Raw genomic sequence first — 230,686 nt, 5'->3', positions numbered from 1 at the left:
CTACACTAGCTGAAAATTATTGATTTATTGTAATCAATGTCTTAACATAATTTTAGAAGAATTTATAAACTATAACATAAAAAACCCTTTGCTGTTTTATCTTCTTTTTAATAAAAGATTAAAAAATTTAAATCTTAAATTCTAAAGATATCTATAGCATGAATAGAAAGAATGATCTATATACTTCATTGTTTTGTATTAAAATCATAAAGATTTATGCTCTTTTATATAAAGAATACTTGCTAGATTACTTAATAACTTAAGAAGGGTAAAAATTTACTATCTTATTGTCTTTTCTTAAAAAGAAGTTAATGATTATTAAATTTAACCTAAGCACAATTCTTCTTAAAGTGCAGATAAATTATCATTAGTCACGCAACAAGCCTAGGGCAAAACTAGCTACTGATGCCATAGTTAGATAACTTGCCTGCCATATTCCAAAAGATACCATCCCTGGCAGCAGACCAACAACTAAGAGAGAAGTAGCCCATGGCCGCACTCTAATCGGAAGTTGTCCTATGCGCCAAACAGCTGCTACAAGAAAAGCAATTCCTAAAAGGACTCCAACCCCTCCAGTCTCTATCCAAAGCTGTAAAGCAAAGTTATGCGGATGCTGCTCTGTTTTGCTCATACGCTTTGCTTTTGCAAGACGTACTGGATCAATTGGTTGTCGATAAAAAGCATCAATTCCCCAGCCAGTCCATGGCCGTTGCAAAGCTAAAGCCCCACCATGATCCCAGAGTTCCAAACGGTGGCGAATTGCCATGTCGTTAATATGAACATTGTCTAAAACTACCCACTCATAAACAGCATTCGCTGCCCAAGGGGCAGTAAGCATCTGCACTGCAACTAATACAACCATGACGGTGCGAACTAACCTATCTGCCATAATACTTGCAAACAAGGTAATCAAACCTAATAATAAGCACAGATGAGCAGTCAATGATATGCCTAGCATTGATATTAAAGCAATTATAGCGAGTAGTCCAATGGCCATTAGGCGCCGAAATTGCATCCATAGTACACCAGCAGCAACAATAGCTAATAGTACTAAATCTACAATACCACGATTATAGCGAGATAACGAAATCATCTCGCTTGAAGATTTGCCTTCGAAAAGGCGATGGATAGGCCCATCAAAAACAAGCTCCACTGCAGCTACTATAGCGCCAATTATTACTCCATTCACAAGCGCTCGACGCACTAAACTGCGGTCGATGCCTGTTGTATCCATCATTTCGCCAGCAGAAAGTGGCAGTAGTAGTACGAAAGAGGCAGCTATTTGACACCAATGTTGAGTGCCCATCGAAGTAAATTGAACGCCTACCAGATTGACAGCTTGCAGCACCAACATGGAAATTGCAGGAAGCACTAGTGGCAAACCAGGCCAAGGCAGCCTTTTATTCAATAAAACTAAAAACCATAGCAAAAATGCCATAGCAAATCCAAGGCTGCTCATGCCATGTTTAGTAAGCATACCAACTGTAGGAAAAGAAATCAGAATAATCGCAGCAGTCCAGCTAGCCGCCTGCCCATAGCCGCCCACCACTGTAGAAGACAAATAAGCCCGCATGTTGACTTAATGCTCCCTATTAAAATGATTTAATGTTCCTTGTAAAGCTGGCGCTATGTTCAGCGTTTTCTTCAATGCCTAACAATTTTAAGGTATTCAAGCTTGAAATTGAAATAGTAACTGTAATAACACAAGTTAACTAAACTATAGAAATTTGTTCTCATTTGAGACATCAAGATAAAAAGAAGTTAATAAACTTAAGACAGAAACAATCGGAACAATATTCTAGTTTTTAGTATATAAACAAACATACTAAAATCAAATTTCTACTTTAGACTTGTAGTTTTGCATCCAAATAACTTTACAGCATATACAGTACGACTACGCAATCTACTGTTCAGTATAAATGGTATAACTCTTACTAGTAAGAGTTAAGTAATAAACACCTGTGTTTATTACTTAAAATAAGCAAAAATCGTATGACTGATCAGAAAATCAACATACATTTCAGTAAATTACATAAAATAAAAATTGATCAATAACTTAGCATAAAAAAATTGATCACTAACAAGCTTGTCATTAGAAAGCTCACTTTAATTTTGTCTGCATATTTCGCGTATAGCTTAAACTTCTTTAAGATTAAAGAAGTTTAAGCTATACGCTTTCTGGAAGAAAATTAAGGATGATATATACATCTTGTATATATATTTGGTCATTATTGTACCATATCAAAAGCTAAACAAATATATAATTTCTGACTACACCCACTAGCTTTGTGCTAAAAATATCTTATGTAGCAGCGTTATTAATAAATATTTTTATCTTTTGATAATTCAGCTGTAAAAATTAAAAAGCTAATGCAAAATAAATAAAGAAATGATTGCAATTGATATCAATTCATGTTTGAATTTGGTGCAAAATATATTTTATATAGCACTATATTAAAAATAGTAAGCTATTGTTTTGTTATACCAAAAAAAATTATTTATTAATTATTATTAACCTAGGTATTAATAAGTTAGCTTATTAAATTTTAACTTTTAAAAAGCAAATAGATAGCCGCTATACGAGAAACGCTCAATCAAGCAAACTTAAATAAGTTAGTTAATAGCCAATATCTCAAATTAGTAGTTATTAATGGTATTAATAACTAAAATATATAAAAATTATGCATGCTCTACTATCCTAATTCATTAGGAATTAGATTTAATATTTCTGAGATAATTATTTAAATTGTTTTAAAATTAATTTTATAAACTACTAGTGGTATTAACCTTAATTTACTCAGCTGATGATAAATCTTCGGTTGACTAAACTATATCAATTTATAAGTTATCTAGTAATGGATAACGCTTAGCTCATGAAAGCAATAAAAATAGACGTAATCCATAATAAATAATTAAAGATTATAGCAGAAAAATAATCTATTCTATAAAATAGAGATAATTCGTGCATAATGCTTAATAGCAAAATTATCAATAGATAATTTAATTAAGATCAATGGATTAATACTATTGATAAATATTTTAACAGTTAAATAAAATTTAGATTTTATGCTGAATAACTAATAAGATGAGTTATACTTACATTAAAGAACTAAAAATATCAATTAATAAACTAATTACTTGCAATCTTTTAGAAAAGAAAGAGACATATTGCTTTACAAAAACAGTTTAAGTAAATTATAAAATTTTTTACACTAGTCTAATTATTCAAAACCCACAATAGTTGTTATATAAAAAACAACTAATTATATGCAACTATTATCTATAACGTAGACATAGCGCTTAATTACTACCTCACAACAGATGACTATATAAACTAGCGTATTAATTTAGTACAATTTTCCAAATCTGGCTTGCTAGATGGTGCAATTTACCTTCAGTGTGAGCAAAGAAAACAACAACATTTACAGGAAATTTGCGTTTATGAAAAATATTATATTGCTTTTATAATCAAAAATTTAGAATAGCTAATTTGCTTTAAAATAAGCAACTTATAAAACAAGCAGTAGTATTTAAATACCAATTAACAGATAGCTTGATTATTAATCAAATCCTTGATTATTAATATCAAATCAAATTACCGGAGCTATTTTTATAAATCAATAACAAAAAAAACAACAATAGCCATAAATGCAAATACCAACAGTTAACTAAAACCATACCATATAATTTTTAATTAATCAATTACCCAGGAAAGCTAGTCTAATGTCATCCACTGTTTTAAAGTGGATGACATTAGACTAGTACTAAAAATTATACAATATAATTAACAAATAAAAGTCAGCATTAAGCTAATAATACTTAATCGGTACTATTAAATCTCATACTAGAGAGCAACAGACTAACCACCCAAGAAAGTAAATTTGCACCAAGAATTAAATTAATAGCTACAAATAATTTTTTCTCCATTTAATGTAAGCTGACCGGTAAAAGATCACTGTGGCGTATTGCTAATTCAGCTAATTCACGAGTTGGAAATAGACGAACCGCAGTACCATCAGCGGAATGAACAACAAAGTGCTCTGCCCCTTCCTCATGCACCGACTTTATGAAAGCAATTTGATTTAAACCTAAATTACTAAGAGCCTGCTGAGTAATTTCAACACGGCTTTGCTGACTAATCTGATTGGACCTGTCTGACATGCTTAATCTCCCGCCTCGCCGGCTTCAGCCTTAAGATCAATAGCTTCAGTCTTGCTTCGAGCTCCGTTGATTGGAATAGTTTTCAAGGTAGTTTCGGGCAACAAACGCTGCAAATCAATATGCAACAAGCCGTTATCTAATTCAGCAGATTCTACCTGGATGCCTTCGGCTAACACAAAAGTGCGCAAAAACTGTCTAGCTGCAATCCCACGATGTAAATATATCTTTCCATCATCATCAACCTGACGACCACGCACTACCAACTGATTATTTTCTAAGTGTACCTCGAGGTCATCCATATCGAAACCTGCAACCGCAAGAGTAATTCGCAACCCAAAATCTGAAGTTTGTTCGATGTTATATGGTGGATATCCGTCTGATTGAGCTTTCTGAACCCGGTCCAACGCCCGTTCAAAATGATCAAACCCAAGCAAAAGCGGAGAATTAAACATTGATATACGCGCCATTGACGATCTCCTCAAGCGAGCGAGACATTAAATTCTAACAACAGGCCTCTTCAGCACCCCAAAACCCATGATCAAGCGATCCAAGGGCACAATACAACTCAGGTCTTTAACAATTGAAACATGGTTGCTAGAGTAGATTATATCAAGAGGTTGATTATGATCAGTTGATCAAACTAATCAACAACTATGCTTTCACATTTAATATGCATAAACGACTTTCGGTTCGCTATCCTAAAAGCTATATTCGAGTAAAAGCAATGTTGAAATAATCTCAGAGCTACAGTTTTACTAGTCTATATAGTAAAACTGTAGCTTCGCCCAATAATTTAATTTTAAACCACTTTTCAGATAAAACATGCAACTTATTCGTCATAAATTAAAATATTCTTAAAAATTTATCACCATTGCATCCAATAATTTTTTTTTACGTCATTCCTAGTTTAATCAAGGTACAGTTATTTCAGAAAATATAAAATATCAATTAGTATCATACATTAACATATATTGCAGTCGTAAATAACTGGTATCAATTTTTTTTAATACTTTCATCAGTGCGATGCTTCTATGTTTGGGTGTAAAACGGAATGGCAATAACTAATATTTATATTTTACTGTACCAAATTTCTTAAGAATCATAATTGAATTTTAAGTAATATTCCTCCCATCTTAAGTGGATGAATAGTTGCATTTCAGTCCTCGAAATGATTAAAGATCCTTTAATTAATATAACTGTAGATTAATTAATAATTAACTGCATTTCTTGGTAAATAATGTGTGTTTTAAATTTAAAGCAGCCACAACATAGATTGCTTATTGTTTTACAAGTTTAAAGTGCAAACTTTTATCAATATTTTCTCTTTAAGAGCAGATCAAGCATATTCAACTTAAACACGGCAATAAAAGAACTATTGATCAAGCGAACCATTTTAATCCTTTTATACTATTACCATAGTAACCGTTTACTAATAAAAATTAATATCTACCAAAACTATCGCTGATACATCGACTCACCTTTAATCTTACTTTAAGAATTAAGAAAGACCGATTTACTGCTATTTAGTTAATAATAAATGCTTAAGTTTTATATGGCAATAAACAAAAAAACAAGTATAATATGTAGTTTTTACATAAAAAAAACATAGGATTGTCGCTGTTATACCTGCTATTTAATTGCTGGCGTTTTTTAGTTACAACGAAAATTAGATGAGAGCAACATAGCAAACGCAGACCTTACAGTATCAATAATAGATTTTTATCTAATATTTCAACCAGTTCATTAACGCAACATGATAACATTTGATATAATCAGACTGATAATTTAGTTGAATTGTTGTAGTAAAGCATCACTAGTAATTGTCTAAATAATGTATCCAAGATTGTTCTCCAACAAAGCTTAAATAAAAACCTATTAGATTGAAGCATACAGCAAGCAATGGTGGCTATATCATATCAAAATAAAATTAAACATAAATTTACTAAAAACTATTAATTTACGTTAGCTTAATCTTTGTACTCAATGAGTACATTGCAATAATTTAAAATAACTAATATTCAAGATCTTATTCAAGTAATTGTTTAATAAACAAATTATTTATTTTTTTTTAAAAAAAATATCTTATAATGTTAAGTCATAAAAGGATGTCTTAAATTATATAATCAAGCATCCTGTTCAGTCAAATGATCATTGATCATATAGGCTAATTTGATATTACTCAATAAACATTTCGCACTTTAATTGCAGGATTATATAATAAAGATTATAATAACAATTAATGTAAATATGACCAACAACTATTAAAGTTGTATATTTTGCGACTTTTTTATTCAAAAATAAATTTTATTGCTGCATAAAATTTATTATATATCTTACTTAGTTAAAATAATAACCTAACTGTTCTATGCTATCTTTTTGCCGAAAAGCTATCTAATATTAAAACTAAGCAGTTAATTCTCTTGCATTACAGATCGAGTGAGGTGATTATTTCAGTGCGAAATCTTTCTTAAGATTTTAAGTTTAATTCTTTTGAAGTTAAGTACGATTTTTTTACATTCTTTTTTTAAGAATTAACAGAATTTATCCTCTCTAGTTGGGATTAAAAAATGTTTAGGTCAATATGCCTAACTATTGTTCAGCTTGCTGCACCCAGTATACGTTTGATACTAATGGTAGCAATTGTTGCAAGTTCATTATTTATTATAGCAATAACTTTTGGCATAAACTATGCGCTGACGTTTCTGGCGCACACAGGTATTAATTGGTTTGACAAGATACTTATATGGTTTGGCTCAATGGGAGCTTTCTTGTGCGCCTTAATATTATTTCCCAGTTTTGCCCAAATGATCAGTGGCTTATTTACCGATAGGATATCAAATGCTGTTATTTCAACTTATTATCCAAACCTAACAGCAGAAAGACATATACCAATAAACGAAATGATTGGATACGGGATAAGATTTTCGTTTTTGTCGATGTTTTTAAACATTGTAGCATTACCTTTTTACTTTCTACTGCCAGGCTTTAATCTAATTATATTCTACATACTAAACAGCTATTTATTAGGGCGTGAATATGCTGAAATGATTGGTTTAAGAACCCTTGATAAAATATCGATGAGGCTATTTTGGGAGGCAAATCGTACCCAAATTTTTCTTGGGGGAGCAATAATCACGACAATAGCATTTATTCCTGCTCTAAATCTAACAACCCCAGTTGCGGCAACCACTTTTGCTATTCACGAACATGAAAGATTACGGCGCTTGGCATTTTCGCGATAAAATCAGTTAAAGCATTAATTATTATCGTTAGTTTAATTGTAATAAAGCAATTATTTAATTTTCACGGTAAACTAAAAACTACTATGTTTAGTATCAAAGATAAACCAATGAAGATCTAAAATTTTATTGAGTCATACTAAGCCCAAAATTGATTAAAAATATTTCGCCAAAATACAATAAAGGTTTAGATGGATTTTTAAGTTATGAAAGAGTAATTTAACTGATTCTTTTCTTTCCTTTATTAATTCTAATCTGAAAGATTTAGCCATGTCTGCGGTGCCTAATCAAACAGATACTACCAGTCAGCATTTAGTGAATAAAATTTCTAGCCCTGCTCTAAAGAGTATTACTGGTTTTTCGCAACGCCGTCCAGCAGCTCCAATAAGCTATGAAAAGAGTAAACATCTATTGGTTGGTAAAGAAATTTATCTATCAGGCGAGATATCCTCTTGTGACTCATTGGTTGTAGAGGGTAATGTTCAAAGCAACTTAAAAGACAGCCATTATCTTGAAATAACCGAGACAGGCATGTACCGTGGAAAGGCTATAATAAAAGAAGCAACCATAGCTGGCCATTTTGAAGGAGAATTATCAGTTCATGGCACCTTGTCAGTTAAAGCTACAGGCGTGATAGAGGGAAATATTCGCTTTAATAAACTAGAAATTGAGCTTGGTGGAGTAATTAAAGGAGATATAAGTCCGTTCACAGAAGAATAAATAATAAAATTAACTTAATTTCATTTACTACGCAGTATAATCGCACTATGTCAGTGCATTAATTTTTTTTTGCGTAAAGTGCATAATAAATATTTTTTACCTGCTATTACTACGGAAGATTGTATACATAAGTATATTTCATTATACTTTGAACATTGGTATATTTTAAGCACAATGCTTAGTTAAATTTAACAAGTTATTATGAGCAAGCGATATAAATAACGAAAAAAATATGTTCCCTAGGTTTCTGTATTTTTTCACTTAAGGTATTTTATTTTGCTAAAGATTACTTATGCAGGAAGGGTTTTTTCTCTAAAATTACAGAATAAAGATACTTTGCAGCTAGGGCAATTGGGTACGCGCTTTTTACATACGTAACGACCGTGTAGAACAAGCCAGCGATGAGCTTTAAGTTGAAAAGTGATCGGCACATTTCTTAGAAGGGCTCGTTCTACAGTCAAAGGTGTTTTGCCGATGGCAAGTCCAGTGCGGTTGGCAACTCGAAATATATGTGTGTCTACAGCTATTGTGGGTTTTCTGAAAGCAATGTTCAGTACCACATTAGCAGTTTTGCGACCAACACCCGGTAACGTTTCTAACCACCGGCGGTCACCTATTAACTTACCGTTATTGTTTTTAACAAGTTGGCGGCAAATAGTTATTATGTTCTTAGCTTTAGTGTTAAACAATCCGATGTGTTTAATATGTTTTTTTAACTCAATCTCTCCTAAGGCTAACATCTTCTCTGGCGTGTCAGCGATTAAAAATAATCGCCTAGTAGCCTTGTTTACACTCACATCAGTTGCTTGAGCAGAAAGAATCACAGCAACTAGCAAAGTAAATGTGTTGATCCATTTAAGTTCAACTTTTGGTTCAGGGTTTTCAGTCTCCAAAGTAGCGAAAAAATTATTTATTTGGGCTTTTGTCATGGTTCTAGGCATTTTCGTTACTCTAACAACCAGGAATTTATATCGCAATTTTACTAGCATAACGACTAGCTAATCATTAGCGGATGGAATAAGATTTAGTTATTTAATATTCTAATATACAATTAGTATTTGTTGCGCTATTGATAAGTACATACTATTGGATTTAGTAATGTAAATTGATCCTTAAAATCACTCACAGTCATACAAAATTATTTCTGATAATACTAATATCATCTTTTAATATATTTTTATATACTTAAACAGTAAGATAACTATTCCAGTTTAGAAAGTATAGTATTCTTTAATATAAAAAGCTTAATTTTATTTAATTCCAATTCTTTTATAGCGCCTATTAATATTTAATAGTGACAAACTATCAATTTCACTTAATTAAATACATTTAAAAGTAAATAATTTATGAATTTTGAAATAAAAAATAAATTTGCTTATAATTGACTTTATATTTAAATAAAGTAATTTATATAATTAATTCTTAATTAACCAATATATTAATCATAAAAATTGTTAGATTAGTTTGTAAACATACTAATTTGTATGCGAGTATCCTTTTAAATGACTAAAATTTATTGATTTATTTTACCAAAAATTAATTTAGCATTATATTTAATTTATTTTTCTTTATGATAAAAATCTATAGATATTTACTATAAGCATATAAGCTAGCTGAGAAAACATAACTACCTAATTAGGATTATTATCAACTATCATAAGGGTAGCTAGCAGCAGTTTCTTGAGTAATTAATATTATCGCCTGGAAAATCTTAATTACTCAATTTCATGTTATAGTTCCTCAACAGTGAGTAAAAAATTTTTAGTTATAACAAAAATTCTAACAATAATCTTATTGTTTCTTAACACTAATAAGAATAAAGGATTATCATCTTCCTCACGACGGTACCGGTTTAATCAAAAAATAGCTGAAGCAACTAAAGCAAAAAAAATCTTGAGACATATTCAACCATGCTTACTAGCAAAACAAAAAAAAGTCTAACCAATGTGAAGCAACAAGCGAAAATTTATTCAAATATTAACAAACGATAAAAATTTACTTTCCATTATTCTACATACAGGCAATATTTAATAGAAAAAATAGTCCTAAAATTTGTCAACTAAATTAAATAACCAAAAATTTTTTCGGTTTTATTGAGCAATAGTATGGTTAAAAGTTGTAATAAACTAAAATAACTGTTGACAGTATTTAAAACAAACCGCTGTATAATAGCATAAATGTTTATTTTGTCTTCATTGTAATCGACAAAATAATCTTCTAGATCTAAAACACAATAATCATACGTGATTTAGGTTAATTTCTCTGTCAGCATCATCTTAAGATCTGTTTCGGGCCGCGCTCCAATGTGGCTGATGATTTCAGATGCGCAAATCATCCCCATTCGACCGCAAGTTATAACGTCCTTACCAGAAGTATAGCCATGCAAAAACCCTGCAGCATAAAGATCACCAGCCCCAGTTGAATCTACAATATTAGCGACCGGTTCAGCATCCAATACATATATCTCATCTCGATTAACTATAATGGCACCCTTTTCACCACGAGTAATTACTGCTGTTTCTACTTCAATACGAATAATATCAAGTATATCATCAAGTCTATCAGTCTCAAATAAGGATAATGCTTCTATCTCATTGGCGAAAAGAATATCTACGTGATTCTTTACTAAATTTTTAAAATCCGCCCGATAACGTTCAACACAAAAAGAATCCGACAATGACATAGCTATCTTACCATTAGTGCGATGGGCAATCTCAATTGCTTTAAAAAATGCTTTCTGCGCTTCAATCTGATCCCACAGATATCCCTCAAGATATATCATCTGTGCTACAGCAAGCATATCCTCAGATATGTCATCGGGAATCAAGTTAACGCATGCACCCAAAAACGTACTCATGGAGCGCTGCTTATCAGGAGTAACCAGTACTATACTACAAGCAGTTTGTGGGCCATTTAAAGCGGCTGACGTATCAAAATGCACACCTGCAGCTATGATGTCTTGACGAAATACTCTGCCGAACTTATCGTCACGTACCTTACCTATGTAACCCGTGCTGCTACCTAAAGCCGCTAACCCAGCGGCTGTATTACTAGCAGACCCACCAGACATCTGCACACTAGGTCCTATAGCAGCGTAAAGCAATTCCAATCGTTCGGCATCAATCAGTGTCATCGCTCCTTTCTTTATGTTTTCCTTCAATAGAAAATCATCGTCACAATGCGAAATGATATCGACAATAGCATTACCTATTGCTACTACACTCATACTTTTGATCATTCAATTCTCCATAATTTTTATTTAAAAAAAAACATTAAATATTAGCAGATTATAAATCTGACTTTAAATAACAGTCTGTTTGTGTTAAAGCCTGAATTAGCTAGAGATCCTAAATTTTAGGATAGCATAGCATATTACAACGATTTTTATAAGGATACTTTAGAAATATATACTTCAATAAATCTATGAACCTTAACATAGTTAAAATGGTATATTGATGAATTTTAGAGTTCAAAACCATAACTTGAATGTTGATTAGCCAGTTAATTGGATTCTTAAATTCATGAAAACACAAGTTTTTTTAAAAAAATGATTCATTCAAGATTAAATATACATTATTTAAATACTTAATTCTTTTAATTACAAGACATAGATTGAACTAATTTTATTTATCAAAACTTGGTAAGTTTATTAAAAAATAATGTATAAGCAATACAAATAACCGGTATAGATTTTTGTTCCGCTTGCTCATCTTATTTAATAAAATTAATTACATAGATCTTCCTAAAGATAGACATTTATAACATAAATATTCATACCTAAAAAAGCTTTAGCTAATCGTTAGCAATTCCTTTTCAATCGTTATATATTAACAAACAATGTTTAATGATCCTTCGTAGACTTATTATGCAATACAAATCAATGCTTATTTTAAGTTAATCTTTTTTTTGTTTAATCAAATAAATAACTAATAAAATAGATATCTGTAAAATTATCATTAGCTATAATAGTGCAAACGAGCAAGTTTTTTGTTTAAAAAGCTAAATTTTATTATCAATGGTATAACTTCAAGTGAAATAACATAAAATCAATTGAAAAATAAGTTGATATTCTTAGATACAATACTCTTTTTGGGATATCTTGATCTAAATATTCTTTAATAAATATCCATAAGCTCAACAGCAATATTCAACATGAGGTCGGATTGACTGTTAAAAAGATATTTACTCAATAACTCTTAGTTCACAAGCAAAATATAAAATGTCGTATAAAAAAACAAAAACAACTTAATAAACCACTTAGCTTAAGTGTATTGAGCACGATTTTAATAAGATACAAGATCAATTAAAAACTATCGACATGAGACATTACTTACTGAGCTAATTTTATCAGCAAATTTGTAAGGATTTATAAGACAATAAGCACAAATTATTACTATGTAATTTTCGAATTATTCTAATAAAATTAGCTGGCTAAAATTTGAACGGCTTAAAACAACAACAGTTAGAAATATACGAAGCAAAAAGAGATATACTCAGTTGTTACAACAATAGTTCGGTTATAAACGAATGTAGGATATAACTAATAGTAAATTTTTACTCGCAGTAATCGAAAAAAATTAACCAAAAAAAATCAGTGCATAGTTTTTCTAAGTGAAGAAAAGTATAAAAGATGCACGATAGTAAAATAATTTATGTTTTCTTATAGAGAAGAAAATTATTCGTTCTAAAATAGAATCACTATTAATCGATCCCCAGCACATCCCGCATTGTATAGAGGCCAGGTGGACGATTAGCTACCCAACGAGCAGCGCAAATAGCACCTGCAGCAAAGATTGCTCGATCGCTAGCTTTATGACTAATTTCGATACGTTCACCCGCGCTAGCAAACATAACAGTATGTTCACCAATGACACTACCCCCCCTTAATGCTGCAAAACCAATATCGCCTTGTTTGCGTTGATAAGTAGAAGTATTTCTCGACAATACTTTCACATTTTCAAATTCTTGCCCCCGACTCTTGGCAGCGGCGCGTCCAATACTCAAGGCAGTACCAGAAGGAGCATCGACTTTACGATTGTGATGCAATTCAATAATTTCAATATCCCATGTTATATCCAAGGTTGCGGAGAGCTGCTCAACAAGAGCTGTAATCAAGTTAATCCCCAAACTCATGTTTGGCGCGTAAACTATGGCAGTAGTTTTAGCGTAATTTGCAAGAAGCTCCTCATGTTTATTAGATAAACCAGTAGTTCCAATTACTAAAGAAGTACCATTGGCTGCAGCATAGCTTGCATGCATTATTGTTGCCTCAGGTAAAGTAAAGTCAACAGATACATTAACTTCTAAAACTGCTTTAAGATCATCAGTAACCTCAACCCCGAGAGAACCAATGCCAACTAAATCACCTATATCAGCACCAATATAAGCACTACCTGGACGAGCCATCGCTTTTTTTAAAATCATACCCTCAGTGTTAAATACAGCTTTGACAATCATTTTCCCCATGCGTCCAGTACTACCAAATACACTTACTGACAATGGCATCACAAGTTTTTTCCTTACGGCTGTCGCACAACAAGTAAAAATAACTAGTTAAAATATTTAAGCAGCAATAATTGCAATCAATTAAAATTTATGAAACATTTTTTACAATCGTTAATGTTGCGGTCACTAATATGTATCGAAATAAAAATAATTTTTTTTCTTAAAAAGAAATTAATCACTAAGGCTTAATGAATAATTATATTTTTGCCTTTCTCTAAAATTACCCATTAAAAAAACTTATTTATCTTTAGGGCATTAACTTGTTATCTTGATTATTTATTGGTAAATTTATAACAATAAAATTCTTATCTGACAAGAATATCTTCCATTAATAAGCAGTTTTTTTTCAAACAAAATCTTATGTGGCAAATATTAAGATACTAATTAATTGTTACTTGCTATGATTTTTATCATTTAACTATTTGAAGAATATAAACTATACTATAAATATTTTTTATTTGCAATCTTAATTAAGATATCGATTATCAAATATATATATTTATATTGATAATATGTAGTCTAATTAACTATAAAGTGCATAATTGTTTAATTATGCACTTATAGTGTGTAAGCTAAGATCTTTTATTTTAAATTCAGCATATAATTATTTGTAAGTTTAGCAAACTAAATAAAGAAAAAATTTTACTTCAATAAGTTTTTAGTCTAATTTGAATTATTTCCTAATATCTAAAATTATAGAATTGTACTATTCTAGAATTTTAGAGTCAAAATAGATTCAATAATCTATATCTAAACTATAGTCTCATAAGTATGGCAATTATGCATAGATAAAGCGTAAAATAACTGAGGTATTAATTAAAGAAATTATAATTCAATTGTGCCTAAACTAAAGGTTATTTTATGAGGCATTGTGCTTCTGGGGCAATCAATTGAAAATAAAATAACAAGTGCTTGTTGAGGGGGTTTTTTTTGATTAAAAATACCTTTTCTTTAGTAATTCTCTTTAGTTAATAATTTTCATATAATATTATATTATTGCTCTACAATTTTTATCCAGTAAACGTTCTTGTTCAAGAAAAAGTTGAAATTCTCAGATCCAAAATGAGCAAGAATTTGTTGTCGTCTAATTCTAAGGTTTGTTGTTTCTTCTAAGTCGAGAAAAGAAATCTTTAAATTAATCTAATTAAAAAATGAATTAACTTTATTAAAACTCAAAACTGATTATCTAGCATTGTTATTCAATAGTGATTAATAGCAAATTAATATATGAAATTTAGGGATTTTAGTATTAAAGTCTAAAATGACCGTCAACATTTAAAAAGTTCTTTTATAATAACTTAACAGAAACATTAAACCTTGAAAAATTACTATCATTCTATAGTACTGATCTTGTTTGATTAATGAGACTTTTTTGATAAAGATGATTTGCTATTTTTTTCGACATTTTCTATTCTGCATAGAAGATTTATGTTCTCTATTAATTTTCATACAGTACCGTAATTAGCTGAATAACAAGGCATCTGCTTAATGTTATAGCAAAACCACCAAAACATAAAGACTACTAATCTATCTTTCTATAATGATATTATAGGATTAAGAGCAAATCTATAATACTTTTATAAAAAATAAATGAGAAAATATTTTATAGCTCACAGCAAAATTTTTCATCTAACTTTTAAGGAAAGGTAATATTTTTATAGTTAATAATTTTATTTTAATTTATTTCCTTAATTGATACAATCCTATTAAGTATCTTAACTCTAAGCTTATATTTTATGCTTCCAAACGAAAGGATTTTTCTTGATGCCTTAAATAATAAACACAATAAAATATTTTAAACCTAAAAAGTCTTAGGCATAACTGCTGCAGGATTTATTTATTGTTTTTTACAACTCTAAGAGCAATAAAGTTAAAAATTAAACATTAAGTTTAATTAATTCTAAAAGATTTACCTTTGCATTTAATGATGATTAAATCAGCAATTTTAAATCAACTTAAATGTGATGAAAAATGTAGTATTTAAAATAATAATCTTACAATGCTGATAATTGACTAGTCATGCCTTAAACTGCATTTAAATTATTTTAATGTTATAATATTATTTCATCATGAATGCTTCCTACGACTTGATATTGATCATATTTTTAATGACAATTAGTTACTACTACGTCATTAGATCAAAATTATTTTATCAATTCCATTAATGAAATAAGTGAAGAAAGTAATACAATCAAACTATTTCAGAACAATAGCTACAATTTATGCGGCTAAATGCGTTTATTAATAAACAAACAAATCGTAATATATTATTAAGCATCCTATCAATTACGTTATATTGCGATTTACTGGTACTATTTTGTCGGATATAATCACATCAATTAGAATTATTAACAGTTAGGTATTACTAAGAAAATTTGTATATCTTTAGAATAATTTATACATAATCAATTTAGTATTGATATTCTTTGGGCGACAATTTAATAAAAAAAATTAATAACTAAATCAAAATTATTTTGCTGCTCTATGACATTATAGAAATTTAAAATAAAGCTTTCTGCTAAGATGACCGCATTTTAATAAATCATTAGTTATCTTCGCTATATGTTTAACTTATACTTTTAGTAAGCTGCTTGTTTGCCGTCAGTATATCTCGATAGATATATCAAAAACCAACCTTAGGCTAAAATTATACCATTACGAATAGATAGTCATTAAGTAAAGTTTAGCCAAATTAGCAATTAGGTAATAAACAAAAATTTAAAATGACCAACTATAATACATCCAATTTATTAACAATAACATTATTAATACTGTTATTTACTAACTTGAGTAACTACTATTAATATTATTATATGCATTGACGCTTAAAGGATGGTTTAGTCTATAAAGACAAAATTATTGAATATAAAAAGCCTGACTAATTAGCTTTAGTATTATAAATGTATGAATAATGAAAAAGCTAGATAGCTAATAAATATTTATGGTAATCCACTATTACTACTTAATGATCATCGCTTGTGAATAAAAAAACCTATTATAGCAAATAATTAGGATAGACAAAAGGAAATCATTAGCTTTATAACTAACAAATTATTGTAGTTACCCGTGATTTATGCTAGCTTCCGATAAAAATATAAATAAAATAAAGAATAATTCAATTTATCTAACAATATCAAACTATACTAAATATAGTAATGAATATTAATCTTAGACAATAACTAATTTAGTAATTATAGTTGACTTACTCGCATCAAATATTTGATGGATAGAATATAAAAATAACTATTTTGTAAATTAATTCCTACAAAAACTATTAAATAATTACAGTAACAATTATAGGATAATTTCTAATATAATTTTACTTTGTACAACAATAAAATTTAATAATTTGTCGTTGATTTTCGCTAAAAACTGAGGAAATTAGTGATATCTGCTTAACTATCTAGCATTACGAAAGTTTTTATGCTTGTATAGCAAGTTACAACAAACAGCATCATCAGAAAATTTAAAACTAAGCTAAAGATTTTAGCTTAGTTAAAACCATCTTAAATTAACTTAGACGATATTATGCCAAGATTATTACATAAAGTAGAGGATAAGTAACAATGGCTATTAGATATTTTGCCGATAACCTTTTCTCTAAAAGTACTATATTTGTTACCGGTGGAGGTGGAACAATTAATTTAGCCATCGCTAAAGAAATTGGAAGTTTAGGAGCTAATGTTGTGTTGGCTGGCCGCACATTGGATAGAATTGATAAATGTCGCGATGAACTACAAGCCGCTGGAATAAAAGCAACATCTATGTACGTGGACGTGCAGAATATTACTACAATTGAAACTGCACTTACTAAAACTGAATCTTTGTATGGCCCGGTAAATATTTTGGTTTGCGGTGCAGCGGCAAACTTTCCAGCACCAGCCGAACAAATGACAGCAGAAGGCTTCGCTAAAGTCATCTCTATTGACCTGATTGGTTCGTTTAACGCATCCCGTGCAGCCTTTAACCAATTGCGGCAAACTAAAGGCAATATTGTATATGTTTCTGCTACCAACGCGATCATGCCCTTCGCTTTCCAAGCCCACGTAGGCGCAGCAAAAGCTGGAATTGATAGTTTAATGCGTGGCTTAGCGCTAGAATGGGGCAAATACGGTATTCGCTGCAACAGTGTATTACCAGGGCCGATTGAGAAAACTGAAGGGCTAAGACGACTTTTAACTGAGGACGATATTAAAGTATTGTCTGACTACGTTCCCATCGGCCGCTTTGGTACGGTGGAAGATATTGCAGGCGTGGTGGCGTTCTTGGCTTCACCACTAGCTGGATTACTGACTGGAGTAACTCTAATAGCTGATGGAGGACAATCTTTCTCCGGTAGCGCGATGCTAGCTGATATGATGTCGAACTACTGATGAATTCATGAAAAGATTAAAAAGCGTCAACATAGTAGCAATAGCCAAAAAAGTGTTAACTTAATTTGCATCCGATACTTCACTCACTAGTGAATACAGCAGTCGTGTTAAACATTAAAATTAAATAAAATTTTTTATATTGCTTTGAGTCGCTAAACAGCTATTGGCAAATGCTTTATAACATTTTGTTGAATAAATTGCAAAAACATAGATCAATAATCATTCCGAAAGAGCGTTTAGTTGATCTTTATATTCGATTTTTTACGCCCCAAAATGCTTTATTTTCTCTCTATGCTATAAAAATTACATAATTTAGTTTAGATTAGACGATATGTTAGTTAATACTGCCTTAGTGATTGCAACAAACAGTATGTATTTAGCTACAGATTATAGACTAAAAATTTTACTTTTGATAATAAAAGCAAGAATATGTTTGTATAGCACACATTGTCAATCTATTTAATGCTAAAGATTACAACTATATGAATTTTTCTACTGCTATTTATTTTTAGGTTAAGTGTTGAAGGATTTGTGAAAACAGATAAACAGCAAATCAATTATCAATTTATTCGCTGTTTATCTATAAGATTCTAGCCATTATTATAAAAAATTATTCTTACAGCTAATTATAATTGAGTTATATTAAAAATATAAAATATCTAAGCATTCATTTAATCAATAATTAATGAAAATATACTTGATATTAAATAATTTTTATCAAGATAGGTTGCTAAATTATGGTTGAGATAAATGTACTATAAAGACGAAGTAAAATAATTTATTCTACAAATTATTTTACGATTATTAGGCTAACAATCGTATTAGCTACATTGACAATTAAGAAAATTGTTTATCTTTTAGTTTAAAATCTATTTTGAAATGTTTTTAATCTAAAAACCTTGACTTTTAATTAAAAAAGGCATAGTATCTTTCTTTAAAGATTTTTTATTATTTTTTTTATTATTACGGATCTTGCCATATATTATATTTAAGATAAAGGTATGTACATTTCTAAAATTACTAGTAGATTAGCGCAGAATTATTCTTCTTTCAAAGAAAATTAAATAATCTTAATTGCAAACGTATTGCACGAAAGATTATGTCTTAATACTAATTAATTTCGGATATAAACTTTAAGGTTTAATAAAATTTTTACAGAATTAGCGGTAAGGTGAAAATTATTCGATGTTTTTACTCCTGCTAAAAATCATTATTAAGCTCAAGGAAGATTACTAGCTGCGCAAAAATTTACCTAAAAATATATATTCCAACTAACTACTTGAAATAACACAGTTATACTTTTGAAAATAAGCGCAGTTATCTGTAATAATGGATAATTGTAAAATACTAATTTATTATCTTTGATATATAAAATACAACACTCTTTTACCAAAATATACTTAATTATCAAAATGCTAAAATTAGATCCTACATTGCCAATAGCCTTACAGTATGAAATTGCTTTAAGGAATGTTATTTAGCTAATTACGAGGTGATACTGTTATTGTTTGAGAGTATTTAATTGTTAGATATAAAACTATCTATTCGATAATTACAGTCAATTGCGATAAAAATATCGACCTAATTGAATCAAACATTAGGAGTAAGCTGACAAGCAATCTTAGCTAAATATTCGATAAAATTATTAATACAAAAATGATTAAACTTAATAAAGAAAATTCCTTCTAATCTGGAATAGTAATAGAGTTAATTATTTTAGTAGTACTTTTGATAAAAATGATTATTATTATTTAGATAATAATTTGATTAAAAGATTAATCGCTCACAGTTTAAGATTTAATTAACTAATTTAACTTTTAAGTATTACAATTGCAAAATAGTCTGGCTATTCAATGCAATAATTATTTCCTTAATTGCATTAATTTTTAAAAATTTTTTCATTGCTCACTTTAAATACAGATAAATATATCTTTTCTAAATTTGGCATAACTGACCACAATTATAATAATTATTAAATATAATCTAAATACTCAAGGCTATAAGTGATAAGTCTAAAGTTTTCACAATAATGCATAATATTAATGCATTTTATAAAATACAAAGACATTTAAGAGCTATTGGAGTTGAGTAATGAATTCTGTGGGTATTTTAGGCTATGGGGCAGTCACCCCATTTGGTTTTAACGTAAATGACTTAACAGCAGGTTTACGTTATGGGCAAACGAAGATCCAAGAATTGAAAGATAGCGAATGGCCGAATGGTTCTCCATTGCGCACTGCAGCTTTAATTCCTACAATCTCTGATTCAGAATTATTGGATAAAATTTCTTTGCTTTTACCCAACATAACAAAGAGAATGAGACATGATATACTCAAAGCTCGTCGCTCCCTCCGCATCGGATTGCTTGCAGCAGCCGAAGCATTAGCTCAATACGGTAGCGTTGGAAAAATTAATGATAATCTAGCGTTAGTGGTAGCCGGAAGTAATTTATTTTCAGGAGCTTTATCCGAGGCTGAAGCAAGGAGATTGAGCCGTGCTTATCCATCTGCTCGTCATGGAGTGGAGATGTTTGATACTCATGCAGTGGCTCTGATTAGTGAAGTTTTTAGCTGTCGTGGATATGGTATTACTGCAGGGGCAGCTTCAGCTAGCGGCATAGCAGCACTTATCATAGGAATTGATCTGCTTAAATCAGGAAGAGCGGAATACTGCTTGATAGTTGGTATGCCGGCTGATCTAGGAGCTGCAGATTGGCTCGGTATTAACATGATAGGAGCTATGGCAGATAGTAGGATTTTACCTGATGATAGTCTTTGTCGGCCCTTCGACAAGGCTGCTTCTGGGTTTGTTCCCGGAGAAATGGCTGGAGCAGTCTTACTTGGCCAGCCTGAAAGCACAAACTTACGAATAACCGGTTCAGCACTGCGATTAAGCGGGTCATCCCAGCCCAATCCCAGCCTAGAAAGCGAAATTCGAGTGATGCGTGAAGCACTAATCTCTGCCGAGCTAGTACCGAAAGAATTAGATCTAGTTTCCGCCCATGCTACATCAACCCCTTTGGGTGATGCTACTGAAGCGGATGCTATTACTAAATTGATTGGCGAGAATACCTGCGTGAATGCACCAAAGGGACTAATTGGCCATGGTCTTAATGTTGCTGGCTTAGTAGAGACAATAGTGGTAGTTTCTCAGATTACTAATGGATTCTTACACCCCAACTTGAATCTAGAATCACCAGTCAAACCATTACGCTACATTGGAGCTGTAGCTATCGAACAATCAGTAAACAAAGTGCTGAAAAGTAGTTTTGGCTTTGGCGGTTTTAACGCATCCATAGTAGTGGAGAAGTGCGCATAAGTGTGATTTATTTATTTGTTAAAGAATTTTTCTGTTATACATAAATTAGGGTATACTAAAGATATTAATAAATATTTATTAATATCTTTAGTATTAATCATTTAACTATAATGCAATAATTATGATAAATTAAAAACTTTTACAAACTATTATACAGGATAGGAAAAATATTTTTTAATTTAAAACCATCAGCAGCCGAGAAAAGCTATTTCTCACTAGTATTGTGTTTTGCAAGTAGATTGTTTTATTATCATCCGAAGAATGCAAAAAAAAATAAAATATACTACACTTAATATAAGATATTTCTCGTATCTATTCGATTTTTTTATAAATCAATTTTTAAGAAAAAATGTTTTTCTCAAGCGCTATAAATTTCTAAAAAGGGAGATAGAGCAATATACGCCAATATAAAATTAACCGCTAACGATGATGCTGGAGTGTATGACTCTAATATTAAGATTTATTGTTAATGGTTAATCTTATAAAGTATTGATGAATTAACTAATGTTAGTTTTGGGGCAATAAAGAAATATAAAAATGAGTGGGTAAATATTAAGTATTAAAATAAATTAAGTAATATGCGTACTCTCAGTGAGAAATCATCTACTAAAAAATACCTTTACCTACAAGATAAATCTGATCCACGCTAATTATTACACATTTTATCTATATTTTATTATTGAATAATATATTCAAATTTAATCTATTGTTATTCATACATCAAAGAACAATTCTTCTTAATCTCATAAGATATTACCATATATATCCACAAGAAATGTAAGTCGTAATACTCTCAAGCTTGTGGCAAGATATTAGCGAGAATAAAATTCATTGATAATTTTTTCTAAGGCTTTGGTGAAAAACACTCAGCGCTTTGTATTTTATTGACTTTAACCAAAAAAAACCATTTTATGGTGAAGAATGTTAATTATGCGCTGCTTTATGCTCAATGAATTTAAAAACAAAGGCGCTTTGGCATTTTATTACTAAGTAATAATGTATTTGTACAGAAAAAATTTGCCATCAACCTAGTGTTGAAGTAGGATGATCGTGATTACCTTTTCTAAAACTTAGAAATAACAAACATTGTATAGCGAATCGTGCGTGTTATAAGTAGGTAAAAGTGAGTAGTGCAGCAAACATTACATAATCATTAATTTATAGTAAAGAGGATATCCCTGTGTAACTAGTAATTTACACAGGGATATCCTTAAACATCATAATTTAGGGAAAGAGGGATCAGGTATCGCCGAATGTTTTTTATGCCGGATGTATCAAATCGGGTGTTATTGTATAGTGCTTACAAAAATACTGAAAATTTCATGATTAAGCTATTTTAATCTAGGAGGCACTGAGCTAGCTAAATCAGCTACGATCTTGCTTGTGTTTAAATGGTAGTTAATGGTTTAATAAGTTTACTAAATCATTTAATTTATAGATATTTTAATGTAACTAATTTGATATTATTACAGTAATTACCGCTTAATAACACACTGGTAACGTTGTGCTATCGTAAAATGTATATGACGATATCCATAGATAATAATTCAAAGTAGGGCATTAACAAGATCAATTTAGTACTTCTGATATAAAATATCATTTTTTTAATGAGCGGATTGAAGTATCTTTTGGTACCGGAGAAATATACATGAGCGATTTAATCGGAATTAAGGCACTTGGTTTTTATGGGGGGCGCGCCTTTTTAGATGTAGGTGAACTTGCGATTGCCCGCGGTCTCACCCCTAAGCGATTTGAAAACCTACTAATGCGTCGCAAAAGCCTTGCAATGCCTTTTGAAGATCCGGTAAGTTTTGCTGTAAACGCTGCTAAAAGAGTTATTGATACGCTCGTACCAAATGATAAAGATCGTATTCGTTTGCTTATTATCGCAAGCGAATCCGGCATTGATTTTGGTAAATCGATGGGATCATATGTACACAAACATCTTGATTTAATTCCGCAATGCAGACAATTCGAAATTAAGCAAGCATGCTATGGTGGTACAGCGGCGTTGCGGATGGCTCAAGCTTGGATAGCATCAGAGGGACAAGCAATCCCGGGTGGAGGGATGGCGCTCGTAATCACTACTGATATCGCTCGTCCAGTTCGCTATTCTTATGCTGAGCCAAGTCAAGGATCAGCGGCAATCGCTCTTTTAGTCGGTAATGATCCACAACTGTTGGCGCTTGATTCTGGGGCAAGTGGTATACACACTTTCGAAGTCGCTGATGCTTGCCGACCAACACCAGAGACAGAAACCGGCGATGCTGACTTATCTTTGATCAGCTATCTAACTTGCATTGAACAAACCTTTGCTAGATATCGTGAAATAGTAGGTAAAATATCATTTACTAAGCATTTTGCTGGACTTGCATTCCATGCTCCATTTGGAGGCATGGTAAGAGGAGCACATCGTACATTAATGCGCAAGTTAGGCGTAAAAGATCAAGCAGAAATTGACGCTGATTTTGCTGCCAGGCTGATGCCTTCGCTGATTTATTGCCAAGAAGTCGGTAATGTTTATTCAAGTACTGTATTCCTCGCACTAGCAGGCATCTTAGACTTACTAGCGAATCGACCTGGTGTTAGGATAGGTCTCTTCTCTTATGGATCAGGCTGCTGTTCAGAATTTTATAGTGGAGTTGTACCTAATGGTGCGGTAGAAACACTAAAAATGACTAGTGTATCTGATGCTCTTGCAGGTCGCCAGCATATTGGCGTATCGCGTTATGATAATATTATCGATAGTTCTCCCAGCTTAGCTGGGATACGTGATGCTACGGTTGGCAGAACGGTTGCAAAAAATTCTGTCACCGACATTTACGATAAAGAGTTTGCTGAAAAGTCTTTGCTTGTGCTTGAGCGAGTGGAAGGATATAGGAGGATTTACTCTTGGAGTTAAGTGACGTATCTAGCAAATCTCCCATTAGACAAGAAGTGCGAGGCGCAATGCTATTGGCTACTATGGATAAGCCAGAGACAGGAAATACTTTGAATGCAGCTATGATTCAATGCATGCATAAAATAGTAGACCGTTTTGAAGTGGATTCTGCACTTAAAGTGCTTGCGCTATGTGGCCGAGCATCGATTTTTTGCGAGGGCATGGATTTTAATGAAGCTACTACTACTGAAGTTAAAGATATGTCTTCTCTGCGTAGTAGAATATTGCCTTTTTGGCAGCTCTTAGCACGATTTACCTCAGTACCAAAAATGGTAGTCTCTGTTATAGATGGTAAGGTTAGTGCAGGTGGTATAGGTCTTGCAGCTGCTAGCGACTTAGTGATTTCTACTAATCGCTCAAATTTTCTTCTGTCAGAATTGATGTTTGGCCTATTGCCAGCAATCATTGCACCATTTCTTGTGCGTAGGATTGGTTGGCAACCAGCATGGCGCATGACCTTGACAGCTAAAAGACTAGATGCAAAGGAGATGCAAGCTCTTAATCTAATCGATGATCTTGCCGATGATTTAGACGACGCTCTTCGCCGACTAATTATTCGGGCTAACCGTATGGATACCGGTGCGATTGGGGCAGCAAAAGCTTATTTCAACGCATTAGAACCAATTGATACGATAGCAGAGCGTCGAGCAGTAGATGCAATTTGCGCCCGTATATCTGACCCTCAAGTAATGGAAGGTATACGCCGTTTTGTTGACGGTAATGGATTACCGTGGCGTAAGTCTTCATAATTAGGTCTGAAAACATATGTCTCCTTGACTTACGAACCATATTTACATTCAACATCCAGTTTTCACAATGAAATTATTTTAGATCGTCTACCAGATGAGATAATTAGTTTTTATCTTTGCTGTCAATAGAATTGCTCTGAATATAAACTTAATACAAAAATATCAACAATAAAATGTACAGGCAGCAAGCGATATCAAAACATAGTTTGTAATAATAAATAATTAAGCAGTGTAGCTGATGTTTAAAAAATAAGTTAATCAATTTCATAAATAAAATAAAACTTACAAAGCCATGCAGACTTACCTTTGCTTAATATTTTATAAACATTAAGCAATTTAATTCATGTGAATAACTTAAGCTAAATTTCTCTAAAAAAAGAAATTACATTTTATGTTTGTAATAAATTGAACTAATTATGAAATTTCATTTTCAATGAAAAATACTAATTATTATAGTGATTAAGAAGCACCCACCCCTTCCCAAACTAGTGAAGTTTATTACTCTAATCAAATGTTCGACCGCATGTAATATCGCTAGAAAAAAAAATATTAGTATAAAACTTACCTGTTTGAGATACTGTTATGCTAAACAACAATTAAATAATAGGATAATTTATAGTTTGATAATGCCATTACAGGTAGATATCCTTTAATAAAGTTACACACCCTAGCACGAATAACAGTAAACTATAATTATAATAGTTATTTTAGCTTGATATAAATTAATATTATACACATCCTTGCCAAAGGCGAGGAATAAACAAGCTTAAATCTTATGGTATTACAAACCTACTAACCTTGATTGGTCATTATAATTTGCTAATCTCCTACTATAGAATTTACACAAACTGTTAATGTATAGGCACAATTCTTTTCTCGCTTATGTCTATACATTAACATCTTTTCGTTTTATTTGCTCTGTATAATAATCTATATATCATCAATAGGATAGCTAGATTATTTCAATACTAAAAATAACTTCATAACAAAATTAAATAAAAGCATCATTGTCAAAACAAAAGCTTGTCCACTCAAGATATTCATAATTAGCCCCCAAACTATCAAAAATTTCATATCTTTATTTAGTAGTTTTATTAACTAGCTTATTTAAGCAATATGCTGAATTAATTACACCTAGTTAGTAAGTGTGCTCAACAAGTAATTCAAAGTATAGTACGAATGATAGTTAAAATAAGTTAAAAGTAAAAATAAATAATGAAATCCAAATAATTTCCATTATATCATGCAAATAAAATATTCCGTATTACTATCAATTAGTTAATTGATCGAAAATAATAAAAATACAAAACTGTGCTTTTATGCTAAAGTAAATCAGCTTAATTTAAACATTTAAGTGCTACAAGTAAACGATTACGACGTTTTTGAGCTTCAAGCAGACGATCTTTATTATTTTGGATCAATGTTGCTGGTGCTTTAGTGAGAAAACCTTGGTTTTCAAGCTTTTTATTAATCTTTGCTATATCGCATTCTAATTTTGTAATCTCTTTATTCAGACGCAAACGCTCATAGGAGTTATTACTAGATTTTTCGGTTACCGATAGTATAATATTTGCCTCGTCTATTATACGACAAGCAATAACACCATTATTTACTGTACTACTTGTTTTGATTGAAGATATTCGAGATAAATAGCTTATTAAATTATTATACTTCTTCACTAGGGCAATAGTTCTATTATTGGCGCCAACAAGTAACAGATCAGGCTTTACAGAATGTAACATATGCATCTCTGATCTCATGGATCGAACTTCGGAAATAAACCGTGCTAACCAATCAATTTCTATTGATGCACTAGGGTCGATTAAATCCTTGCTGAGGCATGGCCAAGGACGCGAAATAAGAAGCTGATCGCTCTCCTCTCCAAAACTCGCCCAAAGCTCCTCCGAAATATAAGGCATGATAGGATGCAATAAATGCAGAGCCCGGTTCAACGTCCAAGCCATAGTTTGTCTAGTTTCAGTAACAACTATTTGCTCAGCACTATCGTATACAGTTTGTAAAATTGGTTTAGTAAATTCTATATACCAGTTACAAAAAGTGCCCCAAAAAAACTGATAAATCATTGATGCAGCCTCATTAAACTTACAAGCATGAAGTGCGGCACCTACCAATTCAGCAGTTTTAGCAACTTCACCAACTATCCATCGATTTACAGTTTCGATACACTTCGAAGGATCAAAATAGCTACTTGCTTTGCAAGCATGTAGCTCGCAAAACCTAGCAGCATTCCATATTTTTGTAGCGAAACTACGATAAGCCTTTACACGTCCTTCATCAAGCTTAATATCATATCCTTGAACAGTCATAGACGCTAGTGTAAAACGCAATGCATCAGTTCCATACTCATTAATCAAATCTATCGGATCAATGACATTGTTTTTAGACTTAGACATTTTCTTACCCCTAGGATCTCGTACCAAAGCATGTACATAAACAGTGTGGAACGGAACTTCATTCATGAAGTGCAGTCCCATCATCATCATCCTAGCTACCCAAAAAAAAATGATATCAAAGCCAGTAACCAGTATGTCGCTGGGATAATAACGTTTTAGCTCTAATGTTTTATCTGGCCATCCGAGAGTGGAAAATGGCCAAAGTGCAGAAGAAAACCAAGTATCGAGCACATCTTTTTCACGAATTAATTCAACAGCTTGCCCATAATGCTGTTTGGCAGCAATAGTAGCTATTTCTTCACTTTCAGCAACAAAAATCTCACCGTCAGGTCCATACCAAGCTGGAATTTGATGTCCCCACCACAACTGACGAGATATGCACCATGGTTCGATATTCTTCATCCATTCAAAATAAGTATTCTCCCAGTTCTTTGGAACAAAAACAGTATTTCCTTTCTTCACAGCTTCTATCGCAGGCTTTGCAAGACTTAGAGCGTCACAGTACCATTGATCAGTCAGTAAGGGCTCTAACGGTACGCAACCTCGATCTCCATAAGGTACAGCATGACAATACGGCTCAATTTTTTCTAGCAAACCAGCTGATTCCATATCAGCCACTACGACCTTACGAGCAACAAATCTATCCAATCCACGATACTTATCTGGGACATTATCGCCAATGTGCCCTCTAGTATCCATGATATTAATTATTTCAAGATTATGGCGTTTGCTAACTTTTAAATCATTGAAATCATGTGCTGGGGTAATCTTTACAGCGCCAGAACCATTTGATGGATCAACATAATTGTCAGCAACTATGGGAATGCGTCGACCAACCAAAGGTAGGATAGCGTATTGTCCAATCATATCTTTATAACGTTTGTCATCGGGATTTACTGCAATAGCAGTATCGCCCAACATTGTTTCTGGCCGTGTGGTGGCAACGACAATGAACCTCCTCGCATTATTCTCCAAAGGATAACGAAAATACCATAGACTACCGTCGACTTCTTTTTGTTCCACTTCTAAATCAGAGATAGCAGTCCCCATTTGGGGATCCCAATTCACCAAACGTTTATCGCGATAAATCAAACCTTTGTTATAAAGATGCACAAAGGCCTTAATCACTGCTCTAGATAAAACCTTGTCCATGGTAAAACGTTTTCGTTCCCAATCAGGGGTTATTCCTAGACAACGCAATTGCTTAATAATTCTCTCACCAGAGAGAGCTTTCCACTCCCATACTTTATCAAGAAAAGCTTTACGACCAATATCTCGATGATTGACGCCCTGCATACTTAGATTGCGTTCCACCACAATTTGAGTAGCAATACCAGCATGATCTGTACCTGGCAGCCAAAGTACATCACGGCCCATCATACGATAATAGCGAACTAGGATATCTTGCACCGTCATAGTTAAAGCATGTCCCATATGTAGTTTGCCAGTAATGTTAGGTGGTGGCATCATAATGGTACAAGGTAGAGCCTTTGAGTCAGGGTTACATGGAAAAGTATTAGATTTTTCCCAAAGGGGATATAATCTAGACTCCACGTCTGCAGGAGAATAAGTTTTTTCAAGCATCTACTAAAATCCTTGATACAAGAGTATCAAAAACTGTTTAAACAAGTAGCTAACTATCTTTAGGGCTTAAAATCCAGCCGAGAAATTACATGAGAAAATTCTACTAAAATGCCAAAAACTAGTTAAAAACAGTACCTTTATCAATCGTGCATAATATCATATGAGGAAGAGCTTGATTTCATTACAAATTAAAAGCTTTTGCGCAAATTACATCCAGCGGATGCTGCAAAAGCGATTCAGACAAATCTAAAAATATTATTTTTTTCTGATCAAACATAATATAATCTACAATATTACTTAAACTATCGATTCTTAATAGCTAGCTTTAAAAGCACCAAGATTGTAAAAAAGTACATATAATCTTACTAAGACTAGGGCAGTGGCATTAAATGATCATAGTTCAAATTTGAGTTGGCTACTGGACGCATATTTATCGTCTAGTTCTTCTAAGTAGGGATTCATTAATAATATTGTCAAAAAATATTTTTCACAGTAAGGATTCCTCTCTAAGATTATTTTCTGCAATTTTTACTGGCGTATCTTATAACTCTATATTAATTATTCATCTAACTTTAGATTCATAACCTTTATATTCTATTGACGCAAGTCGTTATTGAAAAATATTCGATCCAATAAAACTACCCTACTTTCATACAACTAAAAGCAAGTTACTAATAATCGCAGCTAAAACATTATCAAGAATTATTTATGTACTATGTGTTTGATGTTTATAAGTTATTTGTGTATTTAAGTAAAAGTTTAGGACATACCTAAAACTAGATTAAATCTATTTGAAATATAATTTCACGCATAAATATAAAAAATCTTAATAAGTTTTTATATTGTTTAGTATAAATTATATAATCAATCTGTTAATGTCGAAGTAATGATATTAAAAAGTAATGCAAATAATAAATCTATTTATATTAGATTTTTGTTACATTAATATAATTAAATAATTATTTATACGCAAATATAATTAGTAAAATTTATCGTAGATAATTAGTAATTTTAGGTAATTACTGCATAATTCTCGCTTTGTTTGTGAGAAAATGCTAAATTAAAATAGTATAAAGAGATCAAGAAGATATAACAGTTGTAGATTCTGTTTTTCACTCAATATTAAAGTTAACTTACTGTTTTAACAGCGCAACTTTTATGGTATTAATTAGCTTAATGATTCTTCATGTTATCTATAAAAGCGATAATAAGCAAGTAAAAGTTAAAACAATATAATCATTTGACTTAATTTTCTTTAAAAATGTACTCTTTTACAAATTTAATCAGATTTAATAGTAAGTGTCAAGATTGTATCAATAAAAGAATAACCAAGCTATAACTTAATTTTACATTAGTTTATAAACGTTAATAAATAATCTATTGCTTATCTAAGTTAAATAGGTTAAATTGAACTAAATCGCCCAAGTAATTCTATCGGCTACTGCTATACATGGCATAATTTATAAAATAAATTCATTGCCGAAATTTTTATTGTACTTTAGTTAAAAGCTAACTGCTTATCCTCATATTAAAAATCTTCTTATATAAGCATGTCATTGTTAATCTTCTTGCTCAACACAATAATAATTAAAATATTTTACCAGATTATTTACTCCTCGATCGCCAATTTACTGCAATTTCCATATATCTAAATTAAAGTTAGTGTTAGCTAATAAAATTAACTTTTTAGCATTTTTACAACGAGTATAATCCTTCGGAAAAGGATGGGGCGAGTGATGGGTTTTGAACCCATGACCTCCAGAGCCACAATCTGGCGCTCTAACCACCTGAGCTACACCCGCCATTTTATTATATTAAAGTTTCAACAATATACCTTTATTATTTAATAAATAGCGTATCCTTAACTATAAATACTAGAACGGAGATTTTTAGATCAATTATCGAATTTGATCAAGGTAAGAATTAACGTTAATTAACTACAGTGCTAAGCGTTGATGATATTTTATCAAAAAGTCAATCATTAAGTATAAAATTAAATGTTGATAATTTGATGGGCAATCATATGTTTACCATATAAAATTAAAGTGATACAAACCAGTAAAATGTGCTCTAACTATTGTAATCCGAAACATAAAATTAATTTTACTGACTTATAATGTCTATGAATAAATTTGTAAATTATTTACAATGACTTATTAAATTTGCAATATGTTAATTACCTGATGTCTTCAGTTGCTTAATAAGGTATTAATCCATCAAATATACCAAGCAAACCTGTATAGTAGCTGGTCTTAGTTGTGTGAACAACGCTTACCTAACTCTAATGATCTTCGCAAATTATTCAGGGTGATCCGCAAAACAAATTTGGCCATTAATCTCAACACAAGCATATAATCACTTTAATTAAGAACATTGAGCTTACCAGCACACCAACTGCTGATAGGTGTTATTTAACTAACTAATAAATAAATTTTCAATGATTAACTTATACAATACTAAATATAATACAGTAAAATTTACTAGCTATAAATTTCAGTTATATCTAGATTGAGACAATATGAATAAAAAATTATCTTTACTAGCACATAAAGATACAGAAACCTTCACTGTAAAATATATCTTGATAATTTTAAACTAGAAATTCTAATTTTTATTGCTTAATGAGTTGACATATGGCCTAAATATAATTAAAGATTAATTGTAAAGTTTGGGGATTTTTCAATGAAAAGAACCTACCAACCAAGCGTTCTTGTGCGCAAACGTCGTCACGGTTTTCGTTCTCGAATGTCCACGGTAGGTGGACGCAACGTGATACGCGCTCGTAGGGCAAAAGGTAGAAAGCGCTTATCTGCTTAAATCTTTGTAACTTGCCGGGTGCGACTGACTTGCATTAGCGCTACGAACTTAAAAAAGTTATCAATCAATTAATAAACTATTTGTAAATAATTAATTATGCTCACTCGAACCAGCAATAAGCTGGTAAAATTTTAAAAAATATTCCATACAACTATGTAAAATGGTTATTTTTATTTTTTTAGTATATTCCAATTACCTGAATAAATTGTATTTCAGGTAATTCAGTCTGGAAGAATAACTTTCACTTAGATTGACGGGCATATTGGGAATGTTTACTTATATAATACGCAGCGTTGTACTTTGTTTGATATATTTATATCGATACATTATGTCTCCGTTATTTATTAATTGTTGTCGATATCAGCCAACTTGTTCAATATATACAATTGAGGTAATTAGAGAATATGGTTTATTTCTCGGTTCTTACTTGGCCATTAAAAGATTATTAAACTGCCATCCGTGGGGAAATTTTGGCTTTGACCCCGCCCCAATTTTTATTACACATATCTATAGATTCAAAGAGAAGTCTATTAAGTGGACTTCAATCTTTTTTTTAATTTGCCATCAGTCGCAATTGCCAAAGCATTATACAATCAAGATGAGTAGCGTAATTATTGCTACTACCATTTCTTTGGCAATAATGCTTTTGTTTCATTTTCTTACCGAAGAAGTCCATTGAATTAAAATTCAATCGACACTGATCTTTAGACGATCAGTGCAGCATTTAATCTAAATGCTAATTTAGATTAAATGCCCTTTGAAAAAGCATAACAAAAACAAAAACTAATATAAATGAGAATTTTTTTGCGTTATCAAAAATATCGATAGTTTTTTAAATATATATAAAATAACGATTATATCATGATTTATATATTGAAAATGCTAATTGTAAATTTACGGTATGCAGATTATCGTAGTTTAAAACTAGACAATATTTGATTTTCTAAACAAATTAATGTAATCTTATAGAAATTTTAGTAAATCTGTGCTGTGTGATCTATCCGGCGCTATAGTGATGTTTGTTGTAATATAATTATCTCAAAAAACATAAAAAATCTTATTAATCAAACCAATGCCTGGACTTGCTGATTCACTAATAAATATAGTGTTACCTATAAAAGATAATTTCAATAATATAATCGTAGTTATAATTTCTAAGCCAAAGTTTAGCTATTACTTAACATTAAAGTAATTAAACTAAAAATAACATGTCTTATTTAAGTATTATCAAATTTAACCAATAATATCAGCTTAAATTAAGCTGATATATCTAGAAAAGGCCATAATTTAATAATTAACAATCGTGTTAATTATATTTTTTTTGATTAAGCTAAGATTAATTATCTTTAGTTACCATATAATATTTTAATGTTAGTCTGCTGCATGTTAAATTTTTTATTACAAAAATCCTATCGATTAATCTCACCCAATGATTAACCTGCAACTTCTAATTTCTACTACATGGTTGCTTATAAAACAAAGTGATATATTTTTGGTTGATGTTTTAACTTGTGGAGAATAATTCCCTGGTCTATGTCTGCAGATAAAATAAACTGGCAAAAGCAGAAAAAAAAACGCTCAGCATTTTATAGGAATTCTGCTTTTTACTTTGTTACTTTGTGCCTTGGTATAGTTTTTGCTGTTGTTGTTAATATTTTTTGGCGAAGCTATTCAGTAAGCCAGAAGTCAAATAATTCTGCTGCTTATGCCAAAGCGACAGATCTTCTTCAGCAAAATAAACCTCGTGAAGCTGCAAAAGCCTTTGCTTCTCTGGCTGATTCGTGCAACGGTGGCTGTACTGTTATTGCACGATTTAGTGAAGCTGCGGCCCTGCTTAAAGCAAATGAAATTTCTCGCGCCGCAAACACATACATGTTAATCGCTAACAATTCTTCTGTTCCAGCTCCTTATGGGGACCTTGCTCGCTTATATAGTGTGCAAATAAGAATTAATACGGCTGACGTGATGGCACTACACAGAGACATTGCTCCACTATTAAGCAATCATAATGCCTGGAAAACGCTCGCGCTAGAAGCAGAAGCTGCGATTTTTACTAGGGAGGGCAACATCAACTCAGCCCGTAAAACTCTAGAAATTATTATCAAAGATCCATCCACCCCAAGCAAGCTACGCCAACGTACTAACGAACTACTTAACGCCTTGGTAACGTGAAAAAACTGCTGTGATCAACTCTAATATCCATTTTATCTTTTGTTTTTATCTCATATCTACGATTTCTCTTGTTGGATGCAGTAATGATAATTTTTTTGGAGAAAATTACAATACCCCTCTTTTAGGTGAGAGAATGCCCGTGTTGCAGCTAGCAGAAAATCTGCACAAAGACTCTAGTCTCATTAATACTCAGATGATTCTTCCGCGTTCTTATGTAAATGCTAATTGGTCTCAGACAGGTGGCAATGCATCAAAGATGCTTGGGCATATAAAAGCTAGTAATAAAATAATTAAAATGTGGTCAAAATCAATTGGTAGGGGCGGCAATGCAAGGGTCTCGTTACTTAGTCAGCCGCTAGTAATTGAAGATATTATTCTTGTTCTTGACAGCGAGGCTAATTTGCGAGCGATCCGTGCAAATAACGGTAATACTATCTGGAAACGCTCTCTGCGTCCAGAAGGCGAAGAGAGCGCTGTTTATGCCGGGGGAATAGTGGCAGACAGGAAAAATGTTTATGCTGCCACTGGCTTTGGGGAGATAATCTCTTTTGCCATTAACAACGGTACAGAAAATTGGCGTGCACGAATGCCAGGATCAGCGCGTGGTGCCCCTACTATCGCTAATGGACGTCTATTTGCAGTAACTCTTGAAAACAATGCAATCGCCCTGTCAGCCGCTAACGGCTCTAGAATTTGGGAACATCAGGGGATTACTGAAGTTGCTCGCTTGCTGGGAGGTAGCGCAGCACCAGCTGTTTGCGGATCTACTGTGCTAATACCATATTCATCTGGTCAGCTTTTCGCCTTGAGAGTAGAGACGGGTAATGTTGTTTGGTTTGAAAACCTGTCAAGCGTACGTGCCTTCAACGCTATTTCTCGCTTAGCAGACATTTATGCTAGTCCAGTGATTGATAACAATGTCGCATTCGTAATCAGTCATGCTGGACGTATGTTAGCCATCGATATGCGATCAGGACAACGAATTTGGGAGCGTGCTATTGGTAGCACTGCTATGCCCTGGGTTGTAGGCGATTATATTTTTGTCGTCAGCTTATCTGGTGAGGTGTTAGCTATGAACAAAATAGATGGGCGTATACGCTGGGTACAAACGCTTCCTCGTTTCAAAAATATAGAAGATCAAAAAGATCCAATTAGATATGTTGGACCAGTTATGGCAGGCGATAATTTGCTAGTTGGCTCATCGGACGGTTTTCTTTATTTAATTTCTCAATATACTGGCCAACAAGTTAAGAAAATCACGATAGGCGATCCAATCTATGTTTCTCCAATAGTGGCCGGAGGAAAAATTTACATCCTTGACAACAACGGGCAAATTCATGTTTTTCGTTAAGGAATGTGCAATGGTAATTACAGTTGCTATCGTTGGCCGACCAAACGTAGGTAAATCGACGTTGTTTAATAGACTAACTGGGAGTAAACAAGCACTTGTCGATGATACTCCAGGACTAACCAGAGATCGTCGCGAAGGAGATGCCAGAATTGCTGATTTAAAATTCCGCATTATTGACACGGCTGGCTTAGATGAAGTACAGAATCACAGTCTAAATGGTCGTATCTGGCAACAAACCAAGATCGCAATCCAGCAAGCTAATATGATATTGATGGTTATTGATGTTCGCGCTGGAGTAATGCCTTTGGATGTTCACTTTGCTAATTGGCTACGTAAAACGAACATACCTATTGTACTACTTGCTAATAAATGTGAAACTTACGGTAATATACCTGTGCTGGGCGAAGCCCACAAGCTGGGATTGGGCGATCCTATAGCTATATCAGCTGAGCACAATAATGGATTTTACAAGCTATACAATACTATTTATTCCCGCATTAAAAATGCTCCAGATTTAGCAGCTGAATATCTTATTCCCTCTAATCATCTCAAAGAAATTGAAGACAATCGAGTATTAAAAATTGCTATTGTCGGCCGTCCAAATGTTGGTAAGTCAACTCTAGTGAATCGCCTAATAGAAGAAGATCGATTGCTAACTGGTCCAGAAGCTGGCATTACCCGCGATAGTATCAAAGTGCCATGGAAATACAGCGATCGTGAAATTCATTTATTTGATACAGCTGGATTACGTCGCAGAGCCAAGGTAGTGGAAAAACTTGAACGTATGTCTACAGCCGATAGTATACGTGCTATACGTTTTGCGGAAGTAGTTATTCTAGTAATCGATGGTAAACAAATGTTGCAGAATCAAGATCTTGCCATCGCTAATACAGTGTTTGAACAAGGACGTAGTATGATTATAGCAGTGAATAAATGGGATGTGGTTCCAGACAAAAAGAAGGCTAATCAACATATAAGCGAACAGCTTCGCACTTCACTTGCGCAAGCACGAGGAATTCCGTGGATTGCTGTTTCTGCTCTACATGGTAAGAATCTTAATAAGTTGTTAAAGGCTGTTTTCGATATATATAAAATTTGGAATACTCGCATTGCTACTAGCCGACTAAATGTGTGGTTAAAAAACATGACAGAACAACATCCTCTTCCATTATCTAGGGGAAGAAGGTTACGTCTCCGTTACATAACACAAGTAAATTCTCGTCCGCCAACATTCGCAGCTTTCATTAACCAGGCTAACGAACTACCTAAAAGCTATGTCAGTTATTTAATCGCTGGATTGCGTGATGAATTTGGACTCACTGGTGTACCGATCAGACTGAATCTGCGTACAAGGAGCAACCCTTATACAAAATAATTGATAAATAACTTAGAAAATCTAAGATATGTTGATGAACCGCAAGAAAAAAATTAATATTAGTAAGATGTTAATAATTATCTCAATTACGTAATAATAGTGCAATAAAGTTATTTAGGATAATATATTTAAAATATTGATGATTTTTGTTTCATGGCATTAATAGTGTTTAACAAAAAAAGGTTAAAGTGTTAACTGCCAGGTACAACCTGTAGTCTAGTTTAAAAAAATTTACATTACCTTTGTTAATACATCACGTATTTGTATTGTAACTAAGATGAGAATTTTAATAAATTACTCAATAAAACCTAACAGCAATATTTTTTAAAATTCATATATTATCGAATAGGTCTTCTTATTCTTAAAGTTAAGCTATATGTTATTACAATGTACGCTTTACAGTTATTGAAGGTGCTAATCATAACGACATTGCGGCTAAAAATTTTAATTTCTTCCCAAAAATCGCTTTATGGCAAGACCTATAAACTGCTGATTAAATCTTGGTTGATTTTTGAGAAAATCTATCTGCAAATTAAATTTAATAATATCTTAGGTCTTAAATATAATAAGGAAATTCGGATCAAGCTAAGTGTTTAATAAACATTTAGCTTATTTCTTCCTAAGAATATCATTGCTTAGTCTAATCGAATACTGATACTAACTTTAGTCTACTGATACTAACTTTAGTCAAAATTTTTTTTTGATAACACCATAAGCTAGTTGTGTGTGCATGTAAAATAAGACAAAAACAATTTATTATTAAATATTCGCACATGAAGTTAAATAAACGCACATAAATTTGTATACAATAATACTATGCCAAAGAATGTATTCTGAATTAAATCGCTAAAATATTAAACTTATTTTATACTAAAATAAGTTTAATATTTTAGTACAGCGATTTTGATTGAATTTTAAAATAAAAATATATTTCTTAGGGGAAATAATGGTTATTATTTAGCACCAATATTTACTTTGATTGATATCCAGAGTATTTTATCATGCCTGGTCATATGGATTAAAACAGTTTACTATTTTATAGTGCGGTAATTAGTAATAATAAAAAAAATCACAATCTTTTAAATTGAATTCAGCAATTATTATTAAAATAATTTAAATTATGAGGAATGGGGAAGATGAAAGCGAATATTCATCCAAAATATCATCAGATCAAAATTATTATGACAGACGGTACTGAGTATATGACTCGCTCAACCTACGGCAATCCTGGTGATATTATGAAATTAGAAATCGATTCTAAGTCACATCCAGCGTGGACAGGTCAACATCGTATCATCGATAGCGCTGGACAAGTTGCACGCTTTAACAAGCGTTTTGCTGGTCTGGGCGTATGATTTTTAAGCAACATTCTTTTAAAACTTTCTGAATGGTCACTGTTAACTTGTATTATATTAAATAGTCTAGTTTTTGTGCTATTTGGCTGGAGTTAACTTACATAGTCAGAAGTATAGTACTAAATGCTAAAGATCTAGTAGGATGATAACAATTATGCAAATAACTAAATTTAGTAAATCAAACATAATTTCCTTATTAAAAGCTGGGTAATATAATTATTTCAATAACTATAACTTCTTAACTCACTGACTTTTACTTTAATTTTTGTTTAAGTTGCTTCTAGTGATATTTTTTAGATGGTGTTCTTTAAGGAAATCTGATTCTAGCTGCATACTACTCGTATGCAGCTAGAATTTGCAAAAGAATTAAAAATAAACTTGTAACCCATAACTTAGTTATTTGGCTAAAAATATTTGATATTTTTATCATCATTGTCTAATGATGATAAATCATAGCACTACTAAAATAGAATAGTATAACTATATCTTTAGATGATTTATTTAGCAATTACAATAAAAATATCTTAATTTGTAGATCGATCATTTGCTTAATTAACAATTTTAGGTATTTAGTATATTTTATTCTTTTATGTTGTATTCTTTTTAAGATTTTAACGAAAGTAATTTCATTGTATAAATGAAATACTCGTAACTTCTATTTTTAGCTTTTAATGCGGGTATTAGCACAGTAAAATAAATTAATTCTATATTATTAGACAATCGAGCTAGGGGTTGTTCATTGAATTAACTGACTAACGTATTAATAATTAAATTATTTATTGGGTGATAATGTGTTTGGTAGATTGAGCGAGCGTATTGGATTAGTCTGTGACCGACTGAAGCAAAGAAGTAAATTAAGTAAAAGTGACGTATTATCAGTAATTAGTGAAGTACGCGTAGCTCTACTTGATGCTGATGTCTCCTTGCCAGTGGTAAATTTACTACTTGAGCGAGTGCAATCACGTGCAATCGGCCACGAAGTGATTAGTTCCGTCTCTTCCGGACAAATGATGATTAAGATTGTTTATGATGAATTAGTCGATGTTCTTGGCTCTGATAAACAATCAATTAACCTGGATGCCACTATCCCCGTATCCATTATGATGGTTGGATTACAGGGGAGCGGTAAAACCACTACTGCTGCTAAACTAGCTAAGCGTTTCTTAGATCGCGAGCGCAAGAAAGTTATTATGGCATCCCTTGATGTTACCCGACCAGCTGCCCGTGAACAGTTACGTACGTTGGGCGAACAAATTGGTGTTGATACTTTACCTATTATTCAGGAAGAAAGTTCATTAATTACTGCAAAGCGTGCAATGACTACAGCTCAATTGCAAGGTTATGACGTAGTGATTTTAGATACTGCTGGTCGAACTTCCATTAATGATTTGCTAATGAAAGAAGCTAAGTTAGTGAAAGATTTGGTTTGTCCTCACGAAGTTTTACTGGTTGCTGATGCGCTAACAGGTCAGGATGCCGTCAACACTGCTGCTAATTTTAATGAGGGCATTGGTGTTACAGGAATAATTTTAACTAGAGTAGATGGCGATAGTCGCGGTGGTGCGTTTTTATCGATGAGAAATGTCACTGGTAAACCAATTAAGGGAATGGGTGTAGGCGAAAAGATAGATGATCTAGAAGATTTTCATCCAGAGCGTATCGCAAACCGAATACTTGGTATGGGTGATATTGTATCTTTAGTCGAAAAAGCTTCCCAAACAATCGAAGCTAAAGAAGCAGAAAATATAGCTGATCGCATGTTAAAGGGTGCATTTACACTAGAAGATATGGCTTATCAATTTAAACAACTTCGCAATCTTGGAGGATTGGGAAGTGTGATTGGTTTTTTACCTGGAATGAGTAATTTGCAAAAACAGCTTACTAGTGCTAAAATCGATGATAAGCAACTCAAACGTCAGGAAGCTATTATTTCTTCGATGACCAAGGCTGAAAGAATTAATCCTCAGATAATAAACGTTTCACGTAAACGTCGTATTGCCCGTGGCTCTGGTAATGATATGCAGGATATCAATCGATTGCTAAAAAGTTACACAGAAATGGCAAAAATAATGAAAAAATTCGGTAAATTAGGCAGCAAAAGCGTAATAAATGCCCTTCTCGACGAGAATAATGCCATACTAAAGCACGACGCAATGGCTCAAATACCTTCAGGTATTAATAGTGATATTGCAAGATTGCGCAATAATCGTAAATAAATTACGTAAAAAATCGCATTAAACTTAATTAATAAGATAACAATATAATTTAGGAAAGGGAAATTATGGCACTTCGTATCCGCTTATCAAGGGGTGGCGCTAAGAAGCGCCCTTTCTACCGGATCGTCGTAGCTGAGGCTACCTCCCCAAGAGATGGTCGATTTGTCGATAAGTTAGGCAGCTATAACCCAATGCTGCCTCTTAATCATCCAAATCACTTAGTCATTAACCAGGATCGGTTAAAGTACTGGCTATCAGTAGGCGCCAAGACTGCCGATCGAGTCCATAGGATGTTGGCTAGAGTCGGTATCATGGAACCGTTTGTTTGGAACAAGCAGACGAAAATTTCTTTGCTATATAAGAAAAGCGCTGAGTAATTGGAATAAAAATTCGTGCTAATCGTAAGAATTGCACCATTTACTAATGATTTGTTATTTGTTTTTTGTACGAAAAAGAAACTATAAATTGTTTATGTTGCGCACAGTATGCAAAAAAAAATAGGAGCTAATAATATACGTATTTGCCTTGGGGTTATCACGGAAGCGCACGGAGTTCATGGCTTAGTAAAGGTGAAGCCATTCACTGAAATACCAGAAGATATAGCTGCTTATGGACCAGTAGAAAATGATACTGGAAATAGACAGTTTGTTATGCGTGTTATTGCAGCAAGGAAAGGGAAAGTAATCGTTAAAGTAAAAGGTATAATTAGCCGCGATGCCGCTCAGGATTTAAAGGGTTTATTGCTTTATGTGAAGCGAAACGCTTTACCTAAGTCGAACCAAGTAATAGTTTATCATGCTGACTTAATTGGGCTTAGTATCGTCGATATTAATGGTAAGCTGCTTGGTAAAGTATCAGCTTTATACAATTTTGGCGCTGGTGATATTATAGAGTTTTGTGAAAGTAACGGCCCACTCCAAATGTTACCATTTACAAAACAATTTTTTCCAACAATTAACTTGATTGATCATTATATGGTACTAGAGCAGCAAAAGACGATTTAGGAATTGTTTTGTGAGTAGGCATATTCAGTCGCAAACTAAACGAAAACATTGCAGCATGCCATCCTCTTTTTCTGATAAAAATAAAACAGGATGGCATGCTACAATATTGACCTTATTTCCAAAAATGTTTCCAGGACCACTTGGGTTTTCTCTTGCGGGAAAGGCTTTAAATTCCGGGATATGGAATTTGAAGACGGTTGATATAAGGAATTTTGCGCAAAATAAATCTCGTTCTATTGATGATTATCCATTCGGTGGTGGTACAGGAATGGTTATGCGTCCAGATATTGTTGATACTGCATTGGAAGCAGTAGCTGATAGGCCAGGCCCGCGCCTTTACCCCAGCCCTCGTGGTGCGATTTTTGATCAGTCATGGGCTAAAATCTTAGCTAAAGAGCCTGGTGCTGTAATCTTTTGCGGAAGATATGAAGGTCTGGACGAACGTGTCATTAAAGCACGTAACCTCAAAGAGGTTAGTATTGGAGATTTTGTGCTTTCTGGCGGCGAGCCTGCAGCAATTATAATTATGGACGCTTTAATCCGCTTGTTGCCTGGTGTCTTGGGCACTACGACTGGATTGAGTGAAGAAAGTTTTGAAAATGGATTGCTAGAATATCCTCTCTACACTCAGCCACGTAACTGGAATGGGATTATTGTTCCTGAAACTTTAACTAGTGGACACCATGCTAAAGTAAAAGCGTGGAAACGTCTAAAAGCGGAATCAATTACCCGAGAGCGGCGACCAGATTTATGGGAACAGTATATGAAAAATAATGATAAATCATCATCTAGTAGATGACCAAATGATATCGAGAAAGAGAAACTATATGAACATTATAGACTGTATTAATCAAGAGCAAGTCGATATGCTTAAAATACAGAAAGATATTCCTCGGTTTGCCCCTGGCGATGCTGTACGCGTAGATGTGAAAGTGATAGAAGGGACGCGTGAACGTATTCAAGCTTTTGAAGGTGTTTGCATCAGCCGCAATAATGGCAGTATAAATGCTTCTTTTACAGTTCGAAAAATTTCCTACGGTGAGGGAGTAGAGCGTATATTTCCGCTATACTCTCCACGAATTGCTTCCATCGTAGTCATACGACGTGGTAAAGTGCGTCGAGCAAAGCTCTATTATTTGCGTGGCCGTACCGGGAAAGCAGCCCGTATCGCAGAGAAAACTACTGGCTATTCTGGTAAACTTGCTGCGGCAGAGCGTGCCATCGCTGCTAAGACAAAAGTAATAAACAAAATTGCGGCCCAAGCTGCTACTAAAGAAGCTAAAGAAATAAAAAATAAACTTAATAAATAACTAATGTTTATCTACTTTGTGATTAAAATCTTAGAAGATTAAGAGAAAGACCTTATTTTTAGCGAATTACAGATTTTATAACGGTATTTTTATACTATGATAATACCATTATTTTTTTTAATATGAGAAAAGACTAGTAGTATTGATTATCCATTTTTAATTAAATTAATCAGGAAAATCTAGCCGACATAAATATGGAAACATCAAAAGACTTGCTAGCTTTAAAATATAGTTTAATATTTCAGGTTGTTTATTTTTAATATAAGCTTTAACAGCTAAACAGCATAAAGTCTAAAGACTTTCTGTTCCATTAAAATTAATCAAATCACAATTGCTACTGCTGTAGCGTTATGTTGCAGTTAAAATTATATCATTGTTGTAAAAAACTACTTTATTAAAATCAACTTTTTACTAATAAAACGTTTTAATTATGCTTGGTTATTATTTAATATTTTTATTATATATATTTATCGTAAAAAACAGGTTACATAAAAAAAAGAAAGCTTTAAAATTAATCAATCGTACCTCTGGTTTTTTAAAGTAAATTGGATACTTTTGGAAAAGATCCATTAATTAAACATTATCTTCGAAATGTGTCTCTTTATATTCATCAATATAATTATGGGTAAAAGCAAAAATACTATTCACCAACTGATAATGGCCCAAATATAAATAATAATACGAAAGTAAAAGTCATTTAATATAGCTTAACAAAATCCATTATGGCTATAATTTAGCAATATGCTATCAACATCTATTCTCCAATTATAATCGTTAATTCACTATGCTCTTGCATATAATTAATCAAAATACCTAACTAAGATATACTGCATTTGATAAATTTTTTTACGTACAGCATCTTTACTCAATTAGGTACAAATCACTACTTTATTAATTACCCTACGATAAAGTAGCAAAATTTATCAAAGTATTATCATTTACCAAAAATTATTTCATAACCAAGTAAATTTTACTCAGTGAATTTTATACACTGGTGGGCGCGGCTGGAATTGAACCAGCGACCCCTGCCATGTGAAGACAACGCTCTACCACTGAGCTACGCACCCAGTATCTACATATGCAATGTAAAATAATGACTAAAAAAATAATTTCTTAACTAACTCACTTTTGCTCTGATCATTCTAGCAGCTGTATCTATAGCATTAATAAAAAAATAATTCATTATTGATTAATGTATTAATATAAAATACATCTTAAGTATATAACTATATGCTATTTATTTTTAATAAAAGTTTAATACATACTACTAAATGTTACTCTATTTGCTTGTTTCAATAATGTTAGATTTAAAAGCATATAATCTCATATAAAAATTATATAACTTTTAACCCTTTATAAAACAATTTTATTTAAAGTATTATTATATATGCAACATATATAATCTGTATTACACAAAGTACTCTGCACCAGTAACAAATCAACATCATCCAGCTAGAATATTGTAGCTATTGTAAATTAACTGATATAGTTCATTAATACTAATTATAGGTGAAATATCTTTCGTGTTACAGTGTATGAATTCTACATAATAGGCTAATTTCATATAATTAGCTAGTATTAATAAGCTCATATTGTTCTTATAATAATATGCAAAAATATCTGGAGAATCAGAACAATGATACTCAGCAAAGAAAATGCTAACGTTAATACACTTATGATTAGCGAAATATCTAATAATATTAATTATATACGCAAAGCTATTAATCGATCGGCTGCTGAGTCAGAATTAGATCCAGCAGCGGTAACACTAATTGCAGTAAGCAAGGGCCAGCCAATAGAAAAAATTGAAGCAGCACTGATCGCTGGACAACGAGTTTTTGCTGAAAATAGAATACAGGAAGCAGAAAGTAAATGGCTAAACTACCGCACTTGTTACGATAACATCGAGCTACATCTTATATGTCCACTACAAACCAATAAAGTAAGTAAAGCTGTAAAGATTTTTGACGTCATACAAACGATTGATCGCCCGAAATTAGCATGGAAAATAGCAAAAGAAACGGAAAAACAGAACCGACGACTAACCTGTTATATTCAAGTCAATACCGGTGAAGAAAATCATAAAGCCGGAGTTACTCCTAGCTCTGCTGACGCTTTTATAGCTAGATGTCGTGATGGATTTGGTCTAAATATTGCTGGGCTAATGTGCATTCCTCCAGTAAACGATAATTCAATTTTGCATTTCGCAATGCTGCGTGAGATTGCTAAACGCAATAACATTGCAAATTTATCTATGGGGATGAGCAATGATTTTGAAAAAGCAGTAAAGATGGGCGCTACCCATGTTCGTATTGGTACTGCAATTTTCAACAAGAGCAAATAAGACTTACATTCTTGCATCGCATTGAAAAATTCTTCTGCTTTTCTAACACATAATCTAAAATCTAATTTTACTTTAGTTTATTGATTAATATTAGATATTATAAATATATAATAAACATTAATAAAACTTTGCGAACAAGACAATATAGGCAATAAATATTATACTGATTAAATCTAAGAATTATTTTTTTTTGAAGCAAGAAAAAGAATTAGTTAATTAAAGTTAGATATAGAATATAGTACATTTAACAACAAACGTTATAATTGTTTCCTTATTCCTAAGGATTAAAATAATATAGGATAAGACTTAATTAGTCTTAAATTAGCTTACGTCAATTTAAGACTAATTAAGTATATAATTACTAAATCAAATAAGTAATTGTAAATTAAAAGTGTATAGCTTTTAAACAAAGCACCTTAAATAGCTTATGCTTAAAATTACCTTAAAAATAACCAATAACATTTTATATTTTACCTAATAAAATATATTTTTAGTCTATTTTTTGCTAGCAAAAAGCATCAACATCTTTCCCTAAGCGATCAAGTTATAAAAAAATAATCTGCTTGCCAATATCAATTCATCCTTGTAATATCTAGCATGAGCTTGGGTGCAGTATAGAGAATATTATACAACTAACTTATTATAGTACTATGATAAGCATTTTATTTAAGAATAAATGCATTAGCATAGACAGCTAATTAACAATTTGCATAAAATAATTTAGTACTTACTATTTAATTCCGATTAAAAAGAGATAGCTAGCATTCGTCTAGCAAAACGGTATAATACTTTCTATGTTACATTGGGTAATATTCTATGAAAGTATGCAATAATCTTTTATTAAAGATTGAATTATTACTTACAAATAAAATTTTAAACTTATCCTCTTGCTAATACATAAATTTAAATACCTAGACTATTAAAGATACATATTTACTACTATATCGCTTACTAGGTTGGTCTGAGAATGATGTTTTAACGTTAATACAACAGCAGCACAATATCAGCTCTTTATTTCTAAGTCACTTATAGAGCTTTAATAATCAATTAACAAAAATAAATAGCATTATAGATTGCGAAGAATAATATGCTTTATTATTCAGCTCATCAAATTAATTAAGGCTTAACGAATCAAGAACAGAAAAATTATGTCATACATAACTCTAAACTGTTAATAGCATCCAGTAATTAGTTACCATTTGACATTAGTTTAATTGCTAAAGTATTTGCCATAAATACTCTCGATATGATAAAAAATATAAAAGATACAAATAAATAACATTTCAGTACACTAAAACTCTTGCTATATTCTAATTTTAGCAGTAAATATTATACAATAAAATAACCAATTTGATTGACATTATAACATTTCACATTCAAACAATGCCCATTTGCATATAAGCATCGATTTTATTTAATAGTAATTGCTATATTATCGCCAAATAATAATACCAAATTAACAATCGGCAATGTAATAGTCTCTTATCATCACTAATAAGTCGCTTATCTTGAAAAATATCATTAAGCTCTGCTACTAAAAAACCATTTTTTAAAGAAGGTCTAATGACTATATCATGTATTTTTCTTTCAAAGAAAGAAAATCTGGTACTATTTTTAGTATAACATAAATCTTACCTATCATAGTAGGTTAAGCTAAACAAGGATATTATGCAGATGAAAACAATCTAATCAAATAATCAAAGTATTCTAAAAAAAACAGCAAAATTCCATCTATCTACATATAGGATTTTTGTATAAGAATACCTTCCCAGATAAGAATATATCACACTTATACTATTAGGAATCGTCACGCAGCCAGGGAATAGTACCAACTTCAATTCCTTCATCAAATAACGCCTCGCGTTCCTGAGGTGTAGTATCGCCATAAATCCCTCTGGATTCACTATCTCCATAATAAATTTTACGTGCTTCATCGGCAAAGCGCTCGCCAACATTATCACAATTCTGTTCGATTTTACGACGCAAACCTATCAGCTGTTGTTTTAAGATAGCTGCTTGAGAAAGCACCTGCCTTTGTTGTTGCAAACTCTGATTTTCTTTTTTTATCATAGTTCGATTTTCTTCAGTGGTGTGCATTGCCGGTGCCATTGGCGCACGCATAATATTCGAAGATCCGCAGTCGGGACAAGACAAAAATCCACATTCAGCATGTTGTTCAAAGACAGCACTGTTCTGAAACCAAGCCTCAAACTCATGATCTGCGTTACAGCGCAGGCGATAATGAATCATCTTATCCGCCAATTACAAATATAAAAAGAATAAAAATCGATTAATATAACCTTAAGCATCTAATAATTACAGTTACAACATACAGCAACAAAGAAATGATCGAAAATCGATTATAATATCAACATTTTAGTACACTTGATTAATTAAAATTGCTCAAATAACAAAACTATATGTTAGTAGTAGTATAAAATTTTACCTAAAAGTATTTTACTCAACTACAGGCTAAAAGATAAAGGTTAATTATACAGAAACACTAGCTTAAGTACAAGCTTAAACAACACAAATTTCATCCATTGTCTATTTTAATAGACAATTTCTTTATTTATTATTACTATAAATTTATAGTCATTAATTAGGCTGCAGTATAGTGGATGGATGAAGACTAATTTTCATAAGCTTACTACAAAACTTACAATTACAATATATGTGAACAAGCTAATATGCCATAGTAAAATATGAATTTTATTGTATTTAATATACTTAATGACATCTGTTATAATAGCTGTGTAATGATAAATAATGGCTTTTTGTCGAAACAAATAAGTAAACTAGTAATTGATTTCCTATGAAGGCACTTTAGTTGCTGTTTATGCCTGATGATTAGCGAAATAGCTAAAAGTTACTTCTGACTGTAAGTATACTTTACTAAAATATTGCTTTATTAATGATTTTTTTTAAATCAATACTAAGGACAAGAAAGTAAAGATTTTTTAGGTAAGAGAGGTGTTAAGAAGATCCTCGAGCTTACCCAGGCGATCCAATTCCGCAAGCTCGTCAGAACCGCCGATGCAATTTCCATCAATAAATATTTGGGGAACACTGCTATTGCCGTTAGCCCTTTCGCTCATTTTAAAACGAGCATCTCTCGAGTCGCCAACATCATATTCCACATAATGCACCCCTCTGTTAGCTAATAACGACTTAGCGCGAATGCAGTATAAACATAAAGGAGCAGTATAAATCTCGACTCTAGCTTTGTTCAGCATTTCTCAAATATCTTTTTAGGTAGGAAAATTAAAACGCTTATATAAGATAAAGTTTAATCTTTTAAATAGTCACTTGTATTTATTTGAATCATGTAAAGGCTATTAAAAGCAGACTATTCGATAGTTTCTACTCTATAAAGTGGAATCAATCATGTAAAACTACAATTTGTGCTAAAAATTATATAGTTAATAATAAATATTATATTGTATAATAGCCATATAACAAATCTTTAAAAATATTTAAAATTATATACCTTAAATTACTATTTAAAATAGTATAAATTTATTTATGGATATACGAGTGTATAAACACTAAACTGATTATTTTATTGTGAGCATTGGTAAATAAATAGTTTTTAATGATATTAAATAATATGGCAAAATCTCACAATTACCATATTACAACTACAAATTAACAGAAACTTATAGTCGTGTTATGTTTATTCTAGATATTCTAGAAAATAGAATATCTACCGTTATTGCAGTATATAATCAAATGCTATATCTTAATCTGAATAGATTATGCTAAATAGACAAAATGTTAAGCAAAACATACTAAGCAATAATTAAGTTATTAAATAGCGCAATAGAAGGCAAAATTCATGATAAATGTTAATTTTAACCAAAAAAGTTTTGTTACTAATATTTACTCCTAGTGTTTTACTCAGTCATATGATTAATATAACTAATGAACGATGTTATACATATATTTGATCGTTCTTTGTTACGCCAACGCCGAGAACGTGCACGTAAAGATTATGGAAAGTTTGCTTTTTTAGAAAAAGAGATTGCTGCTAGGCTAGCTATAAGGTTGAGCGATCTTCGTCCGCGTTTTCCATTGTCATTAGAGATAGGTGCACGCTCTGGTGCATTAGGTAGTAGAATTAGGACTAGTGGTAAAATTGATACCTTGATTCAAAGTGACTTAGCTGTCTCTTGGGCAACAGAAAGAGCAATTGATGGACCGGCCTTAGCTCTTGACGAGGAGTTTTTACCATTTGCTAATAGTTCTCTTGATGCGGTTTTTAGTGCTCTTTCATTGCATTGGGTTAACGACCTACCTGGTACATTATCGCAGATTTGTCAGGTACTAAAGCCAGATGGGCTAATGCTAGTGGCATTCTTCGGTGGGAATACATTAGCAGAACTGCGCGAATCTTTTGCTCAAGTTGAAGTGGTAAATACCGGATGTTTTACCCAACGAATATCACCTTTTGCCGATCTAAGTGATGTCAGTGTTTTGACACAGCGTGCTGGTTTTAAATTAATCGTAGTAGATTTAGATACGATTACCGTAACATACAATAACGCATTAGATCTTATGTATGATTTACGTGGTATGGGCGAAACTAACTTAATAACAAAACGCCAACGTACTCCACTAAGCCGCACTTTGCTTAGTGAAATGATCAAATATTACTCTGCGCACTTTGCCAGAGAGGATGGAAGAATTCCAGCTAGTTTCCAAATCTTATACCTTACGGCCTGGGCTCCAGCAAAAAACCATTTCTTGTAGAAGATACAATAAGTAAATGAGTTACCGCTCTTGATAGCGCTGGTAATAAGTGATTTCTATCAATTTTTCTTGTTGGCAATGTTCTTTAAATTCGGTGTATAGTAATACATGTATCAAGATACAGAGTAAAATTATTTGTTTAGTAGTAAAATTTAAAAAAAAATAATGTTTATCTTCTTCCTTATTCATAATAGATATAATAGAAAAAAGTTAACATTAGATATAAGGCCAACAGAATAAAACACACTATGAATGTAATTCATAGTGTGTTTTATTCTAAAACTGCTAAAATGCAGATTTATAGCAGTTAAATTTTTTTCAAAAATTGAAATAGCATGCTAAATAAATTTTATTACAAGCCTCGCTGACTGGTTCAAAAGATAACTCTTCTTAAGTTACCAAAATAATTTTCTCCTTGAGAAGAGAGGTTTTGTTAAATACTAAGATTGCTAACATTTCACAGACAAAAAGAAAGACACCGTAAAATTAAAAACAATCAAGTCATTATCTAAATGTAGAATTTATTTCATAAGCAAAAAAAACTAGGAATTATTTAAATAAGTTCTTAACATTCTTTAATTAAATTAATTAAGTTTTATTGTTAAAGGCCGCAGCATTGAACAATAAAATTGTTTATTAATGCATTTAGTAAAATAAAGATTAGAGATAGCTTTAAGATTATTAAAAAAAAAATTTAGCACTTTTTTAGTAAACTCACCCTTGATTACTTTTATAAGCTAATTTAGCATCTATAGATGCTAGCCTAAGTCTTAGGCAGGGGAGGATCCACGTTTCCGCTTGAGACAAAAATTAAGGGTTGCTAGGCCAAACAAAAGACTAAGATGTTTATTGATTCATATTGATATGATAGCATCATAGAGGACAAACACTATAATGAAAAAGGTAATTGCTGTAATAAAATTACTTTTTTATTTGTGAAAAATAACATACGTTTTATAATAAAGTATTAATCTTGCTGTATAACATAAAATTACACAATTTCAAGATGTTATTTCGTACTTAAAACTGCATTTAGAAAATTAGGAAGAGTGTTAATTAAAAAATACCCGTTGTATCACAAAATATAAAAAATAAAATAGTGTACTTTATCATATATTACCCCGTAAAAAACAAACATTTGCTCTTTGCTTCACTATCCAAAAAAAATCTTATACAAACGGTTAACTATGATCAAAGAGTATACAGATGGAGTTTGCTCCACAATTACAGAAGTCTCTGCACCACGTAGAATTGCTTTTGACCTGCTGCGTGCAGTAATTATAAAAAAAATGCGATTAAGTGATGCCTTAATTGACCATAGTGGCAATGCTAAACTGTCAGATCGCGACCGTAATTTTGCTCGTAGCTTAGTCGCAAATAGCTTACGTCGACTTGGTCACATTGATCAGGTGATCAATATTTGCCTCACTCGTCCTTTACCTATGAAAGCCTCAATTGTACGAGATGTGCTGCGAATTGCAGCAACTGAGCTATTACTACTAAATATTCCTCCTTACGCTACAATTCATAGTGCAGTTAATTTAGTACGATCACAAGGAGAAGATAAATTTGCTAAACTAACTAATGCTGTCCTGCGAAGAATTGATCGCGATGGTCGTAGTGTTATAAACACTCTTCCTGCTTTTCATGCTTTACCTAAATGGCTTACTAAAAACTTGCGCCAAACATATGGCGACGACATAGCCATAGCCATAGCCATAGCCATGCAGCAGCAACCAATGTTGCTGGATATCACAGTAAATACTGATCATGCGTATTGGGCTAGAACTTTAAAGGCTAAAATTTTACCTACAGGTACTCTGCGTCGTCAAATGAATGGTCGGATTGATCGCCTTATTGGATTTGCTGAAGGCGCATGGTGGGTACAAAACGCTGCTGCTGCAATACCAGTCCAGTTACTCGGTAACGTAAGTGGCAAAACTGTGGTTGATCTTTGTGCTGCTCCGGGAGGTAAAACTGCACAACTCGCCGCTCGTTTAGCAAATGTGATAGCAGTCGATCAAGCACCTCAGCGAGTAAAACAAATAAAGAATAACCTAGATCGCCTGCAACTTACAGCTAAATGCATAATAGCAGATGCCACTAAATGGCAGCCGCAATTTCCGATTGATTCTTTGTTACTTGATGCCCCTTGTTCGGCTACTGGCCTAATACGGCGGCATCCAGATATTCCTTGGCTAAAAAACGAGAGAGATGTAACCAAAATGGCAGCTATTCAAGATCAACTACTCAACGCAGCTTTTTCTATGGTTCGACCAGGCGGCATGATTATTTTCTCTACATGTTCCTTGCTACGAGAGGAAGGTAGTAAACGCATCGAAGCATTGTTTTCACGCAATCCATACGTCACGCGGAAACCTATAACAGCAAATGAAATCGGTGGATTGTCGGAACTACTTAACGAAGATGGTGATCTGCTTACTCGACCCGATCATTTGGCTAATTATGGTGGTATTGATGGTTTCTACGCTTGCCGATTGATTAAAAATAAAAATTTTAATCGTATTCTATAATAACTGAAATTAGCCACAGATAGTCGATTTTATTTCATTAGGACAATCAAGTGGTAATATTTTTATAAGTTAGCAATAGCTAAATATTTACTATTATTTTGTTTATAATTGACCAACAATTATAAACTCGCAAGTTGACGCATTGAATGTCAAAAGTAATTAGTGCCCAATCAAAGGATTGATTTATCCCAAATCTAAGATAATTAATCCAGTAAAGCATTGTTTACTTGGCGATTATAGATAAATTATTCTCATAATTGAATTTATTGTTTAATAATCTGGCAGGAATTTCGTGGATGATGCTTTAATTGCAGCTAATAAGCATGCTTAAAGAATCTTTTCCAAAGTGAAATATTAGCTAAAAATATTATAAGTAAAATTGAAAAAAAACAATCGATCGACGCTAAAAATAAAAGAGCAATTAATATCTAAAAAATTAAAAATTAATTTACCAAAGCAAATCAATATTAGACTAATTGACTTTAAGTTAGTATGAGATTACTAGTCTAGTTTACCGACATAAACATTTGTCATCAGATAATATTTTGTGTCCTAGGCTAAATTAATTAAGAGTTAAAATTAATTAACTAAGCGTATCGTTAATCATAAAATACCCTGTTTAACAAAGCTAGATGCTAAGCTAAATTAGCTTTCTAAGATAACATTGATCTTAACAGCTGCTATCATTAAACTATTAATATAGTGTGGATTTTAATCAAACAAGTAATACTTGAACTTACTTTTCAGACTCTATGTTATTTATCGTTTATTTTTTAATTTATTAATTAATATAGTAATAAGATTATTATGAAATATCTAGCTAAAGTCTTGATTTATAATCAATTACGAAAATCATCAAATCTAATTAATTTGAACCTAAAAGAATTAGATAATAGAGTATTTGCTCTCTATAAAAGCACTTTGCGGTCTTTTTTTTATTGCCACAAAAACAAACAATCATTAAACTTTAACATGTTTATTAAAAATGATTCTTAGGATGACACTCATTGATGTCCATTGACAAATTAACTGCTAAAACATTAGCTAATCTAGCTCGAATTAAGATATCCGAAGATGAGCTAGATGATGTTGTTGAAAACCTAAATACTATTATCCTAATGTTTAATAAGCTTGATGAGGTCGATACTTTGCGTGTGGAACCATTAACAAACATCACTGGTAATTTTTTATCGCAAAGCGATGACTTAATTATAGACGGCGGCTATCAGAACCAAATAACCTCTAACGCACCTAAAGTTGATCGTGGTTTTTTTGTAGTACCTAGAGTTATCGACTAATGAATGATTTTTTAGATCTAAGTCTTGCGGAAGCCCGTGCCAGACTAGCTGCTAGGGATATATCTAGCACTGAGCTGACTAAGGCTTATCTAAGTCGCATAGAGGCTACAGCTAACTTGAACGCTTACATAACTATTACTCATGATCAAGCCATGCTTGGAGCTGCACAAGCAGATGCACGTTTGGCTAAAGGAAAGGGTGGTATCCTAGAAGGTATTTGTATCGCAGTCAAAGACTTGTTTTGTACTAATGGCGTACAGACTACAGCAGCTTCACGCATGTTAGATGGATTTATCCCAACATACGAATCAACAGTAACGAGCAATCTATGGAATGCAGGCGCAGTTTTGCTTGGTAAAACTAATTTAGATGAGTTTGCAATGGGATCGTCCAATACGACATCCTATTATGGTGCGGTGGAGAGCCCATGGCGCTCAACCGATGCTTCTGATAAAAAGCGCGTGCCTGGTGGATCATCGGGTGGCTCAGCCGCGGCGGTTGCTGCTCGCTCAGCGATAGCAGCAACTGGTACAGATACAGGGGGATCGATCCGTCAACCAGCTAGTTTCTCCGGAATTGTTGGTATAAAGCCTACTTATGGCCGGTGTTCACGTTGGGGTATAATCGCTTTCGCTTCATCACTAGATCAGGCAGGGCCAATGGCAAGAACAGTTGAGGATGCTGCCATTTTGCTTCAGGCCATGGCTAGTTATGATCCTAAGGACTCTACATCAGCAAAAACAACTATGCCAAATTTATTGGTAGATATAAACAAGAGTGTGAAAGGCATGAGTATAGGTGTGCCAATAGAATACCGAATTGATAGTTTGCCAGAAGAAACATCCAAAATTTGGGACCATGGTATCGACTACCTAAAATCCGAAGGAGCAGATATTGTCCATATATCACTACCGCATACCAAGTATGCATTACCTACCTATTATATTATCGCCCCGGCCGAAGCATCATCTAACTTAGCTCGCTATGATGGGGTTCGCTACGGACTACGGATAAACGAGCAAAATATAACAGATATGTATACTCATACAAGAACGGAAGGATTCGGTGAAGAAGTAAAGCGTCGGATATTACTGGGTACATACGTGCTTTCTTCTGGCTATTACGATGCCTATTATCTAAAAGCTCAGAAGATGCGTAATTTATTACGTCACGATTTTAATCAGGCTTTTGACAAGGTTGACGCTATTCTAACTCCTACAACGTTATCGGATGCCTTTGAAATTGGCGACAACAAAGATGATCCACTTAAGATGTACTTGCAAGATGTGTTTACCGTGCCCGCCAGTCTTGTTGGTCTACCAAGCATTTCCGTACCAGTAACTCTATCTAAACGTGGATTGCCTATAGGTTTGCAAGTACTAGGTCGTATGTTCGATGAGAACTCAGTAGTTCGTGTAGGACGAACGCTAGAACGAACAGCAGAGTTTAAAGCAATGACCACCTTGGTAAACGGTATCCTAAAAGATGAATGAAAGTTATTACATACAAGGTAAAAAAGGAGTTTGGGAGCTAGCAATAGGCTTGGAATTGCACGCAAGAGTGATCTCTAACGCTAAATTATTCTCTGGATCCCAGGCTGCTTTTGGAGGAGATGTTAACACTCAGGTAAGTTTGGTTGATGCTGCTATGCCTGGCATGCTACCAGTTATTAATCGCAAATGTGTAGAACAAGCGGTGCGAACCAGTTTAGCTTTAAAAGCAAAGATAAATCTGCATAGCGTATTCGAGCGCAAACACTATTTTTATGCTGATTTACCTCAAGGTTATCAAATCACTCAATATAAAGAACCAATTGCTAGTGATGGCGAGTTGCTGCTAGATCTACCAAACGGAAAGATTAAGTCAGTCAAGATTGAACGATTGCAATTGGAACAAGATGCTGGGAAATTATTACATGAACAACATTCACATGCTACATATGTAGATCTTAATAGAGCTGGTATAGCGTTAATGGAAATTGTTTCTAAACCTGATCTTTCTTCTCCGGAGGAAGCGCGGCTTTACGTAAACAAGCTGCGTCTAATCATGCAGTATATCAGCACCTGTGACGGAAACATGCAAGAAGGGTCTTTACGTGTGGATGTAAATGTATCGGTACGCAAACCTGATGAACCACTAGGTACATATTGTGAAATTAAAAATATAAATTCACTGCGTTTTATATACCAAGCGATAGAGCAAGAAGCTAATAGACAAATTAATATTCTGGAAAATGGTGGACAAATCGATAAAGAAACATGTTTATTTGACCCGATAGAAAATAAGATTAAGTCAATGCGATCCAAAGAAAACGCGGAGGACTACCGCTACTTTAAAGATCCAGACTTACTACCGCTTGTGCTGGATCAGTCGCGAGTGGATCAACTCAAAAATGAACTACCTGAATTGCCTGATGCCAAAAGGGCTAGATTTATATCAGCATTTAATTTATCTTTCTATGATCTAAACATATTGCTAGAAGATCGTGCAAACGCAGATTGGTACGAGCAGCTTGCTGAACAAAGTAATAACCCAAAAATTGCAGCCAACTGGATGATCTCCGAGCTTTTTGGAGCTTTAAATAAAGCTGGAAAAAATTTATCAGATAGTTTGATTTCGCCAAAAGCACTAAGTGAATTAGTGAATATGATAGAAAATGGACATATATCTGGTTGCATCGCTAAAACAGTCTTCGCTACGATGTTTGAAACCGGCAAATCTGCAATTAGCATAGTAAAGGAAAAAAATCTATCACAAACCTCGGATGTTTCTATAATCGAGGATATCATTGACAATGTGCTAATTACACATGCTAATAATGTTAAAAAATACAAAGACGGCAAGGACAAGCTTTTCAGCTTTTTTGTCGGTGAAACTATTAAAAAAAGCCATGGAAAGGCTAACCCTATTATAGTTACTCAATTGCTTCGTGATAAACTTGATAGCTAGCACTTTTATTGAAACAATTCATATACTTTTTTCAACACCTGCAATTATGCTACATTATTAAATTATATAATCTAAACGCAACTTGCGTGTTTAACACCTAACGTACTTAAATTATTTATAAATTTTATTCCTTGATACGAGACTGCCATGCTTCTGGATCATTAAGAAAAGTAAAAACTTCAACAAGCTTTTTAGCAGTATAGCCATACTGTTTGGCAATTACCAAAATATCCAACAAATTGCATAAGCTATGCAATTCTACGCTTTCTTTTTGAAGAATAGTACTGCAATTTGCAAATACTCCATATTCAAAAATCACGAAACAATGGGCTACCTGCATTCCTGCATCGCGTATGGCCTCTATAAAAGAAATTTTGCTAAGACAATCAGTCGCCAAGTCCTCTACCAACAATACGCGAGCGCCTTTACGAACTTGTCCTTCAATTCTAAAATTGCAGCCAAATCCTTTAGCCTCCTTGCGAATGTAGAGCATTGGCAAATTGAATGCATCAGCAATCCAAGCGGCAAAAGGAATTCCAGCGGTTTCACCACCAGCCACCATATCAAAGGCAGTTTCAGTGCTCATAGCGATGAGCTGTTCCACAGCCATAGCTATTAATAGGCGCCTCTCGGTGGGAAATGAAATGATTTTACGACAATCCACATAAATAGGCGAAAGACGACCTGAAGTAAAAATAAAAGGTTTATTTTCGCTAATATAAACTGCTTGTATATCCAATAAAATATCAGCAGGAGTTTTAGCTGGTGTAAGCGAATAATCGAATGATTTGATAATTCTTGTCATGGTCAAGTTCCTACATAGAAGCGTAAATATTCTTCTTATTTTCTAACACAGTTAGCTGTTCAGCACATCCAACAGATACTATACAGTTATTATTTAAGCCGATAGCCTATAGTAAGCACTAATGCCAAGCTTCTAATCATAATTCAAAAAATTTTTCCAAACTATTAGGTTAGTGACTACAAAACAGCTGTTTTAATAATGTTTTAGAATTTAGCTAATAAGTTTGATACGGCAATTTTAGGTACTTTACTTTTTGCTAAACTTAAAGTAAATTAATATACATGGTAATAGAATGCATAGTTCTACTACAAACAATATAAAACAATTATTTTTGTCAATCGCTAGTAATGCACATCAGTAATTTTTCAAATAATAAATAAATAACATTAAATAAATATAAGCCTTACTCATTAAATATTTTTTTATATTTTATCTTTAATTATACTCATTATTTATTTTAAATAAATCGGTATATGTTACCAAAGATAAAACGATATAGGCTATCTAAAAGGTAGTAATATTTATACTGCGATAGGTTATTAAATGGTTTATCTAGCGAATAAATTTATTAGGTGTTGAATATACTGGCTAAATTTTATTTAATGTTTGAATTTATGATATATTAATATTTATTTTATTGTTTTGTGGTGAAGTTAGTGATATGTAACTTTCAATAGATGAATTGATCAGTAATTATATTTTGAACAGGCGATGTTTGATGAAATTTTGAAATTATTCTCGCTGCTGGCCACTTGATAATATAATTATCTGTGTACTAAACGGAATAACTTATTTATTTAGATAAACACAATTGTTTCTCTGGTTATAATAGAAATTATTATCCTTCTTTTTTAATAGGAATAGTGGTTTTCTTATTATAATTTAAATTATGTTTTTTGCTATTTGCTGAAAGAAACTTTATAATTTTCTTCGTGCTATTTATCTAAAATAGTATTTAAAAAAGTATCGTCTTAACATTACAAACAAAGATAAAGTTTGTTATTCTTGGAATAATCGCTGTAATAACGGTAGAGCATTTTGCTTTTTCACTTTTGATTTGAGGTAATTAATGGATAAATTCTATTGTACGGTGCAATGAAAATATGATGGACTTATTGATTGGAAATGATATAGCCGATAATTTAATTTTTAGTAAAAATTTTGTCTAGACAATGGGATAAAATGATTTAAAAATTACCATATAACCTAAATATTGCATTGTATTTTTTTTGTAGATCTATTGTTTTGCTTTCTATTAGAATAAATACCTTTAATTGTAAGAAATTTTTGTGTATTTTTCTCGCAACATTAATTTGATTATTTTATCAAAGATAAAAATTTTGTGCGCTAAAGTTTGATTAGTATGTTTAAGGTAATTTATTTAAAAAATAATTATATAATAGATTCTTATTAACATATCATCGAACTTACCTTTTCTTACGCAGAATGATTTTTGGTGTAAGATGCGACGTTGAATGCTTATTAGCGATATTGAGGATTGAATGACTAAAGATTTCCGCATTATGGCGGGTAAACGCGGTCAGATCATGGGTGTAGCTAATGATCGTTCGATCGCGTGGGGCATTGCAAAAGCAGTTGCCGAGCAAGGCGCTGAGCTTGCCTTTACTTATATGGGTGATGCTCTTGAAAAAAGAGTCCGCCCTCTGGCAGACCAAGTTGGTAGCACTTTGGTGGAAGCTTGCGACATTAATGATGATGCTAGTGTTGATCGGGTGTTTGGTCGAATAGAAGAGATTTGGGGCAACCTCGATTTTCTTGTTCACGCTATCGCTTATTCTGACAAGGATGAGCTAAAGGGTAAGTATCTAGACACCACACGCGACAACTTTCGGCGCACTATGGATATTTCTTGTTACTCTTTTACCTCCGTAGCTAAACGTGCAGCACCATTAATGAAAGATGGCGGTAGTTTGCTGACATTAACTTATTATGGTTCTGAAAGGGTAGTGCCGCACTACAACGTTATGGGTGTAGCTAAAGCAGCACTAGAGGCTAGCATTCGCTATCTTGCCGTTGACATGGGAGATCAGGGAGTGCGGGTAAACGGTTTGTCTGCAGGGCCAATGAAAACACTTGCTGCTTCAGGCATTGGAAATTTTCGCTATATACTAAAGTGGAATCAGTACAATTCTCCACTTCGTCGCAATGTTACACTAACAGATGTAGGGGGAGCAGGTGTGTACTTGCTATCGGACCTGTCTACTGGTGTTACTGGTGAAGTTCATCACGTAGATTGTGGCTATAATATCGTTGGAATGAAAGCTATTGATGCGCCGGACATTGCCGTTATCTGAGAAGACTAAGAAAATCTTGCTTAAAGAGCAATAAATTTATTCCAGTTCTAAATCATTTGTTAATATACAGCTCATAAAAGCTAAACTCAAAACTGTACCACAAGTCATACTGATTTTTACTCAGTAAAAATACTTAGAGTAAAAAAAAGAAAGAAACTTATTGTCAATATCATATTCAAACAATTAACTAAATATTACTTAACTGTGATATTTGTAATAAGTAAAAATTTTTTGCCTATCCTCTTGATAAGAAAGATAATAGGCATTTGTAAAATGCTACCTTCTTCAGAATATCATCTTATAATGGAGATTAGTTTACGCTAATAAATGTTATAAGGCAACCTAATTAATAATGCTAAATTATTAGTTATATTACTTTAAACTTAAAAATCTAATTATCAATACAAAATCAACTGTATCTTACAGAAGAAATGTACGGAAGAAAAACCAGATGGTTTTTGTTTTGCATAATTGTAATCGAAACTTATTTAATTGATGCATTGACTGAAATACTTCAAAATACTTGTAATGCGATTAGCGTTAATGATTGTAGTATTGAGAGTGTATAATTGATGCATTATTACTACTTTTCCAGCATATTAGGTAAAAACTAAAATATATTTAGCCGTGAGTTAGATCAGAATTGATAGTTCTATTGTCTTTTTTGCGTTAAAATCTAAGAAAATATTTATTTAAGTAGAATTTAATTCTAGGATACCAACAGATACCTCTTCTATAAATGAAATTTGTGCTAGTTGGATAAAATCCTGCATAAAAAATTTTATTAAAAAAATAAAACATACAATTGATATAATTGATTTTTAACTATTTTTTACATAAGCTTTTTGCAAAAATTAATTAAAAATTGAAAATAATTAGCAGGACGTATTGTAGTATATATTAGGCTAATATAACTAACTACTAGTTAGCGCCGTATAACAAATCATATATTAAAATATATTTAGATATATTACTAATTTTTAATAGCATTATATCTGTAAGATATATAAAAAATATTAATATATTTTAATTATTACTATTAAATTTCATTATTAAATACAAAAATTTTCTAGTATGTTAGATCTTAGTTAGTACTATTTTGCAATATTCTTTAATGTATCATTGCATATATTGATATAGGACAGATCATTTTACTCAAAAAAAATTAACATATTTATAAATATGTTATACAGAAAAATTATATGCATTAAAAATTTAGCCGAGTTAAAATAAAATCTATTCTGTATTATAATAAGTAGTCAGTAAAAATTTTGTTGTTTACTTATTTAACGTTGTGCTTATTTTGTTGTTTTGCGTAAAAAATTTTTACCTTTAATTTCTATACTCCGATTGAGTTCGATAAAAAATTACCATATTTATTAAAACTTTAACATTTAGTATTTTTATATTTTGACTAGCGACCAATTAACAAAGTTTTTTATAAGATATTTTAATTATTCATACTAAATAGTTTGTTGACAAAATGCATAAAATTTTATTTATTCTTTCTCCGTTATTGAAAGATAAAACAATAATTTGCTCAATGCGCAACTCATTCAATGATAGATTGGCTTTGTAATGTTAAACGGTAAAAATATATTCTAAGCAAAACAATTACTTATCTATATATCAAGCATTTTTTATTCGATAGATAATAACTGAACATTTTTTTACTAAAATACTTAGTGAAAATAGAATTATTGAGTATTAGGTTTTTTAGATAAAAATCTGTAATGCAATAATTACAATCAAGTTAATATATAGAATATACTAAAATTTTATTAAGTCGTATTAAACTTGAAGTTAGTTGATAGCAAGTGTTTAATTAACTATCTTAAAAATGCCATCTAAAGCATTAGTAAATTGATATTGGTTTTAAATCAATTTACTAAATAATCAATATTTATCGGATGTCAGTAAAATAAAATAGGTTGATTATTGCATTGCATTAGGTTTGGAATAATAATTTGTTAATTATAGCTTATAAAGCTGTTATTTTTGCAATTAAATGATTGTAATCAATCAGATTAATTTTGTCGATAGTATTGTTTTAAATAGTAGTTTTTATATTTTATTTACCGAATAATTTAACATTCTATCTAATATAATCGCAAAATATTTGCAGCAATCTTAAAGAATATTTAAATTAAGATATAATCAATTGAGTATACTATGATTAATTTTATAAATTAACCAATGCATACAACTTAATTTTCTGATAAATACACCAAAGTAACATTATGACATAATTTTCAAAAAGTTATGTTATTTATTATGTTTCAAATAGAGTAAAATTTACTGATTTATTTTATATATAAAACAATATATACCATGCTTTTTATTTATAATCTTGATATTGTTTTAATTGGATTGCAATAACAAAAATAGATCAATTTTAGTTACTTAACAAGTTTGGATCTAATACTGATGCTAAACTGATAGTTATTTAAAGTAGTGTTATATGGTTGTTTGCTGTTTTTTTAGAGTCAAGGAATTAATTCAATGACCAGTAAGCCGATTGATCTTAAAAGACAGACAGATTGGTTGTCTAAAGCAAATATTCTTACTGAAGCACTGCCCTTTATGCGCCAATATTCGGGCAAAACTGTAGTTATAAAATATGGCGGTCATGCGATGGTTGACAATAATTTAGCACTAAATTTTGCTGCAGATATGGTATTGCTGCAGCAAGTAGGCATGAATCCAGTTGTAGTGCATGGCGGTGGGCCGCAAATTACAAATATGCTTAAGCGACTTGATATTAAGAGCGAGTTTATAGATGGCCTTCGAATAACTAATCAAATGACAGTAGAAATTATCGAGATGGTATTATCTGGTTTTATTAACAAGTCCATAGTCTCTGCCGTTACTCAAGCTGGTGGGAAAGCTATTGGCTTGTCCGGCAAAGATGCTGGACTAATTCAGGCAAAAAAACTTTTTCTTAACAAGGTTGAACCAAATAGCAAGATAAAAACAGCAATAGATCTTGGATTTGTGGGTGAACCTAATAAAGTAGATGCTTCCTTATTGCGTTCACTAGCATTGCAAGATCTGATCCCAATAGTAGCACCGATTGGGCTTGGCTATGATGGTAAAACATACAATATTAATGCTGATACCGCTGCTGGTGCGATTGCTGCTGCCATTGATGCTAGCCGATTTATGTTGTTGACTGATTTAGAAGGGGTGCTAGATAAAAATGGCTGTCTGATTCCAGAACTTACTGTATCTCAAGCCCGTAAATTAATTGATGAGGGGATAATCTTTAACGGTATGATACCTAAGGTTGAAACATGCATAAAAGCTGTAGAATGTGGTGCTGAGGGTGCTGTGATAATAGACGGTAGAGTTCAAAATGGTGTATTGTTGGAATTATTTACTAATCATGGTATGGGTACTTGGATTCGATGCGACTAAAACAGCATAGCTATTACATTAGCTAAATATAGCATAAAAATAGTTTTGATTGAGTTTAATTATATTTTTGATAAGGATATATAGGAGGATTTAATCTTAAAAATTATAACAATAATTAACGAATCAAATTCTCCAACGAAGATCTATGTAGGTAAAAGATCCAATGCCATAATAATTTATACATGTATAGTCAAGCTATATAGATTTTTTACTGCAAATGGCAATAACTTCTTTATCATTATTAAACTAAACGGGCTGACTGATTCTATCCTGCTTTGATCGACAAGCTTTGAACAATTGTAAGTTTTGTTTGTGATTATCAATTTATTTATTAGCATTTAGACCAAATACATTTGACATAATAGAAGTAAATTACTGAGTTTGCTATAAATTTTTAAAAAATCACAGTAATGAAATTATAATTTCATTACTGTGAGCGAGCTAATTAATTTTGCTTAACTCAAATAAATTATTTAAACCCTAAAATAGTATTCATTGCCACTTTTATTGCTATTTCCGGTTTAATTAAATAATATTTATGATCAATTATTACTCGTAGCGCTACAAAATGTTAGTGTTAAAGGTTACTTGTATTATTTTATTAATAAATAGCCGAGCATGGCATTTTATGTTTATCCTCGCTTAGATGTAAGAAATGGCTGTATTGAAGTAATTATCATCTTTAATATAGTATTACATACTAACAATAGTTAACGAAATAAATTTATATCTAAAATTTATTATTAAGAATAATTTTTACTTGTGATATCTTTGCATTTAGATATATAATACTATTATCAATTTTGTTTAGCATTATAATTATCAACTAAACTAATTGATTTAAGTACTGTTTTATCTTATTATTCATTATGTCTATAATTTTTATTGTGTCACAAAGTGAAGGTTAGATATAACCTAAACTATATTATGTAATATAAAGTTATTTTTTTAATAAACTACGTATAATAAAATTACAATCTGCACTAGAAATTATAAAACTAATTAATGAATTAGCTTTACTTATCGCCTTATATCAATAAGGCAACTTAATTGATTATATAATTTATCCTTTTAAGCAAACATAAATATTCTATTTTTTCTACATAAAAAAATTTTTTACTTACAGCGTAAGTAAACTTTAATGAAAAAGGCTTAATAGACTATTATACAATGCAACCTATAATATGGGGCAACAACCGTAGTAAGTTTATTGGATCAAGTATTATCAATATACGATCATTGGCTACAGATACTTTGTGAGTAAAGCAACATAATGTATTTGTTGTAAAAGTAGTATACATTAATCGTATATTAAGTATTATTTATAAATTTACTTTTTTATACTAAAAAGGCAATTACGTAAGGCATACAATGGCTATTATATCAATAATAATCTGACTAGAATAAGATTAAGTAATATAATTTGATACTATGAATACTTATTGTGCTTTAATTTGGCTTACTTGAAATAACATTCTTTATATGTTTTTGCCATTTATTATTCAATATAAGAGAAAAAATTTTGTCCATTAATTGAATATTATCCTTATAATATAGAATACAAATAACGAATAAGCAAAAAGCTAATCAATCAATTTAATAAAAAAATTATCTTATATCATATCTAGATAATTACACGCTTCTAATAAAGCATATCGCACCAATTGCTCCACTTAATATTAAAAACTATTCTTAATTTTCTTTTCATCAACCAAAAGATTAATACAAAATAGAAATAGCAGTATACATTAAAGTTAATTTACTGTACATTAGCAATGTTTTTCTGAACGTTTATAATTTAGTATAATTATTTAATCAAATATTGAACTCATTTCTGAGCAGGAATGTTCTAGAAAATGCATTATTTTCAATAATAAGACCTGCAGTCAGCAATAAATTCTTTTTCTTCGCTAAGCTGCAAGCTTTTACTATTGCTTTATTACCTTTAAAATAAAATATTTTCTACTTACTGGTTCATTTGTATTAACATTAGCTAATACCATTAAGTTTGTTTCCCGTAAATGCTAAACCAATAGCAGGTACTATTTACAATAAAATTTATAAACTGAGGACATAATTTTTAGATAAAACATCTTAATATAACAGACTTTCACTTTTTCTACTCAACATCAATATCGGTTCTCGATGAGTGGTAAATATCCAAATTTTAACAATCACCTCCAGGACAACAGAGCTTCAAAAAAAATGTGTCCTATAGTTTCAACATTATTGGATAATAAGAGTAAAGTTTATGATGAGAATCAAGGCTAATAAAATAATTGATTCAATAAAAATTGAAGTAAAAGCAAAGGTTGATGCTTATAAGATTAAAGGTATAAAGCCAACAATCCAGACAATTATCGCTAGCGATAACGCAGCAATTAAGCCTTATATCCTCTCTAAAATAAAACAAGCAGCTAATCTGGGCATTGCTATGAAGGTCATTGAGCTTGGTTCTAACAAAAAACATGAAGCTTTTGAAGCACTAATTCGTGTATCGAACAATGATAAATCAATTCACGGAATTATAATTGATCTTCCCATACGTAATGACCTCGACCAAAACCAAGTGCTGACTATTATTGATCAAAAGAAAGATATAGACGGACTTAATCCTTTAAATCAAGCACTTATTCAACAAGGACAAGAAAATAAAACAATATGCCCGGCTGCACCACAAGCTTGTATTAAACTTGCCGAAACAATCGATTTGTTATCTGGAAAACAAGTAGTTGTAATAGGTCGTGGTCCAACTGTGGGTAAGCCGTTAGCGACTATGTTAATCAATCGGAATGCCACTGTAACCATTGTTCATAGTCGTAGTAAGAATCTTGCTCATACTCTTAGACCAGCTAAATTTATCTTTACAGCCACTGGTCAACCAGGACTACTAAATGCTAATAACGTAACAGCTAGGCATGTAATTATTGATGCTGGGATCGCTTACAAAAACGATAAGTTGGTTGGTGATTTTGATGTTGAAGCAGCTAATAAAGTAATGGCCTATAGCAGCGTACCTGGTGGTGTTGGATCATTAACCTCAGTAATTATTTTTTCCAATCTTTTGAAGTGCATGAATATGCAAGGATACTTTTGATGACAAACATGTTTTTTGAACAATCAATCAGTAATTTCCTTGAAGCAATTGCCAGTGATGATCCAGTTCCAGGTGGAGGCTCGGTGGGTGCTTATACGGCTGCGACGGGGATTGCACTAGTAATAATGGCACTTAAGATTTCTATTAAAAAAACAAACAATAAAGGGCAATTACTTAATTTAATTAAGCGTAGCCAATTTGTACTAGATGCGCTAAAAGTTAATCTGATAGAAGATATTGAATGCTTTTCAAGCTTCATAGAAGCTAAAAATAAACCAAATAACAACGAAATAGAAAGCAATAATCGCCAGCTTGCGATAAACGAAGCAGCAATAAAAGCTACCGCTGTACCAATATCTGCTGCAAGTCACTGTGTAACAGGCTTAAAGATTGCTGTAGAGTCTATTGCAATCTGTCGTAAAACAATTCTTAGCGATGTCTATACAGGTGCAAATTTGCTAAATACATCTTGCAATTCTATACTACTTAATGTTGACGCTAATCTTAATTTAATTAGCTCAAAAGATAAAAGGAATAGTTACTCTAACGCTAAAATTAAATTAATGACAGAGGCATCTGACTTGTTTCATGCTGTTAAGCGATAAATATTCACTAACCACTTTATAGTTACTACTAACTAGGAGAATTTATCATTGTCCTAGTTACTGCATCAATACTGTGGAATTTATAGTATAAATTATATTTATGAATACAAATCTATTTAAAAATAAATAATCAAAAAAATGAAAATTTTTTCTTTTAGCCTAAATTTAGTAATTTTGCTGACGATAACTGCTAAAAATTAGTGTATTGTTTATTTTGTTTATAAACATTATGGATTTACAGGTTTATTGATAATCAGTAATCAATTTAGACAAATTAAATAGCAAAATTAACCATTATCTCTTATAAACACTCCGGTAGAGTGTAGTGCGTTAGCTACTTTCTAGGCTAGTAGCAAATCAAACGTTGATATATTTGCACTCAATACTAACTATAAGAAATTATAAATTGATTAAACTTTTGTGGATTTTTATACCTGTTATCTTATTCACCGTACCATGATTAATTATATCATGTCATAATTATTTCAAGCGCCATTTTATTGTTACAAAAATCAATCGATCAATTCATGGTGATTAGCAGAAATTATAATAATTCTATCCATTTTATTTAACAATTGGCATTGTTCAGTTGTTAATAGAATTGACATTTTAATCGATCGCAAGATTGATAACGTTTCAATCATAAGAGCAGCGTTGATTTGTTAATCAAAATCTTTTAAACAGATAACTTAATTTTTATTTTTGTTTAAATCGTACTAATCAATTTACTTTTTTGAAAGTAAATTATCTGCAATTCAGTGTACTTTAATAAAAAACTGAGAATCGATAGTAAATAAAAATTATTTACTATTTTGGCTAAAATAGAAATATCTCTTAGATAAATTATATTGTATGTAAACTTACCTATATGACTCAAAAATGTTCAAAAAGTATAGTTACAAAATAAATAATATTTAATATAGTTATAACATTATCTATTATTGCAGTTTGCTTCCACTGAAAAACAAAATGCTTATTGCATTTTACTATATAAAAACTACATTGATAAAATCAATCAAATACTGTAACTGTTAGCTTATCAACTAATATATTGTTTATCAACAATATATTTTACAGTAACTTAATAATTAACTTAAATATCAATATATCTTTATATAATAAAAAACACAAAAGTTTAAAAATTTTTTGTAAAAATACTAGTATTTATTTTAGTGATTATACATTCATTTTCACAAATGATGGCTAATTTAATTTCAGAATAACATGAATTTAATTTTACATGATCAATACATATAAATTTTACTCCGTAAATTATTTACGTTAATATTCTATCTATAAAATAATTTTGATCTTGAGTAGTATAAAATTACAGTCAAACGATTGTATCACTTAAATATTAATTGTTCAGTTGATGATAAATATCTAACGAAATGGCATTATTTATCAAATAGAATAAAAATAATTTTATTAATTTAAGACGTAAATTAAATCTATCGCTAATTAATATATTATTAACTTAATAATATATTAATAAATATTTTGTATAAATCAAATTTGATAATCATAAATAAAATATTTTTTGCTTAAAAGCAAAATTTGTGCAGATAAGCAAATTACTTTTATAATTTTAAAAATTAATAGTAATTAACCTTAATAATTTTTTAAATATTGTATTGCTGAAATTAAGTAAAGATATAATATTTATGAATGAATTTATCTAATTTTAAGCATATATTGCAAATATTATTAGTGTAACGCTTGATTATTTATCAAAGAATATCCTTTTTACTTCAATTCAATGAATTTAATCAATATAAACAAGCTATTGCAGCGATAATTATAAAAAACTACTGTTTCGTAATTATCGCTGCATAATAAGTGATTTTATATTCATATCCATAAGCTTATCGATTTATTTTCAATAAAGCAATTTATCCGTTAATCTTCTTCTCGAAAAAAACACTCTGTTTGTCGAAGCAAGAAAGAATAAATTTTATGTTTATCAAAAAATCTGCTAAATACTAGTATTTTTATCCGTAGTATTCTCCAATGATTTTAGATGATTTTATTTCTGATAAAATTTATTGTACTGTACCTAACACGCCATGAAATCACTATTAGCTGTAAGCCTTCTTAAGGCAGAAAAAACTTAATATAGTCTGAAGCCAAACAATATATTTTAAATCAATTTATAATAAATCAATAAAATTTACATTTTACTTCTACATCATGGCGAAAAATACTTTTTGATAAAAATTTATCATATATTTATAAAAATTATAATCTAACAGCTACTAATAAATTGTCTACAGCATATTAATTCGCAACAAAATCGAACTGCTACACAAGATCGATAATTAATCGGATATTATTAAGTAAAGCCCATTATGAGCTAGATAATTTTATCTAATCATAGAACAGATTAAAAAATTAGTTGAGTAATTAAAAATAATCGAATGGAGTGTTAAATAGATTAATTTATACCTGAAAAAATACCGTAAAGAACTTCTCTTCAATGTGAAGAATTTATGAATAAACAATAATTATATCAGGTAAGATGTTTTGTAAGCTAATTTTATTAACTTTAAAGAAGATATCTGTGGATTATAAATTATGATAACAAATTTAATCATTTTGTTTAACTCTAATCTAAATTCATCACTCTCAAAAGTGCTACAGTATAACCTACAAACAATAAACCTACTCAATATGTTAAGTTAATTTAATAACTATAATTAGTTCAAGTACCTGTGTTAGCTAAAGTATATATAAGCTAAAATAGCCATCAGTAAAATTCCTTCCGTTCTGGAAGAAAGACCAATAATATTCGACAAATAATTGTAAAAAGATTTGACTTTCTTATCAAGAACAAATCCATATTACATTCCAAGATATAATAATTAAAACTAAAATATAACAACACTTTTACTGGCATGTTTATTACTAATTAATACCTTAATAAAGGTTATTAAACTAAAATTTTCTTTATTAAATATATGCTACTAGATCAAGTTGCACTAATAGTGCATTGTACAAATTATATTTAATTCTACTTTTATTATAAAAATTACTTAATTATTTTTATGCTTTAATAAATTACAGAACACTTGTATCAAGAAAAAATTATATTAACCGGTGTCTGATTTTTTAAAATTTAAGATTTTATTGACTCTCTAACTATCTAAGTTAGCCACTTTAAATCACGATTATTACTAATCTAATCGCAGTGAAATGAAGAATGAAAATAGATTCAAAGCTGTATCAATTTTTATTTGTCAGTAAGTTGATTGCTTTTTAACTTTATACTATTAGATACTTTACAAGTGTTAGCTTAGCTCTGCAAACAGCTGAACATGAACAAAGCTATCAGATATAATGCTTTATATAAAGCATTATATCTGAGACAAGTAATATTCTTAATACAAGATATTCTACCAATTTAATCATATATCCGCTATTAGTTAAAATTTTATGATCTTATGATAAAGATTATTTTAATAATTTATACTTCAATCGCAAGTTTATATATATACTTGTATCAATTTTAAAATAAATATTTTATGATCTATTAAACGTTGTGTGATTACTTACTTTAAAACTAGCTTTTCTATTTATGACATATAAAACACTGCCATCTGCTAAGGAATTATGACAGCTATGATCCGCCCTCGCTCTATAAGCGGCATGCAAGAATTATTACCTACTGAGCAGATCACCTTTAATCATTATAAGGATATTGTGCGAAAACATTTCGAGCTTACAGGAGCTGTGCCATTAAACACTTCAGCCTTCGAGCTACGCGAAGTGCTCATGGCAAAAGAAGAATCTAACAATACCAGCAGCATCGAAAAGCAAGTATACGGTGTACATCGAATAGCTAATGAGCATAATGAAACTAATTTTGCGCTACGCTTTGATTTAACAGTTCCTATGGCACGCTTCGTAGCACAACATGCAAGTAAGTTAATTTTTCCATTTCGACGCTATCAAATACAGCCAGTATGGCGTGGTGAAAGAGCTCAGGCTGGTCGTTACCGAGAATTCATTCAATGCGACATTGACGTTATCGGCGATCAAACACTAAATCTAATAAATGATGCTGAACTGCCAATAATTATTGATGGTATATTTAAAGATATGAATATCGGGCCATTTCAAATTCACATGAGTAATCGTAAGCTACTAGGAGGGTTATTGCTAGGTGCAGGTATTCCGGCTAATTCAATCACTAACGCTTTGCGATTGATTGATAAAATAGCAAAAGTAGGACAAGATGAAATACGCAAGCAGTTCTTTCAGTTGTATAGGTTGAAAGATAATCAGATTGATTTAATCATAACATATACCTCCTTAAGAGGTCCTGTAGATGAGGTAATCGACAAGCTGCTTACTTTAGTAGAGCAAAACCATAAAGCGAATGAAACTTATAAGGTTGGCATTAAGGAACTTACTACAGTTTCTGAGATAGTTTATAGTCTTGGTTTAACTTCTAAAACTTTTATTCTTGACCTTTCTGTTGCAAGAGGTCTTAGCTACTATACTGGCACAGTATATGAGACAACTTTAACCAATCATCCTGCACTTGGGAGCATTTGCTCTGGCGGGCGGTATGATAATCTAGTTGGCCTCTATAGTAATCGTAAGTTACCTGGCGTTGGCATGTCTATTGGATTAACCCGCCTAATTAGTCATTTGATGCATAAAGGATTACTTCAGCAAGCAAAACCTAGCATTGAGCCAGTTTTAATTATTGTGTTTAACCATAGTTACTTAGGTCGTTATTTAAGTATTGCTAACAGACTACGCCAAGCAGGAATTGCTACCGAAATTGCCACAGAGCAAACTAACATCAGTCAGCAGTTTAAATATGCCAATCGTAAAGGATTTAGACTAGCTATAATCGCCGGTGAAAAAGAATTCATTAACGGAACTTGGCAGTTAAAGGACATGACGACACGCAAGCAGATTGTAGTAAATAATTCTAAGTTAGTTGAAACAATCAATAAGATGCTCGCCTGCTAATATTTAGCTATATTTATTTTTTATTCCAATGTACTCAGCGCTTCTGCTGAAAATGATATTGTTATTTCTTTCAGAAAAGAAAGTAGCGAAATATTTTAATTACAAGCAAAGATCAATTTTTAGTTAAAATTATGAGCATTTAAATAATTTGCTAAGTTTATTGTGAATTAGAAACTTACTGCAATAGCGCACAAACTTACCTAATAAATTAAGTCTATAGTGGAATAATTAATCATAACCATCAGTCATATATCGATCTAACTCAGATATCCACTTTATATTTAATATGATGCAGTAGTTGTAAAAAATAATTTACTTAGTAGTTCTAGTATATAAACGATATACATAATCATTGATCTCTTTCCAACATTCGACTAAACAGTACTTTGCAAATATCAATAATTACTTAGTCATTTATAACCTTATCTAAACTAGGTAATCACCTTGTTTTCTTGAGTAAAAAATTTACAGCAAGATAATATTATCGAATGCTCTTGATAAATAAATAAATCATGGCTGAAGATTAATGTCTACTTAAAATAATATTAAAAATTTAACTATCATTAATCAGCATAAGCTGCAAGTTTAATCATCAGTCATTAGCTTTAATTACCTTTAAATATAACTTCCTATACAATATCCTTGAATAATTAATTGATTATTTTGTGCAATTGTAAACAAATAACTGTTAGCGCAAAAATTTAAGTAAAAAATATTACTCTAGCAAGTAATCAAACAATATCTATGTGACAATGTAAAAACTTTAACTAAATAAGCTTTCTTCTATATATTTAGATAGCTCAAGCACAGCAGATAATTTTATTACTTAATAACATAAATTAAACTACATTGTAGTATTAGCTTTGTAAAGGCAAACAGCAAAATTTTGATCAGAAAATATAAAACTATGATATAGTTAGCATAATTAGTTTTCTAAGAAATAAATAAGATAATCAGTACTAATAATTAATCTACAATTAAACCATCATTTAAAGATTAAACTAATATTAATCAAATCATTGATTCATGCCAAGACAACACTAAAGCCATTGCAAAGACATTTCCTTATTAGTCACATATAAAAATATCATCTTCAACATTAGAAGGTAAAAAATTACCTCATATAGGCAACATTATCAACTTCCAAAATACAGCAGCGATATAAAGTATTTGCTCTTGTTCAAGTATACTTGAATAGAGTAACAGCTAATCTAAACAATACTGAATCGCTTTATTTAGGATTTAATGATAGACAAATCGATCTTTCCAAGAAAACTTATTGCAACTGGACCAGTCATATATACTTGGCCATCACTATCCCAAGTAACCTCCAATATGCCTCCATCCTGTACAACACTGGCAGAACGACCAGTGATAAATCCGCGCAATATCCCAGCCACTACAGTAGCACAAGCTCCTGAACCACAAGCCTGTGTCATGCCAGCACCTCGCTCCCAAAAACGTACGCGCAAACTATTATGCGATAGAACCTTAACAAACTCGATATTAGATCTCTTTGGAAAGATTAAATTATTTTCAATCAAAGGACCAATGCTAACTAAGTCTAAGATGTCAATATCTTCTACAAAGAAGACCGCATGAGGATTTCCCATATTGACCATGGTGGCTAGGCCATACGATTCAGCACCTGGGACAGTTACCTTTAGAGTATCTCTCTCTACAGCAAGTGGGATATCACTCCAATTAAAATTTGGCTTACCCATACATACAGTCACGCATTTATTAGCCGAACGCGTGCAAACTAAACTACCATTCATAGTTTCCAATACTATTTTGTCGACATTAACCTCATCCATCAACAAATGTGCCACACATCGTGTTCCATTACCGCAAGTCTCCGCCTGGGAGCCGTCGGGGTTATGAATCTCCATATAAGCAAAGCCATTATTCTTTGGTGGCAAAATAGTAAGAAACTGGTCGCAACCTACTCCACGCCAACGATCGCTCATCATGCGATAGTGCTCTTCGCTCAAAGCTATCTCTGATTTACGTCCGTCCACAACGATAAAGTCGTTGCCTAGGCCATGCATTTTTAGAAATGCTAATTCCTTAATCATATTCTTAAGAAAAAAATAATATTTTATATATACCCAGTTGCTTATCTATTCTGTTGGAAAAATTTGCACTTCTAGTCATCAATAAAAATGATTGCAACTAATATTTCTGTACGCGATCAAATAATGTTTTTTTTGATATAACATATCATCGTTGATGAGGTATAGAAGACATTAAACTAAAGCAATCTAGATTGTTAATCTATAAGATTAACAATATGCCAAAAATAATTCTTAACTTCCTACCAGCGGAACCTGATAATCAAAAGAACCAATTAGCTATTATATGAGATTATCAACAAATAATACAAATACATGCAAAATAGTAATAAACTATTTTGCATAAAATAAATTTCACATAACGAGTTTAATGAATTAAATTTATCACTTTGATTTAAGTAATCTCGACTATAATAGTGCAAAATAATAAAATTGTAGTTTGTTAAACTATAATCAAATAACTGATAATAATCTAATGATTGAGGTAGAAATAAATAATTTTCTTTGTAAAACAAAATAAATGTTTGTAAGTTTAGTTTAAGTCGCTACATTAATACTCTCCACGTCTAGTTTAATTATTAGCATGATAATCAGTAAGGAAACCTTAATGCTTAATTTGCGTCAACTTGATGGCCTATTGCAGTTATTTAGATTAAAGAAAAGACTAGTAGTGAGCTGAAGAATGATACGTATACAATTGAGTAGCAGATTTATAGTCAGTTCTTTGGTGTTATAATCATAATCTCAATAGCAATAAATCTGCAACGATAAGTTGATAATCTTTACTGAAATAAAGCTTGCTTTTTAAGCAAGCAATTTTACTTTAATTAACAAGCAATTAACATAATTTGCTAAAAAGCTAATTTTTACCAATTTTACAATCAACAATCATTATTGCTTAGGTACATTAAATAACGCAAATTTATTTTTGACAGTAAAACGTTTATTGTAATCCTTACACACCAAGATACTATTATGACACACAAAAAAGCAATCTACCGTAGCGAACTAATTTATATTTAGCTAGCGACGATTAGCATCAACTACATCTAGTATAAAGCAAAATAAAAAATTACTAAAATTAAGATAGAAAAATTTGGCTATTAAGATACAAACAAGTATTTCATTATAGCGAAATCTAAAAAATAATTAACTCAGGCAAAATCAATTATTTAATTTAAAATAATCACTGTTGAACATTCATTATAGTCAACTGATTAAGAAGTATATCTATCTTTTAAGCATCAACGACAATAAAAATAACTTGATAAAAAAATAGATGAGAATATAGTCAGGGCTATATGACTATCACTCAGCCAAATAATTTTAAAAAAACAAAACTGCATGCGTGACTTATAAATTAGCTAAAGATAAATTAAATATTTGCCTAATACATTTTTAATGTATAAAATATGAGATTAAATAATATCCTTACAAAATTTGTATTACTTTTAAGATAATAATTAAAGTAATTTAAAATAATTAATCAGCTGATTTTATGCTACAATTTTTATGTATGTCATGCTCAATAAGGTTTGAATTTAATTAAATAATTATACGGTTATTGAAATTTTTTGTCTTTTCGGAACACTACCTTAATATTTCATTATTAACTGCTGGCTGTACAATAATCAATAAAAGTAACAATGCCTTCCTCAATTAGTTTAGTTGTAGGTAGTACAGGTTATCTATTTAAAACAAAAAGATTTATTAATTATTATAATATAATTCACTGCATGATTTATGTTTTAAAACTCTTAAAAATCATCGTTTTTAATAAACTTACTTCACTGTATGCGACTAGGTTAGTTATTTTTGATAATAATAAAGTTATACCTTTATTATTATCATTTCATTAAATCTAAGCAATAACTTGCAGCCTAAGACCTGTCATATCTAACAGGAATAGATAGCTCATGGTAAAGCGAGATTAATTTTCATCTCTTGCTATAAAGAATTTGAAAACATAATATATGTTAGCTTATTGAGAGTAGCATCGATAATTGAATAAAGTTTAAGCAATTAAAAATATTATTTTCAAGCAGCTTCATCTTTCAATATCAATAATTAAATTATCTTTAGATAAAAATCGAATGGAAAAGATATAGAAGAATAGAAAAATAATTTGTATGAACTAAAAATTCATTCTATGAAATGATTAATATCAATTAAATTATGGGCTTTACTAAATTTTCATAAGAATAAAACTATAGGAATTTTTCCTCTGCTCGTCGTTGTTAGCGCATATTCTAAGTTGAAATATTAATGCTGATTTTCTACTAAAATAGATAATTTTTATAGTATTAGTGATAATAAAATTGTGTAAAATTTTACTATATATTTGGTTATTATAACAAGCGTAATTATTTATTGCATGTTTAGTTAAATTTAGAAAAATCCTTCTTATTACTTAGCAATTTTCTTGCACTAATTTACTAAACCAGTATCCAAAAAATTAATTTTTAATTTGTAGTCCACTAATTCAAAAAGTTGTAAATCACTTAATAAATGTATTAACTTTCATTTGGATATTTTACACTAGTTAGGTACAATCCATCAGGTGGGGCAGTTGGACCAGCTGCAGAACGCTGACGTGCAGCTAGTACCTCAGATACTTTGCATGAAGTCCATTTGCCTATGCCTACCAATGCGAGTGTGCCAACCATATTGCGCATTTGATGATGAAGAAATGATCGAGAACGAGCAATAATAACGATTCGATTTTCACTTTTGCGAAAAATATCCAATTGATCCAAGGTCTTTTCAGGTGAATTTGACTGACATTGTCTAGCACGAAAACTGGTAAAGTCGTGATGTCCGACTAAGCAATGGGCAGCTTCTTGCATGGCTTCCACAAAGAGCGGAGCCTTTACGTGCCAAACTAAACCACGATAAAGTGCTGTTGGCGCGTATCTATTTAAAATTTCATAGTGATAACAACGCTCGATAGCAGAAAAACGCGCATGAAAATCTTCTTTTACTTCTTCAGCTGCCACCACCACAATAGGTTCAGGGCGAATTAAGGCGTTAATAGCCTTCATAACTGTTTTAGCGTCAAACTTATTATTGGCTAGCTGAATATGGGCAACCTGGCCTGTAGCATGCACTCCTTTGTCAGTTCGCCCAGCTCCAGCAACTTCGACGCGCTCACCGGAAAAGGCAAATACAGCATTCTCCAAAAAATTCTGAACTGATGGCCCATATGACTGGCGTTGCCAACCAATATATGGCCGGCCATCGTATTCAATTTTTAACTTAAAGCGCGACAAAGAGCACCGCTTCCTAATCCAATATACTTCCAGGCTTAATCGGAAAGCCACGCAAAAAATCTTCTACGTTCACTATCTTCTTTCCCGGTCGCTGCACAATCGTCGGAAAAAATATTCCATCAGCGCAAGAGACCTTCAGTTCTGAATCTAGCACAGTACCAGGAAAATTAGTAATTTGTCCAACATCAAGCGCAGTTGCTGCAAACACCTTAATAGGTATGCCATTATATTCAAAAAAAGCCCCTGGCCAAGGATTAAAAGCACGAACTAAGCGCTCAAGCACCATGGCAGATAAGTGGAAGTTAAGTCTGCCGTCTTCACGCTTTAATTTCTTAGCGTACGTTACCTCTTTTTCTACCTGCGGTGTACTAATCAGCTCACCATGTGCCAAAGCTTCAACTGCCAAAACGATAAGCTCCGCACCAAGAACACTTAATTCACCTTCCAAGCTCTGGAAAGTACTCTTCCTCGTGATAGGCACCATACCACTAAGAAGCACATCGCCAGTATCCAAGCCTAAATTCATCTGCATAATAGTAACGCCAGTTTTCATATCACCAGCTAAAATTGCATGCTGAATAGGGGCAGCTCCACGCCACCTAGGCAATAAAGAAGTATGAACGTTAATACTACCAAGCCGCGGTGCATTCAAGATTTCTTTTGGCAAAATCAATCCATAAGCCGCAACCACCGCAAGATCAACCTTAAGAGCAAAAAACTTTTTCTGCTCAAGCGGATCGCGCAAATTAAATGGTGTGCGCACAGATATACCTAGCTTAATCGCAGCATCTTTAATCGAAGTTAACTTATTTTTTTTTTTGTAAGTTATCGTAGAAGTAGAAGGTGGCATATAAACGCAAACAATATTATGACCAACATCAACCAGTGAGCGAAGAATCCGTACTGAAAAATCTGAGCTACCCATCATAGCTATACTCAATGGCGCACAATTCGTTAACATCATGATAATCAGGGAGTAACTGTTCCGGAGTGCGTATTTTTACGTATGATTTTTTTTACTCTAATCATCTTTTTAAAAAAGATATTCCTTTTTAATCTGGAAATATTATCAACTAAAAGTATGCCGTTAATATGGTCAATCTCATGCTGCAAGCAAATTGCCAGTAATCCTTTGGCATGGATTTCTTGCTTATGACCATTACGATCAACATAACGCACCTTCACCGCCGCTGAGCGCTTTACATCCGTATAAAAATCAGGTAATGATAAACATCCTTCCTCATAGGTAATATTATCGTATGATCTCCAAATTATTTCCGGATTTGCCAAGCATAACGGCGCTTGCTGGCTGTCTTTTTTGGAAACATCTAGGACAATAACACGCTTTGTCACACCAACTTGGGGGGCAGCAAGACCAATACCCGGCGCATCATACATGGTTTCAAGCATGTCCTCCATCAGGGTAAGAATCTCCTTGTCCACAAATGCTACTGGAGTGCAATTAACCTTTAAAATAGGATCTGGTGCCCAGATTATTGATTGTTTTGGCATGTTAATAACCATGTCTATTCGACAGTATAATTACAATCAAAAGCATGAAAAAAACTTTACTTGTTGTTCAAGAATATGATAGCTCCTTCCAGGTGAAGTAAGTTCATTTCACTTTATTAAAAGAGATAACACATTTCGGTTTGCTTACGCTACGAGTATTGCACAATCATTAGATAAAAGTAAAGTTAATATCAACTTAATCATTAAACATCAATTGTCTTGATTACTACAGTAAAATAAAACTGAACTGTAAAGACATGAAGATTAGTAGTATATTTTTGCAAAACTTGACTACCACAAATCATAAAGTGATATGATTGTTTATTAAATATAATTAGTAGGATTTACTCCTAAGCTACTCCAAACAACATTAAGCTAATGTACAAATTTATAGAAAATTTTATGCCTTAATCTATTTTTAAAGTTAATTTTTACTTCATCAGTAGTAAAAATTAACTTTTTTACAAAGATTTCATCAGAACAACAATTGCGTAAAAACAAGAAGTTAACTATATGATAACATATAAGCTTTTAACCTAATATAAGCTAAAATATAGTTACACTAGTTAGTAATTAGGTATTAATTTTGTATAAAGAATTATAAAACCAACTGATATTTAAAATAATCTCATTGTATATGTTAAAATCATATGTTTGATTTATTGCAAGCATTATTGCATACTGCCAGATATTTAGTTAAATTAATAATTGCTTAAACAAACCGTACAATATTCGCATGCGATCTTGTTAATATTATGACAAAAAAAGCATTGATCTTGCCCAGGATTTTTTATTAAAATGAATAATAGTTAAATTATCTTTATGAGCACCTTAGTTCGATTAAGCTAATGATAGATTAGTTATTTCTGATTAAAAGCATACCATTGATATATTTAGATAAATTAAGCAAAAGTCTACTTTTACCAAAAAAAACTTTGTTATTATTACAAAAAAATAATTTTGTTATTATTACAAAAAAATAATATAGAACAAATATTCCAAATTTTTGTTATCAATATTACTAATAGTATTGCTTTGTTCTACGGCAATAGTTATTGAGAGTATAATTATCATTTTACATTAAAAAATTATAAAAAAGTTTAACTTTAATGTATAGATGACATTACACAAACAATTTTGTGTAGCCTACTTTATTTAAGTTCTAGTTTTTAAGTCTTAATAAACTAAGCTGCATTGCAGCCTTAAATCACTAATAATCAATTGGAGATTGAGTTTTTGTATTGTAAACCAAACATATCGGTGCAAATACCAAGATAAGAATTATAATATTGCATCAATAATTAATTTTTATCTAAATAATACCAGCATATATACACGCATTGTGTGCAATATAATTGTTTTTTTAAAAAAAAGTTAGTTATATTGGTAACTACCGGTAGATAAAAATTAGTTACACAGCATTCGCTATAAAAATTAAATAAATTTTTATAGGTATATTTTCGTACAAAATTTTCTCATGAAGAATTTTTATGCAAGTGCTAATAAATACTAAAATTTTATCAAAAATTAAATTTTAAGCTAAAAACATGGCAGAAATAAATATTATTTTACTAGTAATTATCGCTGCAATTATTTCAATCGCAACCTACTTTATTCTAACCCAACATAATCGTTCAAAAGTAGATAAGCTGCTAGAAAAAAAAGATGAGCAACAGCAGGCACTAACCGAACGTATGTCAGCCAGCCAAGAACAACTCTCAGGCCGCATAGCCCAAATTGCTAATAGTCAAATCATATCCCAAGCACGCATAGCAGAAGCACTTCAAGTTCAAGAACGTGAACTCTCAAATAAATTAGACAAAAGACTAAACGATATGAACAGCTGGATCAGCGACGGCATAGAAAAATCATCAAAATCAATCGAATCAACCGCTAGTGATCTAAAGGAGCGGTTAGCTATAATTGATCGAGCTCAAAAAAACATGACAGACTTATCAATTCAAGTAGATAAATTACAATCTATACTTTCAAACAAACAGGCCCGCGGCACGTTTGGAGAAATTCAACTTAAAGATCTAATCACTCAAGCATTGCCACCAAGCGTTTATAGTTTTCAAACTTCCTTAAGCAACAATTTTCGGGTTGATTGCTTGCTAAATCTACCCAATCCACCTGGTACAATTGCTATCGACGCTAAATTTCCTTTGGAAGCATATTATTTGCTTCAAGCGTCAACGAAGGACGAGGAGCGCGCAACTGCACGTCGGCGTTTAGCTCAAGAAGTTAGCGTACATGTACGAGCTATAGCTGAAAAATACATTATACCTGGCAAAACTGCAGAATCAGCCCTGATGTTTCTGCCCTCCGAAGCAGTATATACTGAGCTGCACTCAAATCTACCAAGCGTAGTCCAAGAAGCCTTTCGTCGTCGAGTATGGATCGTATCACCAACTACTTTGATGGCCACGCTAAACACAGTGCGTGCAGTGCTGAAGGATGCTTCCATGCGAGAGAATGCTGATGTAATTCAGGATGAGGTTAACAGACTCTTAGATGACATAATACGATTAGATGAGCGTGTAAGCAAACTTGACAAGCATTTTATACAAGCAAACGAAGATATTCGGCAGATTAGAATTTCAACTGAAAAGATTACAAAACGCAGCGAACGTATTCAAGAGTTGGAATTAGAGCAACCAACCATTATCGGAGATGTAAGTAGAACAAAAATTGCTAATATTAAAGATTAATTTTACTTTTTCATTCTATTAAGATATATAATATTTAGGCTAATAAGAATAATTTATTATCAACACATCTTTTACTATTAATCGCAATGATTTTTGACTTGAAAAAATTTTTGCATAATTGAATCTTATTGGTTCTTAAAAGCCTTCACTGATTAACTATGAGATCAGTATTAAGAAATGCTGCATAAAGCGATAGCAATAACTTACTACCATAATTATTGTTTTATTCGTAAGGCCTTTTCCGCTCGCTTAATCTTAGAATTGCTGGATAGTTTTAAGTAAAGCGATCTTAGTTCTCTAAGTCGAGCAAGTTTACTTAAGCTTATATTAAATAAATTTGTCCTCGCAAAAAACATCTTTGCTTTTTAGTAGAAATACTGCTTATACTAATGCTCAAACAAGATTACCAAAAACATACTAAGTATATGAAAATTATACTAAAGATCTATTATCTTCTTAATTATGAAAGACATTACTTATATATTTAAATATATTGCCAACCAATGATTCTTAATTAGTTGGCTAATATTATAATTGGCTATCGGATAAACAAAAACCTCAGTGTGCGTTTGAGAATGCACTGTTTAATGAATACTAGCTAGTTAATAGCAATTTTTCTTAACGCAAGCGCAGATCACGAATCTGTTCCAGTCCGCGTTGAGTATCAACACTGAGAGGAACTGTTTCAACTCGAGCAACTTCTATACGCATTCCAGCTTCAATGGCCCTAAGTTGCTCTAGGCGTTCGCTAAGTTCCAATGGTGATTGTGGTAAGGTAACAAATCTCTCGAGCGAAGCTCGACGATAGCTATAAAGACCAATATGCTGAAATACTTCACTATAACCCCAGGGAATTGGGTACTTAGAAAAGTATAACGCTCTACCGAATAATCCATTAGCCTCCCACGAAGTTACTACTTTATTAACGCTACTATTTGGATTGAAATGATCCGGATCTGTAATTGCACTGGCTGCTGTTCCCCAGTCAGCGTTTGGCATTCGAGTCAAAGCCCTAATAGTAGCATGCACAGTTTTACTCTCCAGAAAAGGAAGATCAGCCTGAATATTAATGATCAAATCATAAATTTCATCCGGATCAATTTTATCTAAAGCTTGATGAATTCTATCAGTGCCTGACGGTAGGTTAGGATCAGTCATTACCGCGTGTCCACCAGCCTGCACTATTACCTCCTCGATTGCTGGATCATCAGCGGCAACTACGACAGGAGCGATATCAAACTCTTGCGCATTACGTAATACCTGAACAATCATCGGCATTCCGTTAATATCGGCAAGTACTTTCTTCGGTAGTCGTGATGAGTTTAATCTAGCAGGAATCAACAATATGGGATTCATCTAAGAACAAATGGTTATTATTGCGGACTCAAAAAACAACATCAAATTTACGTTATACCAATAACCCCATGGACATAAGTAAGAAAAAAGCATAACATCAGATATTCTTGATTAAAACGAAGAATTTACAATTACTTGCAATTATCTATCATGGAGTTGTGAAATTTTTGGTTATAATAAATTATATAGGAACAAAAATTTTTCTATGAAGTCAGTCTGTATAATGAATGAACCTAAAAGCTAATAACAAAATTTAAAGCTATAAAATTCTTTGCTAGCAAGCAACTTAATGCTATTAAGATACTATGTTAGATAGATTAGCCTGCTGATCAGTGTGGCAGAGTTAGAAGCATTAACCGCATACAAGCTTATCTAGAAAAACCAAAAAAAAGTGAGGTTTTCCTTTAAAGGAAAAATTGTTAATAGCATTTCCGTGTTATTTGACGATAATGACCTATTAAGTAACTAATTCATATTAAATATGGCAGCAATGCTGGCTGGCAGATGGATAAACGCAAGTAAGCTAAATTTTTTTAGTTCTCGTTTATTCAATAATTGGGTTATAATATTATTTTTTAGATATAAAATATTTGGAGGGCAATTATGCTTAAGAAATAAACTTGATGGATTGCTAATGATACAATAAAATTAGAAATCTTAAATATTTTATAGGTCTTAGCGTATATTGGATTAAATAAGGTTTTTACAACATACAGTAGTTTATGATCGATCAGCTAAATCTAAAGGGAGTTAATAAGAGGGAGAAGATAAATATCCTGACACAAGATCGCTAACTTCTAAAATATGATTATGTTTTGCTTCATTCTTGGGACATTTTATTTATACATAGTAAAGAATTAGAAGTAGGCAAAAAAATTAAAGAAGCTTTATAAAGAAATCTTAAATTTTGATCATTTAACACGTATGGCAAATTTTACACTTAAAACAGCAATAGACTTTGCAATTGATTTAGCAAATGCAGCTCGTCCTGTCATTATGCAATATTTCCGCACACGAAATATTGTTGACATTAAATACGATAACACTCCGGTGACCATAGCTGATCGCAGCATAGAAAAGATTATGAGGACAATGATTGAGAATAAGTTCCCTGATCATGGTATCGCTAGTGAGGAATTTGCTCCAAAGAATTTGAATGCTGAATATGTATGGTCGCTCGACCCAATTGACGGAACAAAAGCATTTATTACAGGTCGACCAAGCTTTGGTACTATGATCGGACTATTGCATATTGGTAATCCAGTACTTGGGTTAATTGATTGCCCAATCTTAAACGAGCGATGGATTGGTGGTCCAGAAATTACTACTACCATGAATGGGAATAAATTAATGGAGTTGACTCACAAAACACTTGATCAGGCGATTTTAGCTGTTACTTCGCCAGATATGTTTAACTGCCTAGATGCTAGCATCTTTTCAACATTGAAAGCAAAATGTAAACTTACATTGTTTAGTGGAGACTGTCATAATTTTGGCTTGTTAGCATTTGGTACTATTGATTTAGTTGTAGAGTCAAATCTCAAAGATTACGATTATCTTGCCCCATCCGCTGTGGTAACTGGAGCTGGAGGTTTGCTAACCGATTGGAATGGCGTTCCGGTCAAACTTGGTTCTACTACACACATTATAGCCGCTCGTGATCATTCTTTACACGCTTCTGCGGTTGATATCCTTTCCAACAAAAATTGATAATAGCTAAAGAGTAAGGCCATTTAGCTATTATCAATAGCATTAATATATCTTGGTTTGCTTCATGGCTTTATTTGTTATCACGACACTATTTTTTAATTAAAATAATAGCAAGTAACCTGATACGCTGTATCATTAAATTAATTTAAAAATTAATGGATAATTTAAATCATTATTAGAAATAGTTTGCTAAAACTTAGCCGTTAACAGCAAACTATTTAATCACTTTACTAATAGTACAGGCTATGATTTATAATTTATTTATCTTGCAAACGATTTATTCAATAAATGCACAATACATCAATCGACTGCACATCTAAGAATAAATTTTAACATAACTGTCTATAAAACTTATTCGTGTAACAATACGAATAGCAGAAGTTAATAAGCAATAATAATAACTATTAGATATTGATGGTCATAATCCGTGCACAAAATACCACCGCTGCAAAATTCCTCAGAGCAACCAATAAATTAATTCAATTGTTAGTTTTGACTGAAATAGTATAGTAGCTAAGATTTATAGAATCCTTCGTATAAAAATAAACTATTAATTAGTTAATTAAATTTAATTTTTACTAATCATAAAGCAAAACTATAGTTTTGCTTTATGTACCTGCAGTTGGATAACGGCCTCATCACGAGAACGGGCAATATTCACAGTTACATTAACTCTCACTTCCGGATGTAAATTAATTCGTACTAGCTCTACCCCAAGTTCCTTCAACGCTTTATCCAATTTGACCTGATTACGATTGATTTTGATACCAGCATCAGTAATTGCATCAGAAATATCACGAGCTGAAACTGAGCCGTAAAGATGACCAGTATCACTGGCTGCACGAACTAAAACAAAAACCATATCTTTCAAGATTAGTGAAATTTCCTCGGCCTTAGCTTTACGCTCACGGTTATCAGCCTCAAGCTGAGCACGACGTTCTTCAAAAAGCTTGACATTCCAATGATCGGCACGTAAAGCCTTTTTTTGTGGCATTAGGTAGTTACGCGCATATCCATTTTTAACTGATACTACATCGCCCATTTGACCAAGACTATCAATTTTTTCCAGCAAAATGACTTCCATACTCTCAATTCCTTATCTTGATTGCTTACGCGCCTCCAGGTTAATTTGTTAACTCAGCCATAGCCTTATAAAGTCAATAGCTTATTACCCCTCTTTAGATTTATTCCCGCGTAGGAGACCTAGTATACCGGCGAAAATCAAAAATCACATCCAAAGCACCTATCAAAACAATCATAGCTGCCACCACCCAATTAAAAATTATTAGTAAAGCATAAGTGCTACCAAGCCAAAATCTACCATTAGTGCTAGATCGTGCAAAAGCGTGTATGACACCTAGTCCAGTGAATAGAAAAATCATTAATACAACTAGAACCATATTTTTAGCAGCAAAACCAACACCATAAGGTAGATAAGCGAAGGCTAACACCACTAAAAGTACAAAAGTAATCCAACGCGGACTGCGCAAATCGGCGATGTCAGGTGTAGAAAAACTCGATTTTCCAAATCGGCGCAAAGCAAACTGTGCTAGAATAGCACTAACTATTGTTGCCATCACCCAACCATAGGCGGCGAAAGCTGGAAGTAAACTAGCTAATGAAGAAAGCATATCGTGTAGCTCGTTTGTGGTAACCGGTAATTTCCCAGCTTTATTAGCATAAAGCAAAATTTTTTCGTATACTTGCTGCAATTCGTTCGCGATTACCCCTTGCATGCCTTGAGGATTATCTGATAAATATACAGCAGCTAGCGCTATCATTCCGCAGGCATAAGCAATCAGCGTAAACAGTAAAACCATTGGATGGCTAGAGCTTCGCTCTGCCTGCCAAATCATTAAAGCAGTTGGAACGCCAGTTAATATCGCATGATACACTGCGGACTCTGCACCTAAGGAAAGTACTAATGCAACAAAAGCAGAAACAGCTGTCGTTATTCCCAGAAATGACCCATATGTTAGCCCTACCAAAAAAATTGGCAAAGAGGTTAGAGACAACTGAAGAACAGCAAAAAAAGGTGAAGGATTAACAGCAACAGCCATCAGAGCGCTGGACGTTGCTGCTATTCCAACTGTTAGCCAATCATAATTCATCAATGGCTACCGTTGTATCGGAGCTTTCCATAATGCCGTTAGATATCAATCTAATTCCCTAACTTATCACGAAGGGCAAAAGCGCTATGTTACGAGCGCGCTTAACAGCACAGGCTAACTCACGCTGTTTTTTAGCAGATATAGCGGTAATTCTGCTTGGCACAATTTTACCTCGCTCGGAAATAAAACGAGAGAGTAGCTTAACGTCCTTGTAATCAATATCTGGTGCATTATTCCCAGATAATGGACAGGACTTCCTCCGCCGCATGAAAGGTCTACGAACAGCGGCACGAACAATCTGTAATTGGCTCATTATGTATCTCTTTTGCTGAAGTATTCACGTTCGCGGCGCTCTCCACGACTACGATCACGATTAGATTTAGCACACATCATAATAGAAGGATTTTCTTCAAGACGTTTAATTTTGATGGTCATATAGCGTAACACGTCCTCATTCAAACGCATCAAACGCTCCATCTCATTCACTGCTTTGAAAGATGCATCTAAATTAAAAAGCACATAATGCCCTTTCCGATTTTTATTCACTTTATAAGCAAGAGTGCGTAAACCCCAATACTCACGCTTCTTAATTTTTCCACCTAAAGCAACCACCACTTCAGCGAACTGATTTGTCAGATGTTCCACGTGGGCGGATGAAACATCCTGACGTGCGATAAAAACGCTTTCATAGTACGTCAATCCATAACTCCTTAGTGGATATCACAAGTACAGCCCCTCCTCTAAGAAGGAAGCTTAATTTATGCAACATTATTTAAATTAAACGCGCTAACTATGAACTGTAAATTTAAAAGATTTCAAATTGCTCATAAACAGTCATTACAGTATATAAAATCATGCCATAGCAATAGTTTTACTGAATTACGAAAATCCTATCCGCAAAAGTATAGAGGCACGCATATAAAATTTCCAAGTAAATAATGCCTGAATTTAAATATTTATCACCTATAACAATAAAAATACCATAACACAATTAATCAATAAAAAATTTTAATAAGATTCTAATGAGATATCTTAAACTTAATAGTTTATAAAATCACTAATTTTAATTATTGCATTGCTTTTAGCCCTTAAGAATTTTACAATAAAACTAAAACTTTAGATAAAACCTCAAATGTTAACTATAAGTTGTTTAACAATTCCTAATCTACAGATAAGAAAATATTTTATTGTATTCAATAACGTCTCGAAAAACAAAAAAAATTACTCAATTATTTCACTAATAAATCTTAATATATAAACTTTTATGTTCAAAAAAAAAAATAATTATCTATTAGCTTAATGATAAGCTGTTTATGAAACTAATATAATTTTCATATAAATTTTTAACCATGTTCACTAGACCAATTAAATAGCGTAAACATATTAAACATCACACAGCTTACTTAATCGATAAATAAATAATTCTAAATCTTCCATAAAATCAAAAAACTCTAACTAATTAATTCCAATCAATAAAATTTTCTTAACCTAGAACTAGTTATTTTGATTAATCTTATAAATTTTTTATTTAAAACACTGAAAGCACCTTGTAGATTGTTCAAATAAATTTACAATCGTTTTATTTATGCTTAATAAGCATAGTCAGTATTCAAAATACAATTTTGTTGTCTAACTTATAACAGAGCAGGCAATCAATTTATTGCTTTCTGAGATCAGAAACTTAATAGCAAATACTCGTTTATTAAAGATGAGTTAAATATTGTAGCATAAATTAACTTAACGTTTTTCTTGAATAAAATAGTTAGCCTAATCAGTTTAATCAGAGCAAACATAATCTGAAAACAAGCACGTTGTTTATAGCAAATCACTTGCTCGTGCAGAAGTATTTTGTTTATCTTCCTCTAGGATAATAACATACTAGTAAATTGATATTTCATCGCAGAGCCATTAACGATAAATACAACACACAATTGTTTATGCAGCATAATTTATTTATATCGATATAAATATTTCGATTACGAAAGTACATATTATCATTTTGATGCCGACAGCAGGAATTGAACCCGCGACCCTCTGATTACAAATCAGATGCTCTGCCAGCTGAGCTATGCCGGCGCATTAAATAAGATTACTAGAACAACTAAAGGATATTGTTTTTTTTTGACAAAACACCGTTTATCAATTGTAGAATATCAAATGATAAATATTTAAATTTTACCTTATAAATTGAGTATCGTTGTTGGGCATTGTAAATATAACTGCATAATTTTGTGACCTTGGCTCACAAAGATGTACGATGATAGATTTTATTCCATAACGCCAAAACCCATAATTATTAACAATCCTATTGCATACTTAGTTTTTACTATCTATTATTCATAAGGCTAGTTCTAACAAACAAAGCAATCAAAATGGAGAATAGTAGTAATTTCATTGCAATTTCGCTTCATAATTAGTCAAGTTATAACATAACTAATATTATTATTTTATAAACTAGTTTATAGCCTATTTAATAAAACATTAGCTTAAAACAATATATTTAATCATATCAATAATCAGTTATTATTTATTATAAAAATATAAACTAATATAGTTAACAATAACTTGCAATACAAAATAATTAATAATATACATTCTTAATATTTTCCATCTCAGGCTCTAGCTTAAAATCTGAAAATAATGTTGTTCTGTTATTTCTGTATGTATTAGTAATACAATACATTGAGTATAGTTTAAAGAGAAGTAAATTTTCTAGGCATAGCTCTAAGTACCCTCTTTAGCTAAACAATTAGTTTCTTTAATTAACAATGAGATCAACTTATCTTCGTTAATAAAGAAATAAATTTATATTCTTTGTAAGGATTTAAAAAGGATGAATGTTATCTAATCATCATATAAAATAACAACGTATTTTATTCAACAAGACCTAATTAACTGATTATCATAAATAGCAACCGACCAAGACCAAACGTCACACAAATTATAACAATTATGGTTTTTTTAAAATACATTTTTCTCATTAATGCTGATTTGAAAGTTCTCGATAGAACCTATCAGCAAATTTTTAAAATTCTATATTATTCAAGTGAATATTTATAATACGTACAATTTAATAAATGCTATTTTATCCTTAAGTAATTGTTTAATAACTACATTATACAATTACTCATAATAAAATTATTGCCGTAATTAATCAAGTTAATTTATTCTAATCATATTATTGCTAGGCAATTACAGTAAAATTTTTTTATTTACCTGCTGTCATTAATATTTTCTGTTATCAGTAAATATTAATCTGTTTTAATCTTTAAACATTAGCTTCATGAACCTAACGTTTAAAGCAAATATTGTAAATTTTATTCAGTTTATCTGCTAAAAAACTAGCAGTAATTTTGCACAGCGCAATAATCTTAAAGATTAAGAAAACTTTGCAGCGATAACATAAGCTAATATTCTTTGAGAAAGGAATAACAAAAAATTTTATTAAAAAACGATAAGTAAAAATAGTATTGTATTGAGCCGCCAATCAAATATAAAATAATTAGTTGCAAGCTTAATTATTCAGTGGTGGCGTGAAAGATGATTTTTTTATAGCCTAGCATAAACAACTGAGCAATTTATTATTTGCAGCTCGTATACTTTAGCTTGAATTAAATAAGTTGTTAATTAAAAATGATACTCATCTATTATTATTCTTAAGTATCGTTTAACAATATTAAAGAACTTATTAATTTTAATACGGGCATTGACCGAGCAATTAAATAGCATGATAATCACTTGTTCGTAAATTAACTGGAATACTATCACCTATTAGTTAGATAATAATATTATTATCATTTATATAAATATGATGACCTTTGAGGTACTAACAATAAATTCATTTTTGAAAGAAGTTTTATAAAAACAATGCTTAATAAATTATTTCAGTAGCCCTAGGGGAATTTGGATAACAACTTTTGAAGGTCTATTAATAAAAAACATAAAATTTAATAAAAAATGCCGACAATTGATCATCCAAACATAATTTAACTTGTTACAGATTCCATTATGTTTGGATGATCTTGCTTTAGGAGATGAATAGTTGATTTTTATAGTGAAACGAAATGTTTGCTATTCGACGTTGATTTTATAATAGTCATCGTTACTCTATGATCAATTATACTACCTGAAGTATTCTTAATATAGTTGAGTCTTACGATTATTCTAAACAATGATAAAAGTATTATTTATATAAATAATACCCTCAATAAAAAAATATAAATATAATTAGTTAACAATTATTAGATAGCAGCATTAATTATTCTATTAAGCAATAATTAATTTTAGTGCTTCATTAATTTGAGTTAAGTAATTAAAATATATTATTAATCCGCTTAACTCTTAATTAAATAGGCTTTTTACGGATCTACAAATATAAAGACTCACGTGTAAATACTGCCCCAGTATTTAAGATGATGCACAATAATTTCGTAGTAGCGTTTAAGTTTGATTTGCTCATATCAAACAAATAATTTTTAAGCTCAAAATTGTTCTATAGTAATCAACATTCAGTCTTACTGAATCATTTAGTTCAGTTAGTTTAAAACTTATTAAAGTGGTGGGCCCGACAGGATTCGAACCTGTGACAACACCGTTATGAGCGGCGCGTTCTGACCACTGAACTACGGGCCCCCTCGTTAATTGTATTAAAAACCCAAGCTTTATACAGTCATTATCCTGCGTAACTTAGCAAAATTTCTAACATGGAATTATTTGTAAATTTTTGTTCAATCTACAAGGTAGATAAGCTTAATAACAAATCAGCTCAACTGTCCTTCTTATAGATGAGGATTTTTTAAACAAAAAATTTTTTATAAATGCTTTATCATCTAGTCCTTACGGAGGATAATAGCGTTTAAGCATATTTTAAAATTAAAATATAGACTTACCGTGGTATACACCGCCTTAATGGCATTAATTATTAATCTTTTTAGCAAAGTGCTGTCTTCAGAGCAAAAGATTCAATTAATCGATATCTACGTTACGATTAGTAAATTTTTAAGATGACTTTACTAATAAAATAATATTTAATTCAATATACTAAACATCAAATTATTTTAAGTTTTTTTTGATAAAGATTACTTTGCGGCAGGTAGTAATTTTATAGAATAAATAAGTAATATTCCAAAGTGAAGGCTGGTTGCTAGATAGATTATATCTAGCCAGAGTTAACTGTAATTCTCTTAAAGCAAAAAACTTATAAAGTTACTAACACGCTATAAGGTGATCAAAAATCAGTATTAAGTTAAAAGTTTTGCTAAATTATAAAATAATAACGGATGTAAAACTATTTTTTAAATTGCGTAGATAATAAATGCAGATGGCAATCAATTATTTTATCGCTGAGTAAAAATAAAGTTTATCGTCTGCTTTTAGAATAGAGTACAACCACTATGTTAGCCAAATTTAAAGATAATAAATGCTAGCAAATCATCGAAATATGTTAGCTTTTACCAAGCTTTGTTCCGCCCTTACTGTAACATTACAGATAATATTTTTTACTACGTAGTTGTTCTATAGTAGTGGAAAGGTTAACCAATGTCCTACAGGGTTTTATTTTTTATTATCACTTTAATCGCCAGTACACTAATAGGAACTATTACAGCGGGATATCATATCTGGCAAGCAAAAGATGGCCAGATTAAAATAGGTGGGAATCTAAAATTAATTGATCATACTGGCAAACAAGTGTCGGAAAATAGCTATAAAGGTACTTGGCAGATAGTATTGTTCGGTTATACTTTCTGTCCGGATATTTGTCCAACTAATCTAATGGTAATTACGAAAGCGCTTAACAAGCTTGGTCCATTAAGTAATAAAATAACACCAATTTTTATTACAATCGATCCGCAACGCGATAATGTTAAACAATTAGCTAGTTATCACGATTATTTTCATCCTAGATTTGCAATGTTGACCGGAACGCCGGAACAAATCGCTAAGGTGGCCAAGGATTTCCGAGTATACTATAACAAAAACGATAATAAAGCTGGTTCAGACTATCTCATAGATCACTCATCTATGACTTATTTGCTTGATCCAAACAGCAATTATGTTACTTATTTTAATCACGGAACTAATCCAGATATGATGGCGGAAACTTTAAGAAAATATATCGATAAATGACCTAATTTATTATAATTCTAGAAAAATTTAGGATGGATTAGTTATTTAAATAATACAGTAATTTACCTTTACAATAGATAAATTTGAAAAGGAAATTTTTCAAAAATATAAACTTTATAGCACGATTGCTTGCTGTCAAATTGACAAAAATAGTTTTTGCTTTTCCATGCAATGCATAAAATTTATGTTGAAATTAAACATGACATACTGAAAAAAATTAACTATTGGCCATAATGTTTATCAGGAGTATTTTTTAAGCACTTCCTTTGAAGGACTTAATTTTGCTAAGGTTAAACTTAATTGGGTAAATAGTTTAATTTCGCTTAAAAGAAATTAATCCTTTATCTATGAATAAAAAAATTTTATCCAACGCAAGTGATATTCCTCAAGATAATTGGGTTGATCGTTGGCTGCCATGCTCCTGGAGAGCCTATGCAAGATTAGCCCGAATTGATCGACCTATCGGTACCTGGCTACTTTATTTGCCTTGTTTGTGGGGCATAGCTTTAGCCTGGCAGGAAATGGGGGCACCTTTCTCGGTAGCACCTTTGCTGGATATATTGCAAATCGTATTACTATTTGCAATTGGTGCATTTGTAATGCGAGGAGCTGGTTGTACGTTGAACGATCTTTGGGATCGTAAAATCGATTCACAGGTCGCACGCACCGCAAATAGACCTTTGGCTAGCGGTGCGGTAATGACTTTTGGCGCTATAATTTTTCTGGCTGCTCAGTTATCTGTTGGTCTTGTTATTTTGTTACAACTTAATCCAACTTCTTGGGTATTAGGATCATCAGTGTTGCCATTAGTTATTTTTTATCCAGGAGCTAAGCGATTAACTTATTGGCCACAAGCAGTGCTTGGCTTAACCTTTAATTGGGGCACCCTGCTTGGTTTTGTGGCAGTGAAGGAAACTATCTCGCCAGCCGCTTTGTTAGCTTATGCAGCGGGGTTCTTTTGGACACTAGGTTATGACACAATTTACGCTTATCAAGATAAGAAAGAAGATCGTATAGCTGGCGTTCGCTCTTTGGCTTTGCTTTTGGATGAGGAAGGAGCCAAACCAGTGCTCGGTATATTTTATGCTCTTACAGTATTTTTGCTTATTGCTAGTGTTTGGCACGCTGGTTTAGGACCAATAGCTTATATCGGAGTTTTTTTATCTGGTATTAATTTTGCATACCAGATATGGGATGTAGATCTCGACAATCCTCTTATATGTTTGCAGACTTTTTTAGCAAATAGAAACGCAGGTATGTTGATATTCTTGGCTATTACATTAGGCTAAAAACCAGCAATAACTGAATTAAGAAAATTATATTTGTAAATTGCAATATTATTGATTAATAAATAATTTATTTAACTTAAATTCTTCATTTTGATTTATTTGGTATTATAATTTATTACTTTATTAAATCGATTAGATATAGCATAAAAATTAGCGTATATCCTCTAATGTTTATCTTAATTATAGAAATTCACGAAAAATAAATTTTACGATGTAGCATCTACTAAGAACTAAAAGATAAAATAATCCATCGCATAATTGTATACAGCAATTTTTAAAAAATTGTTAGCAAGAAAATTTATTAGTAGTTTACCTTATAACACTACTAATAAAAACAATGTAAATTGGCTAAATAATAGCAATGATTATTACTTTTAAGAAGCCTATAACTTTATATCTATAAGACAATTGTACTTGTTGTTATTATGATAGTAGGATTCAAATAGTTAAGAGTAAAACTATCAATCGTGATTACTCATTGAATGCCTTAATCGATTGACTGCCTGCTCTACCATTAAATTTTTAATTGATAATCAATTATAGAAAATAAGGTAATTTCTTTTGGGGGTTTATATTGATCAATCTGTCTATTCTAATAGAATAATAATTTGTAACGTATTAGACTAATTTCCTCTATTCAGAAAAATATAACAATATGCCAATTGTTTTGTTGGCATATTGTTATATGGGTTTAATTATCAGCTAGGATGATGATAACATTAGACGTTAATGTATAATTATTAAAATAAATTATACTAATAATTTAAAACTAAAATAGTCCAAACTGATTTAATAACGATTAATTAAATTAAAAATCAAGAATCTTGATATCATTAGTTCAATATGATTCGATCAATTTTTAGCAAATTTTCCAATTTGATGTTTAAAAATATATATTTTTAACTATAGCAAATCGATTAATTGCATCAATTTTAAGAAGAATTTGTTAAACATTTTGGTTATTATATAGCTTATTAGAATTGTACTTGTTATCTCACGCTAAACGATATTTATATTAGTAAGGTACAAGCACGCACCCACCAACTTGGTGAGTAAAATGTCAGCATTTTTGCAGCAGCATTGGCACTACAGTAGTTTTCGAAGTAGCCTACTACAACAGATCCGCTCCCTGACATTCGAGCGACACGGCAACCGCTGCAATTTTGCAGCGCAAACATCGCTTGCCTAACAGCAGGAAGCAAACAACAAGATATACATTCTAGGTCATTACGTAAACTTGCAATAGCACTTAAAGGATCAGTAGCTAAACATTCAATTGCTCTTGCTGGTATATTACCATAATCATTGAACTTTCCGTATCTAAAAACAGATGCAGTAGAAAGGCTTGCTCCAGGCCAAACCATAACTACTGGCAATGGTTTGGCTAAAGTAATTGTAGTTAGCCGCTCACCTACCCCCTCTACCCGAGTGGGACAGCCAGCCAGGCAAACTGGTACATCACTCCCAAGCATTAGGGCTTTAGTATACAAACTATCTTTGTTTATATTAACATCCTCAAGTATTAAATGCATAACGGTAGCAGCATTGCTTGACCCACCACCTATACCAGCGCCTGAAGGTAAAAATTTCTCCACGGTCAAAGATCCAGATAGTAAAAAATTGCTAATCCTACCTGCAATTGACAAAGCCTGCCATGCTAAGTTAGCAGTGTTTTTGGGTATTGGTTTAGATCGATTAAAACAATCTTTTACTTCCAATAAACAAGCAGATCCGCCTGTTCGCCAAGTCACCCAGTCACCAAAATCAGCAAACGCTACAAGTGTATCAATAAAATGATATCCATCCGATCGTCTGCCAATCAAATGTAAAGCAAGGTTAACTTTTGCTGGCGAAAGACGAATTCGAGGGCAAGCATTAACCTTAGAAAGCACACCATTGTTAGAGCCGTTCATCTTAATTAATTATAATAACGAATCCAAAGAATATAAACTTCAGCTTATATTAGATTAATAAAAAATTAACAATCTCAGCAAGAATTTGCACAATTAGCTTTAAAATAAATTCAGTTTAATATTAGTGCAGTCAAATTTATTACTACAGCAAGTATCAGATTAAAAAAACAACCAATAGCGCTATTACCGTCCAAATGCACTATCATTTTATAAATCTTACATTTTAAACTTAAGTGGTTGTAAGCATAACACAAAGAAAAAATTACCAATCAGCTCTATTAGCATAAAAGTAAAACTTTTTAGTAATCGATGTAGTAAACAATATTAATTCGGGAATTTCATAGAAAAAGGCTTGATTAAGCAAATTATTTTACGCAATGCAGTTTAATCATAATATTAAATAACCAACTTGTTCCTCATATCTGAAGATAAAACAAAACTTGAGGGAAATAAATCAATGCTAGCATTGACTGAACAGTTATTTTGCTTTAAATAACACCATCCCTGATTAATTAGAAAAATAATCCTGTAAAACACATTACGGGGAAAATTATTTTTTATGATTAAAGAAACTTTTAACAAAAACTTATTCAAGATTAGTTTCTTAGCGCAAATATTTGTCTAAACAGACTTTTATACAAAAACATTATACCCTGCAAAACTCATTAAACATTAACTTCAGTAAAAGATTTTTATAGTAAAAAAAACAGCATACATAATTTGCATTATAGCAAACATTTTAAACGAACTAAAATATGATCGACAAAACAAACATATCATTGTGCAGGGTCTTGTCATTTTAATTAATTCAAAAACCTTATAAATAAAAACGACACGTTGACAGCTTATCGCATTATTTAGTCTATTCGAGCTAGAATAGCACGATAGCAACAATTACGCTTCTGCATACACAATGGTAACTAAAAAGTATTAATTTCAAATGCCAGCAGAACAACATTTTTATATAATAATAAATACTAATTTTTAGTAAAATTTATTTTTTTACATTCTATCTTATAAAAGCATTGTTAAATTAATTTTTAAAAAAGCTAAATAAAAGATATTTCTAATATAAAGGCACCATTTAACTATAAGATTATTAAGTTATTTTTTATTTAAGTAATATTATTTCCTTAAATAAGAAAATTACAATAAGAATTAAAATTTATTAGCGATAGAGTCTAAACGACAGCGTAATGTAAGCATATCATTCCATGCACTGGCTTTTTGGCTTGGAGTACGTAAAAGATAAGCAGGATGGTAAGTTGCTAAAGCAGGAATAGTTTCTTGGTAATTTGGGGACGTCCAATTCATAAAATTGCCGCGCAAGCGAGCAATTCCATCATGAATTTTCATCAATGCCCTAACTGATGTACCTCCAACAAGCATCAAAATTCTTGGTGCTGCTAATTCGATATGCCGCTCTACAAATGGGATACAAACGCTAATTTCATCAGATGTAGGCTGCCGATTTCCAGGTGGATGCCAAGGAATAATATTAGTTATATAAACTGATTTAAAACGCGAAAGGCCGATGCTATCTAGCATAGAATCAAGCAAACGACCACTAACCCCTACAAAAGGCTTACCTTGATGGTCCTCATCCGCCCCTGGCGCCTCACCAATAATCATAACCTCCGCACCAGGAATACCATCTGCAAAAACAGTATTGTTGGCCGTAAGTTTTAAATTACAATAATCAAATCTCTCCACAGCGACGTTTAATGCATCCAAAGATGCTGCACGATTAGCAGCTCTGCGAGCAGCTTCAACTGCCCCATTAAGGTCAAAATTTATCTCACCTGCTTTACTAGCAGGTTGCAACAAATCCCTAGTTAAACTATAACTGACTGCAGTATGCTTTTTTTCTGATCTTTGCGCTGAATTTACTGCTATTCTTGTTCGATTTATTGGTCTATTAAGTATTGTTTCATCTACTCCAGCTTCCACATACCAACCGAGAAGAGCTTTAAATACCGCATCAATGTAAATATCAGTTATTCTCATTTCTATATTACACACGCTGCTATGGATATTCGCCTACAAATACACAACTAGATTAAAATTGTAGACTAAACTGTTATCTATTACCACCTAATGAGAAAAATATACAATACAATTTCCTTTTTAATTAGGAATGAAGAATGAATCGAGAATTGATCAAATACGATGTAGTTATTGTCGGAGGCGGGCCATCAGGTCTGGCTGCAGCAATCAGAATAAGACAACAGTGTATTGAAAATGATGTGCAGCTCTCTGTTATTGTTTTGGAAAAAGGTGTTGAAATTGGTGCTCATATTTTATCTGGAGCTGTCATTGAGCCTCTTGCCTTAAATGAACTAATCCCTAATTGCAAAGACGAAGGAGCTCCACTAAATACACTAGCTACCGAAGATCATCTACTTTTCTTGACTAAAAATTCCTCAATTCGATTACCTACCCCACCAAATATGAACAATCATGGCAATTATATTGTAAGCCTAGCTAATTTAGTGCGTTGGCTTGGTCAGCAGGCCGAAAAATTAGGTATTGAGATATGTCAGGGCTTTGCCGCCTCTGAAGTACTTTACCACGAGGATGGTAGTGTAAAGGGTGTTGCTACTGGAGATTTTGGAATTAATAAACTTGGCAAAAAGACTACTAGATATCAGCCAGGTATAGAGTTGCACGCTAAAATCACGCTATTTGCAGAAGGCTGCCGTGGTTCGCTCACTGAAGAATTAATAGAGCACTTTAATTTACGTAAGAAATGCGATCCACAAACTTATGGTATAGGCATAAAAGAAATGTGGAGAATTGAGCCGCAAAAGCATAAAGCAGGCAAGATTATTCACACACTTGGATGGCCGATGAACAGTAATACCTATGGTGGATCATTCCTCTATCACCTGGAAGATAATCAGGTCACGATAGGCTTTATTATGGGGTTAGACTATAATAATCCCTTTCTCTCGCCGTTTGATGAATTTCAGCGACTTAAGCAACACTCTTCTATTCGACCAATTCTCGAAGGTGGACATCGCATCGGCTATGGTGCACGTGCATTAAACGAAGGCGGTTGGCAATCAATCCCCAAACTAACATTTCCAGGAGGAGCGCTTATTGGTTGTGCAGCTGGTTTTTTGAATGTACCTAAGATTAAGGGCAGCCATAACGCAATAAAATCTGGTATAATTGCTGCCGAAGCCATATTTGAATCTTTAAGCAGCGATAAAGTTCCGCACAATTTTGAGCCATCGGAATATATGAGTAGAATCAAGAAGAGTTGGGTATACGATGAGCTTTATAAAGCTCGCAACATACGTCCAGCTTTTCGTGCTGGATTGTTAGCTGGGATAGCTTATTCTGCGCTTGATACTTACCTACTTCGCGGCAAGGCTCCTTGGACTTTTCACCATGTTTCTGACCACACACGAATGATCCCAGCTTCACAAGCAAAACCAATCGCTTATCCTAAGCCAGATGGGGAAATTAGCTTCGATAAGCTCTCTTCTGTATTTTTATCTAATACTAGCCATGAGGATAATCAACCATCTCATCTTATACTGAAAGATCCATCAATAGCGGTGCGTTTTAATCTTAAAATCTATGACTCACCCGAACAACGCTATTGTCCAGCTGGTGTTTATGAAATTATCCGTGACAGCAATGGCAAAAATCCACGCTTACAGATCAACTTTCAAAATTGTGTCCATTGCAAAACCTGCGACATTAAAGATCCAAAGCAAAATATCAAATGGGTTGTACCGCAAGGAGGTGAAGGTCCGATATACCAAAATATGTAAAGTATTTTAATTCATCCTAAATTGTGCAACAAGTAATTTATATATTCAGACAATATATAATTCGCTCACTGGATTTTTTATCTAAAAAGTACTCTTGTACTTTATTTAAGATTTTGTTTTTATAACATTGAATTATTATTAATATATGGGTAAGGCTTAGATATTTTCTTATGTAATTAGAATACCTCTTACATCTGTATAGTTTACTATAAATTGACTTGTCAGTGTTATAATTGATGTAGAGCACACATCAATTATTCTTTTTTCACACAACAATATAGTAGTAAGCAAAATATTAAAATATTTTACTTTTTAAAAAATGTTATTGGATTTTTATTTTAAAAAAAAAACTTGCTGCATAAATAATACTAGCTCAAAATAATTATTGGCAATCTGTGGATATCTCAGGGTATACAAATGATGTTGGCTAAATTGAATCAATTTATAATTGTGGATTTTCTTTTACAATGCATCGTAATTGAATATTTAATTATGATGCATGATAGTCGATAACAATTTGCCGATAACTATGTAAGTCTGACTTCAGCTGAATTACTTTAATCATGCACTATTTAGTTTTTTTAAGATACGCGCTAGTATGATTATTTCTAAATAAAAATTTAATATAATTAAATATGTTTTGTCCATGATATATTGATTAGTTGTAGTCATATATACCAAATTTGTCGTTAATTGTTAAATATACTGAGCGTAGTTTCTACAAAGCAGCAAATACTCAATTGTAAATTATTCAAATACAACTTGCCTGTAAAATATATACATTAATCTAGTAATATTATGTAACACAATACTATAATCTCAATTGGTATTAGATATAAGTCGTTTTACTATAGCGATCTATAGTACGCAAATGCCTTCCTACATACATACTACTTATTGATTTTGGCGGATAGTATTAATCAAGTCAATTTAAAATTCATTGTATGATGTTGACTTATAAAATAATACCCTCTTGCATCTTTTTTAAAAAGCCGCTAAAATTCTCTGTTTTCGACAGCACAATTAATCTATTTTGCAGATAATATATTGACATAATTTAACCAAAGTTATGTCAGCATTCTTAATGCTAGAGATTAATAGTTGATTAGATCGAAATTAATTAGTATTAACATCAGCTAGCGTCTGTTATATCATCATTATGATTCTACCTAAAATCCAGATTACCAAGAATACATTACACCTAGCAGTATAATCAATGTTATTGATAATATTCTAAACATCTACTCATTCATCATTCAAAATAATCACAGCTTGCTATATGATTATAAAACTTAATAATTTATCTATAAACAACTCTAATATGAAAACAAGACTTGCATATTGCGATTAAATAGATAAGCATAACCTACCTATTGTAGGTGCCTAGAAGGCAATCTAATCGTCTAAATGGATATTGAAATATAAATTTGTTATTTACCTATGAAAAATATTAAAAATAAAAGCTTAATAGTTTAAAGGAAAAATGATTTTTAATCAGGAATTTAATCTAGAGTTAGAATATGGTGCTAATAAAGGAGGTACCGTATTTGGTGTAGATGAGGTTGGACGTGGAGCGCTAGCTGGCCCTATAATAGCAGGCGCCTGCTGGATCAATCTAAACCTTATTCCACAAGAAATATCTCATATGATTATTGACAGTAAGGCCTTGACAAAGAAACGTCGAACAAAAGTAATAATTGCGACGAGACCTTACACAGTAATTGAATTAGGTATAGCAGAGGTTAGTGAGATCAATGCAACAAACATTTTAGTCTCCACACTAAAAGCAATGGAGCGCGCCATAAAATCTCTTGTAAATAATATAAAGCGAGAGCCAGATAATGTGCTTATCGATGGCAATCATCTTCCTACTTGCCATTGGCCTACTGAGGCTATAGTAAAAGGCGATGAAATATCTAAATCAATCGCACTTGCATCTATTGTAGCTAAACAAAAGCGCGACTTTAGAATGTCAGTTCTAGCAAAAAGCCATCCAGGTTATGGCTGGGAACGCAACGCCGGCTATGGTACCGCAGAACATATGAAAGCATTAGTTGAATTAGGTATCACCCAGCATCATCGGCAAAACTTCGCACCTATCCGGGCATTACTGCCGTAATTATACTTTTCCTCTACAATCTCATCAAAATTCATTTCTCTAATGTTTAAAATTTTAATTGAAAAAATATTACCATCTTAATAAAGACTCAACTTTGAAAGATAAATAACTAGTAATAAATTATCTAAGCGTAAATGATAATTATCACTTCTATCAGTAATAGAAATCTTTGTCAATAGGCTATTCTATATATGTACGATATCCATTAGGCATCAATTATGGATAGAAAAAATCATTTCAATTATTATATTGACCTACATTCTATCATAAGAATAGATTAATATTAGTCTTCTGATTATTAAAAAGACTTTTTATCCTCATTAAATACAAAACAAAACGAGATGGTTAATTCTAATGACAAGAATGTCATCCTAAGTTTTGAAAAAGTTTTGCGATTAAACAAAAATAATCAAAATCAAGCTGAGCAATTAGTATACTTGCCCTTATTAACTAAAAATTTATTATTTATCGTAAACAATCAAAATGCTCGGATGAAAAAAATAACTTCTATTATTTATTATACTCATAGTTTAATTTGACTTATGATAATATCTAATGATTAATTTTCATGCGAATAGATTAGTACTAGATATTTATTGTAAGGTATGTAAATAAATATACTAATTTACCTTGCAGCTAATTCCTAAAAATTAGGGATTATTAGTAACGTATTGCTAGATGATTTTAATTAAGTTTTCTATCAATTAAAAATTGATACTACAATAATGAGTATTATACAATTAGAATGTTGTAATTATTTGACCACCGAATGCCTATAAAAACTAATTTAGTTTTATTATAAAATTGCATATTATATAGATGGTCTTTGTAAAATAGTGTTAGTAATTATCCAGCTTTTACAATAGTTAACTCCTAGTTTTTTTTAGATAGCACAAGATACATTAATAAAGATTAATATAGCTTACATTCATTTTTTTATCCAATAACAGCAAAAACAATCAAAAATCAAATAATTTTTTTTATGCAGCGCCTAACAAATGAGTTCAAATATATTAAAAAATTTAAATTCGCGCAATACTAATGCATATTATCAATATTACTACTTATATTATACCAAGACTGTAATTGTTCACTCAGTATCCAAACCAAATTGAGTTTAACTCAACACACAGCAAAATAATCTTGTATCATGCATTTTATTCAATAAGCATATATAGTAAAACGGTACTAATCATAATGCTGTATGCTAATTTAGTTTACTGGTTGATTATACGTTAATGTTAACAACTTTAGCTTAAGTGAATACTAATACTAAATACTTTTATCCGGATACAAATAGAAATACTCTTATAGCAAAAATTTTGTTATTAAACTTACTAAGCTTTCCTTAACATTATATAAGGCATATTGCTGCCCCAGTTGAAGATAATTTTTCAATAGATTAATAATATCAGCTATGATTTTAATTATTGTAATTAATTAGGTAGGAAATTTTTACTTCAAAAAATTAATGATTAACTGCAAATCTAATTAAAACTTAAACAATATTTTTGTAATGTAATCATCTACGCCGCTTACAGTAAATAAGCTAGTGAATTTAATTATTGCTTGTTTGAGAACTATAATAATTAAATATCTCGTTTTAGTTTAACTTCACTAATCAAAATTGACTAGAATACTATTTTTAGTATAAAAAATTAAATTTTTTTTAAAGCTAAACAAATCTGTATTTTGCATTATTTATACAATAAATGTAAATAAAAAACAACAATGTATTAAACTTTATAATTTTTATTATGCGTTTGTATGAATATATAAAATCATAAAATTATCCTAGTAATACCAAAAACTGGTCTTGGTATTATATTATAAAAGAGTACAACAGTGTTTTTGCCTAATTATTTATTTATTATAAAATTTAGCGTAGCGTACTTACTATATACGCTAGAGCACAGCTAAATTTAACTATAAAACACATCAATAAGCTTAGTAATTAAAAATTTTATGCAAATAATTTTTTACATAAAATCAATATTAAAAGTCAAATACAACATAATTATCGTAGGTATAAAACACACTAAATATATTAAGCAAATTTTGTAATTTCATATTTAACTTTACTCCAAGCCCAGTCAAGCCAAGGAAGAAGTGCATTAATGTCTTGAGTATCCACCGTAGCTCCACCCCAAATGCGTAAGCCTGGAGGAGCATCACGATGACTAGCAATATCATAACCAGCGCCTTCATCCTCGATTAGTTTAGCAATATTTTTAGCTACAATAGCTTGACGAAAATAAGACAGCGAACTAAATGTGGGATCCACTATTGATAGACAAATTGAAGTACAAGATCTGATCGATTTATCATTTGCAAGAAAACTTACCCAGTTAGATCTTGAAACCCAATACTCAATTGCTGCAAGGTTGGCTTCACAGCGATCAATCAAAGTAAACAAACCTCCTATCTTCTCAGCCCAAACCAACGTATCAATTGCATCTTCAACAGCTAACATAGAAGGAGTATTAATAGTTTCACCAACGAAGATACCTTTGTTAAGTTTACCTTCGTTAACCATTCGAAATAACTTAGGTATTGGCCATGGAGGTACATAGCTTACCAATCGATCAATTGCCCGAGGGCTTAGTGCCAGCATGCCATGAGCCGCTTCACCACCTAGAACTTTTTGCCACGACCAGGTGACTACATCCAACTTTTCCCAAGCAAGATCCATAGCAAATACTGCTGAAGTAGCGTCACAGATAGTCAACCCATCGCGCTTGGCTGGAATCCAATCTCCATTGGGAACGCGTACACCTGAAGTAGTGCCGTTCCAAGTAAAAACTACATCTCGAGAAAAATCCACCTCCGCTAGATTAACAATTTGACCATAAGGCGCTTTCATGATTTGGACATTGTTAAGTTTAAGTTGCTTAGTGACATCATTAACCCAACAGTTCCCAAAGCTCTCCCATGCTAACATGACAATGCCACGTGAACCAAGCATAGACCAAAGTACCATTTCCATAGCACCCGTATCAGAAGCAGGTACTATACCGATTCGATAGTTATCAGGAATGCCAAGAATATTGCGTGAGCGATTGATAACTTCACACAGTTTAGCTTTTCCTATTTTTGAGCGATGAGAACGACCAAGAGAAGCCTCTGAGAGTACCTCATTAGCCCATCCAGGACGTTTCGCGCATGGCCCAGAAGAGAATAATGGTACTGAAGGTAACTGCTGAGGTTTCATAACTATATATCTTTTAACTGGATAATTAGATAAAAACTAATTAACGGACTGTTATCTATTTTAAATATAATATTATTCTATTATTTCAGACATTAGTATAGTAAAATTTGTAATTAATTAAACGATAATTAATGCATTAATTTAGAAAACAAGATTAAAGAATAAAACTTATTAACTAGTTGATAAGTTTTCTGAAAAAGAATATTCATTGTTAAAAATTAAAAAAAACATTAATCAGTAATGAAATATACATCATGTAATTTTTTGTTATAAACATTGGCTGCTTTGACGTAAAAATTAATCGATTGATTAGTAATAAAATTACTTTATCTTAAACTGTGTATTCAATACTCTTGCTCACTATTCAATGTATTGATTTAAAAATGAGTAAAACTACCCACCTAATATATCAAACAAATAGGATATATTAAAAAGCATAAAAATTATTTTTATAATAAATTGTGTTTGAATATATAAGCAATTACTCCTCTGATATTTAACAGAATATATAATCAATCCTTATATTATTCTTAAACTTTATCGTCAAATACTGTTATTAAGCAACAGTATGGTTTAGTTGTTATATGATCTTATCATATTTCTTTACTTTTATTCATTGTTATAGTCAATTAAAAAAGTTATGATTCAATGCAAATTATAAATAAATACCATTTTCGCAGATGCAATATATACATTCCCATTTCTAATGGGAATGTATATATTCGACAAATGCTGGATTAATAATTTTCATAGCAAGTGATAATTATGTTTATTATTCCCCCACCCCTCCCCTTAAAAACTTAAAAGCATTTGCAATTGAAAATTTACATAATATTAAAAAATTCATATTAGGCAAAGAATATAAAAATTCGTTATATTTAAGCCCATTTCAACTGACTTAATTTTTAGTAAATTTTTTGAGTAAGTTTTAGTAGACAAATTTTATTATACTTGCTACGATTTTTCTTCTTATAAAGCCCAGGTAGCTCAGTTGGTAGAGCAGCGGATTGAAGTTCCGCGTGTCGGTGGTTCAAATCCTCCCCTGGGCACCGTCATAATTTTTCTAGCTTAGATGTAGTTAAAGTCAGTTTAATAGGATTTGCGTATTGTTTTACTAATGCTAACAAAAGCCCAAAAATTACCGATTCTGTGACCAACTTTCAACTATTTGTAATTTTGTTTTATTAGCTCATCTCTAGATAGTAGGTATACCACCAAGATAACTAGCGCACGTTATTTATTAGATATACTGTCTTTGGCAGTACAGCAAGCAATATAAAATATTTTAAATAACATTACTTATTAGTAATAATAAATTTAATAAAATCAAGTTTTTTTGATAATTATTGCTCTCTTTGTTATTAGTAGACAGGATTTATTATTAATCAAGACAATACTCATTAGCTGATTAAAATTATACTAGCACGAAAAATACTCTTAAAGATTTGGTTAGCGAACGGTTTATTTTTGACTACTGCGTTTATCATTCGAACAGCAAATGTTGCAAGGTTTAATAGCTTTTTAAGATTAAAAAGGTTTAAATCATCTTTTAATATATATAAAAAAACAATATCATTGATGATGTTTATATTTATTTAAAAAACACATACTCGTAATTTATAAAAATGCCTTATAGAATAACATAATTAACTACACTTACATTGAAGTGCGCAAATAAGCAAAACCAAGACCATTCAGCAGTGAGTAAGTTTTTGCTAAATCTAAACCTATCGCATTAAAATAAGAGCCGTTTAAAAAATTAACATAAGCGCCAGTTAACCCATTAATTGTGTATCCACCATCCTGATCAAACCACTCGCCAGAATTAAGATAAGCATCAATCTCAGCATCTGATAATCGTTTAAAGCCAACTCTTGTCTCTACCAAACGTTTATATCCCTTACCATGGGGATCGATTACGCAAATACCGCCGATTACTCTATGACGTCGACCAGATAACAACTTTAAACATTGCCTAGCCTCATTAATTCTATATGTTTTCGGTAGAATACGGCGACCGCAGGCCACTACTTTACTAACAGCTAGTACAAAACTATCCGGGTAACGATAAGCTACTAATTGTGCTTGAGATATGGCTATGCGCATTGCATAGATTCGAACAGGTTCAGTCGGAAATGGAGATTTATTAATTTTAGGATTGTCTACCAAGTCAGGGAAAAGTCCAATTTGTGCTAACAAATTCTTAAGTAAATTAGAACTAGATGCGAACACAAATTGAGCGCCCTGTGGAGCGCGTAATAATACCATTGGTGAGGTCATCGATAATGTCAGTCAAAAACGATTACTTAAATCTGAAAGTAATACGACCCTTGCTTAGATCGTAAGGAGTCATTTCGACATTTACTCGATCGCCAGCTAATACTCGAATACGATTTTTCCGCATTTTGCCGCTGGTATGTGCTAGCACTTCGTGGTCGTTATCAAGTCTAACACGAAACATCGCATTCGGTAGAAGTTCAGCGACAGTGCCCGAAAACTCAATCATGTCTTCTTTTGCCATCATTGCACCCTGCGCAGTTTAAGCCTGCCTTAAGTGCTAATGCTAATAGGAAAGGTCAAGTTGTTTTTACAAAAACAAATCACTAAAAATAACTTGCCACTATCAAACCGCCGAAAAGCACCCTGCAAATAATAAAAAACGCCAAAACATCTTGTCGCTGACTTAATTAGCTTCTATAAAATAGAAGAGAACACAACAAAGCAAGTATATTTTATATATTCGCTCTAAATCAATTCTAAGCAAAGCATTATAGCTTAAATTAGCATCATTAGTCAATTATTCTCCTACTTTTAAGCCTTGCCTCCTGGCAAAAAAAACTAAAATTAGTACTAACACATAACAACATTATCTAAAACAGTATGTATTAGAATGAGTTATTTTAAAAGTTATGCAACTAGAAAAGTACTAATAAATTTAATAAAGTAGGTTTAAAAGAATAATTAAAGAATTATTCAGGTATAATTGGCTTTATGAAGATAAAAATACTCTTTCTAAGTTCTATAACAAAATTCAACTATTCAATACTAAAAAATATTTACAGGCATCATTCACTGATTAATGTTAATTATATTTTACAATATAATTAACATTAATCAGATATAGGACTTACTAAAAAAATAGCTTAGTACAACCTTTTCAACAAAAATGGAAAATAATTTTATAGAATATCTCAATTTTTTTTTGATAATTTGCGATAATCCTAGATAAATTTGGTCGATAAAAAACGGCAGCTATTTAATAGCGCAACTAATACTGAGTAAATCATTAAAAAATGTTCTATAAATTATTTGCGATTATCGTTTCATAAAAAATAATTAACAATTATTACAATTAAAGTAATTAAATCATTTAGTCTATTGTTTAAACAATATAAAATCAAGTAATCACACAATATTGAAAATCAAACTCATAATGCATAATGCTTTTATCGATAAACTAATTATAAGCTATTCTAAGTATCTATTAAAATAGATACTTACTTGAAGTAATACAAGTTATCTCTGATTTATTCGTATTGCTAACGAACGCGCGTGTGCATTAAGACCTTCCATTTCAGCTAATTTAATCGTTGCTGGCCCCAAATATGCAAGTCCCTGTGGATCAGAAGCTACAGTTGTTGTATACTTCATGAAGTCAAACACACTAAGAGCAGAAGAAAATCGCGCTGTACCCGCTGTCGGCAATACATGGTTTGGGCCAGCTAAATAATCTCCTATTGCTACCGGTGTAAATCGACCTAAAAAAATTGCTCCCGCGTGGCGGATTTGTACAGCCATAGATTCGGGATCTGCTACAGCTAATTCCAAATGCTCAGGCGCTATCCTATTAACTATTTCAGGTATCTCTTCTATTGACTCGGTAACAATTATAGCACCATAAACACGCCAGCTTTTCTCAGCTATCTCAACGCGAGGTAAGGTAACAAGATGATCTTCTACAGCATCAGCTACAGCATTGGCAAAAGCGTTATCGTCGGTAATAAGAATAGCTTGCGCTAAAGGATCATGTTCTGCTTGACTTAATAAGTCAATTGCAATCCAATGCGGATTATTTTGAGAATCAGCAACTACTAAAATTTCAGATGGGCCAGCCAAACTATCTATACCTACTTTACCAAAAACATGCTGCTTAGCAGCGGCTACATAGGCATTACCAGGGCCGACAATTTTATCAACCCTAGTAATAGTTTGCGTACCGTATGCTAGTGCTGCAATAGCTTGAGCTCCTCCGATTCGCCAAATTTCATTAACACCAGCAATATGAGCAGCAGCCAGCACTAAATCATTAACCACCCCATCTGGAGTTGGGACCATCATAACTCTACGAGGTACACCAGCTATTTTAGCTGGTAGTGCGTTCATTAGCACTGAGGATGAATAAGTTGCAGTTCCACCAGGAACATAAAGTCCAACGGAATCTATCGCACTCCAGCGCATACCTATACGAATTCCAAGCCTTTCATTAATTTCAAAATCTTTAGGAAGCTGACGACGATGAAAATTTTCTATTCTCTCAGCAGCCAATTCTAGTGACTTTTGAGTATCAGAGTCAACGCGAGCAACTGCTGCATTAATCTCTGCATTGCCTATTGATAGGCCTGTCTTAATAGGGTCAAACAAGTCAAATCTGCGAGTGTACTCTACCAACGCTGAATCACCAGTATCAATGACAGCTGCAATAATCCTCGTAACTATTTCGTTTATATAATATTTGTTGATACTTTTGCGGTTAATTAAAACATCAAATGCACTAGCAAAGTTTGTGTCACTAGTCACCAGTCTACACGACATTGACAGCCTCTCGGAAACGTTCTATTAGATCACCAATCAGCCCAGGTCTAATCTTTAGCGCTGTGCGATTGACTGCAAGGCGGGCGCTTACATCTATGATTTTGTCGATTTCTACTAAACCGTTGGCTTTTAAAGTTGAACCAGTTTGCACTAGATCAACAATACGACGGCACAAGCCTAGATTTGGAGCCATTTCCAAAGCACCATTTAGTTTAATACACTCAGCTTGCACTCCATGCCGCGCAAAATAGTTACGAGTAAGATTTGGATACTTAGTAGCCACACGCACATGAGAGCAACGATAATAATCTTCTTTAGCAAACTGCTGTACAGGAGCAGCAACCGCTAAGTGACAAATACCAACATCCAGGTTTACTGGAGCATAAACTTCTGGATGGTTAAACTCCATCAAAATATCCGAACCAGCGATTGCTAAATGAGCGGCGCCAAAAGCTAGAAAAGTGACAACATCAAAATTACTCACTAACACAATGTCAATCTTTGGATCCGTAGTGGGAAATTGGAGCTGACGCTCACATCCTTCAGAAAATGTATCTTTTAAGTCGATCCCAGCGCGCAACATCAAAGGTGCAATCGCATTCAAGATACGCCCCCCCTTAGGTATAGCCATTACTAGCTTATCATCCGCGTTCATGCAATGCAATCCCGTAGCAAAGATTAAGCTAAACAAAATTATTATATTTATTGAAAATAAGTTATCGACTTCACTAGAGTAATAAAATCTATTATAAAAACATATTATTATTCAATAAGATACCATAATGTGTAGCTTAGGCTAAATTTTTATTTTAATGCTGTCTGATATAATAATGAGTATTTTAGTCTATCTGATGTAATGCTAAAGCACATTATTTACGAAAAAAACATCTAAAATAATGGAGTTTATAAAATTATTAGGCAAAGACGTAAATACATCTCAAATAAAAAATACTTATCCGTACTAGATATGCAGGAATTCACTAAAATTTTTTTTCTATCTATGCAGATAAGTTAATTGCATTAACGAAAGCAAAACTACTATTTTAATTTGCTAACACTAGCTATCTTAGACTATCAATATAGATTACCCAGAGACTATTTTAGTTACATCTGCACCGCAGGCAGATAGCTTACCAATCAAATCTTGATAGCCGCGATCTAGATGATAAATTCGGTTAATTATTGTCTCCCCTTCGGCAGCTAACCCAGCTAGCACTAGAGAAACAGAAGCCCGTAGATCCGTTGCCATAACCTGCGCACCTTTCAATTTCTCTACGCCACGTATAATAGCTGAAGCTTCGTGCACAGTGATATTAGCCCCCATACGTGACAACTCTTGTACGTGCATAAAGCGGTTATCAAAAATAGTCTCAGTGATTATAGACTCACCTCGAGATACGCTCATCAATGACATAAACTGTGCCTGCAAATCAGTTGGGAAACCAGGATATGGCCTGGTCATCATATCGACGCCAAGTACACGTTCATCACCTCTAGCAACACGAACACCACCGTCAACAGCCTCTAAAGTGACTCCTGCCTGTCTTAAAGTTTCAGCAGTCGAGTTAATCAGCACTAAATCAGTATTGGTCAGGATTACTTCACTACCTACAATGGCTACTGCCATAGCATAAGTTCCTGTCTCGATTCGATCTGCGACTACTCGGTGGCTAGCGCCACCTAGTTCTGCTTTACCTTGGATATAGATGGTGTCAGTACCAGCCCCCTCAATTTCAGCACCCATAGCAATGAGTAACTTAGCCAAATCGCTGATTTCTGGCTCTCGTGCTGAATTGATTAACACTGTCTCACCTTGTGCTAAAGATGCTGCCATCATAAGGTTCTCAGTTGCACCAACTGATACAAAGGGAAAAGTAAATCGTCCGCATTGCAAACCACCTTTCGGTGCCTTGGCCTCTATATAACCAGCTTCAATGGTTAACTCAGCACCAAGATCTGCTAGACCTTTCAAATGCAAATCAATTGGACGATTACCTATTGCACAACCACCAGGTAAAGATACTTGAGCCTGTCCAAATCGTGCCACAAGTGGTCCAAGTACCAGAACCGAAGCACGCATTTTTCTTACTAAATTATAAGGAGCGGTAGTACTCTCGACCTGAGCCGCATCCATTATCATATCTCCACCATCTCGCTCTATGTGTACTCCGTGTTGACGCAACAGATTAGTCATTGAGGCAATATCAGCCACATCTGGAACATTGGTTAAATTCAGCGGTTTACAGGACAGTAAACACGCTGCCATCAATGGTAAAGCAGCATTCTTAGCGCCGCTTATAGGAATGGTCCCGCGGAGAGGTCTCCCACCCCGCACACGAATCTGATGCATGTGTAACACACAAATATTTTTTATAAATGAGTCCAACCGATGAGTCTAGCAAGGCTAAAATGCAATGCATGATTTTATGCATTTTTCAATCCGGCGAAGGATTAGCAGCATGATTTTAATTTCTTGCCTGTTACTGGTGTATTTTTATTCGGAATGTTTTAATAATTAGTATAATTACACAAATTATTATGAGTTATTTGAGGTTCTATCACAATCTTTTTTATCTTCTATTTACCATAACTATATTTAATAATTCATTTGCTTAATTTCTTGGATGATTAGTAAACTGTACTATAACATTCTATAATAATTTTAATCTATCAATGTTAATGATACCAATCCACTTGCACCCTGTCATTTTCTCTGGCATTATACTACAAATTAGCTTTGTAGTATAATGCCATCATTTGCTAATTAATAGATGCTGCCGTAGCTCAGGGGTAGAGCACTCCCTTGGTAAGGGAGAGGTCGAGAGTTCAAATCTCTTCGGCAGCATGAATTAAGTAAAACATTCTCTCAATTTGCCTCGAGATAATTACTTAGTATTATTAAGTATAATGAAGCTTAAGTATACTATCCTATAGATAGTAATTCTAGAACGGAACGATTGATACAAATGATTTATAAACTCAAAAACTATGTGCAATCATAGTTCTGTTACTCTACTTGCCAAGTAAAACAATGTAAAAAATTCCTTTTCGTATATTATTATATCTAATTATCCTATACTTCTATTCTGATCGATAAATGGCAAAATATCAAGTTTATTTATAGCCTAGATTAAGGTATATTTTAAGATTAATTTCTGATTATAAGATGCAGCATTTGTATTGTATTACGCATACATCTTTTAAACTTGAAAAATTTATAGTCAGTTTTAAAAATAGAACTTGTAATCTTCAGTGTTTTTATTTATAAAATGTTTATGGTAGATTTGGTTCTTTTAAATATTATTATTTACTTTAGTAATATAAAAGAAAATTAACTTACGATGTAGTAATAGTTGACAAAATTTGTATAGCTAGCTTTAGCTATATCCTCAAAAATTTTTTTAAAAAAGAATAAATGAAATATTATACGCCAAAAATATAATCAATTAATTACTTAAATTAACGTTATAATAAAAATAGTCATTTAATAAATTAATGTTAATCAATTAATAAGAGAATTATATTTAAAACAGCTTTAAAAATTAATTAAAAAATTAAAAACATAGAACTATACAAACAATATCCAGCATAGTACTAATACCTCAAGGATAATTAATGAGGTATTTTTATTTCATTTTATAATAGGAAATGTTTGCAATTTATGCGAAAGTATTCACTATTTTAGATAAAAATTTCAATTAAACTATAAAATAATCTATAGGTAGCAAATAAAAATATAATTAAATAATAATAAATAAATACAATTAATAAATGAGTTTCTCTTTATTACGAATAATTCTTATCGCATCTATGCTTTTAGGTAATTCAGGCAAAAATATAATAATCTTAATATCTAATAAATAATACTCTAAAAAAACTATTGATCTTAGATCAATGGTCTAAATTACTCCTTAATTAACTTTCTCCGGCAAAGCAACCACACAACTTATTTTATAAATAATAATTAAATTTTTATAAATATCATCCAGTGGATATAGAGATATTAGCAAAATCAAAACCACGGCCAGGTGCAGCAGCAAACAGTGAGCGAGTATATTCATGCTGTGGATTATCAAATACTCTCGTGGCTTCACCATATTCGACTACTTCACCATGGTGCATTACAGCAATTGTATCGCAAACCTGAGCAGCTACACGCAAATCGTGTGTAATAAATAATATAGCTAAATTTAATCTGCAACGGATATCATTAAACAATTCCAGCACTTGAGATTGAACCGATACGTCTAGAGCAGAAACAGCTTCGTCGGCAATTATTAGCTGGGGTTCCATGGCTAAAGCACGAGCTATGCAGATGCGTTGACGTTGCCCTCCTGAAAATTGATGAGGATATCGATTAAGTGCATTTGGATCAATTCTAACTAGAGGCATCAATAAACAAGCACGCTTGTATGCTTCTTGCTTGCTCATACCGTAATTAATCAATCCTTCGATAATTGATGCTCCAACAGTACGTCGTGGATTAAGAGAGCGATATGGGTCCTGAAAGATTATCTGAACTCGACTACGTAAAGAGTGCAAACTACTCTGAGAAACTTGAGCAATATCGTAATTTTCCAAATATATGTGACCAGCAGTCGGATCAATCAAACGAGCAATACAGCGTGCAACTGTAGATTTACCGGAACCTGATTCACCAACGATGCCTAAAGTAGCCCCACGCCGGATCTCTAAATTAACTCTATGAACAGCTCGAATTTCGCGAGATTTTTGAAAAAATCCTCTTCCGCCATATGTTTTACAAAGATTTTTAGTCGCTAACACTATTGGTGTATTCTTTGCAAGCGATCGACAATGTGGGACAAAGTTTGGGACTGATCCGATCAACATCTTTGTATAAGGTGCATTGGGTTGTTTTAAAATTACTTTCGCTGGCCCCTGCTCAATCACTCTGCCTGCTTGCATAACAACTACGCGATCAGCAATCTCAGCTACCACACCAAAATCATGTGTGATAAAAAGCACAGCTGTTTCATGATTATGCTGGATTTCCTTAATCAACTTAAGGATCTGTTCTTGAGTAGTGACGTCGAGAGCAGTGGTAGGCTCGTCTGCAATCAGCAAAACTGGATCCAAGACTAGCGCCATTGCTATCATAATGCGTTGACGTTGCCCTCCAGATAACTGATGGGGATAACTATCAGCTATGCTCGATAAGTCAGTAAGTTGCATTTGTCCCAAGATATTGATAACTTTCTCTCTCCGCATTGCATGATTCATAGAAGTATGAGTGGTCAATACCTCATCTATTTGATCACCACAGGTCATAGTTGGATTTAAGGCAGTCATCGGCTCCTGAAAAATCATTGACATACGTGAACCACGTAATTCGCGTAAGCGTTTATTGCTTACTTGAAGTATGTTTTCCCCCATCAAATCAATAGTGCCGGCACTAGGAGTAAGTTGATCTTTAGGTAGTAAACCCATGACACTAAAAGCAGTTACCGATTTACCAGAACCAGATTCTCCTACGAGGCAAACTATTTCACAAGGACCAATATAAATAGAAATTTCCTCTATTGCATGAAGACGATCGCTACCATTCGGTAGATCAACCGTAAGATTTTTAATTTCCAATATTGGCTGAGTTTTAATTTCATCGGTCATGATCTATAATCGCTTGCGTATACGTGGATCAAGAATATCCCTCAATCCGTCACCTAGCATATTTACCGCCAACAGAGTAATTGCAAGGAAAATTCCAGGAAACAATATATTGTGTGGATAAATACGGAACATTAGCCGCCCCTCAGCCATAATATTACCCCATGTAGGAGTTTCTGGCGAAATGCCTACACCCAGAAAGCTTAGAATTGCTTCCACCAAAATCGCTGAAGCAAAAATATATGTACCCATAACAATCAAGGGCGCAACAATATTTGGCAACAAGTGACGAATAAGAATCATAGGCAATCTTGTACCAACAGATACTGCAGCCTCAACATAGGGTTCATCTCTTATCGACAACACAATTGAGCGAACTAGTCTAACTACTCGAGGAATCTCTGGAATGGCAATAGCCAAAATCAACGTTAGTAAGCTTGCATTAGCTAAAGAAACCATAGTGATAGCTAGCAATATGCCTGGAACAGCCATTAATCCATCCATTATTCGCAAAACAATAGCATCAAGCCAAAGAACATAGCCAGCAACAAGACCAATAATCAAGCCGATAGTAAGAGACAACATAGCTACCAGCGAACCAACAGCAAGTGAAACCTGTGCGCCATAGATTACCCGACTATAGGTATCACGACCTAAAGTGTCGGTACCCATGCGATAAGTCCATTCTCGCGTTGTCCCATCGGGAAGAATCTTGAAATGTCTTACTCCTGGTTTATTATTTCGCCAGGCTAGGTCAATAGCACTTGGATCCATAGTATCCAGAAAGGGAGCGCTAATCGCAATAAATACCACAAATCCAAGCACTATCGCGCCAAACATGATACTGGAATTGCGAATAAGCTGTTGCCAGATCGTTGACATGCGCATAACGACATAGTCTGAAGTGACGGAGCGTACTAATTTTTCTATGCCTTCAATCAATATCGGATCCTTGGGTCAAGTAAGCTATAAGTTAAATCAATTAGTAAGTTAACTATCACATAGAAAAAAGAAGACAATATAATAATTGCCTGAATTGTTGGATAATCACGTCCCAGAACTGCATCCACAATCAGTCGACCAATGCCAGGTATATTATAGATACTTTCAGTGACTATCACTCCACCTATTAGAAGAGCGACGCCAATACCGATAACGGTAACTATTGGCACCGCTGCGTTGCGTAGAGCGTGCTTAAAAAGCACGTTGTTAGGCGTTAGACCTTTTGCATAAGCGGTACGAATATAATCCTCACCTAAAACTTCAAGTATACTTGTCCGAGTTATGCGAGCGATCAGTGCAATATATATTGCACTGATCGTTAAGCTAGGAAGAATCAATTGATGCAAAAATGGCCAAAATCCTTCAGCAAGCGGCTTATATCCTTGAACAGGAAATAAATCGAGCTTCATAGCAAATAAATAGATTAATAGATAACCAAGAACGAAAGCGGGAATCGAAAAGCCGCCAACCGATAAAGCCATAATTATCCGATCAATCCATGTACCATGCTTGTAAGCTGCTATTACACCTATAGGAATCGCCACTAATATTGTTATAATAAGAGTAGTAATTGCTAAAGCGATAGTGGGCTCAACACGCAAAAGTATTAGTTCTGAAACCTGCTTTTTAAAAAAGTAAGATTTTCCAAAATCTCCCCTAACAACCCCAAGTATCCAAGTTCCAAACTGTACTAAAACTGGCTGATTAAGACCAAGTCCCTCACGGATTTCAATTATCTGTTGTGGTGATCCGTTATCCCCAGCCAATACTGCCGCTGGATCTCCAGGCGCTAAACGTAACAATAAAAATACAAATATCGTCACCATCACCATGACTGGTATTGTGGCAAGCAATCGATTGACGACAAAACCGAACATGCAGTCCCCACTTAATCAAAGGTGAGAGGCTATTTGGCCTTTGTTAAGTTCCAAAAAATTGGGAATGGGCCACCTATCACATCAGACAACTTATCGTTCCGCCAAGACGATGGCCTATAGTACTGGCCGCCGTGAGCATGAGTAACGATTTCCATCGCGCGAACTTGTAATTCTGTAGCGATGCTCTTCTGCGCTTCAAGGCTAGTTGCGCGAGCAAATTGATCGCGCAAACGCTCCACCCTAGCGTCGCAAGGCCAACCAAACCAGGCTTTGTCACAGCTTGCGTTAAGCCCAACCGATACGATTGGGTTCATAATGTCAGCCGTAGCCAAAGCGGTCATAAAAATGTTCCAGCCACCATCGGCTGGTTTATCTCTTTTTGCACGACGTGCCACAATAGTTTGCCAATCCATAGATTGAAGATCCACATTAAACCCGGCTGAGCGCAGCTTATCTGCAACTACTGGGCCCAAATTATTCAAAATATCTACATCAGTTGAATGCATTAATACTATCGGCCTGCCATCGTATCCAGACTCTGCTAACAACTTATTAGCTAGTTTAATGTCCGACTTCATCAAAATCTCAGTGCCTTTATCGGTTGCTAGTGCGCTACCACAAGAAAATATTGCGGGGCATTCCTTGTAATATTTCGGGTTGCCAATAGTTGCCTGTAAAAAACTAATCTGATCTATAGCTGCTAGCACTGCTCTACGTGCCTTTACATTATTAAAAGGCGGATGCAACCAGTTTAACCTCAAAATAAACTGGTTGCCAAGTTGGTCTAGAGTCCTAGTAGTAATATTATCTTCTCTTTCAAACAAAGGTAACAATTCGGTAGGAGGTGATTCAATATAGTCAACTTCTCCCTCAATGAGAGCGTTTACCGCAGTCTGGTGATCCTTAATTGAAAGCCATTCAACCCGATCTACGTTAACAACTTTACCACCAGATCCCCAGTCTGCAGGTTCGATACGTGGAACATAATCTTTAAACTTCTTGAAAACCGTCACATCACCTGGTTTCCACTCGTCAAATGCAAAAACAAATGGACCAGAACCAGTATAGTCAGTAATCTGCTCGCTAGCTGGAATATCAGCTACCCTTTTAGGCATAATAAAAGGAACGTTTGCAGTTGGCTTAGCAAGCGATGCCAATACCAGTCCGTAAGGTTCTTTAAGCTTGATCGCAAAGGTTTTGCTGTTAATTACATTAAATTTATCAATAAACTCCATCAATTTCTGACCCATAGAATCCTTGGATCCCCAACGCTTGATTGAAGCGATGCAATCATCAGAAGTTACCGATGCTCCATCATGCCATTTCAAACCTTCGCGCAAGGTAAAAGTGTATGTTAACTTGTCATCACTTACTTCATAATCTTGAACCATCTGAGGATGAACTGTATTTTTACTATCCATCGCAAATAAAGTGTCATAAACCATATATCCGTAGTAGCTTGACATATAGGCTGTAGTCCATATTGGGTCGATAATCTTCAGATCAGAATGCATAACCGCACGCAAAGTTATTGTAGCGTAGGCTTTTGATTGCATGCAAAAACACAGAGACAATGCGATGACTGCTGCGACAATGATCCTAGCTAGCGTTTTCGGAAAAATGCATCTCCAGTTCATTTCTACTCCCTACAATCATAAAATTTTTATGGAGTTTGTTATGCAGGACTAAGCTATTGGTATTTAATTATCAACTTCAGTCACTAGCTCATTAAAAACGCAATACAGATTCTTTAAAAGAAATAAATCTGTATCAGTCGTAAGCAATATGGTTTAAAGATTGCGAAACAGTTGGCTTCATCTTCTTTTAAGCGCATTAATGTCATGCGCCGCATCTATAAAATAGGACCTAAATTATTCTCGATGAAATTTTGATATTCCTAACGCGAGAAAGCAGCTGCAGATAAATTCGTCCCCTCCTCGAAAAATCAATATCTAAAAACAAAAACAAATTATTATCGATACTACAAACAAAGCTAAACACACATTTATGGTCGTCTGGTTTTCTAGAACTGTAGAATTGTTAGCACAATAGCTAAGCAAAACAAGATCGCCTCTTCTGCCGTTAACCGAAAGTTTTTTTACTTAAATGATTCAGAATAAACATTCATGGCTTCCATTCAATGGAAGCATTTATACCTAAGTTACAGCACAACATAATCTTGGCGTTACGCTACATTATCACGGGATACTTAATTAAGTAGCTTGTTTGGCAAGTTATACTTAATACCGATTAAATATTAAATTAATAAAAATATTGTCTTTTTAAAGAGCAGCTTCACGGAAGTGCACTTCTAACATACAGAGTATCAAAATTATAGTGAACTGTCTATTTAGTATTAGTAGGTCTTGAAAGACTGAGATTTAATTCCTGCTAAGTATATGATTGAGTCAGAAAATAGCTAATTTCAGCATAACTATTCTAATAAATTGTAGCAATTTACCGTATTGATCTTATGGCTTGAGTCAACTTTTATAAGCTAACTACCTATGTTGCACAATATTAACAAGTTATACCTTTGACAATAAAAAATGATTTAACTTGATTATTCACGATATCAGCACTGTGTATTGTGTATTAAGCTACCTATTAATAGGCACGGTCGATACAAAAATCAATTACTTCATTCATAGCTATACGGTGTGCGGTAGGTGCAAATAAGTTCAAATTACGATGTGCAGCATTTGCATAATCGCGAGCCTTTTTTAAGGTTTTTGATAAAGTACCGTGCTGTAGCATTAATGTTTGAGCATGAATCAAATCATCCTCATTCTGTCTCAGATCGCCGATTGTACGACGCCAAAATGCACGCTCTTCATCGTTGCCAGCAGCATAAGCTAATATCACGGGCAAAGTAATCTTGCCATCTCGAAAATCATCGCCGCATACTAGCTGCTCATCAGAATAGTCAAGTACGTCATCCGTAAGTTGAAATGCTACTCCTAGATTACGTCCGAATGCTTCCAGTGCTCGCTCTTCTGATTCCGGGCGTTCAGCAATTATTGCGCCTATCCGAGCTGCAGCGGCAAAAAGCACAGCAGTCTTGTTTTCGATAATTTGAAAATAAACATCCTCAGCAGTTTCAATGTCGTTCTTGGTTATTATTTGATGTACTTCACCTTCCGCAATCACTGCAGAAGCATCTGATAAAATCTTCAGAACCTTTAAAGAACCGTCCGCCACCATAATCTGAAAGGCACGACTGAACAAAAAGTCACCGACTAGCACGCTAGCCTGATTGCCCCAAACAGAGTTAGCAGTATCTTGGCCACGACGTAAATTGCTTTTGTCTACTACATCATCATGCAAAAGAGTGGCAGTATGAATAAACTCAACACAGGCAGCAAGATCTATATGTCGATTACCTTCGTAACCAACTAAACCAGCTGATGCTAACGTTAACATCGGGCGCAGTCTCTTTCCACCTGAAGTAATAATATGGCCGGCAATCTGGGGAATTAATTCTATTGGACTTTGCATTTTGCTAACTATCGTGTTGTTAACGCCCACGAGATCGTCCTGGACAAGGGCATGTAGAGCGTCAAAATTAGACCTACAATAAGGATTATATGGGCCAAAGTGGTGTGTTATGGGTGCAATAATGGACAAGTTTTCCTCATTCGACGTTACTTAAAAAAGCCCTTTTCTATTAAGTGTGCATAGAAAGAACGATAAGAAGTCAATCAAACACGATTAAATATTAAGGCTTACTACTACGTTAAACGTAATTTCAATGATTATGGTCATTTTATTGAGAAAGAGTTTAATGAGTGGAAATAGCTAACGACATTTACTATCTCTCAAATTAATGATAATGTTATCAATAGATAAAGGCACTGTAGTACGTTATGGAATACTAACTGATTGTTGCATGTAATACATTAAATCTTCTGTATTTTTATAAATTGTGAAGAAGAAAAATATTTTTCAATTATTTACTGTACTAAAAAATTAATATTCTACCTTTTGACTTTAGTAGACTGCACATTATTAATTTTTACGATTGGGATTGGATTTTCTTTGTAAGAGAAAGCTGATTAGCGCATATTAAGGAAGTAAATTTTAGGTGATCGATAACCCAAAGATCAAAACAATTGAAAATTTATTGCTTAACAAACGAGTGCGATTAGTTCAACCAAAAAATGGATATAGAGTTGCTATTGATTCAGTCTTGCTTGCTGCAGCAGTCCCTGCAAGAACAGGAGATAAAGTAGTCGATTTAGGTTGTGGTGCATGTGCAGTTTGCGCCTGTATAGCTAAACGCGTCAATGGCGTAGAATTGATTGGCGTAGAACGTGATCCAATAATGGCAGATATGGCGCGACAAAATATGTCGGCAAACGGTTTTACAGGACGTATCGAAACAAATGATTTAACTAACCTGCCATGCACCTGGGAAACAGGTCAGATTGATCATGTCGTTGCAAATCCACCATATATGCCAGCCAATCGTGCATATCTTTCACCAAACACCAAAAGATTGACATCATGTGTGGAGATTTGTGCAAGCTTAGCCGATTGGATTATAGTAGCACAACGTTGTCTGAGAAACAGAGGGACGATAACTTTAATAAATCGTGCAGATCGCCTTAATGAAATTTTGAGTACACTAAATCGCGGTTTTGGGTCAATTGTCGTATTTCCTCTATTTCCCAAAGCAGGTCGTGATGCTAGCCGAGTGCTCGTTCAAGCTGTTCGGAGTAGCCGGGCTCCCATGCGAATTACTTCAGGACTGCTTCTTCATGAAGCCAATGGCCATTACACCTCAAAAGCAGAAGCCATTTTACGCGGTGCACCTATTAATCTTTAGAAAAGAGCTAACCTAAAAAATAAAATATATCAATTTATGGTTGTTATGTTTGTTATGATTGATGTAATTCCCTTCGGTATAAGGTATATATTCCCAATATAATTCGGTCATGGAATCCATGCATATTTAGTTAATTTATCAAGCACTGAATTAACTCAACATACGATTGCTAATGATTATTTTATCGGCTAGTTTATATAGCTAGTAATGAAATAAACTTTAATCAGTATAAAGTAGAAAGGCTATAAATTTTTTACTTAGACAAAAGACTAAACAATGCTCTTTTTTAGATATGAATTCTTCCCTGGATAGTGCATAACCGTGCTCGCATCAATAATATTAAATAAATTTAGTGTGTTTATTGCCCTGATAAGATTTCGATCGAAAATATCACTTTATGGTCACTGTTGTTAACAATGCCTGTACAGGTTAGCTTGTACTTAGATTAAAATAGTTACTGCAATAGTATCAGTGATTATAACTAAAAACTAAACTAACATTTCTTTGCTTGTAGTACTAAATTATGTACTGAATTTCATATTCAGCTTTTTACTCTAGACTTGTATTATCCCAATGGCTAATATTAATGAACATAATTCCTGAGATATAGTACGCACTTAATTGCTGGTAGCATTAATTATATCGCTTGTTAGAATAATCTAACTTAAATCATCGCATGAAAATCAAACAATAGTTGTAATTAAGTACCAAGAGATTAACTCATTCATTAAACTGCAACAAAGTCTACGGTAAAGCTTAAGCAGAATCTGGAAGTTAAGTCTTAACTAAGCATCAAATAATCTACAACTAGAGATTCATCAATTTCTATGCATAGTCTTCTATACAGCAACAAAAATTATACTATCCCAGTAAAACTGCCGGTATTTGATATATACTTAGAATTAGGGGAGATGTAAGCAAACTAATTATTCATACATCAATTAAACGACAACTCTGACCAAAGTTACAATAGTAGCCCTTAATTGTGTGCTAGATTAGTTTTTAAGATATTTATTATCATGTTTTTTATTTTAAAATTTCTTAGTTTAGCAATTATAATTGGCATTACATCGGTCATATTTTGTGCGATATGGTGTGTTTGCTATACATTTAAAAATCGAATTTTAATGAAAAACATGAATAGCCGTACAGTTAGCAGAGACAATCAAAATGATACGGTTGAGCTAATATATGATAAACGTACTGGAGAATACGTAATCAGCAATCCCCACGATGAACAAAAATAAATCTTATATATACAGTTTGGTCAATCAAAACATCTTAAACATTGCTTAAGTTTATATAGAATAGCGAATCTTTGATTTTAAGGATATTATTACGAAGGTGAATAATTGTGGTGTGTTTTTAAAGTTCAATAAGCATAAAGCTGATTAAATCAACCACTAATCTTAGTTAGACGTAAATACAGATCGAATAGTTTGTATGATTAATTATATACAAATCAAGCTGGTTAAACGCATAACGCGAATACATGAATGATCGATGATTGTCTGCTAATAAAAAATATTTTTTGGTCGTACTTTAGTAACTATATGGATATTATCAATAGTCGATATTACTACTTCTAGCAAGATCATATCTCTAAAGGCAATACTTAGAATGTATAATAGAAGATAACTGTAGCATGTATATCTTGTGATTCTTAACTTAATAGCTTTAATTTGCAATGAACATGAGAACATTTTACATATGTACACAATATATCCGGATATAGTATGTTTTCCTTATTTACTGATATTTATAGTATTTATGTTGCCTTAAACTTGATATTTTTATCATATTACCTCATTAATGTAAAAATTTTTTCATATAATTTTTGATTAAGACCATTAATCGAAAAAGTATTATATAACTTTATAAATTAACGCGTATTGTTAGTTATTTTTATCAACCATTGGCTTTATTCGCACTCTATAAAATATTCACAAATTTAATAGACAACACTGAAACTAATGGTCAAAAAAAACACAGCTGCCAAACGATTGATGGCGGTATCTCGAAGGTATAAGCGTTATGTTCAACACGCCAAACGTTAGCTTTGAGTTCTTCCCACCAAAGGATGAAGAAGGCGAAGCCAATTTACTGCACACGGTATCTCGTCTGGAGCCATATCGTCCGTCATTTGCTTCAGTAACTTATGGAGCAGGCGGCAGCACACGCGAGCGTACTAACCGTATTGTTAAGCGTTTAGTAGAAGAGAGCACCCTAACTCCAGCTGCCCATCTTACCTGTGTCGGAGCCACCCGGGAAGAAATTAACAGCATTGTTCGTACCTGGCAAGCAGCAGGTATTAAGCACATAGTCGCTCTAAGAGGCGATGCTCCAGCAGGAGCTGAGAAATACGAACCGCATCCAAATGGATATGCAAATGCAGCAGAATTAACTGCTGGTTTGCGCAAAATGGGCGATTTTGAAATTTCTGTAGGTGCCTATCCAGACGTTCATCCGGATAGTCCAAGTGCTGCTGCCGATCTAGAAAACCTAAAACGTAAAATCGATGAAGGTGCAAATCGCGCTATTACACAATATTTTTTTGAGGCTGATACTTTCCTGCGGTTTCGTGATGTTTGCACCAAAGCTGGAATCAAGGTACCAATAGTGCCTGGTATATTGCCAGTCGTAAAATTTAAAACTGTGTTACATTTTTCTAAATCTTGTGGTGCTGTAATACCTCAATGGATGGCAGATCTATTTGACGGTTTAGACGAAGATCCAGAAATTAGTCAGCTTGTCGCTGCTGCTACTGCTACTGAATTATGTATGAAACTTATGACAGAAGGAGTAGAAGACTTTCATTTTTATACATTAAATCGTTCACAACTCACCAGTGCTATTTGTCGTCGTCTTGGGCGAAAACCAAATATGAAAGATACAACGTAATTATTGGCTATTCATCTGCACCATAAGCGATAAAAAATACTGCTTGATACCATTCTACTCACTGATTTGCAAGTTTTTATTCGTTTATGAGTTAATGTTGCTTTTAATGCGCTGATATAGATTTATAAAACTAATACTCTCATATTGTTATGATCTTTAACTTTGAGTGAATTTATTAATTGGCTGATTAACTTAATAATGTGTCAATATGAAGTTAATTACGATATTGAAATATGAAAAAAAAACAAAAGCTAATTTAGAATATTTTTATGTAACTTACTACTTATACTTGTGATATTGAAGCTGGTAGTTAAAATACAAAAGACTAAATTTAGCTTAAAACATTAGGTTATCGCAAATAATAAATTATTCTTAATAGGTTATTTTTATGATAAATAATAGCTTTTTATTCCTTTCGTACCTTCTTCACCAACAATAGATAGCCCTTATCAGTTGTGAATTTGCTAGAGTAAACTATGACTTTTTAATCTAATTGCTGAAACTCTAAACAGAGGTATGGAGGATTGCTTGTGCATTTTGATAAATTTGGAGAAACTTTATGACCGCAGGAGCATTGGAACTTTCGCATCTTGCTCAACAGAGGATCGTAATCCTAGACGGTGCTATGGGTACTATGATTCAAGAAATGAGCTTAACAGAGAATGATTTCCGCGGAGATCGCTTCACTGATGCGAGCCATACTCTGAAGGGAGACAATGATATCTTGAACTTATCTCAGCCAGAGAAAATTGAACATATACATCTTCAGTATTTTAATGCTGGCTCTGATATCATTCAAACTAATACTTTCAATGCTACTTCAATCAGCCAGGCGGATTATGGTCTTTCTCATTTAGCAAAAGAAATTAATGTAGAAGGTGCAAGAATAGCCCGCAGTGCTGCTGACAAAGTGCGCGCTGCAAAGGGGATAGCTACTTTCGTCGCTGGATCTCTTGGACCGACGAACCGTACCGCATCAATCTCACCAAACGTTTCTGATCCAGGGGCACGCAACGTCACGTTTGATAAACTTCGCGATGCTTATCTTGAAGCAACTTTAGGGCTGATCGAAGGCGGTGTTGATATAATTCTGGTTGAGACTATCTTCGATACACTTAATGCCAAAGCGGCTTTGTTTGCAATCGAACAAGCATTTGACAAATTAGATATTAAACTACCGATTATGATTAGTGGTACTATTACTGATCTTTCGGGTCGAACACTCTCTGGACAAACGCCAGAAGCGTTCTGGAATTCGCTACGTCACGCCAATCCTTTTAGCGTTGGCTTTAATTGTGCACTAGGAGCGAAAGATCTACGCCCGCACATAGCAGAGCTATCTCGAGTAGCTGATGTCAGAATCTCTGCATATCCTAATGCTGGATTACCAAACGAATTCGGCGGCTATGACGAGAAACCAGAACAGACCGCTTGTCATATTGCAGAATGGGCAAAAGAAGGGCTGGTGAATATAGTAGGCGGTTGTTGTGGGACAACTCCGGCGCATATAGCAGCAATTGCCAATAGTCTGAGTGGCATAGCCCCGCGCATTGTACCTCATCTATCAAGCCAACTACGATTATCCGGTCTTGAGCCATTTGATCTAAGGAGCGCATTGTGACAGAAAATACTGGTACATTTGTTAATATAGGAGAACGAACTAACGTTACTGGCTCAGTACGTTTCCGCAAGCTAATCTCCGAAAAGCAATATGATACTGCTCTTGAAATTGCCCGCCAGCAGGTAGATGGTGGTGCTCAAATCCTTGACGTGAACATGGACGAAGGCTTACTCAACAGCGAAGCTGAAATGTCTAGATACTTAAATTTGATCGCCAGTGAGCCAGACATTAGTCGTGTTCCTATCATGATAGATAGTTCTAAATGGTCAGTGATAGAAGCTGGTCTGAAATGCCTGCAGGGCAAAAGTATTGTCAATTCAATAAGCTTGAAAGAAGGCGAAGAGCAGTTTCTTAAGCAGGCTAGATTAGTACATCGCTATGGAGCAGCTATGGTAGTTATGGCTTTTGATGAAAAAGGCCAAGCTGAAACCGCTAAACGCAAATACGAGATTTGCAAGCGAGCATATGACATTCTGGTAAAAGAAATTGATTTTCCTCCCGAGGATATCATCTTTGACCCGAACATCTTTGCTGTGGCAACTGGTATCGATGAGCATAACGATTACGCACTAGCCTTCTTTGAAGGCACTAAATTGATTAAACAAAACCTACCACACGTTCATGTTTCAGGAGGCGTATCGAACGTTTCTTTTGCATTCCGCGGCAATAACATGGTGCGTGAAGCTATGCACACTTGCTTCCTGTACCATGCAATCAAAGCTGGACTGGATATGGCCATCGTTAATGCCGGATCTCTGCCAGGATATCAGGACATCCCTGAAGATTTGCGAGAACGAATTGAGGATGTTCTACTGAACCGATCTCAAAATGCTACTGACCGAATGCTAGAAATTGCCGAAAGGTATCGCGGTTCTACTGGAATTACTAAGATAATTGACAATACATGGCGTGAACAGACCGTAGATGAGCGCCTAGAGCATGCTTTAATACATGGCATTAGCGATTTTATTGAAATAGATGTAGAGGAAGCGCGACAAAAATACGACAAGCCAATTCAAGTTATTGAAATACCGCTAATGAACGGCATGAACCTAGTAGGTGACTTGTTTGGCGCTGGAAAGATGTTCTTACCTCAAGTAGTAAAATCAGCACGTGTTATGAAAAAAGCTGTCTCTATCCTGTTACCTTATATCGAAAAGCAAAAAAATGAGGATCACCATAGCAAAGGCAAGATCTTAATGGCTACTGTCAATGGCGATGTTCACGACATAGGCAAAAACATCGTTGGTGTTGTACTGCAGTGTAATAACTATCAGGTTATTGATCTGGGAGTTATGGTATCCTGCGCAAAAATATTAGAAGTTGCCGCTAAAGAAAAAGTAGATATTATTGGTCTTTCAGGTTTAATTACTCCAAGCTTAGATGAGATGGTATATGTCGGATCTGAAATGCAGCGTGCAAAATTAGAATTGCCATTGCTAATTGGTGGGGCGACAACTTCAAAGATGCATACAGCTGTAAAAATTGATCCAACATATAACGGACCTGTTGTCCATGTAACAGATGCTAGTCGTTCAGTAGGAGTAGTTCAGGCATTGCTATCGCGCGATAGACGCTCTGCCTATGCGAAAAGTATTCGCGCTGAATACCAAACTATGGCTAAGAAACGATACATTAGTCGCATCGATCGTAATCGTATTACCATAGGTGACGCTCGATCTAACCGATCGAAATTTGAATGGAGCAATTATCAACCGCCGAAGCCTACTTTTGAAGGTATTAAGGTATTTGATGGCTATCCACTACAAGAATTGATCAATAGAATCGATTGGCAACCCTTTTTCACTACTTGGGAGCTGCGCGGGCGTTTTCCTGATATTATCGATGATCCACTTGTTGGCAAAGCCGCTAGGTCATTGTGGAACGACGCTAAAGATATGTTAAAGCAAATAATAGATAATAAGTGGGCTAGGCCTCGTGCAGTGATAGGGTTTTGGGCGGCAAAATCTGATATGGACGACATCCGGTTAACAACCGATAATGGTGAGTTTGTTGTGCACACTTTACGTCAACAAATTCCGCCTAGATCAAATAGGGCAAATTTAGCTTTATCTGACTATATATCACCTAATGGTGATGATTGGCTAGGAGGATTTACTGTTACCGCTGGCAAAGAAATTCAAGAAAGGGCCAAAAATTTCGAGGAAATTGGAGATGTATACAATTCTATTCTCTTAAAAGCGCTGGCAGACCGTCTTGCAGAGGCTTTTGCTGAGCGTTTACACGAAAGAGTACGTCGCGAATTTTGGGGTTATGCAACTACTGAGGATCTATCTAACGATAGTCTCATCGCAGAAGATTACCAAGGAATTCGTCCAGCTCCTGGCTATCCAGCCTGTCCGGACCACACTGAAAAGAGAACTTTATTTGATTTGCTGGACGCCGAAAAGCAAGTAGGTGTTAATTTAACTAAATCATTTGCTATGTGGCCAGCTGCATCGGTTTCTGGTTGGTATTTCTCTCATCCATCTGCTCGTTATTTCGGACTTGGTAAAATTGATCGAGATCAAGTGGAAGATTATGCTCAGCGTAAGGGAATGTCAACAAAATTAATAGAGCGTTGGTTAGCTTCATCGCTTGCCTACGATACGGAGAAAAGCGAGATTAAATTCTAATTAAAAAGTTATAGCATTCTTAAGCATAGCTTTCAAACTACTCTAATAATCTTGATTGAAATGGTATAATCTTAACTTGCAACATGACATAATATAACATACTAAGTATTAGGGATAATACTCATGTTGTCAACAAGTCTATTAATCTAAATTTTTTAAACACTTCGATACTTTTTTTTAAGTGCAATTACACTGCTCGCTTGTTGTAAGTATAGCGTTTGTGCAGATAATCTGTGACCAAACGTACCATAATACGTAGTAATAAACTGTTAGAGAATCGTCCGAGAAAATGAATTATGAAAGCATTTGCCTAAATTTATCGCTTGCGGATATAAAGAATAGTAAAGAAAAATATTGCTAATATCGAATATTATAATTCAAAAGTTGATTAATTTTATATAAGCTAACGAAATTTCTTTCGTCAAGAAAGATTATAATTGAGTTATGTTCAAACGATTTAACATGTTAACTATTCAATAATAATTTAAATATATAAACAATATGCGTTATTCATATAATAAATATCGCGTTTAATATACTAAACAAGAATTTTTAAAGATGCTTTTATAATTAGCAAAAAAAATTTAGCGTTATATAGATAAATTATAGATATTTAACAATATAATCAATAAAGTCAAACTTGATAACTAATTTATTCGGGGAGTAGCTCAGCATGGTAGAGCACTGCCTTCGGGAGGCAGGGGCCGGAGGTTCAAATCCTCTCTCCCCGATTAAGATATCACGACATGATAATTTATTTAAAAAAAATCAATCAGCATTCAATTAACGTATTTATCTTTAGATTCCATAATTCTTTTTGTACCAAAAATAACGTGGAATAAAACTAGTTATTATTAAAATAAACATCATTGCAAATAAACTTATCTCAGCAATAATTTTTACTTTTTTAGCTATTTATCATTGTAGCAATATATAAAACTAACTAGTACTAATTAATCTGCTATCCAAATTTTTTATAAGCTAGCATTTTTCTAAATGCAAAAAAATATCTAATCGAATCAAACAATTTTTAATACCTCATCTAACCTAAACTGAGTAATCCTAATATTATTAAATTACATTATTTATATGCAAACGCTGTGTTAAGCATAGAAAGTTCCGAAAAAAAGAACAATCAATTCCTCTAAAAAATTAAAATAAAAAACAAAAATAAAGTGCAGTAACAGTTATTGATAGCAATCAACTGATATTTCTCAATACCATGCTAATGACATCGACAATAAAGTCAATTTGATTCTTTTCAATTATTAATGGAGGCGATAAAGCAATGGTATCACCGGTAGCGCGAACCAATAAACCTTTATTATAGCATTGCTTGAAAGCCTCAAGTGCACGAACGGTAGGTTTGTTATGAACACTTTCCAATTCAATTCCAGCAACCATGCCAAGATTACGAATATCAACAACATATCTGCTGCCTTTTAAGGAATGCACAGCTTCTTGAAAGTAATGTGCTAATTCAGCTGATCTCGTAAATAGTCCTTCATTTTGGTATAATTCAATAGTAGCAAGGCCTGCAGCGCAAGCGAGTGGATGACCAGAACATGTATATCCGTGAAATAACTCAATAGCACTTTCCGGCGCATCCATAAAAGCTTCATAAATACCATTGCGGCAAAATACTGCTCCCATAGGAACTGTACCATTCGTGATTCCTTTAGCTGTGGTAAAAATATCAGGTCTTACAGCAAAATAATCGCTAGCGAATGCCGTACCGAGACGTCCAAAACCAGTAATCACCTCATCAAAAATCAGTAGTATATCGTGTACATCACAGATCTCTCGTAAACGACTCAAGTATCCCTTCGGAGGGATAAGAACACCTGTAGATCCTGCTAATGGTTCCACAATAACAGCAGCTATAGTCGATGGGTCATGTAAAACAACCAACCGTTCTAAATCATCCGCTAAATGTATACCCCATTCCGGCTCACCTTTACTGTAAGCATTATGTTTGATATTATGGGTATCACATATATGGTAAACACCATTTAACAAGTTATTAAATTGCTTGCGATTAGCTGCAATTCCGCCGATCGAAATGCCTCCAAAATTAACCCCATGATAGCTTCGCTCGCGTGCAATAAACTTAGTACGTGTCCCACTGCCCCGGGAGTACTGATAAGCTAAAGCAATCTTCAATGCAGTATCAACAGACTCTGATCCAGAATTAGTAAAAAAAACGTGACTAAAACCCTCCTTCATATGAATTAAACGTTCAGCAAACTCGAATGATAAAGGAGATCCTATCTGGAATGATGGAGCAAAGTCAAGGATTGCTGACTGTTTTTTTATTGCATCAACAATTGATATACGACAATGTCCAGCATTCGAGCACCACAATCCTGAGGTACCATCTAGTATTTCTTGACCATCTGCAGTGGTATAATATACTCCTTCAGCTTTTACAAAAAGGCGAGGATTATGTTTAAAATCACGATTAGCAGTAAATGGCATCCAAAAAGATTCAAGATTATTCAATTTTATTGGGTTCACAAGATCCTCTTAAACTATATTATATACATGAAAAAACAAATTATTATAATAATGTCATGCCTGTTAAAAATTAATTAACTATATTAAAGGCTAACAGAAAAAATTTTGCCACAAGAAATCAATCAAAAATATACAATTCAAGAGAACTATTAGTATTCATTACCATAATTATGCAAATTTATAATTTTTACTAAAAACTATTTCTCAAGGCAAGTTTATAAAGTCAATAGTCCCTAAATCACCATAGTACATTAAAAATAATTAAACGAAGTACAATTGGTCTAATCATATGGACGTCAATTTACCTGTTAATCTACAGTATTTTTATCTAAGCATATACAAAATATGTTCTCGTAAGTACAATGAAAGCGCAGTATACAAATTACAAATTAACAATCGAGTTAGTTTTACTCGCTAACACACTATAATTAAGGTAACAAATGCTTAGCCATTACGTAGCTAATGCGGGGAAATGTATAATTGATAGTGAAAGCGAATGCAGCTAAGATCTAGTGATAACCCTTACGAAAGCTGAAAAACAACTTAATTGCTGCATTATGCAGTAAATGCTAAAAGTATAGCGCTAATTAATGATAAAAATTACTTAGTAACTTTATCTATAAATTTTGTAGAAGAATAAAATTATAGTTTTATTATTATCTAATAAAATTATATATTTTGGATATATTAGGAAATATTAATAAAAAATAATATTTTATATTCTTTAATCCAATGCAGTATATATATCTGCTGTAAAAATTATAAATAGTCAGATGCTTTAGATTATTTAATTAACTAATTATCTTGAATGAAGATAATATGATTAGAGACTTAATCATCTTTCTAAACTCCAATCACCCAGTCAAACTTCAGTCATTGATTAATGTGGAAAGAATAAGCAAAATTAACAATGCATATCTGTAAACCTACTGAGGATAAAACACTATAATTTAGAATAAATTGATTGATAAAAATAATTGTTCCTCAACTAAATATGCGCTATTTTATTCAATTTTTCTAATACTTGTGGTAAAAATATAGCTTAATTTCAACTTAACATTAGTTAAGCGACTATGCGCTAAAAGCATGCAAAATAATCATTTACCCTTCAAATAGAACATACGACATAAGCAGTACAGAAGATATTAAACAATAATTACAATCATTAATGACACTCATTACCATGCAGACTTTACAAAAGTACAGATCAACATTCCATAACAATTATTAAGATTAGTGTATTAAGTTTAAAAACAAGCATCGCAAAATGGTAGAAGAGAAGAGATTTGGAATAACAAAGCTTCGTCATAGCAGATTACGTCCCTTTTCTTGCTTTGCAGCAAAGTTAACTGATCCGCTATTTTACAAGCGTGGATTCGTAAAGGGAATAGTACCTAGAAGGTGGAGAGAAATCGTTGGCGTTAATCTAGCGCAATGCTGTGCTCCTGAATCTCTACATTTTCCGCATGGTGAAAGTTATGGAGCTATCTTAAAAATCATCTCCCTGCCTGGTACTGCCTTAGAAATCGAGTATTTATCTCCTCAAATCATTGATAAAGTAAATAGATACTTAGGCTTTGGCGCGGTAGCTAGAATACAAATTCGCCAAGGTATACTGGCAAAATCGCCAAAATTACAACGACAAATTTTTGTTAAACTAGAAGAAATGGAAAAAAAAGCTATCTATGATCAGGTCACTGGTGTACATGATATAAATTTACGAAATCATCTTCAAGCCTTAGGCGAAGCAATTATCCTACGCAACAAGTCAATGGATGCTGTTGAATAAGTATAGTATTTTAAACAATTGCAACAGACTTAAAAAAGATGAGCTTTTGAGGAAATAAACACTAAAATTTCTACTGTGTTATAGTTAAATGTATGCCAAACAAAATACATACTACACACAATTAAATTTATGATATTCTTTTATTCGGTTTGATATAGCAGGTGAGGAGGTAAATCATGTTCGTATTATGTTAATGATTAAGAAATACTCCAAAAACTATTACATTACTTACGTAAAAATTGCAATAAGTTAAATATTATTAATAACATACAAATTAGTAATCAAATTCAATACAGTATATAAGCTTAAGATATACACCATTAATATTTGCGAGATTATATATGTTAAAATATCGCATTATTGACTATTAGTCTAAATAATCAACTCAACCTAAGTTTTCTTGTTGAGTAGATCTCATCTACATTGTAGAACTTGAAAAATAACAACTGGCATTGGAAAATGCTAGCTTAGTTAAAGCTAATAAATAGCCATAAATTACACTGTAAGGAGAGATCTATTCTTGAGCGATTAGTATAGTATTAGGATTAATCTTTAGTAAGAAAAGTATTGATCAGAATAAAAATCAACAGTACCAATATACTATTAAGCTAAACGAGTCAGTGTATTAGGAACAATAATCTTGTTATTTAGTTAAACAGCAATGATTAAATATCATACATGATATTATCCAATCTCTGCCAATCACCAATCGTATTCATAAACTTAAAATATGTGTTATTTTTTAGTTAAAATATTATATCAATAGCCTGCTTATAAAAAACAAAAAAGTTAAAGTAATAATATAGCTGGCCTGACAATAGCCGAAACACAATTTATTTAAATCAATAAACGCGGCGATTAAAATTATAAAGGTTAACTTGAAACAAGAATATCTTCTTAGAAAGAGAAGAGGATACTAACTCATTTTTTTACCTCACATTATCTAAAAATTTAGCTAATTTGGGTATAGCCACAAGGGCGTTAATTGCACATGTTTCTAAGCTAATTTTTTAAATACTTGACTAACATTCCTAATCAAATGTTGCTGTAATTTTAGTTAAGTTTAATGATCATTAATTACATTTCTATACTCGTTAATTAAACTAATTAGCTAAACTATCAATAAAATTGATTTCATCATGAATTAAACATTATGAAATACTCAAATTTACCTACACCATCAACCACAAACATTCAATATCATTGAAGAAAATTCAGCATTATTAATGCAGCCGCAAATTACAATAAAAAAACTATGTTTAAATTTCTAGGATAAAAACTTAATCTACTAATTTTTATCATGTATTAAAATATCATTACACTATATGGTATCAACATGGAAACGATTACAGCAACACGGATCTAACCTAAAGAATGTTAATCAAGTAACAAGAATACATTTAAACTTTCTATATTTTCAATTATAGCTTTGCCTACACTTTGATTCAAAATAAAAGTGATGACTTAAAAATTAATATTGTTCTCAGCTTGCTGACGCCAACATCAAGTCTAGTGTTATAAAGCAATAATAAATTTTGTCTTTCTGAGAAAAAAGTTTTTCCTTAAATTTATTCGAACAGCAAAATCTTCTAAAATTAATCTTTTATAACATAAAACAGAAAAAATTACTCTCTAATAGAGTTGGCATTGATATGATTACTCTAAAGTAAATTAAGTAATATAGTAAATATATACACTGTTTGCTATACAATAAAACAATTTAATTCATTAGCCTTGTTTTTTTATCGTATAGCAAAAAATTTTTAAGTTATTTTTTACATAAAAAAGAAAGCTGGCAACTTATTCCGTAAGATTTTTCGTTTTTTTGTAAAGCAAATCCCTTTTTAAAATAAAATTTACCACTTGAATGCAGCAGAACATACACTAGCTTCTAATCTAGAAGCTGTAAAAATAGCTGTTACCGTAATAATTATTTTATAATGCATAAACAACAAATTATGCACCATGCTAAAGTCCGCCGTCAAACATAAAGATAATATTGTATGTAGGCAGATAATACAGTTAAGTTAATTTTACACAAACGTACAAGGCTTACTGTTTTTTTATTTAATAAGCTATCCATAAACTTTTAAAGAAAATAATGCAATCGCTTCCTTGACGCTGGAATTGTTCCGTGAATAATACTGATACCCAGTGAGTGATACCGTTACTGTAAAAAAAACTTAAGAAATAATGGTATATTATTCAAACTGTTACCAAAAAAATCTTAGAAAATTTAGTAGTTACACCAGCTACATTCATAGATTATTGACAACTTGTAAATAGCATTTTCGCTAAGAGCACTGCCCATTGCGTAGCAAAATTAATTGGTTAATAATCTGGAAATACCAATAAATGTTATCTTTATCTGTTAATACTGTAATTACATGTAAGCAAAATATTTAAAGATTAAAATGGATTAAATGCTGCTCCATCGAATAATGATCTTTACTGTTTTAATGATGCGGCTAAAATGAGAGAACTTTATTGACTGGCTTATTAATTTGTTATTTTTATAAGCTGCTGATCAAAATGCTTTTTCTTAAAGGTTTTCATTCAGTCAGTCAAAGCTAGCAAAATCTAAAACGAGAAAGGAGTTTTAGTTGGTATCTCCAGTTGCACAGTTTCAGATTAAGTCGATTGGTCCAGAACTTAATTTATTTGGCATCGATATATCCTTTAACAATTCAGCCCTATTCATGATTCTAGCTACCATTCTGACGTGCGTATTCTTTATGAAATCGATAAAGGCTAATTATATGGTCCCTAATCGTATTCAATCTCTCGCAGAGATGGCTTATGAATTTAGCATTAATATGTTATCAGAAAATGTCGGTCGAGAAGGGAGAGCATACTTCCCTTGGATCTTTTCATTATTTATGTTTATTCTATCAGGTAACTTATTGGGTATATTACCTTACTCTTATACCTTCACCAGTCAAATTATTGTGACCTTCTCTATATCGATAACAATCTTCTTATGCATAACTGTTGTTGCTTTTATCAAGCATGGTATAAAATTCTTTACTTTCTTTTTACCATCAGGAACGCCTATATATATGGCTCCTTTGCTGATTCCGATTGAAATTTTATCGTATCTTTCACGCCCGATAAGTCTATCAGTAAGATTGTTTGCTAATATGATGGCTGGACATACAATGATGAAGGTATTTGGTGGGTTTGTAGTCTCTCTTGGTGTCGCGGGCGCTGCACCGTTACTCGTCTTGGTAGCATTAACTGGTTTTGAAGTGCTTGTGGCAGTACTTCAGGCTTATGTGTTTACGATCCTTACCTGCATTTATTTATATGACGCTCTTTACTTGCACTAATTACCCCCTACAAAAAATATTAAAATTGCTTATAATATTACTGTTTAGAGAAGGAATAGGCTAATGGAACTTGAATCTGCTAAAATGATTGGTGCTGGTCTTGCTGTTGTTGCCCTAATGGGTGTGGGTATTGGCATTGGCAATATATTCTCCACATTAATTGCTTCTGTAGCCCGCAACCCAGCAGCTCGTGGAGAGGTATTTAGCATAGGTATTTTAGGATTTGCTCTGACAGAAGCTGTTGCATTGTTTGCGCTGTTAATTGCTTTTTTAATCCTATTCACTTAAAAAATATATTATTTTGGCAATTGCCTGAGTTATCTGAATACAACCTAGAAAGAATATTTTAAATATGATTCTCAGCAAAGCAATCTACTGTTTCCGTAATCTATACCTGATTCTTTTATCAGCTATTACGTACAAACTACCAGCTTGGGCAAACTCAGACAAACAATATAATAGCAGTGGTTTGCCACAATTTGATACAGATACATACTCAAGTCAAATTTTCTGGTTGATTGTAAGTTTTTTGCTGTTTTATTTTATTATGTCAACAAAAGTTATTCCGCGAATAGGTTTTATTCTCAGAGAACGGCAAAAGCGAATTGAAAATGATATAAATATTGCCAATAGACTACGAGAAGAAGCTGATGAAATGAAAATTAGATACGAGACATTTCTAGGTGAATCCAGATCGCAAGCTAATGAGATAATTTGTAACTCAATTAACCAAATTGATAATCAGCGGGCTTATGCTAAAAAAACACTAAAGTCATCAGAAAGAATTAAATCAGCCGCAGCTATTATTATCGAACAACGAACTAAAGCCCTTAAGAGTTTAGACTCCGTAGCTTGTGAAGCTGCTGCTGATGCGACAAAAAAATTGATCGGTGTATCGATAAGTAAGGGCAAAGTTGCAAAAGCTGTAATGGCCGTAACGCGCGAAAATACCCAAAATGTTACTTGATCCGACATTTTGGGTTGCAATTGCCTTTGCTATATTTTTAGTGATTGCTTATTGGAAGGCTTGGCCTTTCATTGTGGGTATTCTTGATGCAAGAAGTAAAAAAATTTATTCCTCTCTTGAGGAGGCTAAAGTACTGCGCAAAAATGCTCAAACTATTAATGATAGTTGCAGACGTCATCAGAGAAACGCACTCCATGAAGGTGAAATCATTATAAATCAAGCTAAATCTCAAGCTATAAAAATGCAAACCGATGCTGAGATAAGCTTGGCTAGCTACATAACTAATCAAGAAAATTTTGCTATGAAAATGGTTAAGATAGATGAAATTAAAGCTTTTCAAGAAGTTCAATCTCAAATGACCGATCTTACAATTTCTGCTACAACAGTGTTAATTGCAGAAAACATTAATAATACTACTCATAAAAAGCTTTTCTCTGAAACCATAGATGAAATTTTAGTTAGATTTTAAATAAGTAGATTATATAATAGAAATCTACATCAAATATATAACTAACTATATCGTTTTTGACTTAACTTTTTAAGTTAATGGCGTTTAATTTTAAGTTGAATGCTAATGTTTGATATTATTTGCGAAATGCACTGTAATTAAAAGATATGGCGAGTTTTAATTAAATTCTTTTATTTACTTGCTTAAATTAGTTTTTCTAATCTCTGTTCAACTAACAAAAATTATACAATTATATATGATTGATTGTAGCTAATAATAATGGTTATAATAAGGTATTATTATTTATGAGCATATTATTTATTAGGTAAAAATAAAAGCAATAGCCTTACCTTATTAAAAAATAACCCTATCAATCGCGATGCTTAAAAAAGCTGCTATTTAAATAAATGCTAGGATACTTCTATTTATTTATTCATTTAATCAATAAATTTTACATTTATTACGAGCATATAAAAAATATGGCTTATCGAATTCATCGCAGATGCAATATTATAAAATATAAATTATTTTCTACACTAATCATTTAAACAAACGAATCTAGCATTAGAGCAAAATTAAATAATAAAAAATTTTTTGTATTTTTATAAATTTAACCTAGTTTATTCTTTTATTCATGCTTTTCTGTGTTAACAGCTTCATCTTAAAAATTGTATTATTTTGCGATATTCAGCGTAAGCAAACTACTTAATAAAAATATAACAATTAAGCCAATTTCTTTTTATCGCTGATGTTAACTATCAATCACATGTGATCTGTCTTCTGATTTAATATTTTTATCGAAAAAAATTGACTAACTGGATAATACTTACTAAAGCAATTTTTAAGATAAATATAGAATTTAATCTACAATAAAGTAGATCTTTACTTAACTAGTAAATTATTAACACAAAATCACATACATCCACAATTAAAAATTGTGGTAAGTAAAAGTTAACTTATAATAACTTATAAACGGTACCAATCGCAGTATTTATTATTCACTAGATTTTTCGGTGAATAATATAACTACATTAATTTTTATTAAAAAACTTAATTATTTTTTAAATCCAATGCTTGTATAAAAAATAGTGCTATAAATTAATAAGTTTTAAAATCTTAATAGAGCAAATTATAGATTGATTTCAATAAATTATTGTAATAACGCGAATGAATACTATTAATACTAATTTAAAATAAATCCTAAATTGCACGTTCACAACAAAATACAAACTGTTATTGATGATGTTTAAAATAGATAGTAAGATTGCTAATTATAAAATTAAGGTATATAACTCCATGTATTATGGAGTTTGCAAAGTAGTTTAAATAGACTTTTCTTTCATTTGAAGAAAATACTAATAATGTCTATGTATATAGGAGCATGTATACAGGTATTAACACGGAAATATTTTAAATTAATGGCTAATAAGTGCTGTATTGGGAAAATTCAATTCAAAAATTGAATAAAATAAAAATTATTTATAGTATTAGTAGATTTTAGCGAAAAAAATTTTTTAGTTAGATTCAATTAATAACATAAGATATGTTTGTTATTTCTCTTCTTTACTTGAAAAAATATATTCCTTAACAGGTAGATCTAAAGATCAGTATCAGTACTTAATTTTTGAATATTATTTGTACGATGCTTTGTATTTCTAAGAGTTTATTAACAATCTTTCAGGCTATTTTTTTTAAATGTAACAGTAACAATAAAAGTTTTGCTTTACTTAGAATATCTAAGTTTATCATTTTTTATTTAAAGATTAATAGCTAGTGTATAATTAATTTAAAATGTAAGTTCGACTAACTTTAATAACTTCACTTCTCTCCACAAACATTCTAGCTAACTTAGCTGGCCAAAAGTAAATGATTCTTTATTATTCATTCGTATTCTCGTGTATGGTTTGATAAAGCATGAGAAAAATTCATAGGTGGGTAATAGTACATTAATACTGTAACTAAAAAAACATTATTAATTGTAGCAAGCAAAATTACTAATATTGGTCTTTCATAATTAATGAAGGATTAATTTTACTTTGCTGCAGCAAACATAAATATTATCAACTAATAAATTTTTAGCATAAAAAATTCTTTATTAGCAAAAAAACTTTTAAAAAAAAATTCCAACCAATTAAAATAACAATAAGTCAACAATAATCATTCAAGGAATATGGTATAATTTGCATAAATATTTCTTCTCTACGCTTATAACAATAATATTCTATCCATAGAGCAAAATTATATAATATATAATTTTGCTCTAACAATAAAACTAAATAGCAAAAGCGTATAAAAATTTAAAATTGCATTTATATTTTATAATAAATTAAAAAGTTTTTTTCTGTCTTTAGGTCATTTTTGTAAATGATATATAAATCAACAGCGTTAGTCGCTAGATTATCTTTGTTAATTCTACTTTAAACACTAAAGAATACTTATTTTTCTATTGAAATAAAATGAATATTATTTAATCAGGGTAGATTGTATGCTTAATTTTTTCATTATATTAGCATCTAATGTGACAAATAACAAGTACCTAATATTTATTAATAATAAGATGAATAAAGAAAATGGAATAAAGACACTATTAACAGAATAAGTAAGTAGTTTATAACGAATATCTGCAATTATTCTATGTCAAAGACAATGTCATGAATAATTTAACTACTTCATCACTCTAGCAATAGAGCAAGTTAACAAAACAAACACTAAAATAATGCAAACAATTAATATTAATTCAAACATTACAAATAATCTTTTATCCAATTAAATAATAACAAAAACTAATTAATGGGAAATTTAGTTAAAATAGATAGCTAATTAATTGCATATTAATTATCTTAAAAAGTAATATTTTTATTGTTTTAATAGAACAAAAACAAGTAAATACTGCATCTTTTATAGCCTATACTTAATATAGTATAATTTTTTACTTGCTATCGATTAAATATTTGCTTATTTAACAAATAATATCTAACCTGTTATTATAGAATAAAATATATAGATATATAAAACGCCTTCGGTAATAGATTACAATATACTTATAAAAATTATAAGGTAATAAAAAGTAAAAACATCAAACCGATAATTAAACATGCATTAAGAGAATTACCTAATCCTTAATTAGGTAATTCTAAGCAATTGAAATAGATATAATGTCAAATATCTTTGAGCCATTAGGTGTTGTCACTTCTACAGATTCACCAACTCGCTTACCGATCAAAGCGCGAGCAATGGGAGAAGCAGTAGATATAAAACTTCGAGAAATATCGACTTCATATGGACCAACAATCGTGTAGCTAGTCAGTTCTTCTGTCTCTTCATCAACGATCTCAACAGTTACTCCGAAAGTAACAGTTTCACCTTTTAACTTCTTCGTATCGATCACCTCACAACGACTAACTATATCTTCAAGTTCGGCAAGACGACCTTCTATGAAGCTTTGACGATCTCTTGCAGCGCAGTATTCAGCATTTTCAGATAAATCACCATGCTCTCTAGCTTCAGCGATCGCCTTAACTACCGCAGGACGTTCCACAAACTTTAAGTTTTTTAATTCATTTCTCAGACGAACATAACCTTCTGAGGTTATCGGCACCTTTTCCATTGACTTATCGACCTATTATAAACTAGCTTTATTACTCCTTACACAAGCAAAGCTTAAGAAAATTAAAAACACGATTATGTTATTATAATCTCTCTTCGCGAGATGATTAGAAAGATCTGGTGAGATAATTTTGAATCGGGTTTACCTCAAGATTCCCCTCTCGCATTGCAGTTATTGCACGAACAGCAGCACTCGCACCTTCCACAGTTGTATAATATGGAATATTGTACGTTAGAGCAGTATGACGCAAGCTAAAACTATCACGGATTGCCTGTGCACCTTCGGTAGTATTTATCACTAAATCCACATGACCAGAAAGCATTTTATCCACAATATGTGGTCTTCCTTCTAGGACTTTCCTTACGCAATAACTATCAATGCCAGCATTTTTTAGAGCGTAGGCTGTGCCTGTGGTTGCTATAATAGTAAAACCAAGATCCTTTAGAGAAGTAGATATTTGTAAAATTGCCGTTTTATCAGAATCTTTTACAGAAACAAATACCGTTCCGGTGGATGGCAAAATAATGCCAGCGGCTAGTTGCGACTTAGCAAAAGCACGATCAAAACTATTATCAATACCCATAACTTCACCGGTTGATTTCATTTCTGGCCCAAGAATAATGTCAGTATCTGGAAAACGTGAGAAAGGGAATACTGCTTCTTTTACAGCTACGTGTTTGTGATCCTTAGTCGGTAAAGTAAAAGCGCTTAACTTTTCACCAGCCATTACTCGACTAGCTATTTTAGCTATTGGTACACCAGTAGCCTTAGCAACGAATGGCACAGTTCGTGAAGCACGAGGGTTTACCTCCAAGATAAACACCTCTTCTTCACGCACAGCAAGCTGCACATTCATCAAGCCAACAACATTTAACCCCTTAGCCAGGATAGTAGCCTGACGCTTGACTTCTTTAATTACACTCTCTCTCAGAGAGACAGGCGGTAAAGAGCATGCACTATCTCCTGAATGAATTCCGGCTTCCTCAATATGCTCCATGACGCCAGCTATAAAAACGTCAGTGCCATCAGCAACAGCGTCAACGTCGATTTCAGTAGCGTTACGCAAAAAACTATCGATTAGCACCGGATTATTACCTGATGCCAATACAGCCTTAGTCATGTAACGACGTAAACCTTCTGCCTCATGCACAATCTCCATAGCTCTACCGCCCAGCACATAGGATGGTCGAATGACTAATCTATAACCAATCTGATCAGCAATCTTCTCTGCTTGTTCCGTAGAAGTAGCAATCCCGTTAGCTGGATGCCGTAAATCCAATCGACGTAGTAGTTTCTGAAAACGATCACGATCTTCAGCCAAATCAATCGCGTCTGGTGATGTACCTAAAATCGGTATCTGAGCCTTTTCCAATGCAGCGGCTAGCTTCAAAGGAGTCTGACCACCAAACTGAACAACACAGCCAATAACTTTTCCATTGGACTGCTCAACATTAACCAGCTCGATCACATCCTCCGCCGTTAAGGGTTCGAAATACAGTCGATCAGAAGTATCATAATCAGTAGAAACTGTTTCAGGATTGCAATTTACCATTATAGTTTCAAATCCAGCTTCTGACAAGGCATAAGCAGCATGAACGCAGCAATAGTCAAACTCAATACCCTGACCTATCCTATTGGGGCCGCCACCAAGAATAATAATTTTCTTAGAACAACTCGGGTTTGCTTCATTATTTGAAGCATCAAAGCCAGTATTAATTTCATAAGTAGAATACAAGTATGGAGTATACGATGAAATTTCGGCTGAACAAGTATCAATCCTTTTAAAAACTGGATGCACACCAAAGCTACGGCGCCTAGCAGAGATCACATCCTCTTCGTGCCCAGAAATCTGACCAATCCTTGCGTCAGAAAAACCCATTGATTTGATTTTTTGCCAGCCAGCAGCGTCGGAAGGTAATCCTTCACTTTCAATTGCACGTTCAGCAGCAATTATTTCAGCAATCCTGTCTAAAAACCATGGGTCGATGCAACAAGCTCGATGTACTTCATCTACTGATACTCCAACGCGTAATGCTTGGGCTACATTCAAAAGCCGATCAGCTGTCGCTCGAGACAATTCAGAAGTAATGGCTTGAGAATCAACTTTTTCTCCTGAAACTCCCTTCAGCTCTATCGGTTCAAGACCACTAAGACCTGTATCCAAGCTACGTAAAGCCTTTTGCAAACTTTCTTGAAAAGTTCGCCCTATAGCAACAACTTCTCCTACCGACTTCATAGAAGTTGTCAAATTAGAATCGCTACCTGGAAACTTTTCAAAAGTAAAACGTGGAATCTTAGTAACAACATAGTCAACAGTTGGCTCAAAACTAGCTGGAATATTCCCAATAATATCATTACTTAGTTCATCCAGAGTATAGCCAACAGCAAGCTTAGCAGCTATTTTAGCAATAGGAAAGCCGGTAGCTTTTGAAGCTAAAGCTGACGAACGCGATACACGTGGATTCATTTCAATGACAACTTGACGACCTGTTACTGGATCAACGGCAAATTGTACATTTGAACCGCCAGTATCTACCCCTATACAGCGTAGAACAGCAATAGAAGCATTACGCATACGCTGATATTCCTTATCACTTAGCGTTAATGCCGGAGCAACAGTGATACTATCGCCTGTATGCACTCCCATTGGGTCAACGTTTTCGATAGAGCATATAATCATGCAATTATCTGCTTTATCGCGAACCACCTCCATCTCAAACTCTTTCCAGCCCAATACACTTTCTTCAATCAACACTTCGTTAATAGGAGATAGACGAATGCCATTACGAACAATTTGCTCAAATTCCTCAAGATTATAAGCAATGCCACCACCCTGTCCACCTAACGTATAAGATGGCCGAATAATTACTGGTAGCCCTACATGCTCAATTGCCGCGGCTGCCTCGGCAAAGTCTTTTATTAGAGAGGAACGTGGTGTTTCCAACCCAATTCCAGTCATTGCCTCGCAAAATTGCTGTCGATTTTCTGCCTTTTCAATAGCTGCTAAGTCAGCACCAATCAGTTGAATACCGAATTTCTTCAGTATACCATCCTGAGATAAAGAGCGAGCAACATTCAAAGCAGTTTGACCGCCCATAGTTGGTAACAAAGCATCTGGGCGTTCACGCTCAATTACTTTAGCAACCACGTTTGGATTAATTGGCTCTATGTAAGTAGAGTCAGCTATACCAGGATCGGTCATAATAGTAGCTGGGTTTGAATTCACCAATACTACCCGATATCCTTCATTCTTTAGTGCTTTACAAGCTTGAGTACCAGAATAGTCAAACTCGCAAGCTTGACCAATAACAATCGGCCCAGCTCCAATAATTAAAATCGATGCAATATTTGTATTTTTTGGCATATTAGAAAATTTCTAAATTCTTTAGAAACTATTTATCTATTCATTGAAGTATACACGCCGCTTGTTAGCGAATCTTATTCGATTATACGTATTAATAAATTACTACCTCTAAAGGCAAAACATAGAATATATTTTACTTTATTGAAGTACTTTTGGTAAAATTAAAAATACAACAATAAAAATGTTCTATTATATTGTCAGTATAATTACAAACAGTAATGTGTGAAACAATTTTCAAATATTTATTTACAATAAATATTAAATTAGAATGCAGTAGCAATTGAAAATTTCAAGATCAGGGAATTATAATATTTTACGAATTTTACTTTTTCTAGAAGAAGAGCAACTTTGGTTAAAAATATTTAAAATTATCTTAAGCAGTTTAATGTAAATAACTAGTATCATCATTTACTATTAGAAATAGTAGGATATTCAACGATATAATCAATTTATAAATAAATATTACAAAAATAATATACCATTTCAATAATATTATTGACATTAGTTTTACTAAAAATTAATTTCTAATTACAAGAAAGTAAAGCATAAAAATAACTTACAATATACATTTATTACCTCTATCATTTAGCAAGCAAAGATTATAAAAATTATATTTTACCTTTTAGTGCAATAAAATACTTAAGAAACGCTAAGCATTACGATTTTATATACCGTTAAATGGATTAAAATTAATTTTTTTTAATTAAATTAAAGTTTCGTATTATTTTACCCGCTCATTGCTTTTAAAAACTTAGTAAATAGATAACGACTATCCGTTGGGCCTGGTGATGCTTCAGGATGATATTGCACACTAAAAATCGGCTTATTATCTACTTTAATTCCCTCTACAGAACGATCAAACAATGAGCAATGAGTAATAGTTACACCATGTGGCAAACCAGTCTCTGCGACAACAAAACCATGATTTTGAGTAGTAATCTCTACCTTACCTGTCTCTAAATCTTTAACAGGATGATTCGATCCCCGATGTCCAATGTGCATTCTTATAGTCTCAGCTCCTAGCGCTAATGCTAGAAGCTGATGCCCAAGACAAATCCCAAAGATCGGTTTATCGCTATCTATAAGTTTTTTTATTTCTGGTACCGCATAAATACTCGTAATTGTCGGATCGCCCGGGCCATTAGTTAAAAATATCCCATCTGGCCTATAATCAAAAATTTCCTCAGCTGTTGTATTAGCTGGTACCACTGTTACCCTACAACATATATCTGCAAGGTTACGCAACATATTACGTTTAGCGCCATAATCTATAGCGACTACGTGTTTCTTTGCTGCAGTCATTCTACCATAACCGTCTTCACGGCTATTTTTAGCAAAACTCCAAAGAGTAGTATCCCATGAATAAGTATTTTTGCATGTAACTTTTTTAACAAGATCAATACCTTTCAGGTCTGAGCATTCAATAGTTTGCTTTTGCAGAGAATCAACGTCAAATTTTCCGTCATAAGCAACGCATAAAGCGCCATATGTGATACCATCATCTCGAATACGTCGAGTTAACCATCGCGTGTCAACTCGAGAAATGCATGGTAAATCATGAAACTTTAACCAGTCGTTGAAAGTATGTTCAGCTCTGTAATTAGAAAAACCTGTGATGTCTGCACGGAGCACGCAACCAATGGCTGTCGGCGACGCAGTTTCATAATCGTTGACGTTAGTACCAACATTTCCCACATGTGGAAATGTAAAGATAATAATTTGCTCAGTATAAGATAGATCAGTAATTATCTCCTGGTATCCTGTTATCGATGTATTAAAAACAATTTGACCTACTCTCGTTACATTAGCTCCAAATCCACGACCAAAAATAGTCGTCCCATCTGCTAAAACTAGTACCGCCGTTGCTTCATACGGAATAGCGTTAGCCATACTCATCGATGCTCTCCTAAAATTCAGCTATTATTAAAATTAAACTCTATCTAATCTCAATAAAGCATAAATTCTTTTTAAGAATTATTGGGCTATAAAGTAAATTAAAGCTAATGATTTTTATTAAAAAATATTAAGCAAAATTTTTATAAGGTATTTCATGTAAAATTTAAATACTTATTCAAAGATGCTGTTTAAAGAAATAAATAAAAATTATCGTATTTACAGCGCATAGAATATAATTCTCTATATACGATTGTCTACCTACAAATTATTTATCAAACGTAATATATGTGCTATTATACGCATTAGGTAACAAATAAACATAGAAGCTTAATTAAATCAAAAACAACTCAAATAATTATTGCTAGACTTAATGACTCAAGATAAACAATATAAGTCACTTATATGCAACAGATAAAATTGTCCTACAAAACTCAAAATAATACTTATCTATAACCTTTGATAATATACTAAAGGGAATAAATTAACCAAAAGGTTAATAGTAGGAGTAAAAGCATTTAGTTATATTGCTAAAAATGATAGATTAAGATTATTATCACAGTTAAGCAATGCTTATATAAGGATTCTTTAAGCCATCAAACTAATTTATCGATTATTTATCAAGAATCTTAATATAAATTAAGAGCAATTGATTAATTTATATAAATTTATTTGTATTTTACGCGCTATAATATGGGTATATAACAATCCGTTATGCTTGTTTTACTATACAATCACAATAGAAATTATCTTTCTGCGATTACAATGTAAAAAGCTTACTTATAGTTGACTAATATATGATTTATTATCAATAATAAGGATTTAGTTAGCAATTAAACAAATCTAAATAACAACAATAAATTGCATTAACAAACGTAAAAATAACTTTTTCTCAAGAAGAGATTAGTAATTATACGTTTTTTACATATAAGAAAAATACATTGATCTGTTAATAAGCAAAGACAGCAATAACATTAAGCTTACACTTAATCAATAAATTATACCACTTTATTTTGCAAAGAAATTTAACTGACTCAATAGTCAATCTATTGAGATTATATAGTACATTTATTGTGTTAAAGATTCAAATTGAATACTTATAAATTATTTATACAATACTGTATTAATATATATTTAAAATTAAAATAATTTATCCTTATTCTTAAGTCAATGGATTACCACAAATCAAGTAAAGTAGTATTGTAAAAAGCCAAAGCAATTATTTTGCTTAATTAAAACAGTAAATTATTTAGCGAGCATGCATTTTTAAGAGAAAAAAATAATTAACTAAAATACATAATAGCAAATAATATCTCGTTTATGGTCAGTTAATTTGTCATATTTGCTTTGGCAATCTTAGTACCATGCGCAAAAAAACAAGAAATTTTTCCAACTACGCCATCAAGCCGTAGTAATAAAGTGTGCTAACTAATGATATTCGTAACTCTACAATTACATAATTGCCCTATATAATAGTTTTGATTAAAGATAAAATTGCTGTAAACCGTTGCTACTAGTCAAATGCTTAATTTGACAATAAAACTCATTCGTTTCCACCAGAAAGATATACTAAAGTAAATTACTTAAGTATATCTGCAAAAACCTATCACTTATGCAAGAGCAAAAATTTTTATTTTTCACCGAACCCAATATATGAGATGACAAAACTTATTAAATCATAAAAAATGCTATAAGCTTTATTTAGGCGAAAATAATTGTATAATGACTAAAATTATTCACATTTACTAATAAATCGATAAATTTATGCAAGTGACATAATTAATCTACTACCCTGCAATTACTTAAAAATGATCCTATACTGTAATTATCAAATTTACATTGATACTAGAGATCAAACACGAGTAGTATTTCTATTTTCTACCACTTCGAGAGCCAAACCGCTATCAGCTCTAACAACCTTACGATAAAAGCAACTCAAATATCCCAAGTGACAAGCTCCTGAACCAACTTGCTCAACTAGCAATAGTACTGTATCCTGGTCGCAATCAAGTCGGATTTCCTTCACTAATTGTATATGACCGCTGCTCTCGCCCTTTAGCCAAATCTTCTTGCGCGAACGCGAGTAGTAATGCGCATTACTAGTTAAGATAGTTAGAGATAATGCTCTGGTATCCATCCAAGCCATCATCAGCAACTTATTAGTTTTGACATCGAGTACAATCGCGGGAATTAGGCCATCCATCTTAAATTCTGGAGCAAATTTACTACTTTCTTTAGCCTTGTTATTGTCACGAGATTTAGCAAATTTAACCGTAAAATCATTCATTTTGGCAATTACCTAATTTTTCTATAGTAAAAACGTATAGCAAAAATTTTTCTTCTAAAAACACAAAAATTGTATTTTGTCGTTAAACCATAGATGAAATTATCTTCAAAGACTTAATCTAATTAAAATCTTCTATTTTCGTTAATATGTACTCATTGCTTAAAGTTGTTATTTTATTTTAATATACTCTGCATTGTTTCTTAACTTATAGGCAACGGAGAAAAATGTAATCAATAATTTTGATTATAATATCATTACTTAAAAGCTTGCATTATAATAATTTAATAACAGATGTTTTAGACAAAACGATCTAAACGAACCGCCAATCTCCGCAGATTACTATTCTAAATAGATTTGTACTCTAGATATGCCAATTAATCATAATAGCAGGAGATACAGAGATTTATATATTTCTCGTGACAATCAATTTATTGATATTGTGGCTATAATTGGCGCTTCATAGTTTTCTCTATTGATAGGCTTAACTTAAATTAAAAAACATAAAAATAACGTTAGCATTAACATTACAGTATAACTGTATCTTATGCAAATCTCTAGACTTAACTAAAAGCTTAGAAGTAGCATTATACAACATGGTAAATCTATATTATATAATACTATTATATAATTAATTTTGTCATTAAAATTCACTTTTTCATCTTGATTAAGGTTAACCTAAGCCCCTTTAGGGCAAACAATTGCCTATTTATTACAAGTAATAAACCGATGATTATTGCAAGAAGTTTAGAACAATTTGAGTCTGCGTTATTATTTTAATGACGTTAGAAGCTATTTAGTCATTGTGTCTCCGGGCTATATACCAACAAGCTGTAATTTTCGGTTAACTTATGTCTAATATATTAAGACGACTGCTAATTTTACTCATCTACAAATTACGCTCGAATAATGCTAATTATTCTATTAGACATTTTTCTCGAAGAGCTATCACTAATAAGGCTATTTTGTTTTTAGTATTAAAATTAAATTTTTCATTACCTAAACCTAAATACAGAGCATTTATGATTATACAGAAGGTATTATAAATTAATAAATTTTTAATTTTTCATTGACTTATGACTAATTTTTTTCTTAAACGAATTACATTGGTAATTTTTCAATTATTATATAAAGCAAAGTTAGTAAAAATAAAATATCATCATAATCAAACAGTTATAAAGCTTAATCTCATGATTAATTTATTTTTTTTTTTGGTAATAGATACTGGCGCCGATAGCTGAAGCGTTAATCAGTTTTTTTTTGTATACAAAAAAAAATAAAACAGTATTTTTGTTAAAATTTTATTAAAAAATCAGAGAAATAAATAACAATTTATTAAGCAAAGCAACTAAAAAAAACAAGTTAGCTAAGAATATTAACAAATATCAAAAAAATACAAGAAAATCCAACATTTTACAAACGGTAAAAGACGAAGCAAGGATTAAAAAATTAAACGATAAAACACGTACTAAATATTGCTTATTTCCTCAACTACCAAGAAGCCCACGCTAATATTAGCCGACGATTCGATGAAAAAAACTATGAAAATTTATTCATATAACAATAGGAGATAGTATACATTAAGAAAATGAATTAAACCGTAAGTGATACAAAATTTAGCTATAAAGAAAGATCAAATTAATTATATTGTAAGCACAATACTAAAATATTATACCAAGGAATTATTCTTACGTTAATTTAAACCGTGATTAAACTAAAACTTAATTATACTTTACAAAAAATATATTGTATTAAGAATGTCTAAGTAAAAATCAATAACAAAACAATAACAGATAGTTAACGAAAAAAAATAATATAGTAAACAACGCATTAACGTCAATTAGCGTTTATGTTGTACCCCTCCCTAGGGGGGGGACTTAACTACCCAGTATTTCAAATATAAAAATATTAAGAGAATTTAAAAATAAAGCAATAACTAACAGGCAAAAGACAAAAAATTATTAAAAACTACCAATTTTATCTATTTGTAATTAACTATAATCAAATGTTCTGTAAAACATTCTCAGCGCTGGAAAGTTGATAACTACCCATAGGATCAATAAAAAGATGAGATATTATACTATCACTAACCACCATTGCGTAACGCTGAGAACGCACTCCCAAGCCAAGATGGGTTAAGTCAAGCTCCATGCCAATCTTTTTAGTAAACTCACCTGATCCATCAGCAAGCATCATAATTTTTTCATCAACACACTGATTCTTTCCCCAAGCATACATCACAAATGGATCATTCACGGCTAAACAAGCTATTGTAGCTATGCCACAGGCCTTAAAGTTGTCAACATTTTGCACAAAGCTTGGTAAATGTTTATCTGAACAAGTGGGAGTAAAGGCACCAGGAACAGCAAATATAACCACTCTCTTGCTAGCAAAGAGAGCATCCTTGTCAACATTTACAATTCCATCTGCCGCCTTGTATTGTAGTTTAATATCTGGAAGCTTTTCACCAACGGCAATCGTCATGAGTCTCTCTCAATAATAATTTATTTCATCACAATAAACTTTGTTTAAATCCAACAACAACAGTAATATACACAAAGTCTAATCTGATTTCAACCCTGAAGCTTGATCGATCGCCTTCTTTATCGCTGACGCTGAAAGCAATTCAGGCAAAGGAATGCCACCAGGCGCTATTGAGCTATAAACGGCATTGAAAGGAATCCCGTAGCGACCAAAAGAAGCAAGATATTTGGCGATCTTAGGATTTGATTTGCTCCAATCTGCTTCCATAGCTATCACCTTACGACGAGTTAGCATGCTAAGTGCTGGATCAGCCTCAATAATGAGCGACTTATTAACCTTGCAAGTAAGACACCAGTCAGCGGTTACGTTGACAAAAACTAATAAGCCATCCTTCACTAGTCGGTCAATCTCAGATAAATCAAATGGTCTCCAATTAATTAAATTTTCACTACGTGTAGTGTTATCAAAACGTTCCCCTCCAATATTCCGTGGAGCAGGCAATACAAAGACTACCGCAGGTACGATTATTAACAAAATAATCCCAATCCAAATGGAGTGCCTAGAATAAAAAAAGTACCGTAGTAAAGCAAACACTAAGACAGCGATAATCAGCAAAGCACTAATCACTAATGTCCAGATCTGTCCAATATGTCCAGCTAGTACAGTTAATAACCATACGATAGTAACTAACAAACCTAACGCAAGAATGCGCTTAAAAACAATCAGCCATATTCCCGGACGTGGGAAAATATAACCAATCGATGGAATGGCAGCTACTAATAGATAAGGCAATGCTAGTCCAACCCCCATGAGTAAGAAAATCAATAAAATCTCCACTATTCTGCCCTGTGCTAAGGCAAAACCTATAGCAGTGCCTAGAAAGGGCGCTGAGCATGGAGTAGCTAATAAGGCAGCAAAAATGCCCGTAAAAAAATTTTCTACTAAGCTAATACGGCAATATATCTTTTGCTTCTCGACATTCTCAACTAGCTTTGCTAAAGCTCGCGGTAAAGTAAACTCAAACCATCCCAATAAATTAATTGCAAATAATAACAAAATACTTATCATACTAGCCAGAAACAATGGCTGCTGAAAATGGATACCCCAACCAACAGTCAATCCAATTATTTTTAACCAAGCCAGTAATGCTCCAAAGAGGATAAAGGAGATGATTATCCCCCCTGCTGAGGCTAAAAATCCAAGACGAATGTCTCTACGCTCAGCCCCTGAGCATTGCAACAGTGCAAATAATTTTAGAGAAATAACAGGTAACACGCATGGCATAAAATTCAGAAGCAACCCGCCAAGCAGTGCTGGAACTAACATACTCCAAAGCTTATTGGGTGTTGAACCAGAAGTGATAATTACATTCCGCTCCACAAGGCTATTCCCTTCCGCCATAGTTAGGCGAAGATTAGATCCTACTAACTGAGCATTGTCTCTAATTTTTACTGGAAATTGAACCGTAGCCGTTTTAGCGTTATGAGATAGTAAAATCTTTGGCTTACCGTAGGATACCCCATCCGGCCCTTCAGGAAAGATATCTAACTTTTTGATTGCTTCAATTGACTGAACTGTTATTGTCAATTTCGGATTTTTATTATCAGTAAAGCCTTGCGCCGATAAAACTTTTAAACAAGTGTTAGGTACAGCTTTTGGCACTCGTGCAAGCCAGCGATTAAGCAAATAAGTAAATGATGTTGAACTTGGTAATACGTTTGGCAAATTAAGAAAAAGCGTATTCTCAATAGGCATACATATCTTGCCGCAAATAAGTGCTGTAACATGTGCCTTCAATTTTAATGGCCTCATCTTATCCGTCAAACGGGCCATAATCGGGTATACCACATGATCTTTATAGCCAAAAGTTTCCAAACCAAAAGAATTAAAACGTTTTGGTATCGGATAAAGGATCTTGCTGCCAGCTAGATTATCAGAACCTTCCCAGGTTATTTTGGGTGGATAGCCTACCTCTCCCGGCGAACGCCAGTAAACTTTCCAATTAGGTGCAAGCCGAAACTCCAAACCAAGCATAATTTCCGATCGTCCTTGAGTTCCAGATAAGGAGGAAATTAAGCGAATATCAGCAAATTCATTATGCACCCATGGAGAAATAGGCTCGGCTGCTTTGCTCTCATAGGAGAGCATCAGAGAGGTAAATATAACAACTAGCTGAAAAAAATAAAATCTCATTCGAGGTATCTTGAGCTAATATCAAAATTATATGCTTATACCAAGCAATTAAATTTTCAAAACAGAATCTATAAAATTTGAGATATTTATTTGCTGACATTAAAGATAAATTTACTACGGATAACATATATATTGTTTAGCTGTATATTTTATGAGTCTAGAGACGGGATAACATGGGTATAATATAGCATACCTTTTTCTATAAAAATATCCCGTATTTTATTCTTAAATGTGGTAATTAACATATAAAATCAAAAACTTAATTCATATAAAATACTGATATTTACATGCTCTGAGGATATTTCATTTATAAACCTAAAAATACTCAAAAAGAGGCTTGTAGTTTTATAAGTTGTTTCTTTTATAAACTCATGGTCCTAATTATTATTCAATAATTATTTCGCATTTTATATCTAGCATTAGATTAACTAAATCAATCATCAAGAATCAATTGACTAAAATAATAAAGCTCCTAGTTAAGTAATATATAAAAAGCAGTAAGCTGTTCAATTTAACTAAAGGGAAAATTAGTGTCAATAATTTTGGTGTTACCAAAATGAGTTAACAGTTAACTAATATTTTATTTGTATTTTTACGCGGATAACATGAAAATGATAGCATACAATGGTAATAAAATCGCGCACGATTAATAAAATAATACCAATGCTCATTAGTTAATGAATTAACAAAACTAAATAAAAATATCTTTTATTGCTTTATTATAATAATAATATATAAAATTATATGCCATCCACATATAGCGCATTAGACATTAATCACTTAGCATAAATAAGAAAAATCTAGATAAACACTAAATTAATCAGATAATGCTTTAATCTTACTTGTAAGATAGACATCTTACTGAAAAACTTAACTAATTTTTAAATTATAAATAGATAAAGTAAAAGGTTTTAGGCAAAAAATAAACAGCTAAAGCTAAACATAGCAATTAAATTAATAAAATCTAAAATACTGATTACAATAAAAACTAAAATATAAACACGAGTGAAAGTTGACTGCAGCCAATAGCTGGCTATCACAGCCTAAACTGTGTTGCTATTTAGCACAATATTTTTTTATTGAATAATTAAATCAATCCCACCAATATTTCTAAAATACTCTTTAAGTTAATATTTAATTAAAAATTAATTGCCACACAAAAAAGATTAAGCTAAACATTTCAATTTACTGTCCCACCTACCAGTACTATCGTTTTCAAAGTAGGCTGTCCAACACCAACTGGAACACCTTGACCATACTTGCCGCAAGTACCGATGCCTTCATCAAATTTCATATCATTACCAATCATAGTAATCTTACCCATAACATCTGGCCCATTACCAATCAATGTTGCTCCCTTAACTGCATGACCAATTTTACCATTTTCTACTCGATAAGCTTCGTTCATTGAAAAAACAAACTTACCAGAAGTAATATCAACCGACCCACCAGCGAAATTTACAGCATAGATTCCATGCCTTACCGATTTTAATATTTCCTCTGGATATAGATGACCAGCAGCCATATAGGTATTAGTCATCCTCGGTATTGGTGGATAAGCATGCGATTGACGACGCCCATTTCCTGTAGTCGAAAGACCCATAAGCCGCGCGTTCTGGCGATCATGCATGTAACTAACCAGTATTCCTTTATCAATTAATACGTTACGTCTAGATGGAGTACCTTCATCATCCACTGCAATTGATCCACGCCTATCAGGTAGCGTACCATCGTCAATGACGGTTACACCCTTAGCCGCCACCTGCTGACCAAGCATACCAGAATAGGCTGATGTGAGTTTACGATTAAAGTCACCTTCTAGTCCGTGCCCAACCGCCTCGTGTAACATAACACCCGGCCAACCTGGACCAAGAACCACTTCCATATCACCGGCTGGAGCTTCAATAGCACTAAGATTAACCAATGCAACGCGTAAAGCTTCATTAGCAGCGTGTTTCCAACTATCTGGAGTAATATAGCGATCGAAGGTCATTCGCCCGCCACAACCGTAATATCCAGACTCCATCTTCTTTCCATCCCCTACCACCACCTGAACATTAATTCGTACTAAAGGACGAACATCGGCAATATGCTGACCGCCGATCCGTATAATTTGCACAGCTTGCCATGAGCCTACAAGACTAGCTGAAACCTGACACACACGCGGGTCTTGGGCTCGAGTATAAGCATCAATATCTTTTAAGATATTGATTTTTAGTTCAGTAGAAAAGCCATGTAATGGATTATCAGAAATATAAAACGCTTTATTACTAATAATGGGACTAAGATCCATGCTACCATTATGCCCAGCATGAACTGCATGCACAGCGTCAGCAGCACGCTTAATAGCACCTTCGGAAAGTTCAGCTGCATAAGCAAAACCTCTAGCTTCCCCAACTACAGCACGCAAACCAAACCCTTGATTAATGTCAAAATTAGCAACCTTCAGTCAACCATCATCGAAAGTAAGATTTTCAATCTCGCTATATTCTAAGAATAATTCACCATCATCAGCACCATTGAGTGCGTCATTCACCATATCCTGTATACGAACCTTATTTAGACCAACTTTGTTAAAAAATAGCTGATCAGTTAACACCATATTAGACACTACGCTGCTCCTAAAATAAAATGGATTTTTATCTAAATGTATCGACTAAAATAACATCTGCAATCTAAGATCTAGTATATTTTAGAAAATAATTGGGAGGGGTTACTTATTTGTTGCTACAGTATTTGCAGATATCTTTTGCGTATTATTAAAAGTATTGTACTTGGGTGTTTATGGATAAGAATAAAGATAATTTCATTATATTCCATATAATATCGATAAGATAAAAGACCAAGTTTATTTTTACTACTTTGTTTTCTTTAATAATTGTAACATGACATACAATCTTATTCATTTATAAAATAAAAATACTCGCCATACTAATATTTACGATGGATTTATTTTTGTTATTCTCGGCCTACAAATAGTTAATTAATTTATTAGAACTAATACAGCATATAACAAATAAATAGTTAGTAACTAATTTTGTTTACTAATGGCAAACAAAATTACAAAATAATAATAATATTAATTCTAACTATAGTTTACTAAATAATCGACGATGGGAATAATAAATTTAACTCAAATACTTATCTAAAATGGTTTAACGTCCAGCATTAGCTCTTGCTAACCCAACGGCTACCTCCTCTTGAACTTTGGAAGCTAAAGCTTTACGCGATCCAGCTTCAGTTGCTGTTAAAGGTTGATGAAAGTCAATAACTACAGTTAGCTTACCCATAGCAGCAACAGTCCATAAATGTGGCAAAAAATCCATGTCGCCATACCAAGCGAATAACGGTCGCAAACTTCGTCCAAGTGGTACTTCATTTAGCATAGTATAAGCTATCGATACAGGCTGGATAACAAGCGGCTGTCCGCAAGACCAATGTTCAGCGACAGCAAAGAAAGAGCTCTTAAAAGGCATGACACGAATCCCATCACCACTAGTTCCTTCTGGAAACAATATTAAGTTATCACCCGACTTTAAGCGATCTGCTATATCAGCATTATGCTTTATGACAGCAAAACGTTTGCGTACAATAAAAATAGTACGCTGCAGTTTTGCCAAAATGCCAAATAATGGCCAACAAGCGATTTCAGCTTTCGCTATAAAACAGCCATTCACAACAGAACCTAAAGCAGTAATATCTAAATAAGAAATATGGTTAGCAGCAAATAACACCGGTCGTTCACGTACTTGATTACCACGCACTACAACATTGATACCGAGAATGGACGCACACATACGATGGTAAAACTTTGGCAAAATCTTAGCTAATCGAATCCGCAGCAATACCGCGACAAGTTGAATTGGTATTATAGCCAATGTTAACAGAATATAAGTTATTAGTAGTATGATGCTCCTAGTCTCCGAACAAATAATGGCCATGTCCTTGCTCAAGTAGCAATTGCTTTTCTACCTAATGAATTAATAGTATTAGGAAATCGCAGTTAGTCAAATTCGCTTCTACCATAGAAATCATAAACTATGGGATTCACGTTCATAATGTTTGTAGTATTTATTCGTCACTGCACTGGTTTGAACAATGACACAAACATCGATAGTATTAAATTGGCGGTCTATTACTGCACCTTCTCCGACAAAACCGCCAAGGCGCAAGTAGCCCTTAATTAATGGCGGTAGCCTAGCAAGTGCCCGTTTATTGTCAATTCTATCGACCGGTACACGATTCATGTTAACATTAAGATGATCCAACGCTCGCACCCGTAACAAATCTGGAGCCAAATGATAGTGATAAAGATAACTCAGATCAGCACTCACAGCATCTGGTATAGTACCAGGAAGCGAAGCACAACCAAACATCAATCTGATGTTGTGCTTGAATACATAAGCTGCAATGCCACGCCACAAAAGCTGCATTGTTGGCCGATTGCGATGATCCAAATCAACACAAGAACGACCTAGCTCCATAATTTGCCCAGGATAAGATAAGATCTTAGAAATATCGTATTCACCTGCTGTGTAAAACTCGCGATCCGATGGAAGAAGAGAACGTCGAAGCAGCCTATAGGTACCAACAACCGCTTTGCCACCAGAACCCTTACCATGATCCAAAACTAGCAAGTGATCAGCAATCGAATCAAAAGCATCAAAATCACGCTTCAGGACGCCCATATCACCAATTGGCCTTGCAGAACGCTCCTCGTAAAAGACCCTATAGCGCAATGCTTGGGAAGCATCGATCTCTTCAACATCCTGAGCTAAGCGAACTTCAAGAGTACCTGAGCTGATTGCCAGAAAGGCAGCATCTAGATTAGGTGTAACAACCTCAGGGCGTTCTTTTGTGTCAATCATGTGTGTTATCAGACATCCACAGTGATGTTTGGCGCAAAGACGTTTCTTAATTCGCATCACTTAAAGATAGTGGATCAATTCTCGATACCGTAGATTTTGCATGTCGTCATGACAAGTACAAATTCCTAGCCACTAGTTACACAAAAATTCTAGATTATTTTTAATATATTATTAATCATAATCTTTATATTTAGATCAGTCAAATGCATATCAATAAAATATTATCGTTCACTAATAACCGCGATCTTATCGCACAAGCATAAAATATAAAGTTAAAAAAATAATAACTATTATCAGCCAATTATAAAAAATTAATCAAAATTTTTTTTTGCATAATTGCAGTAAAGAATCAACAACTATTAACAATATTTTTTTGGGTAACTCAAATCCATGAACATTGTAATTAACTTGACTCTTTCTCCGAAAAAACAATTTTGATAAGGAAAAATGAATGCGGTACATCTTGCTCAATCGTAAGTGATTATATAACAATCAATTTTTACTTCCTTGTACAAGGAAGCATCTTACTATTTAATTTTTCAATTAAGAAACATTCCATATTCTAAGATTATAGCAAAAGGCTGCACAAAATATACTAAAAACTACCAAACATCGCTATAACTAAAAAGCATACCAAAATTAATTCAAAGATACAGGAGGACGCAGGTAAACAGGACGTAAAGGACCATCCGCTCCGATCGCTAGTCGATCTGTAGCCAAAATAGCTATCGAACGGATATCAGGCACATCGCATCTTTCAACGATATATGCGGTTTTTTTGGCCTCGATAGCTGCCAAGATAATAGTTTCGCTGGCGTTTCCTGCTACTCTGAAAGAAATAGTTGGCGACAAAGATACTGCCTCAGCAGCGGTGCGTAAGCACAATTCCCCTATAGGTCTACCATTATTTGCAAACCATTGGCAGGCCAGATTGCCATTTTTATTATCTAAGGCTACCAACAGTGGAATATTACTGTTGCCAGCAGAGTGGGCTATAGCTGTTATCGAGTCTATCGGCACAGTGCGTGTCCCGATTGCTAAAGCGATCCCCTTAGCAGCCGCTAAACCAATTCTTATTCCGGTAAAACTGCCAGGACCAACCATAGCAGCAACTGCGTCAAGTTCAGTAAAGTTACAACCGGCATCAGCAAGCACTAGCTCAATCATAGTTATCACTATCTCGGCATGTCCCTGGCTTATACGCAATACCTTGACAGCCAATGTTTTACCGGATTTTGCTACTGCTACCGAACAAGCAGTAGTATAGCATGAAATGGCAAGAATAAGGCTCACGTAACACTTCCGATATTATTATTGACCAGTCTTCTCATTTTTATAAAGAAATGCCCAACGCCAAATTATAGCGCAATCGCTAGTTTGATCAAACTAAACTTAACGTATTAAGCTAAGGTATTAACGTTAAACCGTACACCTTCTTATCAAATACTGGTTATTGGATCAACCAAACTTCACTAACTTTTAGCCAACCAGCAATGAACAACATTAAACAGCCAGTTATGTGGAAAAATCAAAATTAATTTTTAAGTCGATATTACAGAAAGCTAACCAAAAAACCGTCTATAACTAAAATTATAAACAATAAACTAAAATGAACAGTTTAATATTCCTTAAAAAGCTTGATAAATAATTATTAAGCTGAATAAAAATATCCGATGATGAATTAAATTTTAATTAATATAATGCAAAGACAGTTTGAAAATAAATAACAAACATAATTTGAAAAAAGCTTATGTTATAGTTGCGGCACTATTAAAAACTTAACTATTTATTGCGAATTAGTGGACTAATTTAGTAATTTTTAAGGTTGTGTTAGGTTTAAAGCTATACAATAACCTATAAATGGACATAATTATTTATTAGGTTATATCAAAAAAACTTCTTTTTCTAAATTACTCATTCATTACAATAATAGATCCAAATGTAGTTATTGAATATCCTTAATCACATTAGTAATAATCAATTGCTTCATTAGCAGCTCGTACTTCTCGAACTTCCGGAATGTAGTGGCGTAGCATATTTTCTATGCCCATCTTCAGCGTCGCAGTCGAGCTCGGGCAGCCAGAACAGGCACCATGCATTGTCAAAGTAACCACGCCATTCTCGTATCCGTGAAAAATTATATCTCCACCATCCATCGAAACAGCAGGACGCACTCGGGCATCAAGCAATTCCTTAATATGAGAAACAATCTTTTGATCTTCAGATTTAATCTGGCCATTGACTGATTGACTGATTTCTTCAGAAATGATCGGCTTGTCTGTAACAAAATGCTCCATAATTACACCAAGCAAAACCGGCTTCATAACATACCACTTTTTATCTGCTCTTTTGCTAACACTGATGAAATCTCCAGCAAGAAAAACTGTAGTTACCCCATCAACTCCTAAAATCGCTACAGCAAGCGGCGAACTGCCAGTGGCTTCCTCCATTGACCTAAACTCAGCAGTTCCATGCGCCATAACAGTACGCCCTGGTAAAAACTTTAAAGTAGCCGGATTAGGGGTTTCTTCTGTCTGAATAAACATTCACGTTTCCTTCTATTTTTAGTATAGAATTAAGCCAATGTAATTTCTAAGAGGTTTGGTTAATTTTTTTGGTAAAATAATGCACAATTAAAATAACAAACGCCTGACCATCCAAACATCTCGAAAATTGTTGCTTGTAGTCTAAAGAGAGAGCATAATGATCTTATGAAGTAATCCGCATCAGCAGTTTTTATAACCAGAATAAAGCTGTAAAAATATATTGACTTAGGAAGATTATACAATATAAATTTTATAAATACAATAATAAAAACATAACAAAAGTCTTGAGGGGGTTTTTACTATTGTTGAAAATTAACAGTTATCTAACAAATATATCGTGATATTATAACATTAGGCACTGTAAAAACTCACTGAATATTCAGCAAACTTTGCCTTGTAATTTTCCTGAATTAATTAAAATATATTTAAATACTAGCTAATTTATGCTCGGTAATTATGAATTACCTAATGTATACAAAAATGAATTACCTAATGTATACAAAAATGCTATAAAATACTAAATTTTATAGTATATTTTCATTAATACTCAAGATCATTATATCGAAAATACTCAAGATCATTATATCGAAAAAACTACTTGTAAAAGTGATCAGTTGAAAAGTGATTTAATAAGTAAACTTTTCCCGAGTAATACTGAATACTTAATTTAAGATATAACTGCATCCTAATAACAATCAGTTTTTGCAATTTACAAATATTCTTAAATTTTTAAATAATATCTTGTTAAATTAAGTCAAATAATTTTTCCCACGTTGGGGTTTTATAATTTAATCCATAATGAGACTAAACATTCATATAGCACATAGGAATAATACCCGCAAACGATATCGTTGGACTGTTGAAGTTATTGCTTTGTTTTCCGGAGCAATTACTTCTTTATCATTAGCTCCTTTACATTTAATACCTTTATCATTTGGTCACGCTGCTATTCTAGTGTTAGTTGCTGAAGCTACTAGCGTGCGTTTAGCTGCTTGGAGAGCTTGGCTGTGGGCATTCGGCTACCAAGCCTCTGGTCTGCACTGGATTAGTAATGCAATGCTTATTAACGCTAAAGATGATGCTTGGTTAATACCGTTCGCCAACATAGGACTGCCAGGGATATTGGCTTTATATGCTGCAATTGCAGGTGCTTTAGCAAAGCTCTTCTTTAGTAATGGTTGGAAACTTTGGATTGGTTTATCTGCTATATACTCAAGTGCCGAATGGTTGCGTGGCCATGCATTAACCGGCTTTCCTTGGAACTTACCCTCAGCTACGATTGATGGATGGCTACCGCTATTACAATCTGCTTCCGTAATCGGAAGCTACGGATTAAGTTTACTCGTCCTATTGGTTACCATGTTGCCTGCGCTTTGGATGGATCGCACAACAGCCACTCAACAAAAAATACTTACAGCAAGCATTACCTGCTTGCTGCTCATATTAATAATAGGCTGGGGTATATTGCGAATAGCAACAATTCCCAAATTAACCGATCCCAAGGGGGCTGTACCTGGTGTAGTAATTAAAATTGTCCAGGGAAACGTACCTCAACGCGATAAGTGGAACCCACTTTTGAAACCAGAACACATAAAACGCTATCTAAGAATGAGCAAAAGAAGAAGAACAGATAATATTCGTGCTCTAGGTTTAACTTGTGACTATATGCCTACCGTGGTTGTCTGGCCGGAAACAGCAGTTGCTTATTTAATGAATGATACGTCAAATTTGATGAGGGAGCTTTCTCTAAGCACCCCACATAAAGGTAACCTAATTTTTGGCGCACCTTATATCACCAAAAAAGCTAATAAGTATAAGTTATATAATCGAATTTTTGCGCTCGATTCTCAGGCAAACGTTGTTTGGACTTTCGATAAAACTCATCTCGTTCCTTTTGGTGAATATATCCCTCTGAGCAGAAAACTCGCGATCAATCGAATAGTACAAAATAAGTTAGACTTTACACCGGGAATCGGCCCACTAACCATGAATTTGCGGAGCGCACCGCCAGTTTCTTTGTTAGTTTGCTACGAAGCAATCTTTCCTGGTGAGACAGTTGACCCGAAACATAGACCATCATGGCTACTGAACTTAACCAATGATGCTTGGTTTGGTTGTTGGAGTGGGCCATATCAACACTTAGCAATATCCCGTCTCCGAACTATTGAACAAAGGCTACCGATGATTCGTGTAGCTAATACCGGCGTTTCCGCAGTAATCGATGCGGCTGGTCGAATTGTAACCAGCATCTCAGTGGGGATAACCGCTAGTATTGATACGCCTCTACCTGCCGCGTTGCCAAAACCGATGTTTAGCAAAACTGGCGATATACCGTTCTTTATTATGGTTTTATCATTATTGTTGATTGGAAATTACCAGCGATTTAGAACAAGTCGCAGAAGATTCATAAGTTGATTTGTTGAATCTATAAAGCTCTATTTTGATATTATCACAGAGTGCAATTACTTTGGGTTAAGTATGATACAGAGCTACACTAAAAACTAAAGCTTGGAGGAAATTTTATCAACTCTTCGAAAAGAACTAGCAAAGTGATGCAAAGCAATCGCTGCGACAGCTGAAACGTTAAGTGATCTAATCGGTGCCTTAGTTGGTAAATAAGCTAGTTGATTGCAAGTTTCGCGAGTCAATCGGCGAAGACCAGCTTCTTCTGAACCTAAAATTAAGGCAACTTTTTCACACCAATGCAGATCTTCCAATTCTACCGATCCTTTTTCGTCGAATCCTACACAGTAAAAGCCAACTTCTTTAATTTTGCGCAATGCACGAGCCAAGTTATTGACTCGTACAAGCGGAATAACGTCGAGTGCACCAGACGCGATCTTGGCTACCAAGGCAGTTGCTTTAGCGGTGTAGCGATCCTGAACAATTACCGCATCAGCGCCGAATGCTGCCGAAGATCGTAGCACTGCTCCGAGATTTTGTGGATCAGTAACTTGGTCAAGTACTATTAACAACCTTTGTTTGCTCGAAGTGGTTAGGGCTTCATCAAGATTAACGCTACGTAGCGAGTCAACCCAAGCTACTATTCCCTGGTGTACGACGTGTTGCCCCACTATAGCAGAAATCTCTTTAATTGTACCTAGTTTAGGCTTAGGCAAAGTCTTATATCTTGAATCTGGCAATTTAGATAGTAAGATCAACAATTTCTCAGCCGTTTCAGGGGAGCATATCAGCGCGCGTATTCGACGTAGAGGATTTGCTAGAGCAGACATTACCGCATGGAAACCAAACAACCAGTAAGAATTATCCCTCTTCTCATCCTCAACACTCCGAGAGACTTTTAAAAATTTTTTTAAGCTTCCTAAAAATTCTAAATTAGAATTATTGATTTTTGGAGTTTTTGATAAGCAAGCAACGTATTTTTTTTTCATCGAAATATTGTACCAAACAACAGTCCTTGATCAAGAATCAAATTAGCTATGCATTCATTTACAATCATTTTCATTCGTAATTAGTCGTTGACAAACACTCAAAAACTAACATATGGAATTCTTCATGTCATAATAACTAATTTAATGGGGAATTTTGGAATGTCATGGGGCTTGCCAATAAAAGCAATTCTTGCGTTTGCTTAAATTTTTAGGTGGGGTGGCCGAGTGGTTAAAGGCAGCAGACTGTAAATCTGCCCGCGTGTGTGCGTCCGTAGGTTCGAATCCTACCCCCACTACCACTCATTAATGTCCACTTATCTATTATCAACTTGACAGATCCTTGGTATTAATGGATTTGTTTTTTTTTTGGGCATCTCCTTCTGGTGCCTTAATGATGCAAACGATTGGGAATGACTAGATGGCCAAGGAGAAATTTGAGCGGAAAAAGCCGCATTGTAACATCGGAACTATTGGTCACGTCGACCATGGTAAGACTACTTTGACGGCAGCGATCACAAAAACACTTGCTGAGATTGGCGGTGCCACGTTTATGGCCTATGATGCCATCGATAAAGCGCCAGAAGAAAAGGCGCGTGGCATTACTATCTCAACAGCACACGTAGAATATGAAACTGTCAACCGTCATTATGCACATGTGGACTGTCCTGGCCATGCTGATTACGTAAAAAATATGATTACAGGTGCAGCACAAATGGACGGTGCGATCCTGGTGGTTTCAGCGGCAGATGGCCCTATGCCTCAGACTAGAGAACATATTCTTTTAGCGCGCCAAGTTGGAGTTCCGGCGTTGGTTGTGCTAATGAATAAAGTAGATCAGGTAGACGATGATGAGCTTCTCGAATTAGTTGAATTGGAAATTAGGGAGCTATTGTCTTCTTATGAATTTCCTGGTGAAGAAATTCCAATCACAAGAGGCTCTGCTCTTGCCGCTTTGGAGGACGGTGGTAACGATAAATTTGGAAAGAATGCTATACTTGAACTAATGAGTACGGTAGATAATTACATTCCAACGCCCGAGAGGCCAAAGGATCAGCCATTCTTAATGCCAATTGAGGATGTTTTTTCCATCTCTGGTCGAGGTACTGTAGTCACTGGGCGTATAGAACGTGGTGTCGTAAGAATTGGTGATGAAATTGAAATTGTAGGTATTAAAACAACTACAAAAACCACTTGTACTGGAGTAGAAATGTTCCGCAAGCTACTTGATCAAGGTGAAGCAGGCGACAATGTTGGGGTTTTGTTGCGCGGCACTAAGCGCGAGGATGTTGAGCGAGGGCAAGTTCTTGCAAAACCTACTACGATCACACCACACACTAAATTCAAAGCTGAATCTTACATTTTAACTAAAGAAGAAGGTGGCCGTCATACACCTTTTTTTACTAATTACCGCCCACAGTTTTACTTCCGCACAACAGATGTTACTGGGACAGTTACTTTACCGGAGGGTACCGAGATGGTTATGCCGGGCGATAACGTTACGATGTCTGTTGAATTAATTGCACCGATTGCCATGGACGATGGTTTACGCTTTGCCGTTCGTGAAGGTGGCCGTACCGTCGGTGCTGGTTTAGTCTCTCAGATTACAGATTAAAATAAAATGCTTTTTACTATCAACTCTTTATTAAAAATTGCTTTTTTGAGATTGAGGAGTGTAGCTCAACTGGTAGAGCACCGGTCTCCAAAACCGGGGGCTGGGGGTTCGAAACCCTCCACTCCTGCCGTCTCTCGACTATTAAAAAAATTTAGTGAAGTTTTGATAGTTTCCATCTTAATGATACACCATTTGATCTTTTTGGTAGAATTTTTATATTAGTGCAGTGTTTTAATATTGTGTGATATAAAACTGGATGGTAGAGGATACGATTGATAATTAAACTAAGTCCATCCCAGTTTATACGTCAGGTTCGAAAGGAAGTGGCTATGGTTGCTTGGGCCGGTCGTAGAGAGGTTCTTCTAGCCACTTTGATGGTATTGGTTATGGTTTTTTTGTCCTCGGTGTTTCTCTTTGTTGTCGACCAGGTTATTTCTTGGGGTGTTCAAATAGTTTTGGGCCTCGGAAATTGACATGACACAGCGATGGTATGTGGTTCAAGTTTACTCTGGATTTGAGAAAAGAGTTGCTCAGTCTATTAATGAGCGAGTTGCGCGAAATAAGTTTGAGGATTTAATTACCGAAATTCTTGTGCCAACCGAAGAAGTTATTGAGGTACGTCGTGGCATAAAAGCGACAAAGGAGCGCAAGTTTTTTCCTGGTTATATATTGATTAAAATGGAGTTAACTGATGAGGTTTGGCATCTAGTCAGATCACAGTCAAAGGTTGCAGGTTTTGTTGGCGGCAAAAGTAAGCCTATACCAATCTCTCAAATCGAAGCTGATCGTTTGCTGAAACAAGTATCTGAAGGAATCGATCGACCACAGACTTCTATTAACTTTGAAATAGGAGAGCAAGTTCGTGTGTCTGACGGTCCATTTGCCACATTTAATGGCCTTGTCGAGGATGTAGATGACGAACGATCTCGTTTAAAAGTTGCCGTTTCAATATTTGGTAGATCAACGCCAGTTGATCTGGATTTTAATCAGGTTGAAAAAAATTGAGTTTTTTTGATTTGTGTTATTTCTAGTTGTTTGCTCGATGACTCGATAACGATTGTTCCATATTTATATGTCTTAATTGTGAATGTAAATTATTAATAAATCACTACTTAAATTCAAATTTAAGGTAAGCCGAAAATTGGTTACCAAGAATATTTAAAGTACAAAATCTCGGTATAAATATTGAAAAGGTTAACAATGGCTAAGAAGATAATCAGTTCTTTTAAGCTTGAAATACCAGCAGGGAGCGCTAAACCATCTCCTCCAGTTGGCCCTGCTCTTGGTCAACGCGGACTTAATATTATGGAATTCTGTAAGGCATTTAACACTCTTACTGAGAAAATGGAAAATGGAATGCCAGTACCAGTAGTGATCACTGCCTACGCTGATCGTACTTTTACTTTTGTTACTAAGACTCCACCTGTATCTTATTTTTTGAAGCGGGCATTAAGTTTAACAAAAGGTTCGCAAACACCTGGTCGATCTGCTTTTGCTGAAATATCTTTAACTCAGATCGAGGAGATCGCTGCAATTAAAATGCCCGACCTAAATGCAATTGACATAAGGGGAGCCGTTAAGATGATTAAGGGTTCTGCCCGTTCTATCGGCATAAAGGTTGTGGAGTAAGGCAGTCGTGACAAAAGCTGGTAAGCGTCTCAGAAACATCTATAACAATATAGATCGCGGTAAACTAAGTAGTGTTTCAGAAGCAATACAAATTATCAAGTTTAATTCTATGGTTAAATTCAATGAGACAGTTGAAATATCAATCAATTTAAACGTTAATCCTAAACGCTCTGAGCAGATGGTACGCGGAGTTGTATCTTTGCCATATGGCACTGGTAAATCTATTCGAGTAGCAGTTTTTGCCAAGAATGTTGAAGCGGATGAAGCTCGCTTGGCTGGAGCTGAGGTAGTTGGTGCTGAGGATTTAATGGAAGAGGTCAAAAACGGTCGTATTGACTTTAATAGATTGATTGCTACACCTGAAATGATGGTTATGGTTAGTAAGCTTGGCAAAGTGCTTGGTCCTCGTGGATTAATGCCGAACCCCAAGCTTAAAACAGTTACTCGGAATACCGCCGAAGCCGTTAAGCTTGCTAAAGCTGGTCAGTTGGAGTTTCGGGTTGAAAAAGCTGGTATAGTACATGCTGGGATCGGCAAGGTGAGCTTTCCCGAAAATCATTTGGTAGATAATGCGAAGGCTTTTATTAACGCCATTATCAATGCCAAACCTTTAGGCATAAAAGGTAGCTATATTAGGCGCGTATCAATTAGCTCAACTATGGGACCAAGTATTAAAGTTGATTCCGCTGTTTTGAATAGCGCATAGTTTTTGCTTTAAAAAGTTAAACTTGCGTAGATTATTAACTTTGCTACAAGCGCTATTTTGATTAATATTTTTAAGCGGAGAGTCATGTCGTTGTTATGACTTTAACTAGTCTATTGCTGTTTAAGGTTAGGCTGCTATTAAATTTCGCCCACACAGTATAAAGAAGCTCTGACGTTTGTAGGGGGGGGGGTTAAGCCTGCTGAGTTAAATTTCTAGATTAAGTTAACTATAAAAGAGTATTTCAATTTTCTATCTTTAAAATGCATCTAACCTAGAGAGTTGTCTCTAGGTCGGAACACCGGCACGACGATTTCAAATTGCGGAGAATAATTAGGTGAACCGAACCAAAAAGTCTGAATTAATCAAATCAATTCACTCGACTTTTAAATGTGCTGATGTCCTTGTTATTACACATCATGCTCATCTGACAGTGAAAGAAATCGAAGATTTGCGGGCAAAAATACGTGCGGTGGGAGGGTGTTACAAGGTAGTCAAAAATCGACTTGCTCGTCTTGCCTTGCTTGATACGCGCTACGCAAACTTAAGGCACTTATTAACTGGTCCAACTTCTTTGACAATATCGAAAAATCCTATCCCGGCGATAAAAGTGATTGTTGAGTTTGCCAATAAAAATGAGAAAATCACAATTATTGGTGGCGGATTAGGGGAACAAGTACTTGATACCAATGAAATTTATGTTCTTTCTACAACCCCATCAATCGAAGAGTCTCGCAATAACATTACAAGTGTTCTTCGGAATGTGCCTCGTAAGATAGTAACTATAATTGGAGCACCAGCAAGTAAAATAACGCGAGTACTTAGATTTCACAGCATCAGTGATAGTTAAGATTAAGAAAGCTGATCTCAATTAGGAAGTATTAATCTATTAACAATAGTATATAATGTATAATGTGGAGTTAATTAAAATGTCTGACCTTGCGAAGCTGGTTGATGATCTATCCAGTCTGACTATCCTTGAGGCAGCTGAACTGTCAAAGATTTTGGAAGAAAAGTGGCATGTATCTGCAGCTGCTCCAATCGGGATAACTGCTAGTGTTAGTGACAGCGCGCCTGCCACAACGGTTGAAGAAAAAAATGAGTTTGACGTTATACTTTCTACCGCTGGTACAAAAAAAATTAATGTTATTAAAGAGATCAGAGCTATTACCGGTCTTGGTCTTAAGGATGCAAAGGATCTTGTTGAAGGAGCTCCGCAGCTTATCAAAGATGCTGTTTCCAGGGAAGAAGCCCAAAAAATCAAAAACAAACTGGAGGAAACTGGAGCTGTAATTGAGATTAAATAGTCTAGATGAATTTTTAGAACAGATTTTTGATGGAATGGTCCGTTTAATCTCGTTTCTAGTTTAGTTTATTACCCTAAGCTAGTGTTCTCGATTCGTTCTGTATAGTTACAGGTTAATTAGAGAAAACTCTAATTTAAGGTTTAGGATTGCTTGTAGAAAAGATAAAAGCAACGTATCGCTTAAACTTTTGTTTTACGCTAGTTAGGTCGTGAAATAAATAAATCGCTTTACTCAACGAGTATTTATAATTTCTTTTGAGTCACACGTTAAGGTCGAGGTCGCAAGATGACAGTTTCCACAGTCGGATCTTTTACCGGTTGTAAGCGCGTTCGTCGAAACTTTGGTAGTATTCCCGAAGTAGCGCCGATGCCAAATCTCATAGAGGTTCAGAAAAGCTCTTATGAAGCTTTTCTCCAGATGAGCATTTCTGCGAAAAATCGAAGTGATATTGGGCTACAAGAAGTCTTCAAGTCAGTATTTCCAATTCGCAACTTTTCAGAACGCTCCATGCTCGAATTCGTACGTTATACTTTGGAGGATCCCAAATATGATGTTGAAGAATGTCAACAGCGCGGGCTAACCTTCTCTGCTCCACTAAAAGTAACCTTGCGGTTAGTGGTTTGGGATATAGACGAAGAAACTGGTTTCAAGTCGATTAAGGATATTAAAGAGCAAGACGTGTACATGGGTGATATGCCTTTAATGACAGATAATGGGACTTTTATAGTCAACGGTACGGAGCGCGTCATAGTCAGTCAAATGCATCGTTCTCCTGGTGTATTTTTTGACCACGATAAAGGTAAAACTCATAGCTCTGGTAAACATTTGTTTGCTGCGCGAGTAATTCCATACCGTGGTTCCTGGCTGGATTTCGAATTTGACGCAAAAGACATCGCCTATGTTCGTATTGATCGCCGCCGTAAATTACCCGCTACAACACTTTTGTTTGCTCTTTTGTCTGATGATAGTGAAGCCTATCTTAAGAATTGTCAGGCAACAGGCAGTGAGGTGCAGCGTGCAAAGGTTGTGGGTATGAGTGCTGAGGATATCCTTAGTATCTTCTACGATAAGATAAACTATGTTCGAGATGGTGATGGCTGGCGTTTGCCCTTTGAAGCTAGTCGCATGAAGGGCAAGAAGTTGACTGATGACTTAATTGATGCCGATACAGGTGAAGTAGTAGCTGAGGCCGGTGATAAAATCACCCTGAGGAGTATACGTAAGTTACTTGGAAATGGCTTGAAGAACATATTTGTTCCAAGTGAACAACTGATAGGTCAATATATTGGTGCTGATATGATTGATGAGAATTCCGGTCTAGTACATTGCGATGCCGGTGAAGAGATTACCAGCGATCTACTCGAGGTATTATATTCTGTTGGCGTTACTGAGCTAACAATCCTAGCAATCGATCATATGAATTTTGGCCCTTACATAAGAAATACTTTAGCTATTGACAAAAATACCACTCGCGAAGAAGCTTTGGTCGACATCTATAGAGTGATGCGCCCAGGTGAGCCACCAACGCTTGAAACTGCTGAAGCACTTTTTACTGGTCTATTTTTTGATGATGAACGTTATGATTTATCTGCGGTGGGTCGGGTAAAAATGAACGCTCGTCTCTTAATGGAGACTGATGATCAGCTTCGTGTGCTCCGTAAAGAAGATATATTAGCTATTCTTAAGGTATTGGTTGATTTAAAGAATGGTAAAGGAGAAATTGACGATATTGATCACCTTGGTAATCGCCGGGTCAGGTCAGTAGGTGAGCTTATGGAAAACCAATATCGTCTAGGATTGCTTCGCATGGAGCGTGCAATCCGCGAGCGAATGAGCTCATTAGATATCGATACTGTTATGCCACATGATCTAATTAATGCTAAACCAGCAGCAGCAGCAGTTCGTGAATTTTTTGGTTCATCGCAACTTTCTCAATTTATGGATCAGACCAACCCATTATCTGAAATTACTCACAAACGCCGCCTTTCGGCGCTTGGGCCTGGTGGGCTGACTCGTGAGCGTGCCGGCTTCGAAGTTCGTGATGTACACCCCACTCATTATGGAAGAATTTGTCCAATAGAGACCCCAGAAGGCCCGAATATTGGTCTAATAAATTCTTTAGCTACTTATGCAAAGATTAATCAATACGGCTTTATCGAAACTCCATACCGCAAGGTAAAAAACGCTTTGGTAACCAATGAGGTGTGCTACATTTCGGCTATGGAAGAAGGACGTTACACAATTGCTCAGGCAAACACCCCCATTGATGATGATGGCAAGCTTAAGGAGGAATTGGTGTCAGTTCGCCGTCGTGGTGACTTTGGTCTTGCTCGCCCAGAAGATATTGATATGCTTGATGTATCTCCAAAACAGCTTGTGTCTGTAGCTGCTGCGCTGATCCCTTTTTTAGAGAATGATGATGCTAATCGAGCGCTGATGGGATCAAACATGCAACGCCAAGCTGTTCCACTCCTTCAGGCTGAAGCACCGTATGTCGGCACTGGCATGGAAGCGATTGTAGCCCGCGACAGTGGTGTGGCTATTATAGCCAAAAGGTCTGGAATAATTGACCAGGTAGATGCCCAACGTATCGTTATACTAGCTAATGAAGATCTAGAAGGCACTGCATCAAATGTTGATATTTACCAGTTGCTAAAGTTTCAGCGTTCTAATCAGAGTACTTGTATAACTCAACGACCACTGGTATCAGTTGGCGACACCGTTAGTCGCGGTGACATAATAGCTGACGGACCATCTACTGAGTTGGGTGAACTTGCACTTGGTAAAAACGTACTTGTCGCCTTTATGCCGTGGAATGGATACAATTTTGAAGATTCCATTCTAATCTCCGAGCGCATTGTTCGAGATGATTTGTTTACCTCAATCCACATAGAGGAATTTGAGGTTATGGCTCGCGATACTAAACTAGGCCAGGAAGAAATTACCAGAGATATTCCAAACGTTGGTGAAGAAACTTTAAGAATTCTAGACGAGGCTGGCATAGTCTATATAGGCGCTGAAGTTAATCCAGGCGATATATTAGTCGGTAAAGTTACTCCAAAAGGTGAATCTCCAATAACACCTGAGGAAAAATTGCTTCGTGCAATATTTGGAGAAAAAGCCTCCGACGTACGTGATACTTCTCTAAAGGTACCCCCTGGAGTAAATGGCACAGTCGTTGAGGTTAGAGTATTTTCTCGTCGAGGTATCGAAAAAGATGAGCGTAGCCAAGCCATTGAGCGTTTAGAAATTGAATCTTTAGCTAAAGACCGTGACGACGAGCGTGCGATATTAGAACGTGGTTTTTTTGATCGTTTAAAGAAATTGCTAGCAGGTAAAACCGGAATTAGTGGTCCGAAAGGGTTTAAAACAGGTCCTCTAACCGAGGAAGTTTTTGCTAAATACACTCCTAGCCAATGGCGTCAGTTGGTTGTCGATGACAATCAACTTATGGACTATCTAGAGAGCATGAAAGAAAATTTTGATAAGTCAATTGAACAACTTAATAATATATTTGACAATAAAGCAAACAAATTACAAAGCGGTGACGAGCTTCCACCAGGCGTAATGAAAATGGTTAAGGTGTTCATTGCAGTTAAGCGCAAGCTACAGCCCGGCGATAAAATGGCTGGCCGTCATGGTAACAAAGGTGTCATTTCAAAAATTAATCCTATAGAGGACATGCCATACTTAGAAGATGGCACCGCTGTAGATATCGTGTTAAATCCACTAGGTGTTCCGTCTAGAATGAATGTTGGGCAAATATTAGAAACTCACCTTGGATGGGCTGCAGCTAATCTAGGGCGTCAGATTCGTGAAATGCTTGAAAAACTTGATCAAGATTTCGGAATATCTGCTCTACGCGATAAGCTTAAACAAATATACTCTAACAACGAATATAATCAAAAGATTTCTTGTTTAAACGACAAAGAAATTGTTGAAATGTCACGCAATCTTCAACGCGGAGTACCGATGGCGACTCCGGTTTTTGATGGTGCTCGTGAAGAAGATATCGTTAATATGCTACAAATTGCAGGCCTCGAGTCAAGTGGTCAAGTAGATTTATGGGATGGTCGCACCGGAGAGCACTTTGATCGAAGAGTAACAGTCGGCTATATTTATATGCTCAAGCTCCATCATCTAGTAGATGACAAAATTCATGCACGCTCCATAGGCCCATACAGCCTTGTTACCCAACAACCATTAGGCGGCAAAGCACAATTTGGTGGGCAGCGTTTTGGTGAAATGGAAGTATGGGCCCTTGAAGCTTACGGAGCAGCATATACCCTACAAGAGATGCTTACTGTTAAATCTGATGACGTATCTGGTCGTACTAAAGTATACGAGTCTATAGTTCGCGGGGAAGACAACTTTGAAGCAGGTATTCCGGAATCGTTTAACGTTTTGGTGAAAGAACTGCGTTCGCTTGGGCTTAATGTCCAGCTAAATCAAGGGAATCAGTAACGAAAATAGCAAGAATTTGGTATTTTTAGCCCGTTAGCCAATGCAGCTAAATATCATATAAAGAAACAGAGCAAATATTAAATCAACAACAATATGATCTGCAAACAACGCAATAGCGCGAGGAGTGCTTGGATTGAACGAGTTAGTGAACATTTTTGGTCGGCCAAGCGGACTACAAAGATTTGACACTATCCAAATCTCAATTGCTAGCCAAGATCGCATGAAATCATGGTCTTTTGGTGAAATCAAAAAACCGGAGACTATTAATTACCGAACTTTTAAACCTGAGCGCGACGGTTTGTTTTGCGCCCGAATATTTGGTCCTATCAAGGACTACGAGTGTTTGTGTGGTAAATATAAACGTATGAAGTATCGCGGTATCACCTGCGAGAAATGTGGTGTAGAGGTTACACTCTCCAGAGTACGTCGTGAACGAATGGGCCATATTGATTTAGCCTCACCGGTTGTTCATATTTGGTTTCTTAAATCACTACCTAGCCGTATCGGTCTTCTGCTTGACATGACTCTAAAAGATTTAGAGAGGGTTTTGTATTTTGAGAATTTTATCGTCACTGACCCTTTACTATCTCCATTGAAAGAAAAACAACTTCTTAGCGAAGAGGAATATTATCAAGCACAAGATGAATACGGGGATGGCGCTTTCGTCGCCCAAATTGGGGCTGAAGCTCTGAAAACTATTCTCTCTAGCCTAGATATGGAAGCTACGCATAATGCAATTAACGTAGAATTACGCGAAACTGGTTCTGAAGCCAAGCGTAAAAAATTAGTTAAGCGTTTAAAAATAATTGAAGCATTTCAAGAATCTAGTTCTCGCCCAGAATGGATGATCATGGATGTAATTCCAGTCATTCCGCCTGAATTGCGTCCTCTAGTGCCGTTGGATGGTGGGCGCTTTGCTACATCTGATCTAAACGACCTGTATCGCCGTGTAATTAATCGTAATAATCGTTTAAAGCGCTTGATAGAACTTCGTGCGCCAGATATAATTGTGCGCAATGAAAAGAGAATGCTGCAGGAAGCAGTTGATGCTTTGTTTGACAATGGCCGGCGTGGACGCGTTATTACGGGTGCCAATAAGCGTCCCTTAAAGTCACTTAGTGGCATGCTAAAAGGCAAACAAGGTCGTTTTCGTCAAAATTTACTAGGTAAGCGTGTCGACTATTCGGGGCGCTCAGTCATAGTAGTTGGTCCAGATCTACTCTTACATCAGTGTGGGCTACCAAAAAAAATGGCATTAGAGTTGTTTAAGCCATTTATTTATTCTAAGCTTGAACTTTACGGTATGGCAAGCACTATCAAGGCTGCAAAGCGCATGGTTGAAAAAGAGCGTCCTGAAGTTTGGGATATTTTGGAAGAGGTAATTCGTGAACATCCGGTTATGTTAAATCGGGCACCTACCTTGCACCGTCTTGGCATTCAAGCATTTGAGCCAAAGCTTGTTGAAGGTAAGGCAATCCAACTTCATCCACTGGTTTGTACAGCGTTCAATGCTGATTTTGACGGCGACCAAATGGCGGTTCATGTGCCATTATCTCTAGAAGCTCAACTTGAAGCTCGTGTGCTTATGATGTCAACCAACAACATTTTAAGTCCGGCCAACGGTAAGCCAATCATTGTACCATCACAAGATATTATCCTGGGACTATACCACCTAACTATGGAACGCGAAAATCAACCAGGTGAGGGCATGATATTTGCCGATCCTTACGAAGTAGATCACGCGATTGATAACGGCATAGTCACTTTGTATACAAAAGTACAAGCTCGCATAGCAACATATGACGAAAATGGCAACAAGGTAGTTAGGCGTATAAAAACCACGCCTGGGAGACTTAAATTATCTTTATTGCTCCCGGATAATCCAAAATTAGGATTCGAAATGATTAACTGTCTGATGACAAAAAAGGAAGTATCTAATATTATCGACATGGTGTATCGACACTGTGGACAAAAAGAGACAGTAATTTTTGCAGATCGTTTAATGAATTTAGGGTTTAGTCATGCTTGTCGTGCAAGCATTTCATTTGGTAAAGATGACTTAGTAATTCCGGATGCTAAACAAGGTTTAGTTGACGRTGCTAATGAGGAAGTGAAGCAACTTGAGCAGCAATATCTTGATGGTCTGATTACTCAAGGCGAAAAATATAACAAAGTAGTTGATGTATGGTCACGTTGCACAGATCAAGTCGCCGATAAAATGATGTCAGTAATTAAAGAAGATGACGGAATAAATCCTGTAAATGCCGTATGGATGATGGCACATTCCGGTGCACGTGGTTCTGCTAACCAAATTAAACAATTGGCTGGTATGCGTGGCCTAATGGCTAAACCATCAGGCGAAATCATTGAAACTCCTATTATCTCTAACTTTAAAGAAGGTTTGACTGTGCTTGAGTACTTTAACTCAACCCATGGTGCTCGTAAAGGACTAGCTGACACTGCGCTCAAAACAGCAAATTCGGGTTATTTAACCCGTCGTTTGGTTGACGTTGCTCAGGATTGTATTGTTACAGAAATTGATTGCGGTACTTCAAACGGAATAACAGTAAAACCCGTTATAGACGGAGGTGAAGTAATAGAACCTTTAGGAGACCGTATCCTTGGTCGTACTACAGTGAATGAAGTGCTAAACCCAGTTAATGGTGCAGTAATCATTAAAAAAGGCCAAACTATAGACGAAACCATGGTTGAAGAAATTGAGCGTGCAGATATTGATTCAGTTTTGATACGCTCAGTTCTAACATGTAAAACACATCCTGGTGTTTGTGCTACCTGTTATGGTCGTGATTTGGCTCGTGGTACACTGGTAAATATCGGCGAGGCTGTTGGTGTAATTGCTGCTCAATCGATCGGTGAGCCTGGTACACAGTTAACTATGAGAACATTCCACATAGGTGGTGCTGCTCAACGTGGTGCTGAACAATCTACTGTCGAGGCTACTTTTGGTACAATTGTACGGTTAAATAATCGTAATGTTGTTACTAACTCTGACGGTGTATTAGTAGTAATGAATCGTAACACTGAAATCATTTTGACCGATGAGCAAGGGCGTGAGCGGGCACGTCACCGCGTACCTTACGGAGCTAAATTATTTGTTGATAACGGTGTTGTTGTTGAATCTGGCTACAAGATGGCAGAGTGGGATCCTTATACCATTCCTATTATTACTGAGTGTGAAGGAGTTACCCACTACGTCGACTTGGTAGAAGGTTTATCCATGCGCGAAATAACAGATGAAGCTACTGGTATCTCTTCCCGGGTCGTGATTGACTGGAAACAGCAAGCTAGAGGCAACGAACTAAAGCCGCGCATAACTTTACGTAACAAATTAGGCGAGGTAATTCAACTTGCCAATAGTTTGGAAGCTCGCTATTTCATGTCAGTTGATGCTGTACTATCCGTTGATAATGGTTCCCAAGTGAAAGCCGGTGACGTTTTAGCACGTATTCCACGCGAGTCCTCGAAAACTCGTGACATTACTGGTGGTTTACCACGCGTGGCTGAACTATTCGAAGCTCGCCGTCCGAAGGACTTTGCTGTAATTACAGAAACTGACGGTAAAATAGAATTTGGTAAGGACTACAAGACCAAGCGTCGAGTTATAGTACGTCCAGAGGAAGAAAACGCCGTTCCTATAGAGTATATGATCCCAAAAGGTAAGCATTTAGCTGTCCAAGAAGGAGATTTCGTACAAAAAGGTGATATGTTGCTTGATGGAGCACGAGTTCCGCACGACATTCTAGGAATTATGGGTGTTGAAGCTCTGGCTGACTATCTTATTAATGAAATTCAAGAAGTTTATCGTTTGCAAGGAGTTAAGATTAATGATAAACATATCGAAGTAATTGTTCGCCAGATGTTGCAAAAAGTTGAAGTAATCAAAACTGGCGATACGACTTTACTTTTAGGTGAAAGCATTGACCGTGATGAATACAAGAAGGCTAATGACAAAGTCTTAGCGAATGATTTACGCCCAGCTGTAGCCAAACCGGTACTCCAGGGTATAACTAAAGCTTCGCTTCAAACAAAATCTTTTATTTCTGCAGCGTCTTTTCAGGAAACTACTCGTGTTTTAACTGAAGCTGCTGTATCCGGAAAGGAAGATGGTCTAGATGGACTAAAGGAAAATGTCATTGTCGGTCACCTTATACCTGCAGGCACGGGCAGCGTCATGCATCGTTTGCGAAGAATAGCTGCAGATCGTGATCAATTGCTCTCACTAACTGCTATTGACAGCAAACATTGATTAATCTACCATATAATTTGGGGAAAATTACTATGATGATTACGATTAGTTTGATGTTTTAATTATGTTGTTAATTATAATATCTGCAATCTGTAAAAATATGTCAGTTAATTTTTACCTTGCATATAATTGTCTTGACTATAGAGGAGAATGTTAATATTGTTGTCCTCGCTTTGCTAGTTTGTTGTATCTTTATTTTACTTGATTAACTGTGGCATATGAAAAATTGTTATCGTTTTAATGGCAATGTATAATTTGATGATAAATATTTTTAGTTATTTTATTATTTATCGTAATTTTTATTTTTCATGAGGTTGAGTATGCCGACTATTAATCAGCTAATACGCAATGGTCGTAAGGTGCCGCTTGCACGTAATAAAGTTCCTGCACTGCAGTCATGTCCGCAAAAGCGTGGTGTATGCACACGTGTGTATACAACTACACCAAAAAAGCCAAATTCCGCTTTACGTAAGGTGGCTCGCGTTCGTTTGACCAACGGATTTGAGGTTATCAGTTATATTCCAGGCGAAGGTCACAATCTTCAAGAGCATTCAGTTGTCATGATTCGCGGCGGTCGTGTAAAAGATCTTCCGGGCGTTCGCTATCATATTATTCGTGGCGCACTTGATGCGCAAGGTGTTAAAGATCGTCGTCAACGTCGTTCAAAGTACGGCGCTAAACGACCAAAGTAAGGAGTATTATATTGTGTCGCGTCGCCATCGCGCAATAAAGCGTAATATATTACCAGATGCTCATTTTGGTGACCCAGTTATTTCTAAATTTATGAGTTGTTTGATGTACGATGGTAAACGCTCAGTAGCTGAGGGTATAGTTTATGGTGCGTTTAATATTCTTGAAGGACGAGTCGGTGTTGCGCCGATTCGGACATTTCATGATGCCTTAGACAACGTAAAACCCCGTGTAGAGGTTCGTTCTCGTCGTGTGGGTGGAGCTACCTATCAAGTTCCTGTGGAGGTTCGTCCTGAACGTGCCCAGGCATTAGCAATTCGCTGGTTAATTAATGCTGCCCGCAAGCGTTCTGAAAAAACCATGGTGCACAGGTTATCTGGTGAATTACGAGATGCGGCTCAAAATCGTGGCTCAGCGGTTAAAAAACGTGAAGATACTCATCGAATGGCTGATGCTAATAAGGCTTTTTCTCATTACCGTTGGTAATTATTATATGGCAACTGAAACTAAAATTTATTATTTTTTCTTTAACGACCAAAACTTTAAACTGTAATTGCACACTCGATGTATCGAACTCATCCATTAGAAATGTATCGCAATATCGGCATCATGGCACACATTGACGCCGGCAAAACGACGACGACTGAAAGAATCCTGTACTACACTGGCCGTTCCTACAAGATCGGTGAAGTTCATGACGGGAATGCAACTATGGATTGGATGGCACAAGAACAGGAGCGCGGCATCACAATAACTTCCGCGGCAACTACCTGCTTTTGGCGCGAGTGTCGCATTAACCTTATTGATACTCCAGGTCATGTTGACTTTACAATTGAGGTAGAGCGCTCTTTGCGTGTCTTGGACGGCGCTATTGCTGTATTTGATAGTGTCGCTGGTGTAGAACCACAGTCTGAGACTGTTTGGCGACAAGCCGATAAATATAGCGTGCCGCGTATCTGTTTTGTAAACAAGATGGATCGTATAGGTGCTGACTTCTTTCGTTGCGTAAATATGATTGTAGAGCGTTTGGGTGCTACACCAATAATTATGCAGTTGCCGATTGGTATAGAATCTAATTTCGTCGGTATTGTTGATCTTGTCGCTATGAAATCTGTGCGCTGGCTGGATGAGTCGTTAGGCGCAAAGTTTGAGATTGGTGAAATACCAGTTCATTTAGCTAGTAAAGCTGCTGAATATCGTCAAAAGATGATCGAGTTAGCTATTGAAGCGGACGACGTTGCTATGGAAGCTTATCTTGATGGTAATGACCTGACAGAAAAACTGCTTCGCGCATGCATTCGTAAGGGAGTATTAAATGGTAGTTTCGTCCCTGTGTTTTTGGGTTCAGCTTTTAAAAATAAAGGCGTTCAGCCGCTGCTTGATGCTGTAATTGACTACCTACCATCTCCAATGGATGTTAGCGCTATAAAGGGGGTGGCCATCGACGGTAAAACCGAAATAATACGTAAATCCTCTGATGAAGAACCATTTGCTGCATTAGCATTTAAGATTATGAACGACCCTTTTGTTGGTTCACTAACCTTTGTCCGTATTTATTCTGGTGTTTTAACAACTGGTTGCTTAGTAATGAATACTATTAAGAATAAGCGTGAACGTGTCGGTCGTATGCTGCTTATGCACTCAAATAATCGTGAAGACATAAAAGAAGCACGCGCTGGTGATATAGTAGCTTTAGCAGGTATTAAGTATACGACTACTGGTGATACACTTTGTGATCAGTTAAAGCCGGTAATTTTAGAACGAATGGAATTCCCCAATCCAGTTATTGAAGTTGCGGTAGCACCAAAAACTAAGGGGGATCAGGAGAAGATGGGAGTTGCTCTTAGCCGTTTAGCCACAGAGGACCCTTCTTTTCGTGTTACTTCTAATCCTGAAACTGGGCAAACGGTTATTAAAGGCATGGGCGAACTTCATTTGGATATTTTAATAGATCGTATGCGTCGTGAATTTAAAGTTGAAGCTAATGTGGGCGCGCCACAAGTGGCTTATCGCGAATCAATTACAAAAACAGTTGATGTTGACTATACTCATAAAAAACAAACTGGTGGTGCTGGTCAGTTTGCTCGCGTTAAATTAACTTTTTCTCCACAAGAAAGAGGTCAAGGTTTTCTTTTCGAAAACGCCATATTTGGTGGATCAGTACCGCGTGAATACATACCAGGGGTTGAAAAAGGTCTAAATTCCTCTTTGAGCACTGGAGTGCTTGATGGTTTCCCTGTTGTTGATATAAAGATTACTCTCACAGACGGCGCTTATCACGATGTCGACTCCAGTGTATTGGCATTTGAAATAGCTTCTCGTGCTGCCTTCAACGAAGGAATGGCAAAAGCTGGTCCAATTTTATTAGAGCCCATTATGAAGGTTGAGATTGTCACTCCTGAGGATTATATGGGTGATATTATAGGCGATTTAAGTAGCCGTCGCGGCCATGTTAATGGCATGGGACAACGCAGCAATGCTCGCGTTATCGATGCCGTGGTGCCGTTGGCAAACATGTTTGGATACGTTAATACTCTTCGCTCTATGAGCCAAGGTCGAGCTCAGTATACCATGCAATTTGACCATTATGAGCCTGTTCCTAAAAAGATAACAAATGAAGTATGTAAAAAAATAGCATAAATCTTTTAATCTTTTTTATTTTCTACTGGAGAGATCAATAATCAAGCTTTTATTGAGGATTTGTTTTGTAGTTATGTTCTTGTAAGTATTTGAAGTATATCACTTAGTTTTAGAATAATTAAGCCTTTAATCAGATTATTCTTTTCATCGGTGTTAGAAATGAGTAGTCTCATTCTATGAATGTAAAATTGATACTTGACAACACTTTATCGGATCAATGATTTGCTTTAATACTCTGTGGATTAACTATGATTTGGTTAACTTTTAACTGATTGGATACCGTTTAGTGTTTTAGGGCAGCAATATTCCAAATAGCAACAAGAAAAGTGCTTTATAGCACTCTCACATTTTTTTTTGCGCGGTGACAACGTTTAGTTGGTCAACGCGATTGAAAGTAGCGGAAAGATGGACAGTCAAAACATCCGCATCCGTCTGAAGGCGTTTGATCACCGGGTCCTTGACCAGTCGACCTGTGAAATTGTAAACACAGCTAAGCGTACTGGCGCGCGTGTGCGCGGTCCTATTCCTCTCCCAACCCGTATCGAACGTTTTACTGTACTGCGAGGCCCACACATTGACAAAAAAAGTCGTGAGCAGTTTGAGATTAAAACTCACAAGAGGGTTCTTGATATAGTTGATCCAACTCCACAAACCGTAGATGCATTAATGAAGCTTGATTTAGCTTCTGGTGTGGATGTCGAGATTAAACTCTAAGGTAGTCAGTGCGATGCGTTCAGGATTAATTTCTCATAAACTTGGTATGACACGGGTATTTACTAAAGAAGGTGAGCACATTCCTGTTACTGTGTTAATAGTTGAGGATTGTAGAGTCATTGCTCAGCGAACTAAAGAAAAAGATGGCTACACCGCATTACAATTAGGAGTTGGATGTAGAAAGGTAAAGCGTACTCCCTTGCCAATGCGCGGCCACTTTTCCAAAGCAAAAGTTCAGCCTAAACGTAACTTAACTGAGTTTCGTATTTCTGATGACGCTCTTATAGACGTTGGTGTAGAACTATCTGCTGGACATTTCATTGTAGGACAAAAAGTTGATGTTATAGGTATTTCCATTGGTAAGGGTTTCGCTGGTGTAATGAAGAGGCATAATTTTGGTGGTTTGAGAGCTTCACACGGAGTTTCTTTATCACATCGTTCCCACGGTTCTACTGGCAACAATCAAGATCCTGGTCGAGTATTTCCTGGTAAAAAGATGGCTGGTCATATGGGTAACAAGCGTGTTACTATTCAAAACCTAACTATTGTTTCTATTGATACTCCTCGCGGTTTGATCCTTGTACGAGGCTCTGTGCCTGGTTCTAAGGGCAGCTATGTGTTGCTCCGTGACTCCGTAAAAATTGGTACACCAAAAAATGCTCCTTATCCAGCTGGGCTAAAGAATAGCCATGTACTTTTGTAGTAGTTCATTACTCATAAGCGATGAACATTTCTGTTGACAATTCCTTGAGTAAAATCTGTCACGGTGAAAAACGCTAAGGAGAATAGTTGAAGTCATGAAAATTGACGTCATCAATCTTGACGCAAAGAAGACCGATGAGATCTATCTTGATGAGTCGATATTTGGCCTTGAAACGCGTAAGGATATTTTAACCAGAGTAGTAAATTGGCAACTTGCCAAACGCCGTAGTGGTAATCATAAAATCAAGGGGATTTCAGAAATATCTGGAACAACTAAGAAGCCTTTCCGTCAAAAGGGTACTGGCCGTGCTCGTCAGGGCTCAATGAGAGCGACTCATTTTCGTGGTGGACAAACTGTTCATGGACCAGTTGTCCGTAGTCATAGACAACAACTTACTAAAAAATTTCGGAAACTTGGATTAAGAATTGCGCTGTCGACAAAATTTAAGGACGGACAACTGATTGTCATCGATGAGGCCACTGCCGATAGGCCTAAAACTAAACCATTAGCTGCAAAGTTTAAATTGCTTGGTTGGTTGTCGCTGCTAGTCATTGACGGAGAGGTATTGAATAAAAATTTTGCTTACGCAGTACGTAACATCCCCTTGGTAGATCTATTGCCACAACAAGGTGCCAACGTCTATGATATTCTCCGTCGTGAAACCTTAGTTTTAACCAAAGTTGCTGTCGAACAATTGGAGATTCGCTTGAAATGACTATCGGTCCATACAGACCAAAAATTAGTAATGTAAGCAATGAGCGAGCTTATGAATTACTTCGTCGTCCAATAGTAACTGAAAAGTCAACTGCTGGATCTAATTTTGGTCAAGTCACATTTGAGGTTCCTGTTAAATCAGCCAAACCAGAAATTAAGCAAGCTGTTGAAAGTTTATTTAATGTAGAAGTCAGTGCGATTAATACCCTACTAATTAAAGGTAAGATGAAACGTTACCGAGGACGATTAGGTCGTCGTTCTAACTACAAAAAGGCTATTGTTATTCTAGCCAGAGGGCATAACATTGATTTGATGTTAGGAATATAGATTTATGACTTTAAGGTCGTTTAATCCGACTACCCCGTCACAGCGCCAGCTAGTTGGTGTTGATCGCTCGGAGCTATGGTACGGTAAACCACTTAAGAAGCTAACTAGAGGTATTAGTAAAAAATCTGGTCGTAATAATACTGGTCGTATAACTGTTCGTCATCGGGGAGGAGGTCACAAGAGGACCTACAGAATAATTGATTTTAAGCGTTGCAAGTTAAATTTACTCGCTACCGTAGAGCGCATTGAGTACGATCCAAATCGCACAGCTTTTATTGCTCTTATCAATTACGAAGATGGAGAAAGGAGTTACATTTTAGCTCCACAGCGTTTGAATATTGGAGATAAAATTATTGCCGGCGAACGCGTAGATGTGAAACCAGGGAATTCTATGCAGTTAAGCAGCATACCGATCGGTACTATAGTCCACAATGTTGAATTAAAGCCTAAAAAAGGTGGTCAGCTCGCTCGCTCTGCTGGTACTTATGTCCAAATTGTTGGTCGTGATTCTGGTTACGCTCTACTTCGTTTAGCCTCAGGTGAGATTCGCATGGTGCGAGCCGAATGCATGGCTACTATAGGTGCGGTATCAAACCCTGACCAGCAAAACATTAAACTAGGTAAGGCTGGCCGAAATCGCTGGTTAGGAAGACGTCCAACTGTGCGCGGCGTCGCCATGAATCCTGTCGACCATCCGCACGGCGGTGGTGAAGGTAGGACCTCAGGTGGTCGTCATCCGGTTACTCCTTGGGGTAAATCAACTAAGGGCAAGAAGACGCGTAACAATAAGGCAACTGATAAGTTTATTGTTCGCCGGCGTCGAAAGTAAGGAGAAATTTTGGTGACTCGATCAGTTTGGAAAGGACCCTTCGTCGATGGCTATTTGCTAAAAAAGGCTGAAAAGTCGCGTAACTCCGGTCGCAATGAAGTTATCAAAACTTGGTCGCGACGTTCGACAATTATGCCACAGTTTGTTGGACTGACTTTTGGTGTGCACAATGGTCATAAATTTATTCCGGTTCTTGTTAGCGAAAACATGGTAGGGCATAAATTTGGTGAATTCTCGCCAACGCGTACTTATTACGGTCATACTGCCGACAAGAAATCACGTCGATAAGACTAAAAGGAGCGGGTAGTGGGTAAAAGAATGTTTGGGAGACGCATTGACAATAGAGATGCTAAGGCTATTCTGCGCAATGCACGTGTTAGTGTGCAGAAATTAAATTTGATTGCACAAATGATTCGTGGCCAGCGTGCAAACAATGCCTTAGCTACTTTAGCCTTTTCCAAGCGCCAAATTGCACGTGACGTGAGAAAGCTTTTGGAATCTGCTATTGCTAATGCTGAAAATAACCACCAACTTGATGTCGATAGGCTTTTTGTTAAGGAAGCTTTTGTAGGCAAGAGCATAACAATAAAGCGCTTTCGTCCTAGAGCACGTGGATTGTTAGGTCGAATTAAAAGGCCATTTAGTCACATGACTGTAATCTTAAGTGAGCGTAGGGAGCAAACTAATGGGTCATAAAGTTAATCCCATAGGATTACGTCTTGGCATTAATCGCACCTGGGATTCGCGCTGGTTTGCTAGTAAAGGTTATGCTGACTTGCTGCATCAAGACATCAAGCTCCGTCAATACTTAACGGAACGTTTACGTCAGTCTGGCGTTAGCCGCATTGTTATCGAACGTCCAGCTAAACGCGCTCGTATTACTATATACTCAGCTCGTCCAGGTGTAGTAATCGGCAAGAAAGGTACTGATATAGAAAAACTTCGTCAATACTTATCCAAGATAACTAATACAGATGTTGCATTGAATATAGTAGAGATACGTAAACCTGAAATCGAAGCTCATCTTGTTGCGGAAAATATTGCTCAGCAGCTTGAGCGGCGAGTCGCATTTCGTCGAGCAATGAAGAGAGCTGTCCAATCTGCCATGCGCCTTGGTGCAATGGGAATTCGAATCAATTGTAGTGGACGCCTGGGTGGAGCCGAAATCGCACGCACCGAGTGGTATCGCGAAGGAAGAGTATCCCTTCACACATTAAGAGCAGAAATCGATTATGGCGAAGCAACTGCTTACACTACTTACGGTAGTTGCGGTGTAAAGGTATGGGTATTTAAAGGTGAAGTGCTGGCTCATGATCCTATGGCGCAAGATAAACGCTTAGCTGAGCAGCATATAAATTCTGGTGGTGATCGCCGTTGATCGTTCAGTAAAAGGTGAAGACATATGCTGTTCCCAAAGCGCACAAAGTTCCGTAAAGCTCATAAGGGGCGCATTCATGGTCTAGCAAAGAGCGGTACAGTAATAAATTTTGGCACATATGGCCTTAAAGCTACTACACCAGCTCGTATAACAGCACGTCAGATAGAAGCTGCTCGTCGTGCAATAACGCGTCATATTCGTCGCACTGGTCGATTATGGATCAGAATTTTTCCGGACATACCGGTATCGAGTAAACCAGCTGAAGTGCGTATGGGTAAGGGTAAAGGTTCTCCTGAGTTTTGGGTCTGTCGTATAAAGCCTGGTAGGGTTATGTTTGAATTAGATGGTGTGTCAAAAGATCTAGCTCAGGAAGCATTTTGCCTTGCTTCTATGAAGCTCCCAGTTGATACTCGATTTGTAATCCGTTTAAACGAGTAAGTAGGAGCAAATTACATTATGGTTAATAGGGTTGTTAGCAATCTTAGAACAAAGTCGCCGGACCAATTAAAAGACCATCTTCTGCGATTGCGTAAAGAAGCGTTTAATCTACGTTTTCAGAGAGCAAATGGACAGATTAAAAACTTTAATCGTATACGCTTAGTTCGACGTGAGATTGCTCAGGTAAAGACAATTATTAGCGAAAAGGCTCGAGCAATGGCTTTAACTTAAGCATCGATAAAAGGTTTGGGAGACAGCAATGCCGAGGCGTATTCTTCAAGGTACCGTCGTAAACAATAAAAGCGATAAAACTATAATTGTAAATGTCCAGAGACGTGTTATGCATCCACTATATAAAAAGTTTATAACGCGCTCACATAGATTTTCTGCTCATGATCCTAAGAACTCCTTTAAACAAGGAGATGTAGTACGTATAATTGAGTGTGCTCCTATTTCAAAAAATAAAAAATTTGCAGTTTTATACGAGCGAGCTGTGGAGGACAGAAGTAAACCTCAACTCTTAAAGGACAACAGATCATGATTCAAATGCAGACGAATCTTCAAGTGGCGGATAATTCTGGCGCTCGATGCTTGCAATGTATTAAGGTGCTAGGGGGTTCAAAGCGTAAGTTTGCTTCGATTGCCGATGTTATCGTCGTATCTGTTAAGGAAGCAATTCCTTTGGGTCGCGTAAGAAAAGGTGATGTGCACCGTGCAGTCATCGTTCGAACCGCTAAAGAAATTCGTCGCAGTGATGGAACCGCTATCCGGTTTGACAAAAATGCTGCTGTGTTGATTAACAAACAAGGCGAGCCGATTGGCACTAGAATATTTGGTCCGGTAACTCGCGAACTGCGTGCTAAGAAATTTATGAAGATTATTTCCTTGGCTCCGGAGGTCTTGTGATGTCAGCACGTATCAGAAAAGGAGATTGGGTGATTGTTATCACCGGTCGCGATAGAGGTAAGATGGGTAAAGTATTACGAGTAATGCCATCAGATAATCGTTTGGTTATAGAGGGTGTGAATATAATAAAACGTCATACACGTCCGAACCAAAATTCACCGGGAGGTATTATTGAGCGCGAAGCTGCTATAGATATATCTAACGTTATGCATATAGATCCTGCGTCGAATAAGTCTACTCGTATTCGTTTCGAAGAAAGAGATGGCAATAAGGTTCGCGTTGCTAAACGATCTGGCCAGTTGATTAGTACACACTTGGTTGTAAGGTAAAGCTTGATGACTCGTTTGTACAAAGAATACATTGAACGTATACGCCCTAATTTACAGTCCACTTTTGGCTACAAAAATATACATCAGATACCTAAGGTACTTAAAGTCGTTTTAAATATGGGCGTTGGCGAAGCTGTTAGTGATAGCAAAAAAATTCAGTCGGCTATTAATGAGGTTGCTTTAATCACCGGACAGAAACCAGTAGTAACACGTGCTAAAAAGTCTATTGCTGGATTTAAGTTGCGTGCCAATATGCCAATTGGCGTAAAAGTAACATTACGTCGTGATAGAATGTATGAATTTCTAGATCGTTTAATAAACATTGCCCTACCCAGGGTGAGAGATTTTCGAGGACTAAACCCAAAAAGTTTTGATAGTCGTGGTAACTATTCTATGGGCATTAAAGAGCAGATTGTTTTTCCAGAAATTGATTATGACAAGGTTGACAACATTAAAGGCATGGATGTTGTAGTAGTTACCAATGCTAATACCGATAACGAAGCACGCGAATTACTTAAACATTTTCATTTTCCGTTCATTAATTGATCGAATCTAGAGGATTATATGGCTAAGAAAAGCGCTGTTGAAAGGAACAAATCTAATCGCAAGCTACATGTGCAGCAAGCGGCAAAGCGTGCGCGTTTGAAAGCAATTGCAATGAATCGCTCATTACCAATTGAAGAGCGTTTTGCTGCACAGCTTAAAATGCAAAAACTTCCTAAAAACGGTGCTAAAGAACGTATTCGTAATCGTTGTGAGCTTACTGGACGCCCAAGGGGAGTATATCGTAAGTTTAAGCTTTCACGGATTGCCCTACGTGCTCTGGGTTCTACTGGTCAAATTCCAGGCTTAGTCAAGTCAAGTTGGTAAAGGTAGGCGATAAATGTCAATGAGTGATCCTCTTGGTGATATGCTGACCAGGATTCGTAACGGTCAGAATGCACGTAAGTCAGTCGTTGTTACACCAGCTTCACGTTTGCGTAAGAATGTGCTAGCTGTTTTACAGCGTGAGGGATATATAAGCACTTATTCGCAAGAAAATATCAGCAATGGTATCACTAACATTGAAATAGAATTAAGGTATTTTGAAGGCGAGCCAGTAATAAAAAAAATTGTGCGAGTATCTACTCCAGGTCTTCGAGTTTACTCCAAAATAAGGAACTTGCAGCGCGTTTATAACGGTCTTGGAATTGCGATTTTATCGACACCCCGTGGTGTAATGTCTGATCATGAGGCTCGTGCATCTAATGTCGGTGGCGAGATCCTCTGTCGGGTATTCTGATTAGGAGTCTATCATGTCACGTGTCGGTAAATATCCAATAGCAATTCCAGCCAATGTAAACATTGAAATTACTAATAAAGAAGTTAAAGCAGTAGGCACTCTTGGAGCTTTATCAGCGCCAATATTACCACAAGTGAATGTTGTGCGAGAAGATAATCTTGTAAAGCTTACTCCAAAACGTAACACTAAGCGTGCGCGAGCTATGTGGGGTACTACCAGATCTTTGGTTAATAATATTATTGTTGGTGTCTCCACTGGTTATAACGTTGATCTTGAAATTAATGGTGTAGGCTATCGCGCCACAATTATGGATGCTAATCTTGAATTAGCACTGGGATTTAGTCATTCTGTACGATTGTTTATTCCTAAGGGAATCACAATAAGGTGTGAACGTGCGACCACAATTTCTATAAGTGGAGCAGACAAACAACTCGTTGGTCAATTTGCAGCAGAAATTCGAGCATGCCGTCCGCCTGAACCGTTTAAAGGTAAAGGTATCAAGTACGCTAATGAGGTTATCCTTATTAAGGAAGGTAAAAAGAAATAGGGAGTTTTCGATGCTTTCAGCTGGTGAAATGTTTAAGCGTCGTAAGATGCGAAATCGTGCGCGGATTAATCGCACTGCTGGCGGTCGGAAGCGATTGTCAGTATTCAGATCATCTAAGAATATTTACGCTCAAATCATTAATTTAGTCGATGGTAATACGATTGTATCGGCTTCTTCCATTGATAAAGAGCTAAAGGGCCGCCTGAAAACAGGTGCTGATAAAACTGCAGCTCAAGCGGTTGGTAGATTATTAGCCTTGCGTGGAATCGAAAAAGGTTTGCGTGACGTAGTGTTTGACCGCGGAGGATATATATATCACGGCCGTGTTAAATCGCTTGCTGATGCTGCGCGAAAATTTGGCCTTAAGTTTTAAGAAAGACTGATAGATGGCACGTCATGAAAGAAAAGACCGCAACAGAGATCGTGATCGACAAGAAAGCGATCTGACCGAAAAGTTAGTAGGTATCAACCGTGTAGCTAAGGTTGTCAAGGGGGGTCGTCGTTTTGGTTTTGCTGCTATTGTTATAGTAGGTGACAGGCGCGGCCGAGTCGGTCATGGCTCAGGTAAAGCGCGAGAAGTTCCTGAAGCCATTCGCAAAGCAGCAGAGCAAGCTAAACGATCAATGATTAGAGTCCCCTTACGTGAAGGGCGTACTCTACACCACGATATTACCGGCCGTTTTGGGGCAGGTCGTGTTGCATTACGTGCAGCACCAGCGGGGACTGGCATAATTGCAGGTGGGCCAATGCGAGCTATTTTTGAAATACTTGGCGTACAGGACGTTGTTGCGAAGTCAATTGGTACATCAAACCCGCACAATATTATTAAGGCAACGTTTGGTGCATTATGTAACATTCATGCACCAAGATTTGTCGCCGCCAGGAGAGGTAAAAAAGTGGCAGAAATTTTTCATCGCGATAGGCAGCAAAACACTACATTGCAATCCGCTAATGCGAAATAATAGAAAAGAACTTTAGCGATGACAAATAAAAATGTAATTACCGTGCGGCAAATTCGTAGTGGTTCAGGTCGTAAAAAAAATCAAATAGCGACTCTAAGAGGTCTTGGTCTGGGTAAACTAAGGCGTGAAAGCAGGCTTGATGATACTCCTGCAGTGCAAGGCATGATTAGCAAAGTTAAACACTTAATTGAAATTGTTCACAATGTTTGATTAACTAATTGACTAGCTTCTCTCGAAGCTAGTCAATTAGTGGTTATATAGATAATATCTAGAAGAGAATTGAATGGTGAAATTAAACGAGCTTAATGATAATAATGGATCGACCAGGCCACGTAAACGTATCGGTCGAGGTATTGGCTCTGGTATGGGTAAAACTTGCTGTAAAGGACATAAAGGTCAAAAAGCGCGTTGCGGCGTATCTATCAATGGTTTTGAAGGTGGCCAAATGCCGATTTATCGACGTTTACCGAAGCGTGGTTTCAATAATTATAACTTTACTAAAAATTTTAATTTGGTTAATCTAGGCAGTGTGCAATCTGCAATCGATAAAGGCAAAATCAATACTGAGGAAGAAATAGATGAGGCATTACTCAAAACTATTGGTCTTGCTAACTATTCTAGACATGGGGTACGGCTTTTAGCAAATGGTAGAATATTTTCCAAGGTTAATTTCAAAGTTACCGCCGCTTCTAAAGCTGCGATCAACGCCGTAGAGAAAATTGGCGGTTCAATTATCACAGATTTTACTATAAAATCAAAGTGTATGGGAGAGTAAATTGGCTTTTATATGCCATATTCTTCTGTTTCTATCCTATTTCTTTGGCGACTCTACTTAGGACAAGAAGAATGAAGTCATGGCCACTAATGTTGACCATATCACCTCGCAACTAAACTTTAGCGCCTTTTCAAAGGCAACTGAACTAAAGAAGCGTATCTGGTTTACTCTAGGTGCTCTGATAGTCTACAGGCTTGGTACATACATTCCTGTACCTGGAATCGATCCAGAAGTTTTAAAACAAATATTTCATAATACTCAAGGTGGCATACTGGATATATTTAACATGTTTTCTGGTGGTGCGCTTAGTCGTATGACGATTTTTGCACTTAATATCATGCCGTATATCTCAGCTGCTATCATTATGCAGCTTATGACTTCTGTTATTCCTGCTCTGGAATCCATAAAAAAAGAAGGTGAAGTTGGCCGTAAAACAATCAACCAATACACACGCTATTTAACCGTTATTTTAGCATCTTTTCAATCCTATGGAATTGCTGTTGGTCTTGAATCAATATATAGTTTCGGTGCATTGGGAGCTGTTTTAAATCCTGGTACATTTTTCCGCACGACTACAGTGATCACATTGGTTGGTGGTACTATTTTTTTAATGTGGCTTGGAGAACAGATTACTGCTCGCGGTATAGGCAATGGTGTATCACTCATAATATTTTCTGGCATTGTTGCGAATCTGCCCTCTGCTGTAGCTAACTTGTTTGAGCTAGGCCGCACAGGAGCACTGCCAGCTATCGGTATCCCAGTTCTTCTGATTATGGGTTGGGCTGTAATCGCTTTTATCTGTTTTATCGAACGTTCTCAGCGCAAAATTCTGGTGCAGTATCCAAAACGCCAACTTGGCAAGCGCATGACTAATACTGATAGCTCACATCTACCTTTAAAAATCAATGTATCTGGTGTAATACCACCGATTTTTGCCAGCTCTCTACTATTGATGCCAGTTACGATCGCGAGTTTATCATCAGGTAACAAAAATGCTACAGATAATTGGTTATCAAAAATCACTATTTTACTTGGCCACGGTAATCCTCTTTACATAGCAATTTATGTATGCTTAATTGTATTTTTTTCTTTTTTTTACACTTCAATTGTATTTAATCCACAAGAAACTGCCGAAAATTTGCGAAAATATGGTGGTTTTTTACCAGGTATTCGACCCGGTAAAAATACTTCCAACTACCTTGATTTTGTGTTAATGCGTTTGACTGTCATCGGTGCTGCTTATTTATCCTTTGTTTGTGTTCTACCAGAATTATTGATCAGTCAGCTTGCAGTACCGTTCTATTTTGGCGGTACTAGCCTACTTATCGTCGTTACTGTTACCATAGATACAGTCACCCAAATTCAGTCCCATTTATTAGCACATCAGTACGAGGGGCTGATTAAAAAATCAAGATTTAGTAAGGGTAAAAGCATATGAATCTAATTCTTTTGGGTCCACCTGGTGCAGGCAAAGGTACCCAAGCAAAACGACTTGAAAAAAGGTTGGGAGTAAAGCAATTGTCTACTGGCGACATGCTAAGAAGAACAATTTCTTCCGCTTCAGATATAGCTCATGAAATCAAAGCAGTGATAGATGCTGGCAATTTAGTATCAGATAATATAATTATGCAAATGATATCTGAGCGTATTGATGATCCTGATTGTTCAAAAGGCTTTATTCTAGATGGTTTTCCGCGTAACATCGCTCAAGCAAATGCTTTAGAATATATGTTGTCACAAAAAAGCCTTCGGATAGATCACGTGATAGAGTTTTGTGTGGACAAAGAACAGATGGTTAAGCGTATTCTTAAGCGTGCGACTGAAGAAAACCGTAGCGATGATAACGACGATACTATACGTAAGCGAATGAGTATCTATCATGAGCAAACTTCTTCTATAGTGCCATATTACCAAGGAAGATTCCTGTTAAATGTTATAGATGCTATGAAACCAATGGATGATGTTACTAGTCAAATAGAAAAAATCCTTGCTGTTTAAAACTTTAATGAATAGATCAGCTAAACTGATTGCGAGGATAGTAAATTAGGCATATTATGCTTTTCTCTATGGCAAGTTCTGGAATATTGACTTCAAAGTTTGCTTGATTATACTTGATATAGCTTAATTATTTTAATTAATTGTGTAAACTGATAACAATTAGGAGTTTTCCCCGCGGATATTTTTAGTGTTTTAATACCTCGAATTTTGAGTGAGGAGAGCAAAGGTGGCTCGCATAGCTGGTGTAAACATTCCTACGCAGAAACGTGTTGTTATTGCTTTAACCTATGTTCATGGAATTGGGCGTACAACTGCTCAAAAATTATGCACACAAGTGGGCATACCCATTAGGCGAAGGGTTCGGGATATGTCTGAGGATGAGCTATTACGATTACGAGGAATGATTGATAGTGATTTAGTAGTTGAAGGCGATTTACGTCGACTGACGTCGATAAGCATAAAGAGATTAATGGATCTAGGTTGCTATCGTGGATTGCGACACCGTAAGGGTCTTCCTGTTCGTGGCCAGCGAACGCATACAAATGCTCGAACTCGTAAGGGGCCAGCAAGGGCGATTGCCGGGAAAAAGAAGTAAAATTGATTCTTGCGTGATTTTTTTTCAGTCAAGTTAGCATATAAGGAGATAGGAAATTAATGATAAAGCAAACGCTTCAAGGAAGAGTTCGTCGACGAGAAAAGAAGAATATTACTTCTGGCGTTGCGCATGTAAATGCTTCTTTTAACAATACTATAATTACTATTACAGATGCCCAAGGAAATGCTATTTCTTGGTCATCTGCTGGTCAGATGGGGTTTAAGGGTTCGCGTAAATCTACTCCGTACGCTGCTCAAGTAGCCGCTGAGGGAGCTGGTCGCAAAGCAGTTGAACACGGTATGAAGGCATTAGATGTCGAAGTTACTGGCCCGGGATCAGGTCGTGAATCTGCCTTACGTGCCTTGCAGGCAGTTGGTTTTCAGGTTATGTCAATTCGAGATATGACACCAATCCCTCATAATGGCTGTCGTCCACGCAAACGTAGGCGAGTATGAAAAACAATATCAACATTCTGGCTAATTTTAATTTGGCTGAGTCTGTCACGTTAATTGGTCAGTGTGAATATACTGACATTAAAGGTTAAGTTGTGATACAAAAAAATTGGCTGACGTTAATTAAGCCCAAGAAGCTTGATTTCCAAGCGGGCTACGATGCTAAACGCAAAAAAACTATTGTTGCAGAGCCGTTGGAGCGTGGATTTGGTTTAACGCTTGGTAACGCTTTGCGTCGAGTGCTTCTTTCATCTTTGCAGGGAGCCGCAATAACTGCAGTTCAAATTGACGGTGTAGTTCAAGAGTTCTCCAGTATACCTGGTGTTCGTGAAGATGTAACTGATATAGTTTTAAATCTTAAAGCAGTTGCTATCCGCATGTATGGAGAAAGCCAAAAAAAAATGCGCCTAAAGGCTAAGGGACCAGGAGAAGTAAAGGCAGGTCATATTGATGCAATATCAGATATTGAGATTATGAATCCTGATCATACAATCTGCACTTTGGATCGTAATGCTTCTTTATCTATGGAATTAACTGTAGCGAATGGTAAAGGATATGTTCCGGCTTCAGCTAGTCGTCAGGAAGATACACAAATTGGTCTAATACCGATTGATGCTATTTTTAGCCCAGTACGTCAAGTAGCTTACAAAGTGGAAAATACTCGAGTAGGTCAAGTAACAGACTACGATAAGCTATCTATTACAGTTGAAACTGATGGTTCGTTAAATCCAGATGATTCTATAGCTTATGCTGCTCGTATTTTGCAAGACCAACTACAACTTTTTATAAACTTTGAAGAGCCAGTTCAACGTAGCAAAACGGAAGAAACTAACGATCTACCATTTAACAAAAACCTGCTACGTAAGGTAGAAGAATTAGAGCTTTCGGTCCGTTCGGCAAATTGCTTGAAAAATGATAATATCGTTTATATTGGTGAATTAGTTCAAACAACTGAGCCAGAACTGCTTCGTACTCCAAATTTTGGTCGTAAGTCTCTGAATGAGATTAAGGAAGTGCTAAATTCTTTAGGTCTTTCACTTGGTATGAAAATTACTGCTTGGCCTCCAGAAAATATAGATGAGCTGGCTAAGAGATTGGAAGAACCATTCTAATTGTCTTACGTTCTTAGAGCGTAATGTGTACACATAAGGAGATTGCTATTATGCGTCATAGCAATAATGGTCGCAAGCTTAACCGCACATCTTCCCATCGTAAATCTATGTTTAAAAACATGGCGGTAGCATTAATTAAGCATGAGCAAATCGTGACCACCTTACCTAAAGCAAAAGAATTACGCCCAATTGTTGAAAAGATGATTACTTTAGCAAAGCGCAGTGACCTACACTCTCGTCGACTCGTTACAAGTCGATTACAGGATGATACAATGACTCGCAAGCTATTTGATTGTATAGCTAATCGTTATAAAAAACGTAATGGTGGATACATACGTATACTAAAGGCCGGATTTCGTCATGGCGATGCTGCTCCGATGGCAGTGATAGAGTTGGTTGATCGTGACGAAGCTGCTCATGGACATGGATCTATTACTTGTTCATAAACATCGCTTGATAAAAATGTTAACGTTATGCTTAAATTCATAGATGCTTGTTATATAGGTTAATCATCTTAATAAATGATGCGTTATTTTTTTAGATAAGGAAGGATTTGTGTGATTGATTGTTATCAACATGTTATTGTCATAATTTACCTATAAAGGTTATTTTTTGTTAATATTTCGCATAGTTTTATATTGAATAATATTGATATTTATTTGATTTTTATCAAAATAACTGCTCTATTAATGTTCTATATATTTAAAATTAATTATAGTTCTTCACAAAGAATGGAACTAATGAATGCTTTTTTGATATAGTGGCTCTGTTTAACAAAAGTATACAGCATCAAGAGTAAAATCTATTGTAATATTACGCTTTTTATAAATCACTAGCTATTATAAGCCATTTTATCGCTGAATTTCCTTTTAATGAAATATCAAACACAGATACAATAATAAAATGCGATTTTTCCCTGAGATACAAATTTTTATATCTAAAAGTATATTTCAATAACATACAGTACAAGATAAAAATTTACTTATCTATTGATTAATTAGAGAATAATTATTATTAATTTAGTTAATTTTTATTGTTATCATGTCTTTAGTCTGCTAGCTATGTAATTTATTAGAAATTTTTACTTTACCTAGTAATTTAATTAGACTGAGCTTTAATACATTTTTAAAATATCTATCACTTAGATTATATTTTTAATTTACCTACAATAAAATATTGTTTGTTTTAATGTATTATATGTTAAGTAGTATACATTACTATTTGATCGCTTAAAAAAATTACTCCTATCTTAAGTTAATTATAAACTATTTTAATATCTTTACTTATCTAAATAGATAATTGTTTTTTTATAAAACATAAAAATTATACAGTTATCAAATATTTTTCTTTAATCTAGATTATCTCAAATATTATCGTTGCAAATTGCGTTTTATTTGTAGTACTATGATCAAAGGTTTTATTGTAGAGTATTGATATTTTTTTAATTGATTTTTTATTCTATTTTATCATAACTTGAAGGATCCTGCTGAGGATATAGTAGCTAATAATTTTGTTAGTTCTTGATAACACACTAATCGCATACATTATACTAAATGTATGATATAGTCTTGGGGATTATAAATTGTTCGCAGTTAACTTATAGATAACTATTATCTAGCAAGATAGTTTTCTTCGAGAAGAGAAATAATTATGCTTCTTTTTAGGTTTAAAAAATTATAAATTTAGTTATCTTTAGATTTTTATGAATACTACTCGATAAAGTCGTATTTTTCAAACTACCATAAGGTAGTTCATTATACCTGTAACATTAGCTGTAAATTAGTTATGTATTTTATTAAATGAGCCTCTCTTAGAGAGGCTAGTCTTGATTGTTTTATGACAATGCTATTGTCGATTAAGAGTAAGTAGTCAATTTGATATTATCGATATGTTAATTAACTGTATATATTTATGTTTTAACTTTTGTATTTCTCAAGGTGATTGTTACGATTTGTTTAGCCTTACCATAGAATAGTGATTTAGTAATGTCCAATATTTTACTATATTAATCGGACAGCCTATTTTTTCCATTTAACGTAATTATCGTCTCATAAATAGTTGATAAAGTTAGTAAAGATTAATTTTCGGAAAGGTGAAATATTTTAGCATAAAAATGGTAAAGCTTACTAATAGCTATACTCGTACTGGAGATTTAGGAAAAACCTCCTTAGGAGATGGCACACGCGTAGTTAAGCATGCTCTAAGACCAAATGCATACGGAACTGTGGATGAAACTAATGCAGCAATCGGCATAGCGCGACTAAACGCTATAGAAGATGGCGGGGAACAAGTTGACAATATGTTAGCCCGTATACAAAATGATTTATTTGACTTAGGCGCTGATCTATCTAATCCTGAGCAAAAAAATTTAAATTACACGCCGTTGCGAATAACTCCCAATCAGGTGCTTCGTTTGGAAACAGAAATTGATAAAATGAGCAACGATCTGCAGCCGATAAATTCTTTTGTCCTTCCAGGTGGAAGGATCACGACCGCATATCTTCAACTGGCTCGTACTATCGCACGTCGCGCTGAACGAGAAATTAGTTTAGTTGCTAGTGTTGAACCAGTAAGTAGCGAAGTTATAAAGTACATAAATAGGCTATCTGATCATCTGTTTGTATTAGCTCGTTGGATTAACGACAGAGGAGCATCTGATGTTCTCTGGATACCAGGAGCAAACCAATAATAAATAAAAGAACTAAATAATTTTTAATTGGTTAGTTGATATCCCTTCAATCTGTTAAAAATGTTATATTAACTTTTTCGGAAAAACGTTTACTAAGGGGCAAATATGAAGGTAATAGTCTCAGTTAAACGAGTAGTTAACCATAACGTTAAAATCTGTATTAAAGCTGATCAAAGCGGTGTCGATCTTACTAATGTTAAAATGTCAATGAATCCGTTTGACGAAATTGCCGTTGAAGAGGCGGTACGTCTAAAGGAAGCAGGTAAGGTGAGCGAAATTACAGCTGTTTCAATAGGTCCTATACAAGCTCAAGAAACTATCCGTACTGCACTTGCCATGGGCGCTGATAGCGGCATTCATGTAGTTAATGATATTGAAATCGAACCAATAACTGTTGCAAAGATTTTAAAAAGTATTGTAGAAAAAATAAATTCAACTATCTGTTTTCTTGGTAAACAAGCCATTGATGATGATTGCAACCAAACTGGTCAGATGCTCTCTGCATTATTAGGTTGGAGCCAAGCGACCTTTGCATCACGAGTAGAGATTAATGATGACGAGCTAACTGTTAATCGTGAAATTGATGGTGGTTTGGAAACTATCAAAGTTAAGACTCCGACTGTAATAACCACCGACTTGCGTCTAAACGAGCCACGCTTTGTCTCTTTGCCTAATATAATTAAAGCTAAAAAGAAAACGATTGCACAAATGGTAGCTTCTGATCTTGGTGTTAGTCTATCTTCACACCTAAGAACCATTAAAGTTGTAGACCCCCCAGAACGTGCAGGCGGTATTAAAGTAGCTAATGTATACGAGCTACTATCAAAGCTGAAAAGCGAGGCAAGAGTTATATGAACAATGAGCACACTTATATTCTTCGAACATAAAAACGATAATATTTCCATAGCTAGCCTTCATGCTGTTACTGCCGCAAAACAAATCGGAGGTGATCTGGTTGCTCTAATTGCTGGCTCTGGCTGTACAGCAGCTGCAGAAGCGGCGGCGAAAGTTCCCTACGTCTCTAAGGTTATTAAGGTTGATAGTGAAGAATATACTCATGTAATGCCTGAAAACTTGGCAAACTTAATTGCAAGGATAGCTGCTGACAGCTATACTCACGTGCTGGCAACAGCAACTAGTATGGGCAAGAATATTATGCCACGCGTAGCGGCACTGCTGGATGTCGCTCAAGTTTCAGATATAGTTGAAGTTGTAAATGAAAATACTTTTATACGCCCCATCTATGCTGGTAACGCTTTAGCTACAGTAAAATCTTTAGATGCGATTAAGGTAATTACCGTACGCAGTACTAATTTCGATCCGATTGCTAATATAGGTGGCTCTGCGAAAATAGAAGATAGCAAGGGCGAAGGCGACAGTGGATTATCTAAATTTATTAGTACACATCAGTCAAATCCAAATCGTCCTGACTTACTATCGGCTAAAGTTATTGTTTCTGGTGGTCGAGGAATGCAGAGCAGTGCAAACTTCAAAATGCTAGAAGAAATTGCTGATAAACTTGGTGGTGCCGTAGGCGCTACACGTGCTGCTGTCGATGCAGGTTTCATGCCCAACGAATACCAAATTGGTCAGACTGGTAAAGTAGTAGCTCCTGATCTATACATTGCTGTTGGCATTTCTGGTGCAATTCAACACTTAGCAGGTATGATGAATAGCAAGGTCATAGTGGCAATTAACAACGATGAAGATGCTCCAATCTTTAAGGTTGCTGATTATTGTCTTGTGGGGGATCTTTTTAAAATATTACCAGAGCTCAAAGCATCACTTGATCATCTCTGAACGAAGCGAGATATTTTTTACCTAAAATTCATTATTAGCGCTATAAGCAAGATTATTGTCAATTCTATTGATGATAGAGCAGGTATAATGCAATTGATTTTTTCATGCGATCAGTAAATTAATTTATTTAATGTCAGCTATGATTAGTCGGTCATGAATTGCTAAACATTTTTTGTTAAAAAATTTCCGATCATTAAGAATATCGCAAGCAAGTAACAAAATTAAGATTGATTTATTATAACCACATGTTCTTTTATGAAAAATCTAAAATTAGATACCATAATCCATCTGGATTAAGTTTATTAATTATCGCCCTATTTCTAGCAAAAAAATAACTCATTATATATCATTAGTCTATATTGTAGTTAACGTAATTTTAAATTATTAAATTTTATCAAAAAGATTTTGCCTTAAAATATAAGGTATAATTATCATTTTTATTAAAAAATCAAGATTAAAAATATCATTTAATTAAAAATGCTTTGACCAATACATTTTCTTACATAAAGTAAGACTTTACTATAACCAGTAAATTAACTAATTTACCATTAATTTTATTATTACAAAACTTGATTGTTCAATATATTCGTTCTATGAAATAGTATGGAGCTCTAAAAACAATATATTTTACAATAATTAGGTAAATTTACCTTGATTGTTAATTAATCAAACTATAACCGCTTATCATTACTTTGACTTCTTCGATTTAGCACTAATGCAAAAATTAATTAATACTACAAAATGTAATATTTAATAAGGATATGTTATATCATTAACTCTGACAAGAAAAAAATTATTAATAGAGTAAAATTAGTTAATTAAAACAATTCTCTTTATAAGCTAGATAATTTTACACAAAACCAAAAATACAATCCATTAAATTATCTATCTGTAATAGAATGCATCATATTTTATTTTTCTATAAAAACAAGGTATACAAGATTAACTTACGATAACACTTAGATCTATTTAAGATAATAATTTTTAGTATATATCATACAAATAAAATAAATATAAGCATGGCGTAATTTTTATAATATAATCTGAATTATCCTTAATTTTTTTTAATTAATAACTATGGATTTAATTTTTATTAAAACTTTTAGATTAAGATAAGAGATTACACTATCTTATAAAAAAATTAATATACGATATTGTATTTCATTACTTAATAAAATGCAATGCAAATTGCACAATCGAAATTATAAAAATAAATATTAATAATCATAACTTAGGTAAATTACTATTTACATCAATTTTTAATAAAAAATTTCTTCTGTAAAAAAATTGATGTTATCAATATATTAATAAAATTCAATAATTTGAACGCATCCAATCACTTTATATAAAAAAACTGTTTTAATAAAAAAATGTTGAATCATAGATATGATAATGTTCAAAAGTTAAATTTGAAAGTATACTTATCGTTAATATTGATAATTTTTATAAAGTATTAGTAGAAATTTTTATCCCATAAATTTAATAACCATCTTCAATACTAGGAGAATACATGAGCCTAATTACATTAAAGTCAATCTTTTAAATACTAAACTAACTACTACATGCTTAATTTGCCTTATTGTACTATGAATGGATTATCCTACTTAAAATTTTTTAATATTCATACATTATTAATTTTTTAGATTAAAAATAAATCATTTATTTGTACCATTAAAAACACATCTTTAGACTATGGCTAAACTTTGGGGAATAGCTTGGTTTTTTTTATACTAAACCGATCCATAACTTGTTCACTATATAGGCGGTTAATAAATTATCTTTTAAATTTTAACCACTATATTAATAAAACCTATTTTTGAATGTATTGCTCTCAGTACTTGATTTGTAACACTGTATAATAAAACTTTTAAAAAGTTTACTCACTCGTTCAAATTTAACGATTTTAATTAATATTATTTTTATAATTAAACTAATTAGATCTTCTTATGAACAAGATCATGCATTGCAATATTTATGTATAATAAATAGTAATTTACTACCTTCTAGCTATACTTGCTATATTAAATTATTTATACTAACTTGCATGTGTATAATCATTGCAAAATGTTAAATTATCAAAAATTTTTTAATTCAATATATTTTTCTGTAAACCTTAACAATTTCATGTAAAACTAAATTAATTTCCTAGCTGAAATTAAACTGTTATGATAATAAAGCTTATTGATATGATTGCTTTTTTTTGATAAAAGATTGGGTAAAAGTTCGTGAAACTTGACTATACAAGCCATAAACTAATAAAGTCTACACCTAGATTTCTCACTACGCCGGTTGATATTTGTCAGTTGCTAGTTACTCATCGACTGATTCTTTGTCAACTCATACGACGAGATATTTTATCGCGCTACCGCAAATCTTATTTGGGTATACTTTGGGCTTTACTAACACCAATGCTGACTTTTGTTGTCTATTCTTATGTATTTAGCAATATATTAAGAGTTCGCTTTGCCTCACCAGTACCCAATATTGAATACCCTTACGGTATAATTCTTTTTTCCGGAATAATGTTGCATTTATTTCTTACAGAAGTGTTAAACCGATCCCCCGTGCTAGTGCTAGAAAATGTCAATTTCGTCAAGAAAGTAGTATTCCCGTTAGAGATATTATCACTAGTGGCTATAGGCTCAGCCATGGTTCCCCTCAGCCTAAATTACATCATCCTAGTAGGAGCTATTTTCTTATTCAACGGAACTGTACAGCCAACCATTATGTTAGTACCGCTAGCTTGGATTCCATTTTTTGCTGTGGTCGTGGGCATTTCTTGGATATTATCGTCACTTGGTGTATTCTTGAGGGATATCGTTCATCTAATAGGCTTATTTTCTACATTACTTCTATTTGGTAGTACAATACTCTTTCCTACGCATAACATGCCAGATTTTTTAAAAACACTAATATTACTTAATCCACTCTCAATACCCGTTCATGCAACGCGTAATCTAGCACTTTGGGGAGTAATTCCTAACTTAAAGTATCTGGCAATCTATACTGGTTTTGCTGTAATGTTCTTATGGTTTAGTGCATTTTGGTTTACACGTACAAAAAAAGGATTTGCGGATGTCATCTAATGCATATACATCCGCGATCTTCAAACAAAATGACGACCAACCAGCTATTATCATCAATAATATATCAAAGTCTTTCTCGATCTTCAAACGTCCAGTAGATAGACTACTTCAGATGTTTTCGATTAGAAAAAAGCCTTATTGTGACATCTTTATAGCGCTAAATCACGTATCTCTAACCATAAACCGTTGTGAAACCGTAGGTATTGTTGGCTCTAACGGCTCTGGTAAATCTACTTTGTTGCAAATTATTGCGGGTCTGCTGCAGCCTAATAATGGATACGTAAAAGTAAATGGCCGCTCAGCTGCACTTTTAGAACTAGGTGCTGGATTCAATCCAGAGTTCACTGGAAGAGAAAATGTCTACCTAAACGCAGCAATACTCGGATTAACCGAACAAGAAATTAATGACCGTTTAGACCATATATTGGACTTTTCTGGCCTACACAATTTTATCGATCAAGCCGTAAACACTTATTCTAGTGGAATGTATGTTCGCCTAGCCTTCTCTATAGCACTTAGCGTTGATCCAGATATTTTAATTATAGACGAGGCATTAGCAGTAGGTGACAATGGATTTCAGCGCAAATGTATTTCTCGAATTGAAGAAATGCGTGATGCTGGAGTTACTATTCTTTTTGTTAGTCATGCTATTGATATGATCACTCAGCTTTGCGACAGAGCTGTATTGATGGATCGTGGTGAAATATTGCTTGACGGCAAACCTAAAGATATCGCTTCTAACTATTATCGCTTAACTCAAGCTACGATTATTGATCGTGAACATATTCGTGCCGAGATTTTAAGTATTGACAAGAATAAATCACAAAATACGCAATACTTGCAGCCTGCGTTAGATTGCACGTTTATTACAGAAAGTCGAGTAGAGTATGGCGGTAGTTCTGCAACAATTTCTAATCCACGGATTGAAACAAACAATGGCTGCCAAGTTAATTTGCTAATCCATGGCAAATCATATATCTTGCGCTACGAAGTTACTTTCCAAGTTGCTTGTCAAAAGGTTAGATTTGCTACTCTTTTTAAGACAAAATCTGGTTTTGAAATTGGCGGTCGTGCTACAAATCGCTTAAACGATAAGCTACCAAATTTTAATATGGGAGACCGTATATCAGTTTTATTTAACTTTACTTGTAGACTAATGCCAGGTGTATATTTTGCTAATACAGGTGTAAGTGGATTGGTAAATGGTGTTCGCAAACCTATTCATCGTATACTAGATGCGATGATGTTTCAAGTTTTACCAAACCACGATGATAGCATTTCAGGCATTGTTGACCTAAATATCAAACCATCTTATTATGCTTTAGCTAAAACATAGATTTGTTCTTTTAAACTGCAAAAAATTATTGAGTAAACGTAAAAGTTACATAGAGAAAGGTAATATTATCAAATGCTTTGTTTAGGCATCTTGCCGCTTAGTTGAATAGGAAAACTAATGAGCTATATAAGAAAAAAAATTAGGCACATAAACAAAATATATTTTTATTCATAACGAAAGTGTATTATACAGAATAGCACTTACAACTAAAATTTAATATTTATATTGTGTTGTAAGATTTATTGTAATTGTCCATTTAGAAAGTAGTCTTAATAAGAAAGCCTAGATATCAAAATTATTACTTATTGTATTTTGATTTTATATTAATCAAACAGATCAAAAGTTTTTATATTCATTTTTAATCTGTTAAATTATGTTTTGGTGTAGTACTTTTTTGTCTAAAAATTTAAAAAAGGCATTAAGGTAGTATAAGTCATAATAAAGGAGGCTTTTAAAAAAAATATGCTACTATTAATCGAAAAAGTTGGTGATTACACTTTGACAAAACATGTCAGAATCTATCTGCTGTAATGAAAGAACGAGAGAGTAAAAAACATACTATAATAAAAAATTGAAGATAGCTTTAAACAGATAATAATCAATGATTGATAAATTTTTTTCATTATCACATTAAATAAAAATTTATAAAAAACAGCTAATATTACTTACTAAACACAGAACAAAACATCTGGTTTAATATTAACCAATATTTTTTTTGCTTAAGCCAAAAAATCAATCAAGTCTGTAATCCATGATCACTATGTGTAATAGCTAATAGTATTATTCAAAAATAAATTAATCTAATAATACAAAAATCATTACAATACTATTCATTATTTATGAGTTGATATTTTAATCAACAGCGTAAATACTTACTCTCATTAACACACTATAGTAAACTATATGTTATTTCATGGATAGATTTACTTAAAATGGGATTTCATCTTCCAACTCGCTTATTCCACCTACATGTGATTCATTGCTAAGATCAAATGAATCACTACCATATCCAGTAGATAATCTTCCGTCAATGTTGTTTTCTATAGTACCATAATCACGACGATTACCATTACCTAGCATAGCTAACTGACCACGATAACGTTGCAATACTATATCGGTAGAATAGCGCTCATGCCCGTTCTGATCGGACCATTTTCTAGTTTGTAGTTGGCCTTCGATATAAACCAAACTGCCTTTACGCAAATACTGCTCAGCAAGTCGTGCAAGATTTTCGTTAAATATAACAACACGATGCCACTCAGTACGCTCCCGTTGATCACCTGAGTTTTTATCACGCCATCGATCAGACGTAGCGATAGCAAGATTAACGATTTTTATTCCATCCTGAGTAAATCTTACTTCCGGATCACGACCAAGATTACCAATTAAAATTGCTTTGTTAATACTACCCGCCATTACCTCTAGCTTTCTTTATTTAGGCTTACGTTTAGAACTAAATAAGTATTATAGGATATCTGACACTATTGCTATGAAAAGTAAAATGCAAAAGCTTGCCAAAAAATCGCTACTCCACTTTATTAGTTAAATACATTCGTCATATGATTTATAGTACAGTCAATCAATTGATAAATATGAGTGTAGTATAATTAAATATTCTAGTGTTAGGCAATTACTTTTTAACACTTTTATTATGCTCTTAATAACAATCCATTAAAAATAATATTACTTAATTATTGAAAAACTACAATGACAAAAAACTTAATAAGTTTAGTTATATAATTTTAGCTATTCTGATACTTTTTAAGTAAATCAAAATTTAATTGATTTTTATATTATATATCTTGAATATAATTGATTAGTAATTTCTTACAAATGAAATTGCATCGATATGGTTTTGCCCAGCAATAAATAAGCTATATTTGATTTTTATTTAGCTTAATTATTTCTTACGCAACGATCATTAACGCAAATCTAATTTAATTTTCATTAGCATTAACAATAATAAAATGGAAAACAGAATTGACTATAAAAAATATTTTATACCTTCCTCTCTCTCAAACAAGTATGTCAGCGATAGTAATCTTCAGGTAAGATAGAAACGATAATTTAAACATTACCTATTATCTACTGTAACTTAATCCGTAAAATACCTATTCACTTTTATTAAATTAAAAGGATTAACAGGGATTAAATTATTTTAATTTTGACTTAATAATAAGTAAAATTTATAATCAGAGTATGAACATGATAATATGATTAGGTGATTAATTAAACAACTAATTTAAACATAAAGTTAGCAAACTAAGTTATATTATTAATAAAGTCAATAATTGGCCTGAGTATTAAAGTTAAGTTAATCTGTTAGTCAGAAAAAAAATAATCGGCTTTTGAAATAAAATTATTCCTCGCGAATTCATGACCTTAGCTTAAAAAATTAGTAGTAATGCTACCGTATGTTTCATCACTTGCTTTTGCTTTGATTATCGATTGCTGTATATAAAGCAGTCTATTCCGCGATAAATAAAATAGTATAAATGTTTGGCGATATGAATAAAGCTGATTCTACCGCAACAATATATATGATATATATCAGCTCTTAATAAAAAAAATGGCTATTAAACCGTATTTTAACTATAATGCTACAGCAAAGTCGCGGGTTATTCGCGTCCGCGGAGCGCGTGAAAACAACTTAAGTAACCTAGATGTTGATCTGCCACGTAATAGTCTTATCGTAATAACAGGCATTAGTGGCTCTGGTAAATCATCACTAGCCTTTAACACGATATACGCAGAGGGGCAACGTCGCTATGTAGAAAGTTTATCTGCTTATGCACGCCAATTTCTAGAATTGATGAAAAAACCAGATGTAGACTTAGTGGATGGCCTATCACCAGCAATATCTATTAAACAAAAGATAACATCAAACAACCCGCGTTCGACAGTAGGCACAGTGACCGAAATTTATGATTATCTGCGTTTACTATTTGCACACCTCGGAATTCCTTACTCACCCACTACTGGGCTACCTATTCAGGCTCAAACAGTAAGTCAAATAGTTGATCAAATCTGTTCCATTAGTAATGGAACTCGTATATACCTTCTTGCACCAATCGCAAATAAGCCAAAAGACAATTGTCTTAATAGATTAATAGAAATACGTAAACGTGGCTTTCCGCGTGTGCTCATCGATGGGCATCTATATGAAACCAAAGATCTGCCAAATTTCGATAAAAAATGTCAATGTGATATTGAAGTATTAGTTGATCGAATTGTTGTGCGCGATGGGATCAAGAGCAGATTAACTGATTCAGTAGAAACTGCATTAGAATTGTCCTGCGGATCTATTTTTATAGATGATGCGAATAGCGGGCAGCGTTACCATACTTTTTCGACCAAATGTGCTTGCCCAGTCAGTGGTTTTACTGTGCAAGAGATTGAACCACGACTATTTTCCTTCAATAATCCTTTTGGTTCATGTCCAGCATGTAAAGGACTTGGGAATTATACATATTTCGATGAACAACTTATAGTGCCTAATTCAAAATTAAGCTTAAAAAACGGTGCAATCGCCCCTTTAGCAAAAAAATCTAAAAAATACTACGCTTTATTGCTCAATAGCTTATTAAAAAATTTTAAAAATTTCCAAGATCTTCCATTTGAAAAACTACCAGAAGCAATCCGCAATAATATTTTGTTTGGCGTTAATAATACTTCAACTACCGTATATTCAAGCGATTCCTCACACAGTGATAAGCCAAAAAAGCTATTCGATGGTATAATTCCGCACATGGAGCAGCAATGGAAGGAAACCAAAAGCTACTTAATGCGTCAAGATCTTAGTAGATTTCGATCTTTTTCTCCTTGTGAAGATTGTCAGGGTCGACGTTTAAGGCCGGCAGCCTTAGCAGTTAAAATTAATAAACTAAACATTAATGATGTAACTAATTTTTCCATAGATAAAGCAATAGACTGGATTGCAGATCTATCAAATAATATCACGAATAAACAAAAAAAAATTACCGATAGAATCCTAGAAGCAATTCAAGACCGACTTAGCCTTCTAAAAAATATCGGACTTAGTTATCTTACCTTATCGCGCTCGTCTAGCACATTATCAGCAGGCGAACAACAGCGTATTCGCCTAGCATCACAAATTGGCACCAGTTTAACAGGAGTCCTGTACGTAATGGACGAACCATCAGTTGGCCTGCATCAACGTGATAATGATCGTCTTTTCGCCACTATTCAGTATTTACGTGATGTTGGCAACACAGTAATTGTTGTTGAGCATGACGAAGACGCAATTAGAAAAGCTGACTACGTAGTAGATATGGGACCAGGCGCAGGGATAAACGGTGGCACTGTAATTTCCTCTGGCACACCAAGAGAGATAATGGCTAATTCATCTAGCATAACAGGCCAATATCTTACCGGCGCTAAGCAAATTAAAATTCCAGCTACACGGCGTAAAGTAAAGAATGACAAGCAAATAACTTTAATTGGTGCTAATGGCAACAATCTTAAAAATATAAATATAACTATTCCGCTAAGTACGTTCACTTGCATTTCTGGTGTATCCGGTAGTGGCAAATCTACTTTGATAATCGATACTCTATGGAAAGCGCTTGCCTCACGATTGCATAATAATTGCGAACGTGCTGCTCCTTTCAAACAATTAAAAGGAATAGAGAATATCGACAAAGTAATAGATGTCAATCAGTTACCAATAAGTAGTAACCCACGCTCAAATCCGGCTACCTATTCCGGTGTATTTGCGCCAATCCGAGATTGGTTCTCTAGCCTACCCGAAGCACAGGCTAGAGGATATACTTCCGATCGATTCTCCTTCAACTTGAGGGGTGGACGCTGCGAGGCCTGCGCCGGAGATGGCCTAATCAAGGTAGATATGCATTTTTTACCTCCAGTGGAGGTAGTTTGCGATATTTGTAAAGGTAAACGCTATAATCGAGAAGTACTAGAAATTAAATTTCGCAATCAGTCTATATCTGACGTTCTTGATATGACAGTGGAAGAATTAGCCATCTTTTTTAAGGCTGTTCCTTTAATCCGTAACAAACTAGAAGCTTTAAGGCAGGTTGGTCTTGGCTATATTAAAATCGGCCAACAAACCAATACTCTATCTGGTGGTGAAGCACAAAGAATAAAGCTAGCTAAAGAATTATCGCGTCGAGCAAGCGGGAAAACTGTCTATATTATGGATGAACCAACAACCGGTCTACATTTTGAAGACATACGTAAACTATTAGAAGTACTCCAATCTCTAGTTAATAAAGGCAACACTGTTATCGTTATTGAACATAACTTAGAAATTATTAAGACTGCAGATTACGTAATCGATCTTGGGCCAGAAGGCGGTGAAGCTGGTGGTGAAATCGTTGCACAAGGGACTCCGGAAGAAATAGTAAATGCAAAAAATAGCCATACTAGCTACTATTTAAAAGATTACCTGCCATGAATTTAGGAAAAGCCTCCCGATAGAAATTTTAAATAATTAACCACAATAAACAAATAGTTAGAGTGAATTATTCAAGTTAATTAAATTAGATAATCTTCCGTAAGGATTTTACTGGTTGATTTAATACAATTCCTGTAGAGTAAAATTATAATAATCAAATTTTGCATGAAAATCATATAAAAATTACGCGAGATTAATTATCAAAAGCTAAATAATAAAACATCTAAATTTTAATAAATTTTAGTAACGAGAGTAAAATATCTATAGTAAGAACTTTAAAAATTCTTATAATCTATTTCTTGCTATTTATAAAAGCAATCACTACCTTTAGCCTCTTTTTATAATAAGAAATTTACCTGTCAAAAGAAATAATTATAATATTACTAAATTCCTTTTAAAAATTAAAGAAATATGCAGAAATATATACTTTATCCCTATCGATTGTGATTAGAAAAATAATTTCTAGTTATATCTAATAAAAACGTATATATTTAATCTTAAATATATCTAATGCTAGGGAACACAATTATGCAAATTAAAAATAAAACGTTATCATATCTCCATGATAGAAAATGATCCTAATAATAAAATTACTTTTAATCTTAAAGATTAATGATATATCTGAGAATATGCTGATAAAAGCAACAGTTCACGAAGCAGACATATTTTAAGTTAGCTTACTCAGCTAGTTCTTCTTAGAGAATTATATATGATAGCGTTCTCTTCTTAGTGTAAGATAAGAAAGTACTTAATTAATTATCAATCCTAATAAGTAATTGATATATTATTATTTACTTATTTATGATTATCGCGTCTTCAGAATAAGAAGATATTGTAAGTAACGCATAAACCTATTCATTGGGAAAGTAATTTGCTCATAACTAAGCACCACTATAATAGCAACGCGATTTTCTGGGATATGCTCCGAGGAATTAGCGGTTTTATCATCACTGGTTTACCATTACTGATGATACCACTTGCAACTATTGTTGATGTCATATTCGGTAGCTTAGCAATATTGTTTGGAATTTACTTAATCCGTACTTGGTTACGCGCCTACCAAATTATCGAAATAGAAGACAAAGTAATCCGAAGCACTGGTCATATGGATATAGAGATTCCTTGGGACAAGCTTGATACCATGAAATTACGCTATTTTTCTACCAGACATAATAAAGAATGCGGCTCACTGGAACTAAAACTAGCTGGCAATGGTAAAGAGTTATATTTAGACAATTCTATAAATGACTTTAATATTCTTGTAAGTTATTGTAACTTAGTTGCATCTCGCAATAATATTTGCTTATCAAAAACCACCATCGCTAATCTAAAAGCTATTGGCTTAATAAAAATAACGCAAGATATCAAAGATAATTCAAAATAATCACTTTTGATATTTAATGGCATCATAGAATACTATGAATTACTTTCATTATAAGTAAGTATTACTTATAATGCGATCATTATTTTTATAAGCTAAAGTAAAAATATAACTAGCTATACCACCCTTCTATCTAATCTAATTTTTAACATTATTTATAGTTGCTAATATTAGATTAATATCAATTATTATTTAAATAAAATTTAAATAATAAAAAAGATTGTATAATTTAAAAGCATCTTGTTTAATTTTACATAAATTGTCATGCAGATTTAGATAAAACAAAGAAAAGTATATTTTATGATTTTACGGCCATGCATGCATATTAAGAGTTAACGACAATCGCACCAATAAGGAATCTTTTTTTTTGAAGATGTATAATGAATTAGATATAATCAATAGGTAAATTTATTGTGACCGCATTTCAAATAGCATAAATACAGTAAATGTATATAATCATGGATTATATACTCCTATTATATATTATAAAATAAGATACTTACTAACAATATCGGTTTAATCATAAAATGATATATTGTCATCGAAATTATTTTACCTTTGTGATTAATAAAAATTGTTTAATTTAACTTTTATTAATTATCTTAGAAATTATTATCTTGCTTTACATAAAAGTTTTAAATTATTTTTTATTTTAAATATTTTTGATTTTTTGCTAAAAACCCAATAAGCGATGATTTGGTAATGCATCACTTAAATAATTTATTATCCTAAAATCAGCGATATAAAACTTTTTAGTCAAAAATTTTATATCTAATTAAGGAGGGTTGTATTGGTAAAATAAAATTTCACAAACCACTATATCTTTAATTATTTATTAAATCAGACTAACAATTAGTACGCGTGTTTTATATGGCAGCTAATAAACTGCAAGGATTTATATCTGCATCATTTATAACATATTATATTGTACCGTAATGACGATCTAAATAATGTGGCAATTAAGAAACCGCTTTTCTAATTTTTAATCAACACCTATATGTTACCAAATAGGCTGCGCATGGAATGAAAAAAAACTTAAAAATTAATTAAGTAAGATTATGCAAAAAAAATATGAGATAATCATCTAGCAATTTTATTGCATACGTTAACGAAAAACAAAACGATCAAATATACACACAATCATCAAATAAAAATTAATTAAACGCTTTTTATTACAAAAAAGTATTTCTAATTTTTTTTATTGTAAAATACCTTAAAAAATATCTAAACTTATTTTAAGAAGTTAAACTCTACTTTAAATGTAATTCTTACAATCGAAAATTATTTAATTTTACTATGATTTTATAATTCATTCAAGTAAACCTATTAAGTATCATGGATTTGATTAAGATAAAAATTACGCGAAGTTTTTATCTAATCTATTAATATATAAATATAATTGATTTTTACTGTTAGATAATGTTTTTTTGATTAAAAAAGATACATTCATAATCCAGGCAGCAAATTAATCTTCTGTCCTGCCCATGCCACGACTTTAAAAAGGCTACCCATTTCGTTAGAATGAATCAAACGAACCATTGCGGCCTCAATGTTACGAGCTTGCTTATGATTAGATTCTTTCATTAAATTATAAGTTCGTTGAATAATTCCTAGAGATAACAAAAAATTACCTTGCGTTAGTGGGCCATAAACAATCGCCCCTGCCCTATTGACTACAGCAGACAAAGCAGCAAAATCAACATGTGCCGTTAGGTCTGATTCGCCTAAATTTTTTAATATATCAACAAATTTATGCTCTTTAATCGCTTGTAATGTATCGCCTACTGCACTATTGCAGTAACCGTAGTCAATGACTAAAGCTACCCCACCTTCGCTTACCAAGCGTCTAGCTAAAGCATCTGCTAGTGATAAAGAAACAGATGATACCTCAGCTATATCCTCTGGCTGTGCAGAATTCAATACTTTTGGATGGAGCAAATTAGCCAAGTGGCTAATTTCTGGCATTATGGTCCAAGTAGGCATATTAGTTTGTTGATCAAAGGATAAGCGTCTCTCGTGCCATCCTAATCTACTACGTACAAGCTGAGTGATAGGCATAGTATCAAAAAACTCATTCGCGATGATGATAGATGGTCCACAAGGTAAACCGTAGACATCATTATGCCACGTAGGAGCATATCTAGCTAATAAATTCTTTTGAATCTTACGCAAAGCTAAACTATTCTCAACTAGGTGTAAATCTAAAGCAACATGAAAGTCTGGTACCAACTGACTAGCTCGTAGTGCATCAGCCATCATGATGCCACTACCAGGTCCAAGCTCAATAAAATTAACCTTTCTAGGTGATCCAATTTGCTGCCAAATTACTGCAGCCCAAAGACCTATTAATTCACCAAATATTTGGCTAATTTCTGGCGCAGTGACAAAATCACCTAAGGAACCAAATGGATTACGTGTTGCGTAATAGCCAAAACACGGATGGGTTAAAGTATCTTTCATAACCTCAGACAAAGCGATTGGCCCATCAGCCTCCACTCTTTGTCTCATATAATCAAGTATAGTCACTTCTAGTGCAAAGGATCCTTACGTGAAAGCAAAAACATGATAATACCTCCAATTAATATCATCGGCAAGCTAAGAATTTGTCCCATAGATAGATGCGATATAACAAAGCCAATCTGCGCATCTGGTGCCCGAAAAAATTCACAAATAGTACGAACAATGCCGTAACCAATAACAAAAGAAGTCACGGCTATTCCAGGCCTTTGTGTTTTAATGCTCACTCGTCGAATGAAAATAAACAGCACTATCCCCTCCAAGAGGGCTTCGTATATTTGAGAAGGATGTCGTGGAATCTCGCCGCCGTTAGGAAAAATAATTGCCCACGGCAAATCAGGCGCTGCTCGACCAAATAACTCTCCATTTATGAAGTTAGCAATGCGACCAAAGAATAAACCAATTGGCGCAGCAGAAGCTACTAAATCACCAATAATAAAAATAGAAAGGTTGGCCTTGCGCGCAAAAAGTGCAATAGCTACGACAACACCAAGGAAACCACCATGAAAAGACATACCTCCTCGCCAAACCATAAACATCTCTTCTGGGTTAGAGAAGTAATAATTTAAATTATAAAATAAAACATAGCCAATCCTACCACCTAAAATAATGCCACAAGTAACATAGAGTAGAAGGCTATCAAACAGCTTATGGTCAAATAAAATAGGATAACTCTTGCTCAGATAGATGACATATTTCCAACCTACAATTATTCCAGCGATATATGCAAGTGCATACCAGCGTATGGATAATGGCCCCATAGCAATTGCTATAGGATCAATCATTGGAAATTCCAATACTAGAAAAAACATATAATTCTTCTTCTAATCAGTCTTACTTCTCCATAAGTGGAAGCATTGCTTAGATTACAGATAATACAAATAATCTTTTCTAATTTAATTTTTATGCGATATATTTTCTTAAGTAAATAACTAATTAGATCGTATATTTTCTTTATCACTTTAAAAGTGTATGGATAAATCGCTTCATAAACAACAAGTATCTTTCATCATAATGAAAGTAATATATGCAATAATCAATATATTATATAAGTTTTATATACTGATAACAATAGAAAACTAAATAATACCTATTATCATAATAAACTAACTGAATACAAGCAATGCTATAAATTAGCAAGTAATTTTATTAAACTTAAAATTGTTTTTAATGTAATTAAGTATGTTAACTGATTATTATAATTAATTGAGATTAATTAGACTAACTCACATTCTTTAGAAAAAGACCTATGATAAATTCATCCATATGAAATAGCTGTAAGTAAAAAATTATAGCTATTAGCTAAAAATAATATGAACATTTATTAAAAGTTAAATTTACTTTTGCAATATATATTCACTATAGTGTAATAAGTGAGTATATATTGCAACTTGCTAAGTTTACCTCACACTTTAGTTACAAAGTTACAATTACTTAATTAATACTAAAATCTAAACAAATGTAAATTATCCAAATAACTTAATAGAATTTTTACTGCAAAAAATCATAATAGTTAAGTTTATTTTTTTCATAGAAATTTTTAATTAAAAAAACAACAAATTTATCTATAGTAAAATATCTTCCTACATGTAATAAAAATTATGTTAAAATATTCTTTAGTCATAAGATTATCGCATAGTATAATAAACATTAAAAAAGACATGAACACAACATCGTTATCATAGCTTCAAGCATTAACAGCATAAATGAATATTATTCAAAATTCTTTCTGGTATGAACCACATACTATAATAGACTACAGAAGCAAATAATTTCTTAATAATATATTTAACCTAGTAGATTAAAGCTTTTCTAACGGCAAATAATCACTGAGACTATTAGTCAAATATATAGTCAGCTAGTATTATTTGTGTAATTATCTAATACTTGACCTTAATGTACGTTTTAAATAAAACTAACGGGTTAAAAACTCATTCGATATAGGAAATAAGAAAATGTTGTAGTGCATGATAAGTATTTTTATTAAGAAGCAATAACCATTACTTGTAATGGTTATAATAGTATATCCATTTTAAAAAAAAATTAATTAAAAGTCGTTACAAGTTAAATTTATTATTTTTCCTACATTGAGTCAATGTGTAGTCATTACATTAATCTTATATTTTGACAAGAATAAATGAATTTTATTTACATGTATTCATTGTGCTGAATACCTTTAGAAAATTAATTACACTATATTGCTGCGTAAAATCTTTTTACTTTCCACTAATTAAATCATCACCAATGATCTAACATTTAAAAAAAATTATTGCATTTTATACATTGAGAATTAAAACAGCCTAACTGCCTTATAGGCAATTAAGCTGCGAACGTTTTCCAAAAAAAACAATAATGATTATTAAAGTTTTATATTTTATGAGTCAAAATAAGTTTTTTGTTAAACTAAGAATATTTACATAGTAAGAGAATTTATCTAGCCCTGTCTGTAGACAGAGAGTATTTTTGGCTAATAATTATAAATATTATAGTTATCGTTTCTTAAAAAATAATTTTATTAGTAAATAATACCATTTGCTTAATGTATTTTAAAAATGTTTTAATGTAGTAAAATTTACTCTTTCTGTTAAACGAAATTCCTTTCAATGTCATAATTACTAGATATTTAATAATTTTTGAAGATAATAAACAAAAGAAGAATTTTTTGCATCTACTAATTTTGCTACATCTAATCTATATTTACTAATAACAGTTGTTCTATATAATCCAGATTGATGACGAAATACTATATTGATTTTTAATATACTGTAATTGCGATATAATTGTTATTACTGATAAAATTATACTTTTACTATAGTTAAGTAATTTATTTAATAATTAGATCTATAATGTATCTTATTAAGATAAATTAATTATTTAGAAAAATCATTCAAAGTACGATACATTTAATTTTTAAGCAAAAGATGTGTAGTTAGTTTATTCTTGTTATAAGCAATTCGCTCCTTCCAAAGTTATTTTAGATTTTACTGCAAAATGCTTAAAGATTTTATAATTTTCATCTATTGAATTAAATAGATTTTGAATTAAATATATTTTTTAAAAAAATTAATATTTATTAAAATAATTCTCTAAAAAATACCATTTGAGTTTTTTCGAGTTATTTATTCTTGAGCCAAACACAGAGAGATATTCTTATTAATTTTATGATTAATTACTTATAATTCAACTATATGTTTAAAGTAAAAATATTTACTATACAATCTAACAATAGATCTAACTAATTAAGATGTTAATTTTACAAAAAATCACTAGCCTTTTCAATTATTGCAATTAAATAGATAAGCTTTCTTAGTATTAAGGATTAGAATAAATCAATTTAAACCAATTCAATAATAGTAAATAAAAAAAAGATCAGATTTGATAATCAAGCTACTAAAACTTTCACACCAATTTATAATATAAGCAAACCACCAATTCTATAAAATTAGAACTACAATAAAGTTATTTATTCATTAATAGCCAAAAATTAAAAAAATTTTTACTTAATTGATAGCTAATGTATTAGTTTAATAATTTTAAAACATGTTATATTTAAGATTTAATGCAATTAATGATTAATTTATACTTACCATTAAATTTATCGTATTTATGTCAAAACGAATTTTATTTGCTCAATGTAAGTAATAGTATACACATAAAATCACACTTAGATTGGTTTGATAATGCTCCCAAGGTTTTTGCCAGCAAGCATATGTAAGTGAAAATGAAATACTTCTTGATTGGCATCAGAGCCGCTATTGGCCACAATACGATATCCCTTTTCCGCAAGATTAAATTTATAGATTATATTGCCAACAGCACGAATAAAGCCAATTATTTCTGAATTGCTTGCTTTCTGAGAAAAATCTGATAAAGAAACATAATCCCCCTTAGGTATAATTAAGACATGGAAGGGAGTACAAGGATTGATATCCTTAAATGCAAGAGTGTAATCGTCCTCGTAAATAGTATTACTTGGAATATCACCACGCAAAATCTTAGCAAAAGTATTATTGGCATCATAAAGCATTGAGCAATTTCCAATTAATTATTTTTTAGGCTCCAAGCTAACAGTAGTTTTATCGAATTTAGTTTAAATTTTCTCGCGTGCTTCTAGTTTAGCCCAAACTTTATGCGAGCTTACTCCCATGGAGACCCACAATACCAACAAGTGATATAATAGATCAGCACTTTCTGAAATCAAAGTATCAGTATTCCCTAACGTTGCCTCAATAGCTACTTCTACAGCTTCTTCTCCGACTTTCTGCGCAGATCTCACGGGACCACTTGACAGTAATCTAGCAGTATAACTTGTCTCTAAGTTATCCTCTCGGCGCGATGCTATCTTATTAATAAGTCGATCAAGAACATGATTATTATTCATAGTATCCTCAATTGCTCTGTCTAACAGCAATACCGGCAGCAAACATTGCTTTTTTTACCTCGCTAATACGATAAGTACCTGAATGAAAAATAGAAGCAGATAGGACTGCACTGGCATGACCAGCATGCACTCCTTCCACCAAATGATCCAGTGTACCAACTCCCCCCGAAGCAATAACTGGTACCTGTACAGAATCAGAAACAGTCCTAGTTAACGATATATTAAATCCTTGTTTGGTGCCATCGTGATCAATAGATGTCAACATAATCTCACCTGCACCATATTCAACCATTTGTTGTGCCCATACAACAGGATCTAAATCAGTAGCCTGGCGACCAGCATGTGTAAAAACATTAAATTTACCTCCACTCGTTTGCTTAACATCAACGGCAACTGTAATGCACTGACTGCCAAACTTATTGGCTGCTTGGCGAACAAATTCTGGATTGTTAACCGCTGCAGTATTAATGACCACTTTGTCGGCTCCAATGAGTAAAAGCTTGCGGATATCCTCAATGTTTCGCACCCCACCACCAACCATTAGGGGCATAAAGCACTGTTCTGCAACACGACTAATTACATCAAATATTATATACTGATCTTTCTGACTAGCAGCAATATCTAAAAAGCATAGTTCATCTGCTCCTTCGTCATTATAAAACTTAGCCTGTGCCACAGGATTGCCGGTATCAACCAAGTCGACGAAATTTACTCCTTTAACTAATCGATCACCCTTAACGTCTAGGCATGGAATAACGCGCACTTTTAACATCAAGTATTATCCCCGCCAAGTACACGCAGTGCATGATTCATATTAATTCGACCGTCATATATCGCTCTGCCAACAATAACTCCTTCTACCCCATCATTATTCAGTTTAGTTAATTGTAATAAATCATCAATCGATGACACTCCCCCTGAAGCGATAACAGGTATTGATAATGCTTGAGCTAATATTCTAGTTTCCTCCAAGTTAGGCCCCTGCATGGCACCATCTCGATCAATATCAGTAAAAATAATAGACGCAACTCCAACATCCTCAAATTTTAATGCCAGATCCCTAGCAGTTATTGTAGAAGTTTTAGTCCATCCCTCAACTGCAGGTTTACCGTTACGAACATCGATACTAACACTAATCATGCCAGGATAATCGCGACAAACAGCTGCTACCAAGTTTGGATTAAACAAAGCCACTGTACCTAATATAACACGACTAATGCCAGCGTTAATCCAATCATGAATATGGGTACGATTTCGAATACCACCCCCAAACTGCAGAGGAATATCTACGGTTGATAATATTGAACGCACCGCTGTCACGTTTACTACTTTACCAGCAAAAGCGCCTTCTAAATCCACTACGTGTATCCATTTACAACCAGCATTCTGAAAATGCTTAGCTTGGACAGCAGGATCAACACTGTATGTTATAGCGCTACTCTTTTCACCACGAAGCAAACGAACACACTGCCCATCATTTATGTCAATTGCAGGATAAAGAATCACAATAAAACATATTCTCCACTATTGATTAATAAAAATAAGCTATTAAGCAACTTAATTCTAAGTAAACAAAAAAATGCATTTATTCTCAGGACAAATATAATTTTTTCTAAAAAAAAACAGATGGCTCAGTATTGCTAAATAAAAAATTCCCAGGATTGTTTATCAAACAATCGAAAATCAATAAGAAACAATTCATATTACAAAAATCGTCATTACCTTACAAAAAGAATGCTCACAAATTTTAAGTTTACGAATAAGCCAAAATAGTTAGGAAACAAGTAGCGTTCTCCTGTAAAAATAAATTTCCCTCATTCGAGGGCAATATAATATAATATGAATTTTGATTAATTAATTATAACATTGTCATATTTCATTAAGGAAATAGTATTATAAACCATATAGTCTTCTTAAACAAAATCAATCACTTATCAAAAAGATAAGCTGTTAATTGTAAAATTAAACTGCAAGTAGTATTAATACAAATAAATCACACAAGAATTAATTTACATAAAATGTAAACTTTGTAATAAAACCAAAACTCTCCGAGAGAGAATTGATGGCAACTAATATTTTAAAGAGATAGAATTTTTTATCTTGAAACAAAACTTACTTTATTAAGTAGCGATAATTTTCTAAAAAATAGAACTTTATGATTTTTATCTACATGAATCCTAAAATTAGCTTAAGTATAACAACTAAGATTTTATTTATTACTTTTGTAAATACGGTGATTAAATCTCCAATTTAAGAAAATATGCAAGCACGAGATTAAAAAGCTGCTGTGATTAGGCCTTACTGCTTTAAATAATAAAGCCGATTTTTATAAAAAATTTAAATAAGCTATTCTATAAAATATCATAAAACTTTATTAATGAACTTAATATTACGTTAATAAGCAGAAAATTGAGAATAATCTGGAAGGACAGAGGAAAATAAATAATGCGCATCTTGATCGAAGACGGCCTAAAACCAGAGGCGAATTCTATGCTTCAGGCGCTATACAGCCGATCATCATCAAGTGTCATAGAACATCTTGCCAGTATCCAAGATCGTGGATTTGGCAAATTTATGGAAGAATATTATGTTGGTTATGGTCATGAATCAATAGGGGACTGTGGTTTCACAACAATCTTCATAGAAGAAGTTTCCATTCTAACCTGCAAAGCAGTGCAAAATACTCCATTGTATTTTGGCCAAGAGACATCTACTCGTTATATTAATTTTTCCACTAATGGATATAACGACCCTGTCGGTACATCACAGTCAAAAGCAATCATATCTGGATGGCTCGAGATTTATACCCAAGTTCATTCAGCTATCCTAGCAAAGTTGACTATCGCTTATCCCTGCCCAGATGGCGTTAAAATAGAAATATGGAAAAAAACCCTTGAAGCACGAGCATTTGATATTTCGCGAGGATTTCTTCCAGCTGGAGTCAAATCCCAACTTTCGTGGACAACTAATTTGCGCCAAGCAGCTGACCATTTACGCAATCTTTCTCTACATCCTTTGTCTGAAACCCGTGAAACAGCGGCAATGATTCTCACAGAACTAAAGAAAAAGTATCCCGTATCGTTTAGTCAGAAATATCGACCAGAACAATCTGCATATCGAGCAATGATATCTAAACTAAAAACTTATTATCTTAAACAAGAAGAAAATTATCCAAATTTTGACTATACATGTGAGGCTAATCGTACTGCTATTGATTTATTAGACCGAAAGATTTTTACCAATAGACCGAAATACGAACAACTACCAAGCATAGTTGGGTCATACGCATCATTCGAGTGCCGATTTTTACTCGATTTTGGATCTTTTCGTGATATTCAGCGTCATCGTAACGGTTATTGTGAAATGCCTTTACTAACTTGGTTTTACGGCTTTCATCCTTGGTATATAAATAATTTACCAGAATCTACCATGGCATCGGTCGCTCCACGCATAATAAATTTGCGGAAAGCTTCAGACAAGCTAGAGATTACCGAAGAAGAACGCCAAAACTATTTGCCACTTGGCTTGCTAGTTCCTTGTCGAATAGTTTATGATCTACGGCAGATGGTATACGTAGCAGAATTACGTTCAAGCAAAACCGTACACTCCAATCTTCGCTTCGTTGCTCACCATTTACACAAAGCAATCAAAACAGAGTTTCCATTCATCCAGCTACATTGCGATTTAGAAAAAAATACACTCGACGTTAAACGAGGTATGCAAAACATAATACACTTATAAATATGTTTAATATTTATAAGTGTATTATGAGTAATCATCTTTTCGACAAAATTCTACGAACGATAAAACAAATAACATTTTTTCTAAGAAAGAATTAGGCAAATTCACTTTAGAAAAGTGATAAGCCTAAACAGGTGAACTTTACAACGCACGATATAGAATAATTTAATTTAAAATATTTAAGAGTTATTTTATAATACAAAAAGACGTATTTAATCTAACTTGCAACAATAGAGTATTTTTAATAAAAAATCATCTCCACAGCAGAGATGTTTGTACAATAAAAAGCAAAAACTGTTACTTAATAACAAGCTACGATATTTTACAATTTAAACCCTATTTTAGGAAAAAAAGTTTAAAATAATCTATCTGCGAAAAAGTTAAATTTTCAAGCTGAAGCAAAAATCTTCTGCTAGGAAGAATTAATTTTAGCTGCAATCTAAATATTCTGTAGATGATTAAGCAATTAATATTAAGAAATATACTTAAATTAATTAATTCTTCACTCACTGGTAATAAGTTTATCATAATTAATCTAAAGCCTATTACCCATTAGCAAAGATTCGCTTCTCTTTTACTTAGCTGTTTAAATAAGAGAAAAAGCACTTAGAATCAGTACTGATAATTAATTTTAATACTTTCTTTAGTGAATCAATAAATTAATTTTACTTTAAACCAAGTTATTCGACGAAACCAGTCATTATATTTAATAATAACATAGCACGCTAAAAGTATAGATATGCAAAATCCTCTATTAGAGAGATTTCCAATTTTGAAGTGAACAAGCGATCCTTAAGATTCAATAAAAAGTTCAATCATAAATAAATATTGTACTATTCACAACTGAATACCTATGCTACTAGCATGAAGAGTATTTATCAAAATTAACTATAATAAAATTAGATATATGTTGTTGAATTAGTCCCAAAAATTATTTCTCTTCTAATCTTCTGCTACAGATAAATAAATATATCCTTAGCTACGTATCACTTAAGAACAAAGTTTGCTAATTGATCCAATCCATTATAAGATATGATTTCTGTCAATCATTTGCTTGTGGTACATGATTAAAAAAGGCACTTATATCAAAGTTATCTACAAAAATAGTTGACAAACTTATCAATAAAACTTCAAACAAAAAAATCAGGCTGATCCCTATCTATTAGATGCAAGAGCTATAAGTAAGATCACAATCAATTATTTTTTTGCGTAATTGTCTTAACAAGTAAGAGATCATTTTAAATAGCGTGAAAAGCTGTATTAACTGAAAACATAAAAAAAATACTCTAACAAAACAAAAAAAACATTTTATTTAATTAATAGCTATAAATCGTATCTTATTATATCGTATATCTTCTATTTTAATCTAAAAAATTATTAATTCTGAAATCTTAGTACAATTATCTTAAGCTCTGCAAAATCACATGATACAATACAAGCTCTATTTAATAATATGATTACCTTAATTTGTTGATAAAGCACAAGAATATATTATGTCAACATATCGCCTAATTGAAAACATTTTCTCGTGAAATTATCAGAAAGACATGAGATTTTATAAATTAGTGCAGTGCAAGAATTATTTGCAAAAATATAACCTATTTCAGTCAAAATTAGTTAAAAAATACGATACCTGGAGAAATGAAATTTTGTATTCATAGTTTTAACTATATAATTCAATGTATTACTGTAGTTTTAGTAAACTTTCCATCTCATTTTAAATAAAAAATAATAAGAATTTGTTAAACAGTTTATTCATAGCATTAATCTACATATCCAAAGCTATGAAAAGCATAATGCTATTAAAAATACTTAATCCACCTTACTGCTAAAAGTAATGATTTCAACCATCAAACTATTATTTAGCAAATTAACCTATCTGCAAACTGTATTAATTTGCGTTATCAGCCTAACCGCTCTACGACTGTATGCAAACGCATTTACTGATTTGGAACTTTATGAAGATGAAGCGCAATATTGGACTTGGGCACAAGATTTAGATCTTGGTTATTTCGCCAAACCACCATTAATTGCATGGCTTATTGCAGCTAGCACTAATACTTGTGGAAACGGTGAGGCATGCGTACGAGTATTATCCCCAATACTACACGCTGGTACTGCACTAGCACTCTTCTGGCTTGGAAAAGTGGTAGCAGATAATCGAGTCGCTATGTGGTCGACAATAATCTGGATCACACTACCATCTGTCGGATTTTCTAGCTTAATTTTTTCCACTGATGTACCTCTTTTGTTTTGTTGGACGTTAGCAATAATATTTTATCGTTATTTACTTAATAATCGAGCATGGGCTTTCGCAATCGCGACCGGTTGGTCGATAGGCATTGGTATGCTAGCCCAGTATGATATGGTATACATATTTTTTGGTATTGCTCTACAAATAATCCTAAGTCCACGCGACCGATGGATCTTGTTTAATTTACGCGGTCTAATGGTTATATTATTAACGTTATTAATAATATTTCCCAATATTTACTGGAATGCAACCAAACATTTTCCTATCATCGCCCATATTGGAGATGATGCAAACCTAAATAATACTCCTTCACAAAAATTCCACGTATCTTATTCGTTTCAATTTATAATTGAACAGATTGGTGTATTTGGTCCTATATCGTTTATAATATTTGCTTGGCGAATTATCCTATGCATTCGTGCAAGACTTACCCAAGAAGAGCAGTTCCTTCTATCTTTTGCTATACCACCACTAGTGATAAGTACGATACAAGCATTTCTATTTCAAGCTAACGCTAAATGGGCAATAACAACATATCCCACAGCCACGATTCTTGTTGCCCTTTGGCTAGTATCTTTATCAAGGCGCTGGGTTAATTACCTATTGATAATACCTCATCTATTTGTTAGCGTTGCTTTGTCAATAATTTTAGCCAGCTGGCCAAAAATACGTATTTCCTTTATAGATCAATATTTTTTGCGTCTGACTGGTTGGGAACAGATAGCAGAAACGTCTCGATTGGAGATTATTACTAATCCAGATTTACCCATTCTTATGACTGATCAGATCAGCATGTCATTACTTCTTTATTACATGCGTGATCAGCTTAGTATCAGCAAATCACACCCAGGTAAACGAGCAGTTTATATATGGGATTGGAATCAGCATCCAGATAATCAATATGAATTAATAGCATCGTATATTCCAACAGCAAAAAACCGAATGCTAATATTAAGCACTCAGGAAGACATTAGTTCTATACTAAACTATTTTGACATAAAAAAAAATATCCGGAGAATATCTATCACCAGATTTGGTTGCACTAAAAAGCTTAGGATTTGGTTTGTATCAAAAAATTAAAGGATAAAATCAATAAGAACGTCCTTAACTCTTGTTTTTTTATCAACCCTTGATAGACGATACGTTATCGTCTTGAAATACTCTATAGTGCAATTAAACTTTTATAAAATAAAGGCATTGGTATAATTATGTTCAGGTTATGAAACCTTTGTAAAATAATTTGAGATCAACGTAAAATCCTTTTGCTTAAAATGATGCTAAATTAGTTTTATATAGGCTTTCTACATGCAAAAAATAAAATCTACTTAGATATATAACCAATCATCGACTTTCAAAGACATAAAAACAAATCACCAGGTAATAACTGAAAACGTAATTGCTATTCCCGAATAGCAATTACGTTTAATCTAGGAATAATATATTAATAATAGATTCAACGATTCACTGAGCAATATTCGATAAATAAGCAGATGTTAAAGACCGCAATCGTAAATCATTACATCAGAAAAATCACCAAAATAGATTAAGTGACTGTTTATCTAGCTAATGCTAATACTAATAATTTTTTGATAGAAAACAAACGATGTTATATTATTATCCAAAGATGTAGCATTATTTTTATATTGAGATTATTTTGTTAATAATAGATATTTTCTTATCTATGACATAATAATAATTTAATGCTATAAACAAATCTCTTTCCTTCTTCGATAATAAAACTATGCTGTACTGCTGTTGGATTATCTATTTCTAGCATGCTGAGATACATGGCAAATCACTAATACACTCAATGAGTGATCGTGAATGGATGCAGATCAAATAAGCTTAAACTTCATTAAAAAACTGTAATACATTCAGTAATTGACTATCTACTGATTATCCTAATTGTTTTTTTCAACTTAGCAAACAAACTTCGCAATCACACATAATAAGTATGAAGATAAATTTATGATTTTTTCTCAAGATCTAATATGCACCTAGTTAAATACGCAGGTAGCATACCTTATTTTTGATAATCAAAAAGAATAGCAAAAGAGTAGTCTATCTTGTAATAATTTATGATCCACATACATGCCTTTATGCTATTTTAGTGTTAATAAAATTAAAAAAACTCAACAATGGACTAAATACTATCTTGATTTAGCATACACAATCAAGCAATTCTAAAAAGCTAAATTAAAGCGTACTATATTTTTAAATGACTACAACCTAACTAAAAGCCCATAACCATAAAAATTTTTTTTAAATTGATTATCCAAGCATTTAAAAATTTAACATCATTAATCTATTTACTAGAATATTAATGCTAACTAATTAAGTACTCAATATAATAAATTAATTACTCAATAATAATATATTACTAATCTTACGTCATAAGTAATTAGCACATAGTTTTGGATATCAGATGCCTAAAAAAAGTTATTATCTTGACGATAAAAAAGAAAATACAAATATTCGCCTACAATACGAACCACAGCGAACAGCTGTTATTATACTAGGAATGCACCGCAGTGGAACATCAGCACTCACCCGAGTTATCAATCTCCTTGGGGTTAACTTAGGTACGGACTTAATGGAAGCCGCTAAAGATAACAACGAGCGTGGTTTTTGGGAACATAGAAAAATAGTCGAGCGTCATGATAAACTATTGAATGATCTTGACATGCGCTGGGATGATATACGAAAAATGCCATCGGGTTGGCTTGAATATTCTGTTACTGATGATGCGCGCAACGACCTAGAATCAATTATATATAATGAGTTTAATACAACCAATTTATGGGGGATAAAAGATCCGCGCATGTGTCGCTTACTGCCCTTATGGCGCAAAATGTTAGCTACGCTCAAAACACGAATAACAGTTTTGCACATGCTTCGTCATCCCTTGGAAATTGCTTGCTCTCTTAAATGCCGCGACAAGATGCCATACGAACAAGCATTAATGCTATTATTGAGGTATCAGACTGAAGCATTATGTGCAAGCGATGGGATAAGACAATCTTGGACTAGTTTTGATCAAATGTTGGTTAATTGGCGTAATGAAATTAAGCGAATTGACAGCGAGTTGAATTTGGGTTTGATTTGCCAAATAGACAAAGCAACAGACAAAATAGAAACTTTTCTTGATAAAAAACTGCGTCATCACACTATGGATAATAAAAAATTTAATATCGAACTAAAATTAACTAATTGGATTGAAAAAGTATATAATACTATAAGGCTAATAAATAATAATAATAGCACTAGTTACTTAGCAAGTATTCAAAAAATCCAAGAGGAAATAAATTGTGCTACAGTAGTTTTTTAACAAAAAATTTATTCTTTTGTTAACTTTCAACAGTAAATATGATAACAGCTTAGTATTTAGAAATATAAATGTTTTCTTTACCCATTATACAATATAAGCTAAGTATCCAAAAGATCTTTGGTAATTTAATCATTAAATTTGTAAAATGCAATCATACTTTTCACATTGAAACAATAATTATGAGTGAATTCGATAAGAAAGTTTAAAAAATCTCAGAAAACAACAAATAACCAATGAGCATAATATAGCTTCGTAAAAGTTATACATTTAACTTTAGAAGTTATCTAAAAAACGATATGATTATGTTTATAAATTTCAGTACAGACTACTATAGGCTATAAAATAAATAATGCTACTAAGCAAGTATACTGTTGCACTTATCTTGCAAGAAGCGAAAATATTAATCAGCCAATTTGTATTTCAAACCACATACATTCTAACAGCAAAAAATAAGTGCAAAGGCAAATACGCATGTGGAGATGTATGTGAGTTAACAGATAATTCTCCAACGATAGTCTTGCGTTCCAACAAAAATCGAATGCCTGCTGGTTGGGTAAAACTAACTTATAACCTTGAAAATGAAAAAAATTTCTTTATTCAGTATCTAGTAGCGGACGATGGCTCTAGCATGACGAAAATTAATTGCAAAAATTTATTCGTGGACTGTAGTAAAACCTATGTTACATGCTTTGTACGCCTACCAGATAAAGTGCTAAACTTGTGTATTATTTCGCTTAACGGAAAAGATTATTTTTTAAAGACTGCAATTAGAGCACGTGAAATTAGCCGTATGGAACTTTTGCTAGTACTAGCGTACAGGGCCTATTCTTGTCATAGCATTCGAACAATAATTCAAAAACTACAACGAGGAAACATATTAGGATTAAAAAAATATCTGATAAAAAAACTGTTAACTCCTAACGTAACATATTCTGCTTGGCGTAGTACATTCTATAGTTTAACAAACTCCGAAAAAAATGCTATCCTTGCGCATATTTTGCGTATGAAAAATAAACCAATTTTTTCAATAATAATGCCAACATACGATACTCCTCCAGCTCTACTAAAAAAAGCGATTAACAGCGTAAAAGCACAACTTTATGAGACATGGGAACTTTGTATCGCTGACGATGCTTCTAAAAATCCAGAAATTAGATCGATATTAAAACAATATGCTGCTGGTGATAGACGTATTAAAATCACCTTTCGCGAGTTTAATGGCAATATATCAGTCGCAAGTAATTCCGCTTTAGCTTTAGCTACTGCCGAATGGATAGTTCTGCTCGATCATGATGACGAGCTAACTATTGATGCGCTATATCGTATAGCAGCCAGTCTAGAGGACGATTCAGAAGCTGATATCATATATTCAGATGAGGATAAGATCGATGAAAATGGGCAGGTATTTGATCCATACTTTAAGCCTGAATGGTCGCCTGAACTATTCCTCTCACAAAACATGATTAATCACTTAGTAGCTTATCGCCGATCATTGGTACAAAAAGCTGGACAATTTCGTAAAGGCTTCGAGGGTAGCCAAGACTACGACATGGCATTTAGAGTGTTAGAATTAACTAATCCAAATAGAATAAGACATATTCCAATAGTGTTATATCACTGGCGCGCAATTACAGGCAGCGTAGCACTAAATTGCTATGCAAAGCCACATCATTGTAAAGCGGCCCGGAAAGCGATAATGGAGCATATGGAGCGCTGTGGCATAAAAGCAAAAGTAATTCCCGGTATTGATGGCCTTAGTCATCGTGTAGTTCCGGCTTTACCTACCCAGAAACCACATATAAGCATCATTGTTCTGACTCGTGACAGGGTAGATATGATGCGCGTATTAATAGAAGGTCTGTTAAATAAAACTAGTTATAAAAATTGGGACTTAATTATTGTTAATAATAAGTCTAAGCAGGAAAGTACACTTAGATATTTAGCCGAGATAAAAAAAGATACGCGAATAACTATTCTTCAAAATGAAGAACCATTCAACTTCTCGCGTTTGAATAATCTTGCAGTAAGCAAATCAAGTGGCCCACTAATATTGCTGTTGAATAACGACGTTGAGCCAATAAATAAAGAATGGTTAGAAGAAATGATTAGACAGATTCAACTGCCTGACATTGGCGCAGTCGGAGCTAAACTTTACTATCCCGATGATACAATACAACATATCGGTGTAACTACTGGTATTGGTGGTGTAGCAGGACATTTTAATAAACATTTGCCACGCGCAGCTCCAGGCTATTTCAATAGAGCTCAGATAATCCACAATGTTACTGCCGTAACAGGAGCATGTCTATTAACGACTCATAGTATATATAAGCAAATCGGTGGAATGAATGAGAAAAATTTAAAAGTAGCGTTTAATGACGTGGATTTGTGTTTAAAAATTCGCGATGCTGGGTATCGCATCCTAGTTACTCCTTATGCTGAGCTATATCATCACGAATCTGCGTCACGTGGTTTTGAGGACAATATAA

The 230,686-nt window shown here is 33.7% G+C and carries 145 protein-coding genes, 9 tRNA genes and 1 pseudogene (1 of these 155 cut by a window edge); 99 read left to right on the top strand and 56 right to left on the bottom strand.

All coding sequences use genetic code 11. The features are described 5' to 3' along the window. Window positions 1-367: 367 nt before the first annotated feature. The 3 genes from A1OE_RS01280 to A1OE_RS01270 all read right to left on the bottom strand — a co-directional run bounded on the left by A1OE_RS01280 (window position 368) and on the right by A1OE_RS01270 (window position 4,628). Window positions 368-1,573: an O-antigen ligase family protein gene (locus A1OE_RS01280; RefSeq protein WP_015088134.1), complete on the bottom strand. Its 1,206-nt coding sequence runs from the start codon at window positions 1,571-1,573 to the stop codon at window positions 368-370. Window positions 1,574-3,927: 2,354 nt separating this feature from the next. Continuing rightward, complete coding sequence (locus tag A1OE_RS01275; RefSeq protein ID WP_015088131.1) at window positions 3,928-4,161, bottom strand: DUF1150 family protein; 234 nt, start codon at window positions 4,159-4,161, stop codon at window positions 3,928-3,930. Between the two features lie 2 nt (window positions 4,162-4,163). Further along, on the bottom strand, window positions 4,164-4,628 hold the full coding sequence (locus A1OE_RS01270; protein WP_044283208.1) for an Hsp20 family protein: 465 nt from the start codon (window positions 4,626-4,628) through the stop codon (window positions 4,164-4,166). A 2,100-nt stretch (window positions 4,629-6,728) separates the two neighbouring features. On the opposite strand from A1OE_RS01270, the gene A1OE_RS01265 reads away from it, so the two are divergent. Further along, window positions 6,729-7,403: an EI24 domain-containing protein gene (locus A1OE_RS01265; RefSeq protein ID WP_015088125.1), complete on the top strand. Its 675-nt coding sequence runs from the start codon at window positions 6,729-6,731 to the stop codon at window positions 7,401-7,403. Between the two features lie 267 nt (window positions 7,404-7,670). Continuing rightward, window positions 7,671-8,120, top strand: coding sequence for a bactofilin family protein (locus A1OE_RS04130; RefSeq protein ID WP_015088123.1), 450 nt, complete (start codon window positions 7,671-7,673; stop codon window positions 8,118-8,120). Between the two features lie 290 nt (window positions 8,121-8,410). Here the strand turns inward: A1OE_RS04130 and nth are convergent, their stop codons facing one another. From nth to dapB, 3 genes are all read right to left on the bottom strand, one after another. After that, entirely contained in the window at window positions 8,411-9,049 is a 639-nt protein-coding gene (gene nth, locus A1OE_RS01255) for an endonuclease III (RefSeq protein ID WP_015088121.1), read from the bottom strand. A 1,319-nt stretch (window positions 9,050-10,368) separates the two neighbouring features. Further along, window positions 10,369-11,358, bottom strand: a complete 990-nt coding sequence (locus tag A1OE_RS01250; RefSeq protein WP_015088119.1) for an adenosine kinase — start codon at window positions 11,356-11,358, stop codon at window positions 10,369-10,371. Between the two features lie 1,463 nt (window positions 11,359-12,821). Further along, window positions 12,822-13,625, bottom strand: a complete 804-nt coding sequence (dapB, locus tag A1OE_RS01245) for a 4-hydroxy-tetrahydrodipicolinate reductase (RefSeq protein WP_015088115.1) — start codon at window positions 13,623-13,625, stop codon at window positions 12,822-12,824. A gap of 3,566 nt (window positions 13,626-17,191) precedes the next feature. Here dapB and A1OE_RS01240 point away from each other — a divergent pair. From A1OE_RS01240 to A1OE_RS01225, 4 genes are all read left to right on the top strand, one after another. Continuing rightward, window positions 17,192-17,998 carry an SDR family oxidoreductase gene (locus tag A1OE_RS01240; RefSeq protein WP_015088114.1) on the top strand — a complete coding sequence of 269 codons (807 nt, stop codon included), beginning with the start codon at window positions 17,192-17,194 and terminating at the stop codon, window positions 17,996-17,998. A 2,091-nt stretch (window positions 17,999-20,089) separates the two neighbouring features. Then, complete coding sequence (locus tag A1OE_RS01235) at window positions 20,090-21,316, top strand: beta-ketoacyl synthase N-terminal-like domain-containing protein (RefSeq protein WP_015088110.1); 1,227 nt, start codon at window positions 20,090-20,092, stop codon at window positions 21,314-21,316. A 1,648-nt stretch (window positions 21,317-22,964) separates the two neighbouring features. Continuing rightward, window positions 22,965-24,218 carry a hydroxymethylglutaryl-CoA synthase family protein gene (locus tag A1OE_RS01230; protein WP_015088108.1) on the top strand — a complete coding sequence of 418 codons (1,254 nt, stop codon included), beginning with the start codon at window positions 22,965-22,967 and terminating at the stop codon, window positions 24,216-24,218. After that, on the top strand, window positions 24,209-25,006 hold the full coding sequence (locus A1OE_RS01225) for an enoyl-CoA hydratase-related protein (protein ID WP_015088107.1): 798 nt from the start codon (window positions 24,209-24,211) through the stop codon (window positions 25,004-25,006). Before A1OE_RS01230 ends, A1OE_RS01225 begins: the two co-directional genes overlap by 10 nt. Before the next feature lie 1,337 nt (window positions 25,007-26,343). Here the strand turns inward: A1OE_RS01225 and A1OE_RS01220 are convergent. Further along, on the bottom strand, window positions 26,344-29,004 hold the full coding sequence (locus A1OE_RS01220; RefSeq protein ID WP_015088103.1) for a valine--tRNA ligase: 2,661 nt from the start codon (window positions 29,002-29,004) through the stop codon (window positions 26,344-26,346). Window positions 29,005-30,729: 1,725 nt separating this feature from the next. Further along, window positions 30,730-30,806: transfer RNA gene (locus A1OE_RS01215), tRNA-His, on the bottom strand. A gap of 880 nt (window positions 30,807-31,686) precedes the next feature. On the opposite strand from A1OE_RS01215, the gene rpmH reads away from it, so the two are divergent. The 11 genes from rpmH (at window position 31,687) to rplS (ending at window position 42,604) form a co-directional block, all read left to right on the top strand. Then, window positions 31,687-31,821, top strand: coding sequence for a 50S ribosomal protein L34 (gene rpmH / locus A1OE_RS01210; protein WP_015088102.1), 135 nt, complete (start codon window positions 31,687-31,689; stop codon window positions 31,819-31,821). A gap of 268 nt (window positions 31,822-32,089) precedes the next feature. After that, the gene (gene yidD / locus A1OE_RS04565; protein WP_081581156.1) at window positions 32,090-32,500 is read left to right on the top strand and encodes a membrane protein insertion efficiency factor YidD; all 411 of its coding nucleotides are present in this window, start codon (window positions 32,090-32,092) and stop codon (window positions 32,498-32,500) included. 830 nt (window positions 32,501-33,330) lie between these two features. Continuing rightward, complete coding sequence (locus A1OE_RS01205) at window positions 33,331-33,993, top strand: tetratricopeptide repeat protein (RefSeq protein ID WP_237737660.1); 663 nt, start codon at window positions 33,331-33,333, stop codon at window positions 33,991-33,993. 133 nt (window positions 33,994-34,126) lie between these two features. Next, the gene (locus A1OE_RS01200) at window positions 34,127-35,344 is read left to right on the top strand and encodes an outer membrane protein assembly factor BamB family protein (protein WP_148276832.1); all 1,218 of its coding nucleotides are present in this window, start codon (window positions 34,127-34,129) and stop codon (window positions 35,342-35,344) included. Next, entirely contained in the window at window positions 35,331-36,719 is a 1,389-nt protein-coding gene (gene der, locus A1OE_RS01195) for a ribosome biogenesis GTPase Der (RefSeq protein WP_015088097.1), read from the top strand. The genes A1OE_RS01200 and der overlap by 14 nt, the downstream gene beginning before the upstream one ends. Before the next feature lie 1,136 nt (window positions 36,720-37,855). Further along, window positions 37,856-38,074, top strand: a complete 219-nt coding sequence (rpmE, locus tag A1OE_RS01190; protein ID WP_044283207.1) for a 50S ribosomal protein L31 — start codon at window positions 37,856-37,858, stop codon at window positions 38,072-38,074. Between the two features lie 791 nt (window positions 38,075-38,865). Further along, window positions 38,866-40,290, top strand: a complete 1,425-nt coding sequence (gene ffh / locus A1OE_RS01185; protein ID WP_148276831.1) for a signal recognition particle protein — start codon at window positions 38,866-38,868, stop codon at window positions 40,288-40,290. 65 nt (window positions 40,291-40,355) lie between these two features. Beyond that, the gene (gene rpsP / locus A1OE_RS01180; RefSeq protein ID WP_015088091.1) at window positions 40,356-40,667 is read left to right on the top strand and encodes a 30S ribosomal protein S16; all 312 of its coding nucleotides are present in this window, start codon (window positions 40,356-40,358) and stop codon (window positions 40,665-40,667) included. 108 nt (window positions 40,668-40,775) lie between these two features. Beyond that, entirely contained in the window at window positions 40,776-41,294 is a 519-nt protein-coding gene (gene rimM / locus A1OE_RS01175) for a ribosome maturation factor RimM (protein WP_015088090.1), read from the top strand. Between the two features lie 55 nt (window positions 41,295-41,349). Then, on the top strand, window positions 41,350-42,093 hold the full coding sequence (gene trmD, locus A1OE_RS01170) for a tRNA (guanosine(37)-N1)-methyltransferase TrmD (RefSeq protein WP_015088089.1): 744 nt from the start codon (window positions 41,350-41,352) through the stop codon (window positions 42,091-42,093). 28 nt (window positions 42,094-42,121) lie between these two features. Beyond that, entirely contained in the window at window positions 42,122-42,604 is a 483-nt protein-coding gene (gene rplS, locus A1OE_RS01165; protein WP_015088088.1) for a 50S ribosomal protein L19, read from the top strand. 992 nt (window positions 42,605-43,596) lie between these two features. Here the strand turns inward: rplS and A1OE_RS01160 are convergent. Continuing rightward, a tRNA-Val gene (locus tag A1OE_RS01160) sits at window positions 43,597-43,671 on the bottom strand. 569 nt (window positions 43,672-44,240) lie between these two features. Between A1OE_RS01160 and A1OE_RS01155 the strand changes: the two genes are divergently transcribed. Next, the gene (locus A1OE_RS01155; RefSeq protein ID WP_015088085.1) at window positions 44,241-44,948 is read left to right on the top strand and encodes a YggS family pyridoxal phosphate-dependent enzyme; all 708 of its coding nucleotides are present in this window, start codon (window positions 44,241-44,243) and stop codon (window positions 44,946-44,948) included. 1,797 nt (window positions 44,949-46,745) lie between these two features. Here A1OE_RS01155 and A1OE_RS01150 read toward each other — a convergent pair. Both A1OE_RS01150 and grxC read right to left on the bottom strand, forming a co-directional pair. Continuing rightward, window positions 46,746-47,198 (bottom strand): DUF1178 family protein, encoded by a 453-nt coding sequence (locus tag A1OE_RS01150; protein ID WP_044283205.1) that lies wholly within the window; start codon window positions 47,196-47,198, stop codon window positions 46,746-46,748. 710 nt (window positions 47,199-47,908) lie between these two features. Next, window positions 47,909-48,184, bottom strand: coding sequence for a glutaredoxin 3 (grxC, locus tag A1OE_RS01145; RefSeq protein WP_015088082.1), 276 nt, complete (start codon window positions 48,182-48,184; stop codon window positions 47,909-47,911). A 688-nt stretch (window positions 48,185-48,872) separates the two neighbouring features. On the opposite strand from grxC, the gene A1OE_RS01140 reads away from it, so the two are divergent. The 5 genes from A1OE_RS01140 to gatB all read left to right on the top strand — a co-directional run bounded on the left by A1OE_RS01140 (window position 48,873) and on the right by gatB (window position 56,481). Further along, window positions 48,873-49,700 (top strand): methyltransferase domain-containing protein, encoded by an 828-nt coding sequence (locus A1OE_RS01140; protein WP_015088080.1) that lies wholly within the window; start codon window positions 48,873-48,875, stop codon window positions 49,698-49,700. Between the two features lie 1,187 nt (window positions 49,701-50,887). Then, a complete protein-coding gene (locus A1OE_RS01135; protein ID WP_044283204.1) occupies window positions 50,888-52,234 on the top strand; it encodes an RsmB/NOP family class I SAM-dependent RNA methyltransferase in 1,347 nt (448 codons plus the stop codon). Between the two features lie 1,010 nt (window positions 52,235-53,244). After that, window positions 53,245-53,532: an Asp-tRNA(Asn)/Glu-tRNA(Gln) amidotransferase subunit GatC gene (gene gatC, locus A1OE_RS01130; protein ID WP_044283203.1), complete on the top strand. Its 288-nt coding sequence runs from the start codon at window positions 53,245-53,247 to the stop codon at window positions 53,530-53,532. Beyond that, the gene (gene gatA / locus A1OE_RS01125; protein ID WP_015088074.1) at window positions 53,532-55,025 is read left to right on the top strand and encodes an Asp-tRNA(Asn)/Glu-tRNA(Gln) amidotransferase subunit GatA; all 1,494 of its coding nucleotides are present in this window, start codon (window positions 53,532-53,534) and stop codon (window positions 55,023-55,025) included. Before gatC ends, gatA begins: the two co-directional genes overlap by 1 nt. Further along, window positions 55,018-56,481, top strand: coding sequence for an Asp-tRNA(Asn)/Glu-tRNA(Gln) amidotransferase subunit GatB (gene gatB / locus A1OE_RS01120; RefSeq protein WP_015088073.1), 1,464 nt, complete (start codon window positions 55,018-55,020; stop codon window positions 56,479-56,481). Before gatA ends, gatB begins: the two co-directional genes overlap by 8 nt. 124 nt (window positions 56,482-56,605) lie before the next feature. On the opposite strand, the gene A1OE_RS01115 is transcribed toward gatB, so the two are convergent. Then, window positions 56,606-57,286: an orotate phosphoribosyltransferase gene (locus tag A1OE_RS01115; protein WP_015088072.1), complete on the bottom strand. Its 681-nt coding sequence runs from the start codon at window positions 57,284-57,286 to the stop codon at window positions 56,606-56,608. 1,502 nt (window positions 57,287-58,788) lie between these two features. On the opposite strand from A1OE_RS01115, the gene fabI reads away from it, so the two are divergent. From fabI to hisS, 5 genes are all read left to right on the top strand, one after another. After that, window positions 58,789-59,601, top strand: a complete 813-nt coding sequence (gene fabI, locus A1OE_RS01110) for an enoyl-ACP reductase FabI (protein ID WP_015088071.1) — start codon at window positions 58,789-58,791, stop codon at window positions 59,599-59,601. Window positions 59,602-62,103: 2,502 nt separating this feature from the next. Further along, window positions 62,104-63,018: an acetylglutamate kinase gene (gene argB, locus A1OE_RS01105; protein WP_015088067.1), complete on the top strand. Its 915-nt coding sequence runs from the start codon at window positions 62,104-62,106 to the stop codon at window positions 63,016-63,018. A gap of 2,251 nt (window positions 63,019-65,269) precedes the next feature. Further along, window positions 65,270-66,115, top strand: coding sequence for a bifunctional 5,10-methylenetetrahydrofolate dehydrogenase/5,10-methenyltetrahydrofolate cyclohydrolase (locus A1OE_RS01100; RefSeq protein WP_015088062.1), 846 nt, complete (start codon window positions 65,270-65,272; stop codon window positions 66,113-66,115). Beyond that, complete coding sequence (locus A1OE_RS01095; RefSeq protein WP_015088061.1) at window positions 66,115-66,720, top strand: cyclodeaminase/cyclohydrolase family protein; 606 nt, start codon at window positions 66,115-66,117, stop codon at window positions 66,718-66,720. The genes A1OE_RS01100 and A1OE_RS01095 overlap by 1 nt, the downstream gene beginning before the upstream one ends. Before the next feature lie 3,609 nt (window positions 66,721-70,329). Beyond that, on the top strand, window positions 70,330-71,703 hold the full coding sequence (gene hisS / locus A1OE_RS01090; protein ID WP_015088053.1) for a histidine--tRNA ligase: 1,374 nt from the start codon (window positions 70,330-70,332) through the stop codon (window positions 71,701-71,703). Window positions 71,704-72,938: 1,235 nt separating this feature from the next. Here hisS and dapF read toward each other — a convergent pair. The 4 genes from dapF to def all read right to left on the bottom strand — a co-directional run bounded on the left by dapF (window position 72,939) and on the right by def (window position 78,571). Next, on the bottom strand, window positions 72,939-73,754 hold the full coding sequence (gene dapF / locus A1OE_RS01085; RefSeq protein ID WP_237737659.1) for a diaminopimelate epimerase: 816 nt from the start codon (window positions 73,752-73,754) through the stop codon (window positions 72,939-72,941). A 2,537-nt stretch (window positions 73,755-76,291) separates the two neighbouring features. Continuing rightward, window positions 76,292-77,047 (bottom strand): tRNA pseudouridine(38-40) synthase TruA, encoded by a 756-nt coding sequence (gene truA / locus A1OE_RS01080; RefSeq protein WP_044283202.1) that lies wholly within the window; start codon window positions 77,045-77,047, stop codon window positions 76,292-76,294. A 13-nt stretch (window positions 77,048-77,060) separates the two neighbouring features. Further along, entirely contained in the window at window positions 77,061-78,011 is a 951-nt protein-coding gene (gene fmt, locus A1OE_RS01075) for a methionyl-tRNA formyltransferase (RefSeq protein ID WP_015088048.1), read from the bottom strand. A 5-nt stretch (window positions 78,012-78,016) separates the two neighbouring features. Further along, complete coding sequence (def, locus tag A1OE_RS01070; RefSeq protein WP_015088047.1) at window positions 78,017-78,571, bottom strand: peptide deformylase; 555 nt, start codon at window positions 78,569-78,571, stop codon at window positions 78,017-78,019. 1,535 nt (window positions 78,572-80,106) lie between these two features. Between def and A1OE_RS01065 the strand changes: the two genes are divergently transcribed. Next, on the top strand, window positions 80,107-81,270 hold the full coding sequence (locus A1OE_RS01065; protein WP_015088044.1) for a DNA recombination protein RmuC: 1,164 nt from the start codon (window positions 80,107-80,109) through the stop codon (window positions 81,268-81,270). 618 nt (window positions 81,271-81,888) lie between these two features. On the opposite strand, the gene A1OE_RS01060 is transcribed toward A1OE_RS01065, so the two are convergent. After that, complete coding sequence (locus A1OE_RS01060) at window positions 81,889-82,626, bottom strand: 3-deoxy-manno-octulosonate cytidylyltransferase (RefSeq protein ID WP_015088043.1); 738 nt, start codon at window positions 82,624-82,626, stop codon at window positions 81,889-81,891. Between the two features lie 924 nt (window positions 82,627-83,550). Between A1OE_RS01060 and A1OE_RS01055 the strand changes: the two genes are divergently transcribed. Then, complete coding sequence (locus tag A1OE_RS01055; protein WP_015088041.1) at window positions 83,551-84,336, top strand: inositol monophosphatase family protein; 786 nt, start codon at window positions 83,551-83,553, stop codon at window positions 84,334-84,336. A 595-nt stretch (window positions 84,337-84,931) separates the two neighbouring features. On the opposite strand, the gene rplI is transcribed toward A1OE_RS01055, so the two are convergent. The 6 genes from rplI to A1OE_RS01025 form a co-directional block, all read right to left on the bottom strand. Then, the gene (gene rplI / locus A1OE_RS01050) at window positions 84,932-85,420 is read right to left on the bottom strand and encodes a 50S ribosomal protein L9 (protein WP_015088040.1); all 489 of its coding nucleotides are present in this window, start codon (window positions 85,418-85,420) and stop codon (window positions 84,932-84,934) included. A 100-nt stretch (window positions 85,421-85,520) separates the two neighbouring features. Further along, window positions 85,521-86,447, bottom strand: coding sequence for a DUF2232 domain-containing protein (locus A1OE_RS01045; RefSeq protein WP_015088039.1), 927 nt, complete (start codon window positions 86,445-86,447; stop codon window positions 85,521-85,523). Window positions 86,448-86,505: 58 nt separating this feature from the next. Then, on the bottom strand, window positions 86,506-86,760 hold the full coding sequence (rpsR, locus tag A1OE_RS01040; RefSeq protein ID WP_015088038.1) for a 30S ribosomal protein S18: 255 nt from the start codon (window positions 86,758-86,760) through the stop codon (window positions 86,506-86,508). Next, entirely contained in the window at window positions 86,760-87,146 is a 387-nt protein-coding gene (gene rpsF, locus A1OE_RS01035) for a 30S ribosomal protein S6 (protein ID WP_015088037.1), read from the bottom strand. Before rpsF ends, rpsR begins: the two co-directional genes overlap by 1 nt. Window positions 87,147-88,450: 1,304 nt before the next feature. Next, a tRNA-Thr gene (locus tag A1OE_RS01030) sits at window positions 88,451-88,523 on the bottom strand. Window positions 88,524-91,003: 2,480 nt separating this feature from the next. Beyond that, window positions 91,004-91,079: transfer RNA gene (locus A1OE_RS01025), tRNA-Ile, on the bottom strand. 906 nt (window positions 91,080-91,985) lie between these two features. Here A1OE_RS01025 and A1OE_RS01020 point away from each other — a divergent pair. Further along, window positions 91,986-92,573, top strand: a complete 588-nt coding sequence (locus tag A1OE_RS01020) for an SCO family protein (protein WP_015088030.1) — start codon at window positions 91,986-91,988, stop codon at window positions 92,571-92,573. 347 nt (window positions 92,574-92,920) lie between these two features. Next, window positions 92,921-93,862 carry a 4-hydroxybenzoate octaprenyltransferase gene (gene ubiA, locus A1OE_RS01015; protein WP_015088028.1) on the top strand — a complete coding sequence of 314 codons (942 nt, stop codon included), beginning with the start codon at window positions 92,921-92,923 and terminating at the stop codon, window positions 93,860-93,862. Between the two features lie 1,010 nt (window positions 93,863-94,872). Here ubiA and A1OE_RS01010 read toward each other — a convergent pair. Together A1OE_RS01010 and A1OE_RS01005 are read right to left on the bottom strand one after the other, a co-directional pair. Further along, window positions 94,873-95,775: a 4-(cytidine 5'-diphospho)-2-C-methyl-D-erythritol kinase gene (locus tag A1OE_RS01010; RefSeq protein WP_015088026.1), complete on the bottom strand. Its 903-nt coding sequence runs from the start codon at window positions 95,773-95,775 to the stop codon at window positions 94,873-94,875. 1,158 nt (window positions 95,776-96,933) lie between these two features. Further along, window positions 96,934-97,782, bottom strand: coding sequence for a uracil-DNA glycosylase (locus A1OE_RS01005; protein ID WP_015088022.1), 849 nt, complete (start codon window positions 97,780-97,782; stop codon window positions 96,934-96,936). Between the two features lie 137 nt (window positions 97,783-97,919). Here A1OE_RS01005 and A1OE_RS01000 point away from each other — a divergent pair, with 137 nt between their 5' ends. Together A1OE_RS01000 and A1OE_RS00995 are read left to right on the top strand one after the other, a co-directional pair. Next, a complete protein-coding gene (locus tag A1OE_RS01000) occupies window positions 97,920-99,560 on the top strand; it encodes an electron transfer flavoprotein-ubiquinone oxidoreductase (RefSeq protein WP_015088021.1) in 1,641 nt (546 codons plus the stop codon). A gap of 1,483 nt (window positions 99,561-101,043) precedes the next feature. After that, window positions 101,044-101,679 carry a ribonuclease HII gene (locus tag A1OE_RS00995; protein ID WP_015088018.1) on the top strand — a complete coding sequence of 212 codons (636 nt, stop codon included), beginning with the start codon at window positions 101,044-101,046 and terminating at the stop codon, window positions 101,677-101,679. 2,047 nt (window positions 101,680-103,726) lie between these two features. Here A1OE_RS00995 and A1OE_RS00990 read toward each other — a convergent pair. Further along, complete coding sequence (locus A1OE_RS00990) at window positions 103,727-104,890, bottom strand: phosphoserine transaminase (protein ID WP_015088014.1); 1,164 nt, start codon at window positions 104,888-104,890, stop codon at window positions 103,727-103,729. A gap of 976 nt (window positions 104,891-105,866) precedes the next feature. Between A1OE_RS00990 and A1OE_RS00985 the strand changes: the two genes are divergently transcribed. Next, window positions 105,867-105,939 (top strand) — tRNA-Phe (locus A1OE_RS00985). A gap of 607 nt (window positions 105,940-106,546) precedes the next feature. Here A1OE_RS00985 and A1OE_RS00980 read toward each other — a convergent pair. The 5 genes from A1OE_RS00980 to murA form a co-directional block, all read right to left on the bottom strand. Further along, window positions 106,547-107,170 (bottom strand): Maf family protein, encoded by a 624-nt coding sequence (locus tag A1OE_RS00980; protein WP_015088011.1) that lies wholly within the window; start codon window positions 107,168-107,170, stop codon window positions 106,547-106,549. A 22-nt stretch (window positions 107,171-107,192) separates the two neighbouring features. Beyond that, the gene (infA, locus tag A1OE_RS00975) at window positions 107,193-107,411 is read right to left on the bottom strand and encodes a translation initiation factor IF-1 (RefSeq protein WP_044283198.1); all 219 of its coding nucleotides are present in this window, start codon (window positions 107,409-107,411) and stop codon (window positions 107,193-107,195) included. A 995-nt stretch (window positions 107,412-108,406) separates the two neighbouring features. Further along, window positions 108,407-109,702: a histidinol dehydrogenase gene (gene hisD, locus A1OE_RS00970; protein ID WP_015088007.1), complete on the bottom strand. Its 1,296-nt coding sequence runs from the start codon at window positions 109,700-109,702 to the stop codon at window positions 108,407-108,409. Further along, window positions 109,692-110,357, bottom strand: a complete 666-nt coding sequence (hisG, locus tag A1OE_RS00965) for an ATP phosphoribosyltransferase (protein WP_044283197.1) — start codon at window positions 110,355-110,357, stop codon at window positions 109,692-109,694. The genes hisD and hisG overlap by 11 nt, the downstream gene beginning before the upstream one ends. A gap of 429 nt (window positions 110,358-110,786) precedes the next feature. Continuing rightward, window positions 110,787-112,052 carry a UDP-N-acetylglucosamine 1-carboxyvinyltransferase gene (murA, locus tag A1OE_RS00960; RefSeq protein ID WP_015088005.1) on the bottom strand — a complete coding sequence of 422 codons (1,266 nt, stop codon included), beginning with the start codon at window positions 112,050-112,052 and terminating at the stop codon, window positions 110,787-110,789. A 423-nt stretch (window positions 112,053-112,475) separates the two neighbouring features. On the opposite strand from murA, the gene A1OE_RS00955 reads away from it, so the two are divergent. Then, window positions 112,476-112,547, top strand: a tRNA-Thr gene (locus tag A1OE_RS00955). A gap of 1,136 nt (window positions 112,548-113,683) precedes the next feature. Here A1OE_RS00955 and A1OE_RS00950 read toward each other — a convergent pair. The 5 genes from A1OE_RS00950 to A1OE_RS00930 all read right to left on the bottom strand — a co-directional run bounded on the left by A1OE_RS00950 (window position 113,684) and on the right by A1OE_RS00930 (window position 120,825). Next, window positions 113,684-115,330: an ABC transporter ATP-binding protein gene (locus tag A1OE_RS00950; RefSeq protein ID WP_015088004.1), complete on the bottom strand. Its 1,647-nt coding sequence runs from the start codon at window positions 115,328-115,330 to the stop codon at window positions 113,684-113,686. Window positions 115,331-115,333: 3 nt separating this feature from the next. After that, window positions 115,334-116,269 (bottom strand): ABC transporter permease, encoded by a 936-nt coding sequence (locus A1OE_RS00945; protein ID WP_015088003.1) that lies wholly within the window; start codon window positions 116,267-116,269, stop codon window positions 115,334-115,336. Beyond that, window positions 116,266-117,207, bottom strand: a complete 942-nt coding sequence (locus tag A1OE_RS00940) for an ABC transporter permease (RefSeq protein ID WP_015088002.1) — start codon at window positions 117,205-117,207, stop codon at window positions 116,266-116,268. The genes A1OE_RS00945 and A1OE_RS00940 overlap by 4 nt, the downstream gene beginning before the upstream one ends. A gap of 29 nt (window positions 117,208-117,236) precedes the next feature. Next, window positions 117,237-118,844, bottom strand: coding sequence for an ABC transporter substrate-binding protein (locus tag A1OE_RS00935; protein ID WP_015088001.1), 1,608 nt, complete (start codon window positions 118,842-118,844; stop codon window positions 117,237-117,239). Window positions 118,845-119,814: 970 nt separating this feature from the next. Beyond that, on the bottom strand, window positions 119,815-120,825 hold the full coding sequence (locus A1OE_RS00930) for a polyprenyl synthetase family protein (RefSeq protein WP_420885806.1): 1,011 nt from the start codon (window positions 120,823-120,825) through the stop codon (window positions 119,815-119,817). Between the two features lie 466 nt (window positions 120,826-121,291). On the opposite strand from A1OE_RS00930, the gene A1OE_RS00925 reads away from it, so the two are divergent. The 5 genes from A1OE_RS00925 to A1OE_RS00905 all read left to right on the top strand — a co-directional run bounded on the left by A1OE_RS00925 (window position 121,292) and on the right by A1OE_RS00905 (window position 129,924). Further along, window positions 121,292-122,035 (top strand): tRNA1(Val) (adenine(37)-N6)-methyltransferase, encoded by a 744-nt coding sequence (locus tag A1OE_RS00925; RefSeq protein WP_015087999.1) that lies wholly within the window; start codon window positions 121,292-121,294, stop codon window positions 122,033-122,035. A 2,034-nt stretch (window positions 122,036-124,069) separates the two neighbouring features. Further along, window positions 124,070-124,936, top strand: coding sequence for a methylenetetrahydrofolate reductase [NAD(P)H] (metF, locus tag A1OE_RS00920; protein WP_015087996.1), 867 nt, complete (start codon window positions 124,070-124,072; stop codon window positions 124,934-124,936). Window positions 124,937-125,495: 559 nt separating this feature from the next. After that, a complete protein-coding gene (locus tag A1OE_RS00915; RefSeq protein ID WP_015087995.1) occupies window positions 125,496-126,557 on the top strand; it encodes a homocysteine S-methyltransferase family protein in 1,062 nt (353 codons plus the stop codon). Then, window positions 126,554-129,193 (top strand): methionine synthase, encoded by a 2,640-nt coding sequence (metH, locus tag A1OE_RS00910; RefSeq protein WP_015087994.1) that lies wholly within the window; start codon window positions 126,554-126,556, stop codon window positions 129,191-129,193. Before A1OE_RS00915 ends, metH begins: the two co-directional genes overlap by 4 nt. Before the next feature lie 657 nt (window positions 129,194-129,850). Further along, window positions 129,851-129,924 (top strand) — tRNA-Pro (locus A1OE_RS00905). A 469-nt stretch (window positions 129,925-130,393) separates the two neighbouring features. Here the strand turns inward: A1OE_RS00905 and aptA are convergent. Then, window positions 130,394-131,710 (bottom strand): omega-aminotransferase AptA, encoded by a 1,317-nt coding sequence (gene aptA / locus A1OE_RS00900; protein ID WP_478210116.1) that lies wholly within the window; start codon window positions 131,708-131,710, stop codon window positions 130,394-130,396. A 1,267-nt stretch (window positions 131,711-132,977) separates the two neighbouring features. Between aptA and A1OE_RS04125 the strand changes: the two genes are divergently transcribed. The 5 genes from A1OE_RS04125 to A1OE_RS00875 all read left to right on the top strand — a co-directional run bounded on the left by A1OE_RS04125 (window position 132,978) and on the right by A1OE_RS00875 (window position 138,264). Continuing rightward, entirely contained in the window at window positions 132,978-133,499 is a 522-nt protein-coding gene (locus tag A1OE_RS04125) for a DUF721 domain-containing protein (protein WP_015087988.1), read from the top strand. 2,603 nt (window positions 133,500-136,102) lie between these two features. Next, window positions 136,103-136,828, top strand: coding sequence for a F0F1 ATP synthase subunit A (locus A1OE_RS00890; protein WP_015087985.1), 726 nt, complete (start codon window positions 136,103-136,105; stop codon window positions 136,826-136,828). A 63-nt stretch (window positions 136,829-136,891) separates the two neighbouring features. Next, window positions 136,892-137,116 (top strand): ATP synthase subunit C family protein, encoded by a 225-nt coding sequence (locus A1OE_RS00885; RefSeq protein WP_015087984.1) that lies wholly within the window; start codon window positions 136,892-136,894, stop codon window positions 137,114-137,116. A 64-nt stretch (window positions 137,117-137,180) separates the two neighbouring features. Beyond that, window positions 137,181-137,795 carry a F0F1 ATP synthase subunit B family protein gene (locus A1OE_RS00880; protein WP_015087983.1) on the top strand — a complete coding sequence of 205 codons (615 nt, stop codon included), beginning with the start codon at window positions 137,181-137,183 and terminating at the stop codon, window positions 137,793-137,795. Then, window positions 137,785-138,264: a F0F1 ATP synthase subunit B family protein gene (locus A1OE_RS00875; RefSeq protein WP_015087982.1), complete on the top strand. Its 480-nt coding sequence runs from the start codon at window positions 137,785-137,787 to the stop codon at window positions 138,262-138,264. The genes A1OE_RS00880 and A1OE_RS00875 overlap by 11 nt, the downstream gene beginning before the upstream one ends. 3,112 nt (window positions 138,265-141,376) lie before the next feature. Here A1OE_RS00875 and greA read toward each other — a convergent pair. The 11 genes and pseudogenes from greA to A1OE_RS00820 form a co-directional block, all read right to left on the bottom strand. Further along, entirely contained in the window at window positions 141,377-141,850 is a 474-nt protein-coding gene (gene greA / locus A1OE_RS00870; protein WP_015087976.1) for a transcription elongation factor GreA, read from the bottom strand. Window positions 141,851-141,956: 106 nt separating this feature from the next. Beyond that, complete coding sequence (gene carB / locus A1OE_RS00865) at window positions 141,957-145,214, bottom strand: carbamoyl-phosphate synthase large subunit (RefSeq protein WP_015087975.1); 3,258 nt, start codon at window positions 145,212-145,214, stop codon at window positions 141,957-141,959. 726 nt (window positions 145,215-145,940) lie between these two features. Continuing rightward, a complete protein-coding gene (gene carA, locus A1OE_RS00860; RefSeq protein WP_015087972.1) occupies window positions 145,941-147,110 on the bottom strand; it encodes a glutamine-hydrolyzing carbamoyl-phosphate synthase small subunit in 1,170 nt (389 codons plus the stop codon). Between the two features lie 1,849 nt (window positions 147,111-148,959). Then, entirely contained in the window at window positions 148,960-149,394 is a 435-nt protein-coding gene (gene hisI / locus A1OE_RS00855; RefSeq protein ID WP_015087970.1) for a phosphoribosyl-AMP cyclohydrolase, read from the bottom strand. 1,998 nt (window positions 149,395-151,392) lie between these two features. Beyond that, the gene (locus A1OE_RS00850; RefSeq protein ID WP_015087965.1) at window positions 151,393-151,875 is read right to left on the bottom strand and encodes a peroxiredoxin; all 483 of its coding nucleotides are present in this window, start codon (window positions 151,873-151,875) and stop codon (window positions 151,393-151,395) included. Between the two features lie 78 nt (window positions 151,876-151,953). Next, window positions 151,954-154,023 (bottom strand): protein-disulfide reductase DsbD family protein, encoded by a 2,070-nt coding sequence (locus tag A1OE_RS00845; protein ID WP_015087964.1) that lies wholly within the window; start codon window positions 154,021-154,023, stop codon window positions 151,954-151,956. Window positions 154,024-155,248: 1,225 nt separating this feature from the next. Continuing rightward, window positions 155,249-156,679 (bottom strand): annotated as a pseudogene (tldD, locus tag A1OE_RS00840) (metalloprotease TldD). A 544-nt stretch (window positions 156,680-157,223) separates the two neighbouring features. Then, window positions 157,224-158,021 carry a lysophospholipid acyltransferase family protein gene (locus A1OE_RS00835; RefSeq protein WP_237737658.1) on the bottom strand — a complete coding sequence of 266 codons (798 nt, stop codon included), beginning with the start codon at window positions 158,019-158,021 and terminating at the stop codon, window positions 157,224-157,226. 78 nt (window positions 158,022-158,099) lie between these two features. After that, a complete protein-coding gene (locus A1OE_RS00830; RefSeq protein WP_044283192.1) occupies window positions 158,100-158,936 on the bottom strand; it encodes a GNAT family N-acetyltransferase in 837 nt (278 codons plus the stop codon). Window positions 158,937-159,575: 639 nt separating this feature from the next. After that, on the bottom strand, window positions 159,576-160,229 hold the full coding sequence (gene tsaB, locus A1OE_RS00825; protein WP_052312384.1) for a tRNA (adenosine(37)-N6)-threonylcarbamoyltransferase complex dimerization subunit type 1 TsaB: 654 nt from the start codon (window positions 160,227-160,229) through the stop codon (window positions 159,576-159,578). A 674-nt stretch (window positions 160,230-160,903) separates the two neighbouring features. Then, window positions 160,904-161,482, bottom strand: coding sequence for a NifU family protein (locus A1OE_RS00820; protein WP_015087954.1), 579 nt, complete (start codon window positions 161,480-161,482; stop codon window positions 160,904-160,906). A gap of 798 nt (window positions 161,483-162,280) precedes the next feature. On the opposite strand from A1OE_RS00820, the gene lnt reads away from it, so the two are divergent. Then, entirely contained in the window at window positions 162,281-163,897 is a 1,617-nt protein-coding gene (gene lnt / locus A1OE_RS00815; protein WP_015087951.1) for an apolipoprotein N-acyltransferase, read from the top strand. An 86-nt stretch (window positions 163,898-163,983) separates the two neighbouring features. On the opposite strand, the gene rlmB is transcribed toward lnt, so the two are convergent. Then, window positions 163,984-164,874 (bottom strand): 23S rRNA (guanosine(2251)-2'-O)-methyltransferase RlmB, encoded by an 891-nt coding sequence (gene rlmB, locus A1OE_RS00810; protein ID WP_015087950.1) that lies wholly within the window; start codon window positions 164,872-164,874, stop codon window positions 163,984-163,986. 211 nt (window positions 164,875-165,085) lie between these two features. Between rlmB and A1OE_RS00805 the strand changes: the two genes are divergently transcribed. The 46 genes from A1OE_RS00805 (at window position 165,086) to A1OE_RS00580 (ending at window position 205,158) form a co-directional block, all read left to right on the top strand. Beyond that, window positions 165,086-165,173 (top strand) — tRNA-Tyr (locus tag A1OE_RS00805). Window positions 165,174-165,292: 119 nt separating this feature from the next. Then, window positions 165,293-166,486, top strand: a complete 1,194-nt coding sequence (gene tuf, locus A1OE_RS00800; protein WP_015087949.1) for an elongation factor Tu — start codon at window positions 165,293-165,295, stop codon at window positions 166,484-166,486. Window positions 166,487-166,540: 54 nt separating this feature from the next. Further along, a tRNA-Trp gene (locus A1OE_RS00795) sits at window positions 166,541-166,613 on the top strand. A gap of 145 nt (window positions 166,614-166,758) precedes the next feature. Beyond that, window positions 166,759-166,959, top strand: a complete 201-nt coding sequence (secE, locus tag A1OE_RS00790; protein WP_015087948.1) for a preprotein translocase subunit SecE — start codon at window positions 166,759-166,761, stop codon at window positions 166,957-166,959. Window position 166,960: 1 nt separating this feature from the next. Continuing rightward, on the top strand, window positions 166,961-167,491 hold the full coding sequence (gene nusG / locus A1OE_RS00785) for a transcription termination/antitermination protein NusG (RefSeq protein ID WP_015087947.1): 531 nt from the start codon (window positions 166,961-166,963) through the stop codon (window positions 167,489-167,491). Window positions 167,492-167,686: 195 nt separating this feature from the next. After that, a complete protein-coding gene (gene rplK / locus A1OE_RS00780) occupies window positions 167,687-168,115 on the top strand; it encodes a 50S ribosomal protein L11 (protein ID WP_044283189.1) in 429 nt (142 codons plus the stop codon). Window positions 168,116-168,122: 7 nt separating this feature from the next. Beyond that, window positions 168,123-168,821 (top strand): 50S ribosomal protein L1, encoded by a 699-nt coding sequence (gene rplA / locus A1OE_RS00775; protein WP_044283188.1) that lies wholly within the window; start codon window positions 168,123-168,125, stop codon window positions 168,819-168,821. A gap of 334 nt (window positions 168,822-169,155) precedes the next feature. Next, entirely contained in the window at window positions 169,156-169,668 is a 513-nt protein-coding gene (gene rplJ, locus A1OE_RS00770) for a 50S ribosomal protein L10 (protein ID WP_015087944.1), read from the top strand. A 79-nt stretch (window positions 169,669-169,747) separates the two neighbouring features. Continuing rightward, window positions 169,748-170,125 (top strand): 50S ribosomal protein L7/L12, encoded by a 378-nt coding sequence (rplL, locus tag A1OE_RS00765; RefSeq protein WP_044283187.1) that lies wholly within the window; start codon window positions 169,748-169,750, stop codon window positions 170,123-170,125. A 285-nt stretch (window positions 170,126-170,410) separates the two neighbouring features. Beyond that, window positions 170,411-174,589 (top strand): DNA-directed RNA polymerase subunit beta, encoded by a 4,179-nt coding sequence (gene rpoB / locus A1OE_RS00760; RefSeq protein WP_015087942.1) that lies wholly within the window; start codon window positions 170,411-170,413, stop codon window positions 174,587-174,589. A 133-nt stretch (window positions 174,590-174,722) separates the two neighbouring features. Continuing rightward, window positions 174,723-178,856 (top strand): DNA-directed RNA polymerase subunit beta', encoded by a 4,134-nt coding sequence (gene rpoC, locus A1OE_RS00755; protein ID WP_015087941.1) that lies wholly within the window; start codon window positions 174,723-174,725, stop codon window positions 178,854-178,856. A gap of 320 nt (window positions 178,857-179,176) precedes the next feature. Continuing rightward, window positions 179,177-179,548 (top strand): 30S ribosomal protein S12, encoded by a 372-nt coding sequence (rpsL, locus tag A1OE_RS00750; RefSeq protein ID WP_044283185.1) that lies wholly within the window; start codon window positions 179,177-179,179, stop codon window positions 179,546-179,548. 13 nt (window positions 179,549-179,561) lie between these two features. Further along, window positions 179,562-180,032 (top strand): 30S ribosomal protein S7, encoded by a 471-nt coding sequence (gene rpsG, locus A1OE_RS00745; protein ID WP_015087939.1) that lies wholly within the window; start codon window positions 179,562-179,564, stop codon window positions 180,030-180,032. A 78-nt stretch (window positions 180,033-180,110) separates the two neighbouring features. Continuing rightward, window positions 180,111-182,186 (top strand): elongation factor G, encoded by a 2,076-nt coding sequence (gene fusA, locus A1OE_RS00740; RefSeq protein ID WP_015087938.1) that lies wholly within the window; start codon window positions 180,111-180,113, stop codon window positions 182,184-182,186. A 405-nt stretch (window positions 182,187-182,591) separates the two neighbouring features. Next, the gene (rpsJ, locus tag A1OE_RS00735; RefSeq protein WP_044283184.1) at window positions 182,592-182,900 is read left to right on the top strand and encodes a 30S ribosomal protein S10; all 309 of its coding nucleotides are present in this window, start codon (window positions 182,592-182,594) and stop codon (window positions 182,898-182,900) included. 13 nt (window positions 182,901-182,913) lie between these two features. Further along, window positions 182,914-183,603, top strand: coding sequence for a 50S ribosomal protein L3 (rplC, locus tag A1OE_RS00730; RefSeq protein ID WP_015087936.1), 690 nt, complete (start codon window positions 182,914-182,916; stop codon window positions 183,601-183,603). 94 nt (window positions 183,604-183,697) lie between these two features. Further along, window positions 183,698-184,318: a 50S ribosomal protein L4 gene (gene rplD, locus A1OE_RS00725; protein WP_015087935.1), complete on the top strand. Its 621-nt coding sequence runs from the start codon at window positions 183,698-183,700 to the stop codon at window positions 184,316-184,318. Next, complete coding sequence (locus A1OE_RS00720) at window positions 184,315-184,644, top strand: 50S ribosomal protein L23 (RefSeq protein WP_015087934.1); 330 nt, start codon at window positions 184,315-184,317, stop codon at window positions 184,642-184,644. Before rplD ends, A1OE_RS00720 begins: the two co-directional genes overlap by 4 nt. A 4-nt stretch (window positions 184,645-184,648) precedes the next feature. Further along, window positions 184,649-185,473, top strand: a complete 825-nt coding sequence (gene rplB / locus A1OE_RS00715) for a 50S ribosomal protein L2 (protein ID WP_015087933.1) — start codon at window positions 184,649-184,651, stop codon at window positions 185,471-185,473. A gap of 12 nt (window positions 185,474-185,485) precedes the next feature. Continuing rightward, window positions 185,486-185,761 carry a 30S ribosomal protein S19 gene (rpsS, locus tag A1OE_RS00710; RefSeq protein ID WP_044283183.1) on the top strand — a complete coding sequence of 92 codons (276 nt, stop codon included), beginning with the start codon at window positions 185,486-185,488 and terminating at the stop codon, window positions 185,759-185,761. Between the two features lie 18 nt (window positions 185,762-185,779). Continuing rightward, window positions 185,780-186,169: a 50S ribosomal protein L22 gene (rplV, locus tag A1OE_RS00705; protein ID WP_015087931.1), complete on the top strand. Its 390-nt coding sequence runs from the start codon at window positions 185,780-185,782 to the stop codon at window positions 186,167-186,169. Further along, window positions 186,159-186,851 (top strand): 30S ribosomal protein S3, encoded by a 693-nt coding sequence (gene rpsC, locus A1OE_RS00700; RefSeq protein WP_015087930.1) that lies wholly within the window; start codon window positions 186,159-186,161, stop codon window positions 186,849-186,851. Before rplV ends, rpsC begins: the two co-directional genes overlap by 11 nt. Before the next feature lie 24 nt (window positions 186,852-186,875). Continuing rightward, the gene (gene rplP / locus A1OE_RS00695) at window positions 186,876-187,289 is read left to right on the top strand and encodes a 50S ribosomal protein L16 (RefSeq protein ID WP_015087929.1); all 414 of its coding nucleotides are present in this window, start codon (window positions 186,876-186,878) and stop codon (window positions 187,287-187,289) included. Window positions 187,290-187,307: 18 nt separating this feature from the next. Next, window positions 187,308-187,520 carry a 50S ribosomal protein L29 gene (gene rpmC / locus A1OE_RS00690; protein ID WP_015087928.1) on the top strand — a complete coding sequence of 71 codons (213 nt, stop codon included), beginning with the start codon at window positions 187,308-187,310 and terminating at the stop codon, window positions 187,518-187,520. Window positions 187,521-187,548: 28 nt separating this feature from the next. Beyond that, window positions 187,549-187,830: a 30S ribosomal protein S17 gene (gene rpsQ / locus A1OE_RS00685; protein WP_015087927.1), complete on the top strand. Its 282-nt coding sequence runs from the start codon at window positions 187,549-187,551 to the stop codon at window positions 187,828-187,830. Further along, complete coding sequence (gene rplN, locus A1OE_RS00680) at window positions 187,827-188,195, top strand: 50S ribosomal protein L14 (RefSeq protein WP_015087926.1); 369 nt, start codon at window positions 187,827-187,829, stop codon at window positions 188,193-188,195. Before rpsQ ends, rplN begins: the two co-directional genes overlap by 4 nt. Beyond that, a complete protein-coding gene (gene rplX / locus A1OE_RS00675) occupies window positions 188,192-188,524 on the top strand; it encodes a 50S ribosomal protein L24 (protein WP_015087925.1) in 333 nt (110 codons plus the stop codon). Before rplN ends, rplX begins: the two co-directional genes overlap by 4 nt. A gap of 6 nt (window positions 188,525-188,530) precedes the next feature. Beyond that, entirely contained in the window at window positions 188,531-189,070 is a 540-nt protein-coding gene (gene rplE / locus A1OE_RS00670) for a 50S ribosomal protein L5 (RefSeq protein ID WP_015087924.1), read from the top strand. 18 nt (window positions 189,071-189,088) lie between these two features. Further along, entirely contained in the window at window positions 189,089-189,394 is a 306-nt protein-coding gene (rpsN, locus tag A1OE_RS00665; protein WP_015087923.1) for a 30S ribosomal protein S14, read from the top strand. Between the two features lie 13 nt (window positions 189,395-189,407). After that, the gene (gene rpsH, locus A1OE_RS00660) at window positions 189,408-189,806 is read left to right on the top strand and encodes a 30S ribosomal protein S8 (protein WP_015087922.1); all 399 of its coding nucleotides are present in this window, start codon (window positions 189,408-189,410) and stop codon (window positions 189,804-189,806) included. A gap of 13 nt (window positions 189,807-189,819) precedes the next feature. Continuing rightward, a complete protein-coding gene (gene rplF / locus A1OE_RS00655; protein ID WP_015087921.1) occupies window positions 189,820-190,353 on the top strand; it encodes a 50S ribosomal protein L6 in 534 nt (177 codons plus the stop codon). A gap of 10 nt (window positions 190,354-190,363) precedes the next feature. Beyond that, a complete protein-coding gene (rplR, locus tag A1OE_RS00650) occupies window positions 190,364-190,726 on the top strand; it encodes a 50S ribosomal protein L18 (protein WP_044283181.1) in 363 nt (120 codons plus the stop codon). A 13-nt stretch (window positions 190,727-190,739) separates the two neighbouring features. Further along, window positions 190,740-191,315, top strand: coding sequence for a 30S ribosomal protein S5 (rpsE, locus tag A1OE_RS00645; RefSeq protein ID WP_015087919.1), 576 nt, complete (start codon window positions 190,740-190,742; stop codon window positions 191,313-191,315). Window positions 191,316-191,333: 18 nt separating this feature from the next. Further along, window positions 191,334-191,525, top strand: a complete 192-nt coding sequence (gene rpmD, locus A1OE_RS00640; protein WP_015087918.1) for a 50S ribosomal protein L30 — start codon at window positions 191,334-191,336, stop codon at window positions 191,523-191,525. Between the two features lie 73 nt (window positions 191,526-191,598). Then, entirely contained in the window at window positions 191,599-192,090 is a 492-nt protein-coding gene (rplO, locus tag A1OE_RS00635) for a 50S ribosomal protein L15 (protein WP_015087917.1), read from the top strand. Window positions 192,091-192,169: 79 nt separating this feature from the next. Continuing rightward, window positions 192,170-193,528, top strand: a complete 1,359-nt coding sequence (gene secY, locus A1OE_RS00630) for a preprotein translocase subunit SecY (protein ID WP_015087916.1) — start codon at window positions 192,170-192,172, stop codon at window positions 193,526-193,528. After that, window positions 193,525-194,088: an adenylate kinase gene (locus A1OE_RS00625; protein ID WP_015087915.1), complete on the top strand. Its 564-nt coding sequence runs from the start codon at window positions 193,525-193,527 to the stop codon at window positions 194,086-194,088. The genes secY and A1OE_RS00625 overlap by 4 nt, the downstream gene beginning before the upstream one ends. Before the next feature lie 226 nt (window positions 194,089-194,314). Beyond that, window positions 194,315-194,683 carry a 30S ribosomal protein S13 gene (gene rpsM / locus A1OE_RS00620; RefSeq protein WP_044283180.1) on the top strand — a complete coding sequence of 123 codons (369 nt, stop codon included), beginning with the start codon at window positions 194,315-194,317 and terminating at the stop codon, window positions 194,681-194,683. Between the two features lie 59 nt (window positions 194,684-194,742). Further along, window positions 194,743-195,138 (top strand): 30S ribosomal protein S11, encoded by a 396-nt coding sequence (gene rpsK / locus A1OE_RS00615; protein ID WP_015087912.1) that lies wholly within the window; start codon window positions 194,743-194,745, stop codon window positions 195,136-195,138. A 92-nt stretch (window positions 195,139-195,230) separates the two neighbouring features. Continuing rightward, window positions 195,231-196,247, top strand: a complete 1,017-nt coding sequence (locus A1OE_RS00610; RefSeq protein ID WP_015087911.1) for a DNA-directed RNA polymerase subunit alpha — start codon at window positions 195,231-195,233, stop codon at window positions 196,245-196,247. Window positions 196,248-196,297: 50 nt separating this feature from the next. Further along, window positions 196,298-196,693, top strand: coding sequence for a 50S ribosomal protein L17 (gene rplQ / locus A1OE_RS00605; RefSeq protein WP_044283179.1), 396 nt, complete (start codon window positions 196,298-196,300; stop codon window positions 196,691-196,693). Window positions 196,694-198,360: 1,667 nt separating this feature from the next. Beyond that, the gene (locus A1OE_RS00600) at window positions 198,361-198,936 is read left to right on the top strand and encodes a cob(I)yrinic acid a,c-diamide adenosyltransferase (RefSeq protein WP_015087907.1); all 576 of its coding nucleotides are present in this window, start codon (window positions 198,361-198,363) and stop codon (window positions 198,934-198,936) included. 105 nt (window positions 198,937-199,041) lie between these two features. Next, a complete protein-coding gene (locus A1OE_RS00595; protein ID WP_015087906.1) occupies window positions 199,042-199,791 on the top strand; it encodes an electron transfer flavoprotein subunit beta/FixA family protein in 750 nt (249 codons plus the stop codon). A gap of 3 nt (window positions 199,792-199,794) precedes the next feature. Continuing rightward, window positions 199,795-200,736 (top strand): electron transfer flavoprotein subunit alpha/FixB family protein, encoded by a 942-nt coding sequence (locus A1OE_RS00590; RefSeq protein WP_015087905.1) that lies wholly within the window; start codon window positions 199,795-199,797, stop codon window positions 200,734-200,736. Window positions 200,737-202,961: 2,225 nt separating this feature from the next. Continuing rightward, window positions 202,962-203,822, top strand: a complete 861-nt coding sequence (locus A1OE_RS00585) for an ABC transporter permease (RefSeq protein ID WP_015087902.1) — start codon at window positions 202,962-202,964, stop codon at window positions 203,820-203,822. Further along, window positions 203,812-205,158: an ABC transporter ATP-binding protein gene (locus tag A1OE_RS00580; RefSeq protein WP_015087901.1), complete on the top strand. Its 1,347-nt coding sequence runs from the start codon at window positions 203,812-203,814 to the stop codon at window positions 205,156-205,158. Before A1OE_RS00585 ends, A1OE_RS00580 begins: the two co-directional genes overlap by 11 nt. 927 nt (window positions 205,159-206,085) lie before the next feature. On the opposite strand, the gene ssb is transcribed toward A1OE_RS00580, so the two are convergent. Beyond that, window positions 206,086-206,574 (bottom strand): single-stranded DNA-binding protein, encoded by a 489-nt coding sequence (gene ssb, locus A1OE_RS00575; RefSeq protein WP_015087900.1) that lies wholly within the window; start codon window positions 206,572-206,574, stop codon window positions 206,086-206,088. 1,153 nt (window positions 206,575-207,727) lie between these two features. Between ssb and uvrA the strand changes: the two genes are divergently transcribed. Continuing rightward, the gene (uvrA, locus tag A1OE_RS00570) at window positions 207,728-210,595 is read left to right on the top strand and encodes an excinuclease ABC subunit UvrA (protein WP_015087899.1); all 2,868 of its coding nucleotides are present in this window, start codon (window positions 207,728-207,730) and stop codon (window positions 210,593-210,595) included. 871 nt (window positions 210,596-211,466) lie between these two features. Next, complete coding sequence (locus tag A1OE_RS00565) at window positions 211,467-211,979, top strand: hypothetical protein (protein WP_015087898.1); 513 nt, start codon at window positions 211,467-211,469, stop codon at window positions 211,977-211,979. A 1,443-nt stretch (window positions 211,980-213,422) separates the two neighbouring features. Here A1OE_RS00565 and A1OE_RS00560 read toward each other — a convergent pair. The 6 genes from A1OE_RS00560 to hisA all read right to left on the bottom strand — a co-directional run bounded on the left by A1OE_RS00560 (window position 213,423) and on the right by hisA (window position 220,380). Beyond that, complete coding sequence (locus tag A1OE_RS00560) at window positions 213,423-214,502, bottom strand: class I SAM-dependent methyltransferase (protein WP_052312381.1); 1,080 nt, start codon at window positions 214,500-214,502, stop codon at window positions 213,423-213,425. Between the two features lie 2 nt (window positions 214,503-214,504). Beyond that, the gene (gene lgt, locus A1OE_RS00555) at window positions 214,505-215,305 is read right to left on the bottom strand and encodes a prolipoprotein diacylglyceryl transferase (RefSeq protein WP_044283177.1); all 801 of its coding nucleotides are present in this window, start codon (window positions 215,303-215,305) and stop codon (window positions 214,505-214,507) included. A 2,852-nt stretch (window positions 215,306-218,157) separates the two neighbouring features. Next, window positions 218,158-218,520, bottom strand: a complete 363-nt coding sequence (locus tag A1OE_RS00550; protein ID WP_015087892.1) for an HIT domain-containing protein — start codon at window positions 218,518-218,520, stop codon at window positions 218,158-218,160. A gap of 63 nt (window positions 218,521-218,583) precedes the next feature. Further along, a complete protein-coding gene (gene hisE, locus A1OE_RS00545) occupies window positions 218,584-218,874 on the bottom strand; it encodes a phosphoribosyl-ATP diphosphatase (protein WP_044283176.1) in 291 nt (96 codons plus the stop codon). A gap of 7 nt (window positions 218,875-218,881) precedes the next feature. Continuing rightward, window positions 218,882-219,646, bottom strand: a complete 765-nt coding sequence (gene hisF, locus A1OE_RS00540) for an imidazole glycerol phosphate synthase subunit HisF (RefSeq protein WP_015087890.1) — start codon at window positions 219,644-219,646, stop codon at window positions 218,882-218,884. After that, window positions 219,646-220,380 (bottom strand): 1-(5-phosphoribosyl)-5-[(5-phosphoribosylamino)methylideneamino]imidazole-4-carboxamide isomerase, encoded by a 735-nt coding sequence (hisA, locus tag A1OE_RS00535; protein ID WP_015087889.1) that lies wholly within the window; start codon window positions 220,378-220,380, stop codon window positions 219,646-219,648. The genes hisF and hisA overlap by 1 nt, the downstream gene beginning before the upstream one ends. 939 nt (window positions 220,381-221,319) lie before the next feature. Between hisA and A1OE_RS00530 the strand changes: the two genes are divergently transcribed. From A1OE_RS00530 to A1OE_RS00515, 4 genes are all read left to right on the top strand, one after another. Continuing rightward, entirely contained in the window at window positions 221,320-222,615 is a 1,296-nt protein-coding gene (locus A1OE_RS00530; RefSeq protein WP_015087886.1) for an FAD-dependent thymidylate synthase, read from the top strand. A gap of 1,837 nt (window positions 222,616-224,452) precedes the next feature. Next, window positions 224,453-225,949 (top strand): ArnT family glycosyltransferase, encoded by a 1,497-nt coding sequence (locus A1OE_RS00525; protein WP_015087883.1) that lies wholly within the window; start codon window positions 224,453-224,455, stop codon window positions 225,947-225,949. A gap of 1,345 nt (window positions 225,950-227,294) precedes the next feature. Then, window positions 227,295-228,197, top strand: coding sequence for a sulfotransferase family protein (locus tag A1OE_RS00520; RefSeq protein ID WP_015087879.1), 903 nt, complete (start codon window positions 227,295-227,297; stop codon window positions 228,195-228,197). A 349-nt stretch (window positions 228,198-228,546) separates the two neighbouring features. Then, window positions 228,547-230,686: the 5' portion of a glycosyltransferase family 2 protein gene (locus A1OE_RS00515; RefSeq protein ID WP_015087877.1), read on the top strand. The gene runs 176 nt beyond the window's last position; 2,140 of the gene's 2,316 nt are visible here — the first part of the coding sequence; it begins with the start codon at window positions 228,547-228,549; its stop codon lies beyond the right edge, outside the window.

The organism is Candidatus Endolissoclinum faulkneri L2, from assembly GCF_000319385.1.
In the GTDB taxonomy this organism is placed as follows: Bacteria; Pseudomonadota; Alphaproteobacteria; order Thalassobaculales; family Thalassobaculaceae; genus Thalassobaculum; species Thalassobaculum faulkneri.
This window is presented reverse-complemented; position numbering and strand designations above follow the sequence as displayed.

Coding starts and splice junctions, on each gene's coding strand:
- A1OE_RS01045 (WP_015088039.1), bottom strand. CDS start 86,447: ATGAATTATGATTGGCTAACAGTTGGAATAGCAGCAACGTCCAGCGCT.
- hisI (WP_015087970.1), bottom strand. CDS start 149,394: ATGAATGATTTTACGGTTAAATTTGCTAAATCTCGTGACAATAACAAG.
- rplK (WP_044283189.1), top strand. CDS start 167,687: ATGGCTAAGAAGATAATCAGTTCTTTTAAGCTTGAAATACCAGCAGGG.
- A1OE_RS01010 (WP_015088026.1), bottom strand. CDS start 95,775: ATGAACGGCTCTAACAATGGTGTGCTTTCTAAGGTTAATGCTTGCCCT.
- gatA (WP_015088074.1), top strand. CDS start 53,532: ATGAATGATTTTTTAGATCTAAGTCTTGCGGAAGCCCGTGCCAGACTA.
- A1OE_RS00980 (WP_015088011.1), bottom strand. CDS start 107,170: ATGACCTCACCAATGGTATTATTACGCGCTCCACAGGGCGCTCAATTT.
- fabI (WP_015088071.1), top strand. CDS start 58,789: ATGACTAAAGATTTCCGCATTATGGCGGGTAAACGCGGTCAGATCATG.
- A1OE_RS00885 (WP_015087984.1), top strand. CDS start 136,892: ATGGAACTTGAATCTGCTAAAATGATTGGTGCTGGTCTTGCTGTTGTT.
- hisD (WP_015088007.1), bottom strand. CDS start 109,702: ATGTCGTGTAGACTGGTGACTAGTGACACAAACTTTGCTAGTGCATTT.
- infA (WP_044283198.1), bottom strand. CDS start 107,411: ATGGCAAAAGAAGACATGATTGAGTTTTCGGGCACTGTCGCTGAACTT.
- A1OE_RS01140 (WP_015088080.1), top strand. CDS start 48,873: ATGAACGATGTTATACATATATTTGATCGTTCTTTGTTACGCCAACGC.
- A1OE_RS01280 (WP_015088134.1), bottom strand. CDS start 1,573: ATGCGGGCTTATTTGTCTTCTACAGTGGTGGGCGGCTATGGGCAGGCG.
- rpmH (WP_015088102.1), top strand. CDS start 31,687: ATGAAAAGAACCTACCAACCAAGCGTTCTTGTGCGCAAACGTCGTCAC.
- A1OE_RS00820 (WP_015087954.1), bottom strand. CDS start 161,482: ATGTTTATTCAGACAGAAGAAACCCCTAATCCGGCTACTTTAAAGTTT.
- fmt (WP_015088048.1), bottom strand. CDS start 78,011: ATGATGTTAACGAATTGTGCGCCATTGAGTATAGCTATGATGGGTAGC.
- gatB (WP_015088073.1), top strand. CDS start 55,018: ATGAATGAAAGTTATTACATACAAGGTAAAAAAGGAGTTTGGGAGCTA.
- A1OE_RS01240 (WP_015088114.1), top strand. CDS start 17,192: ATGGCTATTAGATATTTTGCCGATAACCTTTTCTCTAAAAGTACTATA.
- A1OE_RS00990 (WP_015088014.1), bottom strand. CDS start 104,890: ATGAAACCTCAGCAGTTACCTTCAGTACCATTATTCTCTTCTGGGCCA.
- A1OE_RS01155 (WP_015088085.1), top strand. CDS start 44,241: ATGATACTCAGCAAAGAAAATGCTAACGTTAATACACTTATGATTAGC.
- A1OE_RS00940 (WP_015088002.1), bottom strand. CDS start 117,207: ATGTTCGGTTTTGTCGTCAATCGATTGCTTGCCACAATACCAGTCATG.
- rpsP (WP_015088091.1), top strand. CDS start 40,356: ATGGCACTTCGTATCCGCTTATCAAGGGGTGGCGCTAAGAAGCGCCCT.
- yidD (WP_081581156.1), top strand. CDS start 32,090: ATGTTTACTTATATAATACGCAGCGTTGTACTTTGTTTGATATATTTA.
- hisS (WP_015088053.1), top strand. CDS start 70,330: ATGACAGCTATGATCCGCCCTCGCTCTATAAGCGGCATGCAAGAATTA.
- rpsC (WP_015087930.1), top strand. CDS start 186,159: ATGGGTCATAAAGTTAATCCCATAGGATTACGTCTTGGCATTAATCGC.
- rplD (WP_015087935.1), top strand. CDS start 183,698: ATGAAAATTGACGTCATCAATCTTGACGCAAAGAAGACCGATGAGATC.
- rpsL (WP_044283185.1), top strand. CDS start 179,177: ATGCCGACTATTAATCAGCTAATACGCAATGGTCGTAAGGTGCCGCTT.
- A1OE_RS04130 (WP_015088123.1), top strand. CDS start 7,671: ATGTCTGCGGTGCCTAATCAAACAGATACTACCAGTCAGCATTTAGTG.
- rpsH (WP_015087922.1), top strand. CDS start 189,408: ATGTCAATGAGTGATCCTCTTGGTGATATGCTGACCAGGATTCGTAAC.
- A1OE_RS00720 (WP_015087934.1), top strand. CDS start 184,315: ATGACTATCGGTCCATACAGACCAAAAATTAGTAATGTAAGCAATGAG.
- ssb (WP_015087900.1), bottom strand. CDS start 206,574: ATGGCGGGTAGTATTAACAAAGCAATTTTAATTGGTAATCTTGGTCGT.
- A1OE_RS00995 (WP_015088018.1), top strand. CDS start 101,044: ATGATTTTTAATCAGGAATTTAATCTAGAGTTAGAATATGGTGCTAAT.
- A1OE_RS01115 (WP_015088072.1), bottom strand. CDS start 57,286: ATGACAAGAATTATCAAATCATTCGATTATTCGCTTACACCAGCTAAA.
- rpsK (WP_015087912.1), top strand. CDS start 194,743: ATGATAAAGCAAACGCTTCAAGGAAGAGTTCGTCGACGAGAAAAGAAG.
- A1OE_RS00625 (WP_015087915.1), top strand. CDS start 193,525: ATGAATCTAATTCTTTTGGGTCCACCTGGTGCAGGCAAAGGTACCCAA.
- murA (WP_015088005.1), bottom strand. CDS start 112,052: ATGCATCAGATTCGTGTGCGGGGTGGGAGACCTCTCCGCGGGACCATT.
- A1OE_RS01235 (WP_015088110.1), top strand. CDS start 20,090: ATGAATTCTGTGGGTATTTTAGGCTATGGGGCAGTCACCCCATTTGGT.
- A1OE_RS01055 (WP_015088041.1), top strand. CDS start 83,551: ATGGCAAATTTTACACTTAAAACAGCAATAGACTTTGCAATTGATTTA.
- rpoB (WP_015087942.1), top strand. CDS start 170,411: ATGACAGTTTCCACAGTCGGATCTTTTACCGGTTGTAAGCGCGTTCGT.
- rpmC (WP_015087928.1), top strand. CDS start 187,308: ATGGTTAATAGGGTTGTTAGCAATCTTAGAACAAAGTCGCCGGACCAA.
- rpsR (WP_015088038.1), bottom strand. CDS start 86,760: ATGAGCCAATTACAGATTGTTCGTGCCGCTGTTCGTAGACCTTTCATG.
- uvrA (WP_015087899.1), top strand. CDS start 207,728: ATGGCTATTAAACCGTATTTTAACTATAATGCTACAGCAAAGTCGCGG.
- A1OE_RS01000 (WP_015088021.1), top strand. CDS start 97,920: ATGAATCGAGAATTGATCAAATACGATGTAGTTATTGTCGGAGGCGGG.
- hisF (WP_015087890.1), bottom strand. CDS start 219,646: ATGTTAAAAGTGCGCGTTATTCCATGCCTAGACGTTAAGGGTGATCGA.
- A1OE_RS00530 (WP_015087886.1), top strand. CDS start 221,320: ATGCGCATCTTGATCGAAGACGGCCTAAAACCAGAGGCGAATTCTATG.
- A1OE_RS01230 (WP_015088108.1), top strand. CDS start 22,965: ATGAGCGATTTAATCGGAATTAAGGCACTTGGTTTTTATGGGGGGCGC.
- rplP (WP_015087929.1), top strand. CDS start 186,876: ATGCTGTTCCCAAAGCGCACAAAGTTCCGTAAAGCTCATAAGGGGCGC.
- A1OE_RS01005 (WP_015088022.1), bottom strand. CDS start 97,782: ATGAGAATAACTGATATTTACATTGATGCGGTATTTAAAGCTCTTCTC.
- A1OE_RS01065 (WP_015088044.1), top strand. CDS start 80,107: ATGGCAGAAATAAATATTATTTTACTAGTAATTATCGCTGCAATTATT.
- rplL (WP_044283187.1), top strand. CDS start 169,748: ATGTCTGACCTTGCGAAGCTGGTTGATGATCTATCCAGTCTGACTATC.
- A1OE_RS01250 (WP_015088119.1), bottom strand. CDS start 11,358: ATGATCAAAAGTATGAGTGTAGTAGCAATAGGTAATGCTATTGTCGAT.
- A1OE_RS01100 (WP_015088062.1), top strand. CDS start 65,270: ATGATGAGAATCAAGGCTAATAAAATAATTGATTCAATAAAAATTGAA.
- A1OE_RS00600 (WP_015087907.1), top strand. CDS start 198,361: ATGGTAAAGCTTACTAATAGCTATACTCGTACTGGAGATTTAGGAAAA.
- A1OE_RS00550 (WP_015087892.1), bottom strand. CDS start 218,520: ATGCTTTATGATGCCAATAATACTTTTGCTAAGATTTTGCGTGGTGAT.
- nth (WP_015088121.1), bottom strand. CDS start 9,049: ATGACAAAAGCCCAAATAAATAATTTTTTCGCTACTTTGGAGACTGAA.
- hisE (WP_044283176.1), bottom strand. CDS start 218,874: ATGAATAATAATCATGTTCTTGATCGACTTATTAATAAGATAGCATCG.
- nusG (WP_015087947.1), top strand. CDS start 166,961: ATGACACAGCGATGGTATGTGGTTCAAGTTTACTCTGGATTTGAGAAA.
- secY (WP_015087916.1), top strand. CDS start 192,170: ATGGCCACTAATGTTGACCATATCACCTCGCAACTAAACTTTAGCGCC.
- rpsQ (WP_015087927.1), top strand. CDS start 187,549: ATGCCGAGGCGTATTCTTCAAGGTACCGTCGTAAACAATAAAAGCGAT.
- A1OE_RS00830 (WP_044283192.1), bottom strand. CDS start 158,936: ATGATTGACACAAAAGAACGCCCTGAGGTTGTTACACCTAATCTAGAT.
- dapB (WP_015088115.1), bottom strand. CDS start 13,625: ATGCCATTGTCAGTAAGTGTATTTGGTAGTACTGGACGCATGGGGAAA.
- rplS (WP_015088088.1), top strand. CDS start 42,122: ATGAACATTATAGACTGTATTAATCAAGAGCAAGTCGATATGCTTAAA.
- carA (WP_015087972.1), bottom strand. CDS start 147,110: ATGAGTATGGCTAACGCTATTCCGTATGAAGCAACGGCGGTACTAGTT.
- rplB (WP_015087933.1), top strand. CDS start 184,649: ATGACTTTAAGGTCGTTTAATCCGACTACCCCGTCACAGCGCCAGCTA.
- rplI (WP_015088040.1), bottom strand. CDS start 85,420: ATGGAAGTCATTTTGCTGGAAAAAATTGATAGTCTTGGTCAAATGGGC.
- def (WP_015088047.1), bottom strand. CDS start 78,571: ATGGTTATTAACATGCCAAAACAATCAATAATCTGGGCACCAGATCCT.
- argB (WP_015088067.1), top strand. CDS start 62,104: ATGACCAGTAAGCCGATTGATCTTAAAAGACAGACAGATTGGTTGTCT.
- A1OE_RS00935 (WP_015088001.1), bottom strand. CDS start 118,844: ATGAACTGGAGATGCATTTTTCCGAAAACGCTAGCTAGGATCATTGTC.
- grxC (WP_015088082.1), bottom strand. CDS start 48,184: ATGCTGAACAAAGCTAGAGTCGAGATTTATACTGCTCCTTTATGTTTA.
- lnt (WP_015087951.1), top strand. CDS start 162,281: ATGAGACTAAACATTCATATAGCACATAGGAATAATACCCGCAAACGA.
- rpmE (WP_044283207.1), top strand. CDS start 37,856: ATGAAAGCGAATATTCATCCAAAATATCATCAGATCAAAATTATTATG.
- rplF (WP_015087921.1), top strand. CDS start 189,820: ATGTCACGTGTCGGTAAATATCCAATAGCAATTCCAGCCAATGTAAAC.
- A1OE_RS00590 (WP_015087905.1), top strand. CDS start 199,795: ATGAGCACACTTATATTCTTCGAACATAAAAACGATAATATTTCCATA.
- tuf (WP_015087949.1), top strand. CDS start 165,293: ATGGCCAAGGAGAAATTTGAGCGGAAAAAGCCGCATTGTAACATCGGA.
- gatC (WP_044283203.1), top strand. CDS start 53,245: ATGTCCATTGACAAATTAACTGCTAAAACATTAGCTAATCTAGCTCGA.
- A1OE_RS00580 (WP_015087901.1), top strand. CDS start 203,812: ATGTCATCTAATGCATATACATCCGCGATCTTCAAACAAAATGACGAC.
- A1OE_RS01095 (WP_015088061.1), top strand. CDS start 66,115: ATGACAAACATGTTTTTTGAACAATCAATCAGTAATTTCCTTGAAGCA.
- A1OE_RS01060 (WP_015088043.1), bottom strand. CDS start 82,626: ATGAATCCCATATTGTTGATTCCTGCTAGATTAAACTCATCACGACTA.
- A1OE_RS01265 (WP_015088125.1), top strand. CDS start 6,729: ATGTTTAGGTCAATATGCCTAACTATTGTTCAGCTTGCTGCACCCAGT.
- rpsE (WP_015087919.1), top strand. CDS start 190,740: ATGGCACGTCATGAAAGAAAAGACCGCAACAGAGATCGTGATCGACAA.
- rpsJ (WP_044283184.1), top strand. CDS start 182,592: ATGGACAGTCAAAACATCCGCATCCGTCTGAAGGCGTTTGATCACCGG.
- A1OE_RS01135 (WP_044283204.1), top strand. CDS start 50,888: ATGATCAAAGAGTATACAGATGGAGTTTGCTCCACAATTACAGAAGTC.
- A1OE_RS01150 (WP_044283205.1), bottom strand. CDS start 47,198: ATGATTCATTATCGCCTGCGCTGTAACGCAGATCATGAGTTTGAGGCT.
- rpmD (WP_015087918.1), top strand. CDS start 191,334: ATGACAAATAAAAATGTAATTACCGTGCGGCAAATTCGTAGTGGTTCA.
- rlmB (WP_015087950.1), bottom strand. CDS start 164,874: ATGAAAAAAAAATACGTTGCTTGCTTATCAAAAACTCCAAAAATCAAT.
- A1OE_RS01275 (WP_015088131.1), bottom strand. CDS start 4,161: ATGTCAGACAGGTCCAATCAGATTAGTCAGCAAAGCCGTGTTGAAATT.
- rplE (WP_015087924.1), top strand. CDS start 188,531: ATGACTCGTTTGTACAAAGAATACATTGAACGTATACGCCCTAATTTA.
- ubiA (WP_015088028.1), top strand. CDS start 92,921: ATGAATAAAAAAATTTTATCCAACGCAAGTGATATTCCTCAAGATAAT.
- rplR (WP_044283181.1), top strand. CDS start 190,364: ATGCTTTCAGCTGGTGAAATGTTTAAGCGTCGTAAGATGCGAAATCGT.
- hisG (WP_044283197.1), bottom strand. CDS start 110,357: ATGAACGCGGATGATAAGCTAGTAATGGCTATACCTAAGGGGGGGCGT.
- der (WP_015088097.1), top strand. CDS start 35,331: ATGTTTTTCGTTAAGGAATGTGCAATGGTAATTACAGTTGCTATCGTT.
- A1OE_RS04125 (WP_015087988.1), top strand. CDS start 132,978: ATGGTAGAAGAGAAGAGATTTGGAATAACAAAGCTTCGTCATAGCAGA.
- rpsN (WP_015087923.1), top strand. CDS start 189,089: ATGGCTAAGAAAAGCGCTGTTGAAAGGAACAAATCTAATCGCAAGCTA.
- A1OE_RS01270 (WP_044283208.1), bottom strand. CDS start 4,628: ATGGCGCGTATATCAATGTTTAATTCTCCGCTTTTGCTTGGGTTTGAT.
- rplQ (WP_044283179.1), top strand. CDS start 196,298: ATGCGTCATAGCAATAATGGTCGCAAGCTTAACCGCACATCTTCCCAT.
- rplO (WP_015087917.1), top strand. CDS start 191,599: ATGGTGAAATTAAACGAGCTTAATGATAATAATGGATCGACCAGGCCA.
- greA (WP_015087976.1), bottom strand. CDS start 141,850: ATGGAAAAGGTGCCGATAACCTCAGAAGGTTATGTTCGTCTGAGAAAT.
- A1OE_RS00595 (WP_015087906.1), top strand. CDS start 199,042: ATGAAGGTAATAGTCTCAGTTAAACGAGTAGTTAACCATAACGTTAAA.
- carB (WP_015087975.1), bottom strand. CDS start 145,214: ATGCCAAAAAATACAAATATTGCATCGATTTTAATTATTGGAGCTGGG.
- lgt (WP_044283177.1), bottom strand. CDS start 215,305: ATGTTTTTTCTAGTATTGGAATTTCCAATGATTGATCCTATAGCAATT.
- A1OE_RS00525 (WP_015087883.1), top strand. CDS start 224,453: ATGATTTCAACCATCAAACTATTATTTAGCAAATTAACCTATCTGCAA.
- A1OE_RS01200 (WP_148276832.1), top strand. CDS start 34,127: ATGCCCGTGTTGCAGCTAGCAGAAAATCTGCACAAAGACTCTAGTCTC.
- fusA (WP_015087938.1), top strand. CDS start 180,111: ATGTATCGAACTCATCCATTAGAAATGTATCGCAATATCGGCATCATG.
- A1OE_RS00520 (WP_015087879.1), top strand. CDS start 227,295: ATGCCTAAAAAAAGTTATTATCTTGACGATAAAAAAGAAAATACAAAT.
- rimM (WP_015088090.1), top strand. CDS start 40,776: ATGCAAAAAAAAATAGGAGCTAATAATATACGTATTTGCCTTGGGGTT.
- A1OE_RS01020 (WP_015088030.1), top strand. CDS start 91,986: ATGTCCTACAGGGTTTTATTTTTTATTATCACTTTAATCGCCAGTACA.
- A1OE_RS00845 (WP_015087964.1), bottom strand. CDS start 154,023: ATGCTCTCCTATGAGAGCAAAGCAGCCGAGCCTATTTCTCCATGGGTG.
- rplC (WP_015087936.1), top strand. CDS start 182,914: ATGCGTTCAGGATTAATTTCTCATAAACTTGGTATGACACGGGTATTT.
- A1OE_RS01220 (WP_015088103.1), bottom strand. CDS start 29,004: ATGCTTGAAAAAACTTATTCTCCTGCAGACGTGGAGTCTAGATTATAT.
- A1OE_RS00880 (WP_015087983.1), top strand. CDS start 137,181: ATGATTCTCAGCAAAGCAATCTACTGTTTCCGTAATCTATACCTGATT.
- metF (WP_015087996.1), top strand. CDS start 124,070: ATGTTCAACACGCCAAACGTTAGCTTTGAGTTCTTCCCACCAAAGGAT.
- A1OE_RS00850 (WP_015087965.1), bottom strand. CDS start 151,875: ATGACGATTGCCGTTGGTGAAAAGCTTCCAGATATTAAACTACAATAC.
- A1OE_RS00875 (WP_015087982.1), top strand. CDS start 137,785: ATGTTACTTGATCCGACATTTTGGGTTGCAATTGCCTTTGCTATATTT.
- A1OE_RS00915 (WP_015087995.1), top strand. CDS start 125,496: ATGACCGCAGGAGCATTGGAACTTTCGCATCTTGCTCAACAGAGGATC.
- dapF (WP_237737659.1), bottom strand. CDS start 73,754: ATGCATGGCCTAGGCAACGACTTTATCGTTGTGGACGGACGTAAATCA.
- rplN (WP_015087926.1), top strand. CDS start 187,827: ATGATTCAAATGCAGACGAATCTTCAAGTGGCGGATAATTCTGGCGCT.
- A1OE_RS00950 (WP_015088004.1), bottom strand. CDS start 115,330: ATGACCGATGAAATTAAAACTCAGCCAATATTGGAAATTAAAAATCTT.
- trmD (WP_015088089.1), top strand. CDS start 41,350: ATGCCATCCTCTTTTTCTGATAAAAATAAAACAGGATGGCATGCTACA.